The organism is Halopseudomonas salegens (genome assembly GCF_900105655.1).
GTDB classification, from domain to species: domain Bacteria; phylum Pseudomonadota; class Gammaproteobacteria; order Pseudomonadales; family Pseudomonadaceae; genus Halopseudomonas; species Halopseudomonas salegens.
Window position 1 is genome coordinate 915,470 of the sequence record NZ_LT629787.1, and the last position, 230,686, is coordinate 1,146,155.

181 protein-coding genes and 5 tRNA genes (2 of these 186 cut by a window edge) are annotated in these 230,686 nt (G+C 57.3%); 109 read left to right on the forward strand and 77 right to left on the reverse strand.

Annotation, left to right across the window (positions count from 1 at the left end; translation table 11 throughout):
• Positions 1 to 461: the 3' portion of a hypothetical protein gene (locus tag BLU07_RS04160; RefSeq protein WP_092384442.1), read on the forward strand. The gene continues 514 nt to the left of window position 1, outside the view; the window shows 461 of its 975 coding nt (coding positions 515–975); its start codon lies beyond the left edge, outside the window; the stop codon is at positions 459 to 461.
• Positions 462 to 536: 75 nt separating this feature from the next.
• Here the strand turns inward: BLU07_RS04160 and BLU07_RS04165 are convergent, their stop codons facing one another.
• The gene (locus tag BLU07_RS04165; RefSeq protein ID WP_092384444.1) at positions 537 to 1,949 is read right to left on the reverse strand and encodes an alanine/glycine:cation symporter family protein; all 1,413 of its coding nucleotides are present in this window, start codon (positions 1,947 to 1,949) and stop codon (positions 537 to 539) included.
• Between the two features lie 290 nt (positions 1,950 to 2,239).
• Between BLU07_RS04165 and BLU07_RS04170 the strand changes: the two genes are divergently transcribed.
• The 4 genes from BLU07_RS04170 to BLU07_RS04185 all read left to right on the forward strand — a co-directional run bounded on the left by BLU07_RS04170 (position 2,240) and on the right by BLU07_RS04185 (position 8,240).
• The gene (locus BLU07_RS04170) at positions 2,240 to 4,615 is read left to right on the forward strand and encodes a DUF1631 domain-containing protein (RefSeq protein ID WP_092384446.1); all 2,376 of its coding nucleotides are present in this window, start codon (positions 2,240 to 2,242) and stop codon (positions 4,613 to 4,615) included.
• Positions 4,616 to 4,682: 67 nt separating this feature from the next.
• Positions 4,683 to 5,249, forward strand: coding sequence for a 1,6-anhydro-N-acetylmuramyl-L-alanine amidase AmpD (gene ampD / locus BLU07_RS04175; RefSeq protein ID WP_092384448.1), 567 nt, complete (start codon positions 4,683 to 4,685; stop codon positions 5,247 to 5,249).
• Entirely contained in the window at positions 5,246 to 6,055 is an 810-nt protein-coding gene (gene ampE, locus BLU07_RS04180) for a regulatory signaling modulator protein AmpE (protein ID WP_092384450.1), read from the forward strand. The genes ampD and ampE overlap by 4 nt, the downstream gene beginning before the upstream one ends.
• A 166-nt stretch (positions 6,056 to 6,221) precedes the next feature.
• Positions 6,222 to 8,240, forward strand: coding sequence for a methyl-accepting chemotaxis protein (locus BLU07_RS04185; RefSeq protein ID WP_092384452.1), 2,019 nt, complete (start codon positions 6,222 to 6,224; stop codon positions 8,238 to 8,240).
• A 45-nt stretch (positions 8,241 to 8,285) separates the two neighbouring features.
• On the opposite strand, the gene BLU07_RS04190 is transcribed toward BLU07_RS04185, so the two are convergent.
• From BLU07_RS04190 to BLU07_RS04200, 3 genes are all read right to left on the reverse strand, one after another.
• Positions 8,286 to 8,855, reverse strand: coding sequence for a cob(I)yrinic acid a,c-diamide adenosyltransferase (locus BLU07_RS04190; RefSeq protein ID WP_092384454.1), 570 nt, complete (start codon positions 8,853 to 8,855; stop codon positions 8,286 to 8,288).
• A gap of 70 nt (positions 8,856 to 8,925) precedes the next feature.
• Positions 8,926 to 9,846, reverse strand: a complete 921-nt coding sequence (locus tag BLU07_RS04195) for a 2-dehydropantoate 2-reductase (protein WP_092384456.1) — start codon at positions 9,844 to 9,846, stop codon at positions 8,926 to 8,928.
• A gap of 12 nt (positions 9,847 to 9,858) precedes the next feature.
• The gene (locus BLU07_RS04200) at positions 9,859 to 10,812 is read right to left on the reverse strand and encodes a response regulator (RefSeq protein WP_092384459.1); all 954 of its coding nucleotides are present in this window, start codon (positions 10,810 to 10,812) and stop codon (positions 9,859 to 9,861) included.
• A gap of 110 nt (positions 10,813 to 10,922) precedes the next feature.
• On the opposite strand from BLU07_RS04200, the gene BLU07_RS04205 reads away from it, so the two are divergent.
• Together BLU07_RS04205 and BLU07_RS04210 are read left to right on the forward strand one after the other, a co-directional pair.
• Positions 10,923 to 11,408: a YajQ family cyclic di-GMP-binding protein gene (locus tag BLU07_RS04205; RefSeq protein ID WP_092384461.1), complete on the forward strand. Its 486-nt coding sequence runs from the start codon at positions 10,923 to 10,925 to the stop codon at positions 11,406 to 11,408.
• A 26-nt stretch (positions 11,409 to 11,434) separates the two neighbouring features.
• Complete coding sequence (locus BLU07_RS04210) at positions 11,435 to 12,277, forward strand: mechanosensitive ion channel family protein (protein ID WP_092384463.1); 843 nt, start codon at positions 11,435 to 11,437, stop codon at positions 12,275 to 12,277.
• A 49-nt stretch (positions 12,278 to 12,326) separates the two neighbouring features.
• Here BLU07_RS04210 and BLU07_RS04215 read toward each other — a convergent pair whose 3' ends face one another.
• Together BLU07_RS04215 and BLU07_RS04220 are read right to left on the reverse strand one after the other, a co-directional pair.
• Positions 12,327 to 13,679: an AmpG family muropeptide MFS transporter gene (locus tag BLU07_RS04215; RefSeq protein ID WP_197675060.1), complete on the reverse strand. Its 1,353-nt coding sequence runs from the start codon at positions 13,677 to 13,679 to the stop codon at positions 12,327 to 12,329.
• A gap of 36 nt (positions 13,680 to 13,715) precedes the next feature.
• On the reverse strand, positions 13,716 to 14,075 hold the full coding sequence (locus tag BLU07_RS04220; RefSeq protein ID WP_092384467.1) for an MGMT family protein: 360 nt from the start codon (positions 14,073 to 14,075) through the stop codon (positions 13,716 to 13,718).
• A 43-nt stretch (positions 14,076 to 14,118) separates the two neighbouring features.
• On the opposite strand from BLU07_RS04220, the gene BLU07_RS04225 reads away from it, so the two are divergent.
• Positions 14,119 to 15,120: a DUF481 domain-containing protein gene (locus BLU07_RS04225; RefSeq protein ID WP_157719077.1), complete on the forward strand. Its 1,002-nt coding sequence runs from the start codon at positions 14,119 to 14,121 to the stop codon at positions 15,118 to 15,120.
• 46 nt (positions 15,121 to 15,166) lie between these two features.
• On the opposite strand, the gene BLU07_RS04230 is transcribed toward BLU07_RS04225, so the two are convergent.
• Entirely contained in the window at positions 15,167 to 15,925 is a 759-nt protein-coding gene (locus BLU07_RS04230) for an SDR family oxidoreductase (protein WP_092384471.1), read from the reverse strand.
• Between the two features lie 331 nt (positions 15,926 to 16,256).
• Here BLU07_RS04230 and BLU07_RS04235 point away from each other — a divergent pair, with 331 nt between their 5' ends.
• The 3 genes from BLU07_RS04235 (at position 16,257) to groL (ending at position 18,880) form a co-directional block, all read left to right on the forward strand.
• Entirely contained in the window at positions 16,257 to 16,715 is a 459-nt protein-coding gene (locus BLU07_RS04235) for an FxsA family protein (protein WP_231701720.1), read from the forward strand.
• Between the two features lie 168 nt (positions 16,716 to 16,883).
• Positions 16,884 to 17,177: a co-chaperone GroES gene (locus BLU07_RS04240; protein WP_092384475.1), complete on the forward strand. Its 294-nt coding sequence runs from the start codon at positions 16,884 to 16,886 to the stop codon at positions 17,175 to 17,177.
• Positions 17,178 to 17,227: 50 nt separating this feature from the next.
• A complete protein-coding gene (gene groL, locus BLU07_RS04245; protein WP_092384477.1) occupies positions 17,228 to 18,880 on the forward strand; it encodes a chaperonin GroEL in 1,653 nt (550 codons plus the stop codon).
• A 485-nt stretch (positions 18,881 to 19,365) separates the two neighbouring features.
• Here groL and fdxA read toward each other — a convergent pair whose 3' ends face one another.
• The 6 genes from fdxA to BLU07_RS04275 all read right to left on the reverse strand — a co-directional run bounded on the left by fdxA (position 19,366) and on the right by BLU07_RS04275 (position 32,523).
• Positions 19,366 to 19,689, reverse strand: coding sequence for a ferredoxin FdxA (fdxA, locus tag BLU07_RS04250; protein WP_092384479.1), 324 nt, complete (start codon positions 19,687 to 19,689; stop codon positions 19,366 to 19,368).
• Positions 19,690 to 19,791: 102 nt separating this feature from the next.
• Positions 19,792 to 22,377 carry a DNA mismatch repair protein MutS gene (mutS, locus tag BLU07_RS04255; RefSeq protein ID WP_092384481.1) on the reverse strand — a complete coding sequence of 862 codons (2,586 nt, stop codon included), beginning with the start codon at positions 22,375 to 22,377 and terminating at the stop codon, positions 19,792 to 19,794.
• A gap of 169 nt (positions 22,378 to 22,546) precedes the next feature.
• Positions 22,547 to 27,598 (reverse strand): diguanylate cyclase domain-containing protein, encoded by a 5,052-nt coding sequence (locus tag BLU07_RS04260; protein WP_092384483.1) that lies wholly within the window; start codon positions 27,596 to 27,598, stop codon positions 22,547 to 22,549.
• A 25-nt stretch (positions 27,599 to 27,623) separates the two neighbouring features.
• The gene (locus BLU07_RS04265; RefSeq protein ID WP_092384485.1) at positions 27,624 to 28,337 is read right to left on the reverse strand and encodes a hypothetical protein; all 714 of its coding nucleotides are present in this window, start codon (positions 28,335 to 28,337) and stop codon (positions 27,624 to 27,626) included.
• Positions 28,338 to 28,346: 9 nt separating this feature from the next.
• Positions 28,347 to 29,159 carry a gamma-glutamylcyclotransferase family protein gene (locus tag BLU07_RS04270; protein WP_092384487.1) on the reverse strand — a complete coding sequence of 271 codons (813 nt, stop codon included), beginning with the start codon at positions 29,157 to 29,159 and terminating at the stop codon, positions 28,347 to 28,349.
• A 19-nt stretch (positions 29,160 to 29,178) separates the two neighbouring features.
• Complete coding sequence (locus BLU07_RS04275; protein ID WP_092384489.1) at positions 29,179 to 32,523, reverse strand: alkaline phosphatase family protein; 3,345 nt, start codon at positions 32,521 to 32,523, stop codon at positions 29,179 to 29,181.
• A gap of 271 nt (positions 32,524 to 32,794) precedes the next feature.
• Between BLU07_RS04275 and BLU07_RS04280 the strand changes: the two genes are divergently transcribed.
• The 3 genes from BLU07_RS04280 (at position 32,795) to BLU07_RS04290 (ending at position 35,017) form a co-directional block, all read left to right on the forward strand.
• Complete coding sequence (locus BLU07_RS04280) at positions 32,795 to 33,301, forward strand: CinA family protein (protein WP_092384491.1); 507 nt, start codon at positions 32,795 to 32,797, stop codon at positions 33,299 to 33,301.
• Positions 33,302 to 33,482: 181 nt separating this feature from the next.
• On the forward strand, positions 33,483 to 34,541 hold the full coding sequence (gene recA / locus BLU07_RS04285) for a recombinase RecA (RefSeq protein WP_092384493.1): 1,059 nt from the start codon (positions 33,483 to 33,485) through the stop codon (positions 34,539 to 34,541).
• 17 nt (positions 34,542 to 34,558) lie between these two features.
• Positions 34,559 to 35,017 (forward strand): regulatory protein RecX, encoded by a 459-nt coding sequence (locus BLU07_RS04290; RefSeq protein WP_157719079.1) that lies wholly within the window; start codon positions 34,559 to 34,561, stop codon positions 35,015 to 35,017.
• Between the two features lie 112 nt (positions 35,018 to 35,129).
• On the opposite strand, the gene BLU07_RS04295 is transcribed toward BLU07_RS04290, so the two are convergent.
• From BLU07_RS04295 to BLU07_RS04305, 3 genes are all read right to left on the reverse strand, one after another.
• Entirely contained in the window at positions 35,130 to 35,663 is a 534-nt protein-coding gene (locus BLU07_RS04295) for a 6TM ABC transporter family protein (protein WP_092384497.1), read from the reverse strand.
• 138 nt (positions 35,664 to 35,801) lie between these two features.
• A complete protein-coding gene (locus BLU07_RS04300; protein WP_092384499.1) occupies positions 35,802 to 37,205 on the reverse strand; it encodes an MBL fold metallo-hydrolase RNA specificity domain-containing protein in 1,404 nt (467 codons plus the stop codon).
• A gap of 80 nt (positions 37,206 to 37,285) precedes the next feature.
• Entirely contained in the window at positions 37,286 to 37,687 is a 402-nt protein-coding gene (locus BLU07_RS04305) for a PA3611 family quorum-sensing-regulated virulence factor (RefSeq protein ID WP_092384501.1), read from the reverse strand.
• A gap of 219 nt (positions 37,688 to 37,906) precedes the next feature.
• Between BLU07_RS04305 and BLU07_RS04310 the strand changes: the two genes are divergently transcribed.
• The 15 genes from BLU07_RS04310 (at position 37,907) to parC (ending at position 52,937) form a co-directional block, all read left to right on the forward strand.
• Positions 37,907 to 38,566, forward strand: coding sequence for a tRNA-uridine aminocarboxypropyltransferase (locus BLU07_RS04310; protein ID WP_407920103.1), 660 nt, complete (start codon positions 37,907 to 37,909; stop codon positions 38,564 to 38,566).
• Positions 38,567 to 38,663: 97 nt separating this feature from the next.
• The gene (locus BLU07_RS04315; RefSeq protein ID WP_157719080.1) at positions 38,664 to 40,061 is read left to right on the forward strand and encodes a flagellar hook-length control protein FliK; all 1,398 of its coding nucleotides are present in this window, start codon (positions 38,664 to 38,666) and stop codon (positions 40,059 to 40,061) included.
• 182 nt (positions 40,062 to 40,243) lie between these two features.
• Complete coding sequence (locus BLU07_RS04320; protein WP_092384507.1) at positions 40,244 to 40,756, forward strand: flagellar basal body-associated FliL family protein; 513 nt, start codon at positions 40,244 to 40,246, stop codon at positions 40,754 to 40,756.
• A 10-nt stretch (positions 40,757 to 40,766) separates the two neighbouring features.
• A complete protein-coding gene (gene fliM / locus BLU07_RS04325) occupies positions 40,767 to 41,738 on the forward strand; it encodes a flagellar motor switch protein FliM (protein ID WP_092384509.1) in 972 nt (323 codons plus the stop codon).
• 40 nt (positions 41,739 to 41,778) lie between these two features.
• Positions 41,779 to 42,258, forward strand: a complete 480-nt coding sequence (fliN, locus tag BLU07_RS04330) for a flagellar motor switch protein FliN (RefSeq protein ID WP_092384511.1) — start codon at positions 41,779 to 41,781, stop codon at positions 42,256 to 42,258.
• A complete protein-coding gene (fliO, locus tag BLU07_RS04335) occupies positions 42,255 to 42,689 on the forward strand; it encodes a flagellar biosynthetic protein FliO (protein ID WP_092384513.1) in 435 nt (144 codons plus the stop codon). The genes fliN and fliO overlap by 4 nt, the downstream gene beginning before the upstream one ends.
• Positions 42,686 to 43,441: a flagellar type III secretion system pore protein FliP gene (gene fliP / locus BLU07_RS04340; protein ID WP_092384515.1), complete on the forward strand. Its 756-nt coding sequence runs from the start codon at positions 42,686 to 42,688 to the stop codon at positions 43,439 to 43,441. Before fliO ends, fliP begins: the two co-directional genes overlap by 4 nt.
• A 10-nt stretch (positions 43,442 to 43,451) precedes the next feature.
• The gene (gene fliQ / locus BLU07_RS04345; protein WP_092384517.1) at positions 43,452 to 43,721 is read left to right on the forward strand and encodes a flagellar biosynthesis protein FliQ; all 270 of its coding nucleotides are present in this window, start codon (positions 43,452 to 43,454) and stop codon (positions 43,719 to 43,721) included.
• On the forward strand, positions 43,721 to 44,497 hold the full coding sequence (fliR, locus tag BLU07_RS04350) for a flagellar biosynthetic protein FliR (protein ID WP_092384519.1): 777 nt from the start codon (positions 43,721 to 43,723) through the stop codon (positions 44,495 to 44,497). The genes fliQ and fliR overlap by 1 nt, the downstream gene beginning before the upstream one ends.
• Positions 44,497 to 45,636 (forward strand): flagellar biosynthesis protein FlhB, encoded by a 1,140-nt coding sequence (gene flhB / locus BLU07_RS04355; protein WP_092384521.1) that lies wholly within the window; start codon positions 44,497 to 44,499, stop codon positions 45,634 to 45,636. Before fliR ends, flhB begins: the two co-directional genes overlap by 1 nt.
• A 99-nt stretch (positions 45,637 to 45,735) precedes the next feature.
• The gene (gene cpdA / locus BLU07_RS04360; protein WP_092384523.1) at positions 45,736 to 46,542 is read left to right on the forward strand and encodes a 3',5'-cyclic-AMP phosphodiesterase; all 807 of its coding nucleotides are present in this window, start codon (positions 45,736 to 45,738) and stop codon (positions 46,540 to 46,542) included.
• Between the two features lie 136 nt (positions 46,543 to 46,678).
• Positions 46,679 to 47,791 (forward strand): acyltransferase family protein, encoded by a 1,113-nt coding sequence (locus BLU07_RS04365; RefSeq protein ID WP_157719081.1) that lies wholly within the window; start codon positions 46,679 to 46,681, stop codon positions 47,789 to 47,791.
• A gap of 109 nt (positions 47,792 to 47,900) precedes the next feature.
• On the forward strand, positions 47,901 to 49,793 hold the full coding sequence (parE, locus tag BLU07_RS04370) for a DNA topoisomerase IV subunit B (protein ID WP_092384527.1): 1,893 nt from the start codon (positions 47,901 to 47,903) through the stop codon (positions 49,791 to 49,793).
• A 12-nt stretch (positions 49,794 to 49,805) separates the two neighbouring features.
• On the forward strand, positions 49,806 to 50,321 hold the full coding sequence (locus BLU07_RS04375) for a retropepsin-like aspartic protease family protein (RefSeq protein ID WP_092384529.1): 516 nt from the start codon (positions 49,806 to 49,808) through the stop codon (positions 50,319 to 50,321).
• A gap of 351 nt (positions 50,322 to 50,672) precedes the next feature.
• On the forward strand, positions 50,673 to 52,937 hold the full coding sequence (gene parC / locus BLU07_RS04380) for a DNA topoisomerase IV subunit A (RefSeq protein WP_092384531.1): 2,265 nt from the start codon (positions 50,673 to 50,675) through the stop codon (positions 52,935 to 52,937).
• Here parC and BLU07_RS04385 read toward each other — a convergent pair whose 3' ends face one another.
• The gene (locus BLU07_RS04385) at positions 52,938 to 53,576 is read right to left on the reverse strand and encodes a pseudouridine synthase (protein WP_092384533.1); all 639 of its coding nucleotides are present in this window, start codon (positions 53,574 to 53,576) and stop codon (positions 52,938 to 52,940) included.
• The gene (locus BLU07_RS04390; RefSeq protein WP_157719082.1) at positions 53,573 to 55,057 is read right to left on the reverse strand and encodes a hypothetical protein; all 1,485 of its coding nucleotides are present in this window, start codon (positions 55,055 to 55,057) and stop codon (positions 53,573 to 53,575) included. Before BLU07_RS04390 ends, BLU07_RS04385 begins: the two co-directional genes overlap by 4 nt.
• 153 nt (positions 55,058 to 55,210) lie before the next feature.
• Between BLU07_RS04390 and serB the strand changes: the two genes are divergently transcribed.
• Both serB and trxC read left to right on the forward strand, forming a co-directional pair.
• A complete protein-coding gene (serB, locus tag BLU07_RS04395; RefSeq protein WP_197675061.1) occupies positions 55,211 to 56,422 on the forward strand; it encodes a phosphoserine phosphatase SerB in 1,212 nt (403 codons plus the stop codon).
• 57 nt (positions 56,423 to 56,479) lie between these two features.
• Positions 56,480 to 56,911: a thioredoxin TrxC gene (trxC, locus tag BLU07_RS04400; RefSeq protein ID WP_092384539.1), complete on the forward strand. Its 432-nt coding sequence runs from the start codon at positions 56,480 to 56,482 to the stop codon at positions 56,909 to 56,911.
• Between the two features lie 22 nt (positions 56,912 to 56,933).
• Here the strand turns inward: trxC and BLU07_RS04405 are convergent, their stop codons facing one another.
• Together BLU07_RS04405 and BLU07_RS04410 are read right to left on the reverse strand one after the other, a co-directional pair.
• Positions 56,934 to 57,971 carry a DUF2817 domain-containing protein gene (locus BLU07_RS04405; RefSeq protein ID WP_092384541.1) on the reverse strand — a complete coding sequence of 346 codons (1,038 nt, stop codon included), beginning with the start codon at positions 57,969 to 57,971 and terminating at the stop codon, positions 56,934 to 56,936.
• A 64-nt stretch (positions 57,972 to 58,035) separates the two neighbouring features.
• Positions 58,036 to 59,691, reverse strand: a complete 1,656-nt coding sequence (locus BLU07_RS04410; RefSeq protein WP_092384543.1) for a long-chain-fatty-acid--CoA ligase — start codon at positions 59,689 to 59,691, stop codon at positions 58,036 to 58,038.
• A 172-nt stretch (positions 59,692 to 59,863) separates the two neighbouring features.
• Here BLU07_RS04410 and BLU07_RS04415 point away from each other — a divergent pair, with 172 nt between their 5' ends.
• Positions 59,864 to 60,550 carry a tellurite resistance TerB family protein gene (locus BLU07_RS04415; RefSeq protein WP_092384545.1) on the forward strand — a complete coding sequence of 229 codons (687 nt, stop codon included), beginning with the start codon at positions 59,864 to 59,866 and terminating at the stop codon, positions 60,548 to 60,550.
• A gap of 14 nt (positions 60,551 to 60,564) precedes the next feature.
• On the opposite strand, the gene BLU07_RS04420 is transcribed toward BLU07_RS04415, so the two are convergent.
• The 6 genes from BLU07_RS04420 to BLU07_RS04445 form a co-directional block, all read right to left on the reverse strand.
• Entirely contained in the window at positions 60,565 to 62,934 is a 2,370-nt protein-coding gene (locus tag BLU07_RS04420; protein ID WP_092384547.1) for a hybrid sensor histidine kinase/response regulator, read from the reverse strand.
• Complete coding sequence (locus BLU07_RS04425; protein ID WP_092384549.1) at positions 62,931 to 63,710, reverse strand: response regulator transcription factor; 780 nt, start codon at positions 63,708 to 63,710, stop codon at positions 62,931 to 62,933. Before BLU07_RS04425 ends, BLU07_RS04420 begins: the two co-directional genes overlap by 4 nt.
• A 154-nt stretch (positions 63,711 to 63,864) precedes the next feature.
• Entirely contained in the window at positions 63,865 to 67,149 is a 3,285-nt protein-coding gene (locus BLU07_RS04430; RefSeq protein WP_092384551.1) for a DUF11 domain-containing protein, read from the reverse strand.
• Positions 67,150 to 67,303: 154 nt separating this feature from the next.
• Positions 67,304 to 67,528, reverse strand: coding sequence for a DUF3820 family protein (locus tag BLU07_RS04435; RefSeq protein ID WP_092384553.1), 225 nt, complete (start codon positions 67,526 to 67,528; stop codon positions 67,304 to 67,306).
• A complete protein-coding gene (locus BLU07_RS04440; protein ID WP_231701690.1) occupies positions 67,525 to 68,586 on the reverse strand; it encodes an enoyl-CoA hydratase/isomerase family protein in 1,062 nt (353 codons plus the stop codon). The genes BLU07_RS04435 and BLU07_RS04440 overlap by 4 nt, the downstream gene beginning before the upstream one ends.
• Positions 68,587 to 68,778: 192 nt before the next feature.
• Entirely contained in the window at positions 68,779 to 69,660 is an 882-nt protein-coding gene (locus tag BLU07_RS04445; RefSeq protein ID WP_092384557.1) for a LysR family transcriptional regulator, read from the reverse strand.
• A gap of 103 nt (positions 69,661 to 69,763) precedes the next feature.
• Between BLU07_RS04445 and BLU07_RS04450 the strand changes: the two genes are divergently transcribed.
• The 5 genes from BLU07_RS04450 to BLU07_RS04470 all read left to right on the forward strand — a co-directional run bounded on the left by BLU07_RS04450 (position 69,764) and on the right by BLU07_RS04470 (position 75,138).
• A complete protein-coding gene (locus BLU07_RS04450) occupies positions 69,764 to 71,296 on the forward strand; it encodes an NADH-quinone oxidoreductase subunit L (RefSeq protein WP_092384559.1) in 1,533 nt (510 codons plus the stop codon).
• A gap of 2 nt (positions 71,297 to 71,298) precedes the next feature.
• A complete protein-coding gene (locus BLU07_RS04455) occupies positions 71,299 to 73,722 on the forward strand; it encodes a YbcC family protein (protein WP_092384561.1) in 2,424 nt (807 codons plus the stop codon).
• Between the two features lie 102 nt (positions 73,723 to 73,824).
• Positions 73,825 to 74,202 (forward strand): YkgJ family cysteine cluster protein, encoded by a 378-nt coding sequence (locus tag BLU07_RS04460; RefSeq protein ID WP_092384563.1) that lies wholly within the window; start codon positions 73,825 to 73,827, stop codon positions 74,200 to 74,202.
• A gap of 161 nt (positions 74,203 to 74,363) precedes the next feature.
• Entirely contained in the window at positions 74,364 to 74,540 is a 177-nt protein-coding gene (locus BLU07_RS04465; protein ID WP_407920096.1) for a YhfG family protein, read from the forward strand.
• Between the two features lie 55 nt (positions 74,541 to 74,595).
• Positions 74,596 to 75,138 carry a Fic/DOC family protein gene (locus BLU07_RS04470; protein ID WP_231701691.1) on the forward strand — a complete coding sequence of 181 codons (543 nt, stop codon included), beginning with the start codon at positions 74,596 to 74,598 and terminating at the stop codon, positions 75,136 to 75,138.
• A 106-nt stretch (positions 75,139 to 75,244) separates the two neighbouring features.
• Here BLU07_RS04470 and BLU07_RS04475 read toward each other — a convergent pair whose 3' ends face one another.
• Positions 75,245 to 76,234: an endonuclease gene (locus BLU07_RS04475; protein ID WP_092384567.1), complete on the reverse strand. Its 990-nt coding sequence runs from the start codon at positions 76,232 to 76,234 to the stop codon at positions 75,245 to 75,247.
• A 177-nt stretch (positions 76,235 to 76,411) separates the two neighbouring features.
• On the opposite strand from BLU07_RS04475, the gene BLU07_RS04480 reads away from it, so the two are divergent.
• The 5 genes from BLU07_RS04480 to BLU07_RS04500 all read left to right on the forward strand — a co-directional run bounded on the left by BLU07_RS04480 (position 76,412) and on the right by BLU07_RS04500 (position 83,489).
• Positions 76,412 to 76,954 (forward strand): YqiA/YcfP family alpha/beta fold hydrolase, encoded by a 543-nt coding sequence (locus BLU07_RS04480; protein ID WP_092384569.1) that lies wholly within the window; start codon positions 76,412 to 76,414, stop codon positions 76,952 to 76,954.
• 35 nt (positions 76,955 to 76,989) lie between these two features.
• The gene (locus BLU07_RS04485; RefSeq protein WP_092384571.1) at positions 76,990 to 77,901 is read left to right on the forward strand and encodes an ROK family protein; all 912 of its coding nucleotides are present in this window, start codon (positions 76,990 to 76,992) and stop codon (positions 77,899 to 77,901) included.
• A gap of 296 nt (positions 77,902 to 78,197) precedes the next feature.
• Entirely contained in the window at positions 78,198 to 78,851 is a 654-nt protein-coding gene (locus BLU07_RS04490) for a HEPN domain-containing protein (RefSeq protein WP_092384573.1), read from the forward strand.
• A 61-nt stretch (positions 78,852 to 78,912) separates the two neighbouring features.
• A complete protein-coding gene (locus tag BLU07_RS04495; protein ID WP_197675062.1) occupies positions 78,913 to 82,731 on the forward strand; it encodes a DUF3427 domain-containing protein in 3,819 nt (1,272 codons plus the stop codon).
• 5 nt (positions 82,732 to 82,736) lie between these two features.
• Positions 82,737 to 83,489: an SIR2 family NAD-dependent protein deacylase gene (locus tag BLU07_RS04500; protein ID WP_092384577.1), complete on the forward strand. Its 753-nt coding sequence runs from the start codon at positions 82,737 to 82,739 to the stop codon at positions 83,487 to 83,489.
• Positions 83,490 to 83,525: 36 nt separating this feature from the next.
• Here the strand turns inward: BLU07_RS04500 and BLU07_RS04505 are convergent, their stop codons facing one another.
• A complete protein-coding gene (locus tag BLU07_RS04505) occupies positions 83,526 to 85,625 on the reverse strand; it encodes a putative bifunctional diguanylate cyclase/phosphodiesterase (protein ID WP_092384579.1) in 2,100 nt (699 codons plus the stop codon).
• A gap of 243 nt (positions 85,626 to 85,868) precedes the next feature.
• Between BLU07_RS04505 and BLU07_RS04510 the strand changes: the two genes are divergently transcribed.
• Positions 85,869 to 86,228, forward strand: a complete 360-nt coding sequence (locus BLU07_RS04510; protein WP_197675063.1) for a YkvA family protein — start codon at positions 85,869 to 85,871, stop codon at positions 86,226 to 86,228.
• A gap of 59 nt (positions 86,229 to 86,287) precedes the next feature.
• Here the strand turns inward: BLU07_RS04510 and BLU07_RS04515 are convergent, their stop codons facing one another.
• From BLU07_RS04515 to BLU07_RS04540, 6 genes are all read right to left on the reverse strand, one after another.
• Positions 86,288 to 86,590, reverse strand: a complete 303-nt coding sequence (locus BLU07_RS04515; protein ID WP_092384583.1) for a DUF6916 family protein — start codon at positions 86,588 to 86,590, stop codon at positions 86,288 to 86,290.
• 66 nt (positions 86,591 to 86,656) lie between these two features.
• Positions 86,657 to 87,163 (reverse strand): GNAT family N-acetyltransferase, encoded by a 507-nt coding sequence (locus BLU07_RS04520; protein WP_197675064.1) that lies wholly within the window; start codon positions 87,161 to 87,163, stop codon positions 86,657 to 86,659.
• A 5-nt stretch (positions 87,164 to 87,168) separates the two neighbouring features.
• On the reverse strand, positions 87,169 to 87,696 hold the full coding sequence (locus BLU07_RS04525; RefSeq protein WP_092384585.1) for a phage tail protein: 528 nt from the start codon (positions 87,694 to 87,696) through the stop codon (positions 87,169 to 87,171).
• A 12-nt stretch (positions 87,697 to 87,708) separates the two neighbouring features.
• On the reverse strand, positions 87,709 to 88,227 hold the full coding sequence (locus tag BLU07_RS04530; RefSeq protein WP_092384587.1) for a phage tail protein: 519 nt from the start codon (positions 88,225 to 88,227) through the stop codon (positions 87,709 to 87,711).
• An 11-nt stretch (positions 88,228 to 88,238) separates the two neighbouring features.
• A complete protein-coding gene (locus tag BLU07_RS04535; RefSeq protein WP_092384589.1) occupies positions 88,239 to 88,757 on the reverse strand; it encodes a phage tail protein in 519 nt (172 codons plus the stop codon).
• A 136-nt stretch (positions 88,758 to 88,893) separates the two neighbouring features.
• On the reverse strand, positions 88,894 to 94,023 hold the full coding sequence (locus BLU07_RS04540) for a beta strand repeat-containing protein (protein ID WP_172830089.1): 5,130 nt from the start codon (positions 94,021 to 94,023) through the stop codon (positions 88,894 to 88,896).
• Between the two features lie 371 nt (positions 94,024 to 94,394).
• On the opposite strand from BLU07_RS04540, the gene BLU07_RS04545 reads away from it, so the two are divergent.
• Together BLU07_RS04545 and ylqF are read left to right on the forward strand one after the other, a co-directional pair.
• Complete coding sequence (locus BLU07_RS04545) at positions 94,395 to 95,963, forward strand: methyl-accepting chemotaxis protein (protein WP_092384593.1); 1,569 nt, start codon at positions 94,395 to 94,397, stop codon at positions 95,961 to 95,963.
• A gap of 97 nt (positions 95,964 to 96,060) precedes the next feature.
• Positions 96,061 to 97,053, forward strand: a complete 993-nt coding sequence (gene ylqF, locus BLU07_RS04550; RefSeq protein WP_092384595.1) for a ribosome biogenesis GTPase YlqF — start codon at positions 96,061 to 96,063, stop codon at positions 97,051 to 97,053.
• A gap of 14 nt (positions 97,054 to 97,067) precedes the next feature.
• Here ylqF and BLU07_RS04555 read toward each other — a convergent pair whose 3' ends face one another.
• Together BLU07_RS04555 and BLU07_RS04560 are read right to left on the reverse strand one after the other, a co-directional pair.
• Entirely contained in the window at positions 97,068 to 98,528 is a 1,461-nt protein-coding gene (locus BLU07_RS04555; RefSeq protein ID WP_092384597.1) for an SLC13 family permease, read from the reverse strand.
• A gap of 121 nt (positions 98,529 to 98,649) precedes the next feature.
• Complete coding sequence (locus BLU07_RS04560) at positions 98,650 to 99,966, reverse strand: MFS transporter (protein ID WP_092389578.1); 1,317 nt, start codon at positions 99,964 to 99,966, stop codon at positions 98,650 to 98,652.
• A gap of 184 nt (positions 99,967 to 100,150) precedes the next feature.
• On the opposite strand from BLU07_RS04560, the gene smc reads away from it, so the two are divergent.
• The 4 genes from smc to BLU07_RS04580 all read left to right on the forward strand — a co-directional run bounded on the left by smc (position 100,151) and on the right by BLU07_RS04580 (position 106,480).
• The gene (gene smc, locus BLU07_RS04565; RefSeq protein ID WP_092384599.1) at positions 100,151 to 103,651 is read left to right on the forward strand and encodes a chromosome segregation protein SMC; all 3,501 of its coding nucleotides are present in this window, start codon (positions 100,151 to 100,153) and stop codon (positions 103,649 to 103,651) included.
• Between the two features lie 99 nt (positions 103,652 to 103,750).
• Entirely contained in the window at positions 103,751 to 104,596 is an 846-nt protein-coding gene (zipA, locus tag BLU07_RS04570; RefSeq protein ID WP_092384601.1) for a cell division protein ZipA, read from the forward strand.
• A 98-nt stretch (positions 104,597 to 104,694) separates the two neighbouring features.
• Positions 104,695 to 105,321: a hypothetical protein gene (locus BLU07_RS17955; protein WP_092384603.1), complete on the forward strand. Its 627-nt coding sequence runs from the start codon at positions 104,695 to 104,697 to the stop codon at positions 105,319 to 105,321.
• A 13-nt stretch (positions 105,322 to 105,334) separates the two neighbouring features.
• The gene (locus BLU07_RS04580) at positions 105,335 to 106,480 is read left to right on the forward strand and encodes a choice-of-anchor U domain-containing protein (protein WP_092384605.1); all 1,146 of its coding nucleotides are present in this window, start codon (positions 105,335 to 105,337) and stop codon (positions 106,478 to 106,480) included.
• Between the two features lie 155 nt (positions 106,481 to 106,635).
• Here BLU07_RS04580 and BLU07_RS04585 read toward each other — a convergent pair whose 3' ends face one another.
• The gene (locus BLU07_RS04585) at positions 106,636 to 108,243 is read right to left on the reverse strand and encodes a Vgb family protein (protein WP_092384607.1); all 1,608 of its coding nucleotides are present in this window, start codon (positions 108,241 to 108,243) and stop codon (positions 106,636 to 106,638) included.
• Between the two features lie 161 nt (positions 108,244 to 108,404).
• Between BLU07_RS04585 and ligA the strand changes: the two genes are divergently transcribed.
• Positions 108,405 to 110,780, forward strand: a complete 2,376-nt coding sequence (gene ligA / locus BLU07_RS04590; protein ID WP_092384609.1) for an NAD-dependent DNA ligase LigA — start codon at positions 108,405 to 108,407, stop codon at positions 110,778 to 110,780.
• The gene (locus BLU07_RS04595) at positions 110,777 to 111,724 is read left to right on the forward strand and encodes a tRNA dihydrouridine synthase (RefSeq protein WP_092384611.1); all 948 of its coding nucleotides are present in this window, start codon (positions 110,777 to 110,779) and stop codon (positions 111,722 to 111,724) included. Before ligA ends, BLU07_RS04595 begins: the two co-directional genes overlap by 4 nt.
• A 20-nt stretch (positions 111,725 to 111,744) precedes the next feature.
• Here the strand turns inward: BLU07_RS04595 and BLU07_RS04600 are convergent, their stop codons facing one another.
• Together BLU07_RS04600 and BLU07_RS04605 are read right to left on the reverse strand one after the other, a co-directional pair.
• Complete coding sequence (locus tag BLU07_RS04600; RefSeq protein ID WP_092384613.1) at positions 111,745 to 112,404, reverse strand: 7-cyano-7-deazaguanine/7-aminomethyl-7-deazaguanine transporter; 660 nt, start codon at positions 112,402 to 112,404, stop codon at positions 111,745 to 111,747.
• 177 nt (positions 112,405 to 112,581) lie between these two features.
• Positions 112,582 to 113,694 (reverse strand): saccharopine dehydrogenase NADP-binding domain-containing protein, encoded by a 1,113-nt coding sequence (locus tag BLU07_RS04605; RefSeq protein ID WP_092384615.1) that lies wholly within the window; start codon positions 113,692 to 113,694, stop codon positions 112,582 to 112,584.
• Between the two features lie 94 nt (positions 113,695 to 113,788).
• On the opposite strand from BLU07_RS04605, the gene BLU07_RS04610 reads away from it, so the two are divergent.
• Positions 113,789 to 114,391 carry a TetR/AcrR family transcriptional regulator gene (locus BLU07_RS04610; RefSeq protein WP_092384617.1) on the forward strand — a complete coding sequence of 201 codons (603 nt, stop codon included), beginning with the start codon at positions 113,789 to 113,791 and terminating at the stop codon, positions 114,389 to 114,391.
• Between the two features lie 148 nt (positions 114,392 to 114,539).
• Here the strand turns inward: BLU07_RS04610 and BLU07_RS04615 are convergent, their stop codons facing one another.
• Positions 114,540 to 115,655, reverse strand: a complete 1,116-nt coding sequence (locus BLU07_RS04615) for an FAD-dependent oxidoreductase (protein WP_092384619.1) — start codon at positions 115,653 to 115,655, stop codon at positions 114,540 to 114,542.
• Between the two features lie 167 nt (positions 115,656 to 115,822).
• Here BLU07_RS04615 and BLU07_RS04620 point away from each other — a divergent pair, with 167 nt between their 5' ends.
• The 3 genes from BLU07_RS04620 to BLU07_RS04630 all read left to right on the forward strand — a co-directional run bounded on the left by BLU07_RS04620 (position 115,823) and on the right by BLU07_RS04630 (position 120,331).
• Positions 115,823 to 117,163 carry a spinster family MFS transporter gene (locus BLU07_RS04620; RefSeq protein ID WP_092384621.1) on the forward strand — a complete coding sequence of 447 codons (1,341 nt, stop codon included), beginning with the start codon at positions 115,823 to 115,825 and terminating at the stop codon, positions 117,161 to 117,163.
• Between the two features lie 58 nt (positions 117,164 to 117,221).
• Positions 117,222 to 118,406: an acetyl-CoA C-acyltransferase gene (locus BLU07_RS04625; RefSeq protein ID WP_092384623.1), complete on the forward strand. Its 1,185-nt coding sequence runs from the start codon at positions 117,222 to 117,224 to the stop codon at positions 118,404 to 118,406.
• 125 nt (positions 118,407 to 118,531) lie between these two features.
• The gene (locus tag BLU07_RS04630; protein ID WP_092384625.1) at positions 118,532 to 120,331 is read left to right on the forward strand and encodes an acyl-CoA dehydrogenase; all 1,800 of its coding nucleotides are present in this window, start codon (positions 118,532 to 118,534) and stop codon (positions 120,329 to 120,331) included.
• Here the strand turns inward: BLU07_RS04630 and alkB are convergent.
• From alkB to folD, 3 genes are all read right to left on the reverse strand, one after another.
• Entirely contained in the window at positions 120,300 to 120,968 is a 669-nt protein-coding gene (alkB, locus tag BLU07_RS04635; RefSeq protein WP_092384627.1) for a DNA oxidative demethylase AlkB, read from the reverse strand. The genes BLU07_RS04630 and alkB overlap by 32 nt on opposite strands.
• Positions 120,969 to 120,997: 29 nt before the next feature.
• The gene (locus BLU07_RS04640) at positions 120,998 to 121,531 is read right to left on the reverse strand and encodes a methylated-DNA--[protein]-cysteine S-methyltransferase (RefSeq protein WP_092384629.1); all 534 of its coding nucleotides are present in this window, start codon (positions 121,529 to 121,531) and stop codon (positions 120,998 to 121,000) included.
• 96 nt (positions 121,532 to 121,627) lie between these two features.
• Entirely contained in the window at positions 121,628 to 122,482 is an 855-nt protein-coding gene (gene folD, locus BLU07_RS04645; RefSeq protein ID WP_092384631.1) for a bifunctional methylenetetrahydrofolate dehydrogenase/methenyltetrahydrofolate cyclohydrolase FolD, read from the reverse strand.
• 285 nt (positions 122,483 to 122,767) lie between these two features.
• On the opposite strand from folD, the gene BLU07_RS04650 reads away from it, so the two are divergent.
• From BLU07_RS04650 to BLU07_RS04660, 3 genes are all read left to right on the forward strand, one after another.
• Positions 122,768 to 122,844 (forward strand) — tRNA-Arg (locus BLU07_RS04650).
• Between the two features lie 47 nt (positions 122,845 to 122,891).
• Positions 122,892 to 122,967: transfer RNA gene (locus BLU07_RS04655), tRNA-His, on the forward strand.
• A gap of 50 nt (positions 122,968 to 123,017) precedes the next feature.
• A tRNA-Leu gene (locus BLU07_RS04660) sits at positions 123,018 to 123,102 on the forward strand.
• 57 nt (positions 123,103 to 123,159) lie between these two features.
• Here BLU07_RS04660 and BLU07_RS04665 read toward each other — a convergent pair.
• Together BLU07_RS04665 and BLU07_RS04670 are read right to left on the reverse strand one after the other, a co-directional pair.
• A complete protein-coding gene (locus BLU07_RS04665; RefSeq protein ID WP_092384633.1) occupies positions 123,160 to 123,345 on the reverse strand; it encodes a carbon storage regulator in 186 nt (61 codons plus the stop codon).
• Positions 123,346 to 123,508: 163 nt separating this feature from the next.
• Positions 123,509 to 124,513: a hypothetical protein gene (locus BLU07_RS04670; RefSeq protein ID WP_092384635.1), complete on the reverse strand. Its 1,005-nt coding sequence runs from the start codon at positions 124,511 to 124,513 to the stop codon at positions 123,509 to 123,511.
• A gap of 160 nt (positions 124,514 to 124,673) precedes the next feature.
• Between BLU07_RS04670 and BLU07_RS04675 the strand changes: the two genes are divergently transcribed.
• Genes BLU07_RS04675 through BLU07_RS04685 form a run of 3 tightly spaced genes read left to right on the forward strand, consistent with a single transcriptional unit; the run spans position 124,674 to position 128,147 of the window.
• Positions 124,674 to 125,963 (forward strand): beta/alpha barrel domain-containing protein, encoded by a 1,290-nt coding sequence (locus BLU07_RS04675; protein WP_092384637.1) that lies wholly within the window; start codon positions 124,674 to 124,676, stop codon positions 125,961 to 125,963.
• Between the two features lie 57 nt (positions 125,964 to 126,020).
• Positions 126,021 to 126,962 carry a GGDEF domain-containing protein gene (locus BLU07_RS04680; protein WP_092384639.1) on the forward strand — a complete coding sequence of 314 codons (942 nt, stop codon included), beginning with the start codon at positions 126,021 to 126,023 and terminating at the stop codon, positions 126,960 to 126,962.
• 12 nt (positions 126,963 to 126,974) lie between these two features.
• On the forward strand, positions 126,975 to 128,147 hold the full coding sequence (locus tag BLU07_RS04685; protein WP_092384641.1) for a MalY/PatB family protein: 1,173 nt from the start codon (positions 126,975 to 126,977) through the stop codon (positions 128,145 to 128,147).
• Between the two features lie 11 nt (positions 128,148 to 128,158).
• Here BLU07_RS04685 and BLU07_RS04690 read toward each other — a convergent pair whose 3' ends face one another.
• Entirely contained in the window at positions 128,159 to 128,644 is a 486-nt protein-coding gene (locus BLU07_RS04690) for a nucleoside deaminase (protein WP_092384643.1), read from the reverse strand.
• Positions 128,625 to 130,430, reverse strand: coding sequence for an ABC transporter transmembrane domain-containing protein (locus BLU07_RS04695; RefSeq protein ID WP_092384645.1), 1,806 nt, complete (start codon positions 130,428 to 130,430; stop codon positions 128,625 to 128,627). Before BLU07_RS04695 ends, BLU07_RS04690 begins: the two co-directional genes overlap by 20 nt.
• 226 nt (positions 130,431 to 130,656) lie before the next feature.
• On the opposite strand from BLU07_RS04695, the gene BLU07_RS04700 reads away from it, so the two are divergent.
• Entirely contained in the window at positions 130,657 to 132,093 is a 1,437-nt protein-coding gene (locus tag BLU07_RS04700; RefSeq protein ID WP_092384647.1) for a sodium-dependent transporter, read from the forward strand.
• Between the two features lie 66 nt (positions 132,094 to 132,159).
• Here the strand turns inward: BLU07_RS04700 and BLU07_RS04705 are convergent, their stop codons facing one another.
• Positions 132,160 to 132,483: a hypothetical protein gene (locus BLU07_RS04705; RefSeq protein WP_092384649.1), complete on the reverse strand. Its 324-nt coding sequence runs from the start codon at positions 132,481 to 132,483 to the stop codon at positions 132,160 to 132,162.
• 345 nt (positions 132,484 to 132,828) lie between these two features.
• Between BLU07_RS04705 and BLU07_RS04710 the strand changes: the two genes are divergently transcribed.
• The 10 genes from BLU07_RS04710 to BLU07_RS04770 all read left to right on the forward strand — a co-directional run bounded on the left by BLU07_RS04710 (position 132,829) and on the right by BLU07_RS04770 (position 148,221).
• A complete protein-coding gene (locus tag BLU07_RS04710; RefSeq protein ID WP_092384651.1) occupies positions 132,829 to 134,994 on the forward strand; it encodes a type VI secretion system Vgr family protein in 2,166 nt (721 codons plus the stop codon).
• Positions 134,995 to 135,007: 13 nt separating this feature from the next.
• On the forward strand, positions 135,008 to 139,027 hold the full coding sequence (locus BLU07_RS04715; protein WP_092384653.1) for an RHS repeat-associated core domain-containing protein: 4,020 nt from the start codon (positions 135,008 to 135,010) through the stop codon (positions 139,025 to 139,027).
• Between the two features lie 572 nt (positions 139,028 to 139,599).
• Positions 139,600 to 141,657: an RHS repeat-associated core domain-containing protein gene (locus BLU07_RS04725; RefSeq protein WP_092384657.1), complete on the forward strand. Its 2,058-nt coding sequence runs from the start codon at positions 139,600 to 139,602 to the stop codon at positions 141,655 to 141,657.
• Between the two features lie 13 nt (positions 141,658 to 141,670).
• Complete coding sequence (locus tag BLU07_RS04730; RefSeq protein ID WP_092384659.1) at positions 141,671 to 142,177, forward strand: hypothetical protein; 507 nt, start codon at positions 141,671 to 141,673, stop codon at positions 142,175 to 142,177.
• Between the two features lie 459 nt (positions 142,178 to 142,636).
• A complete protein-coding gene (locus BLU07_RS17520; protein WP_157719083.1) occupies positions 142,637 to 142,831 on the forward strand; it encodes a hypothetical protein in 195 nt (64 codons plus the stop codon).
• A gap of 202 nt (positions 142,832 to 143,033) precedes the next feature.
• Positions 143,034 to 144,164 carry an RHS repeat domain-containing protein gene (locus BLU07_RS04740; RefSeq protein ID WP_092384663.1) on the forward strand — a complete coding sequence of 377 codons (1,131 nt, stop codon included), beginning with the start codon at positions 143,034 to 143,036 and terminating at the stop codon, positions 144,162 to 144,164.
• Positions 144,161 to 144,469 (forward strand): hypothetical protein, encoded by a 309-nt coding sequence (locus tag BLU07_RS04745; protein ID WP_092384665.1) that lies wholly within the window; start codon positions 144,161 to 144,163, stop codon positions 144,467 to 144,469. Before BLU07_RS04740 ends, BLU07_RS04745 begins: the two co-directional genes overlap by 4 nt.
• Before the next feature lie 1,878 nt (positions 144,470 to 146,347).
• Positions 146,348 to 146,875: a hypothetical protein gene (locus BLU07_RS04760; RefSeq protein ID WP_092384671.1), complete on the forward strand. Its 528-nt coding sequence runs from the start codon at positions 146,348 to 146,350 to the stop codon at positions 146,873 to 146,875.
• Between the two features lie 11 nt (positions 146,876 to 146,886).
• Positions 146,887 to 147,360 carry a hypothetical protein gene (locus tag BLU07_RS04765; RefSeq protein WP_092384673.1) on the forward strand — a complete coding sequence of 158 codons (474 nt, stop codon included), beginning with the start codon at positions 146,887 to 146,889 and terminating at the stop codon, positions 147,358 to 147,360.
• 372 nt (positions 147,361 to 147,732) lie between these two features.
• Entirely contained in the window at positions 147,733 to 148,221 is a 489-nt protein-coding gene (locus BLU07_RS04770) for a hypothetical protein (RefSeq protein WP_157719084.1), read from the forward strand.
• 455 nt (positions 148,222 to 148,676) lie between these two features.
• Here the strand turns inward: BLU07_RS04770 and BLU07_RS04775 are convergent, their stop codons facing one another.
• Entirely contained in the window at positions 148,677 to 149,024 is a 348-nt protein-coding gene (locus BLU07_RS04775) for a hypothetical protein (protein ID WP_157719085.1), read from the reverse strand.
• Positions 149,025 to 149,027: 3 nt separating this feature from the next.
• Here BLU07_RS04775 and BLU07_RS04780 point away from each other — a divergent pair, with 3 nt between their 5' ends.
• The 3 genes from BLU07_RS04780 (at position 149,028) to BLU07_RS04790 (ending at position 152,649) form a co-directional block, all read left to right on the forward strand.
• Complete coding sequence (locus BLU07_RS04780) at positions 149,028 to 150,731, forward strand: hypothetical protein (RefSeq protein WP_157719086.1); 1,704 nt, start codon at positions 149,028 to 149,030, stop codon at positions 150,729 to 150,731.
• A 71-nt stretch (positions 150,732 to 150,802) separates the two neighbouring features.
• Entirely contained in the window at positions 150,803 to 151,249 is a 447-nt protein-coding gene (locus BLU07_RS04785; protein ID WP_092384681.1) for an ester cyclase, read from the forward strand.
• 209 nt (positions 151,250 to 151,458) lie between these two features.
• Positions 151,459 to 152,649 carry a multidrug effflux MFS transporter gene (locus tag BLU07_RS04790; RefSeq protein WP_092384683.1) on the forward strand — a complete coding sequence of 397 codons (1,191 nt, stop codon included), beginning with the start codon at positions 151,459 to 151,461 and terminating at the stop codon, positions 152,647 to 152,649.
• On the opposite strand, the gene gtfA is transcribed toward BLU07_RS04790, so the two are convergent.
• Positions 152,635 to 154,080: a sucrose phosphorylase gene (gene gtfA / locus BLU07_RS04795; protein WP_092384685.1), complete on the reverse strand. Its 1,446-nt coding sequence runs from the start codon at positions 154,078 to 154,080 to the stop codon at positions 152,635 to 152,637. The genes BLU07_RS04790 and gtfA overlap by 15 nt on opposite strands.
• Before the next feature lie 21 nt (positions 154,081 to 154,101).
• Positions 154,102 to 155,571, reverse strand: coding sequence for a methyl-accepting chemotaxis protein (locus BLU07_RS04800; RefSeq protein WP_092384687.1), 1,470 nt, complete (start codon positions 155,569 to 155,571; stop codon positions 154,102 to 154,104).
• A gap of 258 nt (positions 155,572 to 155,829) precedes the next feature.
• Between BLU07_RS04800 and BLU07_RS04805 the strand changes: the two genes are divergently transcribed.
• Positions 155,830 to 157,155, forward strand: coding sequence for a DEAD/DEAH box helicase (locus BLU07_RS04805; protein ID WP_092384689.1), 1,326 nt, complete (start codon positions 155,830 to 155,832; stop codon positions 157,153 to 157,155).
• 37 nt (positions 157,156 to 157,192) lie between these two features.
• Here BLU07_RS04805 and BLU07_RS04810 read toward each other — a convergent pair whose 3' ends face one another.
• The 6 genes from BLU07_RS04810 to BLU07_RS04835 form a co-directional block, all read right to left on the reverse strand.
• Positions 157,193 to 157,816 (reverse strand): QsdR family transcriptional regulator, encoded by a 624-nt coding sequence (locus tag BLU07_RS04810; protein WP_092384691.1) that lies wholly within the window; start codon positions 157,814 to 157,816, stop codon positions 157,193 to 157,195.
• 186 nt (positions 157,817 to 158,002) lie between these two features.
• Positions 158,003 to 158,752, reverse strand: coding sequence for an SDR family oxidoreductase (locus tag BLU07_RS04815; RefSeq protein ID WP_092384693.1), 750 nt, complete (start codon positions 158,750 to 158,752; stop codon positions 158,003 to 158,005).
• Between the two features lie 120 nt (positions 158,753 to 158,872).
• Positions 158,873 to 159,739 carry a poly(ethylene terephthalate) hydrolase family protein gene (locus BLU07_RS04820; protein WP_092384695.1) on the reverse strand — a complete coding sequence of 289 codons (867 nt, stop codon included), beginning with the start codon at positions 159,737 to 159,739 and terminating at the stop codon, positions 158,873 to 158,875.
• A gap of 226 nt (positions 159,740 to 159,965) precedes the next feature.
• The gene (locus BLU07_RS04825; protein ID WP_197675065.1) at positions 159,966 to 160,835 is read right to left on the reverse strand and encodes a poly(ethylene terephthalate) hydrolase family protein; all 870 of its coding nucleotides are present in this window, start codon (positions 160,833 to 160,835) and stop codon (positions 159,966 to 159,968) included.
• 321 nt (positions 160,836 to 161,156) lie between these two features.
• Positions 161,157 to 162,050 (reverse strand): protease HtpX, encoded by an 894-nt coding sequence (gene htpX, locus BLU07_RS04830; RefSeq protein ID WP_092384697.1) that lies wholly within the window; start codon positions 162,048 to 162,050, stop codon positions 161,157 to 161,159.
• 135 nt (positions 162,051 to 162,185) lie between these two features.
• Positions 162,186 to 163,397 carry a pyridoxal phosphate-dependent aminotransferase gene (locus BLU07_RS04835; protein ID WP_092384699.1) on the reverse strand — a complete coding sequence of 404 codons (1,212 nt, stop codon included), beginning with the start codon at positions 163,395 to 163,397 and terminating at the stop codon, positions 162,186 to 162,188.
• 107 nt (positions 163,398 to 163,504) lie between these two features.
• On the opposite strand from BLU07_RS04835, the gene msrB reads away from it, so the two are divergent.
• Positions 163,505 to 163,903, forward strand: a complete 399-nt coding sequence (gene msrB, locus BLU07_RS04840) for a peptide-methionine (R)-S-oxide reductase MsrB (protein ID WP_092384701.1) — start codon at positions 163,505 to 163,507, stop codon at positions 163,901 to 163,903.
• A gap of 38 nt (positions 163,904 to 163,941) precedes the next feature.
• Positions 163,942 to 164,424 carry a glutathione peroxidase gene (locus BLU07_RS04845; RefSeq protein ID WP_092384703.1) on the forward strand — a complete coding sequence of 161 codons (483 nt, stop codon included), beginning with the start codon at positions 163,942 to 163,944 and terminating at the stop codon, positions 164,422 to 164,424.
• Here BLU07_RS04845 and BLU07_RS04850 read toward each other — a convergent pair.
• Complete coding sequence (locus BLU07_RS04850; RefSeq protein ID WP_092384705.1) at positions 164,421 to 166,775, reverse strand: hybrid sensor histidine kinase/response regulator; 2,355 nt, start codon at positions 166,773 to 166,775, stop codon at positions 164,421 to 164,423. The genes BLU07_RS04845 and BLU07_RS04850 overlap by 4 nt on opposite strands.
• Positions 166,776 to 166,879: 104 nt before the next feature.
• On the opposite strand from BLU07_RS04850, the gene BLU07_RS04855 reads away from it, so the two are divergent.
• The gene (locus tag BLU07_RS04855) at positions 166,880 to 167,770 is read left to right on the forward strand and encodes an ATP-binding protein (RefSeq protein WP_092384707.1); all 891 of its coding nucleotides are present in this window, start codon (positions 166,880 to 166,882) and stop codon (positions 167,768 to 167,770) included.
• Here BLU07_RS04855 and BLU07_RS04860 read toward each other — a convergent pair.
• Together BLU07_RS04860 and BLU07_RS04865 are read right to left on the reverse strand one after the other, a co-directional pair.
• Positions 167,767 to 168,444 (reverse strand): glutathione S-transferase family protein, encoded by a 678-nt coding sequence (locus BLU07_RS04860; protein ID WP_092384709.1) that lies wholly within the window; start codon positions 168,442 to 168,444, stop codon positions 167,767 to 167,769. The two genes, BLU07_RS04855 and BLU07_RS04860, sit on opposite strands and share 4 nt — an antisense overlap.
• 47 nt (positions 168,445 to 168,491) lie before the next feature.
• Positions 168,492 to 169,259 carry a hypothetical protein gene (locus BLU07_RS04865; protein ID WP_157719087.1) on the reverse strand — a complete coding sequence of 256 codons (768 nt, stop codon included), beginning with the start codon at positions 169,257 to 169,259 and terminating at the stop codon, positions 168,492 to 168,494.
• A gap of 266 nt (positions 169,260 to 169,525) precedes the next feature.
• On the opposite strand from BLU07_RS04865, the gene BLU07_RS04870 reads away from it, so the two are divergent.
• From BLU07_RS04870 to BLU07_RS04885, 4 genes are all read left to right on the forward strand, one after another.
• Positions 169,526 to 169,601, forward strand: a tRNA-Glu gene (locus BLU07_RS04870).
• A 16-nt stretch (positions 169,602 to 169,617) separates the two neighbouring features.
• Positions 169,618 to 169,693: transfer RNA gene (locus tag BLU07_RS04875), tRNA-Gly, on the forward strand.
• Between the two features lie 161 nt (positions 169,694 to 169,854).
• Positions 169,855 to 170,679, forward strand: a complete 825-nt coding sequence (gene ttcA, locus BLU07_RS04880) for a tRNA 2-thiocytidine(32) synthetase TtcA (RefSeq protein WP_092384713.1) — start codon at positions 169,855 to 169,857, stop codon at positions 170,677 to 170,679.
• Between the two features lie 90 nt (positions 170,680 to 170,769).
• Positions 170,770 to 171,207 carry a C40 family peptidase gene (locus tag BLU07_RS04885; RefSeq protein ID WP_092389582.1) on the forward strand — a complete coding sequence of 146 codons (438 nt, stop codon included), beginning with the start codon at positions 170,770 to 170,772 and terminating at the stop codon, positions 171,205 to 171,207.
• Positions 171,208 to 171,222: 15 nt separating this feature from the next.
• Here BLU07_RS04885 and BLU07_RS04890 read toward each other — a convergent pair whose 3' ends face one another.
• The 3 genes from BLU07_RS04890 to BLU07_RS04900 are packed head-to-tail and all read right to left on the reverse strand — an operon-like array spanning position 171,223 to position 174,180.
• Positions 171,223 to 171,882, reverse strand: a complete 660-nt coding sequence (locus BLU07_RS04890) for a class I SAM-dependent methyltransferase (RefSeq protein ID WP_197675066.1) — start codon at positions 171,880 to 171,882, stop codon at positions 171,223 to 171,225.
• Positions 171,879 to 172,961 (reverse strand): patatin-like phospholipase domain-containing protein, encoded by a 1,083-nt coding sequence (locus BLU07_RS04895; RefSeq protein WP_092389587.1) that lies wholly within the window; start codon positions 172,959 to 172,961, stop codon positions 171,879 to 171,881. The genes BLU07_RS04890 and BLU07_RS04895 overlap by 4 nt, the downstream gene beginning before the upstream one ends.
• A gap of 55 nt (positions 172,962 to 173,016) precedes the next feature.
• Positions 173,017 to 174,180, reverse strand: coding sequence for an EAL domain-containing protein (locus tag BLU07_RS04900; protein WP_092384715.1), 1,164 nt, complete (start codon positions 174,178 to 174,180; stop codon positions 173,017 to 173,019).
• Positions 174,181 to 174,635: 455 nt separating this feature from the next.
• Here BLU07_RS04900 and gltB point away from each other — a divergent pair, with 455 nt between their 5' ends.
• Together gltB and BLU07_RS04910 are read left to right on the forward strand one after the other, a co-directional pair.
• Positions 174,636 to 179,249 (forward strand): glutamate synthase large subunit, encoded by a 4,614-nt coding sequence (gene gltB / locus BLU07_RS04905; protein WP_092384717.1) that lies wholly within the window; start codon positions 174,636 to 174,638, stop codon positions 179,247 to 179,249.
• Positions 179,250 to 179,260: 11 nt separating this feature from the next.
• Positions 179,261 to 180,745 carry a glutamate synthase subunit beta gene (locus BLU07_RS04910; RefSeq protein ID WP_092384719.1) on the forward strand — a complete coding sequence of 495 codons (1,485 nt, stop codon included), beginning with the start codon at positions 179,261 to 179,263 and terminating at the stop codon, positions 180,743 to 180,745.
• Between the two features lie 66 nt (positions 180,746 to 180,811).
• Here BLU07_RS04910 and lon read toward each other — a convergent pair whose 3' ends face one another.
• On the reverse strand, positions 180,812 to 183,205 hold the full coding sequence (gene lon, locus BLU07_RS04915; protein ID WP_092384721.1) for an endopeptidase La: 2,394 nt from the start codon (positions 183,203 to 183,205) through the stop codon (positions 180,812 to 180,814).
• 127 nt (positions 183,206 to 183,332) lie between these two features.
• Here lon and BLU07_RS04920 point away from each other — a divergent pair, with 127 nt between their 5' ends.
• The 6 genes from BLU07_RS04920 (at position 183,333) to BLU07_RS04945 (ending at position 194,043) form a co-directional block, all read left to right on the forward strand.
• On the forward strand, positions 183,333 to 184,097 hold the full coding sequence (locus tag BLU07_RS04920) for an AraC family transcriptional regulator (protein ID WP_092384723.1): 765 nt from the start codon (positions 183,333 to 183,335) through the stop codon (positions 184,095 to 184,097).
• A 161-nt stretch (positions 184,098 to 184,258) separates the two neighbouring features.
• Complete coding sequence (gene putA, locus BLU07_RS04925; protein ID WP_092384725.1) at positions 184,259 to 187,414, forward strand: bifunctional proline dehydrogenase/L-glutamate gamma-semialdehyde dehydrogenase PutA; 3,156 nt, start codon at positions 184,259 to 184,261, stop codon at positions 187,412 to 187,414.
• 85 nt (positions 187,415 to 187,499) lie between these two features.
• A complete protein-coding gene (gene putP / locus BLU07_RS04930) occupies positions 187,500 to 188,969 on the forward strand; it encodes a sodium/proline symporter PutP (protein ID WP_092384727.1) in 1,470 nt (489 codons plus the stop codon).
• A gap of 109 nt (positions 188,970 to 189,078) precedes the next feature.
• Positions 189,079 to 189,696: a TetR/AcrR family transcriptional regulator gene (locus BLU07_RS04935; protein WP_157719088.1), complete on the forward strand. Its 618-nt coding sequence runs from the start codon at positions 189,079 to 189,081 to the stop codon at positions 189,694 to 189,696.
• Positions 189,697 to 189,763: 67 nt separating this feature from the next.
• Positions 189,764 to 190,918 carry an efflux RND transporter periplasmic adaptor subunit gene (locus BLU07_RS04940; RefSeq protein ID WP_092384731.1) on the forward strand — a complete coding sequence of 385 codons (1,155 nt, stop codon included), beginning with the start codon at positions 189,764 to 189,766 and terminating at the stop codon, positions 190,916 to 190,918.
• A complete protein-coding gene (locus BLU07_RS04945) occupies positions 190,918 to 194,043 on the forward strand; it encodes an efflux RND transporter permease subunit (protein WP_092384733.1) in 3,126 nt (1,041 codons plus the stop codon). The genes BLU07_RS04940 and BLU07_RS04945 overlap by 1 nt, the downstream gene beginning before the upstream one ends.
• A gap of 53 nt (positions 194,044 to 194,096) precedes the next feature.
• Here BLU07_RS04945 and BLU07_RS04950 read toward each other — a convergent pair whose 3' ends face one another.
• Positions 194,097 to 196,091 carry a S9 family peptidase gene (locus BLU07_RS04950; RefSeq protein ID WP_092384735.1) on the reverse strand — a complete coding sequence of 665 codons (1,995 nt, stop codon included), beginning with the start codon at positions 196,089 to 196,091 and terminating at the stop codon, positions 194,097 to 194,099.
• Positions 196,092 to 196,155: 64 nt separating this feature from the next.
• On the opposite strand from BLU07_RS04950, the gene BLU07_RS04955 reads away from it, so the two are divergent.
• The gene (locus tag BLU07_RS04955; protein WP_092384737.1) at positions 196,156 to 196,515 is read left to right on the forward strand and encodes a hypothetical protein; all 360 of its coding nucleotides are present in this window, start codon (positions 196,156 to 196,158) and stop codon (positions 196,513 to 196,515) included.
• Positions 196,516 to 196,531: 16 nt separating this feature from the next.
• On the opposite strand, the gene BLU07_RS04960 is transcribed toward BLU07_RS04955, so the two are convergent.
• The 3 genes from BLU07_RS04960 to aceK form a co-directional block, all read right to left on the reverse strand.
• Positions 196,532 to 197,119: a TetR/AcrR family transcriptional regulator gene (locus BLU07_RS04960; protein WP_092384739.1), complete on the reverse strand. Its 588-nt coding sequence runs from the start codon at positions 197,117 to 197,119 to the stop codon at positions 196,532 to 196,534.
• 155 nt (positions 197,120 to 197,274) lie between these two features.
• On the reverse strand, positions 197,275 to 197,481 hold the full coding sequence (locus tag BLU07_RS04965) for a cold-shock protein (RefSeq protein WP_092384741.1): 207 nt from the start codon (positions 197,479 to 197,481) through the stop codon (positions 197,275 to 197,277).
• Positions 197,482 to 197,792: 311 nt separating this feature from the next.
• A complete protein-coding gene (gene aceK / locus BLU07_RS04970) occupies positions 197,793 to 199,496 on the reverse strand; it encodes a bifunctional isocitrate dehydrogenase kinase/phosphatase (RefSeq protein WP_092384743.1) in 1,704 nt (567 codons plus the stop codon).
• Between the two features lie 210 nt (positions 199,497 to 199,706).
• On the opposite strand from aceK, the gene BLU07_RS04975 reads away from it, so the two are divergent.
• Positions 199,707 to 200,552, forward strand: a complete 846-nt coding sequence (locus BLU07_RS04975; RefSeq protein WP_092384745.1) for an AAA family ATPase — start codon at positions 199,707 to 199,709, stop codon at positions 200,550 to 200,552.
• Between the two features lie 189 nt (positions 200,553 to 200,741).
• The gene (locus BLU07_RS04980; RefSeq protein ID WP_092384747.1) at positions 200,742 to 201,920 is read left to right on the forward strand and encodes a vWA domain-containing protein; all 1,179 of its coding nucleotides are present in this window, start codon (positions 200,742 to 200,744) and stop codon (positions 201,918 to 201,920) included.
• Positions 201,921 to 202,103: 183 nt separating this feature from the next.
• Here BLU07_RS04980 and BLU07_RS04985 read toward each other — a convergent pair whose 3' ends face one another.
• Positions 202,104 to 202,574, reverse strand: coding sequence for a MaoC family dehydratase (locus tag BLU07_RS04985; protein WP_092384749.1), 471 nt, complete (start codon positions 202,572 to 202,574; stop codon positions 202,104 to 202,106).
• A 258-nt stretch (positions 202,575 to 202,832) separates the two neighbouring features.
• Here BLU07_RS04985 and fadD2 point away from each other — a divergent pair, with 258 nt between their 5' ends.
• From fadD2 to BLU07_RS05020, 7 genes are all read left to right on the forward strand, one after another.
• A complete protein-coding gene (gene fadD2, locus BLU07_RS04990; protein WP_092384751.1) occupies positions 202,833 to 204,518 on the forward strand; it encodes a long-chain-fatty-acid--CoA ligase FadD2 in 1,686 nt (561 codons plus the stop codon).
• A gap of 247 nt (positions 204,519 to 204,765) precedes the next feature.
• Positions 204,766 to 206,448, forward strand: coding sequence for a long-chain-fatty-acid--CoA ligase FadD1 (fadD1, locus tag BLU07_RS04995; RefSeq protein ID WP_092384753.1), 1,683 nt, complete (start codon positions 204,766 to 204,768; stop codon positions 206,446 to 206,448).
• A 96-nt stretch (positions 206,449 to 206,544) separates the two neighbouring features.
• Positions 206,545 to 210,435 carry an ATP-dependent RNA helicase HrpA gene (hrpA, locus tag BLU07_RS05000; protein WP_092384755.1) on the forward strand — a complete coding sequence of 1,297 codons (3,891 nt, stop codon included), beginning with the start codon at positions 206,545 to 206,547 and terminating at the stop codon, positions 210,433 to 210,435.
• Between the two features lie 18 nt (positions 210,436 to 210,453).
• A complete protein-coding gene (locus BLU07_RS05005) occupies positions 210,454 to 211,455 on the forward strand; it encodes an alpha/beta fold hydrolase (protein ID WP_092384757.1) in 1,002 nt (333 codons plus the stop codon).
• The gene (locus BLU07_RS05010; RefSeq protein WP_092384759.1) at positions 211,440 to 212,561 is read left to right on the forward strand and encodes a beta-ketoacyl-ACP synthase III; all 1,122 of its coding nucleotides are present in this window, start codon (positions 211,440 to 211,442) and stop codon (positions 212,559 to 212,561) included. The genes BLU07_RS05005 and BLU07_RS05010 overlap by 16 nt, the downstream gene beginning before the upstream one ends.
• 383 nt (positions 212,562 to 212,944) lie before the next feature.
• Entirely contained in the window at positions 212,945 to 213,211 is a 267-nt protein-coding gene (locus BLU07_RS05015; RefSeq protein ID WP_092384761.1) for a DUF4212 domain-containing protein, read from the forward strand.
• 14 nt (positions 213,212 to 213,225) lie between these two features.
• Positions 213,226 to 214,995, forward strand: a complete 1,770-nt coding sequence (locus tag BLU07_RS05020; protein WP_092384763.1) for a sodium:solute symporter family protein — start codon at positions 213,226 to 213,228, stop codon at positions 214,993 to 214,995.
• Positions 214,996 to 215,055: 60 nt separating this feature from the next.
• On the opposite strand, the gene BLU07_RS05025 is transcribed toward BLU07_RS05020, so the two are convergent.
• The 6 genes from BLU07_RS05025 to algB form a co-directional block, all read right to left on the reverse strand.
• The gene (locus tag BLU07_RS05025; protein ID WP_231701694.1) at positions 215,056 to 215,928 is read right to left on the reverse strand and encodes an ABC transporter ATP-binding protein; all 873 of its coding nucleotides are present in this window, start codon (positions 215,926 to 215,928) and stop codon (positions 215,056 to 215,058) included.
• Between the two features lie 38 nt (positions 215,929 to 215,966).
• Positions 215,967 to 216,983, reverse strand: a complete 1,017-nt coding sequence (locus BLU07_RS05030; RefSeq protein WP_092384765.1) for an ABC transporter permease — start codon at positions 216,981 to 216,983, stop codon at positions 215,967 to 215,969.
• 57 nt (positions 216,984 to 217,040) lie between these two features.
• Positions 217,041 to 218,453 carry a CmpA/NrtA family ABC transporter substrate-binding protein gene (locus BLU07_RS05035; RefSeq protein WP_092384767.1) on the reverse strand — a complete coding sequence of 471 codons (1,413 nt, stop codon included), beginning with the start codon at positions 218,451 to 218,453 and terminating at the stop codon, positions 217,041 to 217,043.
• A 38-nt stretch (positions 218,454 to 218,491) separates the two neighbouring features.
• Positions 218,492 to 219,718 (reverse strand): alginate export family protein, encoded by a 1,227-nt coding sequence (locus BLU07_RS05040; protein WP_157719089.1) that lies wholly within the window; start codon positions 219,716 to 219,718, stop codon positions 218,492 to 218,494.
• Between the two features lie 314 nt (positions 219,719 to 220,032).
• Positions 220,033 to 221,808, reverse strand: coding sequence for an ATP-binding protein (locus BLU07_RS05045; RefSeq protein ID WP_092384771.1), 1,776 nt, complete (start codon positions 221,806 to 221,808; stop codon positions 220,033 to 220,035).
• Positions 221,805 to 223,151, reverse strand: coding sequence for a sigma-54-dependent response regulator transcription factor AlgB (gene algB, locus BLU07_RS05050; RefSeq protein ID WP_092384773.1), 1,347 nt, complete (start codon positions 223,149 to 223,151; stop codon positions 221,805 to 221,807). Before algB ends, BLU07_RS05045 begins: the two co-directional genes overlap by 4 nt.
• Positions 223,152 to 223,429: 278 nt before the next feature.
• On the opposite strand from algB, the gene BLU07_RS05055 reads away from it, so the two are divergent.
• The 4 genes from BLU07_RS05055 to bfr all read left to right on the forward strand — a co-directional run bounded on the left by BLU07_RS05055 (position 223,430) and on the right by bfr (position 224,816).
• A complete protein-coding gene (locus BLU07_RS05055) occupies positions 223,430 to 223,594 on the forward strand; it encodes a DUF1328 domain-containing protein (RefSeq protein WP_092384775.1) in 165 nt (54 codons plus the stop codon).
• A gap of 28 nt (positions 223,595 to 223,622) precedes the next feature.
• Positions 223,623 to 223,826, forward strand: a complete 204-nt coding sequence (locus BLU07_RS05060) for a DUF3185 family protein (RefSeq protein ID WP_092384777.1) — start codon at positions 223,623 to 223,625, stop codon at positions 223,824 to 223,826.
• A 221-nt stretch (positions 223,827 to 224,047) separates the two neighbouring features.
• Complete coding sequence (locus BLU07_RS05065) at positions 224,048 to 224,254, forward strand: bacterioferritin-associated ferredoxin (RefSeq protein ID WP_092384779.1); 207 nt, start codon at positions 224,048 to 224,050, stop codon at positions 224,252 to 224,254.
• A gap of 85 nt (positions 224,255 to 224,339) precedes the next feature.
• Complete coding sequence (bfr, locus tag BLU07_RS05070) at positions 224,340 to 224,816, forward strand: bacterioferritin (RefSeq protein WP_092384781.1); 477 nt, start codon at positions 224,340 to 224,342, stop codon at positions 224,814 to 224,816.
• A 119-nt stretch (positions 224,817 to 224,935) separates the two neighbouring features.
• On the opposite strand, the gene BLU07_RS05075 is transcribed toward bfr, so the two are convergent.
• The gene (locus BLU07_RS05075) at positions 224,936 to 226,360 is read right to left on the reverse strand and encodes a methyl-accepting chemotaxis protein (protein ID WP_092384783.1); all 1,425 of its coding nucleotides are present in this window, start codon (positions 226,358 to 226,360) and stop codon (positions 224,936 to 224,938) included.
• Positions 226,361 to 226,511: 151 nt separating this feature from the next.
• Between BLU07_RS05075 and rnd the strand changes: the two genes are divergently transcribed.
• Both rnd and BLU07_RS05085 read left to right on the forward strand, forming a co-directional pair.
• Complete coding sequence (rnd, locus tag BLU07_RS05080) at positions 226,512 to 227,660, forward strand: ribonuclease D (protein WP_231701695.1); 1,149 nt, start codon at positions 226,512 to 226,514, stop codon at positions 227,658 to 227,660.
• A complete protein-coding gene (locus BLU07_RS05085) occupies positions 227,657 to 227,956 on the forward strand; it encodes a YcgL domain-containing protein (RefSeq protein WP_092384787.1) in 300 nt (99 codons plus the stop codon). The genes rnd and BLU07_RS05085 overlap by 4 nt, the downstream gene beginning before the upstream one ends.
• Before the next feature lie 159 nt (positions 227,957 to 228,115).
• On the opposite strand, the gene queD is transcribed toward BLU07_RS05085, so the two are convergent.
• Positions 228,116 to 228,472 carry a 6-carboxytetrahydropterin synthase QueD gene (gene queD, locus BLU07_RS05090; RefSeq protein ID WP_092384789.1) on the reverse strand — a complete coding sequence of 119 codons (357 nt, stop codon included), beginning with the start codon at positions 228,470 to 228,472 and terminating at the stop codon, positions 228,116 to 228,118.
• A gap of 84 nt (positions 228,473 to 228,556) precedes the next feature.
• On the opposite strand from queD, the gene BLU07_RS05095 reads away from it, so the two are divergent.
• Complete coding sequence (locus tag BLU07_RS05095) at positions 228,557 to 229,912, forward strand: YcjX family protein (protein WP_092384791.1); 1,356 nt, start codon at positions 228,557 to 228,559, stop codon at positions 229,910 to 229,912.
• On the forward strand, positions 229,912 to 230,686 hold the 5' portion of the coding sequence (locus BLU07_RS05100; protein WP_092384793.1) for a TIGR01620 family protein. 263 nt of this gene lie beyond the right edge of the window; 775 of the gene's 1,038 nt are visible here — the first part of the coding sequence; the start codon lies at positions 229,912 to 229,914; its stop codon lies off the right edge, out of view. The genes BLU07_RS05095 and BLU07_RS05100 overlap by 1 nt, the downstream gene beginning before the upstream one ends.

The window sequence follows — 230,686 nt, forward strand, 5'->3', positions numbered from 1 at the left end:
ATGGCGCCGATGGCAAAGAGCTGGGTTACAACGATGACTTTGGCGATGACGAGAACTGTGGCCTGATACAGACACTGGTTAGTGGGCGTTACCATTTCGTGATCAATGGCTACGAAGGTGAGGGCGGCCGGACCACCTTCATGGCGGCTCCTACGGAAATTCAGACTCTGACATTGCCAGTAGGCGAGCAGCAGAGTGCACGTCTTGATGGCGCAGAATCATTGATCAATTTCGAGGTCGAGATCGTTGATCCGGGTATGTATGTGTTCCAGACCCAGGGTGAAACCGATACCTATTGCGAACTGCGCGACCAGTCTGGCGAAATGATGGCGGAAAACGATGATGGGTCTGACCACAACTGCCGTATTCAACATGCGCTGACGGCTGGCGTGTACCAGTTCAATGTACAGGGTTATTCCGGCAGTACCGGTGACTTCACTGCGCAGGCCGATCGCCGCTAGCGGCTATGGCGGGCAAGTCGTGAAGATGTGTGCGATGGAGACTGCCCCGCTGTGCGGGGCAGTAACCTGACTGGCTCACTGGTCGCCGTTATATTGTTCCGGGTTGTTGAAGTAACTTTTGGTCAACTTGAACACCACCGGGCTGAGCAATAACAAGGCAATCAGGTTGGGCAAGGCCATCATTGCATTCAGGGTATCCGCCACCAACCAGAGACTGCCAAGGTCCATGCCAGGCAGGGTTCCTATCGGGATAGCCAGCACCCAGATCAGACGGAACGGCGCATTGGATCGCTCGCCAAACAGAAACTGGGTGCACTTTTCGCCGTAAAAACTCCAGCCGATGATGGTGGTGAAGGCAAAAATGGCCAGACCGATACTGACGATGTATTGCCCCCAGCCCCCGGGCAGACCCAGATTGAATGCATGGGCCGAGAGCGAGGCGCCATTTTCACCACTTTGCCAGGCACCGGTCACCAGAATGACCAGGCCGGTAATCGAGCAGATGATAATGGTATCAATAAAGGTACCCAGCATGGCTACCGTACCCTGGCGAATCGGATTGTTGGTCTGCGCAGCAGCATGGGCGATAGGCGCACTGCCCAGACCTGCCTCGTTGGAGAACACCCCACGGGCGACACCGAAGCGGATTGCCGCCCAGACGGCGGCCCCGGCAAAGCCACCGGCGGCGGCGATCGGGTTGAAGGCATAGTAGAAGATCATGCCAAAGGCTTCCGGTAGTCGGTCAGCATGAATGATCAGGATAGTTACCCCACCCAGCACATAGAAAAGAGCCATGATCGGCACCAGCTTGCCGGCGACATCGCCAATGCGCTTGATTCCACCGATCAGCACAAGAGCAACCAGTACGGCAATGACGATACCGGTCACCATTGGGTGAATGCCGAAGGTGCTGTTCAGGGCATCTGATACCGAGTTGGACTGAATTGTATTGCCTATGCCGAAGCCCGCCAGCATGCCGAAAACGGCAAACAGGATGCCAAGCCATTTCCATTTGGCACCGAGTCCGTTCCTGATGTAGTACATCGGGCCGCCGACATGGTGGCCGAGCGCATCTTTTTCGCGGTAATGTACGGCCAATACAGCTTCGCAGAATTTGGTTGCCATACCGACAATGGCGATCAGCCACATCCAGAACAGCGCACCCGGTCCGCCGAAAAACAGCGCCGTGGCGACGCCGGCGATATTACCGGTTCCTATGGTGGCAGAGAGGGATGTCATGAGCGCGTTGAACGGACTGATATCGCCGGCTTCATCGCTTTTGCGTCCACGCCAGAGCATACGGAAGCCGTAAACCAGCTTGCGTTGCGGCAGCAGCTTGAGACCCAGAGTCAGATAGAGGCCGGTACCGGCGAGCAAGGCAAGCATGGGCCAGCCCCAGACAACACCGTTGACCGCCTCGATAAAGGTGATCAAGGCGTCAAAGAACCCGCTTTCAGCAGGTGGCAGTTGAGTTTCTGGTGTTTCCATCGGCGATTTTCTCCTGAGGTATTGACAGCATTCAGAGCATAATCCAGAAAATGGCTTTTTGCCCGCTACTGACCGAGAAATGGGTAATGGCGACTTGATATCGAAAGCAGAAAAAGTGTGACCTACGTCTTAAAACGGGATATTGCCACTTGGGTTGATGAGGAAAAGGCTTATACTTGCTAATGAAAATTTGACGCCAGAAATACGACTTGACGGACGATTTTACTCAGGTAGCAGGGTTGGCACCGCGGCGTTCCCCAAAGGCAGTAACGCCTGTCTGGAGATTGCACATGACTAATGATTCAAAAGTGGTTCCCTTGTCTGCACGCGATGGCGATGCAGCAGCTGCCGCTGATGCAAAGCAGCGGCCATCCGCCTTGCCTGTGCCGCTCAGGCCGGTTCGTGAACAGGCTCTGGTCTTTTTGCGTACCACCCTGGTGGCGTTGTTCGATAATGCCGATGACAGCCTGTTTGAAATGGCTGACAAAGCCGGCAGCAATACTGATCAGTCACTCTACTTCGAGGCCATGCGTGCTATTCGCTTGCGCCGACACGCCATTGAAAAAGCCTGCCTTGGGCGACTTGAGCGTGAACTGGAAGAGCTGAACAACTATACCAGCAGTGCCAGTAAAGACAGTCTGAGTCATTTTGCGCTGGATACTTTGACCCTGGTCCAGCCGGATGAGCTGGAGCAAACGGTTGCCATGGATAACATGGTCAACCGGGTGGCCGGGCGCAATGCCACAGCGCTGACTCAGTTGGCCGTACGAATGAATAGCCTGGTCAAAGCGCAGGTGGATGAAAGCGCCAACCCGCTCGGACCGGCCAATCTGGCACAGTATTTCGTCGATGCGCTGGCTCCGCTGGAGCTGGATATCAAGGTCAGGCTGATTGTGCTCAAACTGTTCGAGCGCTATGTGCTGAATGAATCAGATGCTCTCTATCAACAGCTTAACGAGATTCTGGTTCATGCCGGTATTCTGCCTGACCTGCGTTTGCATGCGCAGCGCAGCACTCGGCCTGCTGCACCAGGTAATGCGGGCTCATCCAGTGCTGCTCAGTCCTATCCCAGTGGTGCGGGCAGTGATCAGCCGGTAGCCGCTGACTCTCCGTTGAATCTGTTTGCCGATCTGGTCAGCAGCTGGCGCCATGCCAGTGGCGATGCGGCTCTTGCGCCGCTGGGGCAGCAGAATGCACGGCCGGTTCAGCAGCAGGAGTTGTTGCAGCTGCTGGGGCAATTACACGTTGACAGTGAAGCCATGACAGGGTCGGCGTTGCGGATGCAGATCCGTGACCTGCTGACCGGCTTGCACAGTCGCACGGGCGAGTCGCGCGGACTTGAGCGCGTTGATGATGACGTCATCAGCCTGGTGTCGATGCTGTTTGATTTTATTCTCGACGATGACCAGTTGCCCGGCGCGCTGAAGGCGTTGATCGGTCGTTTGCAATTGCCGGTGTTGCGGTTGGCCATTGCCGACAAGAGCTTTTTCAGTCGCTCCAGTCACCCGGCGCGCAAGTTGATCAACGAGTTGGCTCGCGCCACCCTGGGGTGGAGTGACCACGATGATCTGACGCGTGACAAGCTGCATGAGCAGATCGAGCAAACCGTTGAGCGCCTGCTGGAAGTCAGTGACCCGCAGCCAGAACTGTTTGCCGAGTTGCACGCGGAGCTGAGTGGTTATGTCCGTCAGGAGCAGCGCCGAAGCGATCGCCTTGAGCAGCGTACACGCGATGCGGAAGAAGGGCGTGCACGGGTTGATGCTGCACGGCATGACGTTGCCGGTGCATTGAACGAGCTGCTCCTCGGTCGCAGTCTGCCCGTGGTGGCGCTGGATGTGCTGCGTGACGTGTGGAGTCAGCAACTGCAGATGGTTGCCTTGCGAGAGGGCAGCGACAGCCCGCAATGGCGGCAATCCATGGCGATGGCCAAAGCGCTGGTGGCCAGCTTTGCCAATGTCGAGGAAGCCGACAAGCCGGAGCGTCTGGCTGCGGCCAGCAAACTGCGCGAGAAAATGCAGTCCGCCTTGCTGGAGAGTGGCCTGGATAGTCCTCAAGCTCTTCAGCAATTGCATGATCTGGCTGCGGCTCATGAGAGCATGTTTGCCAGCAAGCCGGTGGTCAAGCCAGAGCGCGCTGCAGAGGCGCCGAAAGAGCCGCAGGCCGATACCACCCCGGTAGCAGCCAAACGTGCAGTAGATGCCAACGAAACCTCACCGGAAACGGATAAGCTCCAGCCGGCAGCTGATGTTGTGGCGGCCGCTGACCCGGCGGTTGAAGAGCAGCCGGTTGCCAGCCCGGAGATTGTCCAGGTTGTTGCCCCGGTGCTGGAATCACCGGTGGTAGAAGAAGCCCCCGAGCTGATCACCGACCTGCCTGATAATCGCTCGCTGGCCTGGGTTGCATCCCTGAATGTGGGGAGCTGGTTTGGCCTGATCAAGGCTGAAGGCGAGTCAGAGCAACGCTGCAAGCTGGCTGCGCATATCAGCTTCAGTCGCAAGTATATTTTCGTCAACCGGGCTGGCGTCAAGATGGCCGAGTTTACCGAGAGCAATCTGATCAAGCACTACGAACAGGGTTTGATTCGCTTGCTGGATGACAACCAACTGTTTGATCGGGCGCTTGAGTCCGTCATCGGAAATTTGCGTCAGTTGCAGGATCGCCGTTAACTGGCTCGCTGCCCGGGCGACGGGCTGGTAGCATAAGCGTTCACATCAACTGTTGGACGCTTGTGCTATGTCAGATGCTGCTGAATGGCTGCCGGGGGTCATTGTATGTCCTTCGCCGCATTGCAATGATCGTCCGGATCCGCTGGATATTTCTCTCCTGGTAATCCACAACATCAGCCTGCCGCCCGGGCAGTTCGGCGGCGGCTATGTGCAGGCCTTCTTTCGCGGAGAGCTTGATCGACGCGAGCATCCCTACTTTGCCGAGATTGCCGATTTGCGGGTGTCGGCCCATTTCCTGATTGCCCGGGATGGCGAGGTAACCCAGTTTGTCCCCTGCCGACAGCGCGCATGGCATGCGGGGCGTTCAAGTTTTGCCGGGCGTGCCGAGTGCAATGACTTTTCCATCGGTATCGAGCTTGAGGGCGCCGATGAAACCCCCTACAGTGATCAACAATACGCAGCCCTGCGTAGCCTGACGTTGCAATTGCAGCAACGTTACCCCTTGCTTACCCGGCAGCGCATTACCGGGCATGAATTCATTGCTCCCGGGCGCAAGACCGACCCCGGCCCCGCGTTTGACTGGGGGCGTTACCTGCGCAGCCTGCTGCCTGCCACTTCAAGGACGGTGACATGAGTTTTCTGGTTTTGTTGCTGGTTGTATTGATTTTGCGTTTCACCCCCTGGCGCACCGGATTTCCTCTGGATCTGGTTACTGGCTGGAGCAAGGCTCTCAGCCCGCGTTGCCAGCATTGGCATCCGCTGTTGGCCTTGACTGCACTGCTGAGCCCGCTTTTGTTGTTGTGGCTGCTGGACGGGTTGCTGACCGGTTTTGTCTACGGGCTGTTTACCCTGTTGCTGCATGTGCTGGTGTTGCTGCTTTGCGTCGGACGCAGTGATCCATTGGGGAATCTGTTTGATGAGTTGCGTCAGGCGCTGTTGCGGAATGACCATCAGGCGGCCAGTCTGCTTGCCGAGCGCGACTTTGGCCTGACCACAGAGAACCCGCAAGAGCTGCGTTCCGCCTTGCAGGGCCACATGCTGTGGGAAACCGCACATGGTTATTTCATCCCGCTTTTCTGGTATTTGCTGCTGGGCCCTCTGGGCGCATTGGGGTACCGCTTGTTGCAGCGTGGCCAGGGATTTAGCTGGCCAGCCGCTGACTGGTCGGCACGCCTGTGTCACGCACTCGAGTGGTTGCCTGTTCGCATGCTGGGTCTGAGCTTTGCCCTGGTCGGGCGTTTTGAGCAGGCACTCAGCGTGATACGCGACTATCTTGGCAATTGGGATCAGGCTGCCAGCCAGGTAGTCACGCGCATTGGCCGGGCTGCGTTGGGACAGCCAGAGACAGCTGGGACAGCTGCTTTGGATCAGGCGCGTCAGTTGTTATTGCGTGCCTTGCTGATCTGGGTGGTGATGTGGGCCTTGATAAGTCTGGTTTAAGTCGCGGTTTTGGTTAAAGATTGCGGATGGGTCGCCGATAGACTCAACATGAGACACCGGGTTGTGATCCGGAGTAGCGCACAACCTGTACTGATTTAAGGAATGAGACGCCCCTCGCTGCCGAGAAGAACAACCGCGTCCGTCCGACCTTTGAGGAGAAGTTTGAGTGAACGCATTCATGGCGCCCGCAATTGCATTGATGAATCGCCTCAGTTACGGCATGAAGTTTTGCCTGATAAGCCTGTTGTTCCTGGTGCCGCTGATTATCGTCAGCAGCATGCTGGTCCAGCAGTCCTACCAGCGAGTGGTGATTTCCGAGCATGCGCTGGACAGCCTTGCCCTGGTGCGCCAGCAAGTGGAGATCGTACGCCGTGCCGAGCAGTTGCGTGACCTGGATACCGCCTACTTCCAGATGACCGAGGGCCAGGTGGCCGAGCAGCTGGAGCAGCGCACTGCGGCGCTTCGGCAAGACCTGATTGAGCGGCTGAATGCCTTGCCGGTGCGTGCTGAAGCGGACGGCGCGAGTGACCTGTTGGAACTGCGTGACACACTGGTGGACCTGTATCAGCGCATTGGTCAGGAGTCGACCCGAGGGCGTGCCGACATGTCTGCACAGGCTTACGGGCAGGCCATATCCCTATTGGGAATGGGTGCATCCTATGCGGGTCTGATGCAGGACTACGATGCCGATGTACGTCAGGTAGGCAATATTCTGGTCAATGCCATTCCGGAAGTGACAAGCACTCTGGGCCATGGCCGGGCCGTGGGCAGTTACGTGGTCGAGCTTGGTTACATGAATTCCGATGCCAGCCGCATCATGGATGACATTCTCGATGTGCTGCCGCGTGTGCGCAATGATTATCAGCAGGCATTGGGTTTTCTTGATGGCCGGGAGGAGTTTGCCAGTCTGCGCAATGAGGTCACTCGCAGTATTGAGAGTCTGGATGCGACTCAGCAGATCTTCGAGGATGACATCATCCTGGCCAGCACGATGACCGGCAGCTGGAACGAGTTTTTTGATCGTATCACGACCCAGGTCGATACCAGCTGGAATCTGGGTGATGCGACACTGGTAGCCCTGGAATCCGTGCTGGATGCCCGGGTAGGGTCGAATTACCAGGCCATGTTTACTCTGATCATTCTGTTGGGCTTGGTGCTTGTTGTGGTTGTCTACCTTTACGGCGGCTTCTATCTGGCGACTCGGCATACCATCAAACACCTCTCCGAGAAGATGGGGCAGGTTGCCCAGGGCGATATGACGGTACAGGCGAGGGTCGACAGTCGTGATGAACTCGGTGCCCTGGCAAGTGATTTCAACGATACCATTTTGCGCATTCGCGAGTTGATCCAGCAGGTCAGCAGCATGAGCGCACAGGTCAACGAACAGTCTGATCAAGTGCAGCAAATTTCAGCCGATAGCAGCCAGGCGGTTGCCGCTCAGCGCAGCCAGATCGAGCAGGTAGCTACGGCAATGAACGAAATGGCGGCCACTTCGCAGGAGGTGGCGAGCAGTGCTGCAGTAGCTGTCAGCAATGCTGAAGAGGTCAACAATGAAACCCTGAACGGTCGTACGCTGGTTGAATCCTCGGTCAAGGTCATCGAGGGGCTGGCGAATGAAATCGAGCACGCGGTCAAGGTTATCAACAAGCTTGCGGATGACAGCAGCTCAATCAGCCGGGTACTGGATGTGATCAAGGGTGTGGCTGAACAGACCAATCTGCTTGCGCTCAACGCCGCTATCGAAGCGGCGCGTGCCGGTGAGCAGGGGCGAGGCTTCGCGGTTGTTGCCGATGAAGTGCGCACACTGGCCCGGCGGACGCACGAATCAACCGAGGAAATCGAGCAGATGATCGCCCGCTTGCAGGAAGGGGTGAATGCCGCAGTCAAAGCCATGGGCAGCAGCCATGGCATGACCGGAGAGTCAGTCGATTCAACACTCAAGGTTCAGGCGGCCTTGGCGAATATCCTGACCTCGATTTCGCAGATCGTCGATCAGAGTCAGCAGATCGCTGCGGCGGCGGAAGAGCAGACCGCTGTCAGCCACGATATTGACCAGAACATCGTCCAGATCAATGAAGTGGGTGAGCGTACAGCTGTCGGTGCGCGTCAGGCAGAAGAATCAAGTCATCGCATGGGGCAACTGGTTCAGGAGCTGCAACGTATTGTCAGCGCGTTCCGCGTCTGATCGGCCAGCCTTTTGGCGCTTTGCTCAAGCCCGTTGTCAGGCGTTTCAGCCTGCTTCCGGTTTGGGCTTGGGTGCCCAGAGAACTTCCGGCGTGTTTTGCAGGCGGGCGATGGTGCGGGCAATCACGAATAGCAGGTCGGACAGCCGATTGAGGTAGATCGGCGCCTGCTCGTTGACAGCCTCATGATTGGCCAGAGTCAGGTAACGGCGCTCTGCGCGACGGCAGACGCTGCGCGCCAGGTGTGCCTGGGCTATCGGGCGCGAACCACCGGGCAGAATGAAATTGGTCAGCGGTTGCAGTTCAGCGTTGTAATGATCAATCAGTTCTTCCAGAGCAGTGACATCCTCTGCGCTGATAATGTCATAACCGGGTACTGCCAGTTCGCCCCCCAGATCAAACAGCCGATGCTGAATCGGTGCCAGGTGCTCAACCAGGCCGTGCATCGATGGATGCTCCAGCTCAGCCAGCAAAATGCCCAACTGACTGTTCAGCTCGTCCACGCTGCCCATGGCTTCAACCCGCGGATGGTCTTTGCTGATACGGCGGCCATCAGCCAGGCCGGTATCACCTTTGTCGCCGGTTCGGGTGTATAGCTTGCTCAGTCGGTATCCCATGTCTTGCATCCTGGCAGTTGTCGTTGGCAGCACAGGGTAGCGGCAAAGCCGTCACAGGCAAAGCCATCGCTCAGTCGAGTGGCAAGCCATGCGTTGCCAGATATGTCTGCAGCTCGGCATTCAGTTTACGCAATGCCGGCACGGCCAGATTCAGTTGATCTGCGCTGCGCAGGGCAAAACCCAACATGAAGTCGATCTCGGTGCGGCGGCCGTGGTGTACATCCTGACGCATGGATGAAGAGTTGGTGGCGGTCTGGTGTATCACCTGATCCAGCTGGGTCCGCAAGATGTCCAGGCTCAGGGGAATGCCAAAGGCAGACAGCAGCAGTGCCAGTTCCTGACTGAGTTCTTCCAGGCGGCCGTGGGCGCCTTGCAACAGCTCGCCATTGGGGCAGTCAAGCAAGACGGTCAACGGATTGATTGCACAGTTGACCGCCAGCTTGCGCCAAAGCACCGCCAGAATATCCGCATGCCATTCAAGAGTCAGTCCATGTTCCTGCCAGCGAGTCAGCCACTCGGGTGGTGGGCCCTGGCGCGGATCACCAATGATCGTCTGGCCGTGACCGGCCCAGATCAACTGGTGTGCTGATGGTCGCCAGGCACCATCGGTTACACTGGCGTAGAAAATACGCTGGTGCGGTAGCAGGCGACTGATGGCTTGTTGACTGCCCAGGCCATTTTGCAGGAGCAACACCTGGGCATCTGTGCTGAGTCGATGCTGTACGCTGGACACAGCGGCCTCTGCGGCATACGCCTTGGTCGCCACCAGCAAAAAACGGATGGGGTCCGGGCTGTCGGGGAGTTCCGCATTCAGCGTCAGGCTGACATGTTGCTGTTGGCCGGGGTCGGTCATCTCCAGTTGACCCGCCTGGTCTTGCCAGGCAGACAGGCGAGCGGCATTGCGCAAGATCAACTGTACCGGGAAGCCTGCCCTTTGCAGGCGCGCGGCCCAGAGCAAGCCGATACTGCCGGCGCCAAGAATGTGCAGCATGGCGCTGACCGCCTAGCGGCGGATCTCGGTAATCAGGTTGGTTGCATAGGCGTCAGCCAGGCGTATTTCACCCTGTTCCAGCAAGTCGGCAGGAGCAGGCATTTGCGGCTCGTTGCCAACCACGGTAATGGTCAGGCCTGCGCGTACCGAGAGATAGCCTTCGGCAGTCTTGAACGCTTTCAGGTTCAGGCCGTCGTACAGGCGACGGAAGCTGCTGGGCTTGCAGTCGTCAGCCTTGTCAGCCAGCGTGACCAGCGCGAATACATTGTCACTGACCCGCGTAATCACGTCGGTCGGCCGTACCAGTTGCTGCAGCCGCCGAGCCAGGCCACGCAAGAGTTCCTGTTCGGTAGCATCGCCATAACGCTCGCGCATTTCCTCGAGGTTCTGAATGCCCAGGGTCAGCAGGCAGCAGACTCCGCCTCGGGAGGCCACGTTGTTCAGTGCTTCACCCAGTCTTTGCAGCAAGTAGCGGCGGTTGCCGGTGGCAGTAATACTGTCAACCAGGTTGTGTTCTTCCAGGTGTGCGTTGTTGTTGGCCAGCAGGCGGTTTTCATCCAGCAGACGGTTGATCAGCTGCGACGTACGGTCAGCGGCAAATACCCGAGGCAGCAGCTGTTCGTTCATCGATGATTTGCTGATAAAGTCATCCACGCCTCGATCAAAGGCTTCGCTCAAGGCTTTGTCACCTTCCTTGGCGGTCAATAAAACCACATAGGTGTAATGAGCACTCTGCTCATCTACCTGACGCACCCTGGCAGTCAGCTCAAGGCCGTCGATTTCCGGCATCAGCCAGTCGGCGATCATGACGCTGGCGGGGCGCTCTTCATGCATGGCGAGGGCATCCAGCGCCGAACTGGCGAAACGGATGTCTGCATAGCCTGCTTTTTGCAGACTGTGACCGATGACGGCACTACTGAACTTGGTGTCATCCACGACCATGATGCTGAGTTGCGGGTTGGGCATAACAAGCTCTCCGGCTACACTGTGCGTTCCTGTTCCCCGCTATAATGCCACGGCTTGGCCAAATGTTTTGCCAACTGTGTCTTTTTTTCGACAAATTTTGAGGAAAATGCATGCCATCCTTTGATGTGGTCTCGGAACTCGACAAACATGAAGTCACCAACGCGGTCGATAACGCGGCGAAAGACCTTGAACGGCGCTACGATTTGCGTGGTAAAGGCAACTTCGAGTTTCAGGACAAGACGCAGCAAGTCATCATCAGTGCCGACGCCGATTTTCAGCTGGAGCAGATGCTGGAAATCCTCAAGATCAACCTGGTCAAGCGCAAGGTGGATATTGCGTGTCTGGAGCTGAAAGACCCCTATGCCTCCGGTAAGCAGGTCAAGCAAGAGGTGCTGCTGCGCGAAGGCATCGACAAGGAACTGGCGAAAAAAATCGTCGCCGCGATCAAGGATTCAAAAATCAAGGTACAGGCTGCCATTCAGGGTGAGCAGGTGCGGGTAACCGGAAAAAAACGCGATGATCTGCAACAGGTAATGGCTCTATTGCGGGCGGGAGACTTTTCCATGCCCTTGCAGTTCAACAACTTCCGTGATTGAGTAATTTCATCTTACAGGAGCATTCAATGGAGAGCGTGATGGAACAACTGGACGAATTGCAAGCGGCAGTGTTACCCATGGTCATGCAGTACGGCAGCCAGGTGTTGCTGGCGATTATTACCCTGGTCATTGGCTGGTGGGTTATTGGTCGCATCAGCCGTGGTGTGCTTGCCTTGATGGAAAAGCGTAACATTGACAAGAGCTTGCACACCGTTATCGGCAGTCTGGTCGGCATTGGTCTCAAAGTTCTGCTGATCATCAGTGTTGCGGGCATGATCGGTGTCGAAACAACGTCATTCATTGCCGTGATTGGTGCTGCTGGTCTGGCCGTGGGTTTTGCCCTGCAGGGCAGCCTGGCCAACTTTGCCGGTGGTGTGTTGATCCTGTTTTTGCGCCCGTTCAAGGTCGGCGAGTACATTGAGGCTCAGGGTACGGGCGGGACCGTGGACAGCATCCAGATTTTTCATACGGTGCTGAAAACGCCAGACAACAAAACGGTCATCATTCCCAACGGCAGCTTGTCCAATGACAATATCACCAACTACTCGCGTCAACCGACGCGGCGAGTCGATGTGAATATCGGGATTGATTACGGTGACGATATCAAGCAGGCACGTGAAGTTCTGCTGCGGCTGGCCCATGCGGATGAGCGGGTACTCAAGGATCCGGAGCCAGCGGTGCGGCTCACCGGGCTGGGTGATAATTCAGTTGACCTGTCCCTGCGCATGTGGACCAAGACCGATGACTTCTGGGGGGTGATGTGGGATTTGACCGAGCAATCCAAGGAAGCCTTTGATCAGGAAGGTATCAGCATTCCCTTCCCTCAGCGTACCGTCCATATGGTGCAGGCTCCTGCCCAGGCGGAGTGACATCAGGTTGTGTGCTGCAACAAGCCCGGCTATATGCCGGGCTTGTTGGTTATTGGGTGATACCGGGGCGGTTGACCCTGTCGGGATGCGCAACCTTGAGCAGCAAAGCGGCGAGAATGATGGCCGGTAAACCGGTCAACGCGGTGACAAAGAAGAAACTGATCCAGCCCACATTGGCGGCGAGTACCCCGGTAAAGCCAGCGGCAAACTGGCCGGGCAGGGTCATGATCGAGCTGAACAGGGCATATTGGGTTGCTGTGTAGGCCGTATTGGTCAGGCTCGACAAGTAGGCGATGAATACCGAAATGGCCATGCCACCGGTTACATTGTCGGCGATGATAGCCATGATCAGGCCGTATTGCTCGGGACCGATATAGGCCAGCCAGGCAAAGGTCAGATTGGTCGCCGGTGCCATAAAAGCGGTAAACAGCAAAATCGGTGCAATACCAAAGCGTGCTACCAGTACCCCGCCCAATGCCGCCCCGCCAAGCGTCATCGCCAGGCCGAAAGCAGCCGCAATGTTGGCAATTTCGGCTTTGCTGAAGCCGATATCCAGATAGAAAGGATTGGCCATAACGCCCATAAAGATGTCACTGATGCGGAAACAGCCGATAAACAGCAGGATCAGTAAGGCTGCCTTGCCGTAACGCTGGAAAAAATCGGCGAAGGGGCTGACAAAGGCACCGATCAGCCAGGCGCTCAGGCTGCGCTTCCAACCGGAGTGCGTAGTTTTTGCCAGATAATCCGCAACCCGTGCCTCCATTTCCCGTGTTGCTTGAGTGACGTGAACATCCGGCTCGGCAATGATCATAGTGGTCAGCATGCCGACACCCATCAGCAGCGCCATGATGGTGTAGGCCGTCGACCAAATATCAAGATTGGCGATGTGCAAGGCGCCAGCCAATGCAACCAGTAATGCAACGCGGTAACCGGCAACATAGGTGGCTGCCATGGCAGCTTGCCGGTGCCGTGCCTCGGCTTCGACCCGATAGGCATCAATAGAAATGTCCTGGGTTGCTGAACCAAAGGCAGCAAATACGGCAAAGATGGCAATTAATGTCAGGTTTTCGTGTGGATCGGTTAACGCCATGCCGAGCAGTGAGCCTGCGATGACGGTTTGAGATAACAGCATCCAGGCGCGGCGCCGGCCCAGCCATCGGGCCAATAGCGGTAAGGATATCCGGTCGACCAGGGGCGCCCAGAGGACCTTGATGGAATGCGCCATACCCACCCAGCTCAAAAAACCGATGGCAGCCAATTCAACGCCAATGTCACCCAGCCAGGCACTAAAAGTGCTGCCCACCAGCAACAAGGGCAGGCCGGCGGAAAAGCCCAGAAACAACATGCCCAGCACGCGGGGATTAAGATAGACCCGCAGGCCTTCGCCGGCTTGATTTGTCACTGCTTGGTCATCCGTGGACGCCATACTGAATCCTGTTCAGAGAGAGGTAAAAAAAGCCTTGGGCCAGCCGTAGTGCGCGAGATCAATGCGCCCATTGCGGGCAATTATGCCTTCGGCAAGCAAGCGTTGATATTGTTCCTTGCCGCTGGCACTGTTTTTATCCAGGGACAACTGACCGCGAGCATTGATGACCCGGTGCCAGGGTAACCGCGAGTCGTCCGGCAACCGGCTGAGCCAGCGTGCGATCAAACGGGCACCACGCCCACAACCGGACAACTGCGCCAGTACGCCATAGGTGCAGACATGGCCAGGCGGTACGCTGGCAAGATGATGCAGAAAGGCCTGATAGGCGGGGCCGAGCGATGTGTCGCGGTTTGTTGAATGCCCTGTGCTCATGGATAATGCTGCCGAATCCGAATTAACCCGTTGAGTGTATCTGATGTTGCGTGCCGTCTGCTTGAGTCTGTTGCTGTGCTGTGCCCCACTGTCTGTGGCTGACACCGTGTGGCTGGACAATGGTGATCGAATCAGCGGAAGCATTGACTGGATTGAAGGCGGCAAGTTGCTTGTGCGCACCGAGTTTGCCGGCGCAATAACGGTTGACCTCGAGCAGGTCGTCACACTCGAAGCTGACGGTCCTTTACTGGTCAGGCGTGTTGGCCAGACTGACCGGGTACAAGGGGTTAAAGTCGCCGAGCAATCCGGCATGGTGGTGTTGCAGAATGGCAGCGCTGACGTCGTGGCGTTGTCGGAATTGCAGCAGGTACTGGCACCACAGCCCCTGATTGCGGATGCACGCTGGGAAGGCAATGCCAGGGCGGCACTGGATATTCGGGATTCCGAGATCAAGCGACGTGATCTGGATGTGGCACTGGATACTCAGGTGCGGCTGGGGGATTGGCGGCATGGTATCGGCGCTGAATACGAGCGGGATAAAAGCGATGGCACCAAGATCCGGCATAACTGGGAAGCTGATTACGACCTGAGCTGGTTCTTTGCCGAAAAGTGGTTCTGGAACACCAGTCTTGGCTACCGCCGCGACTACATGGGTGACATTGCCATGCGCCGTCAGGTCGGTATGGGGCCGGGTTACGAATGGTGGAACAACCCCTTGGGGCGCTTCGAAACGGCGGCACGACTGGATTATATTGAAGCAAAAGAGCGCAATGGCGATACCTTGAACGCTACAGCTGCTGTATTGGAGTGGAGTTATCGGCGCTTTCTCTGGGGCAAGCGCTTCGAGCTTTTCCATAACGCGGAGACGGTATTTGCCGATGACGCTCTGATCCGCTATGGCGTCGATGCGGACCTGGGTATGCGTTACCTGCTGAACAGCTGGATGACCCTCAGTGTGTTGGCTGATTGGGATTACTTGCGCAGCTCACAGGGCCAGGATGTCAATGATCGACGCTATCGCTTTGCCCTGGGTGTCAACTGGTAGTTATCCAACGGGCGCCATGGGCGCCCGCCCTGACTGATACCGCGGATCAGAGACGCAGTCCGCCATCCAGTTCCAGTACGCGTCCGGTATAGAACTCGTTCTCGAACAGATAGGCTGCTGAGTGAGCAATCTCGTCCGGTTTGCCCATGCGCTTGAGCGGAATGCCTGCGGTCATCTTTTCCAGCGCTTCCGGCTTCATGCTGGCAGTCATTTCGGTTTCGATGAACCCGGGTGCAATACCCGCTACCCTGATCCCGAAACGTGCCAGCTCCCTGGCCCAGACCACCGTCAGCGCGGCAACCCCTGCCTTGGCCGCAGAGTAATTCGACTGTCCGATGTTGCCAGCACGGGAAATTGACGAAATGTTGATGATCAGGCCCTGGTTGCCCAGTTCGATCATCTTGGCGCCAACATCGCGAGTACACAGGAATACCCCGGTCAGGTTAACGTCGATGACTGACTGCCATTGGCTCAGGCTCAGCTTCTGAATCTGCCCATCCTTGCTTTTCAATAACAGGCCGTCACGCAGAATCCCGGCATTGTTGATCAGGCCGTTGATCGCACCAAAGTCGCTGGCGACCTGGTTGACCATGTCACCGACCTGCTCTTCATTGGCGACGTTGCAGACATAGCTGCGTGCGTCACCACCGGCGGCTTTGCAGGCGGCTGCCGCTTCATCGAGGCGCTGTTGATCCAGGTCGACCAACGCCAGCCGGGCGCCCCTGGCGGCAAGAAATTCGGCCATTGAGCGGCCCAGGCCCTGACCGCCACCGGTAATGATGATTACACTGTCTTTCAGTTGCATGTCTGGCACTCCTCAAAGCCAAAAATTGTCGAATAACAGAAATCGGCTGCAAGCATGCCGCAGAATCCGGGGGATGGAAATAGTCGGATCAGGCTGACTACTGAGTCAATCTGGATGGCCACGGCCCTGCGGGCCTGGCCATGATATCGACGTCGATATCAGCGCCCTTGACTGCTTCAGATCACCGCCATTGCGAAGCGCGCAGCGCCGCGACAATCCAGGCTGAACACAGCCACTTTCTGTGGCTGCAAGCAGCGATATTGCCGCGGCCCCCTTGAAAATTTGCCCCGGCATGCCCAGATACTGGTTTTATCAGGTCACTGAGGTGCGTATGCCGTTTTTCCGTCTGGCTTTGCTGGCGCTGCCTTTTATGGAGTTGGCCAGCCTGATCCTGCTCGGCCAGCACATTGGTGTCGGTTGGACCCTGCTCTGGGTGATAGGCAGTGGTTTTCTCGGTTTGTTGATCATGCAAAGTCACGGTGGTCATGCAATACACCGTCTGCAGCAACAGATGCAGCGGAACCAGGCGCCTTTCGCCACCCTGCGGGCTGGTATGTGGGGGGTGTTGGCCGGGTTGTTGCTGATGATCCCGGGTCTGATCACCGACGCCCTTGCCGTACCCTGCCTGCTGTTGGCATTGGCCAACCGTGGTCGGGCAGATCAGCCCGGTCCGGGTGAACCCGGTGGCCCCACTGTATGGAAGCGCGACGGCGAAACCATTATCGAGGGCGAATGGGAAGAAGAGCCTGACCCCGATGCCGCGCCGAAAAAGCGTATTGATCACGAGTGAAAAAAATTGCCGGATGCCCTTGAAATGCCCCAGCCGGGCCCCATTAACGGAGCATCCAACGAACAGAGGGGGTAGCCGGGTGGCTGCCACTTCTCGGGCCGCAAGGTCCGATTTTTTAACCAGAGCCGGCATGCCGGCCAATGACATTCTATTGGGAGACTCATAACGATGAAAATCCGTCCGTTACATGATCGCGTAGTCGTTCGGCGCAGCGAAGAAGAAACCAAGACCGCTGGTGGCATCGTTCTGCCGGGTTCTGCTGCAGAAAAGCCCAACACCGGTGAAGTTATCGCCGTGGGCACCGGCCGTCTGCTGGACAATGGCGACGTCCGTCCGCTGGCGATCAAGGAAGGTGACAAGGTAGTTTTCGGCCCCTACTCCGGTAGCAGCACCATCAAGATCGACGGCGAAGAGCTGCTGATCATGAGCGAGTCTGAAATCTACGGCGTACTGGAAGGCTGAAACGGCTGATTTCCACATTCCCTGAACGAATTCATTGAAGGAAAGCAATCATGGCTGCAAAAGAAGTTAAATTCGGCGTACCTGCCCGCAACAAAATGCTCAATGGCGTCAACATACTGGCTGACGCGGTAAAGGCAACCCTGGGTCCGAAGGGGCGCAACGTCCTGATCGAGCGCAGCTTCGGCGCGCCGCTGATCACCAAAGACGGTGTCACTGTCGCCAAGGAAATCGAACTGCAGGACAAGTTCGAGAACATGGGTGCCCAGTTGGTCAAAGACGTGGCCTCACGTGCCAACGATGATGCCGGTGACGGCACCACGACCGCCACCGTTCTGGCTCAGGCTATCGTCACCGAAGGCCTGAAGGCTGTGGCTGCCGGTATGAACCCGATGGACGTCAAGCGCGGCATCGACAAGGCGACTATCGCCATTGTTGCCGAGCTGAAGAACCTGGCCAAGCCCTGCACTGATTCCAAAGCCATTGCTCAGGTTGGCACCATCTCCGCCAACTCCGACGAAACGGTCGGCAAGATCATTGCCGAAGCCATGGATCGTGTTGGCAAGGAAGGCGTGATCACTGTTGAAGAAGGTTCCGGTCTGGATAACGAGCTGTCTGTGGTTGAAGGCATGCAGTTTGACCGTGGTTACCTGTCGCCTTACTTCATCAACAAGCCGGAAACCATGTCTGCCGATCTGGATAACCCCTATCTGCTGCTGGTTGACAAGAAAATCTCCAACATTCGCGAGCTGCTGCCGGTACTGGAAGCGGTTGCCAAGGCGGGTCGCCCCTTGTTGATCATCGCCGAAGATGTTGAAGGCGAAGCCCTGGCTACGCTGGTTGTCAACAACATGCGCGGTATCGTCAAGGTGTCTGCGGTCAAGGCCCCGGGCTTTGGTGATCGTCGCAAGGCCATGTTGCAGGATATCGCCATCCTCACTGGTGGTACCGTGATCAGCGAAGAAGTTGGCCTGAGCCTGGAAAACACCACGCTGGAGCACCTGGGTCAAGCCAAGACCGTTCAGATCAACAAGGATAACTCCACCATTGTTGACGGTGCCGGGACCAAGGCTGATATCGAAGCCCGCGTGGCGCAGATCCGCAAGCAGGTGGAAGACACCACCTCTGACTACGATCGCGAAAAACTGCAAGAGCGTCTGGCCAAACTGGCTGGCGGTGTTGCCCTGATCAAGGTCGGTGCGGCTACTGAAGTCGAGATGAAAGAGAAGAAGCACCGCGTTGAAGACGCCCTGCACGCAACCCGTGCGGCCGTTGAAGAAGGCGTGGTACCTGGCGGTGGTGTAGCTCTGGTACGCACGCTGGCTGCTCTGAAAGACCTCAAGGGTGACAACGAAGAGCAGAACGTGGGCATCCGTTTGCTGCAACGTGCTGTTGAAGCACCGCTGCGTCAGATCGTAACCAACTCGGGTGACGAAGCTGCCGTCGTTCTGCAGGAAGTCAAGGCAGGCGAAGGCAACTACGGCTACAACGCTGCTACCGGTGAATACGGCGACATGATCGAGATGGGTATTCTCGATCCGGCCAAGGTTACCCGTAGCGCGCTGCAAGCCGCTGCCTCGGTCGCCAGCCTGATGATCACCACTGAAGCCATGATTGCTGATCTGCCAGACGACGAGAAGTCGGGTGGCGGTATGCCTGACATGGGCGGCATGGGTGGTATGGGCGGTATGGGCGGCATGATGTAAGCCTGCCCGGCCCATTAAAAACCCGGTGCTGCATGCAGCACCGGGTTTTTTATTGTCTGGCGTTCAGGTTATTGCTGATGTGAAGGCGCAATTTTGTAAGAGATCACCTACAGGTGGTGTAAGCATTTGCTGTGACGTGTTGTGCGGAATAGGGTGTTCTGGCTGTCGTAGAATTTCAAGCTACTGTTAATTAAGGATATTATTGATTGTGTGACCGATTGGTCACCCATTGGGGTGAGCTTGCCAGCAGTCTGTTTCAAGATATGATGTCACCAAGCGTCAGGGAAGCGCTACTCGGCAGGAAGCCTGAGTCATGGACTATCAGGATGATCAAAGGTCAGGACGACCAGACAAGGATGCCATATAAGGAATGAAGAGTGGGCGGGTTATCCCGCCCCTTTTTTTGCCCGGAAAAAAGTAGCACAGAACACGCGAACATAAAAAAGGCCGACATTATTGTCGGCCTTTTTGCGTCCCGCGGGCGGTTAACGCTCCAGGTACTGCAACTTGTCCGGCACGCCATCCCATTCTTCTGCGTCGGCCAGGGCTTCTTTCTTTTCCGTGATGACCGGCCAGATCTCGGCCAGCTCGGCATTCAGCTCGGTAAACTCTTGCTGATCTTCCGGCACCTCGTCCTCGGAGAAAATGGCATTCGCCGGGCATTCGGGCTCGCAGAGCGCACAATCAATGCATTCGTCCGGATGAATAACGAGGAAGTTGGGGCCTTCGTAGAAACAATCGACAGGGCAGACCTCAACGCAATCGGTGTATTTGCACTTGATGCAGTTGTCGGTAACAACAAAGGTCATGAGTGGGTCTCCATGGTAATCAGGCAATCATAATTTGCCGCGTAGTCTAGCAGTTTTTACCCGCCTGCACAGGTGCCAGGCGGTATCGGGGTCAGTTCTGCTTCAGAGGTGTTGTTTCCAGCTGTAGAGCAGCTCGAGTGCCTGGCGCGGACTCAGGTCATCCGGCTGCAGTTGTTGCAGCTTGTCCACCAGTGGATGGGGCGCACTGGCAAACAGGTCGTTCTGTAGCGGTGTGTGACTCTCAGGGGGGCTGAGTCGGTTATTGTGTCCCAGGCTTTGTTGTTCCAGATGACTGAGGTGCTCACGGGCACGCTCGATCACGCTACGCGGCACCCCGGCCAGCTGTGCTACCTGCAAACCATAGCTCTGACTGGCAGGGCCGGGCTGCACCGAATGCAGAAACACAATGCGTTCATTGTGCTCGGTGGCGGTCAGGTGCACATTGATTACCCCGGGGTCGGTTTCCGCCAGGCTGGTCAGTTCGAAATAATGGGTGGCAAACAGGCTGAAAGCACGCAGGCGACCAAGGTATTCGGCGGCTGACCAGGCCAGGGACAGGCCATCAAAGGTGCTGGTGCCGCGACCCACTTCATCCATCAGAACCAGACTGGCATCGGTCGCATTGTTGAGGATATTGGCGGTTTCACTCATCTCCACCATGAAGGTCGAGCGCCCGCCGGCCAGGTCATCACTGGAGCCGATGCGGGTAAAGATACGGTCAACACTGGACAGCTCGACACTGTGGGCCGGGACATAACTGCCAATATGCGCCAGCAGAACGATCAGAGCGGTCTGGCGCATGTAGGTCGATTTACCGCCCATGTTCGGGCCGGTGATCACCAGCATGCGGGTGTCCTGGTCCAGGGTCACGTCGTTGGCCACGAAGGGGGTATCCAGCACATGCTCGACCACCGGGTGACGGCCCTGTTCGATGCGTAACTGGCTGTCACTGACAAACTGCGGCCGACAATAATCCAGGCTGCTGGCGCGTTCGGCCAGGGTTGCCAGCACATCCAGCTCGGCCAGACCACCGGCACAGTCCTGCAGCACGGCGAGGTCGTCGTTCAGCCGGTCAAGCAATTGCTCATAGAGCAGTTTCTCCCGCGCCAGGGCACGGCTGCGAGCGGACAGGGCCTTGTCTTCGAATTCCTTGAGTTCCGGGGTGATGAAACGCTCGGCGCCTTTCAGGGTCTGGCGGCGAATATAATCTGCCGGAGCCTTGTCGGACTGACCGCGTGATAGCTCGATAAAATAGCCATGTACCCGGTTATAGCCGACTTTCAGGGTTGATAAGCCGGTACGTTCACGTTCACGGGTCTCCAGATCAAGCAAGAACTGCCCCGCGTTTTCGCTGATATTCTGCAGCTCGTCCAGCTCCTCATCGAAACCCGGCTTGATCACCCCACCATCACGGATGACCACCGGCGGGTTGTCGATAATTGCCTTGCCCAGCAGGTCGGCCAACGCCGGATGCTGACTGATGCGTTCGGCCAGCGTCTGCAAGTGGTCATACTCCAGCGTGGCCAGTTCAGTCTGCAGCTCGGGCAACAAGGCCAGCGCATCCCGCAGCCGGGCCAGGTCGCGTGGGCGGGCGGAGCGCAGGGCAACGCGGGCGAGAATGCGTTCGATATCACCAATGCCTTTGAGTAACGGGCGCAGCTCCTCGTGCTGATGCTGTTCCAGCAGGCAGGCAATGCTGCCCTGGCGGGCATCCAGGGTGGCCATGTCACGCAGTGGGCGGTTCAGCCAGCGGGTCAGCAGGCGGCTGCCCATGGCGGTGGCGGTATGGTCAAGCACGTCGGCCAGGGTATTGTCGCGGCCACCGGACAGATTGCAGTCAATTTCCAGATTTCGGCGGCTGGCGGCGTCGATGATCACGCTGTCTTCCGCGCGCTCCTGACTGATGCTGCGCAAATGCGGCAGCGCGGTGCGCTGGGTTTCCTTGGCGTAGGCGAGCAGGGCACCTGCGGCACCCAGCCCCAGGGTCAGATCGGCGCAACCAAAGCCGACCAGATCCTGGGTGCCGAATTGCTGGGTCAGGGATTTGAACGCGCTGTCCTGGTCAAAGTCCCAGGGTGCGCGGCGACGCACGGCGCGGCGGCGCTCGATCGGGGTGTTGCTTTCCCAGTCATCGGGGATCAACAGCTCTGCCGGCGCCAGACGTTCCAGTTCATTCAGCAGATTCTCCCAGCCGGCCAGTTCCATGACGCTGAAGCGGCCGCTGTTGATATCCAGGCAGGCGAGGCCAAAGCCCTTGTTGTTACCGACGATGGCGGCGAGCAGGTTGTCGCGACGCTCATCCAGCAACGCTTCATCGCTGACCGTACCCGGGGTAATGATGCGTGCGACTTTGCGCTCGACCGGTCCTTTACTGGTTGCCGGATCGCCCACTTGCTCGCAGATCACCACCGATTCACCGAGTTTGACCAATCGAGCCAGGTAGCCCTCGGCGGCATGGTAGGGAATGCCGGCCATGGGAATTGGCTGACCACCCGACTGACCACGTGCTGTCAGCGTGATATCCAGCAGGCGTGCGGCTTTTTTGGCATCGTCGTAAAACAGCTCATAGAAATCACCCATGCGGTAGAACAGCAATTGGTCCGGGTGGTGCTGCTTGATGCTGAAAAACTGCTGCATCATGGGGGTGTGGTTGCTACCGGATGGCTGATTCCGAACGTCTTTTTTCATCTTGATCCATTGAAAAATAGTGTTTTCCGGGCTTGCGCTGGTTGTTCACCACCTCGCTATGGAGGGCGCGCTATGGCAGCGCGTCAGAGTAGCAAACCGGCCACGTCAAAAACAGCTGAAACCATCAACCTCAAGAGCAAGGGCATCGATCACTCTTTGTTACCGTTGGCTAGGCATTATTGGCGGCATGAATCCGGTTGCGCCCGGATTGCTTGGCTTTATAGAGCGCGGCATCGGCTGCATAGACCAGTTCCTCGGCGCTGCTTTTTTCATCCGGAGTCATGGTGGCGTAGCCGACGCTGACGGTAATGCGGTCCCGGGTAGTGGAATGCTCATGCCTGATGCCCAGTGCTTCAACGGCCTGGCGGGCATTTTCGGCCACCTGTATCGCACCGCTGTTGTCGGTATCGGGGAGGATCAGGATGAACTCTTCGCCACCGTAGCGTGCCACCATGTCGGTCGAGCGCTGAAGAGCGGTCTGCAGCGCTCTGGCAATCCTGATCAGACAGTCATCACCCATCTGATGACCGTAATTGTCGTTGAACAGCTTGAAGTGATCCACATCGAGCATGATGACTGAGAGGGGCTGTGGCTGTCGGCGCAGTCGCAGCCAGGTATCCTTGAGGTAGGCATCACCGGATCGCCGATTGGCGACACCGGTCAGACCGTCGCGGTCCGCCAGCCGTTGCAGTTCCTTGTTCAGTTCCTCGAGTTTGGCGGTGCGCTCGACCACTTTTTCTTCCAGTGTGCGCGAGTGCTCCTGAACCTGGGTATAGAGACGGGCGTTCTCGATGGCAACTGCCGCCTGAGCGGCCAGCAGCTGGATCAGTTCCACCCGATCATCAGTGAAGACGGCGTCGGTGAGGTCGTTCTCCATATAGACCGCAGCTTCAAAACGTTCTCTGGCAATGGGTACGCAGAGAACGGAGCGTGGATGCAGGTGAAGGGTGTAAGGGTCCCTATCGAAGGGGCTTTCGGCCATGGCGTCGTGCAGCACCACGGCTTTACCGCGTTGGAACACCTGGCTTATCACACTCATCGGCAGGGCAATCGAGTTCCCCTGATAGTCCTTCAGCATGCAATGTTCAGGGAGGGCGGGGTGCGCCGGTTGCTCTTCCGGCAGAATGGCAGCCTCAACGATGAGTACTCCCCCTGCGCGGACGATCAGGCAGCCCCATTGGCCGCCAGCATTTTCCAGCAAAATGGCCAGGGTTTTCTGCAGCAGTTGGTCCAACACTATTTCACCGGAGATTTCGCGTGAGGCTTTCATCACGGATGCGATATCCAGGGTCGACAGGTGGCTTCCCGGCGGGGTGAACTGTGCCTGGCCCCAGGCGCGCAGTACCGGGAATTCGTCTTCCAGCAGTTCTACCTTGCGTTGCGCTCCCCAACGGCTGTAAATGCCATGGGCGCCGCGCAGATAGCCCTCGGCCGAGCGCCGCTTGCCCAGCGCCAGCAGGTGACGTGCTGCACGCTCAAAAGCGGTGGCCTCATCGTGCAGGAAGCCGTTCAGGCGGGCGGTATCTATGGCATCGTCAAAATACGCAAGCGCGGCATCGTGATCACCATCCAGTCGAGCGAGTTCCGCTGTCATCAACCACTGCAGGTGGCGAAAATTCGCAGCGCAATTATCAGCCCAGCGCGTCATGCGGGCCAGGTCCTGTTCCAGGCGTTGTCGCGTGTTCTGTTGCTCGGCTTTATCCATGTCGGGGTACAGGGTGGCCAGGGTGAGGTTGGCAACGATGTAAAAGCGCACCAGTTGGGGCAGGGACATCGCGGATTTGATCAGTTGGTCCTGCTTCTTTACAAAGTGTAGCGCCTGATCGTAATTCCCGTAGAGCAGGTTGATTTCGGCACTGTAGATTGCGTGGTTGGCGATGCCGGTCAGAAAGTTGCGCTTTTTCATTGCATCAAGGCAGTGCTCTGCATCGAAATCATCGCTGCTCAGGCTCGATGGCGCCTGCGTGTCACCAAGAAAGTTGCGCTGCATCTGCAAGAACAGGCTGCCGGAGTCGAGTGAATCCTGATAGGCGCACTCGCGCACAATCTCAAGGTTCTCCGCATGTTGCTGGCGGGCGGTTTCCAGATCCATTCCCGGGTCCCAGATCACGCAATCCTGTGCGCTGTAAGCCAGGTAGAGCAGGTCGCCGGATTGGTAGCCGGCTTCAATGCCTTTGCGGAACCAGGGGGTTAGCGACGACCAGTGGTTGCTCCAGTGGTGGACGAACATGGCGTAAACGTAGATCACGCGGGCTCTGAGGCTGAGGTCGTCGAGCCGTTCGTTGATCGCGAGGCCCACTTTGCCGTACTCATAGCCCAGCGCGGGCTCGTCCAGTTCACCGCACAACAGCATGCCATAGGCTGCGTAGGCAAAGGCCGACTCCGGGCAGTTGCCTCGATGCAATGCCAGGTTGACTGATTTGAGTACCAGATAACTGAACAGCTTGCTGCCGGAGAGAAACGCAGCCGCGAAGATTTCCATCAGCAGGCGCATGGCGGTCAGCGTTGCCGGGTCATCGATAATCGGGGCATTGACCAGATCCGGGATTGCTCGCCCCGCCAGGTACTCATCAACCCGTTGAAGTTCCAGCGCAATATCTTGTTCACTGGGGTTTTCGGTAAAGTTGACGCCCAGCAATGCCAGCCCTTCAATGGCGGCATGTATAGACGCTTCCATCCTGCCCAGTGTGGCATTCTGCCGGGTGCGGATAGCCAGGATGTCGGCCCGTTGCAGCGGTGATTCCGCATGCTCGAGCATTTGCTCCAGCCAACGGTCTGCCTCTTCGATACGCCCGGTCAGATAGAGACTCAGCTGCATCTCTGCTGCCAGTGTTGTCATCAGTGCAGGAAGGCGTGACCAGGCATCAAGCGGCAGCATTTCCTCGGCGACCAGCAAGTAGTCCAGGGCCTGCTGATAGGCCGAGGCCTCTCGGGCGCGACGGGCCGCGCGCAGATTGAATTCGGCCAGCTGCTGACGCTTCGCGTCAGAACCAAGCAGAGTACGGCCCTGATTGAGGTGATTGACGATGTCGATCAATTGTTCATCAGCGATCTGCCCGCCACTGTGCTGCAGCATCAGGCGTCCAACCGAGAGATGTGCCCGTGGCAGCTCTTCGCTGGGGATGAGGCTGTAGGCCGCCTGCTGCACACGGTCATGCTGAAAACGATAATCGGGGTTGAATGCCAGGTTCTTGTCCTGATGCTTTGCCAGACGATAGTCGTTATGCAGAGGCAGCACGGTATATTGTTGCAACGCCGGCAGGAGGGCCCGAGCGGTGTCGGACAGGGAGTGTTCGTAAATGGTGGCGAGGGTTTGCAGGGTGAAGCTGTTGCCTATGCAGGCCGCCAGCTGCAGTACATTCCGGGTTTCTTCGGGAAGTTGACGCAGATTGTCCAGCATGAACTCGACCACATCATTGCTGGCTTTCTCCCAACTGGCCTTGTCCAGTTGCCAGTACCATTGACCGCTACCCGGGTCTGACCAGATTGCGCCCTGGGCATGCAGCTGGCGCAGTAGCTCGTTGGTGAAGAAAGGGTTGCCCCGGGCCCGATGAAAAAGCATTTCGCTGAGTGCGCGGCTGCTGTCCGGTTCGCAACGCAACGCATCGGCTACCAGCTGTTCAATCGATTGTTGATCCAGCGGGGTCAGATGGATCTGGTGAATCCGTGCGTGGTTATTCAGCTCATCCAGCAGCAACCGCAGCGGGTGGCCGTGACCGACTTCATTGCTGCGGTAGGCGCCTATCAGCAGCAAGTGGCTTTGCTCCCTGGAGGTCACAATGTGGCGCAACAGGTTGAGTGTCGGCGTGTCACTCCATTGCAGGTCGTCAAGAAACAGGATGACCGGATGGCCTTTGCTGGCAAAGACCCGCAAAAAAGCGGTCAGCACCAGTTGCAGGCGGTTGCGGCTCTCAGCGGGTGGAAGCGCGTTCACCGGGGGCTGTTCGCCAATGATCAGTGCCAGTTCCGGCACCAGGTCAATCATCAGCGCTCCGTTGGGTCCCAGGGCGCTGGTCAGGCGACGACCCCAGTTGGCCAGTTGGTCTGTTGGCTCCAGCAAAATCTGCTGCACCAGGGCGCGGAAGGTGGCCGCCAGTGCCGAATAGGCTTCGCCTTGCTGGAACTGGTCGAACTTGCTCTGTACCAGAAAACCGCGTTCTCGGACCTGATGCTGATCGATCTCGTTAACCAGCGCAGATTTGCCGACCCCGGAGTAGCCGTGGACGAGACAGAAGCTGGTTTGTCCGGCAACGGCCTGTTCAAACAGGTCGAAAAGCGTCTGCAATTCCCGTTCACGGCCGTAGAGTGCCTGAGGAATCAGAAACTTCTGTAAATGATCCTTCTCGCCCAACGGGAAGGCGGGCAGCCGTTGATCCTTTTCTATGGCAACGGCGCAGCGTGAAAGGTCATGCTCCAGGCCGTGGCTGCTTTGGTATCGCTCTTCGGGTGGCTTTGCCAGCAGCTTGAGGATGATGCCCGAAACAGCCTCGGGAATGCCCGGCGTCAGTGTGTCGGGCGCGGGTGGCAGCCGACTGATATGGCTGTGTACCCATTCCAGCGTGTTGTCGGCATTGAAAGGGGGGCGGCCGGTGAGTAGTTCAAAGAGCAGGGCACCAAGGGAATAATAATCCGATCGGTAATCAAGGCTGCGGTTCATGCGCCCGGTCTGCTCTGGTGAAATATAGGCCAGCTCCGCCTCCGGCTGGCTCGGCAGACGGGTCATCTGGCGTTCCTGCCCCAGCTCTGATGCAATGCCGAAGCCCGACAGTGCCAGCGCGCCATTGTGGGGAGCATAGAGTATATTTTGCGGCGCCAGAGCTTTATGGACGATGTCATGGGCGTGGATGTCACCCAGAATTCGAGCAAGCGTCCGGGCAATATCCAGTACCTGCAATACCGGTAGGCGTCCGTTGCTGTTGGCTTGCAGCAAAGTGGCCAGGGAGCCTTCGTAGTGGTCGCTGACCAGTGCCAGGTTGCCACTGCCATGCGGCACCACTGCATGGACCTTGCGCACGCCCTTGATGCCGTCAAGGCGGCTGGCAATGTTGGCCTCGTGGTTGAGGATGGCTACCTGTCGACGATCAGGGTACTCGGTGTCCAGGGTTTCTATGCAGACATTCGCCCCATCCGCGATGCGTTGTGCGCGATAGGCTACGCGCCCCGCTTTGCGCCACAGGCAAGAGAGGATCATGAATCCGGGCAGCTGTAATTCGCTATGCATCAGTTGCCTCTTGTGGATAGGGCGCTCAGCAGTCGAACAGTCGACTGAAGGTCGCGCTGAAGCCTGCTTTGGCATTGTCGAGCAAAGGCTCGCCATGGCCGCAGAGAGCGTGTCTGAAATTCAGTGACTTGAGCCGAATGAAATCTTCAGCGTCTGGAGTTGCTGCCTGCATCCAGACGGGACCCACGTTGGCGGGCGTAAAGAATCCCATTTGCTCCATTCTCTCCTGCGAAGCAGGGCAGAAATGTTCATCGGCCTGCAGCCAGTTCTGTAAGGCATCGCAAGCAATCAGTATGCCACCATCCCGGTGCAGGTGGAGTACACCCTCGGGAATGCTGGTCGTCTGGAACTGAAACACTGACGCGTCACTGATCGGCAGCTGAGGTTTCTGGCCGAGAACGTGTGTCGTACTGCGCTGCTCTGTCTCCATCCCGGGCATCACCCAGTAGTCGGCCTGGTATCGATCAAGGTAGAAAGCATCGTCGCGACCATGCAGTGCCCCCAGCCGCACGACATCGGTCACGTTGCCCAGACGATCAAGTTCGGCGAGGCCGTTATCATCCAGCCGCACGGTGTTGATCAGGATCAGCCGCTCGCCATCCCGCACAACGGTCATGTTGCGGCTGAATTGCCAGTCCAGGTCCATGAGGACCGTTTCCATGGCACCGGTGACGAAAAACAGATCCGGCAGGACCTCTTCGATGGCATTGTGGGCCAGCGCAGCAGGAAAAGACGACATGCGAACTCCTCAGTCTTTAATATAGTTATAGCAACCAACGTAAAGATACTCTTTGTCGTATTCATTCAGATAGGCATTGAGATAATTTTTCTGCGCCTGGTTCAGCCGCCCCAGCCGAATATCTTCTATGGTTTCGTCAAGTGTGCTGCTGTCCAGTCGCCTGAGATGGAAAAGTGTCATGTCCCGGCCTCCCAGAAAGCCTTTGAGGAATGTATGCAGGGGACGCGCAGCGGACATGTCGAACACTGCTCCGTACAGGGCCGTGTACAGGGGTTGCACGGCCAGTGAGTCGCGGTCGAAGGTCGGGAAGTCGCCGGATGGTGGGGTGAAAGCAGGGTAGTCTTGGGCTGGATGTATCGGTTGGCTGGCCAGTGCCTGCAGGTAGTCTTTATTCAGTCCGGCCTCGCGGCCTCCCTGCAGAATTATGTTCAGGTAACGTTGACTGGGCAGGCAGCCATTATCGATAAATTGCGGCATGCCCACGTAGGTAATGGCCGGAACCCTGGGGCGGTTGCCATTGCCATGATCATCGGGTTCAACCGCGACTTCTATACGGTCATAGCCATGGCCGTAAGCTTCCGCCTGATCCAGCAAGGCAAGCGCAGCATCGGGGCATTCATGGAGCACACCCAGTACCCGATCATTCGGGTCGCCGGTGTTCTCGATATTGCCTACCCCTCCTTCGTGGCGGAAAAAATGCTGCACATTGAAACGCAGCCGCCAACCGTGCAATACCGCTCTCGTCGATGCCCGGGGCTCGACCCCCTTGGCTCTCAGCGAGAGCATGCTCATGTTGGAACCAAAGCCAAAATAGTAAAACATAGCGTCTGTCTGTATCCGGTTAGCCTGCCCCGGGGGACTTGTCCGTTGTGGGGAAATCCTTGTCGTAGGGCACGGGAAATTGCGGCGCAATTTTGCGTGGTTCCTGTTCGGTGAACAGGGTCTCGAAGGTGGGAGCAGCCGTGATCCGGTCGCCCAGGCCCCAGGTGTCACATGCCACGCCGTACCAGTTCAGCAAGGTTGCAGCAAAGGAGGTTGCATCAAAACTCCGGCCGCTGCCACTGCGCAGGATGGTTTGGGGCTTGATCCAGGGTGACACGAAGACAGCGGGTACGCGTGGCCCCATGATATCGAATTCGAAGCCATCGGCGAGATCATTTGGCCAGGGTTTGCCGGCATAGGGGGGCGGCTGATGATCAAACAGGCCACCGTTCTTGTCGAAGGTGATCACCAGGAGCGTTTTCGACCAGAGTTCTTCATTGCTGCTCAGGGCCTGATATATGTCATTCAGGGCACGCTCAGCGGGCACCAGGGAATCGATTCCGTCCGCCGAGGAACCGGGGTGGTAAGACGTACATTCGGCGCCTACCCAGGCAGGTTCCAGATAGCTGAAAGCCGGCAGCGAATCGTTCTTCACATCGGCATGGAATTGTTCCAGAGGCGCTATCCAGGGCGAGACGGGCAGGTCGCCGTCATGACTTGCATCCAGCGTCGCTTTGGCCCACGCGGCGTCCACCTCGGGTATCTGGCCTTTGAGGTAAAGCTGATGGGTAAACACCGCGTCTTCCCAGAGAATGCTGTAGTAGATCTTCCAGTCCTGGTGCCCGTGGCACCAGAGGGTGTTCCAGACAGACTGGCGGTGCGCCGAGTCGGGCCAGTCCTGGTAGGCTGAACCGCCTTCCCAGGTACCGAGACGGTTATAGGCTGAGCCACTGACCGAGAAACCGCGATTCACATCGGTGCCGCCGGGAATGGAGCTGAACCAGTCGTCACTCAAGGCAAATTCCTTGGCCAGGCCATTCAGTACTGGCAGCTGTTGCGGGGAAAAGCTTGAAAGCACTGCTGCGCTGTTCTGGTTCCAGGCAAAACCGTCCATTGTCGGTGGTTTGCGTTCGGCATAACCCGTGTAGCCGTGGAACATTTGCATCAATACATCACTGTTGTCGTGCCAGGGGTCCTGAGCCGGGCCGCCGAGCACATAATCGTTGCTCAGTTTGCCCGCCATGTACTGGCTGACATAGGCGTTCTGGCCATCTGGCAGCGGATTGCTCATCGAGGTGTCCAGCCCGCGGAAACCATCGGTGTTGGTCCCGATCCAGTTCAGGCCATCCTTCTGCCCCCGCTCGTAAAGCCACCCCAGCACGTTGTCGAAAGAGCGACTTTCCAGCATGTAATAGACCACGTGTTCGATCTTGTCGCGCATGAATTCGATCGTGCCGGGCGTCTTCTCCCGGGACGTGCAGGCGGGTTGGCGCGGTATGGCGCCAAACAGTGTTGAATGCGCGGTGAAACCCTCGGGGAGGGCCGTCGTATTGATTGGCTTGCCGCCAAGCGGGTCGGCATTGTTGGCATCGAATGCCCAGATACGGCAACCCGCCGAGGGCGCTTCCGGTTTCCAGGTCAGAACGCAAGACCCGACCACTGCCATCGCATCACTCTGGTCGATGCCATGCCAGTTACCGCTTTGTACGGTGGGCAGTGCCAGGGGAGGGGATGATTGCGGGTCAAAGCTCCATACTCGGTAGTTGGCGTCTTTGCGGTCCAGTATGTAGTTGCCGATGGGGTACAGTTCGCGGTCAGCGGTGATGTCGCGAAAACCACCGCTGGTGAACTCGCCGGCAGAGAGACAGTCGTCTTCGGCCTGGGGATCGAAGCGCCACAATTGATAACTGCGCCGACCAGCAGCCGGTATCAGGCTGAGCACATAACCGGGCAGACCGATCAGTTCGATCTGTGCAAAACTGGCGCCAAAGTCGGGACGATAGTCACCAAAGAACTTTTCCTTGCTCCAGGTGCCGTAGGCCACGGTTTTTTCCGCCAGCGGGTTGCTGCTGTCACGGTCGAACGCCAGTACCCGGTAGTGAATAACGTCGTCGTCGGTGGTGGCTGGTATCCAGTCGACCAGATAGCCACCCACCTGCATCAGTCGGTGGTCGGCAGCCAGACTGGCGTGCGGGTCCATCTGGACCGGGGAAAAAGCCGGATCTGCTGTGGGCACGAAGGCGAAGCTGGCGTAGGCCGTCGATGCAGGATTGCGCGCCAGAACAAAAGCGGTTGCGGTGTTTTGTGCCTCGGTGGGGGTGAAGCTGTTGTTGTCGAGACTGAACGCCTGGTTCTGTTCCTGCATGATGGCCAGCAGGGCGGGAATCTTGTCGGGTTTTACGCTGTTGCTGGCTGCATCCCAGCCCCAGTAATGCTCCAGCTCAGTCAGGATCTTGTGCGGGTCATCAGCGGGGTGCTCCGACATGTGAGCCTGCCAGCCGGCAGCGACAAGGTCCTGGCACATCACGTTGATCGGTGGTGGATAGTCCCCGTTGGGCTTGCAGGCATCACTCAGGGGCAGGTCGGTATCGTAGAGATACTCGCTGGGGTGATTGGCACACAATACCCAGGTTGTCGGCGCCAGTTGGCCCGCGCCCCCGGCAATAATGGACAGTTGCACAATATCCAGTGTGCCGGGTACCTGCGGCAGATCAAAGGCCTGCTGGAGCCATTCGTGCACGGGCTCTCCATAGGCGACCATGGATTGGGTCAGTCGGTTGCCGGTTGCCTCCAGTGGCCGCAAGAAATTCTGCAGCTGGGCTTTGGCGTACGGGATAAAGGCCTCGTTGTAGTCGCTGAGTTCGCTGCCGGCGCCGCCCGGGGCGGCAATGGGTGCCACATCCACAATACGTTCAACCGGGGTATTGTTGGCTCCATTGAAGCCGTTTTGCGCCAGCAGGCACTCCCAGCGGCGATTGGTGGGCGAGTAGAGGTAGTCCTTGTAGGTAAAGGTCTCAAGCGGGGGGAAGTGCAAGAGCTGGACTGACTTCACATTCGCCATGGCAAGCCCGAACGGCAGCAGAAACTCCCAACCTTCACGCGCCGAGGCGGGAATGTTCCGGTAGTAGCTGGCCAGCGCTTCCTGGCCTGCAGCAATGTATTGGGGGATCAGGGTTTCGTAAGGCGACATATCATCACAGGGGCTGGTGATCTTCAGCCGGTATTCACCATTTCCGTTGCGGTAAGCCTGTGCCCAGGAACCAAAATAGAGGTCTCGTTGCAACGTCTGGCTGAACACGAAGGTGATGGTGTCTTCCAGGTCGGGGCTGTCATCGCCAAAGCGGAAAAGTCCTGCAATATCATCGTAGTAGCCAAGCCCGATATCGATGCTGGTACGCTTTGTGTCTGTCTGGTTGATCGGCAAGATTCTCTCCTTGTAATAGTTGCCCTGCTGGCAAGTCCACGTCTGAGCAAAAGCCGCCAGGATGCTATGTTCCCGGCAGGCGTTGAAAGACAAAAAACCATAGTAGTCCAAGTCTTCAGGCTCGGCCTTACAGATCTGCAGAAAATCTGACCGACAATGATCGCTTCTGCCAGGCGATCAACGGGATCGCCTGATTGATGGGGATGAATCTGGCGGTGGAGGCTGGCATAGTCAGGGTTGGTCCGATCCAGGTTTCAAAAGAGGAATGCGCATGTCGCACTATGACCCCCTGATTGACGTTGCTGCGGCGCGTCTGGGCAATGCCCTGCAGCGTGCTGGCTGGAAGGCCACAACCGCGGAATCCTGCACCGGTGGAGGTATTGCCGAGGCCATTACCCGGATCAGCGGGAGTTCGGGCTGGTTTGAAACCGGTTTCATTACCTATGCCAATACCAGCAAGGAGCGCTGGCTGGGTGTCAGCGCTGACACCCTGCAGGAGCATGGCGCTGTCAGCGAACCAGTGGTGCGCGCCATGGCCAGCGGTGTGCGGGAGGCGGCCGGAGCGCAGATAGCGGTGGCGGTAAGCGGGATCGCCGGGCCGGATGGCGGTAGTACGGACAAGCCGGTCGGCACTGTCTGGTTTGCCTGGGCCGGGCCGGACGGGCAGGTGATCAGTGAATGTCGGCGTCTGCAGGGCGACCGGCGCGCGGTGCGGGCACAAACGGTTTTGCGAGCGCTGGAGGGATTGCTGGCGCAGACGCGCGAGTGGGGTGTGTAATGTTTTTTGCTGCTGTATTCGCGACCATCGCTAGCCCTGAAGCGGCATTGCCAGTACCCGGTTGCACGCCATACCGGGAACAACGAGATCGGGGGTAGGCGCAGCCGATTTTCTGTGGAATAATACTGACCATATATACAGTAGTCTTGTCGAAACACGTCAACCCCAAGAGGATGCACACATGGACGAGAACAAGAAAAAGGCCCTTGCCGCTGCGCTGGGTCAGATCGAACGGCAGTTTGGTAAAGGTGCGGTTATGCGCATGGGCGATCAGGAACGCCAGGCCATTCCTGCTATTTCGACCGGTTCTCTTGGTCTGGATATCGCGCTGGGGATTGGCGGGCTGCCGAAAGGCCGTATCGTCGAGATTTACGGGCCGGAATCGTCGGGCAAGACCACGCTGACCCTGTCAGTGATTGCCCAGGCCCAGAAGGCTGGCGCAACTTGCGCCTTCGTTGATGCCGAGCACGCGCTGGATCCGGAATATGCCGGCAAGCTGGGCGTTGAGGTCGATGACCTGTTGGTGTCGCAGCCGGACACCGGCGAGCAGGCGCTGGAAATCACTGACATGCTGGTGCGCTCCAATGCGGTAGACGTGATCATTGTCGACTCGGTTGCCGCCCTGGTGCCGAAAGCAGAGATTGAAGGTGAGATGGGGGACCATCACGTCGGCGTGCAGGCACGTCTCATGTCGCAGGCACTGCGCAAGATTACCGGTAATATCAAGAACGCCAACTGTCTGGTGATCTTCATCAACCAGATCCGCATGAAGATTGGCGTCATGTTCGGCAACCCGGAAACCACCACCGGTGGTAACGCGCTGAAATTCTACTCTTCGGTACGTCTGGATATTCGCCGCACCGGCGCAGTGAAAGATGGCGATGAAGTGGTTGGCAGTGAAACCCGGGTCAAGGTGGTAAAGAACAAGGTAGCGCCGCCTTTCCGTCAGGCCGAATTCCAGATTCTGTATGGCAAGGGTATTTACCACAATGCCGAGATCATCGACCTGGGTGTGCAGATCGGTCTGGTCGAGAAGTCCGGTGCCTGGTACAGCTACCAGGGCAACAAGATTGGTCAGGGCAAGGCCAATGCGGCCAAGTTTCTGGAAGAGAATCCTGCGGTCGCCAGCGAAATTGAAGTGGCCGTTCGTGACCACTTCATGCCCAAGCCAGAAGCGATCGGCAATCCGGAAGAGCGCGCCAAAGCCAAGGCTGATGCCAAGTCCGGTGCTGACGCCTGAACAGTTGTGTGAACTGAGTGTTTCGCCGCAGCCAACTGGAAACGCCTCAGGCCATTCGCCGCTCGGCAATGGACCTGTTGGCGCGGCGCGAGCACAGCTATACCGAACTGCTGCGCAAACTGACACTGCGCGGAGCCACGGCTGACGCAGCGGAAATCGAACTGGACAAGCTGCAAGACGAAGGTTTGCTCAGTGATGCCCGTTTCTGTGAGGCGTATGTCTATGCGCGCAGCCAGCGCGGTATGGGGCCTTTGCGCTTGCGAGAGGAATTGCGCCAGAAAGGTGTGGCCAGCAGCCTGATTGAACAGGTACTGGATGAGCCGCATTGGGACTGGCCAGCAAAAGCGGCGCAGGCTTTCGCCAAACGCTTTCCGGACGGTGTGGCCGCAGAGCGGAAAGAGAAAGCCAGGCAGCAACGCTTTATGCAGTACCGTGGCTTTACCTGGCAAGACCTGACTGTCGATGATCACGACTAGCGCCATTACCCGCAGCCCAGCCATCGAAACCTGTCAGTGCCGGCCTCGATGGCAACCGGCAACAGGATTCCCTGCCTGGGTCATGCGCGGTGCGGGCCAGCCGCGCTGGACTCTACAGCGAGTTGACCACCTGTCCTGAATGCTTCTCCAGTTCGCTGTTGGCCTGTTTCATCTGCTCAATACTGGAGGCATGTATGGTGACAACGGATTTTCCGTCGCGCAGCGCTGCCTGGGCCTTCATCAGATAGGGCATGTGGTCAGGCCGCAATGACACCAGACCGGCCAGCAGCATCCCGATGACCGCACCAAATACGATAAACAGGGCTGCTGCAGTGAGCGCATTGGTCGTCACAAAGCCGATTCCGGCAAAAAACGTCACCATGAACAGCAGCAACCCTGCCAGAGCACCAAAAGCGCCAAGCCAGAGATGCGAGCGGATCATGGTGCGCATAATGCCTGTGGAGTCGGGTTCGAGTTCGCGCCCCTGATGGGCATCACCGGGGTCCACCACAATAACCTGTCGTTGTTCCAGGTTGAGGGAATCGCGTACGGATTCGGCCGCGGTATGCGCTTCATTACTGGACGCGAAAACCGCAGCTACCTTGTGGTCGAATTTCTCACCGGTGATATGTTGGGCATCGGTCATAAGCGCATTCTCCTATGCTGATTGTCGGAAGCAGACCGCAAGGGTCATTGCTTTACCTAACTTTGACTACCAGCGTAGAACATGGTTCGGTTTCCCGAAAAGCCGGCTTGGGCCGAGTCCTGTGAGACTCGTCACGGCCTAAAAAGCGATTTGCTCATCCTGCTCGGGAATTTGCGCTTGCCAGCCGAGCTTGTTCTTGATTGCTTCGGCGAGGCGCTCACTTTTCTCCAGTTCGCCATGAACCAGGTAGAGTTCAGGTACCCGCTGAAAATGGCTTAACCAGTCGATCAATTGGCTTTGACCCGCATGGGCGGAAAAGCCACCCAACGTATGCAGCTGGGCATTTACCGCCAGGCTCTGATGGATTACCCGGACGTTGGTTGCGCCGTCAACCAGACGCCGGCCCAGAGTGCCCTTGGCCTGGTAGCCGGGGAAAATCAAATGGCATTCCTTGCGCCAGAGGTTGTGCTTGAAGTGATGCACAATACGCCCGCCAGTACACATGCCGCTACCGGCAATAATGATCGCACCGCTCTGGATACGGTTGATCGCCATGGACTCTTCCGGCGTGGAGGTGCACTTGAGGATGGGCAGCCAATTCGTCAGTTTGCCTTTGCCATTGCTGGCGAGCAGCTCCTGATCCTCCTCGGTAAAACGGTGGTGGTAGCGGTCGTAGATGCGCGTAGCCGAGATCGCCATCGGGCTATCAAGGTACACGGTATGCTGCTTGAGTTTGCCTTGTTGATAGAATTTGCCGAGGTAGTACAGCAGGTCCTGGGTGCGGCCAACGGCGAAAGAAGGGATCAGAACATTGCCCCCTTCGCGGTGAGCTTGATCGAGAATATCAACCAGCTCATCCAGGGTGTCCTGCTTGTTTCTGTGGTCGCGGTCACCGTAGGTCGACTCCATCAGCACCAGGTCAGCCTGTTCCAGGGTTTTCGGCGGGCGCAGCAGCGGCGAGCAGGTATTGCCCAGATCACCGGAAAACACCAGGCGGCGTTTCAGTTGGCCGGTCTCTTCGATGGCCAAGTCGACAATGGCCGACCCGAGAATATGCCCGGCTTCATGGAAACACAGCTCGAAGCCTTTGGCGATCATGGTTGGCTGTGCGTAGTCGATCGGGTTGAGCAGTTCCAGTGCGGCTTCAGCATGCCGTGTGGTGTACAAGGGTTTGACTTCCGCTTTGCCGGAACGCTTGCGCCAGCGGTTTTCCCATTCGGCATCCCGCTCCTGCAAGCCGGCAGAATCCTTGAGCATCAGGTCCAGCAGGTCGGCACTGTCCGGTGTTACATAGACAGGCCCGCTGTAGCCTTCGGCAACCAGTTTTGGCAGCAAGCCGGAATGGTCCAGGTGGGCATGGGAAATGACCACGGCATTGAGTTTTTTCGGATCGAACTGGAATTGGTGGCGGTTACGTTCTTCGTCACGGCGAAAGCCCTGAGTCATGCCACACTCCAGCAGGACCTGCTCGCCGTTGGCTTCCAGCAAATAACAGGAGCCGGTGACTTGTCGCGTGGCACCGAAAAAATTCAATAACGCCATGGGTGATCCTCGTAGTGATTGACCTTGATTGGCAGCATGGCGCAGCCAGAGCGGCTGCGCCATGATCTGGGTCAGGTCATTTACAGCGAGTGGCAGTGGTTGGCAATAAAGCTTTGTGTCAGCACCGGCTGCTCACTGTCTTTGAGCACGAAGTGATAGCTGAGGGTGGCGCCCATATCCATCAATTGACGAAAACGCTGGTTGGAACAGACGCTGGATTGAAGTTGATTACGGATCAGCATGGGGTCTTCCTGCATGCGTTCGGCATAGTCAGCATCGACGGCCAGGCGATTGATCAACTCGCGCTCCTCGGCCTGAAATCCCAGGTCGGTAATGTCAGCATTGATTGCCCGTGGTGTGCCTTCACTACTGGCTTCGGCGACGGCACTCAAGGTCTCCTGCAGGCGCACGTCGCGCAGAGAAACGGCGTGGCTGGGCAAAACAATCAGTAAAGCAAGCAATACTAGTGACCAACGCAACATAATAGGTAAATCTCCAGACAGAAGAACTGAGTGTACTATTGCTCAGACCTGTGGCCCAGCCAGTCGTTCGATCATCGAGCAGGATATTTTGGTATGCCCTCGGTTACACTGCCAGCCGCAATCTCGGAACAGGATGCACGTGTGTCGTTACCTGATCATTCATCGCATGCCGTCGCCCGTTTGCGTCAGCAGGCACTGGCGGCAGCTACCCGTCCATTTATGGCCCGGGGGATCAAGATGCAGCGTTGCGGGGGGTGCCTGTTGCCGCCGGGGCACTGCATCTGTGCGCTGCGCCCGCAGCTATCTGCCGGGGTCAGCTTCTGCCTGCTGATGCACCGGCTGGAACCCCTGAAACCGACCAACACCGGCCGTCTGATTGCCGAGTGCCTGGCTGATACCCAGGCATTTGTCTGGTCACGTACTGAACCTGATCCGGCCCTGTTGGCCCTGCTGCAGGACCCGCAATGGCAACCTTTGCTGGTCTTTCCCCGGGAGTACGCGGCTCCGCAGCAGGCGGTATGCCAGCAAATCAGCCCGATTAATGGCAAACGTCCCTTGCTGGTGATTATCGATGCCACCTGGAATCAGGCGCGCAAGATGGTGCGCATGAGCCCCTGGTTGCGCGCATTGCCTTTACTGGATCTGCAACCTGATCAGGGGTCGCGCTATCAACTGCGCCGTTCCTGTCAGGCTGAGCACCTGTGTACCGCAGAGGTCGGTGTTGCCTGTCTGGAGCTGGCTGGCGATGCCGATGCGGCAAGGGGGCTGGATGACTATTTTGACACTTTCAATACGGGTTATCATTTGGCCCGCCTCAACCGTACGCCTGCCGACAGCCCGGCGCGGCGACGCCTTGTTCAGCGCAGGGTAGAGGGCTAGCTGTCAGGCTCGACAGACTTTCATGGGCACTTGCACGGATGATGGCCCGGGTATTGCATTGCAGATAGGGAACCTAGTCGCTACGGAGTACGCTTTCATGTCAGTTGGCCTGAATATATTGGCACTGTTATCCCCTGGTGATGCCTCTGGCAAACATGCTGGATTGCTCGATAAAGAGGGCGAAAGCCTTGATTTTCAAGGGAGCAGTGCTTTTTCAGAATTGCTCAATGGCACCCCGGGCGATGCGCTGGAGACGATGCTGGATGCTCTGCCAGAGGCGGAACGCGAAGCGATGTTGGCGGCAATCGCGCAATTGGCCCTGATCAAGGATGGCAATAATTTGCCGCCAGCAGTAGATCAGCTGCTGCAGGATTTGCCTGAAATGCCTGCCTTGACCGATGAGGCGGCGGTGCGCTTGCAGCAGGGCGGCGATGCCGCGCTTGATGTATTGGCAACCCTGGTGCCGGAATGGCGTCAGTGGTTGAGCGATGCGGCGGATGACATTGACAGCGAACGATTGCAGGCAGTTGCGGACCAGGTGGCCGATTCGGTTGCACAGGCAGTCGATAGTACAGCTGATGCCGATGCTGCCGAGGATGCTGACAGCATCAGTACCCTGGCCGCGGCCATGACTGCGTCGGCAGCGGCTGGCCAACCAGCAGTCAGCCAACAGGCCTCTGCTGCTACCCAGTCGGATGCGGAGCCATTGCCACCTTCGCGTTTTTCTTTGGCCCAGCTGGTCAATGGCCAAAAAGCCACCGCTGATGAACCTGCCAGTGGGCGTGACAGCCAGCCCCGGCTGGATGTCGATGTGGACAAGAACACCCTGAGCAATGATGATTTTTCCGGTTTGCGTCGCAAGGCAACCCTGGACATGAACGCCAATGCCAACGCCAACGCAACACCGCGAGCGGCAGAGGTGGCCTTGCGTGCCGAACCGTCCTCACGCCGCAGTGGTGGTGAAGAGGCGGCTGAAGCAGTAAGGGTGAGTCAACCCGGTTCAGCGGCAGCGGCGGCAGCCCTGACTGCGCGGCCGGTAGCCGCAGCCACCCAGGCTTTGGGTGTCCCCTTCGGCCAGGCTGGTTGGAGTGAGGCTGTAGTCGACAAGGTCATGTGGATGTCCAGCCGCAACCTGAACAGTGTGGAAATTCGTCTGACACCCGCCGAGTTGGGGCCGCTGGAAATTCACTTGCAAAATCGTGGACAGGAGCTGCAGGTTCAATTCGTCAGCCAGAATCCGAGTGTGCGCGAAGTACTGGAATCCCAGGTGATTCGTTTGCGCGAAATGGTGGGCCAGCAAGGACTGGACCTGGTTGATGTATCAGTCGGTGACAATGGCGCCAATCAACAGCAGGAGCAGGCCGAACGTCAGGCAGCCAGACTGGCAGGGCAGGTTGCCGGAGGTACTGCAGCCGGTAATGCTGCAAACAGCCCTCAGTCCACACTGGTTCCGGTTGCCAGCAGCAGTGATCGGCTGGTTGATTATTACGCCTGATCGTCTGCCTGATCGTGTCCCATCAGACCCGGCCCTGGGAAACCAGCTTTGGCCGGGTTTCTTGTTTATCCCGTCGCGACTTTTGCCCGGCATGCCTATATGATGTTCGCTACACTTGGCATGAAGCATGCTTTGATAGTTGGCATAGTCGGTTATCGCCGATCGGATGATGGAATTTTGACATGGCAAAACAGAAAGAACCGGAACAGGCACCTGAAGAAGGCGCAGAAGTCCCCAAAAAAAGTAAAGGCAAGCTGTTTCTGTTGCTGGGTGTCGGCCTTTTGGCACTCTTGCTGTCAATCGGAGGGGTACTGTATTTCGTCTTCTCCGGTGATGATGAGCCGGTCAGTAGCGAACCGGCAACACCGGTTCAGTTGCCAGCCATCTATCAACCCATGGAGCCGGCCTTTGTGGTCAACTATACCCATGCGGGACGCCAGCGTTACATGCAGATCAGTGTCGTATTGATGGGGCGTGACCCGCAGAAAATGCAGGATATGACCCAGCATTTCCCGTTGATCCGCAATCAGCTGGTGATGTTGTTCTCCGGTGAAGACTTCGAAGAGCTGTTGACCGCTGAAGGCAAGGAAACCTTGCGCGAACGCGCCACCCTGGCGGTGCAATCGATGCTGGAACGGGAAATGAGTGATCCCGTGATTGAAGCGGTTTTGTTCACCAATATGGTAATGCAATAGGACATAAAGCATGGCTGTTCAGGATCTACTGTCACAGGATGAAATCGATGCGCTGCTGCACGGGGTGGATGATGGCGCCATTGACTCTGAGGAAGACCTTGATCCCACGGGTGTGCGCAGTTATGACCTGACCAGTCAGGATCGTATTGTCCGCGGGCGCATGCCGACCCTGGAAATGATCAACGAGCGCTTTGCCCGCTATACCCGCATCAGCATGTTCAATCTGCTGCGTCGTTCAGCGGATGTTGCTGTGGGCGGTGTGCAGGTGATGAAGTTTGGTGAATACATTCACTCGCTCTACGTGCCAACCAGCCTCAACCTGGTAAAAATGAAGCCCTTGCGCGGAACAGCGCTGTTTATTCTTGATGCGCGACTGGTATTCAAGCTGGTCGACAACTTTTTTGGTGGTGACGGCCGGCACGCCAAGATTGAAGGCCGTGAATTTACCCCGACCGAACTGCGAGTAGTCCGCATGGTGCTGGACCAGGCCTTTATCGATCTGAAGGAAGCCTGGCAAGCCGTGCATGAAGTCAACTTCGAGTACGTCAATTCCGAGGTCAATCCGGCCCTGGCGAATATTGTCAGCCCCAGCGAAGTGGTGGTGGTGTCCACCTTCCATATCGAGCTGGATGGCGGCGGCGGGGATATGCATGTCACTTTCCCCTACTCGATGATCGAGCCGCTGCGTGAAGTACTCGACTCCGGGGTGCAGTCCGATGTCGACGAGCATGACGAACGCTGGGTCAAGGCACTGCGTGAGGAAATAACCGCCGCCAAGGTGCCCCTGAGCGCTACTGTGGTCAAGCATCAGCTTAAACTGCGCGACTTGCTGAGCATGCAGGAAGGTGATGTGATCCCGGTGGAAATGCCCGATTTTATGGTGATGTGTGCCAACGGCGTACCCACCTTCAAAGCCAAGATAGGCTCGGTAAAAGGTAATTTGGCCTTGCAGATTCTGGAACCGGTCGTACGCCCCAAGTGACGGGCGCGACGGACAACATTGACGTGGGAGGAAGGCCGTAATGGCTGACGAGAACAAGCCCGAAGAAGACGAGATCAGCCCGGAAGAGCAGGCTCTGGCCGACGAGTGGGCGGCTGCTCTGGACGAAGCGGGTGCTGATACCAGCCAGGACGATATCGATGCCATGCTGGCAGAGAGCGGTGAAAGCGATACTCAGCGCATGCCGATGGAAGAATTCAGTCAGTCATCCGGTGGCCAGCAGCCGATGTCAGCCGGTGACAGCCCCAACCTGGATGTAATCCTGGATATTCCGGTGACCATCTCCATGGAAGTGGGCAATACCGATATTACGATCCGCAACCTGTTGCAGCTGAACCAGGGTTCGGTTGTCGAGCTGGACCGCCTGGCAGGTGAGCCACTGGATGTGATGGTCAACGGCACCCTGATTGCCCATGGTGAGGTCGTCGTCGTGAATGAGAAATTCGGTATTCGCCTGACCGATGTGATCAGTCCTTCCGAACGTATCAAGAAGCTGAAATGATGCGTTTTCTGCTGCCGTTGGTGTTGTTCCTGAGCAGCCCGCTGGTGTTGGCCGAACCAGAGGCCCCACCGCGAACGCTGGGCTCTGCCACGCAGGTTTCACTGACCACGCAGATACTCCAGCTTGGCCTTGGATTGATAGTGGTCGTGGGGTTGATTTTCCTGCTTGGCTATCTGATGCGCCGGGTGGGTCCCATGGCAGGCATTGGCAGTCAGCAGATACGGGTGATCAGCAGCCTGCCCCTGGGAACGCGCGATCGTTTGCTGCTGGTCGACGTGGCGGGCAAGCAAATGCTGCTGGGCGCCTCTGCCGGGCGAATCAATACCCTGCATGTCTTCGATGAGCCGGTGGCTGATCTCGATGCAGTGCGCCAGCAGGGAGACTTTGCCCGCAAACTGAATGCATTACTGAAACGGGAGCCGAACGAATGAGCCGTGGACTCTGGCTGCTGGTCTTTATGTTGCTGGCGCCGAATGTGCTGGCGCAGTCTGCCGCCGAGGCACTGTCCATGCCCGCGCTGACTTTGAGCACCGATGAAGACGGCCAGCAGACCTACTCGGTGAGCCTGCAGATTCTGATGTTGATGACGGCGCTGACCTTCATTCCGGCGTTCGTCATGATGATGACCAGCTTCACCCGCATCATCATTGTGTTTGCCATCCTGCGTCAGGCGCTGGGTTTGCAGCAGACACCATCCAGTCAGATTCTGGTGGGCCTGGCGCTGTTTCTGACCTTGTTCATCATGGCCCCGGTATTCGAGCGCATCAATGAAAATGCGTTGCAACCCTACGTCAATGAAGAGCTGACCGGTGAACAGGCGCTGGAGGCCGCGAGTTTGCCGTTACGCGATTTCATGCTGGCGCAGACCCGGGAAACCGACCTGGAACTCTTTGTGCGCCTGGCGCGTCGCGACGACCTGACCAGCCCGGATGATGTCCCTTTTCATATTCTGGTACCGGCCTTTGTGACCTCCGAGTTGAAAACCGCATTTCAGATCGGCTTCATGATCTTTATTCCGTTCTTGATCATTGACCTGGTCGTGGCCAGCGTATTGATGGCCATGGGGATGATGATGCTGTCACCACTGATTATCTCGTTACCCTTCAAGATCATGCTGTTTGTACTGGTGGATGGCTGGGCTCTGGTGATCGGTACTCTGGCCGCCAGCTTTGCAGTGACATAGGAGGCATGCCATGACCCCGGAAGTAGCGGTTGACCTGTTTCGGCAGGCTGTCTGGCTGACAGCCGTAATGGTTGCGGTGATTGTACTGCCCAGCCTGGTTGTGGGTCTGATTGTTGCCATGTTTCAGGCGGCGACCCAGATCAACGAGCAAACCCTCAGCTTCTTGCCCCGCTTGTTGTTCACTTTCATGACCCTGATCTGGGTGGCCCCCTGGCTAGTGACCGAGCTGGTCGACTTCACTCGGCGTCTATACATGGAAATTCCCGGGCTGATCGGCTGATGTTCGCGTTTTCCGCCGCTGAACTCATTAGCCTGGTATCCGGTTATATGTGGGTGCTTTTCCGCATCGGCAGCATGGTCATGACCATGCCCGTGATCGGCACCCAGTTGTTGCCGATGCGCATTCGCCTTTATCTGGCGATTATGCTGACGTTCATGGTCGCGCCCTATATTCCTCCGGTACCACAGCTGGATGTGCTGTCGCTGACCAGCTGGCTGCTGATCGGTGAGCAGATCCTGATTGGCGCGGCCATGGGCTTCCTGCTCCAGCTGCTGTTCCAGATTCACGTGCTTGCCGGTCAGATCATCGCCATGCAGATGGGTCTGGGTTTTGCGTCGATGAACGACCCGGCGATGGGGATTTCCGTGGCCGTGGTCAGTCAGGTTTTTACCATGCTGGTAACCCTGCTGTTCCTTGCCATGAATGGGCATCTGGTGGCGATCGAAGTCCTGGCGGAAAGTTTTGTCACACTGCCGATCGGTGAGACCCTCAGGGTTGCCGATTTCTATACCCTGGTGTTGCGCTTTTCCTGGGTCATGGCAGCAGCGTTGTTGATTGGCCTGCCGGCGGTCACCGCACTGTTGATCGTCAATCTGTCCTTTGGCGTCATGATGCGGGCGGCCCCGCAACTCAACGTATTTTCCATCGGTTTTCCGCTGACCCTGTGTCTGGGCCTGTTCATCATCTGGGTACTGCTCGGCAATATGGTCGAGTCTTACCAATTGTTGCTGGGTGAGGCATTGATCTGGCTGCGTGAAATGGTGGGGGCTGGCTGATGGCGGAGCAGCAAGACAGTAGCCAGGAAAAAACCGAAGAACCTACCCCGAAAAAACTCAAGGATGCGAAAGACAAGGGGCAGGTGGCGCGTTCGAAAGAGCTGAATACCCTGGCGGTGGTCATGGTTGCAGCCCTGGGGTTGATGAGTTTCGGCACCAGCATGGCTGGGCGCATGCTGGATATCATGGCCTATAACTTCACCATCGAGCGCGAGGCTCTGTACCAGACCGACAGCATGGGCTGGCATTTGATGGCCTCGGTCGAGCAGGGGCTGTATATTCTCGGCCCGCTGATTGCCATGCTCCTGGTCGCCTCACTGGTCGGCCCGGTGTTGCTCGGGGGTTGGCTGTTCAGCGCCAAGTCGATGGCACCCAAGTTCGAGCGGATGAATCCGTTGTCCGGGCTCAAGCGCATGTTTTCCATGAACGCACTTGTAGAGCTGCTCAAGGCTCTGGCCAAATTCCTTGTAGTGCTGACCGTAGCCCTGATCGTATTGAACATGTTCCGTGACGAGTTAATGGGGTTGGGCAAGGAAACCTTGCCGGAAGCCATCTATCACAGTGTCTGGATTCTTGCCACTGCCTTGGTGTTTCTTGCCTGCTCGCTGATTGTTATTGCTGCGGTGGATATTCCCTTTCAGATCTACGACAACAACAAAAAGCTGAAAATGACCAAGCAGGAGGTCAAGGACGAGTACAAGGACAGTGAAGGCAAGCCAGAGGTCAAGGCCAAGGTGCGCCAGTTGCAGCGTGAAGTGGCGGATCGCAAAATGCTTGCTGAAGTACCCAATGCGGATGTCGTGATCACCAACCCGACGCACTTTGCGGTGGCCCTGAAGTATGATCCGGAGCGCTCGGGCGCGCCCATGCTGGTCGCCAAGGGGGGAGACTTCATGGCCCAGAAAATCCGCGAAATCGCCCAGGAACACCAGGTCATGATTCTCGAGTCACCGCCACTGGCCCGAGCAGTCTTCTACAGCACCGAACTGGATCGGGAAATTCCGGCGGGGCTGTATCTGGCGGTAGCCCAGGTACTGGCGTATGTTTTCCAGCTGCAACAATACCAGGCGGGCAAGAGCAAGAAACCACCCAAGCCGCCGGAGCCAACCATTCCGGATGACTTCCGCCGCGATGAGTAGTCAATTTTGTGCACCAGTTCGCATTCTTGTGTAACGTGACTGGCATCTTTTTGCACATCTTGCCATTATTGCAGGATGCACGTTAACAGGAGCGCACAAATGTCAGGGGACGGACACCAGCAGACAATTCATCTTGTCCAACTGACCGACTGTCATTTGTATGCCGATGAACAGACAGAACTGCTTGGACTGGATACCCACGCCAGCCTGCAAGCCGTCATCGATCAGGTGCTGCAGCAAATCCCGACGATTGATCTGGTGCTGGCGACGGGTGATATCGCCCAGGATGCATCCGTTGCGGCTTATCAGCATTTTATGCGCGCCGCCAGGCGCTTGCCGGCGCCCTGTTGCTGGATTCCGGGAAACCACGATGATGCCGAACGCATGCTTGATCTGGGTGCCGCCGATGCCCTGAATCAGCCCTGGTACGATATTGGCCCATGGCGCATCATCATGCTCGACTCGAGCGTTGCCGGCAGTGTCGCCGGCCGCCTCGCACCGGAACAGTTCACACTGCTCGAGCAGGCGCTGGCCAGTGCCGGCGAGCGTCATATACTGCTGACGCTGCACCATCATCCGGTGGATATCGGTTGTGACTGGATGCGCCCGATCGGGCTGCACAATGCCGATCAGCTGTTTCAGCGCATTGAGGATGATCCACGGGTGAAAGTGGTCCTCTGGGGGCATATTCATCAGGATTACGACGAGCAACGCGGTCATATGCGTTTGCTGGCTACACCGTCCACCTGTATCCAGTTCGCCCCTGATAGCCGGGAATTTTCTACCGATACCCAGGCCCCGGGTTACCGCTGGCTGCGTCTGTATCCGGACGGCAGTCTGGACACAGCCGTCGAGCGGGTAGCGCATGGCCGGTTCGTTGCTGATCCTGAAGCCAGCGGCTATTGAATCGCTCAATGCTGTCCGGGCTACAGGCCTCACATACGTGAGCCCAGGTTTTTCCCGCTTTTCCCATGAGCGCTTGACAGCCTGCCAACAAGAACGCGGCCCACGCTAAACTCCCAGCGGTAACGAGACGTTGAATGTGAACACGACACAGTCACCCTTTGCGCAAGGGCGCCATGACAATAATATCGGTTTTCTGCGTTTGGCCGGCGCTTTCTTGGTGCTCTTCGGGCATAACTGGGTGTTGTTTTATGGCCCGGGAGTCAACATTGATCCGCTGAGCCGCTGGATCCTTGGCAATCAGTTGAGCCACGAACTCATTCACGGTATCGGCATCAATCTGTTTTTTGTTCTCTCCGGCTTTCTGATCTCGAAAAGCTTTGTATCCAGTCAGGGCTTGCTGCGCTTTTGCATTGCCCGCGTCCTGCGTATCTATCCGGCATTGATCATCAACGTACTCTTGACCGTATTCGTGCTGGGCGCCTTGTTGAGCACCTTGCCACTGCAGGCGTATCTGCAGCATGACATGACCTGGATGTATCTCTGGAACAATGCCAGCCTGATAAAAGTCACCCATATATTGCCCGGTGTGTTTAACGACAACGTCTACCCTGACGCGGTCAACGGTTCGCTCTGGAGCCTCCCTCTGGAGATGAGCATGTATGTATTTGCCTTTTTCTTCGGTGTGCTGATGCTCTATCGCAACCGCCTGCTGGGAGCCGCGTTCATTGCGTCTCTGGTGGTTGGTTACTTTGTGGCCACTGAAGTCTTTGGTCAGCAGCCGCTCTTGACCAGGGGCTTGTTCATGGTGGTAGTGCATTTCATGCTCGGCATGCTGCTCTACATGTTCCGTGATCTCGTGCTGCTGCGATTCTGGTTGGCGTTGCTGCTGTACGTGCCGGTTGTGCTCATGCCCCCTGGCCCCGCATTCGAACTGATGTCATCCCTGGCGTTTGCTTACCTGGTGCTCTGGCTGGCGTATACGCCCCGGCTGCGTTTACCGCGAGTAGAGCGGTATGGCGATATGTCTTACGGGCTGTATCTCTATGCCTTTCCGGTTCAGCAGTGGCTGATTCATATGCAGCTGTCATCCGTATGGGCGGTCCTGATGGCCGCCAGTGTCATCTGTCTGTCATTGGCCATGCTCTCCTGGCACCTGGTTGAGCAGCGCAGCCTGCAATGGGTAACCCCGCTCAACAATGGTTTGCGCAGCGGTTTGCAGCGGGTTGGGCTCCAGGCGCGTTGGCTGTAGTTGAAGGCGCCCCTTGGCAGCAAGCAAGCCTGACGGCTACTATGCGGACTGCTTGTTTGCCCGCGCAGCCTGCGGGCGCCCCGATTGATCGAGGATAACCAGACGCTTTATGTCCGATACCTATAATGCCGACGCGCTGGAAGTACTCAGCGGCCTGGACCCGGTACGCCGCCGTCCGGGCATGTATACCGACACCACTCGCCCCAATCACCTGGCGCAGGAAGTCATCGACAACAGTGTCGACGAAGCCCTTGCCGGCCATGCCCGCCAGATCAACGTCATCCTGCATGCCGACAATGCACTGGAAGTGTCCGACGATGGCCGTGGCATGCCGGTGGATATTCACCCGGAGGAGGGCGTATCCGGGGTCGAACTGATTTTTACCCGTTTGCACGCCGGTGGTAAGTTTTCCAACAAGAATTATCAGTTCTCCGGTGGTTTGCACGGCGTGGGTATTTCCGTGGTCAACGCGCTCTCGCTCAAAGTCGAAGTACGGGTCAAGCGTGACGGTCAGGAATACTGCATGACCTTCGCCAGTGGCGAAAAAACCAGCGAACTGGAAGTGGTCGGTACCGTCGGCAAGCGCAATACCGGTACCAGCGTGATTTTCTGGCCTGATGAGAGTTATTTCGATACCCCGAAATTCAGCATCAGCCGACTCAAGCACCTGCTCAAGGCCAAAGCCGTATTGTGCCCTGGCCTGCGGGTGGATTTTGACGATCGCCAGAATGGCGAAAAAGTCAGCTGGTTTTATGAAGACGGCCTTACCGATTATCTGCGTGACTCCTGCGCCGACTGGCCAACCCTGCCGGACGCCCCCTTTACCGGATCATTCAGTGCACGTCAGGAAGCGGTCGACTGGGCCTTGCTCTGGTTGCCTGAAGGCGGCGAACTGATTCAGGAAAGCTACGTCAATCTGATCCCGACTGCCCAGGGCGGTACGCATGTCAACGGCCTGCGTGCCGGACTGCTGGAAGCCATTCGTGAGTTCTGCGAGTTCCGCAACCTGCTGCCGCGAGGCGTCAAGCTGGCACCGGAAGACGTCTGGGAGCGGGTCAGCTACGTGCTCTCGGTAAAAATGTCCGAGGCCCAGTTCTCCGGTCAGACCAAAGAACGCCTGTCTTCACGGGAAACCGCCGCTTTTGTGTCCGGTGTGGTCAAGGACGCCTTCAGCCTGTGGCTCAACCAGCATGCCGACATTGGTCAGCAGCTGGCGGAAATGGCCATCAACCATGCCCATCGCCGGCTCAAGGCCGGCAAGAAGATCGAACGCAAACGGGTCACCCAGGGGCCGGCGCTGCCCGGCAAGCTGGCCGACTGCGTCGGTCAGGACAGTCGCCGTTCAGAGCTGTTTCTGGTTGAGGGTGACTCCGCCGGTGGCAGCGCCAAGCAGGCGCGGGACAAGGAATTTCAGGCGGTCATGCCGCTGCGTGGCAAGATTCTCAACACCTGGGAAGTAGACTCGACCCAGGTACTCGGGTCGCAGGAAGTACATGACATCGCCGTCGCCATTGGCGTCGATCCCGGCTCGCCAGACCTGCAACAGCTGCGCTACGGCAAGATCTGCATACTCGCCGACGCCGACTCTGATGGCCTGCACATTGCCACGCTGCTGTGTGCACTCTTCGTGCGTCACTTCCAGCCACTGGTCGCCGCCGGGCATGTGTTTGTCGCCATGCCGCCGCTGTACCGGGTCGATATCGGCAAGGAAACCTATTACGCCCTGGATGATTCAGAGCGTCAGGGCATCCTTGATCGCATCGAAGCCGAAGGCAAGCGCGGCAAGGTTCAGGTCACCCGCTTCAAGGGGTTGGGCGAAATGAATCCTCTGCAGCTGCGCGAAACCACCATGGCCCGTGACACTCGCCGTCTGGTGCAGTTGACCATCGACGACATGCCCGGTACCGAAGCGCTGATGGATATGCTGCTGGCGAAAAAACGCTCACCGGATCGCAAAGCCTGGCTGGAAAGCAAAGGCAACCTGGCCGAGGTGCTGTTGTGAATCGGGTGGTGCATGGCTGAGGGCAATACCCGGCGTACCGGAACCATCATGCTGGTCCTGGCCTGGGTGGCAGGCATGGCATTGGCCGTGCAGTGGTTTTCCGGCGTTGAAGAGCGCCAGCTCAATCCCAACCTGGATCCGCAATCCCGGGTTACCGCCGAGGCGGTAGAAGTGCGCCTGGAGCGCAACCGTCACGGGCATTACATCGCCGGCGGCCGCATCAATGGCCGCAATGTGACCTTTTTGCTGGATACGGGTGCCACCTTCGTGGCGCTGCCCGCCAGCCTGGCAAGTGATCTGGGCCTGTCGCGTGGCCGGCCCATCATGGTGCAAACCGCCAACGGCACCACCAAAAGCTACAGCACCCTGCTGGACAGTCTGGAGCTGGGAGATATTCGTTTACACGACGTTCGTGCCGGGATCGTACCCGGCATGGGCGGAGACGAGGTGCTGCTCGGTATGAGCGCCCTCCAACAACTGGATTTCAGTCAGCAGGGCAATGAATTGATCCTGCGGCACTATCGTTAAGGAAGCACTGATTAAGCAGGTTCAGTGTTTCAGCCTGATAGGCGCTGACCGGTTCTGGACACGCCGTGAACCCATCCATGGGGGCTCGTAGATGCCATCCATGGCATCTAACGGTCCAGAACCGGTCAGCGCCTACTAGGCTGCCGAAGTTATGTGCAGTTAATCAGTACTTCCTGGCTGAGCGTCTGATTTTCCGAGAAGGCAATGCGGAGTCAAATAGGAGCGATTCCCGGCCACCGGGAATCGCTCCGGGCACGTATACCGAAGTTAATAGAGCCGAATACTGAATGCTTTGTAATGTGAACCGTCATACAAGACCCCGGCAGATACCGGGGCACAAGGGGGAATGGCATGAGTGACAGTCTGGACCTGAGTCTGGAAGGGGTAGAGCAGCGGCCGCTGTCCGCCTTTACCGAAGAGGCCTATCTCAACTACTCCATGTACGTCATCATGGATCGGGCCCTGCCGCACATCGGCGACGGCCTCAAGCCGGTACAACGGCGCATCATCTTCGCCATGAGCGAGCTGGGCCTCGCTGCGACGGCCAAGTACAAGAAATCCGCGCGTACCGTCGGTGATGTCCTGGGTAAATACCACCCGCATGGCGACTCTGCCTGTTACGAAGCCATGGTGCTGATGGCGCAGCCTTTCTCCTACCGCTATCCGCTGGTAGACGGTCAGGGCAACTGGGGCGCACCGGATGATCCCAAGTCCTTCGCCGCCATGCGCTATACCGAATCTCGCCTCGACCGTTACAGCGAAACATTGCTCAGCGAACTGGGGCAGGGCACCGTTGATTGGCAACCCAATTTCGACGGCACCATGGATGAACCCATGGTACTTCCCGCCCGCCTGCCCAACCTGCTGCTGAACGGTACCACCGGCATTGCCGTCGGTATGGCCACCGACATTCCCCCGCACAACCTGCGTGAAGTCGCCGCCGCCTGTGTGCGCCTGCTGGAAGACCCCGGCGCTGGTCTGGATGAACTCTGTGAGCACATCCAGGGTCCGGACTATCCGACCGAAGCGGAAATCATCACCCCGCGCAAAGACCTGCTCAATCTGTACGCCACAGGCCGAGGCTCCATCCGCTGTCGCGCAGTCTGGAACCGGGAAGACTGCGAGGTGGTCATTACCGCCCTGCCACACCAGGTATCCGGGGCCAAGGTGCTGGAACAGATTGCCGGGCAGATGCAGGCGAAAAAGTTGCCCATGGTCGCCGACCTGCGCGATGAATCGGATCATGAAAACCCTACCCGCATCGTCATCGTGCCGCGCTCCAACCGGGTCGACCTCGACGACCTGATGAAGCACCTTTTCGCCACCACTGATCTGGAGCACAGCTACCGGGTCAACATGAACGTGATTGGCACCGACGGTCGCCCGGCAGTCAAGGACCTGCGCGGCCTGCTCAGCGAATGGCTCGGCTTCCGCGTGTCTACCGTGCGTCGCCGCCTGCAATACCGCCTGGACAAGGTGCTGGCTCGCCTGCATCTGCTGGATGGCTTGCTGATCGCCTTCCTCAATCTGGATGAAGTGATTCACATCATTCGCACCGAAGAGCATCCGCGTGCCGAATTGATGAAACGCTTCGGGCTGACCGAAGTACAGGCCGACTACATCCTGGATACCCGCTTGCGCCAATTGGCGCGGCTGGAAGAAATGAAAATCAAGGGTGAGCAGGACGCACTGGAAAAGGAACGTGATGGTCTGGAGAAAATCCTTGGCAGCGAAAAACGCCTGCGCAACAAGGTGCGAGACGAACTGATCGCCGATGCCGAAGCCTATGGTGATGACCGCCGTTCACCCCTGGTCGAGCGCGAAGAAGCCAAAGCCTTGTCGGAAACCGCCTTGCTGCCCTCCGAGCCGGTCACCGTGGTGTTGTCGGAAAAAGGCTGGGTGCGCTGCGCCAAGGGGCATGATGTCGATGGCCCTGGTCTGGCTTACAAGGCTGGTGACAACTTCCGCTCCCAGGCTGCCGGTCGCTCCAATCAGCAGGCTGTATTCCTCGATTCCAGCGGTCGCAGTTATTCCTTGCCCACGCATACGTTGCCCTCGGCACGTGGCCAGGGTGAACCGCTGACTGGACGCCTGAGCCCGCCACCAGGCGCCGTATTCGACAGTGTCCTGATGCCGGAAGACAACGGCCTGTATCTGATCGCTTCAGATGCCGGTTACGGCTTTATCGTCGAGGGCAGTGACCTGCAAGCGAAGAACAAGAACGGCAAAACGTTGCTCACGTTGCCTGAGGGCGGCAAGGTGATTGCTCCGGTGCCGGTCCACAACCGCCAAGAGGACAAGGTCGTCGCGGTCAGCAACGAAGGGCGTTTGCTGGTGTTCCCGGTGGCGGACCTGCCGCAACTGTCCAAAGGCAAGGGCAACAAGATTATCTCGCTGCCTTCGGCGCGGGTGAAAAACCGCGAGGAGTTCATCACCGGGCTGGTGGTGCTGCGGCCCGGTGCCAACCTGATGCTGACAGCGGGTAAGCGTACCCTGACCCTGAAACCCGGTGATCTGGAGCATTACCACGGTGAACGTGGGCGGCGCGGCAACAAGCTGCCGCGCGGCTTCCAGAAAGTCGATGCCATGGACGTTGAGCCTACAACGGGTGAGTGATCACTGCCGTGGGTCGGTGGCGGCCTGAAGGGGAATGTCTCGCCATTCCCCGGGCTGCAGACCGTCCAGCTGCCACTGGCCAATGCTGACCCTGACCAGACGCAGGGTCGGCAAGCCGACGGCTGCCGTCATGCGCCGGACCTGACGATTGCGGCCCTCACGGATGCTGATGCTTAACCAGCGGGTGGGTACCGTTTTGCGAAAGCGTACCGGCGGATCACGTGGCCACAGGTCCGGCTCCGCGATCAGTTCGACCTCGGCGGGGCGGGTAGGGCCATCATTCAGCACCGGGCCGGATCGCAACTGATCCAGTTGCTCAGCCGTCGGTTCACCTTCCACCTGTACCCAGTAGGTTTTCTGCAATTTGTGCCGCGGGTCGGCAATCCGCGCCTGCAAGCGGCCATCATTGGTCAGCAAGAGCAGCCCTTCACTGTCCCGGTCAAGACGCCCTGCGGGATAGACATCGCGCAGCGGCAGCAGATCCTTCAGTGTTTGCCGCCCCTGAGCATCCGTGAACTGGGTCAGTACATTGTAGGGCTTGTTCAGTGCTATCAGGCGAGGCGTGGCAGGTGGTCGTTTCGCTACTCTGCGCGGCCGCCCGGTTGACCTGGCGGCGTGCCCTGAATGTCGCATCGTCATGAACGCTGCTGGTAGATGTGGTTGAGCTGTTTTTCCAGTAGCGACTGATAGGGCTCATTCAGTCGCTCAATGCAGTGTATGTCCGGCTGGCTGGCCAGGCGGCGGGTCAAGACCAGTGATTTGACCGCCTCTTGCTCGGCCATGGCGGCATCCACCAGCAATAGATTCCGGCTGTGCTGAAGGTGATCGAGAATCGACTGACAGCCTTCGTCGGCAAGCAACGCAGAGAGGCTGTCATGCGCCGCACAGCGCCCAAGCGCTAGACGCATGTGAACCGCCTGGCCGGTGTCGGCAATTTCGATTTGCAAATCGTGCGCCAGAATGCGCAGTAATTCGCCACAGCACAACGCTTGTTTCAGCGTGGCAGAATTATCCTCGTCGAAGGCAAAGCTGATCAGGGTGCCCCCATCTTCCAGGGCTTGCAGGCTGCCGGAATACAGCCTGGCGGCCTGTTGTACATGCGAACGGTAGCGCTCCAGCAAGGCCAGCAAGCGCTGGCGGGGCAATCGTTGCAAGGTATCGAGCGGACCAATGCCCACGGCCAGGACCAGGGTCTGAGCCTGGTCAGTGACCGCTGTTGCTGGCTCGGCAGCCTCTTGCCCATCAATGTCAGCCTTGGCCGCTTCGGTCGGCGGATCAGCCACCACCACGTCTTCGGCTGCTGCTTCAAGATCTTCGTCCGTAATGCCCGCAGTCAGGTCAATGACCAGATGATGGGTCGCTGTTGCCGACTCGGCGTCAGTGACGGTGGCGTCATCATCCTCGGTACTGATGTCCTCAAGAACCGGCAGGGGCTGGTCGATAATACGCCGCTGCAACAGACGCTGGGCCAGCTCGCCGAGTTCATCCTTTCGCCCTGCCCCCGGTGGTGGTTGATCCTGCTCGGCTGACCAGTTACCCAGTTGCTGCAATAATTGCCGCAAACGGGTACCGAAAAACCAGGCCTGGGTGCCTGCCAGCAACAACAGAAACAGGGTAATCATCTGCAGGGTGTTGAGCAGGTTGCCCAGAGGGGTACGGAAAGGTTCGCCGGCCAGGCTGATATGCAGGCGCCCGACCAGGTTATCCTGATGCTGGATGCTGGCAATATAGGTACCTTCTCCCGGGGCCAGCTCATCAGCGTGGCGTGGTCGCCCGCTTTCGGCCAGTATCCGGTTGTCAGCCCCGTAGAGTTTGGCCTGGGCAATCAGCGGGTTTTGCCGCCACTGGGCCAATTGCAGGTTAAGGCTCAGTTGATCGTCAGCCTGTAAAGGCCCGAGTAGACTATCCGCAATCTGCCGTGCCAGTTCGTGGCCAATCTCATTCGCCTGATGGGCACTGTCACGCTGCCAGCTATTGTGCAGGAAAAAGGTACTGACCCAGACAATCAGCAGCGGCAATGTCACACACAACAACAAATGGCTGCGCAGTGACCAGCGCAAGGAGCGGAACCTGGCATGTGCGCGAAGAAACAGGTTGTCGGAAGGTTTTGAATGACTCAAGGAAATGACTCGATTGGCACGTGTAGGAGGCTGTTGGCTGCAACCCGGCACAGTATAGCCAGTGTATGCCAACGGCAACAGCCTGGAGTGATGAGCTGGTGGTCAATTGCAGGTAGAATAGCGCGTTAAATGCACGTCCACGGAGTTGCTGCCTTGAACAACATTGTTCTGATCAATATTACTGGCCCGGACCGCCCCGGGTTGACTGCCGCCATTACTGGTTTGCTGGCGCGGGCGCAGGTCAATATCCTGGACATTGGTCAGGCTGTGATTCACGACACCCTGTCGTTCGGTATTCTGGTTGAAATGCATGACTCGGCAGGCCTGTCTGACGTACTCAAGGATGTGCTGTTCCGTGGTTACGAGATGGATCAGCAAGTCCGTTTCACGCCGGTGAGTACCGAAGAGTACCAGCGCTGGGTGACCGGGCAGGGCAAATCACGCCACATTGTTACCCTGCTGGCGCGGCGCATCACCGCCGAACATATTGCCCGGGTCAGCGAAATCACGGCCCGTTACGGGCTCAATATTGACCATATCGATCGCCTGTCCGGGCGGATTCCTGAAGATTTGCCGGCGGATCAGGGCAAGGGGTGCATCGAGTTCTCGGTGCGCGGCGAGCCCGATGATCCGGCGGCGTTGCGCGCGGAATTTCTGACCATTGCCCAGGCGCTGAACGTGGATATTGCTTTCCAGCAAGACAGCCTGTTCCGCCGCAATCGACGCCTGGTGGTGTTTGATATGGACTCGACGCTGATTGATGCGGAAGTGATTGATGAACTGGCCAAGGCAGCCGGCGTCGGCGATCAGGTGGCTGACATCACCGAGCGAGCCATGCGCGGTGAACTCGACTTTCAGGCCAGTTTCCGGGAGCGAATGGCCCTGCTCAAAGGGCTGCCGGAAACGGTACTGGCAGACATCGCCGAACGCCTGCGCTTGACTGAAGGGGCGGAAACCCTGATCGCGCAATTGCGTCGCCTGGGTTACAAAACCGCTATTCTGTCGGGTGGCTTCAACTACTTTGCCGAACGCTTGCAGCAGCGCCTGGGTATCGATTATGTCTACGCCAATGCCCTGCCGATTGCCGATGGCAAGGTAACCGGTGAGGTAGAAGAGCCCATCGTGGATGGCCAGCGCAAGGCCGACCTGCTGCGGGAGCTGGCCCAGCGTGAAGGCATCAGCCTGGAGCAGACCATTGCCGTGGGTGATGGCGCCAATGACCTGCCCATGCTGTCCATCGCCGGGCTTGGTGTGGCGTTCCGAGCCAAGCCGCTGGTCAAGCAGTCGGCAAAGCAGGCTATCTCGACCCTTGGGTTGGACGGCATTCTGTATCTGCTGGGGTTTCGGGACCGGGATGGGGTTTGAGCGCATGCAGGTCAGCGTGCCGTCTCGCTCCAGAGAGTTCAAATAACGGAGTTTTACATGCCCAGCTCGATTCTGGCTTGCCCGCACTGCCTGCGGAAAAATCGCATACCCGCCGAACGCTTGCAGGATTCGCCGGTCTGTGGCGTTTGCAAGCAGCCCCTCTTTATCGGTCAGCCGGTTGAGCTGACGGCCCATAATTTCAATGCGCATGCCAGCAGTGATCTGCCGTTATTGATTGATTTCTGGGCCTCCTGGTGTGGCCCCTGTCGGCAGTTCGCCCCGGTTTTTGCCCAGGCCGCCGCTGAGTTCGAGCCAAGAGTACGCTTCGGCAAGCTGAATACCGAAGAGCAACAACAGTTGGCTGGCCGCTACGCGATACGCAGTATCCCGACCCTGATACTGGTGCATCGAGGCGAAGAAAAAGCCCGCATCAATGGTGCGCTACCACCCGCGCAACTACGCCAATGGCTGCAAGAGCAACTCGGATAATCCCGGCAGGGTTATGTATTCGCTAGCCGAACCATTCAACCAGGGCTTCCTGTGCCAGCAGCTCCCGTTGCAAGGGGCCCGGTACCCAGGAGTGCCAACACTGGGTTGCGGCGGTCAGAAACTCGAACAGGGGTAAGTGCTGGCGCAGAACCCGCCGCTTGCGATGGCCGATAACCGGGTTGAAGAAGCCGAAGTAATCGAACATCTGCCGCGGGTTCTTGCGCACCCAGAGCCAGGAGCCCATTTCCAGGGTAAAGGGCAGGAAAATATTCTCCGTGTACTGTTCGCGGGACTCGTCGTACAGATAATCCCAGAGATCACCATGGGTGGTGTAGTGGATCGATTGCGGCTCGATGATGTAAGGGTGGTGATGCGGGTAGGTGTTATGGAACAGCCGTTTCAGCGCCAGTACCTCGGCAATATGATGGATTGGCCGATGGCTGCGAGCGTAGCTGCACCAGAGACGGTCACGCCGACCAAAGCCGCTATGGCAATCAACACTGATGGCGAAGGGGGCGTGCAGCAGTCGTTGGCGAACCGTATTGACCAGCGCCAGGGCTTCGGCCTGCATGGCTTCGCCACGCTTGCCACGAAACCAGGGCAGGTGACTGCTGATGCGGTGTCCGCTGACCAGCCAGGGTTTGGGCCCCATGGCGTCAATGGGCGCGTTGCGCATCAGATCAACCCCGTTCAGGTTGCTGCGGCGATGATGCCAGATGCCGCCGGGATTGATCATCGGCATAAACACCAGGCGCACCCGTTCAAGCTGCTGACGCAGTGAACTGTCCCAGTCCAGGCGATGGATCAGGCTGTGCAGCCAGGACAGCAGCACCTGCGTGCCGATCCGCTCGACGCCATGCACGCCGCCAAAGAAGCCGATCACCGGCGCACGCGGTGCCCGGCTGCCCAGCTCAATTACTCGAATCGGAATACTGATGCCGTCAATATCCACACTGTGCACAGTCTGGTAGCGCAGGTGCCGGGCACCAGCACGGAGCAGGTTTTCCAGCTCCAGATGTTCGGGTAGGTGTCGTTGAATCAGTGCCGCAGAATCGGTCATGGCCAGCTGCTAGAACAGGGTCTGATCCTGTTTTAGCAGCTGGCCATTGCATCCCTGTGACAGCTCAGGCCTTGGCCCATTCCGCTTCCTGCAGGGCGCGCCAAAGGACCTTGCCCGTCGGTGACTTGGGCAATTCGCTGACGAATTCGATGTGTTTGGGGCACTTGTACGCTGACATGTTCTCCTGGCACCAGGCAATGATCTCTTCGGCTGTTGCCTGCTGACCCCGGGCCAACACAATGACTGCTTTGGTGGTTTCACCCCGGCGCTGATCCGGGCTGGAAATCACACAGGCTTCCTGGATCGCCGGATGGCCAAACAACAGGGCTTCGACTTCCGCTGGCCAGACCTTGAAGCCGGCAGCATTGATCATGCGCTTGACCCGGTCGACGAGGAAGAAGTAGCCCTCATCATCGAAATAACCCAGATCCCCGGTACGGAAAAACCGTTCGCCATCCAGCTCGACAAAAGCGTCTTCGGTTGCTTCCGGCCGGCGCCAGTAACCCTGGAACAATTGCTCGCCCCGCAGCACGATTTCGCCAGTTTCATTCGGGCCGAGTTCATGCAGACCCTCGACATCCACTACGCGTGAATCCACGCCGATAATCGGAATGCCCAGGCATTGGGGTTTGGGCGCGTGGTAGGGGTTCATGTGCGTGGCACTGATGGTTTCCGACAGACCGTACCCTTCGGCGTATTCCAGCCCGGTCTTGGCCATCAGTTTTTCCGCGACAGCGATTGGCATGGCGGCACCACCGCCGCCGATGGCGGCCAGGCTGCTCAGGTCATACTGGTCAATAGCCGGGTCGGACAGCAGATCAATCACCATGGTCGAGATGTTGCGCCAGCTGGTGATCTGCTCCTGCTCAATCAGTTGCGCCGCCGTTTTGCGGTCCCAGCGGGTCATCACCACCTGCGTGCCGCCGATGTAGATACTCGCGTTCATGCACACCTGCATGCCGGTGACGTGGAACATGGGCACCGAGACCAGTTGCACAGTATCGTGCTGGGCATTGCCCCAAACCGAGCAATACACCGTGGTTGCCATTACGCTGTGATGAGTGTGCACGCAGCCCTTCGGATTGCCCGTGGTGCCGGAGCTGTAAGGGATCACGCAGAGGTCATCCGGGCCGGTTGTCAGCGGGCCGGGTTCATACCGGGCGCGCAAGGCATCCTGCCAGGGCGTGACGCCGTCCTGTTCGGGAATATGCGCGGGTAATTGCACGGCTTCGGGTAAATCCAGGGTGGTTTTTTCGCTCAGGTACTCGGAGTAGGCACCACAGATCACTTCTTTCAGGCTGCCATAGCCAACCAGTGGGGCGATATTGTCCAGCAGTTCCAGACCACAGAGCGCAAGGCTGGCCTCGGTATCGTCAATCAGGTATTCCAGCTCGGCCTTGCGGTTCATCGGGTTGACCGGTACCACCACGGCATTGGCACGCAAAATGGCATAGAAGCCAATCACGAATTGCGCGCTGTTCTGCATATACAGCAGCACCCGGTCGCCTGACTGCACGCCGGCTTGTTGCAGATACCCGGCCAGTGCGGTGGCCTGAATGTCGAGGTCGCGGTAGGTCAGGCGGCTGCCGTAATAGATGATCGCCGGGTGATCCGGGTAGCGCAGGGCGGATACCGTCAGGTTGCTGTACAGGCTGGTTTTGGGCAGGTCGAGAAAATGTGGCACTTGTTCCGGCCAAACGGCGTAATGGCGATCAAACATGGGCCCGGGTACTCCTCTGGATGATTATTATTCGACCAGATTAACCCGTACGGGTGATGGGTTAAAGGGCTAACACCGACGCTGTTGATGGCTCATAAATGACCTGGGTCGGGAACCGGGATTCTGGTGTACTGTCATACCTGCAGTCTCTTCATTAAGGTGAAAACGCACGATGAATACCCGTGGCTTGCTCGATCAACTCCTGAAATCCGGTTCTGACTTGTTAAACGGCGGTACTGCAGGTCAACAACCTGCGGCGCAAACTCAACGTAGCGCGACATCACCTGTAGGCAGTCTGTTGGCGGGCGCGGGTGGTGGTGCCGCTATCAGCTTGTTACTGGGCAGTAAAAAAGCCCGCAAGCTTGGCGGCAAAGCTGTGGTCTATGGCGGTGCCGCGGCGCTTGGGGTGGTCGCTTGGAAGGCATGGCAGAATTATCAGCGTGGACAGTCGGTACCGGCCGGTCAATCAGAGCCTCAGACAATTGACCGTTTGCCGGCGCCACAGGCAGAGCAGCATAGTCAGGCGATATTGCGGGCACTGATTGCTGCTGCCAAGGCTGACGGCCATATTGACCAGCGCGAGCGTGAAATGATTGATGCCGAGATTGCCCGCATCAGCAGCGACCCTACCTTGCTTCAGTGGTTTGACCGCGAGTTGCAAAAGCCACTGGATCCGGCTGAAGTCGCTGCGGCTGCCGACACGCCTGCATTGGCGGCTGAAATGTATCTGGCCAGTCTGTTGATGATTGATCAACAAAGTTTTATGGAAAAGGCTTATCTGGATGAACTGGCACGTCAGCTGGATTTGCCTGCAGCCTTGCGCAGCGAGCTTGAAGCACAGGCCTTCAGCCTCAGCTAAATCGGTCTTGGTTGTCAGGCTGGCCTTCTGCCCGACTGACATAACCTGAGCACGGTATTGAGCAGAGTATCGCTGGCAGCAGGTTTCACCAGGCTGGCATCAAATGTCAGGTCAGGGGTTTCACTGTGCGCTTGAGGCGGCAAGCCGGAATACAGCACGACCGGTAATGCCGGATACAGCTTGCGCACCTGATCCAGCAGATGCCAGCCGCTCATGTCGGGCATCAGCTGGTCGGTAATGATCAGGTCCACGCGGGTGTGAGTCAGTTTTTCCAGTGCCTGACTGCCATTTGCCACCGGCAGGGTGTCGAAACCGTAGCCGCCAAGCAATTCGGCCAGATTGAGTCGGGTTGCTTCAGTATCATCGACCAGCATGATCACATAGCCATTGCCATCCAGTGCCTTTACCCGCTTATCAATAAATACCTGTTCGATATGGGATTCATCTGTGGCGGTCACTTCCAGTACAAAACTGAAGCAACTGCCGTCTGTCTCCGAGTCCGCTATGTCCAGTTGGCTGCCCATTTGGCCAAGCAACTCGGATACGATTGCCAGCCCCAGGCCATAGCCCTTGTCCTGCGTGTTGCCCTGATTGAAGGGCTGAGTAAGCTGTTGCCGTAACTCGGGTCGAATGCCCGGACCACTATCACACACCCGGAAAATCAGCGCTATCGTGTTGTTGCCCATCGGCTGGCCATCAACTGCGCAGAGAATCTCGCCGTCACGGGTGAATTTGGCTGCATTGTCCAGCAAATTGCGCAGCACACGGTGCACCTTGCGAAAATCCATCTTCACCAGCACCGGCAGGGATTGGCTGGTCGTGAGCCTGAACGCATTGCTTTGACGCTCCGCCAACAGCCGGCCCTCTTCTTCAATTTCACGCAAGAATGAGAACAGGTAGCCCGATTCGCTGACCAGCTCGCGTTGCTCGATATCCCCTCGGGCGTAATCCATCAGATCATCCAGCAAAAAGAGTTGCTGTTGTGTCGATCGAATTATATTTGTGGCCGCCGCAGACTGCTCCTTGAGCATCAATTGCCGGGCGTAATCAAGGGTCTGCGTCAGTGGAGAGCGCAGATCATGGGTAATGCGGGCGAGAAAGTTTCCGCGTGACTGCAAGGCGGCTTTCAACTGTCGGGTTCTCAGTTCAACCGCCTTTTCCAGGCGCTGGCGCGTCGCTTGCTGCAATTTCTCTACCCGCTGTTGCAGGGCGAGTTCATTGCGACGGTTTTTCCAGGCAGTGGCCACCAGGGTAATGATCAACAGGGCGGACAGCAGCAGGTTCGAATCCAGCGCCAGATGATCCTGACCATAAAAAAGCGGCGCCTCTTCCTGAACCTCGAATAAAAGCCTGAAACCGGGCAAGGTTATGAACAGGGAAAAGCACCATGCAAGAACGGGTAAGCGGATTTTGTTCCGGTACGCAATGAACAGCAGTGTCGGATAAATGAAGTAGGTGGCAATGCGGTAAAACTCGAACCAATCCCGTGCCGTCAGGCTGTCACCAAGGCCCCAATACACCAGCGTCATCAAACCGACGGCGGCCTGTATCCAGAACCCATAACGTACTATCCGCGAGAACCGGTTGAGTTCGAAAAGCTGATAGACGTAAGCAAACAAGGTAACTTGAGCAGCCGGGCTGAGAGTGGCTACCAATGTGCGAGACCAGGGCAGCAAGTCGGGAAAATAGAACAGGTATCCGTTGACGACCAGCGTCAGCAGAAAATAGTTCAGCATCCAGAGTACATTGAAAAGTACAAGCCATGAGCGGTATATCAGACTCATGACCAGGCCGAAAGGAGCCAGCAGCAATACCAGCCCAAAAATCACGCCGTCCCGGAACGAGCTGATGTGGCGTTCTTGCACAACCTGCTGATAATCGGTTAATGCCGGATCAACATGTATGCGACTGCGTGTTTCGATACGGACGAAGGCAAGGCCCGAATGGGTTGGCTCCAGGACGATCGGAAAGCCGGGATTGTGATGTGCATCGGCCCACTCGGATACCGGGTGACGGCTACCCGCAACGGATTCCAGCCAGCGGCCGTTTACCAGCTGATAAAGGCGCTGATCCTCGATTCTGGATTCGCCCATGCTCAGCCTGTACTGGCAGGGCACCTGCTCATCCAGGTCCAGCCGTAACCTGAACCAGAAAGCGTCAGCGGAAAAGGTCGGCAGTTCATCCAGGCTGCCACGCCAACGGCTCTCGGGAAGCTCGAGTAGTCTCTCAGGTGTCAGGTCTTTGTCATGATCAATGAGCCAACCATCAATGTGTACGCTGGCATCGGCACAACCATCACTGGCCATAACCGCAACAGGCAGAGCAAACAGACAAACCAGAAGCAGGAATAAACGACCAGCACGGTCAATAACGGAACGCATCATGGCTGAAAGGATTTCCGGTACTCCCTGGGCGGGATCCCTTCATGACTTTTGAATGCGGTAGCAAAATTGGCTGAATTGCTGAAACCGACTGAGGCGGCAATATCGTCAATCGGGAGCTGAGTACCTCGCAACAGGTGTTTGGCCTGCTGCAATCGAAGCTCGCGGATATAGGCAAATACCGTCATGCCGTGGCGCTGACGAAAAACGCCCAGCAAGCGTTTCTGATTGGTGCCAACGGATTTGGCCAGATCATCCAGGGAAGGAGGCTCTGCCAGATTCTCGAGAATCAGCCGGGTCGCAGCGCGAATGAGTAACTCATCGCAATCGACATGGGGTTGGGCGTCATTCGGTTCAATGGCGTCGGCGGCATGCACTTCTGGCGCCGTTTGCAGCGAACTCAAGCGCAAATGAATGCGGATGCGAGCCAGCACTTCTTCAGCCGCATAAGGCTTGGTAACAAAATCAACCGAGCCTAATTGCAGGCCGGTCAAACGGTCATCCAGTTGCCTGGTGCTAGACAGGAAAATGATTGGTGTGCGATTCAGTTTGGGCTCTTCGCGGAGCAAGCGGCAGATGGAAAATCCGTCCATTCCAGGCATATAGAGATCAAGCACAATCAGGTCAGGCTTGAGAGCCAGGGCCAGGTGGTAGCCTTTGCGAGCCACAGAGGCAAGAGAGACGCGCATATTGGCGGATTTCAGGCAGGTTACCAGCGGTGCCAGGTCGTCAAGATTGTCGTCGATCAGCAGGATGTGAGGGGTGTTGACAGGCTTCATGACCGTTGCACTTCATCTGATATGGACGGGATCCTCGGGCAGGTTACAGCGTGATGCATCAAGGCCGCTGTCGTTATAGTATCACCTGTAACGCACTGCGCGGTGGTCTTTGCAAGCACCACCGCGCAGAGTTTACCAAGGTTTCAATGACGGGTTACAACTGGGCGAGTCGTCGGCGCCAGGCCAGCAACCCCATGCTCAGAGACAGCAAGATCACGCCCAGGCCAGACAGGCCAGGTATCGGCTTGTTATCAGCCGCGCGGAAACTGCCAATTGCCTGGTTATTGGTCGTCACTGCCTCGGGTGTCGAGGTGTCGACACTGGCTTCCAGGAAGAACTCGCCCGTCACGCCTCCGGCAGGGACCGTCACCTCGACGGTGACTTCCTGGCCCGGATCGAGCGTGTCTGGCAGCCCAGTCAGGGTCAGCTCACCGGTTACCGGGTCATAGCTGCAGGTAGCGCCAGCGCAGGTCACGTCACTCAAGCCCGTCGGCAAATCGGCTGAATAGGTAACATCCGCAGCAGGCGCCTCGCCCTGGTTGCCAAAGGTCAGTTCGAAACGTCCATTACCTGTTGTGGTCACCAGTTCATTACTGTCCACCGTAACAAACAGGTCAACGCCAGCGATGCGGGTTTCGCTGCTGGCAGCATTGTTCAGCGCATTGCTTTCGGTACTGCTGGTGGTAATGCTGGAGCTGACAGGCACAACACCAGAGGCCGGCGCAACGTAGCTCACGCTGAACGATGTGCTTTCACCGTTGGCCAGTGAGGCGGGCAGGCCCGTTACTGTGAGCACACCAGTGGCAGCATCATAGACACAGGTCGCACCGGAACAATTCACGCTGCTCAGGTTTGGCCCCAGCACCAGATCATAGTCCACATCGTTTGCAACTTGCGGCCCCAGGTTCTGGAAGCTGACCGGTACAGTCACAGTACTGCCGGCGTTGGCCACTGACGGGGGTGACACACTGGTGGTTACATCCGCCGTGGTTACGTTGACGATATTGGTAGAGGCGGTGGCCGTGTTGTTCACCAGCGTCACTTCGCTGGTGCTGGTGGTTACTGAATTACTGACCGCAACCGCCCCTGATGTCGGCGCCGTGTAAGACAGTGCGACACTGACCGACTCACCGGACGCCAGCGACGCGGGCAGGCCGGTAATGATGGTTTCACCAGTGGCAGCATCATAGCTGCAGGTGGCAACCGGGCAGGTCACACCACTCAGGCCGGTTGGCAGATTGGCGACATAGGTCATGTCGTCTGCGGTCAGAGGCCCCAGGTTCAGATAGCTCAGCGTCAGCCCCACGGTACTTCCCGGTGTGGCAGACACCGGTGCCGATATTTGTGCCAACACATCAGTATTGGTCGCACCGGGATTGTTCTGGCCGGTACCTGTCGCGGAATCGGGGGCCAGGTTAGGGCCTTGATCCGAGGACGTGCTGATAAAGGACTCAACCTCGACGGCTGCATCGGGGGCTACCCAGGACAGAGTGACGGCACTTGATTGCCCCGGACTTAGCGACGCAGGCAACCCGGTAACGCTGATTGTTCCGGTTGCGGCATCATAATTACAGGTTGCCCCGGAGCAGGTTACACCGGAGAGGCCGGCAGGCAGCTCAAGGCTGTAGACAACACCGCTGGCCTCTTGCGAGCCGACATTGGAAAACTGGATGACAGCGGTAGCCTGATCACCCGGGGCCACATCCTGTGACACGGAGAGGCTGGTCGTGACATCCGCATAGTCGATGATATCGAAGTCGAGCACGATACCGGGATCGGGTTCCGTTCTCTCGAATGTCCACAGATCCAGTGCCTTGGCATCACCGAAAAACTGGCTGTTGTCGCTGCAATCCTGTCCTGAATTGTTTGAACCATCCCAACTCCGATAGTAGGTATCGGGCCCATTCAGGTCGGAATCGCTGGAGTCCACCCCGGTCAGCGAGAAGCCGGGAACCGGCTGGTTGTTGAAGCCCTGGCCACAGATGTCGCCATTGAGGGTACCTACGCTGGTGCCATTGCGGGTGACATAGCCGCGATCATCGTAATACACGGTTGCATCGCCCGCATTGGGGCCATTGAGTTTGACCACCGTCGGGCCTCCGGAGAGGTTGTTTTCCGCATCCACAAAGGGAAAGTGAACCTCACCATTGCGCACGGTTGCCTGAAACTCGAAACCACTCCCCGCGGGGAAAGGGTTTCCGCTGTTATCGTAACCATTCCAGAATACCTGGTTCAGGCCATTGACTACCGAGCCGTTCAGTACCCGGTTATCCGGGTTGGCAGGGTCGTAATCAACGCCATCACGGCTGATGACGATCTGATAGGAAATGGCGTCTTGCGCTTCAAAGCTGAAAGTGCCGCCGCGGCCAACATAGGTGGTTGAACCCTGGGTGGGCGGGTAGGAAAAGCTGATGTCGGTAATCTGCGGCGCAGACGGGTTCTCGGGAATATCCAGGTAACTGCGGGTATCAGCAAAGCCCGTTGCAATCATGGGGTTGGTGAAAAAAATCGGGTAACTGGGACGCTGGGCAACAATCCCGCTACCGTTTGGCAGGATGCCACCGGTCAGGTAATGGGTGTTACTGCGAATGCTTTTGTACAGTGGCTCGCCCTGATCGAGAAAGCCCTGGGGGTTGGAGTACATGGCAAATGCATTGGGATCCATACCACGCTGAGTCTGCTCATAACGGTAACCGTCATCCGTCACGTAATACAGCGTACTGTAGAGTCGACGGCCATCACCGTTACCGCCGGTGGCGCCCGCGAAGGCATAGGTGAACAGGCGGCCATCAATATTGGTCAGGCTGTTCAGGCTGCTGCGAACCGTGACATCCCAGGCTGATACCGATGAAGCGCTCACGGCCGGGGTCGAAACAGAACCCGTGGAGCCGCCCGAAGAACCGCCCGAGAACAGCACGGCATACACGCCGGACTGCGGCGCCTGATAAGCGCAGGGGGTAAAGCCATCGGGAACCGTTGCGGAGCCATCGGCACTGTTAGGGCCGGCCAGCTCAGCGGCACGGTCCGGAATCAGGCCTGTGGTGCCTGCATCGCAGGTGTAATCGGCAGTACCCGGTACTGTTTCATCCGCTCGCGTGCCAAAGCCAAGGTCTGCAGGGTTTTGCCCGCCAGGGGGGTTGAAGACTTCGATAGCGCCCACCCCGCCCGAGGTACGGTTGCGCGACCCCAACAGAATGACTTCACCTGCTTCAGCGTACACATAGAGGAAGGTACGCGAGGGGATGATGTCCAGATAACGATTTGAGGCAAGAGTGCTGAGATTAAGGTTGGCACGACCCGCGCCGGGGCCAGCATAGCTGGCAGGATACAGATCACGACTGCCCTCAGCACTGGCTGCGCCGGCAATACCCATCAAGGCGCCGGCGGTGATTACACGCGCCAACTGTTGCCAGTTGGGGCTGATAAATACGTTGTCCATGTTTTTTCCCTTCTGAGACAAGCTCTATTCCAATCCACGACGTCTTCCAGCCGCGGTCGACCAGTGACCCGAGCCAAAAGGCGTAACAAAATATATTAAGTGAGATCAAAATGAGATTACTTTGCTGGAGCTGACAAAGCTTTTGTTTCAGCTCTCAGGTAGAGGGGGTGTTCTTGCGGAGTGGTGCCAGCAGGGCATTCAGCCCGTTGTGGTCAATTTCATACATCAGTGCCAACAGGCGGCCGATTTCGCCCTGGGGAAAGCCTTCACGGGCAAACCAGCCGAGGTAATTGCCAGGCAGGTCGGCAATGAGCCGGCCCTGGTATTTGCCGAAAGGCATGGTGCGGGTGACCAGTAACTGCAAATCTTCCGGCTTCATCGGGCCTCCGGCGCTTCGGTAAAGAACGCGGCTACCTTGGCGGGTTCCAGCAGTTCCAGCTGCGGCGGGTTCCAGCGTGGCTGCTTGTCCTTGTCGACAATCAGGGCCCGCACGCCTTCAATAAAATCACCCTTGGTAAACCATTGGCGAATCAGGTGCATTTCCAGCTCGGCGCAATAGGCCAGGCTATGTCCACGGCCACGACGCATCAATTCCAGACTCACGGCCATGGCAATCGGTGAACGGGTATGCAGCAGATCCACCAGCTCCTGTGCCCAGCCCGCTTCTTCCGGTTCGGTCACATCTTGCAGGCTGGCAATGATCGAAGGCACATCCATCGCGGCAAAATGCCGGTCAATGGCTGACCGCCAGCGGGGCAGGGCAGCATCGTCCGGTTGCTGAACAACGTCAGCAAGCAGGGCATTCAGCTCGGCAAAGGCATCGTCGCCCCAGTCTTGTTGTTGCAACTGGTCAACCAGCCTGTCCAGGTCGGCATGGCGCACATGGTGATCAGCCAGGCCGGCATAGAGTGCATCTGCTGGTGACAGATGGACCCCGGTGACTGCCAGGTATTCACCCAGGCGACCGGGCAAGCCCGAGAGAAAATGGCTGGCGCATACATCCGGGAAATACCCGATCGCCACTTCCGGCATGCCCAGCCGGGCGCGCTCGGTGACCAGACGGTGCGAGCAACCCTGGGCCAGGCCCATGCCACCGCCGAGCACAAAGCCATCCAGCAGGCCGATGACCGGCTTCGGGTAATGATGAATAAACTGGTCGAGTACATATTCCTCTTGCAGAAAATCAAAATGCCCGTGTTCGCCCGCATGGAAACTGTCATACAGCGCGCGGATGTCACCACCCGCACAAAAGGCCTTGCGCCCGGTCGCACGCAGCACGACCACGCGCACCGTCGGATCCTCCGCCCAGGCAGACAGCTGTTGTTGCAACAGGCGGATCATTTCCAGGGTCAGGGTATTCAACTGGGCCGGGCGGTTCAGAATCAAATGGCCAATCTGGCCATGTACTTCACTGATGACGGGGCGGGTATCACTCACAGCGTGTGCCTTATCTGTCCAAACAGCCGAACATTTCAGCACAAGGGCAGCAGCCAATGCCAGTATTTTGCACAGCGCTCCCATGCCAGAGCGGATATCCTTGTGCAGAAGGCAAGTCCCATTACAGGTCATCAACAACGGCGATGAAATGGACCAGAGCAGGTTAGTGACTGACTGTGATGTCTCGATTTGTCAGGTTCCGGCATTGCCACCCAGAAGAGAGTCCAGGATTCCCATGTTGAGGTGGCGACGTGGAGTAATAGCATAGAATTGCTCCACCAGGTCGGGTATCACGGTGTATAGGCTCAGGCAGCCGGATTGAAGTTCATCCTGAACTACGACAGCCGGCAGCAACGCAATGTCTCCTGAGTCACGGGCCAGCAGACGTAGCATGGCCATGTCATCAACTTCTGCGCATATATTCGGATAAATGCTGTGATTATCACAAAAAATGTTGAACTGCCTGCGTACATCGCTGCTGCTTCCGGGTGTGATCAGTCGAGCACCTTGCAGGTCTTGCATCAGATCAAAGGGGGCAGAGGGCTGTCGTGGCGGCCCCACCAGGCAAACAGACTGTCGGTCTAGCTCACGGCAGCGCCAGCGTTGCCCGGCATCAGAGCTGACTGCCCTGTTGGAGAGGACAACGTCAAGCGTGTGCCGACTCAGCCGCTCCAGCATATCCTCAAGGCTCCCGGACTCCAGCGTCAGTTGAACGTCGTGGCGCCCGAGAAAAGGGCGTAAAAGATTCTCCTGAAAGTTGCGTGACAGCGTGGCTACCGCGCCAACCCTGAGTTTTTGTATGCTTTGTAGCGACCCCATCAGGGTTGTCTGTAATTCATTACCCAGAGCGAAAATATTGTCAGCGTAATCCAGAGCCAGGTGGCCAGCCTCGGTCAATACCAAATTGCGCCCACTACGGATAAACAGTTCGTGACCGAGTTGCTCTTCCAACGCTCGAATCTGGGTCGACAGTGCTGATTGGGACACATGCAAAGACTCCGCGGCACGGGTCAAGTTGCCTTCCCGTGCAACAGCCCAGAAATAGTGCAGGTGATGAAAATTGAGTCGACGCATTTTATGTTCTCTTAAACAGATTGATTTATTCTAAACAATCTATTTTAAATAAAAAGCTTTGTCGTTGAGACTGCTTCGGTCGATTTCCCGGGGAGCGTCCAACATGCCTGTTCTACCGTTTTCAGCTGTCAGTCTGTTGCCGTGGTTGTATCTGTTTGCCTGCGCTGTTGTTGTCTTTCTGGCTTACCGTCGCCAGTCCTCCTGGCTGTGGGTGCCGGCCATCATTGCGGGGTATGGCGGCATAGCGCTGGTCGTTATGGATGTGCTGTCAGGCTGGCTGGCAAACCACGTCAGTGACCGGTTGGGTCTGGTCATGGCTGCCCTGATCAGTTTTCTGGCAATGGTCATTATCAATTTTTCCAGAGGCTATCTGCAGGGCGAGCCACGTCAGCGGCGTTACCTGGTGGCATTGCTGCTCACATTGGCAGCTGTCGCGGTAGTCGTGACCACAGATAATCTGTTCTGGTTGGTTGCAGCCTGGATATCCACCAGCCTGAGTCTGCATCAGCTGTTGGTTTTTTATCCTGAAAGAAGCAGTGCCCAGGTTGTGGCGCATAAAAAGTTTCTTGTCAGTCGTCTGGCCGATCTTTGTTTGTTGTCAGCAACCTGCTTACTGGTTCATGCTGCTGGAAGCAGCTCGATTGTCTTGATCCTGCAATGGGTGGCCGAGCATGCCGAAGGTCTGGGTGGGCTTGGCTGGAGTGTGCATCTGGCTGCACTGCTGATGTGTGTGGCGGTCATTCTCAAGTCAGCCCAGCTCCCCGTACATGGCTGGTTGATTCAGGTGATGGAAGCGCCGACGCCGGTATCTGCACTCTTGCATGCCGGCCTGGTCAACCTCGGTGGCTTTCTGATCTTGCGCTTTGCCCCTTTGTTTTCCGCTGTACCCTCGGCCCAGACCCTGCTGGTTATTGTGGGTGGTCTGACGGCTGTACTGGCAGCACTGGTGATGATGACGCGCATCAGCATCAAGGTACGGCTTGCCTGGTCCACCTGTGCACAGATGGGTTTTATGCTCATGGAGCTGGGGTTGGGGCTTTACGAGGTTGCCTTGGTGCATTTGCTGGCTCACTCACTGTACAAGGCACATGCCTTCCTCGCTTCAGGCGGTACTGTCAATCAGCCCGGCCGGCTGCCCGAGCCAATGAGGCAAGGTCCAGGATTGCAGAGAGCGCTGTTGGCACTGCCCGTGGCACTGGCTCTGATTTTCTTGCTGCATGCCGTGTGGACCAGCTGGCAACCGGAGCATGCCCTGCCTCTGGTCAGTCTGATGGTGCTGGCCGTGGGTTTGGCACCTTGGTGCTTTCGGCAAGGTGCCAAGGTACAGGCGGCAATCATGCTGATCCTGTTGCCTGCCGCGTATCTGTCATGGCACGTAGCGGCTTCCTTTATTCTCGAGGGGGCTCCCGAGGCCACCGGGTTTCAGACCGGATTGGCGGTAATGGCCATGCTGTTTTTCATCTCGCTCTATTGTGTCCAGGCTCTGATTCTGGAGCGCCCCGGCAGCGAGCTGGCGCAACGACTCTATCCTTGGGCGTATGCCGGATTTTATCTGGATGAATTCTTTACCCGGCTCACGTTTCGTATCTGGCCGCCTCACTCCTTCTCCGCTGCTCACCTACCGAAGGGAATGTAATCATGAACATGCCTGAAAATGTCGTACTCGATCAACAAGGGGAACTGATTGCCGCTGCCGAGGCCGCCTGCACACTGATTGCCCCGACCTGGCCGCTCGATCGCCTGATTGCGGTTAATCCGTTATGGGAGCGTCGCGGGGAGCACTGGCAAGCGGTGACAGCCAGACTTTGGCAGCAGTCGGGTAGTCTTTTGACGCTTACAGCGGAGGGTTATGCCAGCGCCTGGCAGCAGGGACGTGTTACGCAAAGTCACCTGCAAGCCGCACTGGATGAAAGCGGGCTGGATTGGCGTCTTGATGATGTTCACCACAGGCTCAACGAGCCGATCGATGCAGGTCATATTCTCCCCTTGCTGGAAGAGATGACACCGGTAAAAGGGAATGTACCCGCCTGGTCTGAATTGATTACCCATCAGATCGGTCAGTTCTGTGCGGCCTGGTTTGACCGGGAGCAGGCCGACTGGCAACTGACACACACGAAGGGAATGTATGCGACCTGGCGTGACAGCCTGCAGCATGATTATGGGCTAACTGTATTAAGCGGCTGCAACGCCTTACAGCAGCGTGCTGCCAGGTTACCACAACACCACATTGAGGTCCTGGCACAAGCGATTGAACAGCTGGAGGTAGACCAAACGCTTTGGGCAGACTGGTTTGATACCCTGCTGCAGCGCAGCCTGGGCTGGGCTTCCTGGTGCGCTTACCAGCGCTGGCAAGCCGAGTTACAGGGACAGCAGGATCACAGCCTGACAGAGTTGCTTGCTATTCGGGCTGCCTGGCAGTTACTGCTCGATGACGGCGCACGTGATCATGACAGTCCTTGGGCGCATTGGCGGCAGGCCTTCAAGCGCAGACTCAAGAAGCCCCCTCAAGCACACTGGCAAGCTCTGCAAATCTGGCAGCGTGCAGACGAGCTGGCCTGGCAGCAGCAACTGCAAGCACGCTTGTGTGCCGCCGATGCAACCGCCCCGTCCAGTGATGTCTTTGCCCGCTTGTTCTTTTGCATTGATGTTCGTTCCGAGGTGATGCGCCGGGCGATTGAGCAGGTGTCTCCCGCAATAGAAACCTCAGGGTTTGCCGGTTTTTTTGGTTTGCCGATTGAGTACGCGCCACTGGGCAGCGACACGGCTCGACCTCAATTGCCCGGTTTGCTGGCCCCGCAAATACGCGTCAGTGAAAGCAGTGGCGATTTGCAGGCGGACCAGGACCTGAGCCGCCGCCGCTCCCAACAACAGCAAAGAAAAGGGCGCTGGCAGTTGTTTGAGCGCCTGCCTGCATCCACCTTCACGCTGGTTGAAACCCTGGGCTTGGGTTACGCCAGTAAATTAGCGGCTCACCAGCTAGGGCCGAGAGGCCACTCGTCATCAAACGCCCATGAGCAAGTGCAGTTAACCCCGGTTTTGACAGGCCTGGATTCAGAGCAAAAAGTCGATCTGATCGAGCGGATCCTGACGGCCATGGGTCTCAGATGCGATTTTCCACCCTTGTTGGTGCTGATCGGTCATGGCAGTCAGAGTGCCAATAACCCTCAGCTAGCCGGCCTAGCCTGCGGTGCCTGCTGCGGTCAAAGTGGTGAGGTCAATGCGCGGTTGCTGGCCAGCCTGCTCAATGACACAGAGATCAGGCATGCTCTACTGCAGCGGGGGATACGCATTGGCAAGAACTGTCATGCCGTTGCCGGGTTGCACAACACCACAACCGACGAGATCATATTGTTTGATGCCCAGCAGGTGCCAGCAGCGCTCAAGTCACAATGGCAGGCACTAAGGCAGTTGCTCGACCAGGCGACACATCGGGCTCGCGCCGAAAGAGCCTCGGCTTTGGGACTGAAGGGTATCAAAGATCAGCCAGCAGCCTTGCTGAAAGCCTTGCGCAAACGGGCTTGTGACTGGGCACAAACACGGCCGGAGTGGGGCCTGGCTAACAATGCCGCTTTTATTGCAGCCCCTCGCAGCTGCACTCGAGGTGTCGATCTTCAAGGGCGAGTATTCCTGCACGACTATGACTGGCAAACAGACCATGACGGCAGTGTGCTGGAGCTGATCATGACGGCACCTGTGGTCGTAGCCCACTGGATCAACATGCAATATCTGACGTCAACAACAGACAACCAGCGCTTTGGCAGTGGCAATAAAGTACTGCATAACGTGGTAGGCAGGCATATTGGGCTATTTGAAGGTAATGGCGGGGATTTGCGTATCGGTCTGGCCCGACAATCACTGCATGACGGCGAGCGCTGGATGCACACGCCTCTCAGGCTGACGGTGGTTGTAAAGGCACCACGCGAGATGATCGATACCGTACTGGCCAAACATCGGGTTGTCCGGCAATTAGTGGAGAACCAGTGGCTTTATCTTCAATGCCTCGACCCAGATGCCCCAAGCTGTTTGATGCAGCGTAATGAGGACGGCTGGCATCCTGTATGACTTTAATGAGTCTTGATGGGGGCGTTTAATCGCCCCTATTGCCAGCCAGCCCTGAACAGGAGTAAAAAGCGCAATCCATAGCAAGATGAGGATTGCGATGAAATGAGCCAGGACACGCCCTGTCTGAACTGCGGTGCTTGCTGCGCCACATTCAGGGTATCGTTTTACTGGGGGGAAACGGACAGTGCCCCCGATGGCCACGTACCGGCCGCACTGACGGAACAGATCTCTCCGCATTTAAGCTGCATGCAAGGCACCAACCAGAGCAACCCCCGCTGTATCGGCCTGATGGGCGATATTGGTCAGGGTGTGCGCTGCACGGTGTACGAACATCGCTCGAGTACCTGTCGTGAGTTTGCCTGGCATGGCGAGAACGGCCAGCCGAACGACGATTGCCAGCGCTCCAGAGCCCGACACGGCTTGCCCCCGCTGCCATTCACCTCACCCGAGCCCAACTGCATCCCGGTGATAGCAGCCTGACAGATCTTCTGCCGGTGGCGGTAAGCCACAGGCAGAAGCGAGTTGAAGCCAGCCAGATATTCTGCATGCTGGTATAATTCAGGCATTGTGTAGACGCCGCGAGTTTGACTGGTTGAGCTCTCGCGCTAGACTGTTCAATGATGATCGAAAACGAGGTTTGAATGGTGACTGTTGCAACTCAAGAAGCCAAGCAGGCTTACTTCGCCAAAATGCGGCGTAAAAACTATCTGGCTAGCTTAAGGTTGGAAGGCTTCGATGTGAGCGATCAAAAAGTCGCTAACAAGTTATCTACCAAAGCCGATGTGATTGCAGCCCACATGCGAAAAGCCTCGGCCTGATTTGGACAAGTATGGGGTTGGCCAAGACCCATACTGCTACGCAGCTAGCAGTGTCTTGGTCAACAAGCTGAACATCAGTGATGAAAGTGATCTCGAAAATGCTGAACGTGACCTGACACAGGTTGCCGCAGAAGCAATTGAGTTTTGCCCTCCGCCCTACGATTTTGAATTCTTTAAAGAATTGCACCGGCAGTTATTCGAAGACATCTACCCTTGGGCTGGCGAAGTTCGCATAGTGGATGTTTCCAAAGGCAGTACACGCTTTTGCACAACCAGCCGTATTGAACCTGAAGCCAGGAAAATCTTCTCTAAATTAGCAGAACAACGCTGGTTTTCAGGCTGCACGAGAGATGAACTGATCAAAAATATTGCTGAATTCAGTGGTGATTTGAATATTTTGCATCCTTTTCGTGAAGGCAATGGTCGAGCAATGCGATTACTCTGTGACTTTATTGTGATCAATGCTGGCTATCAGGTCGACTGGTCACCTGTTGACTCTGCCTTATGGTTACAAGCCAGCATTGACTCGGTACGGTGTGATTATCAAGCTATGCAACAGGTTTACAGTTTATGCATCGGCGAAGAGCTGCCTGTGTAAATTATCGCAGGCAATTGCCTTCACTTTTGACTCCAGAGCCCAACCGCATCCTGGTGATAGCAGCCTGACAGAGCCACAGCCGGTGGCCAGCCATGCCACCGGCAGCTCAGCGACAATTCCCCGCCCGCCGAAACCCCGCCGCTTCAGCCTCAGCCGCGGTAGCAAAGGCCACCACATTTTTTGGGCTGACCTGGTTATAGCTAGGGCACCCCTGCGGCAAGTGATAGACCTTGCTATTGCGGTTACCGCGAACCACACCGCCAGCGTCCTGCCCACTGGCCGCCGGCTCCGGTAGCCAGCTCACTACACCCTCCGCCGAATTGCGATGCCCCGGTGTCCACACCCGCTCGCCGGTTACAAAGGGGTTGCCATGGCCCATCAGGCGGCTGATCCGCCGGTTGCGCTCCAGCTCCCAGCCAGACACCGGAAATTGCTGGTCCCAGGCGATGAACACCTGTTGCTGTTGCCGCGCCATGGGCAGGTCATAGCGATCATGCATATAGAAATAGATGCGTGCAATCTGGCCCTTAACCGGGTCTGGCGGCTCGGCAACCCGGTTCCGGAAATCCACCTGCATGGCACAGGTACCATAGCCTTGCGCCGCGCCACGAATCGGCGCAAAGCGGTAATTCGATCGGTCCGCATTGACCTCGCCAATCGCCGGCGACAGGTTATGCAGATCGGCTTCCATCACATTGAAAACCGGATCCGTTGCCTTGCAGTTGCTGCGCCCGCCATCCTGCCAGCACTGCCGAGCACGACCAAAATTCGACGCCGGCACCACATGCTCCCATTCAATGCGCTGGGCGCGAACGGCCTGGCGCCGGATCTGGTAACCGCAACTGTCCAGATCTACCCGCCCGCCCGAGCGGCCCAGCCACTCCCATTGGCAACCACAGTACAAGGTGCCTACCGTATGCCGGTCCGCATAGACCTGCTGGCGGGCCTGGGTCTTGGCTTGCTCGAAGGTCAGCGGCGCCGCAGCCAGCACCGTGCTCAATACCAGCCCCAGGGCTACCGCCCCGGAACGCCCCAGCCAACCACGCACCTGTCCGATCACCGTACTGCACTCATCGACAACGCATGCCGCGCCCATCCCGGGCTGCAGCACAACCAATGAAAAACGGCGGGGCAGAGCTCCTGCCTGTCACCGGCGCTATCGCCAGTGAGCCCCTCGCCAATGCCGCGGAGTATAAGCCAGCGCCCGGGGGCGGGCTATGCTGCCGCGATCGTTTAGACTGTCATTATCCAATCACCAGCAAACAGGACGCCGATGAACATCCATTACCTGCACGGCTTTGCCAGCGCCTTTGACCCTGACTCCGCCAAGTTGCAGACCCTGGGCAAGCTCGGCCCCGTCAGCGGGCAGGCTATCGACTACACCCTGCCCACCGGGCAGTTGATCGATAACGCGCTCGAGCAAGGCCCCTGGGACCGCGTGGAGCTGATTGCCGGCACCTCCATGGGCGGCTGGCTGGCAGCAGTACTCGGCACCCGCCTGGGCATTCCCTTTGTCGCCATCAATCCCTCCGTTCAGCCGCAGCGTACCCTGGGCAAATACATTGGCCCGGGCGTGGACTTTCAGAACCAGCCCTATGAACTGACCGCCGCTGCGGTAGACAGCTACTTTAACCTGCCGACCGGCGGGCAAGGCCTGATCCTGCTGGATGAAGGCGATGAAGTGATTGATGCCCAGGCAACCCGGGCCGCCCTGCAAGACCACTACCCGGTGATCTGCTTTCCCGGTGGCAATCACCGTTTCGCCCATATGGAAGCAGCCTTGCCGAAGATTCAGGCATTTCTTGAGGGCTGCTAAAGCGGCCAGCCAGATACCACAACAGGACACAGCGCATGCACAACCATTGGCTAATCGGCATTGATCTGGGCGGCACCAAAACCGAAGTCATACTGCTGGACGCGCACTCCAACGAGCATTTTCGTAAACGGGTGCCCACACCTGTCGGCGACTACCCGGCCACCCTGCAGAGCATTCAGGCCCTGGTACTGGACGCCGAGGCTCACGCCGGTGTCAGCGGCATTGCCGTCGGCATCGGCATACCCGGCAGCGTGTCGAGAAAAACAGGCTGCATCAAGAATGGCAACTCCACCTGGATCAACGGCCAGCCCATGCAACTGCATCTACAAGAACGGCTGCAACGCCCCGTCACCCTGACCAACGACGCCAACTGCCTGGCCCTCTCCGAAGCCACCGACGGCGCCGGGGAACATCACCACAACGTGTTTGCCGCCATACTCGGCACCGGTTGCGGTGCCGGCAGCAGCATCAAGGGCAACCTGCTGACCGGCCCCAACGGCGTAGCCGGAGAGTGGGGGCATAATCCGTTGCCCTGGACAGCCGACAGCGAACACCAGCAACGCCCCTGTTTCTGCGGCCGCGCCGGCTGCAATGAAACCTTCCTCTCCGGCACTGGGCTGTCGCTCACCCATCATCTGCGCACCGGGCAGCAACAAACGGCCCACACCATCACCGAGAACGCCCGCCAGGGCGATGCACAAGCCCGGCAAAGCCTCGACCACTACCTCGACCACCTGGCACGCGGGCTGGCCGGCGTTATCAACGTACTGGACCCGGACATCATCGTACTCGGCGGCGGCATGAGTAACGTCGAACAGCTCTACCAGGAACTGCCAGACCGCCTGCCGGCGTATGTATTCGGTGGTGAGTGCGACACGCCAGTGGTGCGCGCAGTGCATGGGGACTCGAGTGGTGTTAGGGGCGCCGCCTGGCTGGCGATGGCGTAAGGAGCCTCTGAAAACTACCTGCGTTGCCGCAACGGCGTTAAAAACAGCCTCAAAATGCTCATTTACCATTCGTAAACTGCGCTTTCTCGGCTGTTTTTGCCTGGTTGCACCTGCCTCGCCTACGTTTTCAAAGGCTCCTTAAGGGCAGGGCAGATCGACTGCCCAGACACGCGACATAGTGTTGCATGACACAAGGGTTTCAAGCGCCGGCAAAGCATGCATAATGGAGTTATGCCATCACCCCGGTGATGCGTTCATCCCCAGGATTAAAGGAAGCAGTTACCAGGGAGGTCGTAATGGACTATGCAACACTGAAAGCGCGACAACGCAGTGAGCGCGACCAGCACCCGGAGAGCCTGGCCATGCGCATCCACCGCGCCCTCAGCTGGCTGCAGCGGGCCGAACTGGCAGACGACGCCGACGGCCGCTTTATCTTCCTGTGGATCGCCTTCAACGCCGCTTACGCCACCGACATAGATCCGCAATACCGCCTGAACGAACAGGACGCCTTCAAGGCCTTCCTCGGCAAACTCTGTGAACTGGATAGCGGCAAACAGCTTGATCAGCTCGTCTGGCAACACTATCCGCAAGCCATTCGCGTCCTGCTCGACAACCCTTTTGTATTCCAGAGCTACTGGGACCATCAGCGCGGCCAGATAACCGCCGCACAATGGAAAGAACGCTTTGAAGCTGGCAAGCACAACGCCGCCAAGGCACTCAGCAGCAACAACACCGCCGCCGTACTGGGCATCGTCTTCAATCGCCTCTACACCTTACGCAACCAACTGATGCATGGCGGCGCCACCTGGAACAGCAGCGTCAACCGCGACCAGATGCGCGACTGCGTGAAAGTGCTCGGCGACCTGGTACCGGTCACCATCAGCATTATGTTGGATAGTCCGAATACCTTGTGGGGTGATGCGGTGTATCCGGTGGTGGCAGTTGGCTGACGATGCACATTTTCGTTGCTATTTTTGCATCTTATTTGAACTCTGACACAGGATGTTCCGCTTGAGCAGTAACAAGGGTTATTACAACCAAAATGCCGACCAGTTTATTGCGGCTACCCTAAACGTCGATATGTTAGAGCTGCACCGAGCCTTTTTGCGTCACTTGCCTATTGGGTCGCATATTCTGGATGCAGGCTGCGGGAGTGGTCGGGATGCGTTGGCTTTTAAGCAACAGGGCTATGAAATCAGTGCTTTTGATGCCAGCGAATCAATGGCGAGACATGCCGGAAAACTCTTGCAGCAAGAGGTTGAAGTAAAGTCCTTTAATGACTTTGAAGAGCCGGCCTCTTATCGTGGAATATGGGCTTGCGCTAGCTTGCTTCATGTCCCGGCTATAGAGCAGCCAGCCGTTTTTGCTCGTTTATGGCATGCCTTAAAACCTGGCGGCGTATTGTATTGCAGTTTCAAACGTGGGAATGGTGAGAGAGAAGATCAAGGCCGACGATTTACTGATGCTGAACCTGAAGATATCCAGTTGTGGGCGGAAGGGCTGCCGGGCCTGACCTCTACCGATATATGGTTTACTTCGGATCAGCGGCCCGGACGTGATGAGCAGTGGTTAAATGCTCTTTTATTCAAGTCTGGTCAGAAGCTAGTTAGTGGCGGTGATAGTAATCCATTCTTGCCGCACCTTTGTGCTGCCATCCATCAAGCTCGTGAAATTGATATGGCGGTAGCTTTTGTTAAAACCACCGGCTTACGCTTACTTTTACCTGATTTGCTGGACGCTCTGCAGACTAATGCGGATAAGTCAGTACGAGTACGTTTTTTGACCAGCGATTACCTTGATGTCACTGACCCAGAGGCATTGCGCTTGTTGATGTTGCTGCAGGAGCAAGGTGCCGATGTAAGGATTTATCAGACTGAAGGCAGTAGCTTCCATCTTAAAGCCTATGTTTTTGCCGGTGTAAACAACGAAATAGGTGAATGGGGCAGGGCATTTATTGGCTCAAGCAATATAAGCCGCCAAGCCTTAAAGCATGGGCTGGAGTGGAATTACCAAGTTAATTACCCCGGTGATACTGGCTTTTTTGAAGCTCGCCAGCAATTTGATCGCTTGTTCGTGGACAGCCGCGTATGCGCATTATCAGATGCGTGGGTTGATAGCTACGAAGCACGGAGGATAAAACCAACTCAATCTTTTGAGCCTGGTAGCACTGAAAGCGATCCACCACCTGCACCAACCAGCGTTCAGCAGTCTGCACTTAAGGCTTTAGGGTTAACAAGAGAAGAAGGCTACCAGCGCGGCTTGGTTGTCCTCGCTACTGGCCTGGGTAAAACTTGGCTTGCTGCCTTCGATGCTAAGCAGATGGGCGCAAGGCGGGTATTATTTGTTGCACACCGTGAAGAAATTCTCAATCAAGCCGCGGCAACATTTACCCGCATTCAGCCCCAGGCTCGTATCGGTTTTTATCAGGGCCATCAACGGGATATTCAAGTAGATATCCTTTGCGCCTCAGTGCAGACCTTGGGCAAGGCTGAGCATTTGGATCGCTTCAAGCCACAGCATTTTGACTACATTGTGATAGATGAATTTCACCACGCGGCAGCGCCCACCTATCATCGGCTGTTGAATTATTTTGTGCCCTCATTTTTGTTGGGCCTGACAGCTACTCCAGACCGAACGGATAACGCCAATATTCTTGCGTTATGTGACGATAATCTAGTCTTTGAGAGTGACCTTTTTGCAGGCGTATCAGGCAAGCTGTTGGTCCCGTTTCACTATTACGGCATCTTTGATAATGATGTGGACTATCAGAGTATTCCTTGGCGTAACGGTCGCTTTGACCCTGAACTTTTGAGCAACAAGCTGGCAACTCTTGGTCGGGCAAAGCATGCATTGGCAACCTGGCGTCTGCACGCTCAGAAAAAGACATTGGCTTTTTGCATCTCGACCAAACACGCTGACTTCATGGCTGATTATTTTGCAAAACATAGCGTTAAGGCTGCTGCTGTTTATGCAAGCTCGGCTTTGTCACGGGGTGAAGCCTTGGAGCAGCTTTCAGACGGGACATTGGATGTTTTGTTTTCAGTTGATCTATTTAATGAAGGGGTTGATCTACCTACGATTGATACAGTGATGATGCTTCGTCCTACAGAATCAAAAATCCTTTTTTTGCAGCAACTAGGTCGTGGCTTGCGTAAAGCAGACGATAAGTCTCAATTGGTTGTGCTGGATTTTGTAGCCAATCACCAGAGTTTTTTGCATAAGCCCATGGCATTGATGAACCAGAGTATGAATCACCGTGAGCTGGCGAATTTTGGCCGCAAAGCCGAGCAAGGCCTATTGGATATGCCCGATGGCTGTTTTATTAACTACGATTTGCAGTTTATCGAGTTTCTAAAATCTCTGGATAGCGGTAGCTTGCAGGCAGACTATCGAAACTTGCGCGATACGCTTGGTAGACGGCCAAGTCTCACTGAGTTTTATCATTCAGGTACGAGTATCCAGGACCTCCGTCGCCAGTACGGTCATTGGTTTGCTCTGGTTGCAGAGCAAGAAGCTGACCGGAGTCCCATAGAACAGCATTTAATTCAAAAGCACGCCAGCTTTTGGCAAGAACTCATGACAACCAATATGACCAAGAGCTATAAAATGGTTTTATTGGAAGCTTTTCAAGAGTTGGATGGATGGCAGCAAGCTCCTAGCTTAGTAGAATTGGCCGAACATTCTTGGCAGGTACTTCAGCGTAGACGAATGCTGTTGTCGGACCTGCCGGATGATTACCGAGGACAACGCCAGCCCCCTAAAGACTGGTTGAGCTATTGGAAAAAGAACCCCATTGATGCTTGGTGCAAAGGATCTTTTTTCAACGTTGAGGACGGGTTTTTCATTGGTAATTTAATCGTTTCAGAAAACGAGCAAATGGCCTTTAACGAGTTGGTTCAGGAACTACTCGATTATCGGCTGGCAACCTATCAGGCCAGGGCTAGAGATACTGAGGTTACAGTAACCCCCATCGCATCATCTCCCAGCCATATAGAGCTGGCATATTTTCCTAATTTGAAAATTGCCTGTGGTCACTTCAAAACTGGCCGGGCTGATGCCGAAGAGTATCGATATCTCGGACCCGAGTTTGAGCGGCTAGATACTAGCCGGCATTTTATTGCTCGCGCCTCGGGCAATTCAATGAATGGTGGTAAAGAGCCGATCGAGGATGGTGATTATTTACTCCTGGAAGTCATCAGCAGTGAAAGTGCTGGAAAAATTACTGGTGTCACCTTAGCCATTGAACGGCAAGATGAGGCAGGTGATAACCAGTACCTATTGCGTAAAGTACTTAAAGATGACGATGGTCAGTATCGGTTAAAGGCCAATAATCCTGACTATAACGATATTCTGGTAACTGATGCGTTGCGCGAGCAATTTAGAACCTTTGCGCGGCTTAAAGCTGTGTTAGATCCACTGCAAATGGTGGTTGGTCAGGCCTTTATGCGTGAAGAAATCCCGGCTTTGTTCAAGACTGCATTTAATCCTGGTAGCTGGAACAGCGGTCATGTCGTAATTCCAGAGGCTCAGGCACATGTCATATTGGTCACGCTGAATAAACAAGGCAAAGCCATTGACTTGCGTTATCACGATCACTGGATTGATGAGCGACATTTTCACTGGCAAACACAAAATCAGACTTCGCCAGAGGGTAAGCGCGGGAAAGAGATTATCCAGCATGAGAGCCTCGGCATCGGCCTTCACCTCTTTGTTCGGGATAACAAACTGAAAAACGGTAAAGCTGCACCGTTTGTTTACCACGGACGGGTTCGTTATCAGAAGCATGAGGGCAGTAAGCCGATGAGTGTGAATTTTGAGTTGATGGATTAATTGTTATGCACTCTTATCAGTCATTTATCGACCTGAAACCAATAGTCCAATCTTCCCAACACATCCTCATCTTCACCGGCGCCGGTGTCTCCGCCGAAAGCGGCATCGCGACCTTTCGCGATGCGCTGACCGGGCTCTGGGCGCAGAATGATCCGCAGCAGTTGGCGACGCCGGAGGGGTTTCTGGATGATCCTGCGCGGGTGTGGGGCTGGTATCAGTGGCGGCGGCAGCAGTTGCTGGCCTGTCAGCCGAATGCGGCGCATCGGGCGATTGCTGCGCTGGCTGAGCGGGGGCTGCAGGTCACGGTGGTGACGCAGAATGTGGATGATTTGCATGAGCGCGCTGGCAGCCGGGAGGTGGTGCATTTGCACGGTAGCCTGCTGGAGACGTGTTGTTTTGACTGTGCTGCGCCAGCAGATGTGCCGGTAGCTCAGGTGCCGCTGGATGGGGCAGCTATTGCACCGCCGGCCTGTGAGCAGTGTGGTGGGTTGTTGCGCCCCGGTGTGGTGTGGTTTGGTGAGATGCTGCCGCAGGATGCCTGGTCGGCGGCGTTGGCGGCTGCAGACGGCTGTGATCTGGTGTTGGTGGTCGGTACCTCGGGGCTGGTGTATCCGGCGGCGCAGATTCCGCAGCTGGCCTGGGAATCGGGCGCGACTGTGGTGCATGTGAATACCGATCCGGTGCCGGTGGCGGCGGAACGCGAGTATTGCCTGGTGGGCCCGGCGGGTGAGGTGTTGCCGGCGCTGCTGTCGGGTTAGCTGCGCATCGCGTTTTTGGTCAGTGTGTTATGCGCTTCAGGCTTTTGCGGCCGGCTTTACTGTCTGCCCCAGTTGCTGCAAAAAGGCCTGTTCGGGGACGGCGGGGCTGAACAGGTAGCCCTGGTAGGCATGGCAGTCCTGTTGTTGCAGGAAGGCCAGTTGCTCCCTGGTTTCTACCCCTTCGGCGATCAGTTCCAGTTTCAGGCTGCGGGCCATGGCGATAATGGCACGGACGATTTCGGCGTCATTGCTGTCATGGGTGCAGTCACGGATAAAGGACTGGTCGATCTTCAGCAGGTCGACGGGCAGGCGTTTCAGGTAACTCAGGGATGAGTAGCCGGTACCGAAATCATCAATCGCAAAGTGGATGCCCATGTCGCGCAGCTGCTGCATTTTGGCTACGGTGTCGGTGATATTCTGCAGCATCATGCTTTCGGTGATTTCCAGCTTCAGACACTGCGCGGGTATGCCCTGATCAGTGACGGCGGCGGCGACCTGCTGCACGAAGTCATGCTGGCGAAATTGCCGTGGGCTGATGTTGATGCTGACGCTGAAATGGTCCGGGTCTATGGCTTTGTGATCCAGCAGGGTGGCAACCAGACGGCAGGCCTCACGCATGACCCAGTGGCCGACATCGAGAATCATGCCACTGTCTTCCAGTACCGGCATGAACTGGCCGGGCGTGATAATCCCCTTTTCGGGGTGCCGCCAGCGCAGCAGGGCTTCGGCGCCGATGATGCGCTGATCGCGGGCATCAATCTGGGCCTGGTAATGCAGGATGAATTGCTGCTGCTGCAGTGCCAGGCGCAGCTCGGTCTCGAGTTGCAGGCGTTGGCTGGCAACCACCTGCATATGCGGTTCAAACAGGGCGATGGCATTGCGGCCGCTGGCTTTGACGCCATAGAGCGCGGTGTCGGCGTACTTGAGCAGATCTTCTGCGCTGTTGCAGTGTGTCGGTGCCAGGGCAATACCGATACTGCAGCCGAGTTGCAGGCTGTGGCCTTCGATCTGCATTGGTGCGGCAACGGCCATCAGCAGCTTTTCCGCGCTGGTACGCGCCTGTTCGGCGATGTTGTCGCCGGTTCCTGTCAGGCCGGTGAGCAATACGACGAATTCATCACCACCCAGGCGTGCCACGGTATCGGCCTTGCGCACGGTGTTGAGCAGGCGCTGGCTGACTTCCTGTAGTACGGCATCACCATGCGAGTGGCCGAGGGAATCGTTGATGTGTTTGAAGTGGTCAAGATCAAAAAACAGGAGTGCGCAGCTCAGCCCATAGCGTTCACTGAAAGCCAGATGCTGATCGATGCGGTCATTGAGCAGCAGGCGGTTGGGCAGATCGGTCAGCGCATCGTGGTAGGCCTGATGTTTGACGCGTGCTTCGATGCGCTTCTGTTCGGTGACATCCTTGAAGCTGGTCAGCGTGCGGCGTTCGTTGCCAAAGCGCACGAAATTACTGGAGATTTCACAGTGCAATACGCGGCCATCGGCGGTCAGTAGTTCGGCGGGCTCGTTGCGCAGGCGGCCATCGCGGATCAGCTTTTCGATGGTGGCGGGGCGTTTTTCCGGGTATTTCCACAGGCCGATTTCCAGCGCGGTTTTGCCGATGACATTGTCGGACTGGTAGCCGAAAACCTCCGTGAAGGTGCTGTTGATTTCGGCGATGGTGCCGCTGCGTTTTTCAAACAATACGTAGGGTTCCGGCGCATCCTTGAACAGGGCGGCAAATTTGGATTCGCTACTGACCAGCGCCTGTTCTGAGGCAATGCGCTCGCTCATGTCGTGCGCCATGGACAGCCGGCAAAGTTCCCCGTTGATCTCCAGATGTTCGATGTAGACCAGGCAGGGTTTCAGGCTGTTGTCGCGGCAGCGGAACTCGGTTTCGTGTTGTTGAACGCTCCCCGACTGCGCCAGTTCGTCCAGAAAGAACTGACGCTGCTCTGCATCACGCCAGAGAGGCAATTCGCGGGAGTGGTGGTTGACCAGTTGAGCTGTAGACCAGCCGAAGAGGTTTTCAAAGGAAGGATTGACCGCAAGAATGCGGCTGTCACTGACCCGCACCAGCAGGCAGGCGATAGGCAAGCGCTGGAACAGGGCAATAAAGCCGTCATCACTCTTGGCTTCAGGGGTGCTCATTGCTGACTCTGCCAGAGTGAGTGTTGAGCCCGCAGGGCTGTGGCGCTGGAAGCATAGGCGTATCGTTACTCATTGTTTTCTTTTCAAGATAGCTGTTTGCCAACAGGCATACAATACTTTACTAATCAGGGCGGTCAGTGCTAACTGTAGTCAGGTAATTATTCCGGGTTCATATCACCCTTTAGTGTGATAGACGCTGCCCGGGTCTGACCCTATGGTCATGGTTTCGATATCGAGGATGTAATGATGCAGGTCGAAAACAGTGCACACGCCTACTCTGAAGGTGGGTTTTGGCAAAAACTGAGCGCCGCTGCCCGTCTGGCCGGCCGTGATGTGGTTGAACGCGCGCTATGGCTCTTCTACACGGCGAAAAGCCCGCTCACCCCGGCCTGGGCCAGAGCCACAATATATGCTGCGCTGGGTTATTTCATTCTGCCGGTGGATGCCGTTCCTGATATGTTGCCGATGGTGGGTTATACTGATGACCTGGCAATGCTGGTTGCGGCCTATTCAGCCGTGTCGGAATACATCACACGGGACACCAAAGCCAAGGCCAAAGAGCAGCTGGATCGCTGGTTTGGCCCGTCACCAGGCATTCGCTGAGCGGTTTCAGTCAGCGCCCGTGTCGAAGGCAACATCAGCCAGAGGCACGGGCCGGCGGCTCAGGTAAAAACCGCCTCCAGCAGCAGGCCGCGTTCGTCCTGGCCTACGGCTACCAGGAACACGTCGAGTTCGCCGGTTGTGTCATGCTTGAGCGTGAACAGTGACTGAAATGCCTGGTCAAGTTGCGGACAGGCAAACAGCAATGAAAACGGCGGCCGGCCCGACGGTCCGGAATGGTCCTGGGATGCCTGGCGAACCTCTACCAGTGTGGCTTGGGCGTCACTGCTCAGTGCATCGTGCTGGAGTTGAAAAGCTTGCCCGCGGAGGGGCTCGAAGGTGTTTGAGCTGAGTTTTTCCAGCATGGGTTCCTCGGAATGGTTCAGGGGTTAGTGGTCAGGCAACAGGCGGGCGCAATCTCACCCGCACCGTTACGTCGGGGGCGTCGACTCGCGCCATTCCAGCAAGTCATACACGCCTTTTTCTTCGAGCTTGTTAAAGCCCAGGCGCTGATACAGGCGGTACGCAGGATTATTCTTTTCCACATGAATCCGCACCGCCTTGCTGGCGGCGCGTGCCTCTTCCAGCACCTGGCCCAGCAGCAAGGCACCGATGCCGCGCCCTCGATACTCGGGCAGCAGGGCAATATCCACGATGCGCAACTCGTGTTCACGACGTTGCACATACAGGCGCCCTGCCAGGGCACCATCAATCCGGATCAGCTGCCGCAGGGTATCGCTGTAATGCGAGCGGTAGTGAAGGTCCTGCGCTTCAAACTGGGTGCGCAGGAACTCCGCTTTCTGGGCATCTGGCCAGGGCACCGGCGCCAGTTCTTCCTTTCGCGTTGATGCGTAAAGGCGCTCGAGAAAAGACCGATCAGCATCCGATTCATTGATCAGCTCAAGCGCCCCAGGCGTGTTGTTGACTGCCAGTGCCACGTGTATCAACTCCGTGATGGGTAGAGCCCCTGCAGAGCAATGATGAAATTCATTGTCAGGAAGGGCTGCAGGTTATTGTGCGCTTGACTGCCACCGGTAATGGGGAGCGTTTCTGGCGCGAGATCCACAAGCGCTGACTGGGTGTCGCTTTGGTAGGCCTGCCCACCACGGGACCTTGCCAGCACCACGTTATCAGTCAGTGACCCTTGTTCGCCGTTCTCTTGGGTCACCCGTAGCGAATGATGGTGGTTGGGCAGTTGCGCTTCCGACAGCGTCACTTGCTCTACGCCGCCTCGTTCACCCAGGCGTCGATCTGTAAGCCCCGGCCCGCGGCCAGGATGCATTGGCGCGCGCGCCTGCAGGTCTGGCAAGGCAGTGGTTGAACGGCCATCCCCGCCGTAAGTGGTACCGATCAGGGAGAACAACGCTGTGTTCTGGGAGACTGGCAGCAATTGACCATCACAAAACGCCCAGCCTCGGGGCGCAAAATTGCCGGCAAAGATCCGGATTTCGGCAACAAATGGTTCGGACATGATTCGACTCCTTTAGTGCCTGGACGGATAAATGCCGAAGAGGGCAACGATGAAGTTGATGCACAGGAAGGGCATCAGGTTTGTATGTGATCGGCTGCCACCGGCTGAACTGATCGAAGACTGAGCCAGTTCGTTTGTCGGCGTTTCTGCAGCGTACAGATCCACGGTCGTCGATGAGGCCAGATAATTACCTTCCGGGCCGGGATCCGTTGCATTCTCCGAGGTGCCCTGCGGCTGGTGCGTATGCGATGGCATCTGATTGACGGTCAGCGTGACGTGCTCGGCACCGCCCTTGCTTCCAAGCCGGCGCTCCGAGAGCCCTGGACCGTGGCCTGCATGCACCGGGATGCGACTGCGCAGGTCTGGTAGACCAAAGGTAGTGCGACCGTCACCGCCGTAAATCGTACCCAACAGGCTGAACAGGGCATCATTTTGCGATACGGCCAATAATTGGCCGTCACAGAAGGCCCAGCCGCGCGGGGCAAAATTCCCGGCGAACATCCGTATTTCTCCAACAAATGGTTCCGACATGATTGCCTCTCTTAGTTACGCGACGGGAACAGGCCCTGCAAAGCGATGCAAAAATTGACCGCAAGGTAAGGCTGCATGTTTTCGTGGGCCTGGCTGCCCCCGGTATTGGTAAGCGTTCCGGCTTTAGTGCTGACCTTCGTCGAAGGGGCGTGGCGATAAATCGCGCCTGCCTCGCGGGCCAGTGTATGTCCTGCGCCCGCGCTGGAGTTGCCGTCATTGCTGGAGGCTCGCCATGCATGCCCATGGGCAGGCATTTCATTGACGCTGAGGGAGTGTGTTTCTTCCCCGGATTTTTCGCCGAGCCGGTGTTCTGCGCCGCCATCGCTGCGCCCGACATGCGTCGGAGTCCGGCCACGGAGGTCGGGGAGTGCAAAGGTTGTGACACCGTCACCGCCATAGGTCGTCCCGAGCAGTGAGTACAGTGATTGATTCTGGTTGATGGGCAGGATCTGGCCATCACAAAAGGCCCATCCTCGGGGGGCAAAGTTGAACCCCACCATTCTCACTTCGGCTAGAAATGGTTCTGACATGAAAACTCCTTTTCTCTTCACGGAAATATCATTCTTGTTCAAGAGTCGTGCAGGCAACATACGGACAAGCCTGCACGCTACTGATTACCCTGCCTCTCTTACCTGTTGGCTCTCGTTGCTTGAATGCTTGGCCGTTTCAGGGCGTTGGGCATGATGAGCCAACGCCAAAGCTGAGGGCGCCAGAGACAGTAATATTGGCATTGCCGTTGACCGTGCTCAGGTTAGGCGCGGCGCCACCTGGATCGGACTGCACGATGTTATGCGTTCCTGCTGTCTGACGAACCCGCATGTCGGAAATCCCGCCAATATTGCTGAAGCTGTTGCCGGAAATATTCGAGCAGTGGGTACCACCGACACGTTCCTGAATAACCAGCCCGCGATCATCGTAGATGTCGCGAATGATGTTGTTGGTTACGGTCGCGTTGATTGTGCCCGCGTTCACGACATCGTTGATGAAGATGCCCTCGAATCCGTTGAAGTTGCCATCACCAACGCCTTGAACGGTATTGTTGTCGATCAGCACATCGATTCTGTTCGCGCCTTCGTTCGAAATGTCGATACCGCTACCGATCGCACTGCCCGAGTTGGTGACGCCTGGGGTGCCAATGGTATTGCCGGTGATGGTGCCCGTTACCCTCGTCGCAGCGTTGGTATTTGCGTTGGCAAAGAAGTTGATGCCGATCGCCCGGTGGCCGGTAAAGGAGCTGTTGTTGACGGTAAACGAGGCCGCCCCTGCGCTGGATGTCGATACGTTTACGCCCACATTCTGTGCGGCCGCATCAGACGGATCACTGTTGCCGGCACCGGTAAAGGTACTGTTGTCGACATCCACGCGGACAAACGACCCCGCGACGTCGCCAGCATCCGCCTGGATACCATTGGACTTGTTGGCGATGAAGCTGGAATTGGTCACCGTGGTGCCCATCGAGGCCGTGCCGATTGCCTGCATCAGCAAACCGTTGGCACCCGTTGCCGAGGGCGTGTCACGAACAACACTGTCATCAATCACGAGATCGGCCAGTGTGCCGGTGTTATTTTCGATCTTGATATTGTGTTCGTAAGAATTACGGATGGTGGAACGCACGATCCTGACCGGATTGCTGCCGCCGGACAGGGTGCCAGTCAGGTTGCTCATCAAGATGCCTGCCTCATCCGGGAAGGCCTGATCTGCATTGGAATCGACCAGGCTGTCGACCAGCTCAAAGCCATTCACATCGCTGCCAAAAATACCGTTACGGGTGTTACTGGCGATATGCATGAAGTTGAACCGTGCGTTGGATGTATTGGTCAGCGAGATGCCGTCGGTGTCGGCGGCCTTGTTGCGGATGCTGCCGCCACTGCATGTCCCCGCCGAGGTGCAGCTGCCGCCATTGCCGGCTACTGTGAGACCGCCAATGCCGCCAGTATTGTTGAGAACAATCCCCGGAGTGGTGCCGCCGTTGCTTGAAACACGCTGGAAGGTCATGCCTGTCGCGCCAATAAGGGTGTTGGCGATATTGACGCTGGTGCCGTTGGTGCCGTCCACCGTGTTGTTCAAGCCGCTGACCGTTACCGTGCCGCCGCCGGTGGCGCTGAAGCCGGTACCGGAGGTGGTGTCGATATCCAGCCCGCCGTTGATGAAGTTGACGGTCGCGCCGGTATTGCTATTCAACGAAATTGCGGCATTGGCCCCGGTATTGAGCGTTTTACTGGCACCGCTGAACGTGATTGCGCTGCCGCCGCTATTATTGGCCACCAGCACGCCGGTACCACCCGCGTTGCTGGTCAATGTGCCAGACAGCGTGACTGCGCCGTCGGTCTTGTTCTGGATTTCAGCCACTCGACTGGCAGTATTGTTGATCGAACCGGCGTAGCTGATAACCCCGATGCCGCCATCGACAAAAAACGCCTGACCTGATGCACCACTCAGGCTACCACCGCCCAGATTCAGGGTGCCGTCAACCGCGACCAGGCTGACGTTGCGTGTGCCCGAACTGGAGCTGACGATATCGAACCCTGTACCGGCAATATTGCCGGTGTTGAGGTCCAGCGCCTGGCCGCTGCCGTTGATGCTGACATCCGCCACCGTCAAGGTACCGAAACTGCTGCCAGTGATGCCGCTGCCTGCGGTATTGCCGACAGTAAAGCCCTGGATGCGGTTATTGGTGGCCAGGGTGACGCCGCTGCCGCTGCCATTGGCGATCACTGGTGCAGTACCTCCGGTAGCCGGCAGGGCACTATCAATCGGTAGCGTCACATTGGCCATCGCCTCCAGTGACGGAACACCTGATTGGCCAAGCAGCCGCTGCTCATCGAGCAGGGTGATGCCGTCGACGTAGGTGCCGCTACCCGTGAACACGAAAATGCGTTCGCCGGTATTGGTCGCTGCAGCCTCGGCGTCGACCAGGTTATTGAATGGAGTGCTCAGACGACCGTCACCGGCTCCGGTGCTGTTATCAACAAACCAGATACGCTCGGCACCGATCGGCAGTTCAATTGTGCCCGTCGCACTGCCGAAACCGTTGGTGAGCGAGTACACCAGGGTGGCGTTCGCATTGGTTACGCCAGCGGCCGGGCTGAAGGTGAAGGTACCATTGGCGTTGACCGTCGCATCACCATTGGTGGTGCTATCCAGGCCAATGACCACCGCATCGCCGGAAACGGGAGGAGGTGTCGAGAAGTTGGAAGCCCGGGTGGTATCGATGTCGACGTTACCCAGCAGGGTATGGGGATAGGTGGCATCGGCTGCTTCCGGGCGTTCGCCGACCGCGACGGCGACTGTTGCGCAATCATCGCCACCGGCATTTTCAATACAGTACTGGAAGGTGTCGATACCGGTAAAACCGCTGTTCGGCGTGTAGCTGAAACTGCCATCGCTGTTCAGCGTCACACTGCCTCCGCCCACGGTGGTTATCGGGCTGAGAGTGCTGATATCAGGCTGCGGGAAACCATCGACATCGTTGCCCAGAACGCCATTGGCAGCACTGACGTTAAGCACTGTGTCAAAACTGCCGTGATACGGCATGCTGCCTGGGGATGAACTCGTCGGGATTCCGCCGGCAGGATCATCATTGGCCTCTGGTGCTTCGTTGATCGTCAGCGTGAATGCCTGGCTGTCATCCGGCACTATGCCGTTGGTCGCTGTCAGCGTCAGGTTGTATTCCGCGCCAGTGCCTGCATCCGGGGTGCCACTGAGTACGCCGGTGGTGCCGTCCAGAGTCAGCCCGGCGGGCAGGCCGGGCAGGCTGAAGCTCGGGTCGGGAAAGCCGTCGGTAGTGAAGGTGAAGTCACAGGATGCGCCAACCACACAGGTCAGGTTGTTGGCCGAGGTGATGGTCGGTGCTTCGCCGATGCTCAGAGTAAAGGCCTGAGTGTCATCGCCCAAGGCATTGCTGGCCGTGAGGGTCAGATTGAATTCGCCGCTGACGGTGGCCGCACCGCTGAGTACGCCGGTCGTGTTGTCGATCGTCAATCCGGCAGGCAGGCTGGGCAAGGCAAACTCGGGATCGGGGAAACCATCTGCGGCAAAGGTGAAATTACAGGGTTCATTGAGTTCACAGGCGAGGTTGTCCGCCGAGGTAATCACGGGAGCCTCACTCACTGTGAGTGTAAAGCTCTGGGTGTCATCGACCCCGATGCCATTGGTCGCCGTCACCTCCAGCGGATACTCCTGGCCGCTACCGGCAGCCGGTGTGCCTTGCAGGCTGCCGGTAACCGCATCAAAGCTCATGCCGCCTGGCAGGGCGCCGGTCAGCGAGAAATCAGGCTGAGGGAAGCCGTCGGCGGCAAAAGTGAATGGGCAGGCCGTGCCGACGTCGCAGTCCAGTGAGGCTGCCGATGTAATGCTCGGCGCCAGGTTGATCGTCAGGGTTACCGTTGCAGTGTCGTTATCGACAGCATTGCTGATCTGGTACTGGAAGCTCAGATCGCCCGTTATATCGGTGGGTGACTGGAAGGTCAGTGAGCCATCGGCTTCAATCGTGAGGCTGCCATCCGCACCGACGACAACATTATCGCCGGCGGCATTGTCAGCCACGGAACCACCCAGGTCGCCACCACCAAAACTATCCACCTGCGGCATCGGTACACCGGAAGCGGTATCCAGAACACCGGGCGCAGCGATATTGAGGCTCTCACCGCTCAGAACCTCGTAACTGGCATCACTGGCCTGGGGCTGACTTTGTACCTCGATGGTGACTGTGGCATCGCTGGTACCGGCAACATTCTCGACGCGGTACTGAAAGGTAAACTGGCCGGAAAATCCACTCTCGGCCTGGAATTGCAGGCTGCCATCGGCCTCAACCGTGAGGCTGCCATCGGTGCCAACAGCGACTGTGGCACCGGGCAGATTGGCGTCAGCTGCGCCAGCCAGATCACCACCGCCAAAGCCGATCAGGTCGCCCTCTGGCAAGCCGGCATCATCGTTGGCCAACACGCCATTTGCAGGAACGGCAAGCGGGTCGGTACCCACGATGTCGTACTGGTCGTCCTGCAAGACGGGTGGGGTGGCAAACAAGAGGGCGCTATCGATTCGGATGCACAGTCGGCTGTTGTTGTCAGCGCGCTTGCCGAACAAGGCGCGCAGATCCACGCCATTGTCCGGATCAGTGGCCGCGGTGGCGGCGAGCAGGGCACTCATGTTCCAGTCGGAAATCTCGCCATCAAGTACGCAGGTGGCAGCCACCAGGCTGCCCGAACTCAACATGATCACTGCAAACAACGTCAGGCGACGCTGCCGCTTGACGACGACAACCCCGATGCCAAGCATCAATATTGCCAACAGTGACAGGGTGTAAAACGTCAGTGTCGGGATAGAAATCGGTTCGGCTGCGGCCAGAATGATCGGCTCTGATGCGAGACCCATGACCGAGGTATTGCCGGCATCGTCACTGGCGACCAGCACCATTCTGATCCGACCGCCGTCCGCCAGCGGCCGAATGGGCATGAAGGTTTCGACGACGTTGAAACCGTCGAGTCCGTTACCTACGCCAACGTCCCAGCCGCCGGCACTGACCTGTTCGGGAGCACCAAAAGTCCCCGTGACGGCATCAATACAATCGCGCCGCTCCACGCCAACTACCGTCGCCGAGGTCAGTCCGGAGGTTTCCACGTAGGTGGTCAGAACAGACTCGATCCCGTCCACCGGACCATCAGGCGTTATCACCTGGCAGCCTGTTGCGGCATCGTTGTCAAAATCAAGGTAAAGGTCGTACTGAGAGGGAACCGCGTGAGCTACAGCACTCCACGCAAGGAAAATCAACGGGCAGATCCGTAGTGCGATATTCATCCTTGAACTCCAGGGAGTCGCGCTTGGCGCTTCCACTCCCGAATTGCATTTTTTGACAACAAGCCAGACGGCCATTCGACAAAGGCGCCAGCTCACCAGAGGCGGAAAATTCAGGGCCACCAGTCAGCCCTTGGCATTGTGCGAATTCAACGTTCCCTCGCAAACAGGTTAGATTTGAGGTGATGAGCTGTCAACCGCTCTCTTGCCTGACTGATGGGGTTTTCCTGTGGTTCTGCAGTGGAAGAGGGGTATTCGACAAGTCCCTTGATCCATCAATGATGTCGATTTGGCACTTGCGGGTGTTTGGACTATAGGTTAATCGATGCAGCATTTTGCCGGCTGCCTGATCCAGTCTCGGTCCAGAGGTTTACATGCGTAAGAATCTTCCAGTGAGTGGGCAGGAAAAAACCTTTGCGGCCGATCAGCGGCTGATTTCAGCAACCGACCCTCGTGGGGAGATTCAGTATTGCAACGATGAATTCGAAGCCGTCAGTGGCTTCAGCCGGCAAGAGTTGATCGGCAGCCCGCACAATCTGGTGCGGCACCCGGATATGCCCCCAGCCGTCTATGAACAGATGTGGGCCTGCCTGAAGGCTGGCAAATGCTGGATGGGTATCGTCAAGAATCGATGCAAGAACGGTGATCACTATTGGGTTGAGGCCTACGTTACGCCGGTGATGGAAGGTGGTCAGATTATCGGCTTTGAGTCCGTAAGGACGCAGCCTGATCGTGAGCGGGTCGAGCGGGCAGAGCGGGTCTATCAGGCGATCAATGCCGGCAAGTCGCCGCTGGGAGGCCTGCAGCGCTTGTCGAGCTTGCTGGGGCATTGCTGGTCGGCCTTGCTGCTGGCACTGATCACCGGCGTTCTGGTGGGGGCTCTCAGCGGTGTCTGGTGGCTGGGGTTGTTGGCACTTGGCGGTGGTGTGCTGGCAGCAGGCGTGTTGTTCGGGCATTTTAGCCGGGGCGTCAGTCTCAGCCTCGGGCAGATCAATAATGCCTTTGATGATCCCCTGGCTGCGTTGATATTTACCGGCCAGGGCGGGCTGATGGGGCGGCTGCAGATGGTTCTGATCAGCGAGGCGGCCCGTATACGGACTGCCCTGACGCGCTTGACCGATTATACGGAGCAGACCAGCGAAGCGGCTGCTGAATCACAGGATCTGGCGAGCAAAACCCGGCAGGCACTGGATGCTCAGCGCAATGAAACCGATATGGCTTCGACGGCGATGACACAGATGGCGGCCTCGATAACCGAGGTGTCGGGCAATGTTCAGTTAACGGCTGATGAAGCAGCCAATGCGCAAAATCTGGTCAACCAGGGTTCAGCCGTAGCTGACAACACGCTTGAGGTGATTCAGGCACTCTCACAAACCGTCGAGCAAGTAACGCGGACGGTGGAAAGTCTGGCCGCTGAAAGCGGACAGATCGGCAAGGCGGCTGAGTTGATCCAGGCGATTTCCGAGCAGACCAATCTTCTGGCGCTGAATGCTGCTATCGAGGCGGCGCGCGCAGGTGAGCAGGGACGTGGTTTTGCGGTAGTCGCTGATGAGGTGCGTTCACTCGCGCAGAAAACCCGTGATTCCACCGAGTCAATCAAGGAAGTTATTGCGCGGCTGCAGGACAGCTCGCAAGTTGCGGTCAATATGGTCCACCAGGGCAACAGCGAAGTGGAAAAAGGCCTGGCGCAGGTTGAGCAGACCCAGCAGGCATTGCAGGGGATTCGCACAACCATGGAGCAGATCAATCGCATGACCCAGCAAATGGCAGCGGCTTCTGAACAGCAAGCCCGTGTGGCGGATACCATTTCCGAGCAGATTCGGCATATTGCCGGCTCGGCCGACACCAGCCTGAAACTGGCGGGGCAGGCGAGTGAGCGTGGCCAGTACCTGGAGCAGACCGCAACCGATCTGCAACGTCTGGCCGAGCGTTTCAACAGTTGATCAGGCCCTGATGGGTCGCGTGCCGGGCGGTGAAAACCATCGCCTGCCTGGATGCAGTACACTAGCCGGCTAATGGTGATTCCAAGGTTGAGTAAACATGTCCATTCAGTGGTATCCGGGGCACATGCACAAGGCGCAGAAGGCGATCAGTGAAGCCTTGCCGCAGGTTGACCTGCTGATTGAAGTGCTTGATGCGCGCATTCCCTATTCCAGCGAAAATCCGGCGATTGAACGCCTGCGCGGTGACAAGCCGTGTATCAAGGTGCTTAGCAAGAGTGACCTGGCTGACCCGGAGTTGACCACTGCATGGCAGGCCTCGCTGGAGCAGGAGCGCGGCGTAAAAACCTTTCCGACCAACACGGCGGAGCCGGGCCGAACCCGCCAATTGATTGATCTTTGCCGCAAAATGGTTCCGGACAAGGTGGCCAGGGGCAAGAATATTACGGTGATGATTGTCGGTATTCCCAATGTCGGCAAATCCACCCTGATCAACGCTCTGGCTGATCGGGTGATTGCGCGAACCGGCAACGAGCCGGCGGTTACCAAGAACCAGCAGCGGATCAATCTGGGGGATGGCGTGGTGTTGCTGGATACCCCGGGCATTCTCTGGCCGAAAATTGAAAACCCCGACAGTGGCTACCGCCTGGCGGCGACCGGGGCGATCAAGAACACCGCCATGGCCTTTGATGATGTGAGCTTTTTTGTTGTCGAGTATCTGCGTGAGGCCTATCCGGAGTTGCTGCGCAAGCATTTCAAGCTCGAGGCGTTGGCGGATACCGAGCTGGCCATTCTGGAGCAGGCCGGTATCCGGCGCGGGGCCATTCGGGCAGGTGGGCGGGTAGATCTGACGCGCATCAGCGAGATGCTGATCAATGAGTTGCGTGCCGGAAAAATGGGCCGTATTACCCTGGAAACCCCGGCCATGATTGTCGAGGAAAAGGCCGCCGTTGCAGCGGCCCAGGCGAAAAAAGCGGAACAGGATGCCGAGCGCAAGCGCCAGTTCAAGGCTGGTTCACGAAACGCTGACCGGGGCGACAGCAAAGCCCAGCCGACGGCCAAGGCAAGCAGAAAAAAGCCGCGCCACAAGTGAGCAAAGCTGCCCCATCAGATGCCGAACACCACCCCGACCAACAGGTAAGCTGCCAGCGTGACCACCACGATACCCACCAGGTTGAGTGCAAAACCGGCGCGGATCATGTCGCTGATGCGCATGTGCCCGCTGGAAAACACAATGGCATTTGGCGGCGTCGCAACCGGCATCATGAAGGCGCAACTGGCGGCAATCGCGGCCGGTACCGTGAAGAGTAACGGTGATATGTCCTGACTCATTGCAACGGCACCGATCAGCGGCAAAAAGGCGGCTGCGGTGGCGGTATTGCTGGTAACTTCAGTAAGGAAGATGATCACCGTGACAACCAGCACAATCATCATTAACGCCGGCAACATGCCCATTTCCGCCAATCCCTGAGCAATCGCGCTGGCGAGTCCGGAGCTGGTAATGACGGCTGCCAGTGAAAGCCCGCCACCGAACAGCAACAGGACGTCCCAGGGCATGCCCTTGGCGCTATCCCAGTTCATGACGAAAACACCCTGACGCAGATTGACCGGCAGCAGGAACAGAATGATGGCTGCGGCAATGGCAATGACGGTGTCATTCAGCCAGGGAATCAGATTGGCCGATAGCAGTGGTTGAAAAATCCAGGCTGCCGCCGTCAGTACAAACACGCCGCCGACCAGCTTCTCTGCCCGGCTCAGGCTGCCCAGTTCGGCCAGTTGCTCTTTCAGCAGTTCACTGCCCTTCTCGTTGCTACCCAGGCCAAAATCCTTGCGCGTCAGCCAGACCCAGACGGCAACCAGCATGACCAGCGCGACCGGCAGGCCGATCAGCATCCACTGGGCGAAACCGACCTGAATGTCGTGATTGTCGGCCAGGTAGGCAGCCAGCAGAGCATTGGGCGGGGTGCCGATCAGGGTGGCGATGCCGCCAACGCTGGCGGCATAGGCGATCGCCAGCAGCAGCGCCGTGGCGAAGCGTTTGACCGCTTCGGGGTTGCTGTTGTCGAGCATGCTGATCACGGACAGGCCGATCGGCAGCATCATGATGGCGGTCGCGGTGTTGCTGACCCACATACTGAGAAAACCGGTGGCCAGCATAAAACCGGCAATCTGCCGTTTGGGCTGGCTGCCGACGGCAATCAGGGTCAGCAAGGCGATGCGCTTGTGCAGGTTCCAGCGCTGCATCGCCAGGCCGATGATAAAACCACCCATAAACAGAAAGATGATCGGGTTGGCATAGGGTGCCGTTGCAGTGCCCACGCTGCCGAGCCCGAGGGCTGGAATCAGCGGGATCGGCAGCAGTGCCGTAGCCGGAATCGGAATCGCTTCGGTGGACCACCAGGTCGCCATCAGCAGCATCAGGCCGAGCGTTTGCCAGGCAGCGGGTGTCAGCTCGCCGGGGGCGGGCACCAGCAAAGTGAACAGCAGAAATGCCGGGCCCAGGAACAGCCCGATCCGGCGACCGGTCGGTAGTCGGGGTGGGGTCGCATCTGTGTGCGCTGTGGTCATGCTCAAACTCCGAAAAATGAATGGCCAATAACCGAGGGTTGGCCCGCAGCGGGCGGGTCAGCCTTCAGCAAGAGTGTAGTCGCCTTCGGTGGGTCTGGCAGTGACGCTGCAGCAAGCCGGTTCAGTCGGCCTGGACCTCGGGCAGCGTGAAGGCTAGCAGGGCGCCAGCCAAGCCGATAGCCGACAAAAGTAGTAGCATGCCGGCGGCGCCAATCAGGCCGCTGAGCAGGCCAAACAGGCCGGTGGCGAGCAGAATCAGCCCGATCAGGCTGTTGCCCACGGCGACATAGTCGGTGCGCTTGTTGCCACCGGCCATATCCAGTACATAGGTTTTGCGCCCAACGCGCACACCACTGTGCGCCACGCCGAGCACAAAGAAAGCTACCGGGAATAACCAGGCATGGACGTTCTCCGGCAGCCCGCCCCAGACATGAATGCCGATCACTGCCGGCCCCAGCAGGCTGGCCAGAAAGGCGGCGCGGATCATGACCTGGCGGCTGGAATGATCGGACATGCGGCCCCAGATCATTGAGCTCAGGCTGTTGGCCAGGCCATTGGCAATCAGGAAGGCGCCCAGCATGCTCAACCCTGTGCTCAGCTCCTGACCCAATACCACGTAATAGGGTGCGGACAGGGCGGAGCAGAGCAGCAGGGCGCGGGTAATTACAAAGCGGCGGAAATGGGCATCATCACGCAACAGGCTCAGGCGGGCAAACGCCTCGCGCATGCCGTTGGCGCCGCCTTCGGTGGCGCCGGGGGCTTCATCAACGCTTTGGTAGACCAGAGTAGCCAGGACCCAGAGCAAGGCTGCGCCAACCAGCAGGCTGACGTAGAACACGCTGTCATCGTCACTGGGTGGCTGCAGCAGGGTATAGACGCCAAAGGCCAGCGCCAGCCACCCGGAAATACTGCTGGCCAGGCCGTTGAGGCGGCCGCGCCGGGTCTTCGGAATGGTTTTGCCGATCACATCCTTGCTGGCCACCGAGCAGAGGCCGCGGGCCAGACTGAACACCACCAGACAGGCGATAATCAGCCCTCCGGCCAGAGCGCCTGTCGTCGTCCATGCCACCAGTCCCATCGCCAGCAGGGAGAGCGCCTGCAACAGGCTGCCCGCCACCCAGACACCCTTGCGCCGGCTGAACTGACGTATCCAGGATGCAATCATCAATTGCGGCAGCATGGAGCCGGATTCGCGAATCGGTACCAGCCAGGCAATCAGTGCGACCGGTGCGCCAACCACACCCATCAGCCAGGCGAGCGTGGTTTTCGGGTTGATCAGGGTGTCGCCAAGGCTGGTCAGGGTAATGGCGCCGACCTGCCGGAAGAAGTTCTGCGGCACATCGCTGCAGGCACTGTCCGGGATGTCTTTGCAGACGCGCGCATCTTCCTCGTCGACCAGGCGGTTGTAGAGGCTATCCAGAGGTTTGTCTTGGTGCATGGGCTGGCCCTTGTTCGCAGTGCTGACAGTGTGCCACAACCGGACGCGGGGCTGGAAAAACCAGCGATTTTTGCCCGGATTGTCACATAATGTTGTCGCCGGGCTGGCAAGCGGGTAAAAATGGCGGTTTATTCGCCCAGCGGCAGCATGTCCCTGGTTACCGAGCGCAAGGAAAAGCTGATACATGCGATTGAAATGCATCAAGCTGGCCGGCTTCAAGTCCTTTGTTGACCCGACCACGGTCTACTTCCCGACCAATATGGGTGCGGTGGTAGGTCCCAACGGCTGCGGCAAGTCGAATATTATCGACGCCGTACGCTGGGTCATGGGCGAAAGCTCGGCAAAAAACCTGCGCGGCGAATCGATGACCGATGTCATCTTCAATGGCTCCAACAGCCGTAAACCGGTTGGCCAGGCCTCGATCGAGCTGGTCTTCGACAACAGCGACGGCACCCTCAAGGGTGAATACGCCAGTTACAACGAAATCTCCATCCGTCGACGGGTCACTCGCGAAGCGCAGAACCAGTACTTTCTCAATGGCACCAAATGCCGTCGCCGCGACATTACCGACATCTTCCTCGGCACTGGTCTGGGCCCGCGCAGCTACTCGATCATCGAACAGGGCATGATCTCCAAGCTGATCGAGGCCAAGCCGGATGAGCTGCGCCTGTTTATCGAAGAGGCCGCCGGGATTTCCAAGTACAAGGAACGCCGGCGCGAGACCGAGAACCGTATTCGCCGCACCCATGACAATCTGGCGCGCCTGACCGACCTGCGTGAAGAGCTGGAACGTCAGCTGGCGCACTTGCACCGTCAGGCGCAGTCAGCGGAAAAGTACAAGGAATTCAAGGCCGAAGAGCGCCAGCTCAAAGCCCAATTGCAGGCCTTGCGCTGGCAGGGGCTGGATATTCAGGTGCAGGCGCAGGAAGGCAAGGTACGCGAACAGGAAGTGGCGCTGGAGGCCTTGATCGCCGAGCAACGCAATGCCGATACCCGGATCGAGAAGCGTCGCGACGAGCACACTGAACTGACCGAGCGCTTCAATCAGGTACAGGGCCGCTTCTACGGGCTGGGGGCCGATATCAGCCGCATCGAGCAGGCCCTGCAATTCAATCAGGACCGCCAGCGGCAGTTGCAGCAAGATCTGATGGAAGCCGACCAGGCCTGGAATGAGGCGCAGAGTCATCTGACTCAGGATGAGGCGCTACTGGCTGATCTGCGCGCGGAACTGGCCGAGGTCGAGCCGGAACTGGAGATGGCCCGCGCAGCGGATGAAGACACGGCCGCCAGTTTGTTGGGCGCGGAAGAGGCGATGCAGCAGTGGCAAGCCGCCTGGGATACGTTCAATCAGCAAGCGGCTGCACCACGCCAACGGGCTGAAGTCGAACAATCCCGGATCAGTCATCTGGAACAGGCCATTGAGCGTTTGAGTGAACGCATCAAACGTCTGGAAGACGAACAGCAAGGGCTGGGTGCCGGTAGCCTGGATGACGAGCTGGAAGCACTCAATGAACAACTGGCAGAGCTGGAGCTGCGCAGCGAAGAGGGGCAGCTCAAGCTGGACGAGCTGGCCGACAGTCTGCTGCAGGAGAAAGACAGCCTGCAGGCGCTGAACCAGGAACAGGACATCCGGCGTGGCGAGGTACAACGCGCCAATGGTCGCCTGGCTTCGCTGGAAGCTCTGCAACAGGCAGCACTGGATCATGGCAAGGGCGTCAGCGAATGGCTGGCGGCACAGGGCCTGGACAAGGCCAGCGCACTGGCGCAACAGATACAGGTGTCATCCGGCTGGGAGCTGGCGGTTGAAACCGTGCTCGGCGATGACCTGCAGGCCATCGCGCTGGATCAGCTGGATGAGGTGACGGAAGCGCTGGCGTCATTTGAACAGGGCAGCCTGCGCTTGCTTGAGCGCAGCACCGCCCGTGGTGAGCAGGCTGCTGCACAGAGTCTGCTGCATAAAGTCGAGAGCACGCTGGATCTCAGCCCCTGGCTGGCTGCGGTGCGCACTGCTGAATCACTGGAGGCCGCGCTGGCCGCACGGCATGAATTGCCTGCCGAGGGCTCGATCATTACCCCGCAGGGCCACTGGATAGGGCGCAACTGGCTGCGTGTGCGCCGGGGTGAAGCCAATACGGGGGGTGTGTTGGCCCGGCAGCAGGAAATGGAACAGCTGCAGGCACAGTTGGCCGAACAGGAAGCAGCGCTGGAACACACGGCTGAGCAGCAAGCCCGGCACCAGCAGCGCATCCGCGAGCTGGAACAGCAACGCGACAGCCTGCAGCAGGGCCAGGCGCAACTGGGTCGTGAGCAGGGCGATATCAAGGCCCAGTGCTCGGCACGTCAGGTGCGTCTGGAACAGATCCATGCCCGCCGCCAGCGCATCAGCGATGACCTGGTGGACATTCGCCAGCAGCGCAGTGATGAACTGGAACAGCTGGGCGAAGCGCGGCTGACGCTGCAAGAGGCGCTGGACCGCATGTCGGCGGATACCGGCCAGCGCGAAACCCTGTTGCAGCAACGCGATCAGGTACGCGACGCGCTGGATCATGCCCGGCAGCACGCCCGGCAACACAAGGACCGCGAACACCAACTGGCCTTGCGCATGCAGTCGTTGCAGGCACAGCAGCAATCGACCAGTCAGGCGCTGGAGCGCCTGCAGACGCAGACGGAGCGGCTGGCTGAGCGTCGTGAACAATTGCAGATGAGTATGGAAGAAGCGCTGGCGCCGGATGAAGACCAGCGGATTGAACTGGAAAAATTGCTGGAACAACGGGTTGAGGTTGAGCAACAGCTGGCAACGGCCCGTGAAGCACTGGAGCAGGTCGATCAGGATTTGCGCGAACAGGACCGCCGGCGCAGTCAGGCGGAACAGCAGGGCCATGTGGTGCGCGAGCAACTCGAGCAGCAACGGCTGGCAGCGCGTGATTTGCAAACCCGTCGTCAGGGCCTGCGCGAGCAGTTGCTGGAAGATGGCTATGATCTGCTCAGTGTGCTTGAAGCGCTGCCAGCCGGGGCTTCGTCGACTGACTGGGAGCAACAGCTGGCACTGCTGGATGCGCGCATCCAGCGTCTGGGCGCGATCAACCTGGCGGCGATCGAAGAATACGAGCAGCAATCCGAACGCAAGCGTTATCTGGATGCCCAGAATGCCGATCTGGCCGAGGCGCTGGACACCCTGGAGCAGGTGATCCGCAAGATTGATCGCGAGACCCGCAACCGCTTCAAGGAAACCTTCGACAAGGTCAACCACGGCCTGCAGTCACTGTTCCCGAAAGTGTTTGGTGGCGGCCATGCCTATCTGGAGCTGACCGGGGATGATCTGCTGGATACCGGGGTGACCATCATGGCGCGCCCACCCGGCAAGAAGAACAGCACCATTCACCTGCTGTCCGGTGGTGAAAAGGCACTGACCGCCATTGCGCTGGTGTTTTCCATCTTCCAGCTCAACCCGGCGCCTTTCTGTATGCTGGATGAAGTGGATGCGCCGCTGGATGACGCCAACGTCGGGCGTTATGCCCGAATGGTCAAAGAGATGTCGGATCGAGTGCAATTCATTTACATTACGCATAACAAGATTGCCATGGAGATGGCTGATCAGTTGATGGGCGTCACCATGCATGAACCAGGTTGCTCGCGACTGGTCACAGTAGATGTGGAAGAAGCGGCTGCCCTGGCAGCAGTTTGAACTTGCGCACGGGCATGCTAGTGTCCGCGCATTGGGCCGTGCCAGCAGGTAAGCTGGCGCGGTATCCTATTATTTTCAGTCAACGGGAACAGGGTTTTCATGGATTTCGGGTTGCGTGAATGGCTAATCATTATTGGCTTGCTGGTTATTGCCGGCATTCTGTTCGACGGCTGGCGTCGCATGGGTGGACGCAACAAGCTGCGGGTCAAACTCGAGCGTAATCTGAGTGGCCTGGGTGATGCCGAGCATGACGAACTGCTGGGTCCGCCCCGGGTGATCGGGAAGAATGAACGCGCGGAACCTTCCCTGGGTGATGATGATCCGGCCTTTGATGAGCCACCACTGTCAGCCGGAGCTGATGATAGCCGTTGGCAGCCGCCCCAGCAGGTCGGTCTGGATCTGGATGAGCCAGCGCCGGTTCTGCTTGATCCGCTACCTGATGATGAGCCGACGCCGCACAAAACCAAGCCCGCTGCTGCAGAGCCGCGCCAGCCCGCGAAAGAACAGCCCCCGGTTGAAGAGGTGCTGGTGATTATTGTGACTGCACGGGATGAGTCCGGTTTTCATGGCTCGGCACTGCTGCAGAGTGTGATGGAAAGCGGCCTGCGTTTTGGTGATATGGATATTTTTCACCGCCACGAGAGCATGAGCGGCAATGGTGATGTGCTGTTCTCCATGTCCAACGCGCTCAAGCCGGGCACCTTCGACATGGATACCCTGGACGACAGTCGCGTGCGCGCCGTCAGTTTCTTTATGGGCCTGCCTGGCCCACGCCACCCGAAACAGGCTCTGGATCTGATGATCGCTGCGGCGCGTAAACTGGCCCACGAGCTGGGCGGTGATCTTAAAGACGATCAGCGCAGCGTGCTCACCGCCCAGACTATCGAGCATTATCGCCAGCGGATTGCCGAGTTCGAGCGCAAGCGGATGGGGTTGCGGCGCTGACCGTGACCCCTTTGACGTCAATAATTTGCGGTAGACAATGCCGCTGGGTCTTGCTGCAATAGAATCCTCATTTTGTGTTCTGACGAAAGGATTCTCTTGTGCCGTATTATCCGCGTTTTACCCCCTCTTTTTGGGCTGCTTTGGCCTTCTGTGCGTTCTCTACTCCGTTGTCTGCCGAAACCTGGATTGACGATAGCTATATTCTGGGCAATTTGTGTGTTGGGGCTGATTGTGTTGTCGATGACGATCTTGACTTTGACACGCTTCGTCTGCACGCGCCGTCGCCCCGCATCCTGTTTGAAGACACCAGTAACACTATGTCATTTCCCACCAACGATTGGTCGCTGGGTATTGAACCAACGGATGACAACACGGCGACGCGTTTTATTGTTCGTGATGTCAGTGCCGACACGCTGGTCATGCAGCTGGAAGCAGAGGCGAGCGGGGGAATAGCGCTCGGCGCCAATGCGGAAATAGTCAGTGGGGCTGTGTCGGTGGGGGGCGCCGGTAGTGAACGTCGTATCGTTCACGTGGCGGATGCCATTGAGCCTACCGACGCGGTCAATCTGCGCCAGTTCAATGATTTTCAACTGGCTTTTACCGACCAGATTGCGGATGCCGACAGCGAACTGGCTCTGGTGGATAGTGAAATAGAAGCGCTGGAAGACCAGTTACAGTCTTTGAATACCCGCCTGAACACCCTGACCGACCAGCTCGGCAACTGACATAGAGGTGTGTATGCACGGTATTCGATTGCTGGCATGGTCGCTGGCTGCTTGTTTTATCGGTTTCAGCGGGCAGCTGCAAGCCATCACTTTTTCCGAGGATGTGGAGGTGCTTGGGTCACTCTGCATCGGTTTTGATTGTTTCAATGGGCGCGACCTGACGGGGAGTTCGATAGTTCTGCCCGCCAACAATACGCGTGTGCGCTTTCTGGAGCCTGCAGTCGATAATGGTCCGGAAAAAGGCTGGAACCTGGAAGCCAACGACAACAATAATGGTGGCCCTGACTATTTCAATATTGGTCTCAAGGGTACAGAGGCGGACGGTACGCCGTTATTGAGTGTGCCGGGCATTCCGGTGCTGGGGCTCGGCGTGGCCTCTGATGGATACGTTACCCTGGGCCGGGAGGCGACCATCGTTGCTGGCGAGGTGTCAGTGGGCCGCAGTGATTCCCTGCGCCCGGTCAGTCACGTGGCGGCTGCTGTGGATGATACCGATGTGTTGAACCGTCACAGCATGGATGCGGTTCTGCTGCAGACCAGGCTGCAAGCCCGCCGTGATCGTCTGACGGAATTGACTGAGCAGGTTGCGCTGCTGGAATCGATGGTTAATGCACTTGAACAGTCAGACCCTGACGGTGATGGTATACCGACCATTGACGATGCGTTTCCCTTAGCCGCGACGCAGGCAACAATCGACGGCATCAGCCTGAGCGTGCAACCGCTGTCAGGCGCTTCTAGCTGTTCGATCAGTACTTTGGGGGCCGAGCCTCTGGCAAGCTTGCCGTCAGCGCCGGAGACGCTGCAGACCATTGAACGGGCCCTGTCTTTTACCCTGGAAAATTGCAGCCCGGGTGAAATGGTCAATATCGCGATCAACTTCGGCAGAAGTCTCCCGGGGTATTTTCAGGCGTACAAGCTCGGCACTCCCTGGCAACTGATTCCTGACTCCCGTGTTGAAGGCAGCATCTTGCGTTACAGCCTGACGGATGGCGGTCCATTTGATGCCGACGGTTTGGCCAATGGGGTGATTGTAGACCCCGTTACTGCTGCAGCTTTCCCGCCGGATGGCATCCCATCGACCAATCAATGGGGCTTGTTGCTTTTGGTGCTCATGTTGATGGGATCTGCTGCTCGTTACCGGTTGGCGCGCCGCGGCTGATCGGTTTTCGTCGCTGCATCACTTGCCCTCTCCCCAACCCCGCCTGCGGCCCCAGGCTCTTCTCATAACCCGGGCCGTTCGACGGACGGGAAGACAGTCGAAGCCCCTCTCCCCTTGCGGGAGAGGGGTTGGGGAGAGGGGGCAAGATAAACCAATCACTCCCGCGCCATCCGGTACAACCCATTATCCAGATCCGAGCCAAAATACAGATTGCCGCTGGCGTCCAGGGCAAGGCCAGTAGGAATACCGCTGGGCGGCATGCCTGGGCCAGCCGGGAAGCCAATCGGCAGGTCGGCTGCGATCACCTGCCGTTCACCCGTGGCCAGATCAATCAGACTGACTTGCTGCTTGGCGGTTTCGGCCACCAGCCATTGATCCGCACTCAGTTGCACCAGGCCTTCCGGCATGGCCAGGTCGGTTGCCAGGCGCTCCACCTTTCCGCTATCCACGTCAACCCGGCTGAATAAACCGGCCGCCTCGGTCAGGTACAGCGCGCCATCCTGCCCCAGCTGCATGCTTACCGGACCATGCAGGTCGCTGGCCAGCGAAGTGCGCTGCTGCAAGTCGGCATCGAGCAAGAAAATCTCACCGGTGGCCATCAGGCTCAAGGCGATACGTCCGTCCGGCAATTCAACGGCAGCAGTGGGTGCCGGCAGGTCATGGATTTTGGCTTCGGTGCTGTAGTCACTGCGGCGCAGAATCTGCAGGCTGCCGTCGGCAAAGCTGGTCAGCAGAATGCGTTCAGCACCGAGGCTGACGCCGGTGGGGTATTCAATATCATCGCCGTGGGCACGGCGAATATCGGTAACCTTGCCGGAGGCCAGGTCGACCCGGCGAAAGGCGAAGATATCCGCCACATAGAGTTGCCGGTTGTTCTGGTCCACTGCCAGTCCGGCGGGTACAGCCAGATCACCCCGGGTCAACACCCGGGTTTCGCCGCTCAGCGGGTTGACCCGGGTGATGCTGTTGTCGGCCATGTTGGAGACATAGATACGGTCATCGGCGGCCACGGCCAGATTGTCCAGGGCGGTGGCCAGCGTCGCGACACGCGTCAATTCGCGATCATCGGCACTGATACGCAGTAACTCACCCGCCCGGGTATCGACCACAAACAGATTACCCTTTGAATCAAAGTTTACCGCCGCCGGAATCTGCAAGCCCTCGGCAATGATCTGCATATCGCCATCCTCGGGATTGATACGCGCCACCTGGCCCTTGAACCACAGCGGGCCGTAAATCCAGCCGTCGGCGCCAACTTCAAAGCCATTGAAGCCGCCCATGTCTTCGCGGATCAGACGCGGAGGCTCAGCGCCATCGCGGTCGATCTGCCACAGCGCATCGCCCATAAAGACCTGGCTGGCATAGAGGGCACCCGTGTCCAGGTTGAAGGCAATCGAGTTGATACCCGGCAGGCCGTCGGCCAGTTGAATGATCTCGGCGTCATCATGGGCACGGTAGAAAATGCGCCCGCTCTGGAAGCCGGTCCAGGCCATCTCGCCTTTCGGGCCGATGGCGATATCATCGGCCTGACCTTTATCCGGCCCGATCAGGATCGAGACGTCGCCGCTGTCCCTGTCGACCTGATAGATGCTGTTACCGACCACGCTGCCGGCAAGCAGGCGGCCTTGTTGATCAATCGCCAGGCCGTGCACACCCTTGAAAGCGGAAGGAGCGACCAGGGCGTCTGGAGCCGTCCAGCTGGCGGCATGAATGCTGGTGGCGAGCGCGGCGGTAAGGAGCAGGGCAGGGCGAAGACAGGGCATGGACGATCCTTGCGGGGTTGTTTTTGTGCGTTCAGTCTAGCGTCCTGAGTCGTTTTTGCCGGCACTATCCATACATTTGATGTCGGACCATAGACCCGGTCTGACGTTGGGCGCAGGCTTTGGGTACAATTGCGCTTTGTTTGCCAGCAGATACCCCGACCATGACTGCCACTGCCCAAGCCGCTGCCCGCGCCACTGAACTGCGTGAGGCGCTGGATCAGCACAATTACCGCTATTACGTACTGGATGAGCCCTCGATTCCGGATGCGGAGTACGACCGCCTGTTCCGTGAGTTGCAAGCGATTGAAGCGGCGCATCCGCAGCTGGTGACGGCTGATTCGCCGACCCAGCGGGTGGGTGGTGCGCCGCTGTCGGCCTTTGCCGAAGTCAGGCATGAGGTGCCCATGCTCAGTCTGGGCAATGCCTTTGACGAGCAGAGCATGCGCGACTTTGACCGTCGCGTGCGCGAGGGGCTGGACCTGCCGGCGGGTGATCTGTTTGGCGGTGGTGCGGAGATTGATTACTGCTGCGAACCCAAGCTCGATGGCCTGGCGGTCAGTATTCTTTATGAACAAGGGCAACTGGTGCGCGCGGCAACCCGGGGTGACGGCAGCACTGGCGAAGATATCACCACCAATGTACGCACCATCCGCAATGTGCCCTTGAAGCTGCGCGGAAAGGACTGGCCGGATGTGCTGGAAGTGCGCGGTGAGGTTTTTATCAGCAAAGCCGGTTTTGCTGCGCTGAACGAGCGTCAGCGCGAAGCGGGCGGCAAAACCTTTGCCAATCCGCGCAATGCGGCTGCTGGCTCCTTGCGACAACTGGACTCCACTATTACCGCCAGCCGACCGCTGGAATTCTGTTGTTATGGTATTGGTCGGGTCGATGGAGCATTACCGGAGACACAAACGGCCGTGCTGGAGCAGCTGCGTGAGTGGGGCCTGACCATCAGTCGTGAGCTCAAACTGGCCACAGGCGTGGATGCCTGCCTGGCTTATTACGAGGATATCGGCAACCGCCGCGCAGATCTGGACTATGAAATTGACGGCGTGGTGTTCAAGGTCAATGCACTGGCCCAGCAGCGGGAGCTGGGTTTTCGTGCCCGTGAGCCGCGTTGGGCAATCGCGCATAAATTCCCGGCGCTGGAAGAAGTGACCGAGCTGCTGGATGTTGAATTCCAGGTCGGGCGCACCGGTGCCGTTACCCCGGTGGCCCGTTTGAAACCGGTGCAGGTTGCCGGGGTCACGGTATCCAACGCTACCTTGCACAATATGGATGAAGTCGCGCGTCTCGGTGTCATGATCGGCGATCATGTGATTATTCGTCGCGCCGGTGATGTGATTCCCCAGGTCATGCAGGTGGTGCCGGAACGCCGCCCGGCGGATGCCCGGCCGGTGGTTATCCCTGAAACCTGTCCGGTGTGTGGTTCAGCGGTGGAGCGCACGCAACTGGTCAAGCGCGGCAAGGGCGGACAGAGCGTCAGTGAAGGCTCGGTCTATCGCTGCGTCGGTCGTCTGACCTGTCAGGCACAACTGAAACAGTCGATTATTCACTTCGTCTCGCGTCGTGCGCTGGATATCGACGGCCTGGGTGAAAAGATTGTCGAGCAGCTGGTGGATACCGGGCTGGTCAGTTCACCCGCTGACCTGTTCTCTCTGACTTATGAGCAGGTGATTGACCTGGAGGGCTTTGCCGAGCTGTCGACGAAGAATCTGCTCAGCGCCATTCAGGACAGCAAGCGGCCGACGCTGGCGCGCTTTATCTATGCGCTGGGGATTCCGGATGCGGGCGAGGAAACCGCCAAATTGCTCGCCCGCGCCCTGGGCTCTCTGGCGCGTATCAGCCGGGCACTACCCGAGGTGCTGGTGTATCTACCGGATGTCGGGCTGGAAGTGGCCCATGAAATCCACAGTTTCTTTGCCGATGACCACAACCAGACGGTGATCAGCCAACTGCTGGATCGCGGCCTTGAACTGCAGGAAGAGGGCAACGTGGCTGCTGAATTTGCTGCCAGTGTCAGCTTTGCCGAGTTTATTGCCCGCTTGAACATTCCCCATGTGGCCAAGACCGGGGCTGAGCGCCTGGCGAATGCCTTTGGCAGTTTGTCGGCCTTGATTGCGGCGGACTGGCTGGAACTGAAGCAGGTCGAACGCTTTACCGACAAGGCCCAGCAAAGTCTGTTGGCTTATTTCCGTGATGATGAGCAGCGCGAACAGGCGCTGGCGATTGAAGCGCAATTGCGTGACTTCGGCATGCACTGGGACAGCCCGAAAGCCGAGGTAGCCGACGATCAACCCTTGACCGGCCAGACCTGGGTGCTGACGGGAACACTGGAAACCTTTTCGCGGGATGTGGCCAAGGAGCACCTGGAAAGTCTGGGCGCCAAGGTGGCCGGCAGCGTCTCGGCCAAGACCCATTGCCTGGTTGCCGGCCCCGGCGCCGGCAGCAAGTTGACCAAGGCCGAGCAACTGGGTGTGACCGTGTGGGATGAGGCCAAGCTGCTGGACATGCTGCGTGAGCAGGGCATCCAGCCATGAGTGGACTGGTGGTGCTGGCACCGATGGAAGGGCTGGTGGATCCGCCGATGCGTGATGTGTTGACGCGCATCGGTGGCATTGATTGGTGTGTCAGTGAATTTATTCGCGTCACCGCTGGGCCCCTGCAATCATCAACGCTGCAACGGCTGGTGCCGGAAGCCGAACATGGCTGGACAACGGCCACGGGTGTGCCCGTGCACCCGCAATTGCTCGGGTCTGACCTGCGCTGGCTGGCGCATAATGCCCACTGGTTGGCTGAACAGGGCGCGCCGGCTGTTGATCTGAATTTCGGTTGTCCGGCAAAAACCGTCAATCGCCATCGTGGCGGCGCCGTCCTGCTGCAGGAACCGGAGATGCTGGCGGCGATTGTCAGTGCAGTGCGGGCTGCCGTCCCTGCCGAGGTGCCGGTGACGGCAAAAATGCGCCTGGGCTACAGCGATACCAGCCAGACGCTGGAATGCGCTCAGGCACTGGCGGACAGTGGCGCGGCGCATATCGTCGTGCATGCGCGAACCAAGGCTGAAGGTTACAAGCCGGTGGTGCACTGGGACTGGCTGGCGCGAATTCGTGACACTGTCGCCGTGCCGGTCATCGCCAATGGTGAAGTGTGGAATCTGGATGACTACCACGGGATTCGTGCGGCAAGTGGTTGCGAACACGTCATGCTTGGCCGTGGTCTGGTTGGCCGGCCCGATCTGGCGCGACAGGTTGCCCAGTGGCAAGCCGGCGGCCAGCGGGCACCACTCAGTTGGGCCGAGATGCAGCCCTGGCTGCTGGAGTTCTACCGCCAGGTGCGTTTGCGCGTTGCCGACCGCCATGCCCCGGGCCGGCTGAAACAGTGGCTGGGCATGCTCACGCGCGGCTACCCGGAAGCCCAACCGCTGTTTGATCAGGTGCGCCGGGAGACCTGTGCCGATACTGTTGGGCGCGCATTACAGGCTTGACGCCTCTGGTTACCCGATTGTCAGCGCGCAGGCTGCGGTGACCCAGCGCCCGGTAACCAACGGATTATCGCATTCAGCAGCATGCCGTACAGCGGCACAAAGAGCATCAGGCTGACGACCAGTTTGGTGACGTAATCCACTGTGGCAATTTCCACCCAGTTGGCCGCCATAAAGGGGTCGCTGCTCTGCCAGAAGGCAATGGAGAAAAATAACGCGGTATCCAGCAGATTGCCGGCCACCGTTGATGCCGCAGGAGCAATCCACCATTGTTGCAGGTTGCGCAAACGGTCAAATACCTGGATATCGAGTAGCTGGCCGAAGGCATAGGCAATAAAGCTGGCCAAGGCAATGCGGAAAACAAAACTGTTGAACTCGCTCAGTGCTGACAGACCACTAAATCCTCCATCATGGAAAATCACCGACACCACATAGGAGGCTAGCAGAGCTGGCAGCATGACCCAGGCAATCACTCGCCGCGCGCTGTGCTTGCCGAGCAGGCGAACAGTGAGATCGGTAGCCAGAAAGATAAAGGGAAAACTGAATGCCCCCCAGGTGGTATGCCAGCCCAACAGAGTGATTGGCAGCTGCACAAGATAGTTACTGGCAATAATGATCAGGATATGAAATGCAATTAGCCCAGCCAACACCTGACGGTTGACCGCTGCTGGAGTAAACGACATGGATGTGGCCTTTTTGGTGACATGGGGTGAGGGAACCCATGGGTGCAGCCCGGTTGGCTGCAAGCGGCTGCATTCTAGCGAGTTAAACAAGGCCTGGCCAGAGACGTGATGTACGCCGCAGCGCACCTGCCTTTATCGAGAGACTTGCTGCATTGCGGGCCGAAGCACTTAGCCGGTTCAATCAGTGCTTCTTGGCTTTGGCCGGGTTAGCGGAGGGTATGAGCGGAGGTGTACTCCGAGACTTTCGAGGGTGCTGCGTGTCACTACCGGATCGGTGCATGCCTCCGCATACTGCGCCCCGCATCTGGCCGGGGTTTGGCCGCCGAGACCGAGTATGCGTTGTATCTGGATATAAGCGCCAACGGCGGTCAGGTGGGATTGTCCATATGGGTCCTCTAGTTCAAGAACACGTTGTAGTGTGGCGCCATCCCTTGTCTGGCCGGTAACGCTGATGCGGATCTGGTGTGAACCGCCACTGCCGGGGTTGTACAGCAGTCTGTGCCGGAGCCGGGAAAAGCGTTGCCCGCTGATGGCTTGCCATAAACCGCTGCGCACCAGCAGCATAAGGCCTGCTGTTGCCAGTGCGCTGTCAAAGGCTATGCGTGTCGAAACGGAGCTGGCTGCAGTCAGCAGGGGCAAGGTCATCTGGTCTGGTGCATCAAAGCGATAGGTGCGTATTGGTCTGGAGCCGTTGAAGCTGACCCGCTGAGAGTCAGTGAAGGCGTATTTTGCGACGGGCTGACCATGCTGGAGAACCGTGAAAGACTCTGACAGTTGATCCAGGTAATGCGCTGAGTTGGGGCCTGCTTTATCGTTCAAGGCATATTTGATGTCGATGTTGATGGTGCTGTCGAGCAGGTCTTCAGCTTGCTCGCTGGCCAGAATGGCGGTCACCGATGCCATCCATGACGAGGCAAAAACAACGGGGGCGCGGGCAGGCGGCAGCGCAGGCAAGGTGCTGATTGCGCGTTGCAGGTGGGACGTCCAGCGGGTTATATCCAGATAGGGAATGCCATGCCGCAGACAGGTTGTCAGCAGGTGGTCATAGGTGTCGTTTGCCAGGGTGACAACCAGTTGTGGCAGGCGCTCCAGCTGTGCCAGCGGATCATCCCGGGTGAGATCCAGCACAAGCTGGCTGGCATTGGGCAGTTCATCTGCAAGCAATGCTGCGTTGGTTCTAGAACGGCCGCCAATGATCAGGTGCAGGTCAGGGTGCTGTTGCCCGAGCAACCTGGCCAACTGGCTTCCGACCACGCCGGAACCACCGACTAGCAAAACCTGAACAGACATGGGACACTCCTTGCGGTTTTAGGTTTTGTGACCAAATAAGTCAATACTATAGGTCGAGTGACCAATTCATTGCAAGGCGAGTGCGGATTTCAGCATGCAAAAACATGAGACAAAGCCTGCCAGATCAATTCCAGTCAGCGAGAAAGGCCGAAAAACGCGAGCCAGTATTCTGGATGTGGCTGAGAATATTCTGATTGAAGAGGGGTATGGCGAGTTGTCCAGTCGGGGTATTGCAGACCGGTTGGGGATTCGCCTGTCGAATGTGCAATATTACTTTCCTGTACGGGGAAGCCTTCTGTCCGGGGTATTCGAACGCGCACTGCATGCGGCTCAGGCTGATCTGATGGCCTCCTCAGACCATCGTGGCCTGGAGCCTTTGGTGCGTTATATCCTGACGGATCAACAGTCATCTCGCAGTTGCCGTCTGTTTTGGGAGCTCTGGGCCCTGGCGGCGAAGGATGAGATTGCAGCTGGGGTAAAAGCTGCGTTTTATAGTGCCTACCAAGATGCTCTGCAAGCCGCTATAGCTGTCGAGGTGCCAGACAGTAGCGATCAGCAAAGGCGGCATCGCGCCTTATTGATAATGTCTTTGCTGGAGGGGGTGTCGTTGTTTCGCGATGCCGACGGTACAGGGGCATTAGATGACAGCCTTGTGGCTGCCGCACTGGCACTGGCTCGGGGAGGCAAAGGTGGCTGATGGTTCAGCCTCCTATGAGATGGCTCAATCAGCAATTCTGACTACCAGCCTGTCGACGTTCTTCGCGGATATAGGCATCCAGAGTTGGCGGCCGGTAGGGGCGCCGACAGGGCGGCTGACGAGCAGGATCTGACTGTTGATAAGCGTATTATGTCTTGTTGCGGTTGCACAGCCGCTGCCGCTGCATGAATCCCTGATCAAGGTGATCCTTCCAGAAGCCAAACACTTTACCGCCTGCCCCCCATTGACCATAACTGAGCAGGGCACCACCGTCACCGGTCGCCAGCAAGGCCAGCGCCTGGGGTTGTGGTTGATAGCCGTGCAGTGGCTCGCCCTGCAGCAGGGCTTTGAGGTTGTGTGCGAGTATCGGCCCCTGGCGTACCGCATACACGCCGGATTTCTGGCTACCGGGCAGGCTGGCGCAGTCGCCGGAGGCAAAAACATCGGGATGGCTGAGGCTGCGTAATTGCGGATCAATGCGGATAAATCCACGCTCGTCGGTGCTCAGGCCACTTTTGCCCTGCCACGGATGCGCGCTGGCACCGGTAGCAAGAATAGTCGCATCGGCTGACCCCAGGCACTGATCGTCGTGCCATAGCTGGCCGTCTTGCAGGCGTGTTACCCGGCAATGCTCATGCAGGCGGATGTGTTGGTTCTGCAACCATTGCCGAGCCCGCTTGACCACCATTGGCGAGTGGCCGGGCAGCAGGGTTCCGGCGCAAAGAAGTTGCAGTCGCGACTCCGGCAAGCTGGCCGCCAGCGCGAGAGCAATCTCGAAGGCGGCTGCACCTCCACCGATCACACTGATATGTCGTGCTGCAGTATCACTGCGCCAGTGCTGCCATTGTTCAATAAAGGCAGGAAACGGCTTGACCGGAATGAGCGGCAGACTATCGTCAGTGGGTATCGGGGCAGGCTGTGAACCCGCGTTAAAGGAAACGATGTCTCCGCGCAGGTCAAGCCCGGAGTCGAGTTGCAGGGTTTTCTGGTCTGCATTGAACGCAGTCATCTGACCTTGCAGCAAGCGCAAGCCGAGGCGCGTACACAAGGGGTCAAGGGGCAGGGCACAGTCATCCAGATGGTAGCGGCCAGCAATCAGCCCGGGCAACATGCCGGAATACCAGGCGGCTGGGTCAGGGTTGACCAGTATGCTGCCGGGCGGCGGGGTGTAGCCCTGGTCCAGCCATTGACGCAAGGCGAGCAAATGGGCATGGCCGGCGCCGACGAGGATCAAGGGGGCCGAAGCCGCGGTTGAGTTGTGCATGGCCCAGACTAGCCAGTCGCAGGCCCGGCGGCAAGGGGTGTGCAAGGCCGGATAGCTCAGATTGATAGAGGTGCATCCTGATTGCTGATGCGCTTATTTCGGAATCGACTTTCGCTCTGCGAACCTGATAGTCTTCGCAATCCACTGTGCCTTGTGCAGGAGTCGCTATGCAGCCAACCAACAATAACGCCTACCCATCCACTGCGCGGGCCTGGGTGACGGTATCCATTCTGTTGGTTGCCTATGTGCTGTCGTTTGTTGATCGACAGATTCTCAATCTGCTGGTTGCGCCGATTCGAGCCGATTTGGGCATCAGTGACACCCAGATGAGCCTGCTGATGGGCTTGTCTTTTGCGATTTTCTACACTATTGCCGGTATTCCCCTGGGTCGGGTTGCCGACAGCAAGAGCCGCCGTGGCCTGATTGCCGCCGGCATATTCTTCTGGAGCCTGATGACCGCTGCCTGTGGTCTGGCCAAGACCTATTGGCATTTCGTGATTTTCCGTATCGGCGTGGGTGCCGGTGAGGCGGCCCTGTCACCGGCGGCCTATTCACTGATGGCCGACAGCTTTCCGCCGGAGAAGCGTGCGACGGCGATCAGCGTTTACTCGATGGGGATCTATCTGGGTGCCGGCATGGCCTTCTTGCTGGGCGGTGCGGTGGTCACCTTCGCGCAGGCGCAGGGCGATATGGTGCTGCCTTTCTTTGGCCTGATCAGACCCTGGCAATTCATCTTCCTGATCCTGGGTGCGGCTGGTGTTTTCTTTTGCCTGTTGCTGATCGCCATCAAGGAGCCCAGCCGAAAAGGTGTCGGTGCCGGTGTAGCGGTACCGCTGAAAGATGTCGGCGCCTATTTGCTGAGTATTCGCAAGGCTGTGCTCTGCCACAATTTCGGTTTTGCCTGCCTGTCTTTTGCCTCCTACGGCGCCTCGGCCTGGATTCCGACCTTTTTTATTCGCAACCACGGCTACACGCCGGGTGAGGTCGGTCTCTACTATGGCAGCGTGGTCATGCTGGCCGGTTCAACCGGTATCGTCTTTGGTGGCCGCATGGCTGACTGGCTGGCGCGCAAGGGTTATAGCGATGCCAACATGCGCATCGGCGTGGCTGCAGCTATGCTTACTCTGCTGTGCAATGTGGTCTATCTGGTCGACAATATGACCGTGTTGTGGATCATCATGTTCTTCAACGTGTTTACTGTGGCGATGCCCTTTGGCGTTGCGCCAGCGGCGATTCAGGAGGTTATGCCCAATTCCATGCGTGGGCAGACCTCGGCGATCTACCTGTTTGTGGTCACCCTGATTGGGCTGGGCATTGGCCCGACTGCAGTGGCCTTGACCACCGACTATATTTTCCAGGATGACTATGCCGTACGTTACTCGATTTTCTGGGTAGCCAGCATTACTACCCTGGCTTCCGCTATCCTGTTGTGGCTGGGCCTGAAGCCCTACCGCGAGGCGCGGGAAACACTCAAGGCCTGGGGCGAACGCCAGGGCCAGTCCGCCTGATTGGCAGTATTGAACAGCGCCCCGGTGTGGGCGCATTTGTTAAAACAGGAGCTAAACCATGACTGACGCAGTTATCGTATCCACGGCCCGTACCGGCCTGGGCAAATCCTATCGCGGCGCCCTGAACAACACGCACAGTGTTGACATGGCCGGCTTCGTGATTGAAGAAGCCGTCAAGCGCGCGGGTATTGACCCGGCACTGGTGGAAGACGTCATTCTTGGCGCTACCTTCCATGAAGGCGCCCAGGGCAAGAACATGGCCCGTCTGGCAGCCATTCGTGGTGGCCTGCCGGTCACCACTGCCGGTATGTCGATCAACCGTTTCTGCAGCTCCGGTCTGCAGTCCATCGCGATTGCCGCTCAGCGTGTCGTCAGCGAGAAAGTTCCGGCTATCGTTGCCGGTGGTGTTGAATCCATCAGTCTGTGCCAGAACGACAAGATCAACATGTTCATGAGCAACAACGAATGGATCATGAAGAACAAGCCCGAGCTGTATCTGTCGATGATCGAAACCGCAGATATCGTTGCTCAGCGCTACAACGTCAGCCGTGAATCGCAGGACGAATACGCACTGTTGAGTCAGCAGCGCGTGGCTGCCGGTCAGGAAAGCGGCAAGTTCAGCGATGAAATCGTGCCCTACAAGACCATCATGAAGGTTCAGAACAAGGAAACCGGTGAGATTTCCGATAAGGAAGTATTGCTGGAGCGTGACGAGTGCAACCGTCCGCAAACCACTCTGGACGGCCTGTCCTCACTGCAGCCGGTCCGTGGCCCGGATCAGTTCATCACGGCCGGTAACGCCTCCCAGCTGTCGGACGGTGCGTCCGTATGTACCGTGATGAACAGCAAGGTCGCCGAGCAGTTGAACCTTGAGCCCATGGGTATCTTCCGTGGTTTCGCCATTGCTGGTTGCGAGCCTGATGAAATGGGCATCGGCCCGGTGTTCGCCATCCCGCGTCTGCTTGAGCGCAACGGCCTGACCATGGACGACATCGGCCTGTGGGAACTGAACGAAGCCTTTGCTTCCCAGGTTGTTTACTGCCGTGACAAGCTGGGCATTCCGAACGAAAACCTGAACGTCAATGGCGGCTCCATCGCCATCGGTCACCCCTATGGTGTAACCGGTTCACGTCTGACCGGCCATGCGCTGATCGAAGGCAAGCGTCGCGGCGTCAAGTACGTGGTTGTAACCATGTGCATCGGCGGTGGCCAGGGTGCTGCCGGTCTGTTCGAGATCGTATAAAACCAGCTGCAAGCCACAAGCTTAAAGCTGCAAGCAAACCCGGGCCATGCTCGGGTTTTGCTTTTTGGGTTTCGCTTGCCGCTTGAAGCTAAAAGCTTGCCGCTCAAATTCCGGAGGAATGTCCCTTGTCACAGAAGATCATCAACACCGACGATCTGGCCTTTCTGCTCTACGAGTTGCTGGATATCGAACGCTTTACCCAGTTTCCGCGCTACGAAGACCACAGCCGCGATACCTTTGATGCCGCGATTGAACTGGCGCTGAAAGTCGCCAGCGAAACCTTCGCCCCGCACAACCATGCCTGTGACGAAGACGAGCCGCGCTTCGAGAACGGCAAGGTAGTGATTCGCCCGGAAGTGGCTGAAGCCCTCAAGGTACTGCGCGACACCGGCCTGATGGCCGCCTCGCAGGACTACGAGCGCGGTGGCATGCAGCTGCCCGCTGCGGTATCGCAAACCTGCATCGGCCTGATCAAGGGCGCCAACGTCAGTACCCAGGCCTACGCTGGTCTGACCATCGCTGCCTGCAACCTGATCATGGCCCACGGCACCGATGAGCAGAAGCAGCGCTATGCCGAGCCGATGATGGCTGGGCGCTTCTTCGGCACCATGTGCCTGACCGAGCCGCATGCCGGCTCCTCGCTGGGTGACATCAAGTCCCGCGCCGTGCCGCAGGATGATGGTACCTACCGCATCAGTGGCAACAAGATCTTCATATCTGCCGGTGACCACGAACTGAGTGACAACATCATTCACCTGGTACTGGCCAAACTGCCCGACGCACCGCCCGGTGCCAAGGGGATCTCGCTGTTTATCGTGCCCAAGTTCCTGGTCAACGACGATGGCAGCCTGGGCGAGCGCAACGATGTCACCCTGGCCGGCCTGATTCACAAGATGGGCTACCGAGGCACCACCTCCACCATGCTCAACTTTGGTGAGAAGGGCGGAGCCGTGGGCTATCTGGTCGGTGAGCCACACAACGGTCTGGCGGGTATGTTCCATATGATGAACGAAGCGCGCCTTGGCGTTGGCCTGGGGTCGGTGATGCTTGGTTACACGGGTTATCTGCATGCGCTGGAGTATGCGCGCGAGCGCAGCCAGGGCCGGCCACTGAAAGAGCGTGACCCAGCCACCCCGATGATTCCGATCATTGAACATGCGGATGTGCGGCGCATGCTGATGGCACAGAAAGCCTTTGTCGAAGGTGGTTTGGCGCTGTGTCTGTATACCGCCACGCTGATCGATGAGAAAAAGCATGCCGACGACCCGGCGGTGCGTGAAGAAGCCGCCGGCCTGAATGACCTGCTGACGCCGATCGTCAAATCCTGGCCGTCGCAGTTCTGCCTGGAAGCCAATAGCCTGGCCATTCAGGTGCATGGGGGTTACGGCTATACCCGCGAGTATCCGGTTGAACAGTTTTATCGTGACAACCGCCTGAATCCGATCCATGAAGGCACCCACGGTATTCAGGGGCAGGACCTGCTGGGGCGCAAGGTTGCCATGCAGGGCGGCAAGCACTATCAGGTGCTGCTGGGGCGGATTCGTTCCACCCTGGATGCCTGTGCCGCGATTGCCGAGCTGGAGGACGGTGCACAGCGTCTGACGGCTGATCTGGAAACCCTGGAAGAAATCACCGAGGTGTTGCAGGCGCTACGCAAGACTGACCCCGAGCGGGCGCTGGCCAATGCCTATCTGTACATGGAGTGCTTTGGTCACGTCTTGGTCGGTTGGCTCTGGTTGCGCCAGGCACAGGTTGCACTCGAAGCGCTGCAGAATGGCGGTGAGCGGCCTGAGTCGTTCTATCGGGGCAAACTGCATGCCTGTGATTACTTTCTGCGCTATGAGCTGCCCAAGCCGATGGCGCTGGCCAGTGTGTTGCGCGATGCCGATCGCACTACGCTGGATATGCCGGCCGAGTGTTTCTGAAGGCACGGCGGAAAGTGAGGTTGTAACGCATGGCGCCAGTCAGTGGGTGGCTGGCGCGCTTGCCCAGCGGCGCAACGCCGTGAAAATGCAGCCGACTCGGACCACCCCAGACCACCACATCGCCATGCTTGAGTAGCCAGCGGTCAGGCCTGGCCTGGCGTTGCTGGCCGCCAAACAGAAAGGTCATGTCCGCGCCCAGTGATACGGAGACAATGGGGGCGCTGAAATCTGCTTCATCCTTGTCCTGATGCAGACCCATGCGGCTGCCGGTGGTATATCGATTGATCAGACAGACATCCGGCAAAAAATCAGCATAGCCCGCGTCGGCGGCAGCCTGGCTGGCCAGCCGGGTAAAGCTGTCTGGCAGCGCTGGCCAGGGCTGGCCGGTTTCCGGGTCGAGCCGGTCATAGCGATAGCCTCGCCGGTCGCTGACCCAGCTGGCCGTTCCGCAGCCGGTCTGCGCCGAGGACATGCGATGTCCGCCGGGAGTAAGGTGCTGTCGAAAGGGTGACTGGTCGGCAATGCTGTTTATCAGGCTGAGCAATTCCGGTGCGTGTTCAGTGGCATAGCCCTTGAGTAACCAGGCGCCGGGTGCTATTGCGATGGGCTGGTCGTGCTCGGCAAACAGATCCTGCATGCTGGGGTCTCGTGTCGGGTCCGGGTATTTCAGCTCGCCTGGAGCAATCCTGCGGTTTGCTCCCGTTGCAGCAGGGCCTGCTTGCGAGTTATTCCCCAACGATACCCGGATATTCCGCCATCACTGCGAACGACTCTGTGACAGGGTATGACCAGAGCCAAGGGGTTGGCTGCACAGGCACCAGCAACCGCACGGCTTGCCGTTGGCTTGCCCAGCCGGGTGGCCAGTTGCTGATAGCTCAGGCGCTCCCCGGGGCGGGTTTGCTGCAATGCATGCCAGACCTGCTGCTGAAAGGCGGTGCCCCGGGGTGCCAGAGGGTGTTCAAGCTGCAAGGTATTCCGGGGGTGTTCAAGCCAGGTGAGTATTCGCTCCAGATCGGCGCTCAGGCTGTGTTGACTGACATGCAGCGTGGCTTGAGGGAAACGCGCCTGGAGGGCAGCGATTGCAGCCGCAGTCGAATCGGCAAGCTGAATGGCGCGCAAGCCGTTGTCGTCAGCCGCGACAAGTAACGTGCCCAGCGACGAGGCTTGGCACAGGTAGTGTATTGAGCTGGCGGATGACATGGCTTGCCCCGAGGAAGAGGAACGATCTTCCCAGTCTGGGTGTTTTACTCGGCAAGTCAAGCTTGCCGGGCACGCCGGGCGTGCCCGCGGGGAGGATCAGGGGTGCAGGTGGGCGCAGGCGTAAAGGGTGTTTTCCAGCAGGCAGGCACGGGTCATGGGGCCAACGCCGCCTGGCACCGGAGTGATCCAAGCGGCCCGTTCAGCCGCTGGAGCAAATTCGATATCCCCGGTCAGACGCCCGTCATCCATACGATTGATGCCAACATCAATCACGATGGCGCCGGGTTTGATCCATTCACCCTTGACCAGGCCCGGCTTGCCTACGGCAACCACCAGCAGATCGGCGCGGCGCACATGGTCTTCCAGGTTCTTGGTAAAGCGGTGAGTAATGGTGGTGGTACAGCCGGCCAGCAGCAATTCCAGCGCCATCGGGCGACCGACAATATTGGAGGCACCGACAACCAGCGCTTCCAGCCCGTGCAGATCAACCCCGGTACTTTTCAGCAGGCGGGTAATGCCCAGCGGCGTGCAGGGGCGCAGCAGCGGGATGCGCTGGGCCAGGCGACCAATGTTGTACGGGTGAAAACCATCGACATCCTTGTCCGGGCGGATGCGTTCGAGCAGGCAAGAAGCATCCAGGTGGGCGGGCAAGGGCAGCTGCAGCAGGATGCCGTCGATTGACGGATCATCGTTGAGGCGGTCGATCAGGTCTTCCAGCGTGGCTTGCTCGGTATCTGCCGGCAAATCGAAATCGTGGGAGATAAAGCCGACTTCTTCACAGTCCTTGCGCTTGTGCGCTACGTAAACGTGAGAGGCGGGGTCCTGGCCGACCAGAATAACCGCCAGACCGGGTGTTCGGTGGCCCTGCTCCTGGCGTTGTTTTACCTGGCTGGCGATTTCCTGACGAAGCTGCGCGGCAATTTGCTTGCCATCGATGAGTTGGGCGTTCATGTGTTTCCTGACGCAAATAAATTATCCGCCAATTGTCGCATGCGGCAGGGGGTTGGCAAAAGTGCTTACATGCTGCAGCCGGCAAGAAAGCGATAAGCATCTAAAACAATTCAAAAAAATAAGCGCTTGTCGTTGACGTGGCGGGGGTGGCTGAGTATTATTCGCACCGCTTCACAAACACAGCGACAAGCGTTTGGAAGGCGACCAAGGCTCCTGGTCAGTAGCAGTCCAGACTGCTTTTGACAGGCAATTTCGACTACACTCGCTGGGTCGATATTGTGCAAGGCGCCCGTAGCTCAGCTGGATAGAGCATCCGCCTTCTAAGCGGATGGTCGCAGGTTCAAGTCCTGCCGGGCGTGCCACAGTCTCCGCAGGATGAAGCAAGCAGTACCGGTCAAAGGCCGTTATGGTGGGCGTAGCTCAGTTGGTAGAGCACAGGATTGTGACTCCTGTTGTCGTGGGTTCGATCCCCATCGTCCACCCCATATTCTTCAAGACGCCAGGCGCCCGCCTGGCGTTCTTGTATCCCCGGTTCGCGGACGTGGTGGAATTGGTAGACACGCCAGATTTAGGTTCTGGTGCCGCAAGGTGTGAGAGTTCGAGTCTCTCCGTCCGCACCATTCAAGCGTTGCACAAGCTCTCAGGTTGTCCCGATGAACCCCTTGAACCCCGGGGCTTCATGATTTATCGGTAACGCTGGCTTGCCCTGGCTCACGGGGTTGCCGCTCTTCACGCACTGCCTTTGTCTGGTGCGGCGCCTCGACCTTGATCCTGACTATTCTGGGATTGGCATTCACAATCTGGATTTTGATGTCGTCGCCAATGCGGAGAATTTCGCCGGTACGCCGAGTGAGGATAAGCATTGTTTGAAGTCCTTTTCAGAAGAACTCATTCTATCCCCAGCCCGACCGGACTGTCTGTGAACTGCGTCACAAATCTGCAAAAAATGTATCGACGATAGACAAGTGCGATGAGCAGGCCTTTTATTCCGGCGCTCCCGCGCAGGCTCTGATCAGGCTGGCACTGTCAGCGCTGTTGGCGCACAAAGCTCAGCTGCCGTCGATGCGGATTTTCACCGCGCCAGATGAAGCCCTCAAAATAGTAATGCAGAAAAGAAACGGTCAGGATGACAATGCTGACCAGCGGGTAGTCCTGGTGACTGGTCAGCCCCCAGGCCAAAAGGACTGATAGCAGGGGAAGCAACAGTATCGGTGGTAAGCGACTGAAGCGGGTTGCGCGGTAAACGTAATTGACCGGTTGTTGCTGATTGCGGTTGGTGTCGTGACTGATGTAGATGATGTAAGCGGTCAGGTCGTGGATCACGCGCGGGATAAGAATCACGAACAGGGTATAGCCGATTTCGTTGATCAGTAGCGCTGAGGTCAGCAGCAATACATTGCCCCATAGATACCAGACGCCCAAGGGGTGCCGGCTGGCCCGGGTCAGTGGCCAGGCGAGGGCAATCACTCCGGCGCAGAGCAGCACAGCCAGCCCGGTAAACAGCTGCTGCCAGCTGATGTCGCCGATCAATGGCTGCTGCAGGTATTCGGCGGCATAGACGTTGATATAGATGGCAAAGGCAGAGAAGATCGCCAGCCACTTCCAGAGCTTGTAGGTGCGGCTGGGTGCCATGCCGCACATCATCAGCGTCAGGCCGAGTTGTTGCGCGAGCACGTGGTAGATGGTGTAAAAGGCAAAGAACACGAACAGCAGTTGGTAACTCAGTGGCTGCGGGCCGAGATAGCCGGCGCTGGCGAGGGCAGCAAAAAATACCAGGGGCCAGAACAGGCTGCGGCGATAGTGTGCCAGGTATTCGCGGTCAGCCATGGTGATCAGGCTGGCGATAATATGTGGCAGCCCGAAGACGATGGTCCAGAAGGGCCAGTTGGCGGGATCCGTCGGGATGTAATCGCGCAGTATCCGCCCCTGGGCGAGGCTGACGTCCAGCAGGATCCAGACCAGACTCAGCGGAATTATTGCGTAAAGCCAGAGCAGCCAGCGGCAGTCAACGGCGGAGCGTGGTGTGTCCATAGCGGATTCTTGTTCTTGTGGGTGCCTTGGCATTGTCGGTTGCAAGCTGTGTGCTGACCATCACTGATTTGTGCGAGTCAGAACAAGCAAAGTACGCAAAAAGTCGCACATTCTTGCGCAAGGTGCTATTTTTTCTGGCAGTTGAGCAAGGAGCGCTAAGATGTCGAATGCCAAGAGTCTGGATCAGGCGTATGCCCATCTGCATGAGGCCGAAGCCAAGTTGGCCCGCTTGCAGTCCATAGACCCCTACCTGATCGATCTTTCACTGCGGGAGAATCCGGTCGGCGCCCGCGTTGGTCAAACCCTGGCCGACAAGCTGGCCATTCTGCCACGGGTTCGTGGTTTCGGTTTTCCACGCATTCTGCTTGGTACCCTTGATTACAGTTACCCCGACGAGCTGGAAGTCGATGATGATCTGATGATGCATCTGCGCGACCACCAGTACGATATGAGTGGTTGTTTTGCCTTTACCGCGGTGGGGCTGGTAGCGGCTGACGGCGAGTTCATGCCGGACGTATCCATGTGCAAGCTGCGTGACTATCGAGTACCCAATACGCTGCATGAGGTCTACCTGTCGGACTTTGGCATGCAGGGCCAGTATGATTTTGCCACCTTGATGCGCAGCCTGCCGCTGAGTGTGCAGTGGCTGCATGACCATGTGCGCGGTGACCAGGGCGGCCCGCCGGAGATTCTGATCAATATTGTGGACGGTTGTGATGCCTTTGCGGAGAACCCGCAACGGACCCTGGAGGCCTTGCAGCGGATTGCCGAATTGCCAGTGGCCGGGGTCAGTATGGAAGATGACCGCGGCACCTATCTGCCGTTCCAGGTAGGCAGTTATTTTGCTGCCGCCCGTGCCGTGTTGCCACCACCGCTGAAATTGCTGGCGCATATTCATTCCGGTGGCGGTTTCGAAAACGCGTCAGTGCTGGAAGCACTGGCCTGCGGTGCCGACGGTGCCTGGGGTGGCTTGCCAAAGCGGGCCGCCATTATTGGCCATGCATCGCTGGGTGAGTTGATCGCCAATCTGGTGCGGGTAAAGAACCCGCATATGCAGCGATATGAGCTGAATCAGCTGCTGCCCCTGGCTACCTGCCTGCAGCAACTGGATGAGGAAGAGTCAGTGCCCGAGGATTTACCCATTCTCGGCAGCAATGCCTATCGCCTGACGTTGAGTTTTTTCCGCCAGCGGGCAGACCGTTTCATGGATCTGGTGCCGGAAGCGATTGGTGGCCATTACGGTTACCGGATTTGCCCGGTTGTCAGCGATACCCGGGTGATTGCCGGGCGCCTGGCGGAAGTGACGGAAAAGCCGGCGGACAGCTTTGCCGAGCCGGTGCTCGAGCAGATGATTCGTTTGATGCGCCGCGATTTGCGTGCGGGCAAACGTATAGTTTATGACGAGCCGCAAGAATTATTGCAGCTTTATACTCGCGCTTCGGCTGTTTGAGGCGTATTTTTGTAACGGACGACCGATCCTGATTGCCGCAGTAAAGGTAACCAAGCGATGACAGAAGCAGCCAGCAGTATGGAAAAGGACAGCGCGGTCTACAAGACCCTGTTGGAGTCAACCAAGGCGATTCCGTGGAAAATCGACTGGAAAAGCATGGCGTTCGAGTACATTGGTCCGCAAATCGAGGAGCTGCTCGGCTGGTCACAGGACAGCTGGAAGAGCGTCGAGGACTGGGCAACGCGTATGCACCCGGAAGACCAGAGCTGGGTGGTGGATTTCTGTGTCGCCCAATCCCAGTCGGGTATTGATCATGAGGCGGATTACCGTGCACTGACCAGTGATGGTGGTTATGTCTGGATTCGCGATGTGGTGCATGTGGTGCGCGACGAAGCCGGTGAGGTAGAAGCCCTGGTCGGCTTCATGTTCGATATCAGCGAACGCAAGAAGACCGAAGAGAAACTGGCCAGGCTGCAGAAAGAGCTGGAAGAGCTGTCCTTCAAGGACGGCCTGACTGGCGTAGCCAACCGGCGCATGTTTGACTCCATCATGCAGGTGGAATGGACCAATGCCCGGCGCAATGCGCAACCGCTGTCGATCATCATGTTCGATATCGATTACTTCAAGCAATACAACGACCTCTATGGTCATCTGCAGGGTGATGAGTGCCTCAAGCAGATTGCTCGGCTGCTGGAAAGCGCCGCTGCGCGTTCACGCGATTTCTTTGCCCGTTATGGCGGTGAGGAGTTTGTCATGGTGCTGCCGGAAACCGATGCCCATTCGGCGGCTACCGTTGCCGAGCGTTGCCGCAAGCTGATCTTCAAGGAACAGATTTCGCACGAGGCGTCACCCGTCAGCCAGGTGCTGACGGTCAGTATGGGCACGGCCACACTGGTCCCGAGCGCTGAAGACAAACTGATGGACTTTATCGAGTCCGCTGATCGGCAGTTGTATCGGGCCAAGGAAAGTGGCCGCAACTGTGTTGTGCACACCGCTTGAAATGGTTGTTTGATGGTCTATGATTTTGATCTGCCGGTCTCCCGGCAGGGGTCTGCGTCGCTCAAGCATGATGCTTTGGACAAGGTCTTCGGCGCTGAAGATATTCTTCCGCTGTGGGTCGCGGATATGGATTTCCCTGCGCCACCCGCAGTGACCAAAGCATTGCTGGAACGTGCGAGCCATGCGGTGTATGGCTACACGCTTTTTCCCCCGGAACTCACGCACAGTCTGATGGACTGGTTTGCCCAACGGCACAGCTGGCAGGTTCAACCGCAATGGGTGGTGATGGCGCCGGGCGTTGTGCCGTCGTTGCATGCGGCGGCTATGGCTTTTGCCCAGCCGGGGCAGGGCATTATCGTGCAGTCTCCGGTATATCCACCTTTCTTTGCGGCGGTAGAAAAAACCGGCCGACGTTTGCTGGTCAACCCGTTGCGCGAAGAGCAAGGCCGTTACGAGATGGATTTCGAGCATCTGGAAGCCTGCATGCAGGATGATGCCCGGGTTCTGTTTCTCTGTTCGCCGCATAACCCGGTCGGGCGCGTCTGGACCCGTGAGGAACTGCAGCGCCTGCTGGCGTTGGCCGAACGCTACAATAACCTGATTATGTCCGATGATATTCACTGTGATCTGGTCTACCCGGGGCAGCGGCACCAGATGCTGGCGGATTTGCCGGGTGCAGAGGGGCGCGTTATCACGGCCGTGGCGCCGAGCAAGAGTTTCAATATTCCCGGTATGGGGCTGTCGGCTCTGATTATTCCTGATGCCGGGCAGCGGCGTGCCATTGAGCAGGTATTTGCCAGTTTGTGCATGCAGCAGGCCAACCCGTTCAGCGTGACGGCCTTTGCTGCTGCCTACCGCGAAGGCGGCCCCTGGCTGGATGCGTTGATCGACTACCTGCAAGACAACCGTGACCGGGCCTGCGAGTTGATCAACCAGCAACTGGCCCCGATACGGGTGCAAGTGCCGGAGTCGACCTATCTGCTGTGGCTGGATTGTCGTGAACTGGGCTGGTCGGACCAGGCATTGAAACGCTTTTTTGTTCAGCAAGCCAAGGTAGGGCTGAATCCGGGTATCAGCTTTGGAGCTGCCGGCAGCGGTTTTATGCGCCTGAATATCGGCACCCAATGGTCGGTCATCGAGCAGGCAATCAAACAGGTCGGGCAAGCATTAAAGGCTCGCGGCTGATCGATTCTGTTTCAATACTCGAAGCGGTCTTCCAGCGCCAGCCAGGCATCAAAAGGCTTGCCGGCACCGGCAATCTCTATTTGCTGCAGGGTGTCATCGCTGATGTTTACCGGGCGTGCCTGGCCATAGAGTTTGAGCGCAATCGGGGTATCGGCAAAACCACCGCGTGCGGCTTCGTGATGGGACGCGGCAAAGCGGATGCGCGGTATATGCGCCCAATGGATCGCGGCCAGGCACATCGGGCAGGGCTCGCAACTACTGTAGAGCGTGGCATCGGGGAAGTGTGGCTGCTGCAGGGCCTGGCTGGCCTTGCGAATGGCCTGGACTTCCGCATGTGCCGTCGGGTCGAGAGTCTGTACCACTTCGTTGCAGGATTCGGCAATTATCCGGCCATCCTGAACCAGCAGGGCCGCGAAAGGACCACCGCCAGCCTCGACCGATTGCAGGGCCAGTTCCACGCAGCGGCGCAGGTAGTCGCTATCGGTTGTGCCGGTCATGCTCAGTCTCCACCGTGTCGGGATGCTGGTCCCGGTCATTGAATTGCAGTGCTGCCAGTCGGGCATAGAGCGCATTGTCCTGCAGCAAGCTCTGGTGCGTACCTATGCCAATCAGTCTACCCTGATCGATCACGGCGATGCGATCAGCATCGCGCACGGTTGCCAGTCGATGGGCAATCACCAGGGTGGTGCGCCCCTGCATCAGCTTCGGCAGGGCCTGCTGAATCAGGTTTTCACTTTGTGCATCCAGCGCACTGGTCGCTTCATCGAGCAGCAGAACAGGGGCATCGGTCAGCAAGGCGCGGGCAATTGCCAAACGTTGTTTCTGACCACCAGAGAGCCCTTGCCCGCCATCACCAAGTGGCGTGGCATAGCCTTGTGGCAGCCGCTGGATAAACTCATCGGCATAGGCGGCCTGAGCGGCTGCGGTTACTTCGGCATCGCTGGCTTCGGGTTTGCCGTAGCGGATATTGTCGGCAATGCTGCCATGAAACAGCCCTGGCTGTTGGGCGACCAGGGCAAAGCTTCGGCGCAGGGCAGCCAGGTCCAGTTGCCGCAGGTCGATCCCCTCCAGGGTAATGCTGCCGTGTTGCGGGTCGTAAAAGCGCAGTAGCAGATCAAACAACGTCGATTTTCCCGCGCCGGAAGGGCCTACCAGGGCCAGGGTTTCTCCCGGTTCAATCTGTAGACTGACGTCAACAATGGCCGGTTGCTGTTCGCGCCCTGCATAGGCAAAGGTAATGTCTTGCAGCGCAATGCGCCCGTCAACGCGTGGCGGCAAGCGGGTGGGTTGCGCGGGTGAGCTGATGGCTTGCGGGCTTTGCAGCAGTTCAATGATGCGGCTGCTGGCTCCGGCAGCCCGTTGCAGCTCACCGATCACTTCGCTGAGGGCCCCGGCAGATACGCCGACAATCAGGCTGTAGAACACAAAGGCGGCCAGTTCACCAGCGCTGATGCGTCCGGCGATCACATCCATGCCACCGACCCAGAGCATGATGCCGATGGCACCGAGGACCAGCAGAATCACAATGGCGGTCAGCCAGGCTCGTTGTGCAATACGCTGACGGGCAACGGCAAAGGCTTGCTCGCTGACCTTGCCGAAAGCCTGCTGATCAACCGGCTGATGATTGTAGGCCTGCACGGTTTTGATTTCGCCGAGAATTTCGCCAACATAGCTGCCCACATCGGCAACGCGGTCCTGACTCAGGCGTGACAAGCGTCGGACACGGCGGCCAAAGAACAGAATCGGCACCAAAACCAGCGGGATCGCCAGCATGACGATGGCGGTCAGCTTGGCATTGGTAACGAACAGCAGAATTATCCCGCCAATCAGCATCAACAGATTGCGCAAGGCGATCGACAGGGTTGACCCCAGTACGGACTGCAGCACCGTGGTATCAGCCGTCAGGCGTGACTGGATTTCCAGACCACGGTTGTCGGCAAAGAAAGCCGGGTGCAGGTTGATCAGATGATTGAAGACCTGTTGGCGAATATCGGTAACTACCCGTTCACCAATCCATGACACCAGATAAAAGCGACTGAAGGTGCCTGCTGCCAGGCCGAGCACCAGGATGCCGAAAAGTGCCAGCGACTGGTTGAGCATGGCGGGGGAGCCGGTGGCAAAGCCCTGATCGACCAGAATGCGCAGGCCCTGGCCGAGAGACAAGGTGATGCCGGCAGTGAAAATCAGTGCCAACAGGGCGCCCAGGGCTTGCCAGCCGTAGGGGCGAATAAAGCGGTAAACCAGTTGGCGAACTTTCTCCGGATGTGCGGGTGAGCTGGACATGAACAGCCTGTGGCTATGGAATAGTCCCGTGATTATGCCGGAGCTGGCGAGGGCGACGAAAGGACCGCGACTCTTTTGTGGCCAGAATGCAGCAATCAGACTGTTTGGTGGAACGGATTGTGGCAAAATGCGGCTAAATCAGGTGCCTGTGCTAGCCTGAAAACATGAAACCAGTCTCGGTTTCGACCACCAACATATAATAATCACCTGATGGAGCTGAATGCCCATGAGTGGAAAAATCTGGACGCATAAAGGGACTTTCTTGTTAGCGGCGGTGGGTTCTGCCGTCGGTTTGGGGAATCTGTGGCGCTTTCCGTACCTCACTGGTGAGAACGGCGGCGGCGCTTTTATTCTGGTCTATGCGCTGACCATTGCCATGGTCGGTATTCCGATTCTGATTGCAGAAAGTCTGCTCGGGCGTGCCAGCCGCAAAAGTCCGATCATGGGTATGCGTTATCTGACCGAAAGCCATGGCACCAGCAAGGGGTGGCAAAGTATCGGCTGGATGGGGGCCGCAGCAGCCTTCATTATTCTGAGTTTCTACTCGGTGATTGCCGGCTGGGCCATTCATTATACCGGGCTGATGTTTTCCGGATCGATGGCGGGCGCGGATGCCGAGACCATTGGTGCCTCCTTTGGCGATTTGCTCGGTTCACCCGTGTTGCTGCTGATCTATCACACCCTGTTTATCCTGGCCTCCGGTCTGATAGTGGGTCTGGGCATCCACAAGGGGATCGAGAGCGGCTTGCGCTTTATGATGCCACTGCTGTTTATCATTCTGCTGATCGTGTTGATCTATGCGGTTGTGGTGGGTGATGCCGGTGCGGCCATGAGCTTTCTGTTTACCTTCAATCTGGCTGATCTGAGCCTTGAAGGGTGGTTGCAGGCCATGGGACAGTCGTTCTTCACCCTGAGTCTGGGCATGGGGGCGATCATGGCTTACGGAGCATATATGTCCGGTGAGGCGTCGCTGACCCGCACGGCAATTTCGATTGCAATTGTCGATACGGCGATTGCCTTGATGGCCGGTATTGCTATCTTCTCGCTGGTATTTGGCAGTGGCCTGGAAGCTGGCCAGGGGCCGGGATTGATGTTCGTGACCCTGCCGATTGCCTTTGCCGACCTGCCCGGTGGCGCCTGGTTGGGCGGTATCTTTTTCATCCTGGTGATCGGGGCCGCACTGACCTCGGCTATTTCGCTGGTTGAACCGGTTGCGGCCTTCCTGGTCGAGCGCTTTGGTTTCAGTCGTCCGGCTGCCGTCGCCATCATGATCAGCGGTTGCTGGTTCCTGGGTATTGCGACGGTACTCAGCTTCAATGTCTGGGAAGAGGGAACGATTTTCCACACCCTGTTCGGGCGTAGCGCCTTTGACGTGCTTGAGTTCCTGACCAACATAATGATGCCTTTGGGTGGCCTGTTGATCGCACTCTTTGCCGGTTGGGCTCTGAGTCGTGAGGAAGTCATGCGCGAGATGGCGACCAACGATAGCTGGTTCCAGGTCTGGCAGTTCCTGGTGCGCTTTGTCGCACCGACTGCCGTGGCCTTCGTTTTCCTGCGCACCATTCCGCAGGTGGAAGGTTACTGGGCTCCCTTTATCGGTTCGATCGTGATTATTGGTGCCTTTACCCTGGGTCGAACCTTTGTGACCCGTAGCCAGAACTGAACTGCATGAGCTGCCCGGCACTGGATATCTCCGGTGCCGGGCTGGTTCAGTGGCGGTGAGCAGAGCTCACCATACAAACAGTTTTAGCAAGCACATCAACAGGAAAATCATCATTAGCCCAAGCCAGCCGAGAAATCTCGTGACCGCAATCGGTTGGCTGCTGTTGAGCTCCGGGAAAAGAATGGCTACAACTGCCACAGTTGGCACGTAGCCAAAGGCCAGCCCCACATATCTGACCTTGATCGTCAGTACTGGTGGAACGTACAAGTAGATGGTCAGGTAGACCGCCATCATGGCGATTGCGCACAAGGGCTGCAGCTCAAACGCTTCGTCGGGCTTCAGGGCCAGAAACAGCGCGATCAGACCAACAAATACGGTGAATTCGAACAACCTTGCGTGCTCCCTGCATTGATAGTCATTCCCACTCAGCCTGGATCTGGTAGATCCCGGCGACCGCTGCCACTGTAACGTCAGTGTCTACCGAGCGCCATTTTTTGGCCTTTCTCTTGCTCTGCCGAATATAAAGTGTGAAACAGTTCATAGTTTTGAATTCTGACTGTCAACTCTCTGGCGACTTGCTGGTATAGTCCGCCGGACGTCGGTTTATGGCCATTGCGGAAGCAGTTCCCCTTTGCGCCACCCTTGCCGACGGCACACCAGCGTATTGCTTTGACCGCGTGCTCCGTGTGCGGCGAACGCAATTATACGGATATCACTGATCTGCCAGGAGGGTGGATGAATCGCCTTATCAATGTCACTACGGCGCTTGGCGACCGTCTGCGTTTTTCCGCTCTGAGCGGGCATGAAGAAGTTTCCCGCCTGTTCGACTTTGCCCTCACGCTCAAAAGTGAAGACGACAACCTGTCCCCGGATGCCATGCTCGGCACCTCGGTCACACTGGAAATCGCATTGCCCGGTGGCGGTGTGCGTCATCTCAACGGCCAGTGTGTGCACTTTGCTGCCGTCGGCAGCGCCGGTCGCTTCTATCTCTATGAAGCACAGCTCAAGCCCTGGCTGTGGTATGCCACGCGGCGCACCGACTACCGTATCTTCCAGAAGATGACCGCCCCGGACATGATCCGGCAGGTGCTGGCAGACTACCCGTTTGAAGTCCGCCTGATCCTCAGCCGCAGCTATCGCACCTGGGAGTATTGCGTGCAGTACCGGGAAACCGACGCCAACTTCGTCATGCGCATGCTGGAAAACGAAGGCATCTGGTTCTGGTTCGATCACAGCGCCGGCGAGCACGCCCTGGTATTGACCGACGACATCGGCCTGCGCAACCCGTATCCGGGTTACGCTTCCATTCCCTACTACGCGCCGGACCAGACCTACCCGGACAAGGATCATCTCGACCGCTGGAGCGCCGGTCAGCAGGTGCGCAGTGGCCAGTTCATGGCCCGCGACTACAACTTCACCATGCCCAAGGCCGATCTGGCAGCTGTCAGCGAGCTGCGCCCCGGCCACGCCCATGACAGCTATGAATGTTTCGATTACCCCGGCGGCTACGATGACCTCGACCAGGGCAGCACGTATGCCAAGCTGCGCATGGAAGAACTGCAGAGCACCCAGGCCCGCGGTCATGCCGCCGGGCGTGCCCGAGGGCTGGCACCCGGTTGGTTGTTCACCCTGGAGAAACACCCGGTCGGTAAATATAACCGCGAATATCTGATCGTCGCCGCCGACTACCGCTTTAGCGACAACGACTATGAAGCCGGCGGCAGTAGCGACAGCCACAGCTTTCGTATCGACATCCAGACGCACCCCAGCGACCAGCCGTTCCGCCCGCAACGGCTCACGCCCAAACCTTTGACCCAGGGGCCCGACACCGCCACGGTAACCGGCCCGCCCGGGCAGGAAATCCATACCGACAAGTACGGCCGGGTCACCGTGTCCTTCCCCTGGAACCGTTACTGCAGCAAAGACCAGGACAGCTCCTGCTGGATTCGCGTCTCGCACCCCTGGGCGGGGTCGGGCTTTGGCGGCATCCATATTCCGCGGATTGGTCAGGAAGTCCTGGTCGACTACCTGCATGGCGATCCGGACCGCCCGATCATCACCAGCCGGGTGTACAACGCCCTGCAGATGCCCCCATGGGGCCTGCCGGCGAATGCCACCCAGTCCGGCTTTCTGACTCGCTCGACACTGGGCGGTGGCTACGACAACGCCAACGCCCTGCGCTTCGAAGACAGCAAAGGCGCCGAACAGCTGTGGATTCATGCCGAGCGCAATCAGGATATCGAAGTCGAGAACGATGAAACCCACTGGGTCGGCAACGACCGCAGCAAAACCATCGACCGCGACGAAACCAGCCATATCAAGCAAGACCGTACCGAAACCGTCGACCGCCACGAAACCATCACCGTCCATGGCAACCGCAAGGAAGAGGTGGATGGCAACGAAACCATCGCTATCCACAAGAACCGCACCGAAACAGTGGATCTGAACGAGAAGATCAGCATCGGTAGCAACCGTACCAAGAGTGTCGGCGGCAACGAAAAGGACAGCATCGGCAAAAACTGGTCGACACAGGTTGGCAAGGCCAAGACAGAAACCATCGGCATGACTTACATGCAGAATGTAGGTATGGGCCGCATGGATAACGTCGGCATGGGCTACAGCCTGAATGTCGGGTTGATGATGAATACCGTGGTTGGCATGAGCCAGTCTACCCAGGCGGCGAAAAACCAGAGCACCCAGGTTGGGGAACGTTACAGCCTGCAGGTGGGTGATGACAGCGGCACCCAGATAGCGGCCGAGGGCGGAACACTGAGTGTGAACAGCCAGAAGATCGAAATGACGGCCAATACAGAGATCGTTCTGATCTGTGGCGAGAGCAGCATTACCATGACGCCCACCAGCATCAAGATTTACTCGCCCAAAGTCGACGTCAACAGCTAAAAAGGAACTTTTCATGTCTGAGTCCACCGGCATGCCGGCTGGCCATATCGGCCAGCAAGTGAAGGGCGGCGTCATTGCCACCGGTTCACCCAACGTCTTTATCGGCAGCAGCGTGATTGGTAAAGCTGACTGTGCTTCAGCCCTTTGCCCGCGGACGGGCGAGCCGGTCAACCCGCTGTTCGGCGCCAAGCTGCTGCCCGGCGAAGTCGACTTTGCGCTACCCGCACCGCGCGTCTTTGCCTTCAGCCGCAGCTACCTGTCCCGCGATGCCCGGGTGGGTGTGCTCGGCCAGGGCTGGTCGATCTCTGGCGCCGGACTGGAACTGGCTCTGCGTGATGATGCCAGCGTACTGACCGACATGCAGGGCCGCAAGCTGACGTTTCCAGTGCTGGACCCCGGGCATTATTACTTCTCCGCCACCGAACGACTCTGGCTGCGCCGCGGCGGCATTCCACAGAGTGCCCCCAATGGCCAGACCGTTGGCGTCTTCACCCCCTGGGGCCCCAACTGGGCCGGGGTGCCCAGCGCCCTCCAGCAGGACCCCACTGCGGTTATTCTGCTCTCCGGCGACAGCTTCCTGCACTTCTCGCCCAGTGCCGAAGGCCCTTGGCGCCTGCGCAGCCAATTCGACCGCAATGGCTATGCCACCCGCTACCGCTGGAGCCAGGACGGCTTGCTCACCAGCGTGCAGGACAGCGCCGATCGTAGCTACGCGATGATCTACCAGCCCCGTTCCAGCGTTGGCAACGTGGGCGATGAACTCCCCGAGATGCGCCTGGCCGGGGTGATTCTGGCCAACCCCTGCGGCCCGATCCCGGACGACTTCGATCCCACCGCCGGTGGTCACGACTGGCTGGTACGCTACCAGTACAACACCCAGGGCGATCTGATTGGCGTCTACAACCGCGCCGGCGAACAGGTCCGCCACTTTGCCTGGGACCAGCACATGATGGTCAGCCACGGCCAACCCGGTGGCGCTAGCACCGATTATGAGTGGGATACCCTGAGTCCCGAGGGCAAGGTCATCCGCCAACAGAGCCACTCCGGCCTGACCCGCACCTATCACTATCACAGCGACCACACCGAGGTAATCGACAGCCTCGGCCGCCGCGAATGCTACGAATTCACCGGCGAAGGCCCCGACCAGCGCTGGAGCGCCCACCTGCGCGCCGACAACACCCGTATCACCTACAACTACAACCCCGCCGGCCTGCTCAGCGCCATCCATGACCCGCTGGAGCGCTGCCTGCGCTATCGTTTCGACGCCCGCGGCCACCTGCAGTCGATCCGATACCCCGACAACAGCCAGGAAGACCATACCCGCGACGAAGAGACCGGCTGGTTACTGGAATGGAGCAGCCCCGACAAGCGCCGCACCAGGATCACCCGCGACGACCGCGGCAACCCGCTCAGCGTGACCAACCCCAGCGGCGATGTGACCCGCTACCACTACGACAACCCAGCTCTGCCTGACCGGCCCACCCGGCTGGAAGACAGCAGCGGCGGTATTCGCCAGCTGCAGTGGAACCGCCTCGGCCAGCTCAGCCAGTACACCGACTGCTCCGGCCACAGTACCCGCTACCAGTACGATGGCGAAGGACGCTTGACCGAAGTCCGCAGCGCCCTCGACCAACCGGTACGCTACCACTACGACAGCGCCGGCCGCCTGATCCGTCTGCAACGCCCGGATGACCAGAGTCTGCAGTATCAGTACGACTCCCTGGGCCGCCTGATCCGCCAACAAGGCCCCGGCAACCAGCAGCGCAGCCTGCGCTGGAACCCACGCGGCCTGCTGCTGGAAGAACATGACAGTGCCGGCCGTACCCTGCACTATGAATACGACCAGGCCGGCCGCCTGATCCAGCTGACCAACGAGAACGGCGCCCATAGCCGGTTTGGCTACGATGCTCTCGACCGCCTGATCGAAGAGATCGGCTTTGATGGGCGTACCCAGCGCTACCACTACAACGAAGCCGGCGAACTCATCGCCCGCGAAGACAGCAACGGCCAGACCACCCGCTACGACTACAACCGCGCAGGGCGAATGATCGCAAGACACCTGCCCGCCACCGACAGTGCCCCGGCCCAGACTGAAGCTTTCAAATGGAACCGGGATGGCCAGCTGCTCAACGCCGAGAACACCACCCAGGGCATCCGCATTGAACGGCACTACAACAAGCTCGGCCAGCTCAGCCTCGAAGCCCAACACCTGGGCGATGCCTGGAGCTGGCAGGCTAGCCACCAGTACGACGCCCGCGGCCGCCGTGAACAAAGCCAGCTGGGCGACGCCCCACTTATTGACTGGCTCAGCTACGGCCCCGGCCACCTGCTGGGGGTTAGCAGCGGCCCCCTGAGTATCCACTTTGCTCGCAACGCCCTGCACCAGGAAACCCAACGCGAACTCTACACCCGCGATGAGGGCAACACCCGGCAGGTACACAAACAACAACGCCAGTACGACACCCTCGGACGTCTGGAACACAGCCAGCTCAAGCCGTCGCCCGATAGCCCCAGCGCCATCCACTGGGAACGCCGTTACCAGTACGACAGCCAGGACCAACTGCAACAGCTGCAAGACAACCGCCACGGCCGTATTGGCTACCAGTACGACGCCAGTGGACGACTCACCGGCAGCCTGCATCAGCAATCGGAACAGTCCAAACAGATCCAGGAATACCGCTTTGATGCTGCTGGTAATCGCCTCGACCACGGCCCCCAGGCCGGGGCCGCCCCCGAAGACTGGGCCGCCAAAGTCGCCGCCAACCTGCACAACCCGGCCTTCAACCTGCTCGGTGAAGGCAAAAGCGAACCGACACCAACAGCCCCGTGCTGGCCAGACAACCGCATCCTCAGCCTCAACCAGGAAAGCTACCACTACGACCGCATCGGCAACCTGATCGAACGCATCAGCCCTGACGGCAGCAACCTGAAACTCGGTTATGACGGTGCCAACCGCCTGGTCCGCCTGGAACGCACAACAGCCAACGGCGAATACTGGTTCGCGGAATACCGCTACGACCCCCTGGGCCGACGCATCAGCAAAGAGGTCGAGTACACCGACGCCAACGGCCAACAACACCCCCTGCAGGTCACCTGTTACGGCTGGGATGGCGACCAGCAAAGCGCAGAAGCACGATTAACCGAAGACGGCGAATGGCAAATGCGCACCACCCTGTACGAACCCGGCAGCTTCGTCCCGCTGCTGCGCATCGACCAGGACAAAACCAACAACGACCCCATGCTGCTGCAGGTCAAACGCCAACTGGCCAGCGCCGGCGAACCCATGCCGGATATGCTGCGCCAGGCCCTGGCCGAAGAGGCCAGCGAACCCCGCTACGCCAGCTACCACACCGACCACCTCGGTACCCCGCTGGCCCTCACAGACGACCAGGGCCAACTGCTCTGGGAGGCTAGACCGGATGATTGGGCTGCCATCAAGAATGAACAAGGAAACACCACACAGCCCATACGTTTTCAGGGGCAGTACGAAGACGAAGAAAGTGGGCTGTACTACAATCGCCACCGCTACTATGATCCACAGCTGGGCAGGTATGTGAATCAGGATCCGATTGGGTTGGCGGGTGGAATAAATACTTACGGGTATGTTTTACAAAACCCGCTTAGATACACTGATCCGACTGGTGAAAATCCTGGAATTGCTGCGAGAGGCGGGTGGATAATAGGTCGTTCGGTTGTTGCCCCGGCTATTAATAAAATAGTACAATTGACAACGGGGTCATTGTCACTCGGCGCAGCAATTTATGACATGACTCATAATGATATCCTTATAGATCCAGAAGATACTAAAGTCCCCAGTGAGCCTATACCTATCTCAGAAACGCACGCAACTACCTTGCAGTGCCCCCCGCAAGGTCGCCCTCCAGGAGATCCACGAGAGAATTGTTTTGGACGGGCCGTTCTTAACCACGTAGCATGCTTGATAAAGAGAAGCATGTTTAGCTGTGCTCTTTCCTATGCAAGAGATCTTGCTGCTTGTGCTTTTTCAGCTGCTCACGGAGGTCCTGAAGGATGAAACCTTGTGCATGCGATTATACTTTCGGTCCTGATCTAAAACCTTTCGTTAAGCGTACGCAGATTAGGTTAATCGTAGACCTCATGATTTGGTCGGTTGTCGCCTATATTTCGATTATTGTATTATCCGAATTACTACCTAACTGGCTCCAAATTGCAATCAATGGAATTGCCTTTTTTTATATAGCCGGGAATATACTATTGTATCCGATGTCAAAAAAACGACTAGCTAGTTGTGAAGTGAAAGTTTACAGCGACAGAGTTGTCTACTCGTTTGCTGGAATGGCTACAAACATAATGTTCTCTGAAATCGACAAAATTGAACCTATCCCTAACCTTGAACGAATACAGGAAATTAAATTGGTACTTAAAGATCGATACATAGTTAACTTAGGATGCCTTGAAAGAATGGATGTCTTGTATGAGCTAATATTGAAATCAGCCAACTCTTGGAGAGGCTCTGAATAAAGTTAATTAGGGGTCGGATACGCTCTTGAAGCTCAAGCCTTGAGCGAACATCTGGGGTCGGGTCTTGTCTTTTGCCTCGAAAAAGCATCAGTCACCTGACCCTCTATGACTACAACTACGCAGACCGCCAAGCACCTGCCCGCCACCGACAGCGCCCCGGCCCAGACCGAAGCCTTCGAATGGAACCCCGATGGCCAGCTGCTCGGCGCCGAGAACACCACCCTGGGCATCCGCATCGAACGGCACTACAACACGCTAGGCCAGCTCAGCCTCGAAGCCCAGTACCTGGGTGACCACTGGAGCTGGCAAGCCAGCCACCAGTACGATGCCCGTGGCCGCCGCGAACAGAGCCAGCTGGGCGACATCCCTCCCATCGACTGGCTCAGCTACGGCCCCGGCCACCTGCTGGGGATCAGCAGCGGCCCGCTGAGCATTCACTTCGCCCGCAACGCCCTGCACCAGGAAACCCAACGCGAACTTTACACCCGCGATGAGGGCGACAACCGGCAGGTACACAAACAACAGCGCCAGTACGACGCCCTCGGCCGCCTGGAACACAGCCAGCTCAAGCCTTCGCCCGACAGCCCCAGCGCCCTGCACTGGGAACGCCGCTACCAGTACGACAGCCAGGACCAACTCCAGCAGCTGCAAGACAACCGCCACGGTCGTATCGGTTACCAGTACGACGACAGTGGCCGACTCACCGGCAGCCTGCATCAGCAGTCAGAACAGTCCAAACAGACCCAAACATACCGCTTTGATGCTGCCGGCAACCGCCTTGACCACGGCCCGCAGGCCGGGGCCAAACCCGAAGACTGGGCCGCCACCGTCGCCGCCAACCTGCACAATCCCGACTTCAACCTGCTGGGTGAAGGGAAAAGCCAACCGGCCCCCACCGCCGCCTGCTGGCCGGACAACCGCATCCTCAGCCACGAGGGCGAGCAGTACCACTACGACCGCATCGGCAACCTGATCGAACGGCTCAGCCCCGACGGCAGCCGCCTGCAGCTCGGCTACGACGGCGCCAACCGCCTGATTCGGCTGGAACGCACAAAGGCCAACGGCGAACGCTGGACCGCCGACTACGGCTACGACCCCCTGGGCCGACGCCTTTGCAAACAGGTCGAGTACACCGACACCAGCGGTCAAACACAGCCCACGCAGATCACCTGCTACGGCTGGGATGGCGGCCAGCAAAGCGCCGAAGCACGGCTAAGCCAAGGCGGCGAATGGCAAATGCGCACCACCCTGTACGAACCGGGTAGCTTCGTGCCGCTACTGCGCATCGGTCAGGACAAAACCAACAACGACCCCATGCTGCTGCAGGTCAAACGCCAACTGGCCAGCGCCGGCGAACCCATGCCCGAAGCCCTGCGCCAGGCCCTGGCCGAAGAGGCCAGCGAACCCCGCTACGCCAGCTACCACACCGACCACCTCGGTACCCCGTTGGCCCTCACGGATGAACAGGGCCAACTGCTCTGGGAAGCCCGACCGGATGATTGGGCGGCGATCAAAGACGAACAAGGAAAAACAGACCAGCCCATACGTTTTCAGGGGCAGTACGAAGACGAAGAAAGTGGGCTGTATTACAACAGGCATCGATACTACGATCCAGCACTGGGGCGGTATGTGAATCAGGATCCGATTGGGCTTTTGGGTGGAGTGAATTTTTATTTATATGCAGCTGCAAGCCCAACTAACCACATTGATCCATCTGGACTTATAATCCCACTGGCATGGGGCGCGTTTGCTTTCGGAAGTGCTACACTTGTAGCTGTGGGGAACTGGGGACGCAACGTGTTTAATGAGCCGTATCCTGGAGCAAACACTTTAGACGCAGATTGGATTAAGATGGATCCGGAGCAATCTGTGCTTCATCGGCAGGGTGATGTAAATCTTTCATGCGGGGGGTCCAACCCAGACAAAAATAGGAAGTTTGTATCGCCTTCCGGCCACAGTGAATACGTAATTGATGAGCTTGACTGTTTGGTTACGGACACAAAAAATCAAGGTACTTATAATTATTTTTCACCTTACACACTATATGGTGTTCCGCATGTTGTAACTGACGTAGCTCCTTACATGATATTCGGGACTTCGCCGTTGGATATGTTTACAAAAGATCGATTTAAAACTTCAATCGATCTAGTTATTGATAGATAAGGTGAGGCTTAATATGAAGCTTTTTGGTTCTCTGGTCTCAATTCTCTTATTTTCTGCAATAACCTCTACCGGCTGTAAGAAAAGCTTTGATATGAGTAAGTATTATTTTGTGCCACAATATCAAACAGGAGGATCAGACGTCCTGTCGTATGGTTTTACTTTTGATTGGGGTGCTCCAGTTGTTAGTGATGATGAAAATGTTGAGATAGGTGATGAGCTGGTATCTTTTAACCCTGCTATAAGAATAATTTCGGTCCAAAAGGAGTGTAATGCTGATCTTGAAAGCTTGGAGATTTTATCAAAAGGAGAGGTAGAAATACAACTAACAAAGGATGATGTTGTTAGAGCATCAGAATCCAGGTGGGTTATGAGAGGCATTCATCTGACTAAGAGTGATAAGGTTGTTCGTATAAGTTTCACTACGTCTTGCACTCAGGAAAGTATAATTTCTGAATTCGAGTTTAGCTACGTAGAGAAAATTGAGAAGGTTAACTTTTTCACCTTCATTTCTCGTCAATAAGCACTAATCGTGGTTGCGGGGATCGGTCTTGCCTTTTCTTCCGCTTCGCACGGTAGCTTCGTCGGGGGCGGATCCGTTGGGGCTTTATCAAGACCCACGGATAGCAATGGCACAACGCGCTGCAGGCCTTGATCCCAATAGAGAAGAGCCCATCGTAGAAGCTGTTCGATCTTTTAGTAAGTCTGTGTATGACAGAATTATGGAGGGGATTAATTTTGGCGGTAAAGTGGGAGGTATGTTAGTGGTAGGGGTCGGCGCAAAACAAGACATTGGCGTGGCGATAAGTGCTGATGGAAAAGCATGCGTAACGAATACGACATGTTTAGTTGTTGGACCAATGATAGGTGGAACCACTCATGCAGGCGGAAGTGTTGCAACAGGTGCGGTTAATCCAGGAAGCAGTACTTGGGGGGGGTGGTTTAACAGGTCAAATAACTCCAGGTCTAGGGGGTGGGCTTAGTGGCGAAATTAACCTTGACGGGTCCACTGAGCTATCTGCCGAAGGAACAATGGGCGGCGCTATTGGTGCAGGACTTCTGGTTTGTAAGAAAAGGATTTCAGAAGTATGCAACTAAAAAAAATCCAGGCTATATTGGTATTATCCAGCATATTGCTAGCAGTAATTACTTCCATAATAGCTTTTCTTGGTTATAAAGAAATTGCTGGAAATCTCGTAACAGTAGGTGCGTTTTTTGTAATAGCAGCCTTTTTGAACGGGTACTATATATTAAAAAGGGGGTTCATTAGGGCTAGAAAACAACGACAGGAGGGGAAACCGATTCTCACAAAGTCTCTCCTTGACGAAGATGACAGTTAGCTTCTTTGGGAAACTAATAGCTCAAAAAACCGGGCTCAGATGAACATTCCCGGATTTTCCTACGACGCCCTCGACCGCCTGATCGAAGAGGTCGGCTTTGATGGGCGTACCCAGCGCTACCACTACAACGACGCCGGCGAACTCATCGCCCATGAAGACAACAACGGCCAGACCACCCATTATGACTACAACCGCGTCGGCCGCCTGAGCGCAAGACACCTGCCCGCCACCGACAGCGCCCCGGCCCAGACCGAAGCCTTCGAATGGAACCCCGACGGCCAGCTGCTCGGCGCCGAGAACACCACCCTGGGCATCCGCATCGAACGGCACTACAACACACTCGGCCAGCTCACCCTCGAAGCCCAGCACCTGGGTGACCACTGGAGCTGGCAGGCCAGTCACCAGTACGATGCCCGTGGCCGCCGCGAACAAAGCCAGCTGGGCGACATCCCTCCCATCGACTGGCTCAGCTACGGCCCCGGCCACCTGCTGGGGATCAGCAGCGGCCCGCTGAGTATTCACTTCGCCCGCAACGCCCTGCACCAGGAAACCCAGCGCGAGCTGTACACCCGGGATGAGACCGACAACCGCCAGGTGCATTTGCACCAGCGCCAGTATGACGCCCTGGGTCGCCTGGAACAGAGTCAACTCAAACCCTCGCCCGACAGCCCCGGCGCCCTGCACTGGGAGCGCCGTTACCAGTACGACAGCCAGGACCAACTGCAGCAGCTGCAGGACAACCGCCATGGCCGCATCGGCTACCAGTACGACGCCAGTGGCCGACTCACCGGCAGCCTGCATCAGCAGTCAGAACAGTCCAAACAGACCCAAACATACCGCTTTTATGCCGCCGGCAACCGCCTTGACCACGGCCCGCAGGCCGGCGCCAAACCCGAAGACTGGGCCGCCACCGTCGCCGCCAACCTGCACAACCCCGACTTCAACCTGCTGGGTGAAGGGAAAAGCCAATCGGCCCCCACCGCCGCCTGCTGGCCGGACAACCGCATCCTCGGTCATAAAATAAATCTGTCCCCTTTTCTGGAGAATTATGGGATTGTGGACTCACCATGGACTTATAGTGTAAACACAATAGACGAGCTAAGGGCTGGAGTTCAGGGTGCTAATGATGGCTTGTTTGACAGTGATAATGTATGTGGATGTAGACCATGAGCCTGGTTAAATATGTGATCCGCATAGGCCTTTCTGGCGTACTGATAATTGCTTTTGTTAGGTATTGCAACTATTTCATTTATAAAGATGCTGTCGGGCTTTGCCAAGAAATCACCATGTCTGACTCTATAGAAACTGTAAAAGATATAGCTGGCGCCAAAGGGTACACACATTATATACATGAAGGCGAAGGTTTAAAAAAGGTTGTGATACCAACACAAGATAGTCCGTTCTTTAGGTTTGCATGCGTAGTGACGTTTGATGAGGGTGTGATCCTAAATAAAGAAGCCCGCTCTTATGACTGATTATCAGCTGGAAGCACTATCCCGATTGCGCTCACAGCTGAACAAAATCAACTATTCTGGGAAGCTGACCTGCTACCCTCTGGCTTAGTAATATTCATCACAGCAGAGAACGATGAACATGAAGAAGTGATTTCCAGACGAGCAGATCATCAGCATTTCCAAGGAGGGTGGTCTCAAGGTTCAAGTGCTTGTTGAGTACCTTCAGCTGTAGGCGAGAAATAATCTTAAATCCATTAACTAAGTGTTGCACTTGGACCTTGAGACCACCATGCCACCCTGTTGCGAGTGTCTAGATGTTGAACTATATAACTACTAAGAAATGCACCGCAGTATTTCATTTTTTCTTGGCGCTTACTTTTTTTTATTTCATGGATAGATCGCTGGTGTTCTTCATCGAACTATTGGCCGGCTTTTTTAGTCAAAACATAACAGAGCCAAACTATATTTTTAATAAGTCATGGGGAGCGTTAAATTTTTTTATCGTTTCTGTGTTTGTATTTATGCTTCTAGGTGGTGAGAAGTATTCAAATTATCGCAAAGCATTTCTCTGTGTTTTTTTGTATTTCTTTTTTGTGTTTTTGGTAAAAGTCAATTTTCTTGCAAAAAATGAGCATCTCCTCTCCAGCGAAGATTTTTATTTTAGACTGGCATTCGAAATTCTCATTCTTTGCGCACTCTACATACTATTCCTCAAGCTTGGGAGAGTGATATCTCTGTATGAGAACATCAAACGATATCTTTCTCAGTGAGTTTCTGTCTGCTCATATCAGAGCCACGGCAATCGAGGGTGTTCAAAGCTCTGTGTCACGCACACCCGGCATGAAGTCCATGCCTATGACGGTACCGACTGGTAATGTCTGGTAAAGCCGTATCACAAGGGAGAGAAATGATGGGGGCGAGCTTGTAATGAAAACAGCGCTATCAAGCAAGGTGTCTATTCTATTGCCTAGGCGCAACTGGCTGATTCTTGACGTAGCGCTTCTGCTCACTCCCTGCTTTCCAAGCAATGGTCAAGTATGCCGGCAGCAGGTGTCAAAATGTACTCACTAAAGCACACGCTAAAAAAAGGCGGGTTTTGGTTGTCGATGTTTTTTGTTTGTCTTTTTATCTCGATCATTACAGGTTTAGCTGGATATAAGTCCTTATCTACAGTCTTCTTTTATGGGGGATTTATTTGCTTGTTTTTTATGTACTACTGGTCTGCAAAGCATGTAATTAAAGGAAACAAGGTGGTATTTAGGTTTTTAAGAAAAAAGTTGAGAAACAAAAAAGAAGATCGTGATGAGTCTGAATAGCGGCTTGCTAGCATAGTCCGCCGGACGTCGGTTTATGGCGGGGACCCTAAAACAAATGGGTCGCAAAAAAGATGCAACAGTGGTGTCTGTTCCCAGGAAGCTATTAATGAAATGATTAAGAATGGTGAGCTTTAATGAGGTCAATCCCAAAAAATATAAGACATTCGATTTTAAAGGGATCGAGGCTCGGGGCTTGCCTGTGGGCGGTGTATTTACTTACGCAAGTTGTAAGGTCTATCTTGTATGATTATGAAATAAATTTCTTCGATATTTGCGTGATGTTTCTGATTTATATTTTTGTGTTCTCCTGCAGATATATAATCATGCGCCGCCAGTAGGATGGATTGAACGCGGCTTTCTAGGGAGAGCTGTTACCCTTAGAGTCTGTAAATCAAGTGGTGAAACTGTCCACGGCTGGGTAATTTCTGGTTCAGTGGCATAACGTTCAATGCTCTGTGTCACGCACGCCAGACTCATGGGATGATGTGATTCTACTGCCGCTCAGGAAGTGAAGGTTCTTCGTAAGCGTCCGGTAATCGAGTAGCCAGAATGCTTATAAAATTGTAGCCAGAGGGATGAAAATGTGACCGCTTTATCAAAAAAGATAGTTGGATATGCTTGTGCGATATCTATTGCTCTCATTGCTGCCTACGCTTGTATTGTCCTTATACTGCGTCCCGCATCTAATAACTTTATCGATAATAACATAATCACTTTAATTTCTGATCACCTGGATCAATCTAACGATTGTGATATCTTGATGGAAGATAATACTATCTCATCTTTGGGTATGGAAAGACTTAAGTATTTAAATAAATATGACGTCTTGGCTTATTCTGATGCAAGGGCAGTTGAGCAGGAGCTCAACTGTCTATCTGAGACTATGTCCAAGCTTTTGTATACTGGCTGGCTAATCAAGCGCTCAGATAATACAAGCCTGTCAAGGGTGAAGCTTGAGGACGTTATAACCCGGCTGCTAAGGACAAGTATCATACTGTCAGTAGATGAAGCTTCATATATTTCACCGGAAACATTAGATACCCTAGAGCAGATAGAGTTTTTCAGGCAGCCATTTAGGTTGGAGCAGTCATTTCTGGATGATGTCGAGTAAGGAGTACGGTCTTGCTAAAAAAAACATTAACCCTGCTAATTGTTTTGAATTTATACGCGGGCGCCGTTCCTGCAGATATCAATCAGTACATTCCTGAACTATATGAAACCTACAAAACTAAAGAGCGTCAATGCATAGCCATAGCATTAGACAACGAAACTACCTCTGATGAGATTAATATTTTGCAGAGACTTGATTCGCAAGACGTTTACGCCTATGCCATTAAAAGAGGCATTGATCATAGAATACAGTGCACCTCGAAAGAGCTCGTACAGCTACTTCATACCGGATGGGCGGCCCATCACGTACGCAGCATTGATCCAGCGGTTAATGACTTTGACCATCTACTGGACAGCGTTGTAGATCCTCGTTATCTGGAGGCGATCACTCACTTGAGCGGAGTATCCCAAAGGGTAATTAATCAACTGGACAAAATTGAATATTTCCAAAAACCGTTTGATATAGAAAGCCGCCCATGGGAATGAACACTACGGCAGTACAGTAGGTGATGCGGGGCTCAGGGACAGCAGAAAGATGACTAACGTGGTTGCACTACAATTGAAATCACTACTGCCAGCCACTGCTTGAGTGCTATGTGAACCGGGAACCGATTGGGTTGCTGGGCGGGTGTGAACGGCTATGCTTACCCCGAAGCACGAACAGGGAGCGTTGGGGCTTCAAGGTGAAAATCTTCAGCATGGTCTTAAACTGTGAAGACGAGCTTGCTGGTATCTCACCACGAGATAGTCATAAGCCTTCGGAAAATCCACAATTGTCTGGGGATGATGGTTATTTGCGTGACTTTCAGCGCCAGATAGCTGAACATAGAGGGTGTAATGCTATATAAAATGAGTGCAGTGAAGAAAGTACTTCAGGTAGTTCTAATATCAATGTTGGCGGTGAATGCACACTCGATTTCTCTCGAAGGTACATGGCAGGAAGATAAAGACAGAACCATTCAATGGAATTCGGCTAATACCAAAGTAGATCCCGAAAGATTGGACAAGCTGGGATTGATCTTGGGGCATTACTACATAAAATATAAAAATGGGATGGCCTGCGGATTTTTCGAACCCTACACTTTTGAGTATGAAGGTGAAGTCAGGGAGGTTCCACGGCTTTCAACTAACTTGTCAAAATACGAGGTTGTGGCGGAAAATGAATTTGGGTATGTGATCAAGACTACTGGCACGGACCAAACCGAAACCATAGATGTGTTGATATTTGAAGGGGAAGAAAGTTTTTATGGCATAAGGCTGGATGCGGAAGACTTTGGCTTTCAGGGCGGGCGAATTTATTTCAAAAAAGTAGAAACCGTTAGATGGGATTTTGACTGCGCCAATTAATCACATGATCAAGAGGTTCCAGGGTCGGGTCTTGCCTTTTGCCTCTACTCCGCATCGACCAGTTCAAACCAACAACGACTCCTTGCTCGAGGCGCTACGCCAGCTACACACCACCTCCCTTGGCGCGTATCAGCAGCCGCATTTAAGTCCGTTCCGGGTCAGATGGACAGCCCTTTAGCCGCAGTGAGACAAGGCACGCCACCCCGGCCTGGTTATGGCTGTTTGTACTAGCCAACGCATACAGAGCAGCAGTGTTTCTGTCCATAGTCTATGCTCTCTTCAGGGCATCCATCGCTGGCGTACTGGTCGGTCATTTACAATACCAGTCAGTCAATGCATGATGATGCATAACAGATCGCAAAGGAAAGGATTCTGTGATGCCAACGGCAAGGAAGCTGGCGGTCGATATTGGCGTATTTCTGAGCGCCAAAGACCAACGCCGCCATCCCCTCGAACTAACCCGACTCTTCCAGTTGGTTGAGCGCTGTTACCCCGTTTTTCGTCACCCCACGGCGAAACGAGGCAGGCGCTTGCTTTGCTGTGCGCAGGAAAAGCTTGCCGTTTTTCTTCAATGTGCTCGCCCCGGGCATGGTTTGTCGCGTGTTCGCTACGGCGCCCTGAATCTCAATATCCCTTGCCAGATGATACCGATACCTCCGGCATGGACATTTTTGCTGAATGTCCGTGGCGGCGGTAATACATGACAACACATTGGCCGCCATTCCGGCGGCTTTAAGCAAAGGAGGTGCTGCACCATTGGCAACGACGCAATACCACAATAAATAACAAGGAATGGAGAACACCGTATGAGAGCCCGACTTATCATGACTGTACTCGCCAGCCTGTTGCTATACGCGTGCGGGCAGGAAGAAACCAATGCAGACACCCATATGGCTGAAGCCGAAGCGGCAGTACCCGCCAGTGACTCTGCAGACAACCCGGAAACCCAGGCTAACGGTACCTGTACCGGTACGTATCCAAGTTACTGGCAAGACCCGAACTTTCCGGACATGTATGAAAGCCAGCTTGTTTCAAATCAACCGGGGGTAGACTACAAGGGACCGGTTTTTCAATTAAGCGATGCCTTTCCTGCTGAACCTGTCGATGAACGCGCGGACCAGCCCTGGCGCAGCAGTAAATTCGACGCCATGTTCGATCCGGAGACAGACCAGGCCACTCGGGAAGCATTGGCATTGGAATACGGCAATCTGGTGTTGGCGTATATACAGGAAGGCAATATCGACAGCGGTGATATCAACACCGACTGGGATGTTTGCAACAACCAGGTTCGATCCTGGTACAACATTCCCTTTCAAACCTATGACGTGATGTCTGGCCGAGAATTCACCCACGGCTTGACGCGGGAAGCGCCGGTAAACTTCAGTATGAATACGTCGCCTGATCCGTTAAACGGTACCATGTGGGCCGTAGGTTTTTTTAATCCAACAGCGGCATACACCCTGGGTACGATCTGGAAAGCCGATGGCACCCCCGAGATTCCCACTGACAATGTATCCTTTGCTGACGGCGCGGTGATCGGCAAGCCTTTGTTTACCACACTGAGTCCGCAACAAATGCCCATGCTGGAGAATTTGCCAGCCTGGCAGGCCAACATATCCTCACCTGATTTTTGCAGTTGCCAGCCTGCCAGCGGCAATGGCCAGTGCACGATGGCCGAACAAAGCCAGCAATGCCCTCGCAGCCTGAACACCTGGGGCCCCGTTACCTTGCTGCAATTCGATATCGCGGTGAAGGATTCCCGAGCAGAGGGTACGCAGTGGGTATTCGGCACCTTTGTCGCCGATGGTCAGCGCAAAGCTGAAGAACAGAACCCATGGAAGCGCATCTCACCTCTGGGGCTTATGTGGGGCAACTCTACGCCTCCGGCGGATGTTTTGGCTTCGTCATACCCGGACAACCCGCGTGAGAATGGCTTCAAGGATATGGTCATTTTTTGGGATACGGTCGATATGCTGAACGCTGATGGTGGCGCAAATGCTTTTGCCCACCCAGGCCATCTTGGCTGCAACTCGCGTCTCGACGGCCCGGCAGACAAAGCCTACAGCTCTTGCATGTCTTGCCATGGTACGGCCTCGGTAGCCGATCAGAACAATAATGTGCCACCCATTGCTGCGCAGTTTGGCGGGTTAACGTCAGAGTGTGCGCTGCAAGACAGTGCCGGTAACTGGATCGATGCCAGCGGCGCGCCTGCCCAAGAACGCAAGGTAGGCGATACCATCATATCCTACCCACAGATTGACTCGATCTACTTTGCCAGTACGCCGGCAGCGGAGCCGTATAACACCACGGTGCAAACGGAGAATGGCCCCGTTAATATCCTGCCGGGCCAGCCGGATTATGCCGATAGCAGCCGCACTCGCTGGATATCGCTGGATTATTCCTTGCAGACTTCGATATCAATTGTGCAATGGCAGCAGTGGCAGCAACACGCCAAAGATCCGGAACCTGCACACAAGGATGTGCACGAAGCGACATTACCGCGTCGTTAACCACCTGTGGCACCGGGTGACACGAAACGCGCGTCACCCGGTGCCAGTCCTGTCAATCAAGGAGATGAACTATGGGACGTTTTACTGCAGCATTGTGTGTTATCACGACCGTCTTGCTGGCTACCACCGCCTGCGCAGAAGAGGACGTTGAGGCCGCCATCAACAAGGAAGCAACACGCATATTTTTTGAGGGTGTTTTCAACGAGGGCATAACAGACATTGTCGAGTTCAGCCTGGCAGACAACTACACTTACAACGGCCACCCGTCGGCGGCTGACGGAACAATCAAGTGGGCGGAATCTTTACGCAAAACATACCCCGACTTGCATTTCGCCATTAACGACCTGATTGGTGAAGGCCACAAAGTGGCGATACGCTGGACCATGACAGGCACCGGTTCCGACGGGGTGGAGATCACCACATCCGGTACCAACATCATAACCTTCAAGGATGGCCAGGCTGTATCCAACTGGCAGAACGGCGGCACACCAGCTGACGTGCATCCGGTAAAGAAATAGATCTTTTGCACATGCCGCCAGGCGGCGGCATGTATTAAAGAATGCGATCCAGCATAAAGATCTGGGCACGTTTAACCCGAAGCTGCTGTGTCAGGCATCAGGCATGGCAGATTCGGCAACAGTCTGTTGCCAGCGCTTTCTGCCGCTTTCTGGCATGATGAGGACGGTAATTTTTTAACTGCCAATTCCCTTCACCCCGGACACCTCGCATGCCGCTGAAAATCCTCCTGATTCTGGGCGGGCTCAGTGCCTTTGGACCGCTGGCGATTGATTTGTATCTGCCGGCTTTCCCGACCATGGCACGGGCTTTTGCTACCAGTACTGACCAGATTCAGCTCAGCTTGTCGGCTTACTTTATCGGCCTGGCCTGCGGGCAGATTCTTTATGGCCCGGTAGCTGACCGTTTCGGCCGGCGCAAACCATTGCTGTTTGGTATTGGCCTGTTCTGCAGTGCTTCTTTGCTGTGTGCATTTGCTCCCACCCTGGAGTGGTTGATTGCCGGGCGCTTTTTGCAGGCCCTGGGTGGCTGTGCCGGAATGGTGGTGACGCGTGCAGTGATACGTGATCTGTGTTCGCCGCTGGAAGCGGCACGGGCGTTTTCCAAGTTGATGCTGGTGATGGGTGTGGCGCCGATTCTGGCGCCTTTGCTGGGTGGTTATCTGCTGGTGTGGACCGGCTGGCAGGGCATTTTTCTGTTTTTGACCCTGTTTTCTGCTGCTTTTGCCCTGATCGTATTGCTGGGCTTGCGGGAAACCTTGCCGGTGGACGGGCCGCGGCAGAGCATGAGTTATTCCTGGCGCAGCGTGCCGCGCATTCTGCGTGACCCGTTGTTTATTCTGCATGCGCTGACGGGCGGGCTGGCGATGGCAGCCATGTTTGCCTATATCGCCGGGCTACCCTTCGTGTTGATCGAAATATACGGTGTTGCGGAGCAGGATTTCGGCTGGATTTTTGGCCTTAATGCTGCCGGCTTCATTCTGTTTGCCCAGGTCAACGGCCGCTTGTTGCGTCGGCGTTCGCCGCAGCAACTGGTCAGGAACAATGCCTTGTTGTTTATGGGGACGGCACTGGCACTGTTGTTGGCCAGTTGGTGGCAGCCAGAGCAATTGCTGCCGTTCTGGGTGGTGATGTTTGTATTTGTCGCCAGCGTTGCCATGGTGCTGCCGAATGCCACTGCTTGTGCCATGGACGGTTATGGTCAGCAGGCAGGCATGGCCTCGGCCTTGCTGGGTACCCTGCAATCCACGTTTGCCGCGATCACCTCGGCCCTGGTCGGGTGGCTGCACGATGGCAGCGCATTGCCCCTCGGGCTGGTGGTGGGTGGCTGCGGCATTCTGGTTGCGTTGGCCGCCCTGAGTGCGGCGGCTATTCAACGCCCGCAGTGTTCAACATACCCATGACTGCGGACTGAGATCGTCGGCATCCAGATAATCAATCTGTGCTGTGCGGAAGTTCAGGTCAACCAGCAGATGGCAGTAATGTTCGCCGTGCCGCCAGGCCATGGCGACGCTGCTGTCATTCGAATAATTGAGCTCGAACCGGCCCTGAAAGGCGGGATAGCTGTTGCGGAAGCGCATCAATGTGAGCAGGCGTTGAACCACGGGTTGTTCAATGGCGGTATCGACTTCGTCGAGGCTGTAAAAGTGCCGGTTGATATCCCGCAGTTCCCCGGTTGCCTGCATCAGGTCTTCATCGTTGCAGCCCGCCAGCAGCCCGACGTAATAGACCTGGGGGATGCCGGGGGCAAAAAACTGGATGGCACGGGCAGCAATGTAGCTGTCATCACTTCGCATCAGGGCGTCGTAGAAGGTGCAGGTCAATTGGTAGATGGCGCCCACGCTGTTAATGCGCGCTGCCGAGCGGCGCAGAATAGGGTCGGCACTGCGCGCATTGATATTTTCCACCAGGGCCTTGATGCGGTCATCCGGCAGCACGCCTTCAACATCCGGAATGCAGATGCCATCGTGGGTATCCAGCACGGTAATCATGTTGCGCGGGCACATGCGCAACCAGTTCTTCAGATAGACGCTGTTGCAATCCAGCAATGAATACAGCACCAGTGGTGGCAGGGCAAAGCCATAGGGGTGCATGTCACGGCGGCTGATTGCGTATTGGAAACTGGTGTGATCATGCACTTCCGGCAGGCACTCGGCGCCATGCTGCAGTGCCATGTCATTGATGCGCTCGAGTACTTTGTAGACCTCGGGCTCCACCAGAAAGCAACTGGTACCGATGCGTTTGGTGGTATAGCCGAAAGCGTCCAGGCGCAGCAGCTTGACGCCATTGGCGCACAGGTGGCTGATCCAGGTATCCATCAGGGCCCAGGTCTTTTCCGAGCGGTAGTTCAGGTCAATCTGGTTTTCGGTAAAGGTACACCAGACGCGGCCCTGGCTTCCGTCAGCGAAGGTGACCTGGCGGAACGGTTCTTTTTCCTTGCGGATATGTATCTTCGCTAGGTCGTCGGTGGTGATGTCGCCCATGGCGTCGACATCAACGAACAGCTCGGCATATTCCGAGCCCTGACCTTTGGCGACATAGTCCTGAAATTCGACCGATGCATCGGAAATATGGTTGACCGTCAGATCTGAACACAGGTCGAAGCGTTCGGCGATACGGCGAATGTCAGACCAGTCACCATAGGCCGGATCCACCTGAAGATGCGTGAGTGGTGAAAAACCACCATCGGCATTGGATGGGAAGAAAGGCAGTATATGCACGCCAACAACGGCATCCGATAAATGCTGCTCAAGCACCTGATGCAGGTCCTGCAGGTTGTTGCCCAGGCGATTGGGATAGCAAATCAGTTGCACACCGTTTTGCAGAATACTCATCAGCGGCCTCTTGTTCCGGGCTCAGGCAATGGCTGGGCGCAGTGTGCCAGTAGCAGTATGGTTGGTTGTGTCCCGGTCCTTGGCCGTTGGTTGGCTGAGCAAGGCCGACAGACGCACGTCGGTACCCAGTACATAGCGCAACTCGCCGTTGTCGGCAAATACCGGTGCAGACAGGGTAAAGCAGAACGCGTCGGTTGCCGAGGAGCGGTACACCGGGCTGATGTGAATTGCCTGACTATTGCGCACCTCACGGAACCACGAGCGGTCTGACCAGTTGCGACCGCGCACGCTGGCCGCGTTGCCGCTCGCGAGGTCGCGCGCCAGAACATTTTCGCTGACCTGAATGCCATCGGCGCCGACCAGATACATCAATTCGAAGCGGCCATCCTGATCGACGGCCTGGCGCAGGCAGGATTCGGCGCTGGCGACGCCTTGCAACAGGCGTTGATCGGCAGCGAGTCGGCTGACCTGACTGCTGATTTGCTGATGAATGTCGAGCTGGAAGCCCCCCAGGCCGTCCAGTAGGTGATCACCTTCGGCGCGGACGGCTTCACTGTGCTCGCTGATCTGGGTTGCCCGTTGGGTGAGGCTGCCGGCGATATCCGCGACCCCCTGGACGTCCTGGCTCAGGGACCGTACGGCAGCACCGATCTGTTCGGTACCACTGGCCATGCTGGCCACACGCTTATCCAGTTGATTCATGTTGTCGCCAGCTTCGGCCAAGCTGTGGTCGACGCGCTGAATGCCCTCGCGACCTTCGGCAATCGCCTGGTGCATGCTGGAGCCTGCACCTTCAAGCCGCTGCATGCCCTCGCGAAAACCATCGATGATCTGGCTGACCTGATCCGTCGCTGCGGTGGTTGAGCCGGCCAGACGGCGCACTTCATCGGCGACTACGGCAAAGCCGCGCCCCTGCTCGCCAGCCCGGGCGGCTTCTATGGCGGCATTCAGAGCCAGCAGATTGGTTTGCTGTGAAATGGTTGCAATCATGCCGATGACCTGAGTCATTTCCTCGATCTGACTACCCAGGCGCTGAATTTCCCCAGCCAGTTGTTGCTCGGTCCCTTCGATGACTTGCACCTGGTCAAGCACCATTCGGCTGTCGTTCTGGCACAGTTGCAGGCGCTGGCTGACATCATCCGACAAGCCGGCAACCTGTGTGGCTCCAGGCATCAGCTCGGATTCCAGTGTCTGACTGATTTCTTCAATAGCGCTGGCGATCAATTCAGAGGATTGGGCCAGCTGCTCGCCTTGTTGCTCGCTGTCGCGGGCTATGCGGGCCAGTTCCGGTGCATGTGCGGCAATACCGACTGAAGCGCGCAAGCTTTTGGCGATTCGGTTTTCCAGTTGTTGGGTAAATGTACCCAGGCGACGCAGGACTGCTGAGTTGCCCTGCGGTTGGCTGCTCAGATCAAGATGCTCAAACAAGCGAGTCAGAGCGTCATTATCGGTTGTGGAGGGGCGGGCTAGACGAAATAGAGGCACGATCATTCTCCCTGAGTGCGATAGCAGATAGCTAGCAAGAAGAGTGCCGCTATCGCGGAAACGTCCCCAGGGGCTGATTTGCATCAGCTGTCGAAGCGGACCGGGATCGATTCTTGTTGTTTTTTGGTGCGTCTGGCAGGGGCGTGCACCGTAATATTCTTGCGAATTGGGTTCAATCCCTGCCTGACCGGTCGTGGCGTCGGTCAGGTACCGCCTGATTTTGCTACACTAGGCGCCATTCATCGTCATAGCCGGAAGCGACTCTTGTTTACACAATTTGATCTTGACCCACGCCTGCTCAAGGCGCTGGATGCTTTGTTGTTGCAGACCCCGACCGATGTTCAGCTGGCAGCACTGCCACCTGCTCTGAAAGGGCGTGATCTCTATTTGCTGGCCAGAACAGGCACGGGCAAAACGCTGGCTTATCTGTTGCCGATGTTGCAGCGTTTGCAGGACGACAGCAGCAAGCCCCTGTCACCAAGAGCATTGATTCTGGTGCCGACCCGTGAGTTGGCTCGTCAGGTGCTGGCCGAGATCGCAAAACTGGCTCGCTTTACCTATTTGCGTGCGGACATTGTCACCGGGGGCGAGGGCTTCAAGGAGCAGGCGGCGCGCCTGCGGAAAAATCCGGATATTGTCGTGGCTACCACCGGCCGGGCGCTGGAGCAGATGCAGGCGGGCAACCTGGAACTGGATGCCGTGCAGATGCTGGTGCTGGATGAAGCCGATCGTATGCTGGATATGGGCTTCAGTGAAGATGTGGCGACCTTGTCAGCGCAATGTCCGACGGAGCGTCAGACCTTGTTGTTGTCGGCCACCAGTGGCCACGCCGGAATGAAAACCATGGCGTCGCGAGTGCTGCATGAACCGGAATGGCTGGAACTGGATCAGGTGCGTGGCGGCGCGACTCAGGTTCGTCAGCAGGTGATTCCCACGGATGACAACGCACACAAGGAAACGCTGCTCAAGTGGTTGCTGAAGGAGGAGGGTGAAGGCAAGTCCATTGTCTTTACCAATACCAGGGCCATGGCTGACCGCCTGAATGGCGTGCTGCGAGCGGCAGATTTGCGCGTTTATGTACTGCATGGCGAGAAATCGCAGGAGGATCGCAAGCTGGCTGTCGAGCGCTTCAAGCAAGGCGGTGGTGGTGTTCTGGTTGCTACTGATGTCGCTGCACGCGGGCTGGATATTGACCAGCTGGATCGGGTGATCAATTTTGATATGCCGCGTAGTGGTGATGACTACCTGCATCGCATTGGGCGAACTGGCCGCGCCGAGCATGAAGGGCTGGCGGTTTCCCTGGTTGCACCGCACGAATGGAACCTGATGTCGAGTATCGAGCGTTATTTGCGCTGGCAGTTCGAGCGGCGAATTATCAAACCGCTGGCTGGGAGCTTCAAGGGACCGAAGAAGGTCAAGGCGTCCGGCAAGCCGGCAAGCAGCAAAAAGCGCAAGTCAGCAGACAAGGGAAGTAAAACGGCCAAGGCGGCAAAAAAACCGGCGGCCAAACGCAAACCGTCCAACAAGGTGCCCAAAGGGCAGGTCGTTGCCAGCGGAGATGGCTTGGCACCACCCCGCAAGCGACAGTAGAGCACACCCGTTGATCATCAGGGCGGCTTCGTCCTGATCAGCGCGTATGGCCGTTGACCAGCAGGCGAAACGCGGTATTCGCCGGGCCTGGATCTGGTTGGCGGCCACAGATCAGGTCACAATAGATCGCGCCCTCACCAATCTTGATGATATAGAACGCCAGGCTTTCGGCATCCATTTCCGGGTTGATATTGTTGGCGGCGATTTCTTTCTCGAACAGGTCTTTCCAGGTGCCCATCAGGCGCTGCTGCAGGCCGGCTACCTGGGATGTCAGCAGCTGCAGGCTCCACTGGGGTTCGTTGTGCATGAAGTCATGCAATGGTCTGGACTCAATCAGCGCGACGTTGATGTCATTGTAGATTTGCGCGAGATAATCAATCCCTTCCAGGCCGGGCGTCTCATTGGCACGTTCCAGTGCCTGGTCGTAGATCCCCTTGTACAATGACCAGAGAATCTCTCCCATCAGCAAATCCTTGTTGCCAACCCAGCGCATCAGGGTGGCACGGCCAATGCCCAGCTCTTCGGCCAGCAGGGACAGATTCAGGCGTCTGCCTTCAAGCCACCAGCGGCGAGCCATACGAAAGGCACTCAAGGGCGTGGCACGCTCTTCGGACTTGCGCTGCGACAAGGCCATGGCCAGTGGGGTAGGGTTATTGCTCATGCGTGTGTGCCCGTTACGGTGGTGGTTTTATAGCGTGGAGCTATGGTAACAAGAACGATACCAAGAAGAGAAGTGTCCCGGGGCTGAAGCAGTCCAATTTGTGGGCCCTGGCAGGCGCAGATGCGCAAAAAGCGCTCCGCTTAACATTTGTATCGGGCTGCTGCAGTTGGTGCAGGGGTATCAGATTCACCCGCGGCCAATATAGGGCATTTTTGTCGCCATGATAGTCATGAACTGGATGTTGCTTTCCAGCGGCAATTGCGCCATGTGCAATACAGATTGAGCAACATGCTCAACATCCATGGTTGGCTCGATCATGATCTCGCCGCTGGCCTGGGGAATGCCACGCTGCATGGGGGCGACCATGTCGGTAGCAGCATTGCCAATGTCGATCTGGCCACAGGCAATGTTGTAGCGTCGCCCATCCAGCGAGCTGGCTCGGGTCAGCCCCGTTATTGCGTGTTTGCTGGCAGTGTAGGGCGCCGAGTTCGGGCGCGGAACATGCGCCGAAATCGAACCATTGTTGATGATGCGTCCACCCATGGGTGATTGCTCGCGCATGATTCTGAAGGCGTGCTGGGTGCAGAGAAAAGCACCGGTGACATTGGTGTCCAGAGTGGCTTGCCACTGTTCGGGAGTAAGGTCTTCGAGTGGCAGTGGAGGTGTGCCGGTTCCAGCGTTATTGAACAGCAGGTCCAACCGACCCCAGCGTTCAAGCGTAGCGGAAAACAAGGCCGCTACCGAATCCGGGTTGCGCACGTCGGTCTCGATGCACAGCGCTCGTTCAGCATCCTTGCCTGCGGCATCACGCGTGGCCTGAAGCTTGTCAGGACTGCGTCCGGCAAGGCTGACTGCATACCCTGCACGCAGCAGAGCGAGACTGCATGCGCGACCTATCCCGCTACCCGCGCCGGTAACAATGGCTACTTTGTGCATGGCTATCTCCTGAAATCATGGCCAGAAATGCTAGCACAAAAAAAGCCGGTTACCTGTTCAGGTAACCGGCAAACGCGCATCACTTGGTTGGTTCATCAGCTGACTGTTGTATTACTCCAATCAGTTGATGCCTTTGGTACGAACTTCCCAGCTGCGATCGTTGCACAATTCGCAGTTGCGGCCATAAAAGGTACCTTCGGCATTCAGATCACCCATCAGGTGGAAGCGATACCAGGCAGTTGACGGGCCGCGATAGTCGCCACCATCCCCCACGGGTTCAAAGTGACTGGCACCACGCAGGTTGCCCCAGAAAACCGGTACGTTGGCGTTGCGGAATACCGGGCTGCCATTCAGAGTCGGACCCGCCAGCGTGTCGGAGCTGCCGGTCATCAGGAACATGGGTCCATTCTGGTTGCGCTGCGACGAGGAGCGATGTCCAAGACCCAGTACATAGGGCTGGAAGGGGGCTGTCACGGTAACCCGGCTGTCACGGCCGGCCATGATGGTACCACCACCGCCTTGCGAGTGGCCGGAGACACCCACCTTGTTGAGATCCAGGTTGCCGGAATAGGTGCCGGTGCTGCGACCATTCTGCTGCACCAGGTAATCCAGGCAATCAATCATTTCTTCACCCGACCCCGGGTTGGACGTGTTGGCTGCGGCAACTACAAAGCCGTGGCTGGCCCAGTGGTCCAACAAGCCGCGGTACGTTCTGGGTGAGGCACCAGTACCGTTGCCCCAGAGAATGATCGGGTGACGCAGGTTGTCATTGCCCAGCGTGCGGGGGCGGTAGACGGTACAGCTACGACCGGCACTTTCACTGGTGGTGGCGAAGGGGCCTGAGCGGTCAAAGCTGGAGACAGCGGGGAATCCGGAATCCACTCCGCCGCCGGGCGGTGGTGGTGGTGGGGTGGGGTTGCTGGCCATGGCATTGGCAGAAAGCACCAGGCCGGCGGCGATGGACGTCAGTTTGAAAGCTGTATTCATGTTCGAAGTACCTTTTGTTGGTCTTGTTGGACTGTATCGTAGTGACGGGCTGTCGCATGTTTGATCTGCTGCCCGATTGTTGCGCTAGCTACCATATCAAGACAAAAAAAATAATTGATTCACCCATGCGGGTTAAATACATGAACGTTCATTCCTTTTTGTGCGTTTTGGCAATAAAAAAGGCAGCCAGTTATTGCTGGCTGCCTTGGTAGTGTCAGTCGTTGACTCAGTTGATGCCTTTGCGCTGCACTTCCCAGTCACGGTCGTTGCACAAGCCGCAGTTACTGCCATAGAACAGGCTTTCAGCGTTACCGTCATTCATCAGGTGGAAGCGATACCAGGCAGTGGACGGACCACGATAATCGCCACCATTGCTGGCCGGTTCAAAGTGCCCGGCCCCCTGCAAATTACCCCAGAACACAGGGACGTTGGCATTGCGGAATACCGGCCGGCCGTTCAGGCGTGGCCCGGCCAGGGTATCGGAGCTGCCCGTCATCAGGAACATGGGTCCATTCTGGTTACGCTGCGAAGAGCTGTCATGGCCGAGACCCAGCACATAGGGCTGGAAGGGGGCTGTGACGGTGATGCGACTGTCCTGCCCCGCCATGATTGAGCCGCCACCACCTTGCGAGTGGCCAGAAGAGCCGACACGGTTAACATTCAGTTTGTCTGCGTAAGTACCTGTGCTGCGCCCATTCTGCTGGACCAGGTAGTCGAGGCAGGCAAGCATTTCCTGGCCGGAGCCGGCGTCTGATGTATTGGCGGCAGCGACGACAAAGCCATGGCTGGCCCAGTGATCAAGCAAGCTGCCATAACCGCTGGGAGAGGCGCCTGTACCGTTACCCCAGATAATGATCGGATGACGGCGGTTGTTTTCGCCCAGGGTACGTGGACGATAAATGGTGCAGTCGGGACCTTCACGGCCACTCGTGGTGCTAAAAGGCCCGGAACGGTCAAAACTGGATACAGCGGGGAAACCAGAGTCTCCACCACCAGTGGGAGGCGGCGGTGGTGGTGGGGTGGGGTTGCTGGCCAGGGCATTGGCCGAGAGCATCAGGCCGACGGCCAGGGCAGTCAGTTTGAAAGCAGCATTCATGTTTGAAGTACCTTTTGTTGGTCTTATCGGTATGCATCAGAACATCAGAGTGTTGCATCACTCATCGTGTGCATGTTTGTTGCGCCGCACATCGTAGCAATACAAAAAGATAAAATGGCTCACCTATAAGGGTTAGTTGCATGAATATTCATTCCAGGCAGGTTCTGGAAAACTGCCTGCATTGACGCAGCGACGGTTAACACAAGGAAAGCCAACCAAAGCTGGTTGACCAGGTACTTGCTGTACAAGCAAAGGAAGGAGGGTGCGCGGGCATTCCGAGGCACAGCAGGGGCGCCCGGCAGCATGCTGCCGGGCCAGTGATCAGCGGAAGCTACCGCGGCGCAGGGCTTCAATCCGCTGTTCCAGCGGTGGGTGACTCATCAGGAGGCCAGCCAGGCCATTTTTCATATTGGCATTGATACCGAAGGCTTTCAGTTCGCCAGGCATTTCTACCGGAATACCCTGTTCTGCGCGCAGGCGCTCAAGCGCAGCGATCATGCCGCCGGCCCCGGTGAGTTGAGCCGCCGCGGCATCGGCGCGGAATTCGCGCTGACGGGAGAACCACATGACGATGATCATGGCCAGAATGCCCAGGATAATCTCGGCAAAAATGGTTGCGATAAAGTAACCGAGACCCGGACGACCGCTGTCATTCTTGAAAACTGCCCGATCGACGAAGTTGCCGATGATGCGGGCAAAAAACATGACAAAAGTGTTCACCACGCCCTGGATCAGCGTCAGGGTGACCATATCGCCATTGGCAACGTGGCCGATTTCATGCGCCATGACCGCACGCACTTCCTGCGGGCTGAAGCGTTGCAGCATGCCGTCGGATACCGCGACCAGCGAATTATTGCGGTTCCAGCCCGTTGCAAAGGCATTGGATGCCCGGGAAGGAAAGATACCCACTTCAGGCATACCGATACCGGCTTCGCGGGCCAGCTCGGCGACGGTGTCCATTAACCACTGCTCTTGCCGGTTTTGCGGCTTTTCAATAATCCGGGTGCCGGTGCCGCGCTTGGCCAGCCATTTCGACATGAACAGTGAGATAAAAGAGCCAGCAAAGCCGATTATGGCGCAGAACACCAACAGGGCAGGCAGGTTCATGCCGCCTTGCCCATCGTGAATGCCGCCCAGGCCGAGCAGGCTCAAGGTAACACTGGCGACCAGGATAATGGCCAGGTTGGTCGCCAGGAACAGAAAGATGCGCATCATGGAAGCGTTGTCTCCAGAGGGTGATGATATTGCCTGCTTCCCCGCAGGCAATTCCTGGAACGTATATTGGGTGAACCCGCGGTCTTTTCAATCGGCAGTCTATTGCAAATCGTGTAGCACAATGTCAGCCGGGTTTTATTGTCGATAACCATGCAAAAAATTGGCGATACGGCCAATAGCCACTTCCAGATCATCCTTGCGTGGCAAGGAAACAATGCGGAAGTGATCAGGCCAGGGCCAGTTGAAAGCTGTGCCCTGTACCACCAGGATTTTTTCCTGCAACAACAGATCCAGTACCATCTTTTCATCGTTGTGGATCGGGTACATCTTGGGATCCAGGCGCGGGAACAGATACAGCGCGCCCTTGGGCTTGGTACAGCTGACCCCGGGGATGTCGTTGAGCATTTCCCAGGCGGCGTCGCGCTGTTCCAGCAAGCGGCCACCGGGCAGGATCAGGTCGTTGATGCTTTGATAGCCACCCAGTGCGGTCTGAATCGCATGCTGGGAGGGTACGTTGGCGCACAGACGCATGGACGCAAGGATGTCGATGCCTTCGATATAACTTTGTGCCTTGTGTTTGGGACCGCTGATTATCATCCAGCCGGAACGGAAGCCCGCCACACGGTAGGACTTGGACAAGCCGTTGAAGGTCAGGCAGAGCAAGTCAGGGGCGACGGCGGCAAAGGACTCATGTTCGGTGCCGTCATACAGAATCTTGTCGTAGATCTCGTCAGCCAGCACCAGCAGGTTGTGCTCACGGGCGATGGCTGCCAATTGTTCCAGCATGTCGCGCGAATACACCGCCCCGGTCGGGTTGTTCGGGTTGATCAATACCAGGGCACGGGTGTTGCTGGTAATCTTGCTGCGAATATCTTCGATATCCGGATACCAGTCGGACTGCTCGTCACACAGATAATGCACGGGTTTGCCACCGGACAAGCTGACGGCTGCGGTCCACAGCGGGTAATCAGGTGCCGGGATCAGTACTTCATCACCATTATTCAACAGGCCCTGCATGGCCATGACGATCAACTCGGAAACACCATTACCCAAATAGATATCCTCAATGCCGACATTGGGGATGTTTTTCGTTTGGGTGTAGTGCATGATCGCTTTACGCGCAGAAAACAGTCCCTTTGAATCACTGTAACCCTGGGCCGTTGGCAGGTTGTGAATCACGTCCTGGAGAATTTCTTCCGGTGCCTCGAAGCCAAAGGGCGCGGGGTTGCCGATGTTCAGCTTGAGAATGCGGTGGCCTTCTTCTTCCAGCCGTTTGGCATGGCGCAGGACGGGGCCGCGAATGTCATAGCACACATTGGCCAATTTGTTGGATTTGCTAACCTGCATGGGGCATTTACCTTGTCGAAACGGGTGCTGCGGGCAATGTAAAACACGCATCATACGTCGTGCACCCTGTTCGGGGAAAGCCCGAGTTGGAGAACCTGGAGAAGCCGATGAAAAAAGTCGCCAAAACCGAAGCCGAATGGCGTCAGCAGCTCTCGCCAGAGGCCTTTGCGGTCTGCCGGCAACAGAGCACCGAACGGCCATTCAGTGGCGCCTACTACACCAACCAGCAACCCGGTCGTTATCATTGCATTTGCTGCGATGCCGCGTTGTTTGATACCGCAACCCAGTTTGATGCCGGTTGCGGCTGGCCCAGCTATTACGCCCCGGTGAGCGAAGACGCGATTGTCAGTAAAGATGACTTCAGCCATGGCATGCAGCGGACTGAAGTGCTCTGTGCGCGCTGCGATGCGCATCTGGGACATGTGTTTCCGGATGGCCCGCCACCAACCGGGTTGCGCTATTGCATCAATTCGGTGGCGCTGCGCTTGCAACCCCGCGATGAATAACCCTTTTTTCCTGCATCAGAGCACCGGAGACAGCTATCATGAGCGATAACATTCTGCAGATCCCCTGCACCACCATTAGTGGGGAGGAAACCAGCCTGGCTGCCTTGCAGGGCAAAGCCTATCTGGTGGTAAATACCGCGAGCAAGTGTGGCATGACGCCGCAGTACAAAGGACTGGAAGCCTTGCATCAGGAATACGCAGAGCGCGGCCTGCGGGTTGCCGGCTTTCCGTGTAACCAGTTTGGCAGTCAGGAGCCGGGTGACGAGGCGCAGATCAGTGAATTCTGTGAAGTGAATTACGGGGTCAGTTTCCCCCTGTTCAGCAAGGTCAAGGTCAATGGAGCCGATGCGCACCCTTTGTTTGTCGCCCTGAAAAAAGCCGCACCGGGTCTGCTGGGCAGCGAGTCAATCAAGTGGAACTTCACGAAGTTTCTGCTCGATGATCAGGGGCGGGTAGTCAAGCGATACGCGCCGACACTGACCCCGGATGAGCTGCGCAAGGATGTAGAGGGTCTGCTCTAGGACGATGTTGTCGGCTCGTCGGGCAGCCATTTGTGCAGCAGTTTCTGCAAGTCTTCACGCTTGAAGGGTTTTGCCAGATAGTCATTCATGCCGGCGTTCTCACAGCGCTGGCGATCATCCTGAAGCGCATTGGCGGTCAGTGCTATGATCGGCAAATCTTTCAGTGCGGGTAGCTGACGGATGCGCCGGCTGGCTTCATAGCCGTCCATGACCGGCATGTTGCAGTCCATCAACACCAGATCACAATGCTCTTGCTGGAGCCATTCCAGTGCCGCCTGGCCGTGTTCCACGGCGATCACTTCGAAGCCCATCCGGGTCAGCATGCCTTTGGCGACCATCTGGTTGACGGCATTGTCTTCCACCAACAGCAAGCGGGCGCTGCTTGGCTCTGTGGTCGAGGCTTGTGTGCTGGTACTGACGGCCGGGCGTGGCTGGCGCAATTGCCGGAGCGCCCTCAGCAGGCGCGCGCGGCTGATCGGGCTGGGCAGCTGCTGATGCAGGTGCAATGTTGCGGCCTTCGAGTTATCCAGCTGCTGACGATAAGGGCACAGCAGCAGCCGGGGTGTGTCGCTGTCGAGTTGAGCGAGGGATTCAGCCAGCGCCGGGCTGTCAATAATCCAGTAGCTGGCGTTCGGCAGGGGCTGCGGTATGTGCTCCGGATTGGGGTAGTCCGCTATCTCTGCGTCGAGTTGCCAATGCTGCAGCAACTGCTGGAGGATCCGGCCTTGCAGGCGCTGCTGCTGGTTGAAAACAAGAATCTTGCCCGATAGCTCAATCTTCGGTTTGCTGGCTTCCTGAATGGCGTGCAGGGGGAGTTCCACACTGAATACACTGCCTTGCTGCGGGCGAGACTCAACCCGCAATGTGCCACCCATGGCGTCGGTCAGGCTGCGACAGAGGGCCAGCCCCAAACCGGTACCACCAAAACGTCTGGAGATATTGCGGTCGGCCTGGGTAAAGGGTGAGAAGATCGACTCCAGTGCCTCGGGGGCAATGCCGATGCCGGTATCCTCGACCCGGATGCAGACCCGTGCCGGCTGGTGCTTCGGCTGCCATTCCAGACTGACCAGGACATGACCGCGGGCGGTGAATTTGAGGGCATTGGAGAGCAGGTTGCTGATCACCTGGCGCACTCGGGTCGGGTCACCTTCCAATTGCGCCGGTAGCTGCGGATCAACCTGGCAGGCCAGTTCTACCGCTTCTTTGTGGGTGTGTTGCGACATCAGACTCAGGGTGTCTTCAACCAGTTCGCCCAGGTCAAAGGGGATCTGTTCCAGCTGCAGCTTGCCGGCCTCGAATTTGGACAGATCAAGGATGTCATTGAGCAGGGCCATGAGAACCTTGCCCGAATCATAGGCGACGGTCAGTTTCTGCCGCTGCTCCTCATCCATTTCATTGTCCAGAGCCAATCCGAGCATGCCCAGCAAGCCATTGATGGGCGTGCGTATTTCATGACTCATATTGGCCAGAAAGGCCGAGCGCGCTTCGGCCATGGTCAGGGCTTCTTCCCGCGAATCCTTGAGTTCCTGGTTGGATTTGCGCAACTGGATATTGGCCTGTTGCAATTCGTTGGTGCGCGCTTCAACAATGGTTTCCAGCTCTTCCAGGTATTGCTTCAGGCGCTCTTCAGCGCGCAGTTTCTGCCGCAGATTGACATCAATGCTTTGCAGCTGTCGGTTGATGACTTCCACCAGGGCGCCGATTTCGTCCCGCTGATGCCCTGGCGGGCAGGGCAGGCGCTCATGATCGGTGTGCTGACGAATGTCGAGCAGGTTGTTGATCAGGTGCACCAGGGGTTTGGTCAGCATGGTGTAGAAGAGAACCATCAGGATGAGCGAGAGCGCCAGGCTGAGAATGAAAGCTGACAGCATGGTCAGCATGGCGCGGCGCAGGAAGTTGGCGCCATGGTGGAAAGTGTCCAGTTCGATGACCAGGTGCCCGAGCAGTTCATCGGGGACGAAGTCGACATGCAGCGCCTTGGCATAACTGCGCCGGCGCTCGAACAGGGTGTCGCTGATAAAGCGGTAGGGGCTGGACAGCATGGGACGGCTGACGCTGGCCAGCGGGGTGCCATTGTTGTCGATGATTTCCGCTTTGACGATCGGCGGTGCCTGCAGCAGGCCGTTGACCAGTTCACGGGCCAGTTCGGCATCGATGTTGTAGGCAATGCGCGAAGCCGGGCCGAGACTGACGTTGATCTGGGCGGCAATTTCCTGATCTATGGCAGCGTTTTCGGCATAATAATCCACGGTAACCTGAGCCAGACCGAGCAGAATACCCAGAAAGAAAGCCGCCATGACCCCGAGGCGGGCCTGTTTGAAGGATAAACGATCGGACAGGTTGATTTTCATCAGGGTGGTGGCGTTCCAGGCTGTGCACGTCATGCTCAGCTTAGCCCACCGGTGACAAGCGGCCAAGCGGCATGCTGTCAGTGTGACCAGACAAGGAGATAATCATGACTGTGACCCAGGGCGAATTCATGCAGCGGGTCCTGGACCACCTGGATCGTGCCGAGCAGCGTTGGCCGCAACCACGCCCCGTCATCGACTGGCAACAGGTGATGGCCGCCCGCTGGATGCCGGAACACCCCCACGGCTGGCTGCGGCCGCTTCAGGTACGCCTCGACTTGCAGCTGGATGACCTGCATGGCGTGGAGCGGCAGAAGCAGCTGCTGGACAGCAATACTGCGCAGTTTGTTGCCGGCTATCCGGCGAATAATGCCTTGCTCTGGGGCGCGCGCGGTACCGGCAAGTCTTCCCTGGTGCGTGCGCTGCTGGCACGCTATGCCAATGCCGGGATGCGATTGATCGAAATCGACAAGACCGATTTGCTGCACTTGCCCGAGTTGCTGCAGCAGATCGCCGGGCAGCCCTGGCGCTTTATTCTGTTTTGCGATGATCTGGCCTTTGAAGCCGATGATGCGGCCTACAAGTCACTGAAGACTGTGCTGGATGGCACCACGGAAGCCAGTCCCGAGAATTTGCTGCTGTACGCTACCTCCAATCGCCGTCATTTGTTGCCAGAAAAACGCTCCGACAATCTTGCCGCAGAGCTGGTTGACGGTGAAATTCATCCGGGTGAGGCCATCGAGGAGAAGGTTGCGCTCAGCGACCGGTTTGGCCTGTGGGTGTCTTTCTACCCCTTCAGTCAGGAGCAGTATCTGACGGTAGTGCGGCATTGGTTGGAGCAGTTGGCAGCAGCGTATGAATTGCCCTGGCAATGGACGCCCGAACTGCAACAGGAAGCCATACGCTGGGCTACCACCCGCGGCAACCGGAATGGACGTTGTGCGTGGCAATTTGCCCGCGCCTGGGTTGGCCGGGCATTGCTGCCGGTTACGGATTAGCCAGCCTGTCGCTTGGCGGCAAACTCGCGCAGCTTGCCGACCAGCTGGTGTTCGCCGGGCAGCAGGGAGCTGACACTCTGGCGGCTGCTCAGCTTGCTCAGCAGGCATGAGAGATTCGGCCACTGCAGCTCGTCAATCAACTGGCCACCGTGGGCGAGGTTGATCAACTGGCTGCCAACGGCGATATCTGCAAGGCTGAACTGCTCACCCAAAAACCAGTGCTTGCCCTCTAGCTGCTGTTCCAGATAAGCCAGCAGGGGTGGCAGGTCATGTTCCATCGCATGCTGGACAGCGTCCTCGTCACAGTCTTTGCCATGCACAGGGTTCAGCAGGCGGTTGCGGAAGACGGTAAAGGTTGCCAGGGGAGCCAGCTCATAATCCGCGAACTTCTCCAGCCAGCGCACCCGGGCGGATTCGGTCGGCGTACTGCCATAGAGATTGCTGCCGGGATAGCTGTCGTGCAGGTATTGGGCAATGATGGCTGAGTCGGCAATGATCCCGTCGGCCGTTTTGAGCGCCGGTACACGCCGCAGAGGATTTATCTCGCTGAACCATTCAGGCTGATTGAAGGGATCAATGGCGACCAGTTCATAGTCCAGACTCTGGTCTGCGAGCTGGATGCGGTTCTTGCGAACAAAGGGCGACAGAATGGCGCCATAGAGTGTCAGGCTCATGGTGGGGGTCCTTGCTGCAGGGGAGGCCAGGTAGTGATTGCTGCCGTTCAGTCGTCGTAAACGGCCTTTTTCTTCCAGGCTTCGTCTTCGGCTTCCAGCTCGTTGACGCCGGCACTGAGCTCAGTGTTGCCCGTATCCAGCGACCGTTCGTGCTCGACGGTCAGGCGTTCGGCGTGCTGGTGCTTGGCCTTGAACTGGTTGATCAGGTCGGCAAAGGCCGGGTTGTTCTGTTTTTGCAGATAGGCGATGGCGCGCTCATATTGCAGTTTGGCCATGCGCGGCTTGCCTTGCTGGAACGCTTGCTGAGCCAGCGACTGGAACATGTCGAGGGCGTTGCTGATCAAGGCTTTACGGATATGTGCAGTCCAGGTCTGGCGTTCATTTTTGTCGATCACGCCCTCAGTATGGGCCTGACCAATCAATTTATGCAGATCTTCCAGGCGCAGGCGGATTTCCTTGGCCTGGGCCTCGGTGGTGATGTCGACATCGGGCCGTGACAGGGGCTGCGGGTTATTCAATTGATCGCGGGTAAAGCTCAACTGCTTGCTGGCATCGGCGTTGCCACGATCGGCGCGCAACCATTTTTCAATCAGATGCAGGCGAATCCGCAGTAGCAACTGTTGCAGCTCGGGCGTGAAAACCTTGCCGGGCAACTGTTTTTCGATGTCATCCACCAGCCTGACGCGGGCACGCATTTCAGCAGTCAGGCGCGCGCGCTCCAGTCGAGCTCGTTCCAGACCATGGCTGACTATGCCGATAAAGATCAGCAAAATCAGGCCGCCGATAATCAGGCCACCTATCAATAATGGGGACACGTCTTGTTCTCGCTTTACGTCAATATGCTATCACCCTTATGCCATAGGGCTGAGAGACATTCAAGTTGTCGGCTGCACGGCAGTCAGGCCCGGAGAGTCAAACGCTGCGCAAGTTTTCCCCGGCCAAAGGAAAAAACCTGAAAAAAGATCGGCTTGGGTATTGACGGTTTATTCGGTGCTGCATAAAATGCGCGCCACTTGCAGCGAACATGCAACACATCGCGGCAAGGTGCCTTCTTCGGTTGGCAGGTGAAGTCCGGATATGTGTCCCCTTCGTCTAGTGGCCTAGGACACCGCCCTTTCACGGCGGTAACAGGGGTTCGAGTCCCCTAGGGGACGCCACTTCGGCGTCAGTTTTGCGGGAATAGCTCAGTTGGTAGAGCACGACCTTGCCAAGGTCGGGGTCGCGAGTTCGAGTCTCGTTTCCCGCTCCAGATTCAGATTAAAGCCACCTTCGGGTGGCTTTTTTCGTTGTTTCGGCGTTTCAGCAACACCCATGGCAGCAGTGAGCGCGTATGTCCCCTGAATTCAGCGTTGTTTTTCCGGCTGCTCAATACGGGTAGAATGCCCGATTTACTCAGCAGGTAGCGATGCCATGTCCAGTTTAAGCGTCAACCAGAACAAGCTGCAGAAGCGTTTGCGGCGGCTTACCGCCGAGGCGGTGACCAGTTACCAGATGATTGAGGATGGTGACAAGGTCATGGTCTGCCTGTCTGGTGGCAAAGACAGCTACACCTTGCTGGATATGCTGTTGCACTTGCAGAAAGTCGCTCCAATACGTTTTGAACTGGTGGCCGTGAATCTGGACCAGAAGCAACCGGGTTTTCCGGAAGAGGTATTGCCGGCTTATCTGGACACCATAGGTGTGCCGTATTTCATCCTCGAGCAGGACACCTATTCGGTGGTCAAGGAAAAGATTCCCGAGGGCAAGACGACTTGCTCGCTGTGTTCGCGTCTGCGCCGTGGCAACCTGTATACCTTTGCCGACGAGATTGGGGCCAACAAGCTGGCGCTGGGTCACCACCGGGATGATATTGTCGAAACCTTCTTCCTTAATATGTTTTATGGCGGCAACCTCAAAGCCATGCCACCCAAGCTGCGCTCGGATGACGGGCGCAATGTGGTGATCAGGCCCCTGGCCTTCTGCAACGAAAAAGATATTGCCGCCTATGCGGCCCTGCGCGAGTTTCCGATCATTCCCTGCAATCTCTGTGGCTCGCAGGAAAACCTGCAACGCAAGGTAGTCAAGGACATGCTGCAAAGCTGGGAACGCGAAACGCCCGGTCGGCTGGATAACATTTTCCGCGCCTTGCAGCATGTGCAACCTTCGCAGCTCGCGGATACAAAACTCTTCGACTTTGCTAATCTACGTAAAGATGAGCAGGCAAGCCCTCGATTTGTCGAGGTAATCAGCCTGTAGCCAGTGGGAGGGTGAACAATGATCCGGAAAACAGGCGCTGTGCTTTTACTGGTTGCACTGTTGCAGGCCTGTGCCAGTTCCGGTCCCCCGATGAGCACGAGCACATCTGCTGATGCTGTCAGTGCTGTGCCCCGCAACACGTCGGGTCAGCTCGCGCGTGAGGATGTGGTATTCCGCGCCGTCAGCCTGGTTGGCATCCCGTACCGCTTCGGCGGTGCCCGCCCGGAAACCGGTTTCGACTGTAGTGGGCTGATTCATTTTGTCTATCAGGACTCGCTCGGCATGACGCTGCCCCGCACTACCGCCGGTTTGAATGATCTGCGCAGCAAGCCGGCAGGTGAGCGCCTCAAGCCCGGCGACCTGGTACTTTTTGCCATCTCTGGCCGCAAGGTCAACCATGCCGGTATCTATGTCGGTGAAGGGCGCTTCCTGCATGCGCCGAGCAGTGGCGGGCATGTGCGTATAGACGAGCTGCAGGCCAGTTACTGGCAGCGTACTTATCAGGGCGCGCGCAGGGTTCTGGATTGAGTGGCTTGTGCCGGTTCAGTTGGCCGGCTTTTGCAGCAACACCACATCGGGCCCGACAACATCCAGTGTTGCCTGCCAACGCTGTGCCAGCCAGACAAAGCTCTGTTCGCTGAAAAAGCTGACATGCGTGGGGTCATTCTTGTAATGCCAGTGGGCGAAGGCGTGCAGATCACTGACCCGCTTGGTCATGATGCCCAGCCAGCCGCCGGGTTTCAGGCATTGCCACACGCGTTGCAGTTCCTCTAGCGGCCGGGCCAGATGTTCGACAACTTCTGTGCTGGTAATAAAATCCCATTGTTGTTCGAACACGCTGTTATCCGGTGCGTAATAGATATCGTAGACCGCGGTCGGGTGACCTTGTTCGTGCAGCATGGTGGCTAATGCCGGGCCTGGACCACAGCCAAAATCCAGCCCTGTGGCGCCATCTGGCAGCCTTGCCAGTAGCGGCTCGGTCAGCCGAGACAGAAAGCGGCGATAGGCCGGGTCGTCAACCTGATTGTCATGCAGGTCATACTGCGCACGCTCATCGCTGGCAGACAGGTGCCAGGGCGCAGCGACGTGCACCATGGCGCAGTGCGCACAGTGAAAGTAGGGTCGCCGGCGATCACGACAGGCAAATTGAGTGGCCTGCCGGCACAACGGGCAGGGCGGTTGCAGATGTTCGTCATCCATCATAACGGCTGAATGCGTTCATTGAGGCGACCGCTATCGACCAGCTCCAGAAATTCGTCACCCAGACGCTGGCTCTCCGCCATGGCCTGCTGCCAATAGGCTTCCCGCGCGGTATCGTCACCGAGAAAACGTTTGAAATCGTTGCGGTCCGGCAATTTGCCGTGCGGCAGGCTGGCCAGGTACTCCCGAGAGGGTGCCAGCAAGAGCACGTCGCCGGCCTGTTCGGGATTGGCGCGGCGCCAGGGCAGGGTCTTGTCGAACCAGCCGGGCACGATGCGGTCGGTAAAGTGCGGGTAGAGCACGATACCCTGGGTTTGCCACGGCAAATCCAGATGATAGTCGAGCAGGCCACCGTCACGGTAAACGCCCTGATCGGCGCCTGGAATGTCACGCACGGCTTCCATCACCATGGGGATCGAGCCGGATGCCAGCAAGGCCTGGCGCAGGTTGCCGGCGTTGAGGCTGATCTGCTGGCTGGGGAAGTCGGTCAGGTCGCCCCAGGGCGGTTGGCGACGGCTGTCGTGCAGGATGACACGCTCGAAATAGCGCTTGAGATGGCGTCGGCCCAATAGATTGGCGCTGATAACGCCGGTCAGGCCCATGCCCAGTCGTCCGGGGGAGTCGTGCTGTAACAGGCCCAGGCTTTTGACCACCATGATATTCAGGTGATAGTGCGGGTTGTTCAGAATGGCTTGCAGTTGGTCGCCGAGCAGGTCATCCACCATGCGCTCGCAGCGTCGGGTTATCTCGGCCACGCTGATGCCCTTGGGAAAACGCTGCCGGGTATACAATTCACCCAGCCTTTTGAGCCCGGCTACCGGGTCAGGCATGCTGGCGCTGGCAAAGCGCCAACTGCCAATCGAAGCCCCCACCAGGCTGCGCGGCTGTGGATCACGCGCTAGCCAGTCGCCGAACAAGGCGAGGTCCAGGCCTTGAATGCCCAGTGCCTTGGGGCCGCCAGCAGCCCCGGGCAGCAGATGCACATCGGTCGGTTGCAACCCATGCTGCTCGATATGTTGCCGGGCACGCTGGCCGGCACGAATGCTCAGGGCGGGGGGCTGGGCAATATGGATAGCGGGCATGTGCTGGAGTCCGAAGGGTTGTTCAGGGGCCGATTGTAGCATCCCCGCAACGTCATCAAATGGCATCCAGGTCGATATCGACCAGCAGCAGGTGGCGACTGTTGTCTATGAACAGTCCCGAGGTCATGCAGTATTGGTTGGTGGTGGCATCACGGTAACGGTTGGAGAGAATAACCCGACTGTCTTCACCGGCTTCAGCCAGAATCTGGTAAAAGTACGGCCGCCATGACCAGTTGTGATCCAGATAATGTGGATCGGCCTGCCAGCGCTCCTGTTGCCATTCATAGTTGGGTGAAATCTGCGTGCCATGGGCATCGCAGAGAAAACAGCGCAGCAGCCAGGGGTAGTTGGCGTGTGCGGGAAGGTCCTCCGGGCGTGCGCCGGTGGACAACCAGTTGTTGAGCAGGCCAAACAGCTCCGTGAGTTGCGCCCGCAGTTTGGCCAGTTGCGCCCGCTCGGCCAGTTTGCTGCTGACGTAATGATCCCGCAGGGCAGAAAACTGGGCTTCTACTGCCCGTTCGGGCAAGAAGTTTTCTTCCGGTTTGGCGAACAGATAGCCTTGCACATAGCGGGCGCCGCATTCGAGGGCAAAATGGAGTTCCTGTTCGGTTTCTACCCCCTCGGCAATGATCCAGCAGCCACTTTTTTCCGCCATCAGCGCCAGGGCGCGGACAAAGTCGCCACTGTTGCCGTTACCGCTGGCTGCCTGGCGAAATAACTGGATATCCAGCTTGAGGATATCCGGCTCCAGCGCCAGCACCCGGTCGAGCATGGAGTAGCCAGCGCCAAAATCATCAATGGCAATACGAATGCCGGCTTCACGGTAGCGCTTGACTACTTCGCGCAGTTGGTCGATATCACCCTGCAATTCGGTGATCTCGAAGACTATCTGTTCTGGTGCCAGGCCGATTTCGGCCAACAGCTGCAGGCTGGGTAAGGGTTTGTTTGGCTGCAGCTGGCCAATCCATTGCGGTGAGATATTCAGGGTCAGGAAGCCGCCCGGGTTGTCGCGAAAGCGCTCCAGAGCCAGTTTGCGGATGGTGCGATCGAGTTCCAGCAGGTCATGAGCCGGGGTGCGAGGATCGGTAAATAGCGGGCCAGCGCTTACTATTCGGCCGTCATCGTGACGCAGCCGCGCCAGGGCTTCGTAGCCGGCAATGCGACCGGTGGCAGTGTCAATCAGGGGCTGGAAGTACGGCAGGGGCTGTCCAGTTATCACATTTTTCTCCAGGCAGAGGTTCAGCGCAGTTGCAGAGCAAAATAAGGGCCAGCTTGCCGTATCGCCCGGCCCCTTGCCTCTGGCGCCACAGTGGAGTCGCCATCAATGGGCTCAAGTGGCACTAACAGGGCGTTTTTGCGCATCAAAACAGTGCGCCAAGGCTTATATGCACAATATTGGTGCCTTGCGGCGGCAAAAAACCTCTGGCAACACATGCAGGGGCTATTTATGAGAACTTATCGACCTGCGACACTGGATTATATTTTAACGACATTGTACAGTTTGCGGCCAATTTTTAACGCGCGCAGCACGGATTGGCGGTGGGTATGGTTTTCTGCCGGTTGCAACCAGCATCATGGTAGTCCTCCATATCCCTTCGCCAGCCTTCCCGCCCGACTCTATGGTGCTGGTGATGGCGGGAATGTGTGTGCTGTGCGAATAACTGGAGCTGAATTATGGCTAACCTTAACCAGCAGTCTGCGGGTCTGTATTGCCCTGAACTGGAGCACGATAGTTGCGGGATTGGCTTTGTCGCCAGTCTGAAAGGCGAGAAGAGCCACGCAATTATTGAAAACGCGCTCTCCATGCTGACGTGCATGGAGCACCGCGGTGGTACCGGCTTTGATGTGCGCAGTGGTGATGGCGCCGGCGTATTGATCCAGATTCCCGATGCGACCCTGCGTGAGAGCATGACGGAAAAAGGCGTTAACCTGCCGCAGCCGGGTGATTATGCCGTGGGCATGGTGTTCTTCCCGGGTGATGCTGATATCCGTGAAGCCTGCCGCGGTGTGATGGTGCGCAATGCCGAACGCCTCGGGCTGAGCCTGCTTGGCTGGCGCCTGGTACCCAAGGACAACAGTACCCTGGGTCAGGCCTCGCTGGACAAGGAGCCACAGATCGAACAAGCGTTCTTTGCCCGCCCGGACGAACTGGATCAGCAAGCTTTCGAGCGCAAGCTGTATATCCTGCGCAACTACACCGCACACCGGGTCAAGGAGACTGTCGAGGGCGCTGAGGAAGACTTCTACGTTGCCTCGCTGTCGACCCGTACCGTTGTGTATAAAGGTCAGTTCACTACCGCTCAGGTGCGTGAGTATTACCTTGATCTGCAAAACGAGAAAACAGTCTCGGCGCTGGCCATGCACCATTCTCGCTTCTCCACCAATACTTTTCCGGCCTGGCGCCGGGCGCAGCCTTTCCGTTATCTGTCGCACAATGGCGAGATCAACACCGTCAAGGGCAACATCAACTGGATGCGCGCGCGCGAAGACCTGCTCAGCACCGAGTACTTCAGCGATGAAGAGCTGGGCATGTTGAAGCCGATCTGTGATCACAATATGTCGGATTCGGCCAACCTGGACATGGTGATCGAGTTGCTGTTGCTGACCGGTCGCCCGCTGGAAAAGGTCATGATGATGGTGATTCCCGAGGCATGGCAGCGCCAGCCCGATATGGAAGCCACCAAGCGCGCCTTCTATGAGTACTATGCTTGCCTCATGGAGCCCTGGGATGGCCCGGCTTCCGTCGCCTTTACCGATGGCCGGGTGATCGGTGCCACGCTGGACCGCAACGGCCTGCGTCCGTCGCGCTACCTGGTCACTGAAGATGGCACCATTGTCATGGGGTCGGAAACCGGTGCACTGATCGTCGATCAGTCGAAAGTGGTTATGAAAGGGCGCCTTGAGCCTGGCCGTCTGTTTATTGCCGATCTGGAAGCCGGCCGGATCATCAGTGATGATGAGGTCAAGGGTCAGGTCTGCGCCAGTCAGCCCTATGCCGAGTGGCTGGCCGAGAACAAGATCGTTCTGGATGACCTGCCGCTGCCCAAGGTGGAAGCACAGCAGCTGGACAAGGGGACTTTGCGCAAACGTCAGCAGGCCTTCGGTTATTCGCAGGAAGACCTGTCACTGATCCTTGCCGATATGGTGGGTACAGCCAAGGAACCACTGGGTTCCATGGGTGCCGATAATCCGTTGGCGGTCCTCTCCGATCAGCCGCAGCATCTGGCTAACTACTTCAAGCAGTTCTTTGCCCAGGTGACCAATCCGCCGATCGACCCGATCCGCGAAGAGATGGTCATGTCGCTGCAGACGTATGTCGGCAAGTCCTTCAACCTGCTGGAAGAAAGCCCGAAGCATTGCCGCATGGTGGAAATTCACCAGCCGGTACTGAGCAATGAACAGCTGCGCAAACTGCAACACATCGATCACGATCATTTCCAGGCGCACACCATCGACACCACCTTCCACGCCACTGGGCGCAAAGGTGAAATGGAGAAGGCGCTCAAGCGCATCTGTCGGCATGCGCGTGATGCAGTGGAAGATGGCTATTCAATCCTCATTCTCAGTGACCGCAAACTGGATACGGACCATGCTGCCGTACCTTCGCTGCTGGCGGCCGGCGCGGTGCATCATTACCTGATTCGTGAAGGCCTGCGTTCGCATACCGGTATCGTGATCGAAGCGGGTGATGTGTGGGAAACCCATCACTTCGCGACCCTGCTGGGTTATGGCGCGGCGGCGGTCAACCCCTATATGGCTTTCGAGTCCCTCTACGAGCTGCGTGATCAGGGTGTGATCAATCCCCAGTGGAGCGATAGCAAGCTGGTCGAGCGTTACACCAAAGGGGTCGACAGCGGCCTGCTGAAGATTTTCTCCAAGATGGGTATCTCGACGCTGCAGTCCTACCAGGGTGCCCAGATTTTTGAGGCGCTGGGTCTGAATTCGTCGGTTATCGATCGCTGTTTTGCGGGTACCGTCAGCCGCATCGAAGGTATTGGTCTGGATGAGATTGCCCAGGAAACCCTGCTCAAGCACCGTGTGGGTTATCCGGAAGAGCCGCTGGCCAACGACAATCTGATCCTGCGTAGTGGCGGCAACTACGCCTGGCGCAAGGATGGCGAGCGTCATCTGTTCAGTCCGAACACCATTCGTTTGCTGCAACATTCCTCGGCCAACAATGATCGGGACATGTTCAGGCAATACACTGCCAGCGTGGATGACCAGTCGCAGGCTGCTTTCACCTTGCGCGGCCTGCTCGACTTCCAGACCGATCGTCCGTCGATCCCGCTGGATGAGGTTGAGCCGGCTTCCGCGATCTTCAAGCGCTTTGCTACCGGCGCCATGTCATTCGGTTCGATCTCGTGGGAAGCGCATACCACGCTGGCCATGGCAATGAACCGTCTGGGCGGCAAGAGCAACAGTGGTGAGGGTGGTGAAGACCCGATCCGCTTCAAGCCGCTGGAAAATGGCGATTCCATGATCTCGCGCATCAAGCAGGTAGCCTCTGGCCGCTTTGGCGTGACCAGCCACTACCTGACCAATGCCGATGAGCTGCAGATCAAGATGGCCCAGGGCGCCAAGCCGGGTGAGGGCGGTCAGCTGCCCGGTCACAAGGTGGATGCCTGGATTGGTCGCACCCGTGGGTCGACCCCGGGTGTGGGTCTGATTTCGCCGCCGCCGCATCACGATATCTACTCGATCGAAGATCTGGCGCAGCTGATCTATGACCTGAAAAACGCCAATCGCGAAGCGCGTATCAACGTCAAGCTGGTGTCTGAAGCGGGCGTCGGTACCGTGGCTGCCGGTGTGGTCAAGGGCTATGCCGATGTGGTGCTGATTGCCGGCCATGACGGCGGTACCGGTGCCTCGCCACTGAGTTCGATCAAGCATGCCGGCTTGCCCTGGGAACTGGGCCTGGCGGAAACCCACCAGACACTGGTGCGCAACCGTTTGCGCAGCCGTGTGACGGTTCAGACGGACGGCCAGCTGAAAACCCCGCGTGATCTCGCTGTGGCGACCCTGTTGGGTGCCGAAGAGTGGGGTATTGCCACTGCAGCCTTGGTGGTCGAAGGCTGCATCATGATGCGCAAGTGTCACACCAACACCTGTCCGGTGGGTATTGCCACCCAGGACCGCGTGCTGCGTGGTCGCTACAAGGGTCAGGTTGATCACGTGGTCAACTTCTTCACCATGATGGTGGAAGGCCTGCGTGAAATCATGGCTGAGCTCGGCTTCCGCAGCATTGATGAAATGGTCGGCCAGAGCCAGATACTCAAGGTGCGCGAAGGTATTACGCACTGGAAATTCAAGCATCTGGACCTGTCCAGCCTGTTGTTCAAGGCAGAGCCTGCCGACGGCGACAGCCTGTACAAAACCGTGGAGCAGAAGCACCTGATCGACAAGATCATTGATCGTCAGATGATCAAGGATGCGGAAGCTGCGCTGGAGCGTGGTGAGAAGGTGCGCCTGGAATACGAGATCAAGAACACCGATCGCAGTGTTGGCGGCATGCTGTCCAATGAGATATCCAAGCGTTATGAGGCCGACGGCCTGCCGGCAGGGACCATTCACGTCAAGTTTACCGGCTCGGCGGGTCAGAGCCTGGGTGTATTTGCTGCGCCTGGCCTTGATTTCGAGCTGGAAGGCGATGCCAACGATTATTTCGGCAAAGGTCTCTCGGGTGCCCGTATGGTGGTCTATCCGGACCGCAAGGCACCGTTCAAGGCGCGTGACAACATCATTATCGGCAACGTGGCCTTCTTCGGCGGCACCAGTGGTGAAGCCTACGTCCGCGGTATGGCCGGTGAGCGTTTCTGTGTACGCAACTCCGGTGTGACTGCCGTTGTTGAAGGCGTAGGTGACCACGGCTGTGAATACATGACCGGTGGTACTGCGGTCATTCTTGGCCCGACCGGGCGCAATTTCGCCGCGGGTATGTCCGGTGGTGTGGCCTACGTGCTGGATCGTGGCGGCAACTTTGCCGAGCGCTGCAACATGGAGATGGTCGGTCTCGGCCCGATCGAAGAGGCTGACGAGCAAGCGCGTTTGCAGCAGCTGATTCAGAACCACTTTGATCTGACCGGATCGGATGTCGCGCGCGAATTGCTCGACGACTGGTCACTGGCGCTGCAGCAGTTTGTCCGCGTCATGCCGGTGGATTATGCGCGTATGCAGGGCTACATGAAGAGCGTGCGCGAAGAAAAACAGCTTGATGATGACTACGAAGTGGCTGTTGAAGCCTTCGACATGCACCTGAAGAACCTGGCTGCGGCCAAGGCTACAGCCTAGGAGACTATCCCATGGGTAAATTGACCGGATTTCTCGAATACGAGCGCACTCTGCCGGACGATCGCAATCCCCGTGAACGCCTGATCGACTGGAAGGAAATTCACGAGCAACTGCCGGAAGCAGAACTGCGTGAGCAGGGCGCCCGCTGCATGGATTGCGGTGTGCCATTCTGTCACTCTGGTGACTCGGCCACAGCCCCGATTGTCGGTGGCTGCCCGATCAACAATCTGATTCCGGAATGGAATGACCTGATCTATCACAACCGCTGGGAAGAAGCGTTGGATCGTCTGCACAAGACCAACAATTTCCCGGAGTTTACCGGTCGTGTTTGTCCGGCCCCTTGCGAAGATTCCTGTGTGCTGGGTATCAACGCGCCACCGGTAACCATCAAGAATCACGAGTACGCGATTATTGAAAAAGGGTTTTCCGAGGGCTGGGTCAAGGCGAATCCGCCGAAGCGTCGCAGTGGCAAACGTGTTGCCGTCATCGGTTCCGGCCCTGCCGGCCTGTCGGCAGCGGCGCAGCTGAACTCGGTTGGCCACTCGGTGGTGGTTTTCGAACGCGCTGACCGGGTCGGTGGCCTGCTGATGTACGGCATTCCCAACATGAAGCTGGAGAAGCATTATGTGGACCGTCGAATCGCGTTGATGCAGGAAGAAGGCATTGAATTCCGTACCGGCGTTGAAGTCGGCAAGGATGTTCATGCGGCTGATCTGCAGAAGGACTATGACGCCGTTCTGGTGGCGACCGGGGCAACCGTGCCACGGGATTTGCCGATCGATGGGCGCGAGCTTGGCGGCATTCACTTTGCCATGGAGTTCCTCACTGCCAATACCCGGAGTCTGCTCGACAGCGAACATGCTGACGGCAAGTTCATTTCAGCCAAAGACAAGCACGTGGTGGTCATCGGTGGCGGTGATACCGGTACTGACTGTGTGGGTACCAGCCTGCGTCACGGCTGCAAGAGTGTGATCCAGCTCGAGATCATGCCCAAGCCGCCATTGGAACGTGCTGCAGACAATCCCTGGCCGGAATTCAAGCGCACGCTGAAGGTTGATTACGGTCAGGCCGAGGCGATTGCCGTTCAGGGTGAAGACCCGCGTCAGTACCTGCAAATGACGCAGAAATTCACCGGTGAAAACGGTCAGGTCAAGCAGTTGCACCTGACCGGTATCGAGTGGAAGCTGAACGACAAAGGCCAGAAGGTGCCGCAGCCCGTTGCTGGTAGCGAGCGCGTTATCGAAGCCGATCTGGTGCTTCTGGCCATGGGCTTTATGGGGCCGGAAGGTGGTGTGCTGGATCAGCTTGGTATCGAGACTGATCCACGCTCCAACGCCAAGGCCGAGTATGGTCGCTACCTGACCAATGCCGAAGCGGTGTTTGCTGCGGGTGATGCCCGTCGCGGGCAGAGTCTGGTGGTCTGGGCGATCAATGAGGGCCGTGAAGCGGCGCGTGAGATTGACCGCTATCTGACCGGGGCAACCATACTGCCTTGATCTGCTGGTAAGGTCTGTCAAAGCCCCGTGTCGTCGCTGACGGCATGGGGCTTTTTTGTGCCCGCGCTAGTGGGCAAACAACAGCTTGGCGACCTGGCGGAAGTGGCTGGCGAAATGTACCTGCATGCCTTCCTTGAGGTAATCGGGCAATTCCTCGTAATCACCCCGGTTTGCTTCCGGCAGGATCAGGCTGTGGATCTTCTGCCGCCTGGCAGCAATCACTTTCTCGCGAATTCCGCCCACGGCGAGTACCTGCCCACTCAGGGTCAGTTCACCCGTCATGGCCAGATCCTTGCGCGGGGCCTGGTTGCGTGCCAGCGAGAGCAGGGCACTGGCCATGCTGATGCCGGCACTGGGGCCATCTTTCGGGGTGGCGCCTTCGGGGACATGCAGATGCACCCAGGCCTGGTCAAAGAACTCACGGTCAGCCTTGTAGCTGCTCAGATTGGCACAAATATAGCTGTAGGCAATTTCGGCAGATTCCTTCATTACCTCGCCCAGCTTGCCGGTCAATTTGAAGCCCCGGTTCAGGGTATGAATGCGGGTGGCTTCGATTGGCAGGGTGGCGCCACCCATGGACGTCCAGGCCAGGCCGGTAATGATGCCGACGCCGCGCATGGTCTGTTCCTGGCGGAAGGGCGGCGGACCCAGCAGGGTGGGCAGGTCATCGGGTTTGATACTGATTTTCTCGGCCTCGCCCTCCAGCAGGCGCATGATCGACTTGCGCACCAGTTTGGCCAGTTGCTTGTCCAGATTGCGCACACCGGCTTCACGCGCATAGCCTTCGATCAATTGGCGCAGTGCTTTGTCGGTGATACGCAGCTGGCTTTTGCGCAGACCGGCGCGTTGCAGCTGACGTGGCCACAGATGGTGTTTGGCAATTGCCAGTTTTTCCTCGCTGATATAACCGGACAGGCGGATGACATCCATGCGATCGAGCAGCGGGCCGGGAATGCTGTCCAGGGTATTGGCGGTACAGACAAAGAGCACTTTGGACAAGTCCATGCGCAGGTCCAGGTAGTGATCAAGGAACTGGCTGTTCTGCTCCGGATCGAGCGTTTCCAGCAATGCCGATGCGGGGTCGCCCTGATGGCTTGCTCCCAGCTTGTCGATTTCATCCAGCATGATGACCGGATTCATTACCTCGACATCCTTTAATGCCTGGACGAATTTGCCCGGCATGGCACCAATGTAAGTACGCCGATGCCCCTTGATCTCGGCTTCGTCACGCATGCCGCCGACACTGAAGCGGTAAAACGGCCGCCCCAGACTTTCGGCGATGGAGTGACCGATGCTGGTCTTGCCCACACCGGGCGGGCCGACCAGCAGAATGATCGAACCACTGACCGACCCCTTGAAAGCCCCGAGGGCAAGAAACTCCAGAATACGCGCTTTGACATCATCCAGACCGTCATGGTCGCGGTCGAGAATCTTGCGTGCGCGGGCAATGTCGAGCTGGTCATCGTGCAGCAGCCCCCAGGGCATGCTGCTGGCCCAGTCCAGATAATTGCGCGTCACTGCGTATTCCGGTGAGCCGGTCTCCAGCACCGCAAGCTTGTTCAGTTCCTCGTCGATCTTTTTTTCTGCAGCAGCTGGCAGCGTTTTACCCTGCAGGCGTTCACGGAACTGTTCGATGTCTGCAGTACGGTCATCCTTGGACAGGCCCAGCTCTTTCTGGATGACCTTGAGCTGCTCCTTGAGGAAGAATTTGCGCTGGTTGTCACTGATGGTCTGGTTCACCTGATCGCTGATCTCACCTTGCAGGCGGGCGAGATCGATTTCCTTTTTCAACAGCACCAGGACCTTTTCCATCCGCCGCAGTACCGGAAGGGTATCCATGATGCCCTGAAGCTCGTCGCCCTTGGCGGTCGTCAGCGCGGCGGCAAAATCACTCAGCGGTGATGGTTCGTGAGGGCTGAAACGATTGAGGTAGTTCTTCAGTTCTTCGCTGTACAGGGGGTTGAGCGGCAGCAGTTCCTTGATGGCATTGATCAGCGCCATGGCATAGGCACGGACTTCATCGCTGTCACTGTGTTCCGCTTGCGGGTACTCGACTTCGGCCAGGTAGGGTGGTTTGCGGCTGATCCAGCGGATGATGCGCACTCGGGTCAGACCCTGAGCAATGAACTGCAGTTTGCCGCTGTCCTGGGTGGCATGGTGTACCTTGGCGACGCAGCCGGTCAGCGGCAGGTCGTCCACGTCCAGTTGGCCCTTGCTGGCTTCCGGCTGATCGATATAGAACAGTGAGAGCATCTGGTGTGGGGTATTATCGACCCGCTCAAGGGTCTCGGCCCAGGGGTCGGCATTCAACACTACCGGCATTACCTGGGCGGGGAAGAAAGGTCGGTTGGTCACCGGCAATACATAGAGCTGCTGAGGCAGACGCTGCTCAGGCAAAACCAGTTGCCCTCCGGCTACTACGCTTGTGTTGTCTTGCTGATCAGCATTCCAGTCGGTCATCGGCTTCCCCAGTGTTGTTTGCACATGGATTAAGTGGTGCTTGCTGCCGGCTTTTTCAATGGTGCCGACATTGAGCTTTGTTCGGGCCTTGTCTAGGCTCTGGTTACTGACTCTGGATGATCAGCCAATGATCAAGACCCGCATTCTCGATTTACCGGTGCAAAGTGACGTGCATGCACATGCCCACCATCAGTTGATTGTGGGGCTGGAAGGCAGTGCCGATTTTGAGGTGGAAGGCATCAGTGGGGCGGTCAATCGCCTGCAAGCCTGCCTGGTGCCCGGGCACCGCTGGCATGCATTTTCCGGACGCGGGCCGAATCACATGCTGATTCTGGATCTTCATTCTGACCAGCCAGGCCACGGCGGTAGTGAGAATGATGGGCTGGTGCGCCTGTTTGATGCGCCACGCTTTGTGCGTCTGGATCAGCGCATGCAAGGTCTGCTCGACTTTGCCGTGCAGGTGTTGGGCAGTGAAGAGGCGGCGGAATCACCCATGGCCTGGCATCTGGGAGGCGTGCTGCTGCATGGTCTGCATGACCGTCTGTTTTCGACGCCAGTCCCGCTGAGTTCGGCGGCAGCTATTGATCTGGAAAAGCTTGAAGCCCATGTGCGCGAGAATCTGGAACGTGCCATCAGCGTACCGGAGCTGGCCACTTTTGCCTGTATCAGCAGCAGTCATTTCCATCACTTGTTCAAACAGGTCAGCGGCCTGACGCCACATCAATTCGTGCTCAAAATCCGTCTCGAACAAGCCACTTCGATGCTCACGGGTAGCACTATGCCGGTGGCTGAAGTGGCTTCGCGATGCGGATTTTCCAGCCAGAGCGCCTTGACGCATGCGGTGCGCCGGGCGACGGGTAAAACACCGAAACGACTCAGATCATTGGCTTGATTGGCCGGTTTCAGAGTTTTTTACAAAAAAATGCGATTTTTTGACAAGAAAAGGCAGGGTGTAGCGACTAGATTGCATTGAATAGATTGCGTGACTGGCTTTATGCCAGTCACGCCCTGGCGCCAGCCATTCGGTGACAGGCAAACAATAGAGGTGTATCCATGTTCAAGGCAACGCAGGCACTGGCAGGTGAGTTTCTCCAGCATAGCGCAGATGAGTATCTGACTACGGTCAGTGCGCACTATGCTGTTGATGAGGCGAGCTACGTTGAAGAGTTGTTGCAGCTGGTTGAACAGGATGATCCCGCGGTTCTTACCGCATCGGCGCGCAAGCTGATTGAAAACGTGCGTCAACGGGACAATGCCGTCGACAGCATAGATGCCCTGTTGCAGGAATACAGCCTGGATACCCAGGAAGGCATCATGCTGATGTGTCTGGCTGAAGCCTTGTTGCGCGTGCCGGACAGCCACACCGCCGATGCCCTGATTCGTGACAAACTGAGCGCTGCGCAATGGGATGAGCACCTTGGCCAGAGCGAGCACACCCTGGTCAATGCGGCCGCCTGGGGGTTGGTGATGACCGGCAAGGTGGTCAGTCTGGACAAGCGCAAGGATGGCACCCCGGGGACCATCCTGGGTCGCCTGGTCAAGCGCAGTGGTGAGCCGGTCATTCGAGCCGCCATGTTGCAGGCAATGAAAATCATGGGCAGGCAGTTCGTGCTCGGGCGCACCATCAAGGAAGCGCTGAAGAATGGCAAGTCCATGCGTGATCAGGGGTACACCTATTCTTTCGATATGCTCGGCGAGGCGGCGCTGACCCGCGGTGATGCGGCAAAATACCTGCAGGACTATCAGGCGGCGATTGCCGCGCTGGCGGCTGACAGCTACCAGGGAAAAACGCAGAAACCGACCATCTCAATCAAGCTGTCCGCCCTGCATCCGCATTACGAACCCGCGCGTGAAGCCCAGGTACTGGATGAGCTCGGTGAAACCGTGCTGGAACTGGTGCGTCAGGCGCGGGCCGGTAATGTTGGCATTACCATTGATGCGGAAGAAGCCGACCGCCTTGAGCTGTCGCTGAAGCTCTTCGCTCGGGTGTATCGTCACCCCGACGTCAAAGGATGGGGAAACTTTGGCCTGGTGGTGCAGGCCTATGCCAAACGGGCGCTACCGGTGTTGTGCTGGTTGACGCTGATGGCGCGGGAACAGGGCGATCTGATTCCGGTGCGGCTGGTAAAAGGCGCCTATTGGGATACCGAGATCAAACTCTGTCAGCAGGCCGGTCTGCAGGGTTATCCGGTATTCACCCGCAAGGAAGCCACCGATGTATCCTATCTGGCCTGTGCCCGTTTTCTGCTCTCGGCGCAATGTGAAGGCCTTGTCTATCCGCAGTTTGCTACCCACAACGCGCATACCGTGACCTGCATTCTTCATCTTGCACAGCAGCGGTCGTTTGAGTTCCAGCGACTGCACGGCATGGGCGATGCCCTGTATGACACCCTGATTGAAGAATATGGCTGCACGGTGCGGATCTATGCGCCGGTTGGCGCGCACAAGGATCTGCTGCCGTACCTGGTTCGACGCTTGCTGGAAAACGGGGCCAACTCTTCGTTTGTGCACAAGTTGGTGGATTCCCGCGTACCGGTCGACTCCCTGATCGAACACCCGGCGGCTGCGTTGCGCAAATACAAGCAACTGGCCAACCCGCAAATTCCGCTACCCTTGGCAATTTTTGGCCCGGGGCGACGCAACTCCAAAGGCGTGAACATGAACGTGCTGGATCAATGGCTGCCCCTGCAGGCAGCCATGGCCAGCTTTATGGATCAGCAATGGCAGGGTGCACCGCTGGTTGGCGGCAAGCGCTTGCAGGGTGACAGCAGAGCCGTGTTGTGCCCTTACCAGCGGAGCCATCAGGTCGGTGAGGTGGTGTGGGCCAGTGCCGAGCAAACGCACAGTGCGGTTGATCAGCTGGCTGCCGCTTTTCCGGCATGGAATGCCACTGCGGTAGATCAGCGGGCGAGCATTCTCGAGCGCACCGCTGATCTGCTCGAAGACAATATGCCCGAGCTGATGGCGCTGTGTACCCGCGAAGCGGGCAAGAGCTTGCAGGACGGGATTGATGAAGTGCGCGAAGCGGTGGATTTCTGCCGCTACTACGCTTTGCAGGCGCGACAGCGCTTTGCGCTGATTACCTTGCCGGGGCCGACGGGTGAAAGCAACGAACTGTATTTGCAGGGTCGCGGTGTTTTTGCCTGTATCAGCCCATGGAACTTTCCGTTGGCGATCTTTCTGGGCCAGGTGTCCGCGGCACTGGTATGCGGCAATACCGTCGTGGCCAAGCCGGCAGAGCAAACCAGCCTGATTGCCGTGCGCTGTATTGAACTGATGTGGGAAGCTGGCTTGCCCAAGGATGTACTGGCGCTGTTGCCGGGCGATGGGGCGCAGGTCGGCAGTGTCATTACTTCGGATCCACGCATTACCGGGGTGGCATTTACCGGTTCGACCCAGACCGCCCACGTGATCAACCGTGCGTTGGCCGCTCGTGATGCAGCCATTGCTCCCATGGTGGCCGAAACCGGCGGACAGAATGCCATGCTGGTTGATTCCACTGCTTTGCCGGAACAGGTGATCAAGGATGTGGTGCATGCCGCCTTTACCAGCGCTGGGCAACGCTGTTCGGCATTGCGTGTGCTGTTCATTCAGGAAGATATTGCACCCCGAGTGCTGGAGCTGCTCAAGGGCGCGATGGCAGAGCTGCATATCGGTGACCCGGGGGATCGTGCGACGGATGTCGGTCCAGTTATTGACAGTGACGCCCGTGACGGCCTGCTCAAGCACGTAGAAACCTTGAAAGGGCAGGGCAGGCTGATTGAGGAAACGCCTTTGCCGGACGGTCTGGACGGTTATTTCGTTGCCCCGGCGGCTTTTCGCCTGGACAGCATCCGCGAGCTTGAACGGGAACATTTCGGGCCGATTCTGCATGTGATCACCTGGCGCAACAACCAGCTGGATCAGGTCATTGCCGACATCAATGCGACCGGTTTCGGGCTGACGCTGGGCATTCACAGCCGCAACGAAGAAACCGCGCGCTACATCGATCAGCGCGTGCGAATCGGCAATGTCTACGTCAATCGCAACCAGATCGGTGCCGTGGTCGGCGTGCAGCCCTTCGGTGGCATGGGTTTATCCGGTACCGGGCCCAAGGCGGGCGGGCCGCACTACCTGCTGCGCTTTGTAACCGAGCGCACCCGCACAATCAACACCACGGCGGTGGGTGGCAATGCCAGCCTGCTGTCGCTGGGCAATGGTGAGCCATAACAGCCAGCATCCAAGCTGACTGCGGGGAATTGCCCCCATCTGTTCAATCCGGACCAGGATGTCCACTGGAAGAGCGAGAATAATAATGAACATAGGCGTTGTGAGTGTAACTTTCCTGATCTACATCGGGGTCATGCTGGCCCTGGGGTATGTCGCCTACAAACGAACCACCAACCTGTCCGATTATATTCTCGGCGGGCGTTCGCTGGGTCCAGGCACTGCGGCCTTGTCTGCGGGTGCCTCGGATATGAGTGGCTGGCTGTTGCTGGGTTTGCCCGGCTATGCTCTGGCCGCAGGGTATGAAGCCAGCTGGATTGCCATCGGCCTGCTGATGGGCACCTGGTTGAACTGGCTGATTGTATCGCGGCGTTTGAGGGTCTATTCCCATGCGGTGAATGATTCGCTGACTTTGCCGGCCTACTTTGAATTCCGTTTTGCCGACAAAACGCGTTTGTTGCGGGTGGTATCGGCGGTATTCATTCTGCTGTTTTTCCTTTTCTATACCAGTTCCGGACTGGTTGCTGCGGGTAAGCTGTTCGAATCAACCTTCGGTATGGGGTACACCCTGGCGGTGGTGGTTGGCACTTTTGCGATCATTTCCTATACCTTTTTCGGGGGGTTTCTGGCGGTGTCCTGGACGGATGTCATCCAGGGTTTGCTGATGGCTGCGGCCTTGGTGATTATTCCGATCATGGCCTTGAGCGATATGGGTGGTTGGGGCGAAGCAGAGGCTGCAATGGCGGCCAGCAACCCGAATCTGCTCACCTTCTTTACCGATATGGACGGCGAAGCCCTGGGCTTTGTGGCCATTATTTCCCTGCTTGGCTGGGGCCTCGGGTATTTTGGTCAGCCGCATGTATTGGCGCGCTTCAAGGCCATTGAAGATGACGCTGCATTGCCGTTGGCGCGTCGCATCGCTGTGACCTGGACAGCCGTATGTCTGTTTGCTGCCCTGATGACCGGGTGGGTCGGTATTGGCTACTTTGGTGAAGCCGGTATCGGTGACGCCGAAACCGTATTCCTGGCCCTGGTCCAGGCCCTGATGCATCCGTTGGTTGCCGGTATCCTGCTGGCTGCAGTGCTGGCAGCGATCATGTCGACCGCCGATTCGCAGCTGTTGGTGTCGTCGTCGGCGTTGGCAGAGGATTTCTACAAGGCGCTGTTCCGCAAGGATGCCAGCCAGCAGCAACTGGTGTGGGTTGGCCGGTTTGCGGTGGTCGGTATCGCGCTCCTGGCCTTGTTGTTTGCGCTTGATCCGGAGAGCACCGTTCTGGGTCTGGTGTCATACGCCTGGGCCGGTTTCGGTGCCGCCTTTGGTCCGGCAGTCATTCTGTCGCTGTTCTGGAAACGGATGAACTGGCAGGGTGCGCTGGCCGGTATCATCGTCGGTGGTGTTACCGTGGTGGTCTGGGAGCGCCTGTCGCTGTTCGGTCTGTACGAGATCATTCCGGGCTTTATCCTTGCCAGCATCGCTATCGTGGTCGTTTCGTTGCTGACCAAAGAACCGGATGCAGAGATCCAGGCAACCTTCGATGATGTAGCCAGCCGCTACTGATTGCCGCAACCGGAATATGCCGCAACAGTCTGTTGCGGCATGCTCTCTTGTAACCCGATCCTGATTGCCTTCTAATACGGACTGACGCGTCAGTCCGTAAATGAAGAGCATGCCAGTCTCCCAACCAGATTCCATCAAGCGCCAGCGCAAGTCGGCTGAACAGCGCACCCGTGACATTCTTGATGCGGCCACTCAGGTGTTTGCCCGCAACGGGTTTCGTGGTGCCGATGTGCAGCATATTGCTGATCAGGCTGGTGTAGGCAAGGGAACGGTGTATCGCTTTTACCCCAACAAGGAAGAGCTGTTTCGCGCTGTGGTGGATGATGCCATGCAGCGTTTGACGGCGCAGATTGATGCTGCGGTTGCGGGTATCGATGATCCTTTTGACTACTTGCGGATCAGTTTTCGCGCCTATATGGCCTTCTTTCAGGCCAACCCCGACACCATAGAGTTGTTCGTGCATGAGCGTGCCGAGTGGGGCATTGAGTGCAAACCGTCCTATTTCGTCTACAAGGATGCGCACAGTGACGAATGGTTGGCCATGTGCGAACGCATGGTGGCAACCGGTCAATGCCGGGTAACTGACGCGGGTCTGATTCAGGAGCTGGTGGGCAACCTCGCCTACGGCACCATTCTGGTCAATCGTATTTCCGGGCGCAATGCGCCCTTGCTCGAGCAGGCAGACGCGCTGCTCGATACCCTGATGCAGGGAATTCTTCGCGCCTGAAAGCGCGCCCGATTTTGGTTGGTTGTCAGTTGACGACCGGTTTGTTTTGAAGCAGAGGATTTTTTACATGGCACGCTCCTTGGGTTACCGGGCCTTGCGCCCCCAGTGGTTGATGACCGCCTGTCTGTCGCTGCTGCTGGTGGGTTGTGGCAATGGCGATGAGCCCTCTGCGGGTGGGCGGGAAATGCCCCCCAGCGCGGTAACGCTGGAGACGCTGGAGCCGACTACGCTGGAACGGGTGGAAGAGTACCCGGGGCGAGTGCGGGGTGCGCGAGAAGTACAGGTGCGCACACTGGTGGCCGGCGTTCTCAAGGCCCGGACCTACAACGAAGGTAGCCGGGTCGAGCGCGGCGATGTGTTGTTCCAGATCGATCCGGCGCCGTTCAATGTACAGGTGAAGCAGGCCCAGGCGGCGGTGGCGAATGCCCGGGCCGAGCGTGATCAGGCTCAGCGGGATTGGGCGCGTGCCAATCAGCTGTTTGAGCGGGGTGCATTGAGTGCCAGTGAGCGTGATCGTGCGCGCAGTCAGCTGGATTTTGCGTTGGCAGGACTGGCCGAGGCCGAGGCCGAACTGGACGAAGCCGAACTCAATCTTTCCTATACCGAAGTCAAAGCGCCCATCTCCGGGGTAACCAGCCTGGAAGTTCAGCCGCAAGGCAGTCTGCTGGAGCTGGGCGGCCTGGTGACAACCATCGTGCAACAGGATCCGGTACAAGTACTTTTTGCTTTGCCTGAGCGCGATATGGCCTTGCTGCGCCAGGCGCAAAGCGAGGAAAACGGGATTGGCCGTGAGGTTCGCCTGTTAATGGTTGATGACAACGAATATGCGCGCACCGGCCGCATCGACTTCACCGCCAGCAGCATTGATGCCGCGACCGGCACGGTCACCATGCGAGCCATTTTCGACAATCCCGACAATATTCTGATTCCCGGTCAGTTTGCGCGTATTCGTCTGGTTATCCAGCGTTTTACCGATGCGCTTTTTGTCCCCGTTGATGCGGTTGGTGGCAACCAGCATGGTCCGACAGTGTTTGTTGTCAATGAGGAGCTCAAGGCTGAGTTGCGACAGGTTGAACTGGGGCCGATCGTCGCCGGCAAGCGTCTGGTGCGTTCCGGGCTGGACGTGGGTGACCAGCTGGTGATCAATGGCCATGCCGGGCTGTTCCCGGGCGCCCCGGTTCGCGTGGTTGATGACACACCGGTGCTGGAAGGGGATCAGTAATGCTGCAATTCTTTATTGATCGACCGATCTTTTCCACGGTCCTGTCGATTCTGATTCTGATTGCCGGTGGCTCATCACTGTATCAACTGCCAGTGGAGCAATACCCTGATGTGGTTCCTCCGCAGATCGTAGTGAACGCCAATTATCCGGGTGCCAGCGCCGATGTAATTTCGGATACGGTGGCAGCGCCACTGGAGCAGGCGATCAACGGCGTCGACGATATGATCTACATGAGTTCGATTGCCTCGGATGCCGGTTCCTTGCAGCTGACCGTGTTTTTCGAGATCGGAACCGATCCGGACCAGGCGACCATTGATGTCAATAACCGGGTACAGCGTGCTGTTGCCCAGTTGCCGGCAGCGGTGCGGGATCTTGGCGTTCAGGTGCGTGCCCGTTCCACTTCAATGCTGATGGTGTTGGCATTATCGTCGGAAAATGGCGCCATGGATGTGCTGGATATCAGCAATTACGGTCTGCTCAATGTTCTGGATGAGCTGGTACGTTTGCCTGGGGTGGGGGATGCTTCCCTGTTCGGTGCCCAGGATTATTCCATGCGCATCTGGTTGCGTCCGGACAAACTGGCTGAATACGACATGACCCCGGCGGAAGTAACGGCAGCGCTGCGGGAGCAGAACGCGCAGTTTGCCGCTGGCCGCATCGGCGCCGAACCTTCGCCACCGGGCACGGCTTTCACCTATAGCGTATCCACTCCCGGTCGCATGACTACTCCGGAGGACTTCGAGCGCATCATTCTGCGCAGCGATGAGGCAGGCCGCACCCTGCGCCTGGGGGATGTTGCGCGCGCCGAACTGGGTGCGCAGAACTACGATTTCAGTGCCACCTACAATGGCACCACGGCCGTGCCGATCGGGGTTTACCTGCAACCGGGCGCCAATGCCCTGGAAACGGCAACCAATGTGCGCGCTGCCATGCAGGACATGTCCGAACGCTTCCCTTCGGATCTGCGCTTTGATGTTCCCTATGACACCACGGTATTTATTGAAGTCTCGATCCGTGAAGTCGTGATTACATTGATTCAGGCGCTGGCGCTGGTCGTACTGGTGACCTTCCTGTTCCTGCAGCACATGAAAGCGACGCTGATTCCGCTGGTGGCGATCCCGGTGTCCTTGATCGGTACCTTTGCCGGAATGCTGTTGCTCGGATTCTCGATCAACCTGCTCACTCTGTTTGGTCTGATTCTGGCCATCGGTGTCGTGGTGGATAATGCCATTATCGTGATGGAAAACGCCGAGCGCCTGATCAAGGAGGAGGGGCTTTCCAGCTATCAGGCTGCGAGCAAGACCATGCGTCAGGTGTCGGGCGCAGTCCTCGGGTCAACCCTGGTACTGGTTGCGGTATTTGCCCCGGTGGCTTTCCTCGGTGGCCTCAGCGGTGAGCTCTATCGGCAATTCGCGATTACCATTGCCGTATCCGTGGCCATTTCCGGGATTGTCGCCTTGACTCTGACGCCGGCAATGTGTGCACTTCTGCTTGACCGCAAACAGACAGAGCATTCGCCCTGGTTTGCCTGGTTCAACAACAGCCTGGACTGGACCACCGGCAAATTCATTGCTGCTGTGCGCTGGATGCTCATGCATGCCAAAGTCAGCCTGGTGCTTTTCCTGTTGTTGATCGGCAGTACGGTATTTTTGCTTGATCGTATGGGTAGCGGCCTGGTGCCGCAGGAAGATCAGGGTTTTCTGCTTGCCGTCATACAGCTGCCTGCCGTGTCATCCCTGGCACGTACGGAGCAGGTACGTGACGAGATGAGTCGGCGAGTGCTCGAAATGGAGGATGTGACCGACTTCACCAATTTTGCCGGGTTTGACATCCTCAACAGCGGTTTGCGCACCAATATGGGTGCCGGGTTCATCAGTCTGCGTGACTGGGATGAGCGCCCACGACCGGAGCAGAGTGCACAGGCCATTGCCGGGCGGTTGTTTGCCATGGGCGCGGATATGCAAGAAGCCAATGTGATGGCTTTTGTACCGCCACCGATCAACGGGCTGTCGCTGACTGGCGGGGTGGAAGGCTACCTGCAGCTGCGCGGTAGCAGTAGCGTCAGCGAGCTCAAGGCGCAAACCGACGCTCTGGAGGCAGCCGCACGGGAACGTCCGGAGCTGACTAACGTCAGAGTCGGCCTGGATATCGGTATTCCGCGCTATCAGGCGGAAGTGGACTGGGACAAAGCCAAGGCCATGGGGATAGCGATCAACGAGATCTTTACTACCATGCGCAGTACTTTCGGTTCCCAGTACGTCAATGATTTCACCCTGCTTGGGCGCAACTGGCAGGTCAACCTGCAGTCTGAAGGTGAGTTCCGCAGCAGCCCGGAAGATTTGCGCCGGGTCTTTGTGCGGGCATCCAGTGGTGAGTTGGTTCCGTTGAGTTCCGTGGTCAAACTGACCCTGACTCAGGGCCCCGACCTGGCCGCCCGCTTTAATCTCTACCAGGCGGCCAAGATCAATGCCGACCCTTCGCCAGGCTACAATTCGGCCGATGTGATGCGCGTGCTGATGGAGATCGAGCGGGAACACCTGGCTGACAACGCCCAGTTGGGTTGGGTTGGTGAAGCCTATCAGTTGGTTGCAGCCGGCGATGCCGGTGGGCTGGCTTTTGGTCTTGGAATACTGATGGTATTTCTGATTCTGGCCGCACAATACGAACGCTGGAGCTTGCCGCTGGCGGTTGCGACGGCGATCCCCTTCGGTGTTTTCGGTGCGGTTGTGGCCTCGATGCTGCGTGGCTTCCCCAACGATATCTATTTCCAGGTCGGCCTGTTGGTCCTGATCGGTCTGGCGGCCAAGAATGCGATTCTGATTGTCGAGTTTGCAGCGCAGAACCGCAAAAACGGCATGAGTGCCTTCGACGCGGCCCTGACTGCTGCCGAGCAGCGTTTCCGCGCTATCATGATGACGGCGCTGACGTTCATCATCGGTACCTTGCCGCTAGTGTTCAGCACCGGTGCCGGGGCTGTCAGTCGGCAGGAAATTGGTACCGTGGTAGTGGGTGGCATGATTGCGGCCAGTACCCTGGCGCTGATCTTTGTGCCGGTGTTCTATATGGTGCTGGAGCAGCGGGGGTTCCGCGTCAAACACACGGATACGCCGCCTGAAGCAGAGTAGGTCGCACAGGGTGTACCTCAGGGCTGCCCTTGTTTCGGGGCAGCCCTTTTTTATCAGTGGCCGTTTGAAACAACTGCCAACAGGAAGCTGTATTCTTCGGCGACCTCCCGCATAGCCTGGTAACGCCCGCTGGCGCCGCCATGTCCGGCATCCATCTGGGTACGCAGTAACAAGGGCTGGTCATCGGTTTTGCAGCTGCGCAAGCGCGCTACCCACTTGGCCGCTTCCCAGTACTGTACGCGCACATCATGATAGCCAGCGGTGACCAGCAGTGGCGGGTACGCCTGTGGCTTGACCTGCTCATAGGGTGCATAGCCCTTGATGCGTGCAGCTACATCCGGCTCTCGCGGATCACCCCATTCTTCATACTCGCCAATGGTCAGTGGCAGGTCGGGGTTGTTCATGGTGTTCCAGACATCGACGAAGGGGACGTCGGCTACCGCAGCAGCAAAGAGTTCCGGTCGTTGATTCAGCACATTGCCGATCAACAGACCACCGGCACTGCCACCGCTGACAGTCAGCAGGTCTGGCCGGGTCAGGCCGCTGGCAATCAAGTGTTCGGCACAGGCAATAAAATCGCTGAAGGTGTTTTCCTTGTTTTCCAGTTTGCCCATTTGGTACCAGTGTTCACCCAGGTCAGCGCCGCCGCGTACATGGGCAATGGCGTAGATCCAGCCGCGCTGCAACAGACTGAGGCGAGCATGCGAGAACCAGGGATCCATGCTGGCACCGTAGGCACCATAGCCATAGAGATACAGCGGGGCGGCCTGCTGAAAGCTGTCAACTGTGCCAATCAGGCTGATTGGCACCCGGGTACCATCGGCAGTGGTCGCCCACTGCCGTTCAACACGGTAATCCGCTGCATTGAAGGGGCCTTCTACCGGTGTATCCCGCAGTACCTGTTGCGCGCCAGTGGCCAATTCGAGGGCACGGACCTGTGCCGGACGATTGAGGGACTCATAACGCAGGCGTACACAGGGACTGGTATAGTCTTCGCCCCCTTGCAGATGCAGGCTGTATACCGGGTCCGGCATGCTGACGTGATAGCGGCTCTGGTTGCTGTGCACCTGCAGGCATACCAGCCCTTGCTCGCGGTACTGCAGGATCAGACCTGTCTGCTGTACGTAAAAGTCTTCCAGTGTGTGTTCTGAGCTGCAGGGGGTATGCAAGACCCATTGTTGCGGCTGGGCCGGATCGGCGCAGTAGAGAGCAAAGTTCTCTCCACTCTGATTGCTGCGAATCCATAATTTGCCCATGCCGTGGTCGACATCGTATTCATGCCCTTCACTGCGCGGGCTGACCAGCTGCGGCTGTGCAGTTGGCGAGTTGGCGGGTAGCAGGCGGACTTCGCTGGTGTTCTTGCTGTCGCTGGCGATAAACAGCCAGTTTTCGCAGGCGCTGCGGTAGGCGTGCAGGTAGAAGCGCTGATCCGCTTCGTGATAAATCTCTACTGCTGGCTGTCCGTCCTCCAGGCGCCAGAGCGTGGCCGGGCGTGAAGTGTGATCCATGCTGATGGCGAACAGGGTTCGGTTGTCATTGGACCAGAGGAGGCTGCCGTCAGCCCGGGGCAGATCGAGTTCGCGTACCTGGCCAGTCGCGATCTCGAGCAGGAACAGCTGGTAAGTTTCATCTCCCTGGCGGTCCAGGCTGTAGGCCAATTGCTGATGATCGGGGCTGACAGCCATATCACCCAGTTGCAGAAACCCGTCACCCGCCAGTTCATTCAGGTCCAGCAGGCAGTCTTCGGTAGCCGTGTCGATGCTCAGGTCCTGCGCGCCCTGCTGGCGACAACGAAAATAGCGAGGGTATTCGGCGCCGGCTTCGGTGCGCTGGTAGTAGAGCCAACCATCTTTGCAGGCAGGCAGCGAGAGGTCGGTTTCGCGGATTCGGCCACGGATTTCAAGGAACAATGCTTCGCGCTGATCCTGATGCTGGCTGAGCCAGGCCTCGCTGAGCCGGTTCTCGGCTTCCAGCCAGGCAATGACATCGGGGTGGTCACGCTGCTCGAGCCACTGCCAGGGATCGTGCGGGGTGCGGGTATCGGTCATTGGTGGGACTCCGGAAGCAAAACGGCTATTATAGGCCGCTAATTCTACGCGCGGATGGATGCAGATGTTCAACGAAGCCGAATACCAATTGATCTGGTCGGTGTATCTGGTGGCGGCACTGCTGGGCTGGCTCGTCTGGTGGCAGATGACCCGCTGGATCAGTTGGTGGTTTGTGCGTGAACCGCTGTGGGTCATGATGGCAGTGGTGCTGTTTACCCCCGTGCGGGCAGACCCGGAACAGGCCTGGATGGCACCGGGCAGTATCATTCTGGCACTGGATACCCTTCTCGATACCGGGGAGAATCAGGCGCGTGTTCTGGGTGAAATGTCACTGGTGCTGGCGCTGGCGTTGGTTGCCTGGGGCGGGTTTGTCTGTGTGCGGACAGGGTGGCGCATGTGGCGCCAGCAGCAGGCGGAAGCCTGAGCCTCCGCAGCGGGCATTACTCGTCGCGTTCCAGCTTTTGTTCGTACAGCGTGCGTGCCAGGCGCATTATCTGTTCCTGAAATTCAGTGCGCTGGTGATCATCCATGGGGCAGATACCGATCTGCTCGAACAGTCGATAGCCGCGCACCGAGAAGAACAGGATGCTGGCCTGCGCCAGGCCCAGCGGGGACTTGGCCAGAATGTCGAACAGACCCTGCACGTCATCCGATGAGGTCTGCAACAGGGCCGGATTGCTGGCCGCCGCCGCAAAGATGGCCGAGTCCATATTCTTTTCTTCGCTGGACTCGCTCAGGTTGCTCAGTAGCAGGGCTTTGAGCTCACGCATCGGATCATCCGGCAGCACACTTTCGTAGGCATTCCAGCGAATGCGAAAGCGTTCGAGGCGGTATTCGATCATTGCCGTCAGCAGAGCGTCGCGGTCGGGAAACAGGGCTTGAAGTTGCTCGGCATCAATGCCGGTTCGTTCACTCAGGCTGGCAAAGCTGAGTTGAGATGCCCCCAGTTCACTGACGATCGCTTCGGCAGCATGGAATATCTTGGTGCGCAGTGCATTGTCTGCGCCGCGAGCTGGACTACTTTCCACTTCAACAACCCCTTGTTCTGGCAGTTGGCATCACCCGTTCGGGCGGCATTGGCAAAGGTATAGGGTACGATGTTGCGGCGCATCAGGCGAGACTTGCGGTAAAAAAAGGCATAAAAAAACCCGGCACAAGCCGGGTTTTTCTTCAGTCTCGGGTATTAGCCCAGGATCTGAATGTTTGCAGCCTGCTTGCCCTTCGGGCCAGTAGTCACGTCAAACGATACTTTCTGGTTCTCGGCCAGGGATTTGAAGCCCTGTACTTTGATTTCGGAGAAGTGAGCGAACAGATCGTCACCACCGCCATCGGGAGTAATGAAGCCAAAACCTTTAGTGTCGTTGAACCACTTAACTGTACCAGTTGCCATTTCGGATAATTCCTATGAAATTAAAAAACATGAGCAAAGCTCAATTAAAGCGTGGGAATCAAAGATTGCGAGATGACAAACATACGTACCGAGAAAGTGCGCTTGCAGCCTACAACTCTATCTCTTGAAAACCTACGCGTTAACTCTGCGCCTTAATCAAAGTCGTGTCAAGCATATGCGACCTCGACAAAAGCCGAGTAAACGTCCTTGAGTATACGACAGATTGAGAAAATCGCACTCCGTTCGTCGGATTTTTGCATTTTTTTTCTTGACCCGGCTTTTTGCGGCCCATTCACCGGCTGGCGTGAAGATCAGCGGCGATAGGGGTACACATCCAGCACCTTGCCGGCAACAATCTGCTCCTGCAGGTTTTTCCAGTAATCGGCTTCGTACAGGTCGCCGTGCAACTGACTGAACAGCCGGCGTTGCTTGATGTCGGCAAACAGGAAGACCGGGAATTCCTCGGGGAATACATCATTCGGGCCAACCGAGTACCAGGGCTCGGAGGCCATTTCCTGTTCCGGATACATGGCTTCCGGGATCTTGCGGAAATTCACTTCGGTCAGATAACTGATCTCATCATAGTCGTAGAAAACCACACGGCCATGGCGGGTAACGCCGAAATTCTTCAACAACATGTCGCCGGGGAAAATATTTGCCGCGGCCAGCTCCTTGATCGCCATACCATAGTCCTGCAGCGCCGCTCTGGTCTGCTCTTCACCGGCACTTTCCAGGTAGATGTTCAACGGTGTCATCCGGCGCTCGGTCCAGCAGTGGCGAATAAGAATGATGTCATTGGCTTCTTCTCGCACTGTGGTGGGAGCAACCTCCAGTAGTTCACGCAGGCATTCGGGCTCAAAGCTCGACCGCGGGAAGCGAAAGTCAGCAAATTCCTGCGTGTCAGCCATGCGCCCGACCCGATCATGGCGTTTTACCAGGCGGTACTTTTCGATCACGGTGGCGCGGTCGACATTTTTCGACGGCGCAAACTTGTCCTTGATGATCTTGAATACGGTGTTGAAGCCGGGCAGGGTGAAAACGCTCATTACCATGCCGCGGACCCCCGGGGCCATGATGAACTGGTCATCGGTACTGTCCAGGTGTTCGATCAGTGCCCGGTAAAATTCAGACTTGCCCTGGCGGTAAAAGCCGATAGCGGTATACAGCTCGGCGATGTGCTTCCCGGGCAGCAGTTTTTTCAGGAAGGCGACCAGTTCGCCCGGTACCGGGGTGTCGACCATGAAGTAGGAGCGAGTGAAAGAGAAGATGATCGACACTTCGGCTTCGTCGGTGACCAGGGTATCGACCAGAACGCCCCGGTTTTCACGGTGTATCAGGGGCAGCACAAAAGGCCACTGCTCACCCTGGCTGAGCAGGCGGCCAATCAGGTAGGCACCCTTGTTGCGATAAAATACCGACTGCACCAGTTCGGCAGTCAGGCCATGGTCTTGCTGTGCCCAGTCAGGCAGCCCCTGGCGTAACTTGTCGACCACCAGCGCGCGGTCTTCCACGGGTTGTGCCCAGGGAACGTCAAACTCGTACTCCTGCATGATCTGGCGCACCAGGTCTTCCAGCGAACCATCGGAGATGAATCCACGAGTCAGGGCAATGCGTGACGGTGGGCGGGTGCTTGGACGAGTACTGTGCACGAACATGGTTTCATCGCTGATCTGGTCATAGCGATGCAGTCGGGTGAAAATCGAGTTGTACCAGGTTTCCGCCAATTCGCCATCAAAACGATCGTTGATCAGGTCGATATAGGCCAGTCGAATGGCCGGCCAGCGACTGCTGTCGAGAATCCCGCTTTCCTCGGCATCGGCTTTCAACCATTGCGCGGTATGCCGTACCTGTTCACCGTAGAGGTTGATGCGTGCCGTTGATGCCGATTGAATATCGGCCCATTTGGCCAGCTCGAAGCGGGCGCGGGCCCCTTCGGTGATGTCGCGGAACAGGCGTCGATACTGATCAAAACCGTCAAGAATGGATTGCGCGATAGCGGTTGGGGAATTGGGCATGGACGACTGCCTTTGGCAAATTGAATAACAGGGTTGCCGGCAGCATAGCCAGTCTGGCGCTGCGACGGAAGAGGTGCGGCGGACGACCATTCAGTGACTGAATACGTCAGCCCGGTTCACACTATACCCGGTGCCGCGTTATAGTCACCGGCTGATTTGTGGCGTCGGCAGTTGGCGGCGTCGGACCCATGATTGAGTCGAGGATGCACCATGAAATTCGAAGGCACGGCTTCCTACGTTGCTACAGACGACCTGAAGCTGGCGGTCAACGCCGCTATTACGTTGCAACGCCCGCTGTTGGTCAAGGGCGAACCCGGTACCGGTAAAACCATGTTGGCCGAGCAATTGGCCGAGTCCATGGGCGCCAAACTGATTACCTGGCACATCAAGTCGACCACCAAGGCGCATCAGGGCCTGTACGAATATGATGCGGTCAGTCGTCTGCGCGACTCCCAGCTGGGTGTCGACAAGGTGCATGATGTGCGCAACTACATCAAGAAGGGCAAGCTGTGGGAGGCCTTTGAGTCTGAAGAACGCGCCATTTTGCTGATTGATGAAATCGACAAGGCGGACATCGAGTTCCCCAACGACCTGTTGCAGGAACTCGACAAGATGGAGTTCTACGTTTACGAGACCAATGAGACGATCAAGGCCAAGCAGCGCCCGATCATCATCATTACCTCGAATAACGAAAAAGAGTTGCCGGACGCTTTCTTGCGTCGTTGCTTCTTCCATTACATCGCTTTCCCCGAGCGCGCGACCATGCAGAAGATCGTCGACGTGCACTACCCGGGTATCAAGAACGACCTGGTCTCCGAAGCGATGGATATCTTCTTTGACGTGCGCAAGGTGCCGGGTCTGAAGAAGAAGCCGTCTACCTCGGAGCTGGTCGATTGGTTGAAATTGTTGATGGCCGATGAGATCGGTGCAGAAATCCTGCGTGACCGTGATCCGACCAAAGCGATTCCACCGCTGTACGGTGCGCTGGTCAAGAACGAGCAGGATGTGCAGTTGCTCGAGCGCCTGGCCTTTATGACCCGTCGTCAGAACCGCTGATCGGTCTGGAGTGCCTTCTGGTGTGGCGGTATTACCTGACGCCTGCCCCAGACACGCTGCAAGTACATCCCTGTAAGCTCGTCTGTGACCGTCCCTGGTCACAGACGGTCTGGGGCAGGCGTCAGGCAATACCGCCGTCATGATCGGTGTTGTTGTCTGAGCTCGATAGAATCAATGAGGGGGTGCCCGATGTTATTGGGCCTGTTCAATGAAATGCGTGCAGCCAGGGTGCCGGTCTCGGTGCGTGAGCTGCTGGATCTGATCAATGCGCTGAAACACCATGTGGTGTTCGCTGACATGGAAGAGTTCTACTACCTGTCGCGCGCCATCATGGTCAAGGACGAGCGTCACTTCGACAAGTTCGATCGCGCTTTCGGGTCCTACTTCAAGGGGCTGGAAAACCTCGACGATCTGATTGAAGCCCTGATTCCGGAAGACTGGTTGCGCAAGGAATTCGAGCGCCTGCTGACGGACGAAGAGAAAGCCAAGATCGACTCGCTCGGTGGGCTCGACAAGCTGATCGAAGAGTTCAAGAAACGTCTCGACGAACAGAAAGAGCGCCACGAAGGCGGTAACAAGTGGATTGGTACGGGCGGTACCAGCCCCTTTGGTTCGGGTGGCTACAATCCTGAAGGTATTCGTGTCGGCGATGCCGGCAAGCGCCAGGGCAGGGCGGCCAAGGTGTGGGACAAGCGCGAATACAAGAATCTGGATGATCAGGTTGAGCTGGGCACGCGCAATATCAAGGTTGCCTTGCGTCGACTACGCAAGTTTGCCCGTACCGGTGCAGCCGATGAGCTGGATATTGACGGCACTATTGACCATACTGCGCGCGATGCCGGTTTGTTGAATATCCAGATGCGTCCGGAGCGGCGCAACGCGGTCAAGCTGTTACTGCTGTTTGATATTGGCGGCTCCATGGATGCGCACATCAAGGTTTGCGAGGAGCTTTTCTCGGCCTGCCGAACCGAATTCAAGCACCTGGAGTATTTCTACTTCCACAATTGTATCTACGAGTCGGTCTGGAAGAACAATTTGCGCCGCACCAGTGAGCGAACGTCGACCATTGACCTGCTGCACAAATATGGCCCGGACTACAAGGTCATCTTCGTGGGTGATGCGGCCATGGCACCCTACGAGATTACCCAGCCTGGCGGCAGTGTCGAGCACTGGAACGAAGAGGCTGGCCACGTCTGGATGCGCCGCTTTATGGAAAAATACAAGAAGCTCATCTGGATCAATCCCTACCCCAAGGATGCCTGGGAATACACGACGTCTACCCGCCTGATGCGCGAGCTGATCGACGACAAGATGTATCCGCTGACGCTGGAAGGGCTGGAAGAGGGGATGCGTTACCTGAGCAAGTAGCCCCCCAGCTTGCTGGGGACTATATGCTCAAGGCTGGAAGCTGGAATACCTTGTTTCAAACGGGTAGCCAAATAGTCAGGTGCGCCGAAGCCAGGTAAAACCAGATAGGGTTTCGGCGAACTCGGTGACAATCAGTCTCCAGCCTCCAGCCTCCAGCCTCCAGCCTCCAGCCTCCAGCGGCTTTTACTCCAACCTGACTGCCGGCAGTTGTGGACGCGGCACGCTGACTTTTTCTGTGGGTGCCATCACCGTTGCCACGCCATCCACCACCTTCTTGCCATCCTGATTGAACACGCGGGTTGCGATTCTGACCCGGTTCTTCGGCAGTTTTTCCAGTACTTCCAGTTCCACGGTAATCTCGTCTCCCAGCTTTACGGGGCGCATAAAGCTGAGCTCCTGGCCTATGTAAATGCTCCCGGGACCGGGTAATTCGCAGGCGATTGCTGCGGAGATCAGTGCGCCGGAAAACATACCGTGGGCGATGCGGCCTTTGAACGGGGTGGCTGCGGCGAAATCTTCGTCGAGGTGAACGGGGTTGACGTCGCCGGAAACTTCAGCAAAAAGGATCAGGTCAAGCTCGGTGACCCGGTGAGTTACGCGGGCCTGGCTGCCCTCGGTCAGTTCTGCATAAGGGGTATTGACGAGTTGGCTCACAAGCGACTCCCTGGTTATGGATGAGCGAATTCTAGTGGTTACCGAGGTGGCTTCCCGGCTTGACGATCGTGATCATGATCACCCAGACTTATTGATTGGATCAATGAAACAGAACAAGGTTTTGTATTTGCAGGTATTCCTGTTAATTTTATCTCCCGAATTCTATACGACAACAACACAATGCCGATGAATTGGCCAAAATAGAGCCGATCTGACAACAAGCACTCGCATTTATCACGGGGAAAGAGGATAAGAATAATGGAAGCAGCATTCTGGAATGACAAGCGGCCGCCGGGCGTGCCCAATGAGGTCGATTTCAATCAGTACAGAAACATTCCTGACGTTTTTGAATCGGCAGCCAGCAAATTTGCTGATCGTCCTGCCTTCAGCAATCTCGGCGTTACTATCACCTACGGTGAGCTGGATCGCTATTCAGCTGCCTTTGCTCACTATCTGCAAACCAGAACCGACCTGCAGCCGGGTGACCGCATTGCAGTACAGATGCCCAACGTAATCCAGTTTCCGATTGCCGTGTTCGGTGCCTTGCGTGCCGGCCTGATTGTGGTCAATACCAATCCGCTGTATACCGCCCGGGAAATGCGTCATCAGTTTACCGATGCCGGTGCCAAGGCGCTGGTCTACATGAATGTGTTTGGTCACCTGGTTGAAGACGTATTACCCGATACCGAGATCAAGCATTTGATCGAAGTGCGCATGGGCGACATGCAAAGTCCGCTCAAGGGATGGCTGATCAATACCCTGGTGAAGAAAGTCAAAAAGATGGTGCCGGATTTCAATCTGCCACAAGCTGTCAGCTTCAAGGACGCGCTGAAGCAGAGTGATGGCAAGAAGCCGACTGCCGTGGAAAAGAATCTGGATGATATCGCCGTGCTGCAATACACCGGCGGTACTACGGGTGTTGCCAAAGGCGCCATGCTGACCCATGGCAACCTGGTTGCCAACATGCTGCAGGTTTACGCCAACATGCAGCAGGTTGACAAGGACGGCAAGAAGATCATGAGTGAAGAGGGCGAGGTGGTCATTGCGCCGTTGCCGCTGTATCACATCTATGCTTTCACCGTTAACTGCATGTGCATGATGATTGCGGGTAACCATAATGTGTTGATTACCAATCCGCGCGATATTCCAGCCTTCATCAAAGAGTTGAAGAAGTGGCAGTTTTCTTCGATTGTTGGTCTCAACACCCTGTTTGTTGCCTTGATGGATCACCCCGAGTTTGATCAGATCGATTTCTCGAAACTGAAAAGCACCAATTCCGGTGGCACTGCTCTGGTCAAGGCTACTGCCGAGCGCTGGAAAGCGCGCACCGATTGCACCGTCGGCGAAGGCTATGGTCTGACCGAGTGCTCGCCGGTGGTTTCCGCCAGCCCGGGCGATGGCCTGGCGCGCTTGGGCAGCGTCGGTCTGGCCGTGCCGGGCACGGCACTCAAGGTGATCGATGAAGACGGCAATGAACTGCCGATCGGAGAACGCGGCGAGCTGTGTGTCAAAGGTCCGCAGGTCATGAAAGGCTACTGGAACCGTCCGGAAGCGACAGCTGAAAGCATTACCGACGATGGCTGGTTCAAGACCGGTGATGTTGCCATTATCGATGAGGACGGCTTCGTCAGCATTGTTGACCGCATCAAGGATCTGATCATTGTTTCCGGCTTCAACGTCTACCCGAATGAAATCGAAGACGTGGTGTCTGCCCACCCGAAAGTAGCCAATGCTGCTGCCATCGGCGTGCCCGATGAGAAATCCGGTGAAGCCGTCAAACTGTTTGTCATTCCTTCCGACAAGAGCCTGACGGTCGAAGAACTGAAGGAATACTGCCGCGAGAACTTCACCGGCTACAAAGTGCCAAGGAAAATCGAGTTGCGCGATGAGTTGCCGATGACCCCGGTCGGCAAGATTTTGCGTCGTGAGTTGCGTGACAGCTAAACGCTGACCCTCCATACTGTGCTTGCCTGCCACCCTTTTGGGTGGTGGGTGGGCGCGATTCCCGGATTTTTTGCTGCTGACCTCAGGCTGGTCGGTGCATATAAAAGCTGATAATCTTCGCTCGCTTTGTGACTATTAATAATAATTCGTTCGCATTTTTGCGTGGCGAACTGGTTTACTACAACTTCAAGAAATTGAGCCGATCCTGAATCTCCTTCAGGCCGGCAGTATTCAGGAGCGGGCAGCAATGAATGACAACTTCTGGGCTGACAAATACCCAGCCAGCATCCCAACTGAAATTGATCCTGACCAATACCCCAATATTCTCGCCGTACTCAAGGATTCCTGCGAAAAGTTCGCGGACAAGCCGGCTTTTTCCAACCTGGGCAAGACCATCACCTACGGCGAGATGTATGAATTGTCCGGTCATTTTGCCGGCTATCTGCAAAATCACGCCGGTCTGGAGCCAGGTGATCGTATCGCGATCCAGATGCCCAATGTCTTGCAATACCCGATTGCTGTGTTTGGTGCCATGCGTGCGGGCTTTGTAGTGGTTAACACCAACCCGTTGTATACCGCCACAGAGATGGAACATCAGTTCAATGACTCTGGTGCCAAGGCACTGATCTGTCTGGCCAATATGGCCCATCTGGCTGAAAAGGTGGTTCCAAAAACCAAAGTGCAGCAGGTTATTGTTACCGAAGTCGGTGACATGCTGCCGCCACTCAAGCGCCTGTTGGTCAATACCGTGGTCAAACACGTGAAGAAAATGGTGCCCGAGTATCATCTGAAAAAAGCCATTCGCTTCAACGATGCGCTTAAACGTGGCAAGCAATGCAGTTTCCGTGAAGCGCATCCACACGCTGATGACATCGCTGTTCTGCAATACACTGGCGGTACCACCGGGGTGGCCAAGGGCGCCATGCTGACTCATCGCAACCTGGTCGCCAACATGCTGCAGGCCAAGGCGATGATGGGCAACACCATCAAGGACGGCGAAGAGGTATTGATCTGTCCCTTGCCGCTTTATCACATCTACGCCTTCACTTTTCATTGCATGGCGATGATGATCAGCGGCGGCCACAATGTTCTGATCACCAATCCGCGGGATATTCCGGCCTTCGTCAAGGAGCTGAGCAAGGTTCAGTTCACCGGTTTTGTCGGCCTTAATACACTGTTTGTTGCTTTGTGCAATGACGAAGCCTTCCGTCAACTGGACTTCAGCAAGTTCAAGGTCACCCTGTCTGGAGGCATGGCACTGCAGCGGGCCACCGCCGAGCGCTGGGAAGAAGTCACCGGTTGCAAGATTTGCGAAGGCTACGGCATGACCGAAACCAGCCCGCTGGCCACGGTCAATCCGATCGACAATATTCAGCTCGGCACCATTGGCATTCCGGTTCCTTCGACCCTGTGCAAGGTGATCGATGATGACGGCAATGAAATGCCGATGGGTGAGCGCGGAGAGTTGTGTGTCAAAGGCCCGCAGATCATGAAGGGCTATTGGCAGCGCAAGGAAGCTACCGATGAAATGCTCGACAAAGAGGGTTGGTTGAAAACGGGTGATATCGCCATTATCCAGCCCGACGGCTATTTGCGCATTGTCGATCGCAAGAAGGACATGATCCTGGTCTCCGGCTTCAATGTGTTCCCGAACGAACTGGAAGATGTAATGGCCAAGATTCCGGGTGTCGTGCAATGTGCTGCAGTCGGTGTGCCGGATGAAAAATCCGGTGAAGCGATCAAGGTGTTCCTGGTCAAAACCGCTGACTCCGATCTGGATGAAGCCAAGATCAAGGCGCATATGCGTGAACACCTGACCGCTTACAAGGTACCCAAGTTTGTCGAGTTCCGCAGTGAGTTGCCAACCACCAACGTTGGCAAGATCCTGCGTCGTGAGCTGCGTGACGAAGAGTGGAAAAAGGCCAGCTAACACCGCCTGTGCCTAATCTGCGACAATAGACCCCGCCCGGTTATCCGGGCGGGGTTTTTTCATTTGGCCCGATTGGGGCCTACAGATAGCGAATTCATGAGCGACCAGCAGCAACTCGTCAATAATCTTGAACTGGCCATGAGTGCCGACCGTCATCCGCTGCGGCGGCAACTGCATGCACTGGGTAAACACCCGGACCCTGCGCGCAAGGAAAAGTGGCTGGCGCGTTTTCAGGCTTCCTGCGCCCTGGCCAGCCAGCGCGCAGCCAGTGTTCCGGCGATCCGTTATGACGACCAGTTGCCGATCGCCGCCAGGCGCGAACAGATCATGGATGCGATTCGCGAGCATCAGGTCATCGTGATTGCCGGCGAAACGGGGTCAGGCAAGACGACCCAATTGCCAAAAATCTGCCTGGAGTTGGGCCGTGGGGTGCATGGCCTGATCGGTCACACCCAGCCACGCCGGCTGGCGGCAAGAAGCGTCGCCAGCCGGGTTGCCGAGGAAATCGGCACGCCCCTGGGCGAGCTGGTGGGCTATCAGGTGCGCTTCAGCCATCAAAGCAACGAGCGCACCCTGGTCAAGCTGATGACCGACGGTATTCTGCTTGCGGAAACCCAGCATGACCGCTTTCTCAATCGTTATGACACCCTGATTATCGATGAGGCCCATGAGCGCAGCCTGAATATCGATTTTCTGCTTGGCTTCCTGAAGACCATTCTGCCCAAGCGACCCGACCTCAAAGTCATTATTACCTCGGCAACCATCGACCTGGAGCGCTTTTCGGCGCATTTCGATAATGCCCCCATCATCGAAGTGTCCGGGCGCACCTATCCGGTGGATGTCTGGTATCGCCCGCTACAGGCGGAGATGGACGAAGAGGGCAATGCCCTGGAGGAAGACCTGAGCATTGATCAGGGCATTGTCGCGGCGATTCGCGAGCTGGAAGCTTACGAACGTGCCAACCACAAGCCGCCTGGCGATGCCCTGGTGTTTTTGCCTGGTGAGCGAGAAATTCGAGATACCGCCGATTACCTGCGCAAGGCCAACCTGCGGCATACCGAAATCCTGCCGCTGTATGCGCGCCTGTCATCGGCCGAGCAGCAGAAGATATTCTCGTCCCACGCCGGCCGACGCGTGGTACTGGCGACCAACGTGGCGGAAACCTCGCTGACGGTTCCCGGCATTGCCTATGTGATTGATCCCGGCGAGGCGCGCATCAGCCGGTACAGCCCGCGTTCCAAGGTGCAGCGATTGCCGGTCGAGCCGGTGTCTCAGGCCAGCGCCAATCAGCGCAAGGGGCGTTGTGGTCGGGTTGCAGACGGCCTTTGTGTGCGTCTGTACAGCGAAGAGGATTTCGAGCGTCGGCCGGCGTTTACCGATCCGGAGATTCTGCGCACCAACCTCGCGGCGGTGATTCTGCAGATGCTGCATTTGCGTCTGGGCCGTATTGAAGATTTTCCCTTTATCGAACCGCCAGATGGCCGCGCGATCAGCGATGGCTTCAATCTGTTGCAGGAGCTGGGAGCGGTCAGCAAGGATGGCGAGATTACTGCAACAGGTCGGCAACTGGCTCGCTTGCCGACCGACCCTCGCATTGGACGCATGCTGATTGCGGCGGCCGAGCTGAACAGCCTGGAAGAATTGCTGGTGATTGCCAGCGCGCTGTCAGTTCAGGACCCAAGGGAGCGTCCCCTGGAGCGCCAGCAAGCCGCCGATCAGGCGCATGCACAGTGGAAGGACGAGGCGTCCGACTTTGTCGCTTTTCTCAATCTGTGGCGTGGTTTTGAAGCCCAGCGCCAGGACTTGAGCCAGAATCAGCTGCGCAGCTGGTGCCGGCGCAACTTCATCAATTATTTGCGTATGCGAGAGTGGCGCGAGACGCATCGCCAGCTGCTGCTGACCTGTCGTGATCTGGGTCTGGAGCGCAATCGCGAGCCTGCCAGTGATGAGGCTGTGCACAAGGCCTTGCTCGCAGGCCTGCTCAGTCATCTCGGCAACAAGACTGAAGATGGCGACTACATGGGTGCTCGCCAGCGGCGTTTTCTTCTGCACCCGTCTTCAGCCCTGGCAAAGAAAAAGCCGGCGTGGATCATGGTTGCCGAATTGACTGAAACACGACGTTTGTATGGTCGTCTGGCGGCGAAAATCGATCCGCTTTGGGTCGAACCTTTGGCAAGCCATTTGAGCAAGACCAGTCACAGTGAACCCCATTGGGAAAAGAAACGTGGGCAGGTGGTAGCCTTTGAGCAGGTCAGTCTGTTCGGGTTGATCATTGTGCCCCGGCGCAAGGTGCACTTTGGTCCGATTGACCCGACCGCTGCGCGGGACATTTTTATTCGCCGGGCTCTGGTTGAGGGTGAGTGGCATGGCAAGTCAGCTTTCAATCGTGCCAACCAGGCATTGCTGGCAGAGCTCAACGAGCTGGAAGCCAAGGCGCGCAAGCGTGACATTCTGGTGGATGATGAAGCCCTGTTTACCTACTTCAATGCCCGCATACCCGACACTATTTATCAGTTGGCCAGTTTTGAGCGCTGGTTGAAAAAAACCAGCCAGCAAGAACCTGGATTGCTGCACATGACGCGGGATGAGCTGCTGCAGCGAGAAGCCAGCGAAGTCAGTGGAGAGCAGTACCCGGATTCCTGGCGCTGGCAACAGGTTGCCTTGCCGTTGAGCTACCATTTCGAGCCCAACCATCCCGCTGATGGCGTGACCCTGCGTGTGCCAGCGGCACTATTGCGGCAGTTGCCGGAGCAGCGGCTGGACTGGCTGGTACCGGGTTTGCTGTTCGACAAATGCGTGGCCATGGTAAGGGCCTTGCCCAAAACACTGCGCAAGAATTTTGTTCCGGTTCCGGATTTTGTGGCTGCCGCCCTGGAGCGCATGCCTTTTGGCGAAGGCCCGCTCGGGCCAACCCTGGGACGCGAGCTGACGCGGATGACCGGTGCACGGATTGACGATGATGCCTGGCAAGAGCTGGCATTGGAGGCACACTTGCTGATGCGGCTGGAAGTGCTCGATGGCAAGGGCCAGGTGATTGCCAGCGGACGAGATTACACCGCGCTTTGTCAGCAGCTGGAGGGCCAGGCCATTGAACCGGCCAGGCCATTGGCAGAAACGCCGAGTCAACCAGAAGCCCAGCCGGGTACGTACGCGCTACCGGTTGAGATAACTCAGCAGCAGGCCGGGATCTCCGTGACTTTCTGGCCAGCATGGGTGGAGCAGGGTGAAGAGGTCGTCGAGCAGTTGTTTGATCTGCCGGAGACCGCAGAGCAAGCGCACCGGCTTGGCGTACAACGTTTGATCCTGCAGGCCCTGAGTGAGCAGGCGCGATACTTGCGCCAAAAGCTCAGTGTGGCCAGGGAAGCTGCCATCTATTACCGCGAGATGGGTAGCCAGCAGCAATTGCTGGATGACTTGATGCTGGCCGCCATTGATCGCTGCTGCTTGCCATCCGGGGAACCGTTGCCGCGTGATCCTGATGCCCTGGCTGCCTGTATCGAGGCAGGGCGGGGTGATTGGGTGGCGACAGCCGAGCGTCTTGGCAGCCAGCTTCTGCAGTTGCTGAAAGACTGGCATCAGGTGCAGAAGCGTTTGAAGGGCAAGATCGACCTTTCCTGGGCGTTGGCATTGAATGATGTCAGACAGCAGCTGGACAACCTGGTTTACCCCGGATTTGTGCGGGAAGTGCCCGCCGAATGGTTGAATGAATACCCGCGATACTTTGCAGCCTTGCAGCAGCGTCTGGACAAGCTGGCCGGGCAAACACAGCGTGATCGCGTGTGGACCGACGAGTTGCAGGGTCTCTGGCAGCAATATCAGGATCGCGCAGCACGTTATCGACAGGAAGGGCGGCATGATTCGCGCCTGGTGCAATGGCGCTGGATGCTGGAAGAATACCGGGTATCGTTGTTTGCCCAGCAATTGGGCACGCGTATGCCGGTATCGGCCAAACGACTGAACAAACTCTGGCAGGAGATTGGTCGATGAACAGGTTACAATTGGCTGATGATTGACGAAACCTTCGACCAGTCCGGGATTCTCAGTGTCGCCATGCGGGTCACGACCGCCGATGGCGAAACGCTGCATGTGCAGCGTTTCAGCGCTACCGCAGAGGCCAGTGGCCCACCGCTGTTGCTGATGCACGGGCTGGCGGAAGATGGGCGGGTTTTCTACCCGTCACATGGTCTGGGGTTGGCGCCTTTTCTGGCCGCTGCCGGCTACAGCGTTTATGTGCCCGATTTGCGCGGCCACGGGCACAGCACGCCTGCTCTTGAACCGGGGTTGGTGATTACTCAGAACGCCCTGATTTGCAATGACTTGCCGGCCTTGTTCGAGCTGCTGTCGGCATCGCATGCCGGGCAAGCCTGGGCGGGTCTGGCGCATGGGGTCGGTGGTTTATGGTTGACCAGTGCGTTGATTCGACAGCCCCAATGGCTGGCCAACAGTGCCGGTCTGGTACATTTCGCGACCCGCCGAGCCAGTGTGGCTGCAAGTTGGCGCAAGCGTTTGGTGATCAACTGGCTGTGGCAAGGTGTCGTGACCCGTTTTTCGCGCATCAAGGGTTATGTGCCAGCTGTTGCCCTGGGTGCGGGTACCAGCAATGAGTCCTGTCAGTTGCAGGCAGATGCTCTGGATTGGCTACAAGGTGGGGCATGGCGTGATTTGACCGATGGTTTCGATTATGCTGACGCTTTGGCGACTCTGAATTGGCCGCCCGGGCTGTATCTGACCGGCAAGGCTGATCGGATCATGGGTGCGGTGGCGGACGTCAAGGCCTTTGCCCGCGAACTGGGACGGCATGATGCGCAAATAGTAGTACTGGAACAGGGCAGTGGATGCTCACGGAATTATGGCCACAATGATCTGCTTGGCCACCAACAGGCAGCAGTGGACCATTTTCCCCTGGTGCAGGAATGGCTGCGGCAACAATACAACAAGGTACAAGGCGTGCGGGCCTTGCACCGCCCTGATAACAGAGAAGAGGACCGACCGTGCACAACGTCGTGATTAGCGGAACGGGTTTGTATACACCCCCGAACAGCATCAGCAATGAAGAACTGGTTGCCAGTTTCAACGCCTATGTCGAACAGTTCAATCGTGACAATGCCGCCGCTATCGAGCGCGGCGAGATGACTGCGCTGGCCGGTTCGAGCACCGATTTCATTGAAAAGGCTTCGGGTATCAAGAGCCGTTACGTGGTCAACAAGGAGGGTATTCTGGATACCCGGCGCATGGTTCCGGATATCCCCGAGCGCAGCAATGACGAATGGTCGATCCTGTGTGAGATGTCGGTCAAGGCGGCTACCCAGGCCCTGGAGCGGGCTGGTCGCACGGCCGCTGATATTGACGGGGTTATCGTTGCCTGTTCCAACCTGCAACGGGCCTACCCGGCAATTGCCATCGAAGTACAGGACGCGCTGGGCATCGATGGCTTCGGTTATGACATGAACGTGGCGTGTTCATCGGCGACTTTTGGTATCCAGAATGCGGCCAACAACATTCAGTTGGGTCAGGCGCGTGCAATTCTCATGGTTAACCCGGAAATCTGTACCGGGCACATGAATTTCCGTGACCGTGACAGCCACTTTATCTTTGGTGATGCCTGTACGGCAGTGGTGCTGGAGCGAGCCGATCTGGCTGTATCCGGGCACCAGTTCGATATTCTGGGTACCAAGCTGTTGACCAAGTTCTCCAACAATATCCGCAACAACTTCGGTTATCTCAACCGTTGTGCGCCGGAGGGTGTTGGCCAACCGGACAAGCTGTTTATTCAGCAGGGCCGCAAGGTGTTCAAGGATGTCTGTCCCATGGTGGCCGAGCTGATCGGGACGCACCTGCAGGAGCATAACCTGCCCGTTACCGATATCAGCCGTTTCTGGTTGCACCAGGCCAACCTGAACATGAATATGTTGATTGCACGCAAGCTGCTCGGCCGTGATCCGGATGAAAAGGAGGCGCCTGTAGTGCTTGATCAGCATGCCAATACCAGCTCTGCCGGCTCGATCATCGCCTTCCACAAACATCAGGATGATCTGCCCAGTGGCAGCCATGGAGTCATCTGTTCCTTTGGTGCCGGCTATTCGATTGGCAGTGTGATTGTGCGCAAGCAGTAATCATTTCTGACTTGTCGTTCCTCTTTCCCCTCTCCCACGCAAGGGGAGAGGGGAGACTTTGCGTTGACGTTTTATGATTTCCCCGGTTTTCTTTTCTGTCGCCTTGATGCTCCTGAGCCTCGCCAAGGGGTGAAATGCACGGGTAAGCAAGCACTCTTGACGTTATCTAGACCAAAGTAGGGGGGGCATTTTCAGACCTCATCCAGGTTCATTTTTCTCAGTCTTTAATTGATTGAAATCAATGGCTTGATGGTCTCAATTCAGTCTTGATAAAGCCTTTCTTGTCCTGCCTGCAAGCCCTGCTACGACCTAAGTCTTAATCTCCGATTGACCACTGCGGTGCTACCGTCGATGCGTCAAAACAACAACAATCGGAGATGGTTATGTCCCTTTCAAGAGAAGACGCTGCCCGCGGCTACTGGAAGGAAAACGTGCGCCTGATGCTGACCTTGCTGGTCATCTGGTTCGCGGTGTCCTTTGGTGCCGGCATTTTGTTTGTCGATCTGCTCGACAATATTCGCTTCTTTGGCTTCCCGCTTGGCTTCTGGTTTGCCCAGCAGGGTTCCATCTACACCTTCGTGGTCCTGATCTTCTTCTACGTCTGGAAGATGAACCGGCTCGATCGTAAATACGACTTCCACGAAGAGTAAGCGAGGAGCCCCCCATGGAAACCCAAACTCTTATCTATCTGTTTGTCGGGGCGACCTTCGCCCTTTATATCGGCATCGCCATCTGGTCACGCGCCGGCAGTACCAGTGAATATTATGTCGCCAGCAAGGGCGTGCACCCGATTGCCAATGGTATGGCTACTGGTGCTGACTGGATGTCAGCAGCATCCTTTATCTCCATGGCTGGCATGATCGCCTTTCTCGGTCGTGACGGCAGTGTCTACCTGATGGGCTGGACCGGTGGCTATGTGCTGCTGGCCATGTGTCTGGCGCCTTACCTGCGCAAGTTCGGCAAGTTCACCGTGCCGGAGTTTGTCGGCGAACGCTATTACTCGCAGACGGCGCGGGTGGTGGCGGTGATCTGCGTGATCTTTATTTCCTTCACCTATGTCGCCGGGCAAATGCGAGGCGTGGGTATCGTGTTCTCACGTTACCTGGAAGTGGATATCACCGTTGGTGTGGTCATCGGCATGGCCATCGTCTTCTTCTACGCGGTACTCGGTGGCATGAAGGGCATCACCTACACCCAGGTGGCGCAATACTGCGTGATGATGTTTGCCTATATGGTGCCGGCGATCTATATCTCCCTGATGATTACCGGTATGCCGATTCCCCAGTTGGGCTTTGGCAGCACAGTATCGGGCACCGACACCTACCTGCTTGACCGGCTCAACGGGCTGGGTGCCGAACTCGGTTTTGATGCCTATACCGATGGCAGCAAGGCGACCATCGATGTGTTCTTTATCACCATGGCGCTGATGGTGGGCACTGCAGGCTTGCCCCATGTGATTGTACGCTTCTTCACCACCCCGACCGTGCGCGATGCGCGCAAATCAGCCGGCTATGCGCTGCTGTTTATTGCCATTCTCTACACCACTGCACCTGCGCTGGCCGCCTTTGCCAAGACCAACCTGCTCAACACCATCCCGGAAACCCCCTATACGGAAGTGCCCGAGTGGGTGACCACCTGGGAAAACGCTGGTCTGGTAGCCTGGCACGACAAGAATGGTGACGGCATCATCCAGATGGCGCCAGGCAGCCCGTTCCAGGGGGCACCGCGCTTTTCCGGCGAACAGGGTGAACATGGCGAGCGGGTGGTGACCAACACCGTCACGGACAACGCCAATGAAATCTATGTCGACCGCGATATCATCGTATTGGCCAACCCCGAAATCGCCAATCTGCCCGGCTGGGTGGTGGCCTTGATTGCCGCAGGTGGTCTGGCGGCGGCGCTGTCAACCGCAGCAGGGTTGTTGCTGGTGATCTCGACGTCGGTCTCGCATGACCTGTTGAAGAGCAATATGGCGCCGAATATCACCGAGAAGCAGGAGTTGTTGGCCGCACGACTGGCCGCTGCGGTGGCGGTGGTGATCGCCGGCCTGTTCGGGATCTATCCGCCGGCCTTTGTCGCCCAGGTGGTGGCCTTTGCCTTCGGTCTGGCGGCCGCCTCCTTCTTCCCGGCCATTGTGCTGGGGATCTTCTCCAAGAAGATGAACCGGGAAGGGGCGATTGTCGGCATGATTGTGGGTCTGGTGTTCACCTTCAGTTATATCGTGTTCTTCAAGTTCATCAGCCCGGAACTGGATAATGCCAATCACTGGTGGTTCGGGATCTCGCCGGAAGGTATTGGTACGCTGGGCATGATTTTCAACTTCATTTCTGCGGTAACGGTAGCCAGGTTCACCAAGGAACCGCCGGCGCATATCCAGCATCTGATCGAGGACATTCGTGTGCCCCGTGGTGCTGGTGCGGCGGTCGATCACTAAAGCACTCGGTAGTAACCAACAAGGCTCCTGCTGGAGCCTTGTTGGTGTTTGGGTAGCCGGTTAATGGGCCTCTTCCGGTCGCCGCTGACGCTCGTAAAGGAAACTGAGTACCTGAGCTCGATACTGGTTGTACTGGGCATCATTGGCCAACGCCAGGCGCTCGCGCGGGCGCTCAAGTTCGATGTCGAGAACCTCACCGATCCTGGCAGCCGGTCCGTTGGTCATCATCACGATCTTGTCCGAGAGCAGTACCGCTTCATCGACGTCGTGGGTGACCATCAAGACCGTGTTTTTAAGGTCTGCCTGAATCGCCATCACAGAATCCTGCAGGTGCGCTCGAGTGAGAGCATCCAGTGCTCCGAAAGGCTCATCCATCAACAGCAGGGTGGGTTCCATGGCCAGGGCGCGGGCAATGCCAATACGTTGCTTCATGCCGCCGGAAATTTCCGCCGGGTATTTGTGCATGGCATGGTCCATGTGAACCAGGCGCAGGTTATGTTCGATCCACTCGCGCATTTCCTTGCGGTTTTTGCGTCCCTTGAAGATCTCTTTGACTGCCAATTCGATATTCTGATAACAGGTCAGCCAGGGCAGCAGGGCATGATTCTGGAACACCACAGCACGGTCAGGACCGGGCTGGTTGACTTCGTGCCCCTGCAGAATGGCTCCGCCTTCAGTGGCCTGGCTGAGGCCGGCAACGATATTCAACACGGTGGATTTGCCACAACCGGAATGGCCGATGACCGAGACGAATTCCCCTTTGTTGATCTTCAGGTTGACCTTGTCGAGGGCACGGAAGAAGCCGCTACGGGTCGGGAAATCAATAGATACCCCACTCAGATCGAGGAAAGCTCCCCCGTACTGCCTGGCTTTTTCCTGCTTCAAGCCCTCTGCCGGATCGGCACTGGGAAGCTGCTGTTTAATCATTTGCATTACGCTCATGTTGTTACCTCATTGGGTTGCAATGGCTCTCAGGCGGCCTGTTTGTCGTGCGACAGGCACTTCTGCAGCGTCACCATCAACCAGTCGAGCAGAAAACCGATAAAACCGATAACCAGTACCGCGACCATGATGCGGCCCAGTGAGTTGGAGCTGCCGTTCTGGAACTCATCCCAGATAAACTTGCCCAGTCCGGGGTTCTGCGCCAGCATCTCGGCGGCGATCAGCACCATCCAGCCGATACCCAGGGAAATCCGCAGGCCGGTAAAGATCATCGGCAGGGCGGCCGGGATGGCAATCTTGAAAATACGTTTGTGCAGTGGCAGACGAATGACGCGGCCGACATTGATCCAGTCGCGATCAATTGAACCCACCGCTACTGCGGTGTTGATCAGCGTTGGCCAGAGAGAACACAGCGTGACTGTGATTGCCGAGGTAATAAAGGAACGACTGAACATGGGGTCGTCAGAGACGTACACGGCACTGACCACCAGGGTCACAATGGGTAGCCAGGCCAGTGGGGAAACCGGTTTGAGGATCTGTACCAAGGGGCTTATCGACCCATACAGGCGCTGACTGAGCCCACAGGCGACGCCGATCGGAATGGCAATCAGGCTGGCAAGGATAAAGCCGGTAAACACGGTTTTCAGGCTGGTAAAAACCTGATCAATGAAGGTCGGTGCGCCGGTGTAGGAGCGCCAGCGCACTTCGGCATCCGGATTCTCTGCCAGGCGTTGTGCGTTGCGATCTTCCTGGCGCTGCATAAAGGCGGCTTCGCGACTGCGTTCGCGCTGATGGTCTTCATACAGGTTGCCGGCTTGCTCCCAGACCTGAACCGGGCCGGGCAACTGGCCCAGGCTGGTATTTACCTGGCTTGCGCCAGCGGCCCAGAGCAACAGGAAAATACCAATGGCAAGCATCGGCAAACCCACCTGGTCAAACAGGTCACGGGCTTGCTCGCGCCAGTTTTCGCCCTTGAACAGCCGGACTACGGGAACCATCCAGTTCAACCCGCTCAATTCCATGTAATGAATGATTCGGTTACTCATACAATCACCTATCAAAGTGGCAAGCGCCCCTGGTCAAGGTGACCAGGGGCAACTTGTTCAGATGGATTCGTCGTTTTTCAGGCCAATCTCGAAACTGTCGATATAGGCGTTGGGTTGCGTCGGATCATAGGGTGTCCCGTCAATGAACTCGGCTGGCGTGTCACGCATGCCATCCTCGTTATCAAAGTCGGGGAACAGGTCAGCACTCATCTTGCCTTCGGCGATCAGTTCGCGTGCTGCTTCGGCATAGATGTCCGGGCGGTAGACTTTCTTCGCCATCTCCAGGTACCAGCTGTCCGGCTTGGCGTCCGGGATCTGTCCCCAGCGACGCATCTGGGTCAGGAACCAGATAGCATCGGAATAGAAGGGGTAGGTGGCGTGGTGGCGGAAGAACACATTGAAGTCAGGTACCTCGCGCTGGTCACCCTTTTCATACTCGAAGGTACCGGTCATCGAGTTGGCGATCACATCAACGTCCGCGCCCACATAGTTGGACCAGGAGAGAATGTCGGCGGCTGCCTCGCGGTTGGCATTGTTATCCGCATCCAGCCAGTGTGCCGCGCGGATCAGAGCCTTGACCACAGCCTTGTGTGTGTTGGGATTTTCTTCCGCCCAGCTGGCGCTGACGCCGAACACTTTTTCCGGGTTGTTGCGCCAGATCTGGTAATTGGTCACTACCGGTACACCAATGCCCATGAATACCGCTTGCTGGTTCCAGGGTTCACCCACGCAATACCCGTGAATGGTGCCGGCTTCCATGGTGGAAGGCATTTGTGGCGGCGGGGTGACCGAGAGCAGAACGTCTGCATCGCGCTGCCCTGACGTGTCGCCGCGCAGAGGCGCATAAAACCCCGGATGCAGGCCGCCAGCGGCCAGCCAGTAGCGCAACTCGTAATTATGCGTGGATACCGGGAATACCATACCCATGCGGAAGGGGTTGCCTTCATTGCGGTAGCTTTCTACCACTGGCTTTAGTGTGTCGGCGGTGATCGGATGTACCGGCTTGCCATCCTCATGCGGCACATGGGGTTTCATTTTTGACCAGACATCGTTGGAGACGGTAATCGCATTACCATTGAGGTCCATGGAGAAGGCGGTCACGATATGGGCTTCGGTTCCATAGCCTATGGTTGCCCCCAGTGGCTGACCGGCGAGCATGTGCGCGCCATCCAGTTCGCCATCAATGACCCGGTCGAGCAGTACTTTCCAGTTGGCCTGGGCTTCCAGGGTGACAAACAGGCCTTCGTCCTCGAAGTAACCCCGTTCGTAGGCTATCGCCAGAGGGGCCATGTCGGTCAGTTTGATAAAGCCAAAATTCAGGTCTTCTTTTTCCAGAGCGTTCTGCGCCTGTACCTGGGCGGCGCCGAGCAGACTCAGGCCCAGGGCCAGGGTGCTGCCGAGACACCATTGGCGGCTCTGCTGCCAGACTGAACTGGCCGCGGGTTGGGTAATATGTGTATGCCGTTGCATAAGTGGATCTCCTCAAAAGATTGCAGAAAATGGTGGGTTCAGAAGGCGACTTGTGCCATCAGCCAGAATTTTTCGGTGTCGGTGCCAAGGTCTTTGGCTGAGTAGCGCGCATATTTGGCGAGCAATTTCACCGGGCCAAAGGAACGCGCGGCCTGCAGGTTGAGTTCGCGGCCATAATCCGCACTGCCTTGATCCGCATGGAACTGGTGCCAGGCAGCCAGCAGGTTGGTGCCCTGGACTCGACCAGCGAGTTTCAGGTAACGGTCATCGAGACCATCCGCCGGCGTTGTCAGGAAAGTATCAGCCCAGCCATTGAAGGCATGTGCGGTCGCCAGCGGGGTGCTGAATGCCGAGCCATCGGCTCCAAGGACTTCCTGGCCCACGCGTGCGGTGATGCCATGCAGGGTGGCGCCGACTTCCATCAGGTGATAGTCGGCATCGATAGCACTGTCGCCATCCTGGAAATCATCCTGTTTGGCATACTCCAGCGCATACAGCAGGCTCAGCTGCTCGCTGGCAGCATGGCTGCCGTTGAAGCGCAGGCCCAGGGTGCGGTTGGAGGCCAGAGGTGTATCCGGCGTTTCCAGGAAATAACCGTAGGCCGTCAGCTGACCGACCGGCAGACCGCCATAGGAGGCGTTGAGCAGATGCGAGCGCATGCTGGTTTCACCCTTGGGTGAATCCTTGCCGAAGATCCGGTTGACCTGATCGATATAGGCGTAGCTGAGGGTGGTGTCGCTCAGGCTGGTATTGACCAGGCTGAAGGCATCGTAGGTTTGTTCATTCTGCCGCCAGCCGACATTGCCGATAAACCGCGCATTGTCGTAGATAATGCGTTGTCGGCCCAGACGCAAGGTGGTATTCGGCAACCCACTGTAATTCAGGTAGGCCTGGTTGACCTCGGTACCGCTGGGATCAGCTACCACTGGATACTGGGTGCGCGCGCTGGGGCGGCCACTGGCGTTGTTGTAGCGGGTCGAACCGAGCACCCGGATGTCATCGAATTCGATAAAGGCGCTCAGATGTTGATAACTGTCGGTGGCATAGTTGAGCCGCGTGCGCAGGGTTGAAGCATTGGCATTGCGGTTCTGATTATCCTGCTCGACATGCTCGAAACGGTACCGCAAGTCCAATCCGGCCTTGCCGGCCTGGATGGCTTCCATCAATGAGCCTGATTCTGCCTGGACCGGCAAGGCACTCATTGCCACGACGCTGCCCAATAATGGCAGCCAAAGATGTTTTTTCCCCGTTGTTTGCTGTTGCATGGTCTTCCCCCAATAAAAAACGCGCACAAAAAAAAGCGCCCACTTGCATGACTTTTGTTGAGTCATGCCGGTGGACGCCTTTGCCCTGAAGCTGAATTTATGAAACGACTACGATTCTGCTAATGAGACTGTTTCGAGTTGTAAGCAAAGCAGGTTGCGTGCCACTCTCGGCAAGTTCTTGTAATACATGGGGAATGATTTTAACGCGGGGCTGATTGGAGCACTTTTCTGCCAGTGCATGGTGCAGTAACACCGCAGGCATGCCCCTGAATCGAGCAAGATGTTGATGGGGGTGGTGAGCAGCCGTTGGCAGTTTACTGCGGCAGGCTGAAGTAAAAGCGAGTGCCGTGGCCGGGCTGCGATTGCACGCCGATACGACCACCATGCAGCTGGATTATCTCCTTGCACAAGGCCAGCCCAAGCCCGGCCCCCCCCTTGCGTTTGCCTATCTGGACAAAGGGCTCGAATACCCGAGCCTGTTGCCCATAGGGGATGCCTTCACCATTGTCGACGACGGCCAGCAGCACCTGTTCATTCTGGCGAACTGCCTGTAACCGGATACTGCCTCCGTTTCGGGTATGCCGCACCGCATTGCCGATCAGGTTGTCGAGTACCCGTTCAATTTGCAACCGGTCGGCAGGGATTCGGGGCAGGCCAGGCTCTACCTCGCAGGTCAGGGTGATATCTTTAGCTGCAGTGATGTTGGCACTGCGTTGCCGCGCCTGGTCCATCAGCTCATCTATGGATTCCGGTGCCAACTCCAGTTGCTGCAGTCCATTCTGGTAGCGGGAAAAGTTCAACAGATCGTTGATCAGCAGCAACAAGCGCTGCATCTCTTCTTCGACTGTTCGGATCAGGTCCGCTTCGCGGGTATCTTCGGGGTAATTCACGCGCTCCTGCAGCAGGGCAAAAGCCATATGCATGCCAGTAACGGGTGTGCGCAATTCATGCGATGCGCGCAGCACGAATTCACTGCGTACGCGTTCAAAGGTCCGTTGTTCGGTGACGTCACGCAGCACCATAACCGCCCCGCGAACCGGGTCGTCCCCCTGACTGATCGGCGTCAGGGAAAAAGCGAGTATGCGTGATTCACCGTCTATGGTGATACTGAGGTCGTCGGCTTCAGTATCCATGGTAGCGCCCTGCAGAATCAGTTGCAGTTGTTGGTCCAGAGTATCCTGGTGCAACAGACGACTGGGACCCTCACCCAGATGGCTGGGTTTGCAGTCCAACTGGCGTTGGGCGACCGGGTTGTAATGCTCCAGGCGCCCTTGAGGGTCGAAGATCAGCAAGCCGTCGTCAATACTGTCGAGTACTGCCTGCAAGCGTTGCTGTTCGGCTTGCAAGGCCTCAATGTCACTGTTCTTGAATTCACGCAAGGCTTCGGCCATCAAACCGAAGCGATGAATCAGGGCATTGAGTTCATGGATGCTGGGCAGCGGCAAGGTAACGTTGAAGTTTCCCTTGCCAATCTCACCTGCGGCATCAGCCAGTGTTTCAATGGGCTCGGCAAAGCGCCGGGCGATACTGTGAGCGGTGACCAGACCGATGAGGACGATGGCCAGACCAATGGCGCCAAGTAGCCAGGTAACCATCCAGGCACTTTCGCGTGTTTGCTGTTCGGTGCTTTCTACCGCGTTGACGTAGCGCATTTGCACATTGTTCAGGCGGTCACGGACTGCAGCCAGGGCGCGGGTAAACTGATCGTGAGTAAACAGCTGGGTGCGCATGATAGCCGGGCTGTCAAGGTGCGGCTGGTATCGATCATAGGCCCGTCGGACCTCGCTGACTGCCTGGCGATCATTTTCGTCAATCGCGCTTTCAGCGGCCTTGGCCAGCAGGTTCTGAAAGCGCTGATCTGATTGTTTCAGTGCTTCTTCATCCAGGACCTCAGTGAGCAGCAGGGTGGTTTGCTTGCTCAATTCATGGCCCATGCTCAAGGTCGCTTCGACGATGGTCAGGTTGCGATACATGGCTTCGCTTTGCTGCTTGGTCAGATGCAACACGCTGAAGATGGCCAACAGCATACCGACCAGGGCGACGGTGAGCAGAGCGCTGAGGCTGAGGAAAAGCTGATTGCGCAATTTCATAAGTTGTACTGCTTTCGCTTGCGATACAGGGTTGAGGCATCAATCCCCAGAGTTCTGGCGGCCTGCTCCAGGGTACTGCTATTGGCCAGAACTGCTGCAATATGCGATTTTTCCAGCTCTTCCAGGCTGAGCTCGGCACCTACCCGAGGTGCCGTATCGGTATCCACCTGGCCGAGACCAAGTTGTTCAGCGTCAATGGCATCGGCTGAACAGATAATGCTGGCACGCTCAATCACGTTTTGCAGTTCGCGAATATTGCCGGGCCAATTGTATTCCTGGAGGGCAAGCAGGGCTTTGTTGGTGAAGGACTTAGCGGGTCGCGCATATTCCTTGACAAAGCGCGCAAGAAAACGCTCAGCCAGGGTCGTAATGTCATCTCGGCGTTCGCGGAGCGGGGGCATGGTAAGGGTGATTACATTCAGACGGTAGAGCAGGTCTTCGCGGAACTTGCCTTCCTGCACCATGCCGTCGAGGTCCAGATTGGTTGCCGCAAGAATGCGCACATCGGCCTTGCGCGTTACCGGATCGCCAACGCGTTCATATTCCTTGTCTTGAATAAAGCGCAACAGCTTGGGTTGCAGGGCAAAAGGAAAATCGCCAATCTCGTCCAGAAACAGGGTGCCGCCATCAGCCTGATTGACGCGCCCCAAGGTGTTCTCGCTGGCCCCGGTAAAGGCACCTTTGGCATGCCCGAAAAGTTCACTTTCCATCAAGTCGGCCGTCAGTGACGGACAGTTGATCGTCACTATCTGTTTTTTGGCCCGCTTGCTCCAGGCATGGATGGCGCGCGCCAGTTCGCCTTTGCCCGTACCGGATTCACCGAGGATCAGAATGTTGGCATCGGTTGCGGCTACCTGGCGGGCGGTTTCCAGTACCGTCATCATCGCCGGGCTGTGTGAGTGCAAATCCTTGTCGGGTTTATGCATCTCGTCTTCCAGCACTTCCAGTCGTGCAGACAGTCGGGTTATTTCCAGTTGTTTGGCTGCAGCCATGCGCAATTGATCGGGTCCGCATGGCTTGACCAGGTAATCGGCGGCACCGGCTTGCATGGCATCGACGGCAGTATCTACCGCGGAATGGGCGGTAACGATGACTACCCGCATCCAGGGTGCCTGAACGCGGAACTGTGCCAGCACGTCGAGACCGTTGTCATCGCCGAGACGGAGATCGAGAAAACACAGGTCGAAGACCTGTTGCCGTGTCAGCGCCAGGGCCTGTGCGGCAGTGCTGGCAGAAGCAACGTGATAACCGTCATCTTCGAGACAGTAGCGAAAGGTGCGCAAAATGGCTGCTTCATCATCGACCAGCAGAATGCGACCGTCTCGAGTGTTGGCATCATCCATGTGTTTGGCTCCGCGCATATTTATATTCGGTTGTCATTAGTCAACAATTGCTCGTGCAAGTTGCACGATGGAATGCTGGCAATCTTGCATGATGCACGTTACCAGTTTGCCAATGTGTATTTAAGTGTATGTTTTTAAAGCGCTTGATATTTCTGGCTGGTTGGCATGGCGCTTGCGACTGTACAGATGCAAGCCTTTGAACCCGTGAGTTTGCATAGAGGTTCAAGCCTGTTCAAAAGTGCTGCAAGCCATCTTGCAGTCAGACAAGGAGAATTGCCATGCTTAGCTGGGCACTTACGTTTTTGATCATCGCCATTATCGCGGGGGTACTCGGGTTTGGCGGTATAGCAGGTACAGCAACCGGGATTGCAAAAATCCTGTTTCTGGTCTTCCTGGTGCTCTTCGTTGTGTCACTGCTGGTTGGTCGTCGCCCAGGAGGCTGACCCGGGGTCATGACAGAGGAGAATAATCATGTCTACTAATCAATTGATTGGTGTGGTGTTGCTGGTTGTTGGAGTGCTTCTGCTCTACTTCGGCTGGCAGTCTTCGCAATCACTTGGCGATCAGGTTACCGAAGCGGTAACCGGTCGTTTCACCGATGAAACCCTTTGGTTCATCATCGGCGGTGCTGCTGCGGTTGTGGCCGGAGGTTTTCTGGCCTTGATTCGCAAATAGGTGCCATGGGGTTTCGGCTCCAACAATTGCAGACGTCGCACACTACCCGGGCTGGTCCCGGGTAGTGTGCGTCTGGGAGGGCGAACATTCGATGTGCCGGTTAGCCCGGATAATTGTGTCTCCAGAATGATGAGGTACGGCTGGTTGAAAAAAGGGGTTGCAAAGCCGATCAATAATGATAATAATTATCAGTAAGTTCTTTGGCTTGCTGGGGTGCCGCCATGTATGTATGTCTGTGTCACGGTGTTACTGACCGCGATATTCGCCGTGCGGCGGAGGATGGGTGTAGCTCGGTTCGTCAACTGGGCAAAGAGCTTGGAGTAGGTCAGCAGTGTGGTCGCTGCGCCAGCACGGCCCGGGCGATTCTTCGCGAAACCCGCAACAATGACTTTATGGCTCTGGCAGCCGCTCTGGCGCAACCTGCCTGAGCAGTAACTACTCCGCGCGGATGTCTATCCGTGCTCAAAAGCGCTATCCTGTGGGTTGAATCAGTCCCGGAAGGAGGTAGCGCGCATGAAAGGTGACAAAAAAGTCATTCAGCATCTCAACAAGGTTCTCGGTAACGAGTTGACCGCCATCAACCAGTATTTTCTGCATTCGCGCATGTACAAGGACTGGGGCATAAAGGTACTGGCGGACAAGGAATACGAAGAATCCATCGACGAAATGAAGCATGCTGATCAATTGATCGAACGCATTCTGTTTCTGGAAGGCCTGCCGAATCTTCAGGATCTGAACAAGCTGCTGATTGGCGAGAATGTGCAGGAAATGATCGAGTGCGATCTCAAGCTGGAGCTGGTCGCGCACAAGGATCTGAAAGAAGCGATCATCTACTGTGAGAGCGTGAAAGATTTCACCAGTCGTGAGCTTTTCCGCCGTATTCTGGACAGTGAAGAAGAGCACATCGACTGGCTGGAAACCCAGTTGGAAATGATCAGTCAGATGGGCCTGCAGAACTATATTCAGCTGCAGAGCGCGTCGGACAGCTGAGTATCTGATGGTTACCGGGCCCACGCAGGCTATGCGTGCGTGGGTCTGTGCCATTCATCCAATGGATGGCCATTGAATCTGGGCAGTCTGGCCGCCCGGCCCAGGCATTATCTCTATTCTCAGCTCTTGAGCTTGCTGACCGCGGTGGTCAACTGGTGTGCCAGCTGTGCCAGATCCTGACTGGTTTGCGCACTTTGCCGGGTCTGTTGAACGGTTTTTTCGGTCACGTCTCGAATCTGCACCACGCTCTGGGTGATCGCGTCGGCAGCCTGGGTTTGTTGCTCCAGCGCCGAGGCAATTTCCTGATTGCCGATGCTGATCTGGCTGACTGCCAGGGCAATGTCTTCCAGTGAGCCGCCGGCATCATTGACCTGGGCGACTGACTCATGGGTCAGATCAGCGCTGGCCTGCATGTCACCGACAGCGTTGCGTGTGCCGTCTTGCAGGGCTTCAATCATGCGCTGAATTTCGTCGGTTGAACTTTGCACACGTTGTGCAAGGGCGCGTACTTCATCGGCGACGACGGCAAAGCCCCGGCCGGATTCGCCGGCGCGGGCGGCCTCAATAGCCGCATTCAGCGCCAACAGGTTGGTCTGCTCGGCGATGCCCTTGATGACGTTGACCACACCGCTGATTTCATTGCTGTGCCCCGTCAGCTTGTCCATATGCTGGGTACAACGCTCAATGCTGCTGGCCAGCCCGGTAATGGTTTTGCTGACCCGGATTACCTGATCACGCCCGCGCCCTGCCAGTTCATCAGCTTGGGTCGATTGATCCCGTGTGGTACCGGTATTGCCGGCAATATCCTGTACTGTGGCGCTCATCTCGTTGACGGCAGCTGCCACCATATCGGTTTCGCCCTGCTGACTGATCATGCCGTTATTGACCTGCTGCATCAGCGTGGCCAGTTGCGCGGTGCCACGATCCAGTTGTTCTGCGGCCTGGCGCACGGCGGATACAGTCTGTTGCTGGGTTTCCTGCATGGCATTGAAGGCCCCGGCCATGGCGCCTACTTCGTCACGCGAGTCTACTGAAGCACGCAACGACAAGTCACCCGTCGTCTGTACCTTGAGCATGACATCACGTAGCGCAGTGATGTGGCCGATAATGAATGAAATCAGCAGTTGTGAGGTGGCCAACACGGCGCACATCAACACAAACACCGCGATACCATAGGTTATGGCACGTTCGATCAGCAGGGCGGTAAATCCCTGGCGCTCGACGCCAAGCGCACGTACGCTCTCACCATCGCGCATCACCCAGTAGCCGAGCAGGGCGGGGTTGTTGTGGCCGGTTTGCCAGCGTGGGTTGGCTCCGGCTTGAGACGCGCCGGCCACATTGCTGTCCAGCCAGCGCAGGCCCGGCATGCCCGCAGCTGGAGAAGCTGATTGAATCCACTGTTCGGCGACGGACTGGCGAGTGCTCTGTATATTCTGCTGTTCCACCCAGATAGCAACCAGCACCAACAACAGGGTCACCAGATAGAAAACGCTGTTGACTGCCCAGAATTTGTATTTCAGTTGGATATTCTGAAGAAACGCCATGCCGGCTCCTGCTGCGGATTGACTGCAATTGAGGCGCTCATTCTGCCTGCTTTCAAGGGGTTATCGGTTGATGTCGGTCAAACTTGAATGGCAGTGCAAATCATTTTGCAGCTTGATCGGTTATACTCGCCGCGCATGGAAGGAAAATCATATGACTAGCCCTTTGGCCGAACCCCTGATGATCGATCAGGATGCCACCCTGGCATCCTACTGCGCCCACTGGCAGCAGCTGCCCTATGTGGCACTGGATACCGAATTCGTCCGTACAGAAACCTTTTTCCCGATTGCCGGCCTGATTCAGGTCGGTGACGGCGAACACAGTTTCCTGATTGATCCGTTGGAAATAAATGACTGGCGGCCCTTTGCCGAGCTGCTGACCAACCCGTCAGTCGTCAAGGTGCTGCATGCCTGCAGCGAAGACCTGGAAGTGTTCCGCAATCTCTGTGGCGCCGTGCCAGCGCCGCTGTTTGATACTCAGATTGCCGCAGCCTATCTGGGTATGGACTTTTCCATGGGCTATTCGCGTCTGGTGCAGCAGATTCTGGATATCGAACTGCCCAAGGAAGAAACCCGTTCCGACTGGTTGCAGCGCCCGCTGACCAAAGCACAGATCACCTATGCGGCTGGCGATGCGCAGCACCTGGCGGAGCTGTATCAGGTGCTGGCTCCGCGGATCGAGGCGGCCGGGCTGACTGACTGGTTGCTGGCCGATGCCGCCGACCAGGTTGCTTCCAGCAACCTGGTTCAGGACCCGGAAACTGCCTACCTGCAGATCAAGCAGGCCTGGCGCTTGAAGCCGGCCGAGTTGGCCATACTGCAAGTGCTCTGTGAGTGGCGCGAGCGTGAATCCCGCGAACGCAATCAGGCGCGCAACCGCCTGTTACGGGAAAAGTCACTGTGCCCATTGGCCCAGCGCCAGCCGGACAGCCTGTCAGCCTTGTCGTCTATCGAGGACATGCACCCGCGTACCGTGCGTCAGCATGGCAATACCATTCTCGAATTGATCCGCGAAGGCGCCCGGCGCCCGCGTGAAGAGTGCCCCGAGCGACTTGAAGAGCCACTGCCTCCAGCGGCCAACAAGTTGATCAAGGCGATGCGTCAGGTCGGTCAGCGTCATGCTGAGCGGCTGGGTATGGCGCAGGAATTGATGCTCAAGAAAAAAGTGCTCGAAGCCTTGATCCGTACCGGCTACCCCCAGGGCCCCTACAGCCTGCCGGATGAGTTGACGGGGTGGCGGCGCGAGCTGATGGGCGCAGAATTACTGGCAGTGGCCAATAACTTTGCCGAGGCATCCGCATGAAAGTCCCGTGCTCGATTTACCGCAGCAGGAAGAAATCCGGCATGTATCTGTATGTGCCGCGCAGCAAGCCACTCGACGAGTTGCCCGAAGCGCTGATGCAGCTGTTTGGCCGGGCCGAACACAGTATGGATCTGGTGCTCACCGAAACGCGCACCCTGGCCCGTGAGGATATCCACCAGGTGCTGGCCAATCTGCAGGAGCAGGGCTTTCACCTGCAAATGCCGCCGGATGAAAAACTGGATGACTATATCCAGCACCTGCCAGAGCATTTGCTGCGCTTTAATGATCCGGTGTGAAATTCAGTCAGAATTATGCGCTGGCGGCATTGTCAGCCCCTTACCCCGGACACGCTGTAAATACGTCCATGTAAGCTCGTAGATGCCATCCCTGGCATCTAACGGTCCGGGGTAAGGGGCTGACAACGCCGCCTTCCAGATGTGCGTGGTGGTTTGGGATCACTCCCCGCGATAAATACAACCGCAGGTACAGGTCTCGCGCAGGGTAATCTGGCTCAGTTCCGGTAGGTCTGGCTTGAGTTTGTGCCAGATCCAGCGGGCAATCACCTCACTGGTCGGGTTTTCCAGCCCCGGCAAGTCATTCAGGTAGTTGTGGTCGAGCTGATCATAGATCGGTTTGAAGATCGCCTTGATATCGGCAAAATCGCGCACCCAGCCGGTATGCGGATCAACCGGGCCACTGATATGGATCGCCACCTGAAAGGAATGGCCATGCAAACGGCCGCATTTGTGCCCGGCGGGGACATTCGGCAAGCGGTGGGCTGCCTCGAAGGTGAATTCCTTGAAAATTTCCACGACACTGGGACCTTGGCTACCATCAGATGGACCTGCAAGTGTACCCTAAACCGGCAGTCAGCTAAATAATCACGGGAGAGCCAGATGGCCAGACTCAGCAATCCGACACGCCTGCTTGCCAGTGCCCGCCAACAGGCCGGTGCCTGGTTGCAGCGTCCCCTGCGGATTGGGGTGACTGGACTCAGCCAGGCGGGTAAAACCACCTTTATAACCAGCCTGCTCAACCAGTTGGAAAACCACCCGAAAAGTCTTTTACGCCAACGCTCTCCCTTTGATCGTCTGCTCTCGGTGCACTGGCAGCGGGAGGGTACCGAGCATGCCTTTCCCTATTTGAACGCTTTGCAGGCGCTGAGTGGAGATCCAGCGCGTTGGCCGGAATCGACAACTGACCTGACGCGCGTTGAACTGGAATTGCGTTACGCGCCAGGAGGTTTGCTCGGCTCGGTGCAGGGTGAACGGTTGCAACGGGTGGAGCTGATCGACTATCCCGGTGAGTGGCTACTCGATTTGCCATTGCTGCAAATGGACTATGGCCAGTGGTGCGAACAAATGGCGAGCTGGGTGAAAACCGAGCCCCGCGCCAGCCTGATTGGTGACTTGGCTGCCCGCTTGCAGGCGATTGATCCACAGGCAGGCACTGATAGCGTCGACCTTCATGCCCTGCGGGGCGAGTGGACGGCCTTCTTGCAGCGCTGCCGCGAAGCTGGCCTGGCACGCAATCAGCCTGGACGCTTTTTATTGCCCGGGCGGGGCATTGCCGATGTCATGTTGGACTTTGTGCCCTTGCTGGCAGGGAATCAACATAGCCATGCCGAGCCGGGCAGTGTCTGGGCCGAGTGTCAGGCACGCTTCAATTATTATCGCGACTTTATCGTCAAAGGGTTCTACGACCAGCATTTCAGCCGGCTGGATCAACAAGTTCTGTTGGTGGATATGCTCGGCCCTCTGGCAGCCGGCCCGCAAGCGCTGGCGGATGTTCAAGGCGCGCTGGATGACCTGTTGGCCAGTTTCCGGTACGGCAGGGGGTCGCTGTTCGAGCGCCTGTTCAAACCCCGCATTCGGCGCCTTGCGCTTTGTGCCACCAAGGTTGATCAGTTGACTGCCGAGCAGCAACGCGATGCTCAGCAATGCCTGGAAGACCTCCTCACCGACAGCCTGACGGCGGTGCGTCATGGTGGCGTTACCATCAAGGGTTTCCCGTTGGCAGCCGTGCGTGCCACTCGGCAAGAGGGCGATACCCTGATCGCCGGACGGCAGCAGGATCAACGCCTGCTGCGCTATCGACCGGCAGAAATTCCCGCACACTTGCCCCTGGATTTGCAGGTTGAGCCGATCAGCCTGCCACCGCTCCGGCCGCCTCCCGGCCTGCATCGCAATGAAATCTTTCCCAATTATCGTATGGATCAATTGGTGGCCTGGTTAATCGGGGAGACTCGCTGATGAGTGCTGAAGACAAGACAGCCAGCAGCACAGTGCTGGACACCTGGGAGCAGAAGCAAAGTAGCCGGCGGGCTACCGAAATTCTTGAAGAACTGGAAGCCGAGGTCTGGTCCGATCAACCCTCTACGACAGCCCCGCTGGCCGATGCCGAGCAACTCAATGCTGCCGTTTTCAGCCCCTGGCCGAGTCGTTTGTGGCGTCTATTGTTGGCGATGGTGGCATTGGCGGCTGTTGGTCAATGGGTTGACTGGACCATTGCGGCCTGGCATTGGCAACCTCTGCTGGGTGCTGCTCTGGGGGCCTTGGGTGCTCTTTTTCTGGTGGTTGCCATGCTCAGCTGGCGAGACCTTTACCGCCAGCGCTTACGTATGACCCGCTTGCAGCAATTGCGTGAACAAATGGACCAGGCGCTGGCTGCAGAGCAGGACCATATGCCGGCAGAGTGGCTGGCGGGGGTCCGCCAGCTGTATCAGGGAACAGCCCTGCAAATGCAACTGGAGCAGGCGCTGGATGGTCTGGATGCCGCGCACAGTGCCGCCGAAATCCAGGGCAGGCTGAATCAGTTGTTCTACTCTTCGCTGGATCAACAGGCTCGCCAATTGATTCGCCGTGAGGCCAGCGGTACCGGGGTTCTGGTGGCTACCAGTCCCTGGGTGGCAGTGGATTTGCTGCTGGTGGTCTGGCGCAACGTGCGACTGGTGCAACGCCTGGCGCTCCTGTTTGGCTTGCCGGCGGGGCAACTGAATCGTTGGCGTCTTCTGGCTCATGTGCTGC

What these genes read in the sequence shown, in the direction of transcription:
- BLU07_RS04745 (WP_092384665.1), top strand. Translation starts at nt 144,161, where the DNA reads ATGAGCCTGGTTAAATATGTGATCCGCATAGGCCTTTCTGGCGTACTG.
- BLU07_RS04685 (WP_092384641.1), top strand. Translation starts at nt 126,975, where the DNA reads ATGGTCTATGATTTTGATCTGCCGGTCTCCCGGCAGGGGTCTGCGTCG.
- BLU07_RS05035 (WP_092384767.1), bottom strand. Translation starts at nt 218,453, where the DNA reads ATGCAACGGCATACACATATTACCCAACCCGCGGCCAGTTCAGTCTGG.
- BLU07_RS04820 (WP_092384695.1), bottom strand. Translation starts at nt 159,739, where the DNA reads ATGAATACAGCTTTCAAACTGACGTCCATCGCCGCCGGCCTGGTGCTT.
- BLU07_RS04300 (WP_092384499.1), bottom strand. Translation starts at nt 37,205, where the DNA reads ATGGCGTTATTGAATTTTTTCGGTGCCACGCGACAAGTCACCGGCTCC.
- fliQ (WP_092384517.1), top strand. Translation starts at nt 43,452, where the DNA reads ATGACCCCGGAAGTAGCGGTTGACCTGTTTCGGCAGGCTGTCTGGCTG.
- BLU07_RS04810 (WP_092384691.1), bottom strand. Translation starts at nt 157,816, where the DNA reads ATGAGCAATAACCCTACCCCACTGGCCATGGCCTTGTCGCAGCGCAAG.
- BLU07_RS04505 (WP_092384579.1), bottom strand. Translation starts at nt 85,625, where the DNA reads ATGAGCACCCCTGAAGCCAAGAGTGATGACGGCTTTATTGCCCTGTTC.
- BLU07_RS04535 (WP_092384589.1), bottom strand. Translation starts at nt 88,757, where the DNA reads ATGTCAGAACCATTTCTAGCCGAAGTGAGAATGGTGGGGTTCAACTTT.
- BLU07_RS04240 (WP_092384475.1), top strand. Translation starts at nt 16,884, where the DNA reads ATGAAAATCCGTCCGTTACATGATCGCGTAGTCGTTCGGCGCAGCGAA.
- BLU07_RS04540 (WP_172830089.1), bottom strand. Translation starts at nt 94,023, where the DNA reads ATGAATATCGCACTACGGATCTGCCCGTTGATTTTCCTTGCGTGGAGT.
- BLU07_RS04525 (WP_092384585.1), bottom strand. Translation starts at nt 87,696, where the DNA reads ATGTCCGAACCATTTGTTGCCGAAATCCGGATCTTTGCCGGCAATTTT.
- BLU07_RS04910 (WP_092384719.1), top strand. Translation starts at nt 179,261, where the DNA reads ATGGGTAAATTGACCGGATTTCTCGAATACGAGCGCACTCTGCCGGAC.
- fadD2 (WP_092384751.1), top strand. Translation starts at nt 202,833, where the DNA reads ATGGAAGCAGCATTCTGGAATGACAAGCGGCCGCCGGGCGTGCCCAAT.
- BLU07_RS04730 (WP_092384659.1), top strand. Translation starts at nt 141,671, where the DNA reads ATGAAGCTTTTTGGTTCTCTGGTCTCAATTCTCTTATTTTCTGCAATA.
- parE (WP_092384527.1), top strand. Translation starts at nt 47,901, where the DNA reads ATGTCCGATACCTATAATGCCGACGCGCTGGAAGTACTCAGCGGCCTG.
- BLU07_RS04850 (WP_092384705.1), bottom strand. Translation starts at nt 166,775, where the DNA reads ATGAAAATCAACCTGTCCGATCGTTTATCCTTCAAACAGGCCCGCCTC.
- BLU07_RS04965 (WP_092384741.1), bottom strand. Translation starts at nt 197,481, where the DNA reads ATGGCAACTGGTACAGTTAAGTGGTTCAACGACACTAAAGGTTTTGGC.
- trxC (WP_092384539.1), top strand. Translation starts at nt 56,480, where the DNA reads ATGCCCAGCTCGATTCTGGCTTGCCCGCACTGCCTGCGGAAAAATCGC.
- BLU07_RS05060 (WP_092384777.1), top strand. Translation starts at nt 223,623, where the DNA reads ATGTCTACTAATCAATTGATTGGTGTGGTGTTGCTGGTTGTTGGAGTG.
- ylqF (WP_092384595.1), top strand. Translation starts at nt 96,061, where the DNA reads ATGTCCATTCAGTGGTATCCGGGGCACATGCACAAGGCGCAGAAGGCG.
- msrB (WP_092384701.1), top strand. Translation starts at nt 163,505, where the DNA reads ATGAAAAAAGTCGCCAAAACCGAAGCCGAATGGCGTCAGCAGCTCTCG.
- BLU07_RS04425 (WP_092384549.1), bottom strand. Translation starts at nt 63,710, where the DNA reads ATGAAGCCTGTCAACACCCCTCACATCCTGCTGATCGACGACAATCTT.
- BLU07_RS04695 (WP_092384645.1), bottom strand. Translation starts at nt 130,430, where the DNA reads ATGTCCAGCTCACCCGCACATCCGGAGAAAGTTCGCCAACTGGTTTAC.
- BLU07_RS04640 (WP_092384629.1), bottom strand. Translation starts at nt 121,531, where the DNA reads ATGTCATCCGCCAGCTCAATACACTACCTGTGCCAAGCCTCGTCGCTG.
- BLU07_RS04480 (WP_092384569.1), top strand. Translation starts at nt 76,412, where the DNA reads ATGAACATCCATTACCTGCACGGCTTTGCCAGCGCCTTTGACCCTGAC.
- BLU07_RS04610 (WP_092384617.1), top strand. Translation starts at nt 113,789, where the DNA reads ATGCAAAAACATGAGACAAAGCCTGCCAGATCAATTCCAGTCAGCGAG.
- BLU07_RS04780 (WP_157719086.1), top strand. Translation starts at nt 149,028, where the DNA reads ATGAGAGCCCGACTTATCATGACTGTACTCGCCAGCCTGTTGCTATAC.
- BLU07_RS04855 (WP_092384707.1), top strand. Translation starts at nt 166,880, where the DNA reads ATGACTGTGACCCAGGGCGAATTCATGCAGCGGGTCCTGGACCACCTG.
- BLU07_RS04885 (WP_092389582.1), top strand. Translation starts at nt 170,770, where the DNA reads ATGAGCACGAGCACATCTGCTGATGCTGTCAGTGCTGTGCCCCGCAAC.
- hrpA (WP_092384755.1), top strand. Translation starts at nt 206,545, where the DNA reads ATGAGCGACCAGCAGCAACTCGTCAATAATCTTGAACTGGCCATGAGT.
- BLU07_RS04740 (WP_092384663.1), top strand. Translation starts at nt 143,034, where the DNA reads ATGAACATTCCCGGATTTTCCTACGACGCCCTCGACCGCCTGATCGAA.
- algB (WP_092384773.1), bottom strand. Translation starts at nt 223,151, where the DNA reads ATGGATGATGCCAACACTCGAGACGGTCGCATTCTGCTGGTCGATGAT.
- BLU07_RS04460 (WP_092384563.1), top strand. Translation starts at nt 73,825, where the DNA reads ATGAGCCAGGACACGCCCTGTCTGAACTGCGGTGCTTGCTGCGCCACA.
- BLU07_RS05065 (WP_092384779.1), top strand. Translation starts at nt 224,048, where the DNA reads ATGTATGTATGTCTGTGTCACGGTGTTACTGACCGCGATATTCGCCGT.
- BLU07_RS04825 (WP_197675065.1), bottom strand. Translation starts at nt 160,835, where the DNA reads ATGAATGCTGCTTTCAAACTGACTGCCCTGGCCGTCGGCCTGATGCTC.
- BLU07_RS05095 (WP_092384791.1), top strand. Translation starts at nt 228,557, where the DNA reads ATGGCCAGACTCAGCAATCCGACACGCCTGCTTGCCAGTGCCCGCCAA.
- BLU07_RS04920 (WP_092384723.1), top strand. Translation starts at nt 183,333, where the DNA reads ATGATCAAGACCCGCATTCTCGATTTACCGGTGCAAAGTGACGTGCAT.
- BLU07_RS04200 (WP_092384459.1), bottom strand. Translation starts at nt 10,812, where the DNA reads ATGCCCAACCCGCAACTCAGCATCATGGTCGTGGATGACACCAAGTTC.
- BLU07_RS05045 (WP_092384771.1), bottom strand. Translation starts at nt 221,808, where the DNA reads ATGAAATTGCGCAATCAGCTTTTCCTCAGCCTCAGCGCTCTGCTCACC.
- BLU07_RS04490 (WP_092384573.1), top strand. Translation starts at nt 78,198, where the DNA reads ATGGACTATGCAACACTGAAAGCGCGACAACGCAGTGAGCGCGACCAG.
- BLU07_RS05040 (WP_157719089.1), bottom strand. Translation starts at nt 219,718, where the DNA reads ATGCAACAGCAAACAACGGGGAAAAAACATCTTTGGCTGCCATTATTG.
- bfr (WP_092384781.1), top strand. Translation starts at nt 224,340, where the DNA reads ATGAAAGGTGACAAAAAAGTCATTCAGCATCTCAACAAGGTTCTCGGT.
- BLU07_RS04530 (WP_092384587.1), bottom strand. Translation starts at nt 88,227, where the DNA reads ATGTCGGAACCATTTGTTGGAGAAATACGGATGTTCGCCGGGAATTTT.
- BLU07_RS04385 (WP_092384533.1), bottom strand. Translation starts at nt 53,576, where the DNA reads ATGACGATGCGACATTCAGGGCACGCCGCCAGGTCAACCGGGCGGCCG.
- BLU07_RS04165 (WP_092384444.1), bottom strand. Translation starts at nt 1,949, where the DNA reads ATGGAAACACCAGAAACTCAACTGCCACCTGCTGAAAGCGGGTTCTTT.
- BLU07_RS04580 (WP_092384605.1), top strand. Translation starts at nt 105,335, where the DNA reads ATGCACGGTATTCGATTGCTGGCATGGTCGCTGGCTGCTTGTTTTATC.
- BLU07_RS04710 (WP_092384651.1), top strand. Translation starts at nt 132,829, where the DNA reads ATGAATCGCCTTATCAATGTCACTACGGCGCTTGGCGACCGTCTGCGT.
- BLU07_RS04515 (WP_092384583.1), bottom strand. Translation starts at nt 86,590, where the DNA reads ATGCTGGAAAAACTCAGCTCAAACACCTTCGAGCCCCTCCGCGGGCAA.
- BLU07_RS04500 (WP_092384577.1), top strand. Translation starts at nt 82,737, where the DNA reads ATGCACTCTTATCAGTCATTTATCGACCTGAAACCAATAGTCCAATCT.
- BLU07_RS04700 (WP_092384647.1), top strand. Translation starts at nt 130,657, where the DNA reads ATGAGTGGAAAAATCTGGACGCATAAAGGGACTTTCTTGTTAGCGGCG.
- BLU07_RS04845 (WP_092384703.1), top strand. Translation starts at nt 163,942, where the DNA reads ATGAGCGATAACATTCTGCAGATCCCCTGCACCACCATTAGTGGGGAG.
- BLU07_RS05085 (WP_092384787.1), top strand. Translation starts at nt 227,657, where the DNA reads ATGAAAGTCCCGTGCTCGATTTACCGCAGCAGGAAGAAATCCGGCATG.
- BLU07_RS04420 (WP_092384547.1), bottom strand. Translation starts at nt 62,934, where the DNA reads ATGATGCGTTCCGTTATTGACCGTGCTGGTCGTTTATTCCTGCTTCTG.
- BLU07_RS04270 (WP_092384487.1), bottom strand. Translation starts at nt 29,159, where the DNA reads ATGTTTTACTATTTTGGCTTTGGTTCCAACATGAGCATGCTCTCGCTG.
- BLU07_RS04945 (WP_092384733.1), top strand. Translation starts at nt 190,918, where the DNA reads ATGCTGCAATTCTTTATTGATCGACCGATCTTTTCCACGGTCCTGTCG.
- BLU07_RS04725 (WP_092384657.1), top strand. Translation starts at nt 139,600, where the DNA reads ATGACTACAACTACGCAGACCGCCAAGCACCTGCCCGCCACCGACAGC.
- fliO (WP_092384513.1), top strand. Translation starts at nt 42,255, where the DNA reads ATGATGCGTTTTCTGCTGCCGTTGGTGTTGTTCCTGAGCAGCCCGCTG.
- BLU07_RS04465 (WP_407920096.1), top strand. Translation starts at nt 74,364, where the DNA reads ATGGTGACTGTTGCAACTCAAGAAGCCAAGCAGGCTTACTTCGCCAAA.
- BLU07_RS04485 (WP_092384571.1), top strand. Translation starts at nt 76,990, where the DNA reads ATGCACAACCATTGGCTAATCGGCATTGATCTGGGCGGCACCAAAACC.
- BLU07_RS04230 (WP_092384471.1), bottom strand. Translation starts at nt 15,925, where the DNA reads ATGCAACTGAAAGACAGTGTAATCATCATTACCGGTGGCGGTCAGGGC.
- BLU07_RS05055 (WP_092384775.1), top strand. Translation starts at nt 223,430, where the DNA reads ATGCTTAGCTGGGCACTTACGTTTTTGATCATCGCCATTATCGCGGGG.
- htpX (WP_092384697.1), bottom strand. Translation starts at nt 162,050, where the DNA reads ATGATGCGCATCTTTCTGTTCCTGGCGACCAACCTGGCCATTATCCTG.
- ligA (WP_092384609.1), top strand. Translation starts at nt 108,405, where the DNA reads ATGACTGCCACTGCCCAAGCCGCTGCCCGCGCCACTGAACTGCGTGAG.
- BLU07_RS04195 (WP_092384456.1), bottom strand. Translation starts at nt 9,846, where the DNA reads ATGCTGCACATTCTTGGCGCCGGCAGTATCGGCTTGCTCTGGGCCGCG.
- BLU07_RS04450 (WP_092384559.1), top strand. Translation starts at nt 69,764, where the DNA reads ATGCCTGTTCTACCGTTTTCAGCTGTCAGTCTGTTGCCGTGGTTGTAT.
- BLU07_RS04800 (WP_092384687.1), bottom strand. Translation starts at nt 155,571, where the DNA reads ATGATCGTGCCTCTATTTCGTCTAGCCCGCCCCTCCACAACCGATAAT.
- BLU07_RS04625 (WP_092384623.1), top strand. Translation starts at nt 117,222, where the DNA reads ATGACTGACGCAGTTATCGTATCCACGGCCCGTACCGGCCTGGGCAAA.
- BLU07_RS04455 (WP_092384561.1), top strand. Translation starts at nt 71,299, where the DNA reads ATGAACATGCCTGAAAATGTCGTACTCGATCAACAAGGGGAACTGATT.
- fadD1 (WP_092384753.1), top strand. Translation starts at nt 204,766, where the DNA reads ATGAATGACAACTTCTGGGCTGACAAATACCCAGCCAGCATCCCAACT.
- aceK (WP_092384743.1), bottom strand. Translation starts at nt 199,496, where the DNA reads ATGCCCAATTCCCCAACCGCTATCGCGCAATCCATTCTTGACGGTTTT.
- BLU07_RS04295 (WP_092384497.1), bottom strand. Translation starts at nt 35,663, where the DNA reads ATGACCGATGCCCAACATATCACCGGTGAGAAATTCGACCACAAGGTA.
- BLU07_RS04315 (WP_157719080.1), top strand. Translation starts at nt 38,664, where the DNA reads ATGTCAGTTGGCCTGAATATATTGGCACTGTTATCCCCTGGTGATGCC.
- mutS (WP_092384481.1), bottom strand. Translation starts at nt 22,377, where the DNA reads ATGAAAAAAGACGTTCGGAATCAGCCATCCGGTAGCAACCACACCCCC.
- BLU07_RS04405 (WP_092384541.1), bottom strand. Translation starts at nt 57,971, where the DNA reads ATGACCGATTCTGCGGCACTGATTCAACGACACCTACCCGAACATCTG.
- BLU07_RS05015 (WP_092384761.1), top strand. Translation starts at nt 212,945, where the DNA reads ATGTCCCTTTCAAGAGAAGACGCTGCCCGCGGCTACTGGAAGGAAAAC.
- BLU07_RS04220 (WP_092384467.1), bottom strand. Translation starts at nt 14,075, where the DNA reads ATGAGCACAGGGCATTCAACAAACCGCGACACATCGCTCGGCCCCGCC.
- BLU07_RS04445 (WP_092384557.1), bottom strand. Translation starts at nt 69,660, where the DNA reads ATGCGTCGACTCAATTTTCATCACCTGCACTATTTCTGGGCTGTTGCA.
- BLU07_RS04235 (WP_231701720.1), top strand. Translation starts at nt 16,257, where the DNA reads ATGCCGTTTTTCCGTCTGGCTTTGCTGGCGCTGCCTTTTATGGAGTTG.
- fliM (WP_092384509.1), top strand. Translation starts at nt 40,767, where the DNA reads ATGGCTGTTCAGGATCTACTGTCACAGGATGAAATCGATGCGCTGCTG.
- folD (WP_092384631.1), bottom strand. Translation starts at nt 122,482, where the DNA reads ATGAACGCCCAACTCATCGATGGCAAGCAAATTGCCGCGCAGCTTCGT.
- BLU07_RS04545 (WP_092384593.1), top strand. Translation starts at nt 94,395, where the DNA reads ATGCGTAAGAATCTTCCAGTGAGTGGGCAGGAAAAAACCTTTGCGGCC.
- BLU07_RS04435 (WP_092384553.1), bottom strand. Translation starts at nt 67,528, where the DNA reads ATGAAGCCGGAAGATTTGCAGTTACTGGTCACCCGCACCATGCCTTTC.
- BLU07_RS04190 (WP_092384454.1), bottom strand. Translation starts at nt 8,855, where the DNA reads ATGGGATACCGACTGAGCAAGCTATACACCCGAACCGGCGACAAAGGT.
- BLU07_RS04955 (WP_092384737.1), top strand. Translation starts at nt 196,156, where the DNA reads ATGTTCAACGAAGCCGAATACCAATTGATCTGGTCGGTGTATCTGGTG.
- groL (WP_092384477.1), top strand. Translation starts at nt 17,228, where the DNA reads ATGGCTGCAAAAGAAGTTAAATTCGGCGTACCTGCCCGCAACAAAATG.
- BLU07_RS04690 (WP_092384643.1), bottom strand. Translation starts at nt 128,644, where the DNA reads ATGACCGGCACAACCGATAGCGACTACCTGCGCCGCTGCGTGGAACTG.
- BLU07_RS04410 (WP_092384543.1), bottom strand. Translation starts at nt 59,691, where the DNA reads ATGTTTGATCGCCATTACGCCGTTTGGCCGGAACAAGTGCCACATTTT.
- BLU07_RS04835 (WP_092384699.1), bottom strand. Translation starts at nt 163,397, where the DNA reads ATGCAGGTTAGCAAATCCAACAAATTGGCCAATGTGTGCTATGACATT.
- BLU07_RS04665 (WP_092384633.1), bottom strand. Translation starts at nt 123,345, where the DNA reads ATGCTTATCCTCACTCGGCGTACCGGCGAAATTCTCCGCATTGGCGAC.
- BLU07_RS04555 (WP_092384597.1), bottom strand. Translation starts at nt 98,528, where the DNA reads ATGACCACAGCGCACACAGATGCGACCCCACCCCGACTACCGACCGGT.
- BLU07_RS04950 (WP_092384735.1), bottom strand. Translation starts at nt 196,091, where the DNA reads ATGACCGATACCCGCACCCCGCACGATCCCTGGCAGTGGCTCGAGCAG.
- smc (WP_092384599.1), top strand. Translation starts at nt 100,151, where the DNA reads ATGCGATTGAAATGCATCAAGCTGGCCGGCTTCAAGTCCTTTGTTGAC.
- alkB (WP_092384627.1), bottom strand. Translation starts at nt 120,968, where the DNA reads ATGCAGGATCTGTTTGCCGAGCACGACCAGCCCATCGCAATAGCACCC.
- BLU07_RS04620 (WP_092384621.1), top strand. Translation starts at nt 115,823, where the DNA reads ATGCAGCCAACCAACAATAACGCCTACCCATCCACTGCGCGGGCCTGG.
- BLU07_RS04790 (WP_092384683.1), top strand. Translation starts at nt 151,459, where the DNA reads ATGCCGCTGAAAATCCTCCTGATTCTGGGCGGGCTCAGTGCCTTTGGA.
- BLU07_RS04675 (WP_092384637.1), top strand. Translation starts at nt 124,674, where the DNA reads ATGTCGAATGCCAAGAGTCTGGATCAGGCGTATGCCCATCTGCATGAG.
- zipA (WP_092384601.1), top strand. Translation starts at nt 103,751, where the DNA reads ATGGATTTCGGGTTGCGTGAATGGCTAATCATTATTGGCTTGCTGGTT.
- BLU07_RS04785 (WP_092384681.1), top strand. Translation starts at nt 150,803, where the DNA reads ATGGGACGTTTTACTGCAGCATTGTGTGTTATCACGACCGTCTTGCTG.
- parC (WP_092384531.1), top strand. Translation starts at nt 50,673, where the DNA reads ATGAGTGACAGTCTGGACCTGAGTCTGGAAGGGGTAGAGCAGCGGCCG.
- BLU07_RS04980 (WP_092384747.1), top strand. Translation starts at nt 200,742, where the DNA reads ATGTTATTGGGCCTGTTCAATGAAATGCGTGCAGCCAGGGTGCCGGTC.
- ampE (WP_092384450.1), top strand. Translation starts at nt 5,246, where the DNA reads ATGAGTTTTCTGGTTTTGTTGCTGGTTGTATTGATTTTGCGTTTCACC.
- BLU07_RS05025 (WP_231701694.1), bottom strand. Translation starts at nt 215,928, where the DNA reads ATGCAAATGATTAAACAGCAGCTTCCCAGTGCCGATCCGGCAGAGGGC.
- BLU07_RS04265 (WP_092384485.1), bottom strand. Translation starts at nt 28,337, where the DNA reads ATGTCGTCTTTTCCTGCTGCGCTGGCCCACAATGCCATCGAAGAGGTC.
- putP (WP_092384727.1), top strand. Translation starts at nt 187,500, where the DNA reads ATGAACATAGGCGTTGTGAGTGTAACTTTCCTGATCTACATCGGGGTC.
- BLU07_RS04600 (WP_092384613.1), bottom strand. Translation starts at nt 112,404, where the DNA reads ATGTCGTTTACTCCAGCAGCGGTCAACCGTCAGGTGTTGGCTGGGCTA.
- BLU07_RS04975 (WP_092384745.1), top strand. Translation starts at nt 199,707, where the DNA reads ATGAAATTCGAAGGCACGGCTTCCTACGTTGCTACAGACGACCTGAAG.
- BLU07_RS04260 (WP_092384483.1), bottom strand. Translation starts at nt 27,598, where the DNA reads ATGCATAGCGAATTACAGCTGCCCGGATTCATGATCCTCTCTTGCCTG.
- ampD (WP_092384448.1), top strand. Translation starts at nt 4,683, where the DNA reads ATGTCAGATGCTGCTGAATGGCTGCCGGGGGTCATTGTATGTCCTTCG.
- gltB (WP_092384717.1), top strand. Translation starts at nt 174,636, where the DNA reads ATGGCTAACCTTAACCAGCAGTCTGCGGGTCTGTATTGCCCTGAACTG.
- fdxA (WP_092384479.1), bottom strand. Translation starts at nt 19,689, where the DNA reads ATGACCTTTGTTGTTACCGACAACTGCATCAAGTGCAAATACACCGAT.
- BLU07_RS04415 (WP_092384545.1), top strand. Translation starts at nt 59,864, where the DNA reads ATGAATACCCGTGGCTTGCTCGATCAACTCCTGAAATCCGGTTCTGAC.
- gtfA (WP_092384685.1), bottom strand. Translation starts at nt 154,080, where the DNA reads ATGAGTATTCTGCAAAACGGTGTGCAACTGATTTGCTATCCCAATCGC.
- BLU07_RS05075 (WP_092384783.1), bottom strand. Translation starts at nt 226,360, where the DNA reads ATGGCGTTTCTTCAGAATATCCAACTGAAATACAAATTCTGGGCAGTC.
- BLU07_RS05030 (WP_092384765.1), bottom strand. Translation starts at nt 216,983, where the DNA reads ATGAGTAACCGAATCATTCATTACATGGAATTGAGCGGGTTGAACTGG.
- BLU07_RS04680 (WP_092384639.1), top strand. Translation starts at nt 126,021, where the DNA reads ATGACAGAAGCAGCCAGCAGTATGGAAAAGGACAGCGCGGTCTACAAG.
- BLU07_RS05020 (WP_092384763.1), top strand. Translation starts at nt 213,226, where the DNA reads ATGGAAACCCAAACTCTTATCTATCTGTTTGTCGGGGCGACCTTCGCC.
- BLU07_RS04615 (WP_092384619.1), bottom strand. Translation starts at nt 115,655, where the DNA reads ATGCACAACTCAACCGCGGCTTCGGCCCCCTTGATCCTCGTCGGCGCC.
- flhB (WP_092384521.1), top strand. Translation starts at nt 44,497, where the DNA reads ATGGCGGAGCAGCAAGACAGTAGCCAGGAAAAAACCGAAGAACCTACC.
- BLU07_RS04170 (WP_092384446.1), top strand. Translation starts at nt 2,240, where the DNA reads ATGACTAATGATTCAAAAGTGGTTCCCTTGTCTGCACGCGATGGCGAT.
- BLU07_RS04375 (WP_092384529.1), top strand. Translation starts at nt 49,806, where the DNA reads ATGGCTGAGGGCAATACCCGGCGTACCGGAACCATCATGCTGGTCCTG.
- BLU07_RS04895 (WP_092389587.1), bottom strand. Translation starts at nt 172,961, where the DNA reads ATGCCCGCTATCCATATTGCCCAGCCCCCCGCCCTGAGCATTCGTGCC.
- BLU07_RS04430 (WP_092384551.1), bottom strand. Translation starts at nt 67,149, where the DNA reads ATGGACAACGTATTTATCAGCCCCAACTGGCAACAGTTGGCGCGTGTA.
- fliR (WP_092384519.1), top strand. Translation starts at nt 43,721, where the DNA reads ATGTTCGCGTTTTCCGCCGCTGAACTCATTAGCCTGGTATCCGGTTAT.
- ttcA (WP_092384713.1), top strand. Translation starts at nt 169,855, where the DNA reads ATGTCCAGTTTAAGCGTCAACCAGAACAAGCTGCAGAAGCGTTTGCGG.
- fliP (WP_092384515.1), top strand. Translation starts at nt 42,686, where the DNA reads ATGAGCCGTGGACTCTGGCTGCTGGTCTTTATGTTGCTGGCGCCGAAT.
- BLU07_RS04940 (WP_092384731.1), top strand. Translation starts at nt 189,764, where the DNA reads ATGGCACGCTCCTTGGGTTACCGGGCCTTGCGCCCCCAGTGGTTGATG.
- BLU07_RS04320 (WP_092384507.1), top strand. Translation starts at nt 40,244, where the DNA reads ATGGCAAAACAGAAAGAACCGGAACAGGCACCTGAAGAAGGCGCAGAA.
- BLU07_RS04205 (WP_092384461.1), top strand. Translation starts at nt 10,923, where the DNA reads ATGCCATCCTTTGATGTGGTCTCGGAACTCGACAAACATGAAGTCACC.
- lon (WP_092384721.1), bottom strand. Translation starts at nt 183,205, where the DNA reads ATGACCGACTGGAATGCTGATCAGCAAGACAACACAAGCGTAGTAGCC.
- BLU07_RS04310 (WP_407920103.1), top strand. Translation starts at nt 37,907, where the DNA reads ATGGCCCGGGGGATCAAGATGCAGCGTTGCGGGGGGTGCCTGTTGCCG.
- recA (WP_092384493.1), top strand. Translation starts at nt 33,483, where the DNA reads ATGGACGAGAACAAGAAAAAGGCCCTTGCCGCTGCGCTGGGTCAGATC.
- BLU07_RS04585 (WP_092384607.1), bottom strand. Translation starts at nt 108,243, where the DNA reads ATGCCCTGTCTTCGCCCTGCCCTGCTCCTTACCGCCGCGCTCGCCACC.
- rnd (WP_231701695.1), top strand. Translation starts at nt 226,512, where the DNA reads ATGACTAGCCCTTTGGCCGAACCCCTGATGATCGATCAGGATGCCACC.
- BLU07_RS04305 (WP_092384501.1), bottom strand. Translation starts at nt 37,687, where the DNA reads ATGTTGCGTTGGTCACTAGTATTGCTTGCTTTACTGATTGTTTTGCCC.
- BLU07_RS04595 (WP_092384611.1), top strand. Translation starts at nt 110,777, where the DNA reads ATGAGTGGACTGGTGGTGCTGGCACCGATGGAAGGGCTGGTGGATCCG.
- BLU07_RS04890 (WP_197675066.1), bottom strand. Translation starts at nt 171,882, where the DNA reads ATGATGGATGACGAACATCTGCAACCGCCCTGCCCGTTGTGCCGGCAG.
- fliN (WP_092384511.1), top strand. Translation starts at nt 41,779, where the DNA reads ATGGCTGACGAGAACAAGCCCGAAGAAGACGAGATCAGCCCGGAAGAG.
- BLU07_RS04225 (WP_157719077.1), top strand. Translation starts at nt 14,119, where the DNA reads ATGTTGCGTGCCGTCTGCTTGAGTCTGTTGCTGTGCTGTGCCCCACTG.
- BLU07_RS04210 (WP_092384463.1), top strand. Translation starts at nt 11,435, where the DNA reads ATGGAGAGCGTGATGGAACAACTGGACGAATTGCAAGCGGCAGTGTTA.
- BLU07_RS04860 (WP_092384709.1), bottom strand. Translation starts at nt 168,444, where the DNA reads ATGAGCCTGACACTCTATGGCGCCATTCTGTCGCCCTTTGTTCGCAAG.
- BLU07_RS04605 (WP_092384615.1), bottom strand. Translation starts at nt 113,694, where the DNA reads ATGTCTGTTCAGGTTTTGCTAGTCGGTGGTTCCGGCGTGGTCGGAAGC.
- cpdA (WP_092384523.1), top strand. Translation starts at nt 45,736, where the DNA reads ATGTCAGGGGACGGACACCAGCAGACAATTCATCTTGTCCAACTGACC.
- BLU07_RS05005 (WP_092384757.1), top strand. Translation starts at nt 210,454, where the DNA reads ATGATTGACGAAACCTTCGACCAGTCCGGGATTCTCAGTGTCGCCATG.
- BLU07_RS04280 (WP_092384491.1), top strand. Translation starts at nt 32,795, where the DNA reads ATGTCGCACTATGACCCCCTGATTGACGTTGCTGCGGCGCGTCTGGGC.
- BLU07_RS04475 (WP_092384567.1), bottom strand. Translation starts at nt 76,234, where the DNA reads ATGGGCGCGGCATGCGTTGTCGATGAGTGCAGTACGGTGATCGGACAG.
- BLU07_RS04560 (WP_092389578.1), bottom strand. Translation starts at nt 99,966, where the DNA reads ATGCACCAAGACAAACCTCTGGATAGCCTCTACAACCGCCTGGTCGAC.
- BLU07_RS04935 (WP_157719088.1), top strand. Translation starts at nt 189,079, where the DNA reads ATGCCAGTCTCCCAACCAGATTCCATCAAGCGCCAGCGCAAGTCGGCT.
- BLU07_RS04815 (WP_092384693.1), bottom strand. Translation starts at nt 158,752, where the DNA reads ATGCACAAAGTAGCCATTGTTACCGGCGCGGGTAGCGGGATAGGTCGC.
- BLU07_RS04715 (WP_092384653.1), top strand. Translation starts at nt 135,008, where the DNA reads ATGTCTGAGTCCACCGGCATGCCGGCTGGCCATATCGGCCAGCAAGTG.
- BLU07_RS04510 (WP_197675063.1), top strand. Translation starts at nt 85,869, where the DNA reads ATGATGCAGGTCGAAAACAGTGCACACGCCTACTCTGAAGGTGGGTTT.
- BLU07_RS04670 (WP_092384635.1), bottom strand. Translation starts at nt 124,513, where the DNA reads ATGGACACACCACGCTCCGCCGTTGACTGCCGCTGGCTGCTCTGGCTT.
- putA (WP_092384725.1), top strand. Translation starts at nt 184,259, where the DNA reads ATGTTCAAGGCAACGCAGGCACTGGCAGGTGAGTTTCTCCAGCATAGC.